Here is a 174,818-nt window from a genome sequence, read left to right on the forward strand (position 1 = left end):
ATCATAGACTGCCTTTTAACGCCAGATAGGCTGTAGCGCTATGCTCCGTTTGCGGCTTGGTACGCATAAGGTAGAGTATAAGTGTTAGCCTGCCACAGTGTTGGGTACTGACCCTATGGCAGGCTTGGGTTTGCTAAGGCTTAGTAGCGGCGGCGTGGCCGCTCTGGCGTGGTGGCGGCCCCTACGGCGGCCCCTGTGCCGCCGCCAGCCAATGCGCCAATGGCAGCACCCGGCCCACCACCGGCAATGGCGCCAATGGCGGCACCGCCGCCTGCGCCAATAAGAGCGCCTGTGCCAGCGCGCGAGCCTGCGTTGTAGCGGTCTCCGCAGCCAGCAAGGGCAAGAAGCGCGGTAAAGGCAGCAGCGGTCATGGCGTTTCTTATGATGCGGTCACTCATCGAACGGTTCCTTATGGTCTGCTGTGGAGTAAGGTTAAAAACACTCTCCGTTGGGTTGGAACTGAAGCGTTACGCACTGTTAAAAGCAAAAACAGGGCAAAAGTTCGCATATATTATGAAAAATCTCTCTCTTATGTTTGTTGGATATAGAGTGCGTGCGGAGTGCGGTAAGCGGGGCTTTATTGTGTGTGGGTAGGGTGTGCGTTTGGCGCATCAAAATGTTTTTTCTTGCGAAACGGGTTTGCAGCCAGTGTGCGAGTAGTGGCAGAACGGCCCCCATGCAGGCCGGGAGAGCTGGCCTGAGAGAACGCTGTACACGACTAAATTAAGGAATAAGCGCCAGATGGCCGTAAACTACGCGACTGTCACATGGGACCAATTGCACAGAGACGCCCGCCTTTTGGCAGAATCTCTGGTGCCAAGCCTGCCCTTTAAAGGCATTGTGGCAGTAACGCGCGGCGGGTTGATACCGGCTGCAATTATTGCCCGTGAACTCAACTGCCGCCTTGTAGAAACAATCTCGGTTGTGACCTACGATGAAGAAAGCCGTGGCGAGCCACAAATTATTAAAGCACCAGAAGCCGCCGGAGATGGCGAAGGCTTTTTAGTGATTGATGATCTGGTTGATTCTGGCGTGACAGCGAAAGTGGTGCGTGAGCGCCTGCCAAAAGCCGTGTTTGCTTGCCTGTATGCCAAACCGGCCGCCAAAGCCCTAACCGACAAGTTTGTGGTCGAAGTGCCGCAGGATACCTGGATTTTGTTCCCTTGGGATACGGCTCCGTTATTCGTGCCGCCGCTGGCCAGTAAGAAAAAAGACACAAATAACTGATTTTTTACACTTTTGGGGTTGCCAGCGGAGCAAATGCCGCTTAGGTATCCCCTCATTCGGGGCGTGGCGCAGCCTGGTAGCGCGCTTGTTTTGGGTACAAGAGGCCCCCGGTTCGAGTCCGGGCGCCCCGACCATATTTATCTGGAGGCATAAGCATGCCGGCACGGATTTATAAGCAACCTAAGCCTGCTGGACAGTCTGGGTTGGCTGGCACTCAAGAGTGGGTGTTTGAATATGGGCAAAGTGCTGCCCGTACCCCAGACCCTTTAATGGGTTGGAGTGGTAGCACAGATTCAGTTTCTCAAATTCGGCTTTATTTCTCATCTTGTGAAGAGGCCGTTGCCTACGCGCAGCGCAACAAGATTGAGGCTCAGGTTGAAAAACCTGCAATGCGGCTAAAGCAGCCAAAAGTTTATGCAGAGAATTTTGCTGCAAACCGGGTGCAAAACTGGACGCATTGATTTTTTGGTTCGTGGTCTGTATCTGCCATGTACCAGCGGGCGCCCTTAGCTCAGTTGGATAGAGCAACAGCCTTCTAAGCTGTGGGTCGCTGGTTCGAATCCAGCAGGGCGCACCATTTTTTCTTAAAAAATAATGCCGGAGTTGTTTCTGGTTCTTTCCGGAAACTGGCTTGAGGTCACGCACGTAGTGTTGTGCGCCACATAATGTGCCGTCATTTTGGTACGGGTTTATTTTACAAAAAAATTGTAATGCCTGCGCTATAGGGCGTGGTACGCCAGCTATTCTGTTTTTCCGCCTTGACGGAAAGGGGCAGGGGCCGCATTGCTCCACCCATGCGAGTTGCTGCCATTCTTCTGGCTGCCGGAACGGGCAGCCGTTATGCCGCCACCAGCGGGTCTGAAACGCCGAAACAATATGTTCGGCTTGCAGGCGCGCCGGTTATCCGCCACGCTGCCCAAGCATTATTGCCCCATGTGGCGTGCTTGCAGCCTGTTGGCCACCCAGCTTCACTCACCGAGGCCCTAGAAGGCTTAGCTGTGTTGCCGCCCGTAACGGGGGGCGAAACACGGCAGGCGAGTGTGCGTGCCGGGCTTGAGGCTCTGGCTGCCTTGCCCGAGGCCGAGCGCCCAGATGTGGTGTTGGTGCATGATGGTGCCCGCCCTTACGTAACCGCTGCCGTGGTGGGGAATGTCGTTGCCGCCCTAGCAGAGCACCCCGGTGCAATTCCGGCAGTGCCGGTGGCAGATACCCTAAAGCGGGAAGACGGTGGGGTTATTGCGGGTACAGTCTCGCGTGAGCATTTGTTCCGTGCGCAAACGCCGCAGGGCTTTCGCTTTGGCTTGTTTTTAGACCTGCACCGGGCGGCTTCGACCCTAACCGCCACAGATGATGCCAAACTGCTGGAAGATGCAGGCTTTAGCGTGGCTCTGGTGCAGGGCGATGAAGATAATATCAAGCTGACTTATGAGGATGATCTGGTGCGTCTGGAACGACTGATTGGCCCGACCATGCTGCCACGTGTTGGCCTTGGGTACGATGTGCATGCTTTTGAAGAAGGCCGCCCCCTTATTTTGTGTGGCATTACCGTGCCGCACACTAAAGGCCTAGCCGGCCATTCAGACGCCGATGTGGGCATTCATGCCTTGTGTGATGCCATTTATGGTGCGCTGGCAGAGGGCGATATTGGCCGCCATTTTCCACCGAGTGAGAATAAATGGAAAGACGCCGACAGTGCGCGGTTTTTAGTGCATGCAGGCCAGCGTATTCGCGAGCGGGGGGGAATGCTTATTAACGCAGACCTAACCCTTATTTGTGAGCGCCCTAAAATTGGCCCCCATGCTGAGGCTATGCGTAAGCGTGTGGCAGAACTGCTTGAGGTTGAGGTAGAGCGTATTTCTATTAAAGCGACAACCTCTGAGCGCCTTGGCTTTACTGGGCGTGAAGAAGGCATTGCCTGCACAGCGGCGGTTTCTGTTTTGGTGCCCTAACAGGCTTTGTGTTGCAGGGTACAGGGTGGGGTGTCTGGGCTATGGCTCAGGCACCCTTTCTTTTTGTAAATAAGAGTGGCTGCGTGTTGGTTGCTACAAAAGTTAAGAGTGGAAAAACCAGGGGAAACCTTATATTTTCTGGTTAATCGTTACGGTTATAAAAAGATTGATTTTATAGCGGGAAAAAGCTATTGCTGCCTAAATCATAGGCAATGTGGGAAAGAGTGTGCAAACCCAATCAGTATTGCAGCCGATAGACCTTGGCGGTGTTCAAATTGAAACCCCGGTTATTCTGGCCCCCATGTCTGGTGTAACAGACCTGCCGTACCGGCGTTTGGCCCGCAAATTGGGTGCCGGGCTCGTTGTGTCTGAAATGATTGCCTCGTGGGCTATGGTGCGTGAAAACGACAACACGTTGCGTATGGCAGAAGTAGCCGATGCTGGTGGCCCCAACGCGGTGCAACTTGCCGGGTGCGACCCAGAGGCCATGGCAGAAGCTGCGCGTATTTCTGTTGGCCGTGGTGCAGACCTTATTGATATTAATTTTGGCTGCCCGGTAAAAAAAGTGGCCGTAGGCCAAATGGCAGGCTCTGCTTTGATGCGTGATGAGGTGGCTGCCGCCCGCCTGCTCAACGCAACCGTTAAAGCTGTTAATGTGCCCGTAACGCTTAAAATGCGTATGGGGTGGGACCACCAGCACCTTAATGCGCCAGCCTTGGCCCGTATTGCCCAAGAAGCTGGAATACGCATGATTACAGTGCACGGCCGTACCCGCCAGCAGTTTTATAACGGCACGGCAGACTGGGCTTTTGTGCGGAATGTTAAAGACGCCGTAAGCCTGCCTGTTATTGTCAATGGTGATATTCTAACCGTTGACGATGCCCGTACTGCCTTGGCCCAGTCTGGGGCCGATGGCGTTATGATAGGGCGCGGCTGCTATGGCCGCCCATGGTTTTTGGCCCAGGTTGCGCATGCCCTGCGTACCGGCCAAGAGGTGCCAGACCCCAGCCTGCCAGCGGAAAAAGCCATTGTGCTAGAACATTACGGCATGATGCTTGAACATTTTGGTGAAAGACCGGGCCTGCGCTTGGCGCGTAAGCATGTGTCTTGGTATTCGGCTGGGTTGCCAAGCTCGGCTGGCTTTAGAGCGGCGTTTAACCGTGTTGATAATGCGCCAGAAGCCATTGCCATGATTTCTGACTTTTACGACGAGCAAATACAGGCCGGTTCAGTGCGTGAGCCAAGAGCGTCCCGCCATGCGGAAGCGGCCGCGCAGGCCTGCGCAGCGTAACGCGGGGTGGCATGAAAGGCCGCAAACCTTCTGGCGCAGGGCGCTCAGACCCCAACCTTATTTTAGATAATTTGCCCGTGCCGGTGCTGGAAATTGATGCCAGTAACGGTATTTGCTTTGCCAATTCTGCGGCAGAGGAATTTTTTGCTACATCGCGTCACCAATTGTGCCAAAGCAATTTGGGTGACCTGGTGCCCCAAGACCACCCGCTTTTTTTGTTGGTGGAGCATGTGCGCCGCGATGGCGGTAGCGTGACAGAGCATGAACTTATTTTTAGCTCTCCTCGGTTTCATAAAGAAGGCATTACGGTGCAAGGGGCAGATATGCCCGAAACGCCAGCGGCTATAGTGCTGACGTTTCATGATTCCTCAACCGCGCGCACGCTTGATAGGCAACTGGCGTTTCGGTCTGCGGCGCGGAGTGTGTCTGGTATGGCGGCTATGCTGGCGCATGAAGTGCGCAACCCGCTTTCTGGCATAAAAGGTGCGGCGCAAATTCTTGAAAATGCGGTTGCTGAGCAAGATAAAGAACTGGCAAGCTTAATCTGTGCTGAGGTTGACCGCATAGATGCCCTTGTTGAGCGCATGGGTATGTTTGGTGAAGCACCAACAGATTTTCGTTCAGTTAATATTCACCGTGTGTTGGAGCACGTAAAACTGCTGGCCGGGCAGGGTTTCGCGTCTGATATCCGTATTATTGAGCGCTATGACCCCTCTTTGCCGCCTGTGTGGGGCAATAGAGACCAACTGGTGCAAGTGCTCCTTAATTTGGTGAAAAACGCTGCCGAAGCCATACGCGAGACCGATAAACCGGGCGAGATAACTCTAAGCACAAGTTATAAGCCGGGCATTAGGCTTGCCCTGCCCGGTACATCGCAATGGCGACACCTACCTTTGGTTGTAACGGTGCGCGACACCGGGCCGGGTATTTCAGACACTATTCGCCCGCATTTGTTTGAGCCATTTCTGAGCACCAAAATGAGCGGAAGTGGCCTAGGGCTAGCCCTAGTTGGCAAAATTATGGACGACCACGGCGGCGTAATAGAAGTGGACAGCAGGCCAGGTCGTACGGAAATAAGCCTTTATCTGCCTATTGTCTCAGAGCCGCTTGACCCCGCTTGATAGACTGCATTGCCTTTGTTTTTGACCCGTTGCCGCGGCAACTTTTCTGACTGTGATGCCTTTAATGAACCCACTGCCCACTATTCTTGTTGCTGATGATGACCGCTCCATTCGCACTGTGTTGGGGCAGGCCTTGGGGCGTGCGGGGTATCAGGTTCAGTCTACGCCTAATGCCGCAACGCTCTGGCAATGGGTAGAAGAAGGCGAGGGTGATCTGGTGATAACAGATGTTATTATGCCAGACGGGAGCGGGCTTGACCTTATCCCGCGTATTCGCCAAGCGCGGCCAGATTTGCGCATTATTGTTATGAGCGCGCAGTCTAACCTGACAACGGCTGTTAAGGCTACGCAACGCGGTGCGTTTGAGTATCTGGCAAAGCCGTTTGACCTAAAAGAACTGCTGAGTGTTGTGGGGCGTGCTCTGGCGGCACCGGCTCAAGAACAAACCAAGCCAGCACAGCCCAGTGCGCCAGAAGAACGTTTGCCGCTTATTGGGCAGTCAACGGTTATGCAGGGCATTTACCGTAGCATTGCCCGCCTTACTACGTCTGACCTAACCGTTATGATTACGGGTGAGAGTGGTACAGGTAAAGAACTAGTGGCCCACGCACTGCACGAATATGGCCGCAGGCGCATTGGCCCGTTTGTGGCCGTTAATATGGCGGCTATACCGCGAGACCAGATTGAGGCTGAACTTTTTGGCCAAGAGCGCACGGCAGGGGGGCGCAGCCCCGGCAAGTTTGAGCAAGCTGCTGGTGGCACCCTTTTTCTGGATGAAATTGGGGATATGCCGCCCGAGGCCCAAACCCGCCTTTTGCGTGTTTTACAAGATGGTGAGTTTACAACCGTAGGCGGCCGCGCGCCCATTAGGGCCGATGTACGCATTGTTGCCGCCACGCACAGAGACCTGCGGCAAGCCATTCGGGCTGGTGCTTTTAGAGAAGATTTGTATTACCGCCTAAATGTTGTGCCGGTACGCCTGCCGCCACTGCGCGAGCGGCTGGAGGATATTCCCCTTCTGGCCCGGCATTTTCTTGCGCAATGCCGCGATGCGGGCGGCCCGTTTAAAGTGTTGGACGAAACGGCCATTGAGCGGTTGCAGGCATGGCGCTGGCCCGGCAACGTGCGCGAGCTTGAAAACCTGATACGCCGTATTGTGGCCCTTTACCCGCAAGAGCGTATTGGCGCAGAGTTAATAGATGCCGAACTGGCAGAGCCACAGGCAAACGACCTGATAGCCGAAAAAACCACGGTGGAAGAGCCACTGTGTGAGTCTGTGTCGCGGCATATTATGCGCTACCTTGTTGCCGGGCGTGAAGGCATGCCCCTGCACGACCTGTACGCACGGGTTATTGCAGAGGTTGAGCGGCCACTTATTCAAATGACATTGGCCGAAACACGGGGCAACCAGATTAAAGCGGCAACCATGCTAGGGCTTAACCGCAACACGCTCCGCAAGAAAATTCGAGAACTGGAAATTCCAGTCGTGCGTGGCGTGGTCTGAGCCCGCATATGGCCCGTTTTTTCTCCTCTTTGCGGGCGGTGCTGTCTAAAACCCGCCTTAATTGGCTCCTGCGCTCGCTTGAGCGCAGTAGTGTGGCCCTAACTTTGGCGGCTTTGGCCTTGGGCTTGGGGTTTGCCACGTTTGTTGTGCTCTCGGGCGGTATGTCGTTTGGGCATTATGCCGTGCTGGAGCCTGTGGTGGTGGTGCTTAACAGCTTGGTGCTGTGCCTGCTGCTGGTGGCTATTGTTATGCGCATAGGCCCCATGGTGGCCGAGCACCGTAAGGGGCTGGCCGGGGCGCGGCTGCATGTGCGCCTTGTTACGCTGTTTGGTATTGTTGCTGTGGCCCCCACCATTGTGGTGGGTACGTTTGCGACCCTGTTTTTCCATTATGGTATTCAAATCTGGTTTTCAGACAGGGTTAATACCGCACTCAACGAGGCGTTGGAGGCATCGCGCGGGTATTTGAGCGAGCATAACGCCAATATTCGTACAGATGCGTTTTCTCTCTCTAACTATGTCACCAGTGCCCAAAACGAACTTGCCGCCAGTGGCATGAACTTACTGCAAGACCACGAAGCACTGGCGCAAATGCTCGATAGCCAAGCGACAGTACGTGGCTTGACAGAGGCCTTGGTGTACGACCCTATTACAAATAAGGTTGTTGCCGCCGGGGGGCTTATGAGCCGCACCGGTTATATGCAAGATCTACCCCCACCCGCAGCAACCATGATGGCCCGCACAAACGATGTGGCCATTCTCGACTCACCCGATGAAAAAACCGTGCGTGCGGTGGTTGAGCTCTCTCAAACCCCAGCCCTTATGCTGGTTATTACCCGCTTGGTTGACCCCACAATTTTGGAGCATATGCACCGCACCGAAATGGTGGTGTCTGACTATAAGCGGCTTAATGCCAACAAGGCGAAAATACAGCTTACTTTTGTGCTTATTTTTGCCCTTGTGGCGTTATTGGTGTTGGCAGCAGCAGCCCTTATAGGTCTTGCGCTGGCAAACCAGATAGCCCGCCCCCTTGGCCTGCTTATTTTGGCCGCCCGGCGCATTAGTGAGGGCGATTTGGGCGTACACGTGCCCGAAGCCGACCGCGATGACGAAGTAACCAGCCTGTCTCGCGCATTTAACCGCATGACCGAGCAGCTTGCCAGCCAGCGTTCTGAACTGATGGCCGCTTACGGCCAGATTAATGAGCGTAGGCGCTTTACAGAAGCGGTGCTTTCGGGTGTTTCTGCCGGGGTTATTGGGCTTGATGTTGAGCAACGTATTGAATTGCCTAACCGTGCGGCCAGCCTTTTGCTGCAAACAGACCTGATGAACGGCATAGGTGAGCCACTGGCCCAGCGCGTGCCAGACTTTGCCGAAATACTGGCCGAAGCCCGCGCTGCCCCTGACCAGGTTATAACCCGAGAGATACAAACCGGCCCCATTGCTAATCGCCGTATGCTGCTTGTGCGCCTAGGCGCAGAGCTAAGAGGCACGGTTACAGAAGGCTATGTTATTACCTTTGACGACATTACAGCCTTGCAGCAGGCGCAACGCAAAGCTGCGTGGGCAGACGTGGCCCGCCGCATTGCGCACGAAATAAAGAACCCGCTTACCCCCATTCAACTTGCCGCAGAACGACTCAAACGCCGCTTCTTGCGTGAAATTACGTCCGACCCAGAAACCTTTGCCCAATGTGCTGATACCATTGTGCGGCAGGTGGGGGATATTGGGCGTATGGTTGACGAATTCTCGGCTTTTGCCAGAATGCCCCAACCTGTCATGACCAACGAAGATCTGTCACGCATTGTACGCGAAGTGCTTGTTTTGCAACGCAATGCCCATTCTGAAATTACGTACACCGTAACCCTGCCAGACCGCGGGCCAGTGGTACGGTGTGACCGGCGGCTTATAAGTCAGGCACTCATAAACCTGTTACAGAATGCGGCAGATGCCATTGCCATGACGGCAAAACAGGGTGATGGTGCAGAAGATGGCGTAAACGTGGCAGGCGCGATATGTATAGACCTGCGAGAGGAGACAGGTGAGGTCGAGATTTCTGTGACGGATAACGGTGTTGGCCTACCAGCCGACGACAGGCAGCGCCTGACAGAACCGTACGTGACACACAAAGCCAAAGGCACAGGCTTAGGCTTGGCGATTGTGAAAAAAATCATGGAAGACCACGGGGGAACGGTGCGTCTGCAAGACAGGGCGGAGGGAACAGGAACTGTGGCTATTCTGAATTTGCCAATGAAGGACGACCATGGCTCATGAAATCCTGATTGTTGATGACGAACCTGATATCCGGATGCTGATTGAGGGCATTCTGGAAGATGAGGGTTACGAAACACGGGCTGCAGGAAGTTCTGACGCGGCCTTGGCAGCGTTTCGGGCGCGTAGGCCGTCTTTGGTTATTCTGGATGTGTGGTTGCAGGGCTCCAAGCTAGACGGCTTGGGTATTCTGGACGTTTTGCACGCTGAAGAGCCTTCTCTCCCCGTTATCATGATTTCTGGGCACGGAACGATTGAAACCGCCGTAGCGGCTCTACAGCACGGCGCGTATGACTTTATTGAAAAACCTTTTCAGGCAGACCGCCTGCTGGTTGTGGTACGCCGCGCCCTAGAAGCCGCACGCCTCGCCAAAGAAAATGAAGAACTGCGCCTGCGTGCCGGGCAGGATACCGAGCTGTTTGGTAATAGTGTGCTGCTTTCTGCGGTGCGCAACCAGATAGAGCGCGTGGCCCCTACTGGCTCGCGCGTGCTGATTACAGGCGGGCCGGGGTCTGGAAAAGAGGTTGCTGCCCGCATGATCCATGCGCGCTCTCGGCGTACCGATGGGCCGTTTGTGGCCCTTAACTGCGCTACACTGGCACCGGGCCGGTTTGAAGAAGAATTGTTTGGCCTTGAAGGTACAGCCGACGGTGTAGGCCGCCGTACGGGTGTGCTGGAGCGCGCCCATGGTGGCACCCTGTTGTTAGACGAGGTGGCCGATATGCCCCTTGAAACACAGGGTAAAATTGTACGTGCCTTGCAAGACCAAACCTTTGAACGGCTTGGGGGCTCAACCCGCGTTAAAGTTGATGTGCGCGTTTTGGCCACCACGAACCGAGACCTGCAAGCCGAGATTATGGCTGGCCGGTTTAGAGAAGATCTATATTACCGCTTGGCAGTGGTGCCCTTACGTATGCCTAGCCTGCGTGAGCGGCGCGATGATATTCCCGGCCTTGCCGAACTGTTTTTAAAACGGGCGGCTGAAATGGCGGGCCTGCCCAAGCGTGAGCTTTCGGCAGATGCTATTGCCGCATTGCAAGCCTATGAGTGGCCGGGCAACGTGCGTGAACTGCGTAACTTAATGGAGCGGGTGCTCATTATGTTGCCGGGCAACACAACAGAGCCCATAAGAGCCGAAATGCTGCCATCAACCATTGGTGAGGGCGCTCCGGCCCTACTCAAATTTGATGCCTCGGCTGATGTCATGAGCCTGCCTTTGCGTGAAGCACGTGATATGTTCGAAACAGAGTATCTTCAGGCCCAGCTTTTGCGGTTTGGCGGTAATATTAGCCGAACTGCAATTTTTGTCGGGATGGAGCGGAGTGCGCTGCATCGTAAACTTAAGCAGCTTGGTGTAACGTCGTCAGAAGACCGAGGGGCGGGCTAACGTATCTGGCCATAAAAGCTAGGTGCGCTCCAGCTGTAACAAAAAAAGAGAATAGGGCCTCAGAGAGTGGAAAAAGAAACCGGATACACCGTGCAAGATGCGTTTTTGAGCCAGATCCGCCGCTCACGGGCGTCGGTTACGGTATTTTTGGTCAATGGTGTTAAGCTACAGGGCAACATCACGTGGTTTGACGACACAACCGTTTTGTTGAAACGTGATGACCAGACGCAGCTTATCTATAAGCATGCCATTAGCACGGTTATGCCTTCTATACCGGTAAACATATTCGAAACACCGGCCAACACAGGGTCGGAAGACAGAGAAACAACACTTGGCGACGACTTTATCTGATACAAAACCTACCGCAACACGTGGCGCTGTTATTCTGCCGTGGGAGCGTTCAGCCCACGAGCAAGACGTACGCGCCGCCGAAGCCCGGCTGGAAGAAGCCGTAGGGCTGGCAGCCTCTATTGGGCTGGTTATTGTTAGGCAGGCTGTCCTGCTTTTACGCACAAAACGCTCTGCTACGTTGCTCGGGGTAGGGCAGGTCGATTCTCTCAAAATTGCGGTTAAAGCAGATGGCATTGACGTGTTGGTGGTTGACGCCCGCTTAACGCCCGGCCAGCAGCGCAACCTTGAGCGCGAATTTGGCTGCAAGGTGATAGACCGTACCGGCCTTATTCTGGATATTTTTGGGGCGCGTGCCGCCACCAAAGAAGGAACGCTGCAAGTTGAACTGGCACATCTGGAATACCAGCGCTCGCGCTTGGTACGGTTGTGGACTCACCTTGAACGCCAGCGCGGCGGCTTTGGCTTTTTGGGCGGCCCCGGCGAAACCCAGATGGAAGCCGACCGCCGTATGATTGGCGAGCGTATTGTCAAACTCAAAAAAGAGCTTGAACAAGTACGCCGTACCCGTGGTTTGCACCGCCAAGCGCGTAAGCGCGTGCCGTTTCCGGTTGTGGCGCTGGTTGGGTATACTAACGCAGGCAAGTCTACCTTATTTAATGCCCTGACCGGGGCAACGGTGTATGCCAAAGACCAGCTTTTTGCCACGCTAGACCCCACAATGCGGGCTATTACGCTGCCTTCTGGCAGGCGTATTATTTTGTCTGACACTGTGGGCTTTATTAGCGACCTGCCGACAGAACTGATTGCGGCTTTCCGTGCAACGCTGGAAGAAGTGTCTGAGGCCGACATTATTTTGCATGTGCGCGATATTGCCCACCCAGACAGCGCGGCCCAGAAAAAAGATGTGTTTGGCGTGCTTAACGGTATGGCACGTGATGACATGATTGAAGCCGACTGGGCTGGCCGCATGATTGAGGTCATGAACAAGGCAGACCTGTTAGGTGGCCCAGAGGCTGTACCCCAGACAGAAGAAACCGTAGCAATTTCTGCCATTACGGGAGATGGTCTGCCTGAGCTTATGGCCTTGATAGACCGTCATATTACGGCCTCTATGGAGGCCGTGCGGTACCGTATGCCTTTGGCTCATGGGGCTGCGGCGGCATGGCTTTACCAGCATGGTGAAGTAACCCAACGTGAAGATGATGAAACATCGACCACGCTGACAGTACGCCTTTTGGCAGAAGACCGCGCACGGTTTGAAACACAGTTTAAAGATATTGAACCATTGGTTGCGTAACGTAAAAGAGCAATGCTCTTTTATAAAACTGTGTTTTAAGAAACATTTTCTTGCTTGCTGAAGCATTCAGCTTAAAAGCCAGCCCTTTTTTAAAGGCTGGCTTTTTTGTTCTTAGCGCACACCCTGTTTTGGGTTCAGTAAAACAGTTGTGCTATATTTATCTACCATAGGTTGTATTTTGTGGGGTAGGAGGGCGTAATACAATGCGGGTTGCTATTATAGGGGCAGGGGCCGTGGGGTGTTATATGGGCAGCCTTCTTGCAATGGCAGGCCATACGGTTACCCTCCTTGCCCGGCCGGTACAGTGTGATGCCATACAGAAACGTGGGTTAATACTAGAGCGGGCGGGCAAGCAAACGCAGGTAGCGGTGCAGGCCATAAGCCACGCCAGTACGCTCCCAAGCGTAGACCTTGTGCTTTTTTGCGTGAAATCTGCCGATACGGAAGAGGCAGGCTTACTTATGGCCCCCTGCCTGCAAGCCAGCACCGTGGTATTAAGTTTGCAAAATGGCATTGATAACGCGCAACGTTTGGCGTGCGTGTTAGGGCATGATGTTGTGCCCGTGGCAGTATATGTTGCGGTTGATATAGTAGCCCCCGGCCATGTAGCCCACCATGGCGGGGGGCGTGTTATACTTGGCCCGAGTGCAGAAAGTGCGGCAATAGCAGAACTGCTGACACAGGCTGCTATACCAGCAACGGTAGAGCCAGATATTATGGCCATTCTGTGGGAAAAACTGGTTGTTAACTGTGCATACAATGCGCTCTCTGCCCTTACGCAAACGGCGTATGCCCCTATGGTGGCAACACCAGGCGCGCAAGAGGTTATGGCGCAGCTTGTTGCTGAATGCGTAGCAGTGGCGGCAGCCTGTGGTGTTTTTCTGCCCAGTACCATGTTGCAAAAAGTGCAAAATATTGCACAGCTTATGCCCAGCCAAATGTCTTCTACCGCGCAGGACTTGCGGCGGGGTAAACCTACCGAAATTGACTATTTAAACGGGTATGTTGTGCGGAAAGGGCAAGATGTAAGCGTGCCAACCCCCGTTAATTTGGCCATGCAGGTTGCGGTTAAACTGGCAGAAAAAAGCCACTGCCTTTTGCGTGGTTAAAGAGATATGGGGGCGGGAGACAACATGCTTTTGTATAATGACGTAAGCCAGAGCAATACAGACAGTTTTTAAAACCCCGGTTAGTCAAACTCGGTTGGTAGGGTGGGGTTTGCATGGTGGGCAAAGAGCTTTGCTAATTGTGAGGGCAAAATACGGCCTAAAGACAGGTCTGGGGGCAGAGCATTTTGTGCAAAAAACTGCACAGCGCTCGTTTCAATACTGGTCGTGGGGTGGCCGCCCGTGATCTCACCTATAAAAAAGAGCTTGGTAATACTAAAGGGTTCGGGTGGTTGGTGGTTTTGGGTGCTGCGGTCTAGAGCCATGGCCAGTTTTGTTATGCGCACAGTATAGCCGGTTTCTTCTTGCACTTCTTTGGTGGCATTTTGGCTGGGGGTGTAATTGGTATCGGCCCAGCCGCCGGGCACTGTCCAGCGGTTTTTGTCCAGTACTTCACGCACCATCAGTATTTGGCCTTGTGCATTAAATACGCCTACGCGCACTTCAAGTTTTGGGGTGGCGTAGCCTTTTTGTTGGCTAAAAAGGTCTTCAATCCGCTCTTCAAGCTCCCCGCTGCCTGCGGCCATCATGCGGGCGGCTAGGGTGCGGAGTGTTTCGTAGCGTTCACGGTCAAAGGGGTCTTGGGCATAGGTTAAGCCAGTTTGGGCAATAGCTTGAATGTCGCGTGCCCAAACCAGCCAGTTCGGTTCTGTCATGTGGTGTGGCTCCTTAACTGCTCTGCTTACTGCTGTGGGTATAATAAGGGCAGGGGCCATTAAAAACAAAAACGGGAGAGCCTGAGCTCTCCCGCTGTTGTGTCAATATGGTGTTTGGGTGGTTAGACCAAAGCAGCCGCAGCTTCTTTACCGTCAATCAGTAGGCCTTCACCGTTGGCAGAAACCGGTACGGTTTCCCCGTCATGAATAGCCCCTTCAAGCAATAATTGGGCCAGCGGGTTTTGCAGGCTGCGTTGCACAACCCGTTTAAGGGGGCGGGCACCGTAAACGGGGTCGTAACCTTCGTTAGCCAACCATGCATGTGCCAGATCGTCTAGTTTGAGAACAATCTTGCGGTCATCAAGCAGTTTTTGCAGGCGGTTAATCTGGATATCCACAATTTTGGTCATGTCTGCTTTTTGCAGGCGAGAGAACAAAATAATTTCATCCAGCCGGTTCAGGAATTCTGGCCGGAAATGCGCCCGCACCGCTTTCATGACCTCGGCCTGCACCATGTCTGTGCTTTCGCCGTCTGGCTGGTGGGCCAGTAGGTCTGAGCCAAGGTTACTGGTGAGCACAATGATAGTGTTACGGAAGTCTACCGTGCGGCCTTGGCCATCGGTCAGGCGGCCATCGTCCAGCACTTGCAGCAGAATATTGAAGACATCTTCATGTGCTTTTTCAACTTCGTCAAACAGAATGACCTGATACGGCCTGCGGCGCACGGCTTCGGTCAGCACGCCGCCTTCTTCGTACCCAACGTAACCGGGGGGGGCACCAATAAGGCGGGCGACTGCGTGTTTCTCCATGAATTCGCTCATGTCGATACGCAGCAAGGCTTTTTCATCATCAAACAAAAAGCGGGCCAGCGCTTTGGTGAGCTCTGTTTTACCAACACCCGTTGGGCCGAGGAACAGGAAGGAACCAATAGGCCGGTTAGGGTCTTGCAGGCCAGCGCGGGCACGACGCACCGCGTTAGAGACCGCTTTAAGAGCGGTTTCCTGCCCAACAACAGACTTACGCAGGTCATCTTCCATACGCAGCAGTTTGGCGCGTTCCCCCTCTAGCATGCGGTCAACGGGCACACCTGTCCAGCGCGATACCACAGAGGCAACGCCTTGGTCTGTCACGGCTTCAGACACGAGGTCGGTTTTACCGGCTTCAGACTGGCTTTGCTGGGCTTTAGCAATCTGTTCTTGCAGGTTGGGAATAACCCCATACATCAGCTCAGATGCTTTGCCGAGGTCGCCTTTACGCTGTGCCACTTCCACTTCAGAGCGTGCTTGGTCAAGCTGCTCTTGCAGTTTTTGTACGGCGTTTACGCGGTCTTTTTCTGCGTGCCATGCGGCACTCATGGCGTTGGATTTTTCTTCCAAGTCGGCCAGTTCAGCTTCAACCGCTTCTAGGCGGTCTTTGCTGGCGGTGTCTTCTTCCTTACGCAGGGCTTCACGCTCAATTTTGAGCTGAATAATGCGGCGGTCGAGTTCGTCCAGTTCTTCTGGTTTACTATCAATTTGCATACGCAGGCGGCTTGCAGCCTCGTCTATCAGGTCGATAGCTTTGTCTGGCAAAAAGCGGTCTGTAATATAGCGGTTAGACAGTGTTGCAGCAGAAACCAGAGCACCGTCGGTAATACGTACCCCGTGGTGGAGCTCGTATTTTTCCTTAATGCCACGCAAAATGGAAATTGTGTCTGCAACCGAAGGCTCGCCTACAAAGACCGGCTGGAAGCGGCGGGCGAGGGCTGCGTCTTTTTCAATATATTTGCGGTATTCGTCTAGCGTAGTTGCGCCAATGCAGTGCAGGGTGCCACGGGCCAGTTCAGGCTTGATCAGGTTAGAGGCATCCATTGCGCCATCTGTCCGGCCTGCGCCAACCAGTGTGTGCATTTCATCAATAAAGAGAATGATCTGGCCTTCGGCGGTCTCAATTTCTTTGAGCACTGCTTTAAGGCGTTCTTCAAACTCACCACGATATTTGGCGCCAGCAACTAGCGCCCCCATGTCGAGGGAGAGCAGCTTTTTGTTTTTCAGCGCCTCTGGCACATCACCGTTTACAATACGCTGGGCCAGCCCTTCTACAATGGCGGTTTTACCCACACCGGGTTCACCAATTAACACGGGGTTGTTTTTGCTACGGCGAGCCAAAACCTGAATAGCACGCCGAATTTCTTCATCGCGGCCAATAACGGGGTCTAGTTTACCGGCCTGTGCAACTTCGGTTACGTCACGGGCGTATTTTTTTAAGGCGTCAAAATTGGCTTCAGCGTTTTCGCTGTTCACGGTACGTCCTTTACGGATGGTAGCAATCGCTTTTTCAAGGGCGTCTGGTTTGGCCCCGTTTTCTTTTAGGGCTTTGCCTGCGACTGTGTCTGACAGGGCAATACCCACCAGCAACCGGTCTTGTGCCACAAAGGAATCACCCGCTTTTTGGGCGGCCTGCTCGGCACTATCAAGCACGCGCACAAGGTCTGGCGTGGTTTGTGGCTGGCCTGCACCACCACCTTGCACTTTGGGCAGTTTGGCCAAAGCCTGCTCGTTAGCCGCTCTTACGGCATCTGGGTTACCACCAGCGGCACGAATAAGGGCAGAGGCTGCGCCTTCTTCATCGTCCAGCATGGCTTTAAGCAGGTGCTCAGGTGTAAGCTGCTGGTTAAAGTCCCGAATGGCAATTGTTTGCGCAGCCTGAAGAAAGCCGCGAGACCGTTCTGTAAATTTTGCGATGTCCATATTTCTGTCCCTCTTGTCCCTTTTGCTTAGGCGACTGAAGGCCTTGTCTCCGCCCCATTATGGCAGCGGTGGCATGGTCTTTTCTCGCTAACAGAGATTGGAATGTTGAGCGCAACAATCAAGAGGGGGGTGTGCAAATCTGTTGTGCTAAAAAAGCGCTAAGAGGCTGTGGCTCTTAAAAAAACGCAGACCCGCGGGGAGTCTGCGTTGGTATGCTGGCACAGTATGGGCGGCTTTGTATAAGGCGCAACCGTGCCAGCATATAAAGGCTGTGGTGGAGAGTGTTAGGCCGCGTTGAGTTGTGCTTCTGCAAACTCGTAGTTGGCCAGCTTGTCTAGGTAGTTGGTAATATAGTCTGGGCGGCGGTTACGGAAGTCTAGGTAGTAGGCGTGCTCCCACACGTCTAGGCCAAGCAGCACCTTGCCTTGGCCTTCGGCCAGTGGGTTAGAGCCGTTGGCGGTTTTGGTAACGGCCAGTTTGCCATCTTTACCCAGCACCAGCCACGCCCAGCCAGAGCCAAACTGAGAAATAGCCGCTTTTTTGAATTCGTCTTTAAACGTATCAACACTGCCAAAGTCGCTGTTGAGTTTGGCTGACAGTTTTTCAGGAATGCCACCACCTGTTGCAGACAGGTTTTGCCAGAACAAAATGTGGTTCCAATGCTGGCCTGCGTTATTGAAAACGGGAGCCTGTGCGCTGTCACCTTTTACGGCCAGAATAATTTCGTCCAGAGACTTGCCTTGCAGTTCTGGCTTGGCGTCAACAAAGTTGTTCAGGGCTGTAACATAAGCCTGATGGTGTTTGTCATGATGCAGTTCGAGCGTTTCTTGGCACATGCCGCGGGCAGCAAGCGCGTTGTAGGAATAGGGAAGTGCTGGCAGTTCAAAAGCCATGACAATACTCCGTTTCTTTTTAAAGCGGCGTGAGTGCGCGTGTCTGAGCGTAAGTGGGCAGGGTTGTGCCGGTCAAGCAACAGCTCTGTGACAGGCCCATTTAAACGCGTTTTTACGCACCCCACACACGCCGGGGCTGTGCTTTGCCAACGCAGGGCGGCAAAAAAGGCTCCCGTATGGATAAAGAGAAATTTTTCTTTTAAAAAAGAGAGGGTGTGTCACAAGCAAGAGAGCGGCCCTAGGCTTATAGGGCGGGGAATGAGAAAAAGCCTGCATGACCCAAACGCACAGCTTGCAAGAAACTGTTAAACAAACAGACCCAGACCGCGCCTTATGTGCCTGCTTTTTGCCCGAGCCAGCACGGTCTGCTGTTTTTGTGTTGCTGGCTTTTCATAACGAGATAACCCGCGCCCTTACGCCGGGGCGCTCTGCCAGTGTAGCGGGGCCAATGGCAGGGTTTGTGCGTTTGCAATGGTGGCGAGAGGTGCTGGAAGGCACACGCCCGCCTGAGCATACCCTTGCCCCCCTTGTGTTAGAGGCCGTGCAACAGGGCAGGTTTAAGCGAGAAACCCTGTTGAGCGTGCTTGATGCGCGCGAGGCAGAGCTTGCCCCACAACCAGAGCCTACCGGCTGGCAAAGCATGATGCTCACTGGCAGTGGGGGGGTGCAGAGTGCCGTAGGCGAGGCCTTGGGCCTGCAAGATGCGGCGCTTGCAATGCGCTTGCGTTTGTGTGGTGCGGCCTATGGCGCGGCTGCTATGCTGCGGCATGGCCCTGTATTGGCCCAAAGTGGCCGCTACCTATACCCCGGCCCGCAGGAAGAACTACGGCAGGTTGCCACAGATTTTTTGCAAAAAGCACTGGCTGGGCCAATACCACCAGAGTTTAGAGTGGCATTTTTACCCTTGGTGCTGGCAAAGCGTGACCTGCGCCGCGGGGCAGAGCAGGCGGGCAGACCACGGGGTATAACAGATAAGCTGGCTGTTATATGGGCAGGCTTAAAAGGGTAGGGTTGTGCCAATTACCTTTGTATTTAGGCATCGTTAGCAACAATTTGCTCCATAACGCCAATAAGGGCTGAGTAGTCGCTTTCTGGTGCTGCGCGGCGGCCAAGCGAGAGTTGCTGTGTAACGGCAGCAAGAGTTGGGGTGGGCACAGCAAGGCGGGCCGTTGCATCTAGCAGTAGGCGCATATCTTTTTGCATCAGGCGGGACGGGAACTGCGGTGCAAAATCGCCTATTTTTGCAGCTTTTATTTTGCGTTTATGGTGGGGGGAAATAACAGCCACCTCGTCTAATGCGTCAAACAGCATGTTGCGCTCAAGCCCTGCGGCCAGACCATAGGCAATGGCTTCTGCCACGGCGGCCAGACCAGCCCCCATAATACCGTTAATGACCAGTTTTAGCCGTGTGCCACTGCCAGAGGGGCCTGCATGCACTGTGGCTTTGCCAATACAGTCAAAAATAGGCTTGGCGCGGGCCATGGCGGCGTCATCACCGCCTGCCAAAACAACCAGATTACCAGCCTCTGCCTCTGGCGTGCTGCCAGAAACGGGGCAGTCAATGACAACAACATTTTTAGCTCGCCCGGCTTCAAGGAGCGCGGCTGAGGCTTCGGGCGAGACAGAGCTGGTGTTGAGTAACAACCCATTGGCCTGCATGCCAGCCAGTGCCCCTTGGGGGCCATACATGGCGGCTGCCAAGGCTTCATCATCTGGTACACAGACCAAAACAATGTCTGACTTTTGGGCAACCTCTGCCGCACTTTTTAAAAAGGGCACACTGCCATTTCCACCCTTACCAGACGGGGTGTAGGCAAATGCCTGATAGCCGATATGTACCAAATTGGCGGCCATACGGCTGGCCATGGCCCCAAAGCCAATAAAACCAATGGTCTGGGTGGTGCTCATGAGATGTCCTTTTTGTTCTTGCTCTAAGCCTTATGGCATAACCAAAGGCGTTGTTGCCTTAAAATCTTATAAATTTGATCGTGTAAGCAACTGTGTAGGCTCATGCGTTCATTCAATAAAAATTTAAACTTGCTCTTGGGTTTTTCATGCCATGGTTGAAGGACAGCCAAAGAGAGCGGTTATGAATACGGTAGTTTTTAAAATAATTATAACAGTATTTATCGCTGCTACGGCTGTGTTTTCTGGGGTGCAGGCAGCGCCTTTGGCTGGGTTGCCTGATAAGTTAACGCCGTTGGCACTCCATGATGGAGATAACGTGCTGCACATTGCGCCCGATACTCTTCCGCCAAATGCACAGGGTATTTCTGCTGGCACCCAAATTAAGGTGTTGAGGGCATGGCGCGATAACGGCAACGCATGGGGCTACCATGTTTATGTAACCACAGCACAAACCCCAGAGGGCAAACATGTGCTTATAGGCCTAGAGCCCCCACTAAATGCACACGACACAGCATTGCAGGACTATGTAAGAGACACGCCGCACACAGGCGAGGATTCTCTTGCTGTTATTACGTTTGCAACAGCAAATATTGATAAAAAACCTGCTTTGCTTTTACTGGAATGTATTCGCTCCCCCCGTGGTGCTGTACCGACGTTGGGGCCAGCCGTGCTGCGTATTTATAAACTTGTGGCGTCTGATGGTACGCCAGGTTGGACACCGCTTTACTTTAAGTTTATGCGCGATATGCCCTTAAAAGGGGAATATGATAGCGCAGAGACTGCAATGCAAAAAGAAATTGGGTTTACAGCCAGCCCTTAAGGCGGCAGCGTGGCTTAATTTCATACCTTATGTTGGGGTATGGCAAAGGTAATGCAGCAAAGGATAATGATAAATGCCCAGTTTTCACTATCCTGTTCCACCCGTATGTGAAATTACGCCACGGCATTTGTTTATGTCTCGTAGGGCGGCATTACTTGGGGTTGGTAGTGCTGTTGCGGCTGGTATAGTGGGTAATGGCGTAAGCAGGGCCGCCGCCCCGCCAGAGGCCGTGTTGGCGAGAGGGTGGCCAGCACAACAGGCGCCTACACCTAAAAAAGATGTTTTAAGTTATAATAACTTTTACGAATTTGGCACAGATAAATCAGACCCGGCAGAACTGTCTGGCGACTTTAAGCCCCGCCCTTGGTCTGTGGTGGTTGATGGCTTGGTTGATAACCCCCGAACATGGGATATTGACGCCCTTATAAAACAATTTGGGCAGCAAGAGCGCCTCTACCGTATGCGCTGTGTAGAGGCGTGGTCTATGGTAGTGCCGTGGCTTGGGTTTGAGTTGGGGGCGTTACTCCGTGCGGCAGCACCTAAGGCCGGGGCACGGTATGTTGCGTTTACATCTGTTGTAAGGCCCGCAGAAATGCCGGGGCAACGCGGTGGGCTTTTCTCGCTTAAATGGCCCTATGTTGAAGGGTTGCGCTTAGATGAGGCGCTGCACCCGCTTACTCTGTTGGCAACAGGTGTCTATGGTGAGCCACTGCCCAACCAGAGCGGTGCGCCTATAAGGCTGGTCGTGCCATGGAAGTATGGGTTTAAAAGTATTAAGTCTATTACCCGCATAACCCTGACAGACCAGCAGCCCCCCACAAGCTGGAACCAGATGGCCCCTAACGAATATGGGTTTTACGCCAATGTAAACCCCATGGTTGACCACCCCCGCTGGAGCCAGGCAAGCGAGCAGATTATAGGGGAAGGCAGCTTGTTTAGCGCGGCGCGTAAGCCGACGGAATTGTTTAATGGCTATGGGCAGCAAGTGGCTGGTCTGTATAAAACAATGGACTTGCGCAAGGAGTTTTAAAAATGCCACCTGCGGGGCAAGCCGGGCGTAAAACGTCACGTTTTTCGCCGCTCATGCGGCAGGTTTTGTTATATGCGTTTGGCTTAGTGCCCGGCCTGTTAGATATTACCCAAGGAGTATTGGGCACATTGGGGGCCAACCCGGTTGCGGTGTGTTTGCATGCTTTTGGGCGTTACGCGTTCCGGTTTTTATTGCTTTCTTTAGCTATAACGCCAGTGCGTCGTTTTATAGGGGTTAATCTTATTCTCTACCGCAGGCCGTTAGGGTTGTTAGCGTTTACCTATGCGGCGGCGCATGTCTTTTTTTATGTAGGGGCAACCCGGCATTTTGAGGGGCATATACTGTGGCGAGATTTTACCTCTCGGCCTTTTTTAACCTTTGGGTTTTTGGCTTTTCTTATTTTGGTGGTGCTGGCGGCAACCTCGACTAAACGCACAATACGGGCTTTGGGGCGTAAATGGGCAGTGGTGCATCGGTTTGTGTATGCAGCACTGGTTTTAGCCTGTGTGCATTATAGCCTGGCATTTAAGACTTGGCACATAGAGCCGTTTATTTATGCCGGTATGGCTGTTGTGCTCTTGGGTTTGCGCGTTTTTAAGAAACCCGCACGACAGAGTGTTTGACGTTTAAATAGCGTAGGTTTTTAGAAAAAAACTTTATGAGCCTTAGTTTTGTTGCTTAGGCCCATAAAGTGAGAGGGCAGATTAGCTTACAGCGCTGAGTAGTGCGCTTGCCTGTTGGTCTGCATGCGTGAAGGTCACTGTTTTGCCGCGGGTTTTAAGCCGGGCAGCTATTTTTTCTAACGTCTCTGCTGCGCTTATGTCCCACAGTTTTGCTTGTGACAGGTCAATGACCACATTGCTGGCTGTGTCTTGAAATTCTATGGCATCCGTCAGCACAGTTGTTGACGCAAAAAAGAGCTGGCCCATTACGTGGTAGGTGCGGGTTTGGCCATCTGGGCTAAGGCTGTTTTTAACCTGCAACAGCTTCATGACCTGAAAAGAAAAGAACAGCCCGCTCAATAAAACGCCACAGCCAACACCTGCAGCAAGGTCGTGGGTGAGCACGACAACGGTCACAGTTACCAGCATAACGGTAGAAGAAAGGCGGGGGTGGCGCACAAGCTCCCGCAAAGAAGACCAAGAAAAAGTGCTGACTGATACCATGATCATAATAGCTACCAAGGCGGCAACAGGCACTTGAGCTACAAATTTATGTAGCACCACAAGCAGTAGCAGCAAAAAGGCCCCAGCCGTAAAGGTAGAAAGGCGGCCCTTACCACCATAACGCAGGTTGCCAACGGTTTGGCCTATCATGCCGCACCCGGCAATACCGCCAAACAGCCCTACCATAATGTTAGAAAAGCCAAGGCCCACACATTCCATACGTTTGTTACTGTGGGTGTCTGTTAGTTCATCAACCACGTCTGCAGTCATGAGAGATTCCAAAACGCCAACCATGGCCATGGCAAACGCATAGGGCAGCACAATTTTAAAGGTATCGAGCGTAAAGGGTACGTCTGGTAAAATAAGAGACGGCAAGCCAGTAGGCAGTGCGCCCAAGTCTGCCACAACGTGCACAGGCATGGGGTAGGCCATGGTTATGGCAGTTAGCACTACAATACAAATAAGGGGGGAGGGCACAAGCGTTGTAATACGTGGCAGCAGGTAAACAATGGCTAACCCCAAAGCAATAAGGGCGTAAGTGTGCCAGCTTACGTGCACCATTTGTGGTACTTGGGCTGAAAAAATAAGAATAGCCAAAGCGTTAACAAACCCTGTCTGCACCTCGCGCGAGACAAAGCGCATCATGTTTTGGAACTTGAGCAGGCCAAATAAAATTTGAAACGCCCCGGCCAGCAAAGTAGCCAGCAGCAGGTAATTGAGCCCGTAGTTATGCACCAGTGCGGCGGCAACCAGTGCAACAGACCCTGCAGCCCCAGAGATCATGCCCGGCCTGCCGCCGGTTATGGCAATGGCAATGCTAATAACAAAAGAGGCAAACAGCCCCACTGCGGGTGCCACGCCAGCAACGTAAGAAAAGGCAATAACTTCAGGAATTAAGGCAAAGGTGCCCACCATGCCTGCCAGCACATTCTTGATGGGGTCGTCTGTCCATTCTCGGATATATTGGCGAAAAGTCACTTAAATCCTTTCTGCTGCTGTGCAACATGGGCCATGGGTGGGAGCACTATAAGGTGCTGTGCTTAACGTGAAAAAGACGGCAAGGTAAGGCTAAAGGCCCATACAAAGCTGGTGCGTTGCGCCCATGCAACGCGTGTTTTATGAAAGAAAAATGGTAGAAAACACACCCCAACCCCTTATTTGGATTCTGGCCGGAGAGGCCAGTGGCGATGTGCTAGGGGCACGCCTTATGCACGCCATAAGGGCACAAAACCCTACTATACGTTTTGCAGGTGTGGGTGGCCCCCGTATGGAAGAAGAGGGGCTGCAAAGCCTTTTTCCCATGCGGGATTTGGCGGTTATGGGGCTGGTCGAAATTTTACCGCGTATTAGGGCTTTATCTGCCCGGTTAGACCAAGCTGTAACCCATATTAAGGCGGTAAAACCAGACCTTGTAGTGACCATAGACAGCCCCGGTTTTACACTGCGGCTGTTGCGCCGCATTGCGGGCTTGGGGGTATTACGGGTGCATTATGTGGCCCCCCAAGTATGGGCGTGGCGGCAACAGCGGGTGAAAGAGTTCCCCGGTTTGTGGGACGAGCTTTTGTGCCTGTTGCCGTTTGAAGAGAAGTTTTTTGGGCAGCATGGGCTAAAAACCCGCTTTGTTGGGCACCCTGTTTTACAATCTGGTGCGCAAAACGGGAATGCAGAGCGTTTTCGTAAACAGCATGGCCTAAGTGAAACAGCGCGGATTTTGGTGCTTATGCCCGGTAGCAGGCGCTCAGAAGCCCCACGTTTGCTGCCAGTATTTGGGCGTATGCTGGCGTTGCTGCGCCAAAGTATGCCGGATGTTGTGCCTGTTATACCGGTCTCACCTGTTGTTGCGCACACGGTTGCAAAAGAAACAGCCCGTTGGCCGGTTAAGCCGCTTATTGTGACAGACCTGCACACCAAGCACGATGCCTTTGCCGCCGCTGGGGCCGCCCTTACCAAATCTGGCACCTCTACGCTTGAACTGGCATTGGCAGGCGTGCCTATGGCGGTAACATACCGCGTTAACCCCATTACCGCCTTTATGGCGCGGCGGCTTATACGCGTACCTTATGTGGCTATGGTCAATTTACTGGCTGGGCGAGAAGTTGTGCCAGAACTACTGCAAGAACGTTGCACACCAGAAATTTTAGCACAAGAAGTGCAAACATTGTTTGAAAACCCGAACGCAGCAGCACAACAGAAAGCCGCGTTTAAAACCATTTTGGCAGGCTTGCAGGGGCCCAATGGCACATTGCCAGCAGATGCGGCGGCTTGTGCTGTGCTGGAGGTGTTAAGAGCAGGAGGCATTAAGCACGCGTCATCGTAATCGTAGGTTTTGTATTGTATGGTACTTTAATAGTGTTTTTATGTATGTAATGTGTTGATGCTCCTATAATTAGCCAAGTTAATTGTTTTTGATTGTAAGATTTACTGCAATTTTGATGCGGAATCAGCAGTTATTATAAATAGAGTTGGTGTTTGGTGGAAAAAGTCTGTTAATGTGTTAAGTATCACAAGATAGAGAGATATTTTTCAAACAATGAGGAGATTTAAGAAATGATGTTGGTATGTTTTGAAGAGGGGTATTAGGGCTTTGGAGGGCATTGTGTATTTTAAAAAGAGAGTACAATTTTTTACTCACTCATATTGGAAATCTCTTTTTTTATGTCTAGGGCTGGCATTTTTTGTTCGTATTCTCGTGGCTCTGCTTATTCCAGGAGTATGGCGGGCCGACGAATTTTTTCAATATTTAGAGCCAGCTCATCGGTTATCATATGGTACGGGAATTATAACCTGGGAATGGCGGGTTGGTATACGCTCTTGGCTTGTACCTGGAGTTTTAGCTCAACTTATGACGATTGGACAGCTGCTTGGTATAAAAAGCCAGTTGTTTTTTATACGTCTATGCTTGTCTTTGGCGTCTCTTTGTGTTGTGGCAGCTTTTTTTTGGTATGGCTGGCGCAAAGCTGGGTCTGTAGGTGCCTGGACATTAGGATTGTTTGGTATTTTTTGGCCTGATATTTTGAGTGCAAGCATCAGATCGCTTGGTGAATTTCTTGGCGGCAATGCATTACTTGTCGGTGTTATTTTACTTCTTGCTTATAGACGTGAGCCCGCAAAGGAAAAGGGCCTGCTAATAGCGAGTATGGCTGGATTAGCATTGGGAGTGGCTGCTGCTATTCGGTTTCAGCTTGCGCCTGGTGCAGGCCTAGCTATGCTCTTTTTTATACAAAAAAAGAAAAACAAAGAGATTTTAAGCGCGTATTGTGCATTTATTTTGCCAATTATATTTTTAGGTATTCTGGATTGGGTAACGTTAGGCAATGCATTCCAGTCAATTTTTAAAAATTATTATTATAATAAAACCCTTGGAATTGCAGACCAATACGGCAAGAAGTGGCCAGGGTTTTATATTGAGAAATATATAGAGTTTTGGGGTGCTTTGTGTGTCCCTGCATTTTTCCTTATTTTAAAAGCAAAGCAAGAAAAAGTAATTCCACTTTTGATTGCAGGGTTCATACTTTTTTATCATAGCTTGATTTCTCATAAAGAAATGAGTTTTGTTTACGCTTCTGTTATTTTGATCGTGTTTGTTGCGGCGTGTGGGTGCTTTGAAGTTATTCAAAAGGTACCAGAACAAAAAGCTAAAATTTTAGGTGGCATAACGGTCGGAATGCTTTTTACATTTATAAGCACGTACATACCATTTTTGAACGATAATTCTATTGGGTTAAGGTTTCAGAAAATGGCGAGTAAGCAACCCGATGCATGTGGTATTGCGCTCCTAACAGGAACTGCTGGTTACAGTAGTTTTGAAATGGGTGGATATTCAACTCTCTCTAAGAAAATACCACTTTATCTATATTCCAGTATTAATGAAGCAACGGAAAATTCTCAATATTATAACTACATCATAACAACGGAGCAGGGTTCTGTTCCTATATTTTCTAAGGAATGGCAGCAGATAAAGTGTAAAAGTAATAAAATATGCCTTTACCACCACGTTAACCAAACTTGCGCTGGGCACCCAGATTTTGAGCAGTTTTCTAATAAGCTCAAAGCATTAGAAAAATAAAGGTTACATTATAACATTTTTAATGCTGCCTACTTATCCAATACGTGTTTGCTTACTTGAGGAGTGTGCAAACACGTATTGGGGACCAGCGGCTAAGCAGAAAATTGACAAGCAGTATTCAGCAGGGGGCCGCAGTCATGTCTTAGCCGTGGCTATGGCCGTAAAGCTGGTTGGGGTCTATTTCTGGTTTGGTTAGTTCTAGTAGGCCATCTGTGCCAAAGGCGCGATAGAAGCAGCTTCTGCGGCCGGTGTGGCAGGCAACACCAATTTGGTTGACCAGTACCAGAACAGCGTCTGCATCGCAGTCTAGGCGGGCTTCGTGTAGGTGCTGAATTTGGCCAGATGTTTCGCCTTTGCGCCATAGTTTTTGGCGGCTGCGGGAATAGTAGCAGACGCGGCCCGTTTGCAGGGTTTCGCGCAGGGCGTCTCGGTTCATCCAAGCTATCATTAGCACTTCGCCTGTGTCGTGCTGTTGGGCAATGGCGGCAACAAGGCCTGCTTTGTCGAAAGAAACGGCGTCCAGCATGGTTTCAAGGGCGCTGGGGGTAGGGGCTTGGTAGGTCATGAAATAAAAGGCCTGATGTGTCAGAGTTTTTTGGTGGGGGGAGTAGGAGCGTTTTCCTGCTCGGCCTGAACGCCTGCCAGCAACCATACCGGAGGGCGTGCAATAAGGGTATGCCCGCCAGCCTGTAACGGCTGCTCAAGGGCTGAGAGTTTGAGCAAGGCCAGCCCTACATGGTCTTGAGAAGAGCACATACTGCCCACTTCTGCATCGTTTAAGGTAATAGGGGTGCCGGGGGGGGGCAGTGGGGCTGTGCTGGCAACGGGCACAAGGCGGCGTTTCAGGAGCGTGCGGTAGTGCATGCGGGCCGTAATTTCTTGCCCCATGTAGCAGCCTTTTGTCCATGATATGCCGCCAAGCAAATCCATATTGGCTTCTGCGGCTAAGGTGCGGCCCACTTCGCAATCTTGCACGCCATCTGGTAAGCCCAGCACAAGGCGGTGCAAATTGTAGTCTTGCTCTGTTGCGGTAAGAGGGGTGGCTGGCGGGGGGGCTATAAGCCGCCAACCGGCACCTTCCAGCCGGGGGTCTGCAAAAATAATGGCGTTTTCGAGTGTTGTGGCATCTGGGCGGGTGCCCCATGCCGCGAGCACACGGAGACCTGTGCTTTCAAGCTGTACGGTAGCACGTAGTTTAAAGCGCAAAAGTTGGGTGCGCAGTGCTTCGGCCTGCGTGCTGGCGCAGTCTAGCAGCAGGCAGGCATCATCAGGGTCGGACACCACAAAAAAATCTGCCTGCCAGCGGCCCTGTGGGGTAAGGCATGCGCACCATGTGGCCAGCCCCGGCGCGAGGGCTGCAATATCTGCCGTAACCAGCCCTTGCAAAAACTTAACGCGGTCTGGCCCAGAGAGTTTGAGCACGGTACGCTCTGCCAGATGAGCCATATGGGTGGTGGGTAACATGGCAAAATGTCCTTATGGGTTCTGGCTGAGAGTATCAAATACATCAGCGTCTGGGGCAAGCGCACGAATATGTGTCCGGTGCCACAAAGCGTAAAAGAGCAGTGTCCATGCGGCTGGCCCCTGTTTGCGCTGGTCTGCTGTTTTAAAAAGCATCTTTACCTGCTCGGGTTTTGCAATGGCCTGTATGCACTCTTGTTGGGCCACAAGCGCGCCTAACAGGTGGCCTTTTTGGGCAATCCATGTGCCAATGGGTACGGTAAAACCCTGTTTAGGGGCAAAGGGGTGTGCCGCGGGGTTGTGCTGTTCTAGCCAACGGCGCAGGAGCCATTTGCCCTTATTGCCTTGTACACGCAGTGTATCTGGCAGGTGCCATGCGCACGCAGCCAGCGCGGGGTCTAGCAAGGGGGTGCGCCCTTCTAGCCCGTGGGCCATAAGGCAACGGTCGAGTTTAAGCAAAAGGTCGTTTGGGAGCCATTCCGCTATATCAAGCGCTTGCAGGGCGGAGAGTTTTGTCGGGCCAGCGTGTGCTGTGTGTTCAGCCGCATTCAGGCCTTCGCGCCAGTTTTTTGGGGAGGTGCGTAAAACGTCTAGCCCATCAAACATGCCGTGCCGCCACATGCGGCGGCCACCACGCCACCACGGGCGGGCGGCTGTGCGGTAGCGGCCATACCCGCAAAACAGTTCATCTCCGCCTTCGCCAGATAGAATAACCCGTACATCTTGGGCGGCTTTGCGGGCTAAAAACCATGTGGGAATAATGGCGTAGTCTGCCGCTGGGTCGTCCATGCAGGCGGCAATGGCTGGTAGATGTGCCCAGACCATAGGGGCAGTTAGGGTAAGGGTTTCGTGCTCGGCCTGTGCTGCATGGGCTAGGGTCGCAGCGGTTTGTGCTTCGTTTGCGGCGTTTGGTGCATCAAACACGGCTGTCCATGTTTTGAGCGGGGCTGTGCGGGGTAGGCGCTGCATGGCGGTAAGCAGGGTGGCGCTATCTATGCCGCCAGATAAAAACAGCCCAAAGGGTACATCGGCCCGCTCATGGGCCTGCACACTGTCCATTATGGCGTGGTCGAGCTGTTTAAGGGCTTGTTCCTCTGAAAGCATAGGGAGAGGCCGGGTTACAGCGGGTAGGGCCGGGCGGGTTTGCCGCTCAACAATGCTGCCGTGTACAATACGGATTGTCTCGCCGGGCAGTACGCGGTCTATGCCCTCAAAAATAGTGTTGCGGCCTGTGGTAAACTGAATTTGCAGGAGTTCTGTGCGGGCTTGGGTGTTGAGTGTGCGGGGGCTTAGGCCTGCTGCCAGTAACACTTCTGGCTCGGAGGCAAAGGCAATGCCGCCCGAAAATTCGGTAAGGTACAGGGGTTTGATGCCAAAGGGGTCTCGGGAGAGGAGGAGCTCGTTTTTGGCGCTATCATATAAGGCAATGGCGTACATGCCCCTTAGGTGGGCAGTATAGTGTGTACCCTCACGCTGCCATACGCGTAGGGGGGATTCACAATCACTCCCGGTTTTAAAATGCTCTGGCCCTATTTGTGCGCGCAGTTGGGGGTCGTTGTAAATTTCGCCATTGGCAATAAGGGTGCCGGTACCTGCGGTAAGGGGTTGGTCGCCGCCAGCTAGGTCAATAATAGAAAGCCGGGTGTGTATAAGGTCTGCTTGGGCAAGGCGGGCAAAATGGACGCCATCTGGCCCACGGTGGCGCAAGGCAGCGGCCATACGGTCGAGCACATCTTGCGGTAGGGCTTGGGCGCCGGGTTTGTAAACAATGCCGCCAATGCCGCACATTTAAGCGTGCTCCACAGTGCTAAGAAACGTTTGCCATGCTGCTAACACGGGGGCTGGAGCAAATGTGTGGGTGTAGTCTGCACGGCCAGCGGCAGCTAAACGGGCGGCGAGGTTTGGGTCTTCCAGCACGGTGCCAATGTGGTGTGCCAGAGCCTGTGCGTCTTCCTTTGGGGCTAATAGCCCGTTTTCGCCAGAACGTATGAGCTCCGTTGGCCCTTGTGAGGCCGCAGCCACAACAGGTTTGTTGGCAGAAAACCCTTCTATAACCACATTGCCCAGTGGTTCGTGGCGAGAGGGGCAAACCAGTACCGAGCAGGCTTTTATTAACCCACCCGGCTGAGTTGACCAGCCGAGCATAAGCACACGCTCAGCAACGCCTTCTTGCTTGGCTAAGGTTTCTAGGGCGGTACGTTCTGGCCCTTCGCCACAAATAACCAGCCAGACACCGGGTAAAAAGCGCATGGCCCTAATAAGCACATCAAACGCTTTGTTGGTGTGCAAGCGGCCAAGGGCCAGCACAAAGGGGGCGCCCTCTGGTACGCCTGCGGGGCGGTGTGGGGGAGTGGGGGCTAGGTCGGTGGCAAAGTTGGGTAGGTAGTGTACGCGGTGTGCGGGCCAGCCTTCTTGCTTCATCCAGCGTACAAGGCCGTGGGTGTTACCAATGAGGTGGTCGCAGCGTTTGTAATAAGACAGGTCATAAAACCCGCCTAATCGCCCGGCCAGTACCCATGGCCCTTTGGGGGTAAAGCGCGCGGCGCGGTTCATCCATGCCACGGTTACGCGGGGGGCAAAGGCATTTAAAGCGCTGCGTAGGCGGGGGCGGGTTGCAAGGTCTAATAAGCCACCAAAGCGGAGTTGCGTTGGAGGGGCCCCCTCTGCCTGCATGCGTGCGGCACGGGCTGGCTCGCGCCTTATAATGGGTAATACCGAGAGCCCACTGGCTGCTTGTGCTGTGCAAAGCCGCTCAAAAAACAGTTCGGCCCCGCCGGTTGCTGCCCCGGCCATAACATGGGCCACACGCAGCGTCTGGTGGGGGAGGCTGGCGGGCTGGGTCATGCTTTGGGTTCCGCAGTGTTTGCCAAAAGAGAGAGGGCTGCCTGCGCAACCGTTTTTACGTCTAGGCCGGTCATGGGGGCGTCTCCCTCTGGGCCGGGGGCAACAACCCACGCGGTATGTAAACCCGAAGGTGCGTATTCTGAGGCTTTAGACCGGCCAAACAGCCCTAACGTGGGGGTGCCGGTTGCGGCTGCCAAGTGCATAAGCCCGGAGTCATTGCCGCAATACAGGCGGCAACGGGCAAAAATGGCAGCAACTTGTGTAAGGGTGTAATGCCCCCCGGCATCAATCGCGTTGGGCAGGGTGCGCAGCACGGGTTCTGCCAAGTTACGCTCTTGCTGGCCGGGGCCATAGACAATAACTGGCCGGGCCGTGGGGTATACCGCGTTAAGGTGCTGCCATAGGGGAAGGTAGCGCTCTGTGGGCCAGATTTTGCCTGCCCAGTTGGCTGTGGGGCCAAGGGCAATAAGGGGCACATGTTCTGGTAGTAAGTTTGCAGCACAGGTACGGTCTGCTGCGTTGAGCCATACCGTGGGGAGTGGTGGTGGGTTAAGGTGCAGGGCTTGTGCCAAATGGTTAAGCCGTAAGCCGGGGCGGCGGCCACCACGCATAATAATGCGTTTGCCTGAGCGGAGCAGAAACGTAACGGCAGAGCCGCGTAGGTCTATGCTCATGTCCCACTTTTGGTGCACGCAGCTTTTCCAGAGGTCAAACCAGTGTCGGTCGTAGCGTTTTTTGTCCATAACCAGCACGCGCTCGAGTCCCGGCAGGTTTTGGAAAAGCCCCGCCGCTACTGGGCCACAGGCAACGGTAAAACGTGCATTCGGTAGGGTTTTGACCAAGTGCGCCAGCAAGCCTGTTGAAAGCACTGCATCGCCCAGTCTTGTGGCCGTAATAAAGAGAATGCGCATGCGTGTTGGTCTATACTGCTGCCTGTTTTTTTCCAAGCTAGGGCATGCCGGGCCTTGGCGCAAAAAATCTGTGCGCGCTGGGGCTAGACATTTGCAAACCTTATGCCAAGAGAAGCCAGTTGCTTTGGCTGCCTGAATTTTACCTTGGTGTTAGGGCAGGCTATCCAAAGTAGTAAGCCACAGGGATATAAAGAAAAATGAGGAAAGGTTTTTTTAAGGGGTTGTCTTTGGCAACCGTATTGGCGGCTGTTGCCGTGCTGCCGGTAGGTGCTAAGGCGGCTTACGCGGCGGGTAGTTGGAGTGCGGCAGACTGCGGGACAGAGCCAGCTATGCCTACGCTCGATGTGTCTACGGTTGAGCATTATAACGCCAGTGTAGATAAAGCGACCGCGTACCAAAAAGCTGCGCGTGCCTACAACACCTGTGTGGCCAAAACAGCCAATAAGCAGGAAACGGCTATTAGCAACGAAGCCAAAGAAAAAATTGCTTACGTGCACGAAGGTAGCGCTGCCGTGCAAAAGCATATTGCCGCTAATTTTGCACATATGACAGCAGCCCTTAAAGCAGGCAGCAGTAAGTTTGCTGCTAAATAAGTCTGGCAGATAAGCCGGTAGCAAAAGGCAACCCTAGCCCTGAAAGGCACAGCCCCCGGCTTATTTGGGGTGCCCTCTTGGGGCTGTCTTTCAGGAATGGCCTTGTATGATGCGCGCTGGTAGGGCAGATATTGCCATGAGTTATTATGTTTAAGCCAGAACGGGAACGGGCCAGACGTGGCAGAAGATGTTTTCAAGGAAGTTGATGCCGAATTGAAGGCTGAGCGCATGCGCCAGACCGCGCGCCGCTATGCCGGGTTGGGTATAGGCGTTATTGCGGCTGTTCTGGTTGGGGCAGGGGCTTGGTCGTGGCATATTTCTGCCCAGAAAACTGAGGCATTGAACGCAACTGGCGCGTATTTGAGCGCTTTGCGCCAAACAGACCACCTGCCACCAGCACCCACAACTGGTATTACCCCTTTAAGCGAAACCGCGCAGGCTGGTTTGGCGAGTTTGCAACACGTGGTGGCAACCGGCCCCCACGGCATTGCAACCTTGGCGCGGCTGCAAGAAGGCGGCGTACAAGCCGCACATGGCGATGTAAAAGCCGCATTGGCCGCATGGGACAGCGTACAAGCAGACCCAAAAGCAGACCCTTTGCTGCGTGACCTTGCCAACTTGCTCTGGTGCCAAAAACAGCTAGATGGCGGAGACCCCGCGACATTGCGCTCTCGGCTGTCTTTGCTGAGCGGTAAGGGTAAAGCGTGGCACGGGCTGGCTACAGAGGCATTGGGTATTCTGGACGTGCGTGAAGGCCATACAGAACAGGCCCGCAAAACATTTGCCGCACTTGCGGTAGAGCAGGACATACCAGCAGGCGTAAGAAGTCGGGCACAAGCCATGACACAAGCGCTCGATCCTTCGGCAGGGTGAGGCATTTTATGAGCAAAACAGGTTCTTCTCCCCGTGTTGGTGGTGCCGTTGCCCGCCGCTCTTTGCTTGCTGGGGCAGCCCTTGTGCCAACACTGGCCGGTTGCAGCATGTTTGAAGACGATGAAAAGCCCATGCTGGCCGGGCACCGTACCGATGTTCTGTCTTCTGGCGGTAAGCTTGAAATAGACAAAGAAGACCATACCCCCATTACGGTAGCCGCACCCATTACGGTGTCTGAATGGCCACAGGTTGGCCGTATTCCAACCCATGTGGGCAGCAACTACGCGTGGCATGGCCTGCGTGAGCGGTGGTCTAAGTCTGTTGGGGCAAGCATTTCCGAGCCAGACTTTATGGCGTGGGCTGCTTTGGGGTCTTTGGGGCGTGGGCTTATTCAGTCCCCTCCCGTTATTCAAAACGGCCGCCTGTATTTTATGGATGCCCAAGGCGTTATCCGTGCGTATTCTTGGCCGCGTATGTCCCACCTGTGGACATTTAACCCCAAGCCCCGCTCCATGCCGTCTAGCAATGTGGGCGGTGGTATCGCAGTTGAGGGCGACACGGTTTATGCCGTGTGCGGTATTGCACAGGCTGTTGCCATTAATGCGGCAACGGGTAAACCCAAATGGCGCGTAGGGCTTAATGCGCCCGGCCGCTCTGCCCCCACGGTGGTAGATGGCCGCGTGTTTTTTGGCACGCTGGACGAGCAGTTTTATGCGCTTGAAGCCAAAAATGGCCGCCAGCTTTGGTCTTATGGTGCCACCCCGGCAGACACAACGGTGTTTGGCCAGCCAGCACCTGCTTACGTAAACGGCGTTGTTATTGCTGGTTTTGGCGGGGGCGACCTCGTTGCTTTCCGTGCTGAAACGGGTGAGGTTGTCTGGAGCGAAATGCTGGGCAACGTTAACAGCCAAGCCAGCACGCTTAACCTGTCTTGTGTGCGTGGTTTGCCGGTTGTGGTTGATAGCGTGGTGTACGCTGTTAGCATGGCGCAAATTCTTGCCGCTATTGATATCCGTACAGGCCGCCGCCTGTGGGAGCGCTCTGTTGCCAGCCAAAACAGCATTCTGTGCAGTGGGGACTGGTTGTATGTGCTGTCTCTTGATGAGCAGTTGGTGTGCATCGACCGCCTGTCTGGCCATGTACGCTGGATTACGCAGTTGCGCCGCTTCCGCCGGGTTGAGGTCAGCAAAGATATCGTAACGTGGATAGGCCCCGTTATGGTAGGGGGTGAACTGCTGTGCCTAAGCACCCTAACTGGCAATGGCGTTGTGCGGGTTAACCCGGTTACCGGCGGCATTATTGCTGTCGAACCGTCTAACGCGGTGTCTTTTGTGCCGCCTATTATTGTTGATGAGCAAATGTTGATTATTACAAACGACGGAAATCTCCGCTCTTATGGCTGACCGTCGTAAGCCTATGCGGCCAGTGGCGCCGCTTCCTTCTGCAGATTTACCTGTGGTGGCCATTGTTGGCCGCCCTAATGTAGGCAAATCTACTCTTTTTAACCGTTTGGTTGGGCGCAGGCAGGCACTGGTGGCAGATACCCCCGGTGTAACCCGCGACCGTAAAGAGGGATTGGCCCTTGTGCGTGGCCGCTATGTGCGCCTGATTGATACCGCAGGGTTAGAAGAAGCCGCCCCCGAAACACTGTTTGGCCGCATGCGTGCGTCATCAGAAGGGGCGGTGGCAGATGCCTCTTTGGTGTTGTTCTGTATTGATGCGCGTGCGGGTATTACCCCGTCTGACGAGCATTTTGCCCAGTGGGTACGCCGCCAAAACCGCCCCATTTTGCTGATTGCCAATAAGGCAGAGGGGCGCTTGGGGGCGGCATCAGCGCTTGAGGCCTATTCTTTGGGCTTGGGTGAACCTCTGGCTGTTTCTGCCGAGCATGGCGAAGGCCTTGCTGACCTAATGGCAGAAATTGTTGACCACCTGCCACCAGAGCCTGAGCCAGTTGACTTTATGGCTGATGCCTTTGGCGAAGACATGTTTGAGGGCGAAGGGGAAGAAGGCGAGGTGGTACTACCTGCGCGCCCACCTGGCCCTATGCGTATTGCCATTGTGGGCCGCCCTAATGCCGGTAAATCAACCCTGATGAATGCGCTGCTGGGTGAAGAGCGTATGATTACAGGCCCAGAACCGGGCCTGACGCGGGATTCTATTGCAGCCACTTTGTTTGATGATGGCGACCAGTTTGAGATTGTTGATACGGCAGGCCTGCGCCGCAAAGCCCGTATTGATGAAGCCTTGGAAAAAATGTCTGTTTCGGCCTCAATCGAGGCGCTGAAAATGGCAGAGGTTGCTGTGTTGGTGCTAGACGCCACATTGGGTGTGCATGAGCAAGATTTGCAAATTGCCCGCTTAATTGAGCGTGAAGGCCGCGCGTGCGTACTGGCCCTGAATAAGTGGGACGTGGTGGAAGACCGCAACGCAACCCGCAAGGCTATTCTTGACCGCTTGAGTATTTCTCTGGCCCAGATGCGTGGGGTGCCGGTTGTTACGTTCTCGGCCCTGACCGGGGCCGGGGTGCAACGCCTGCTCCCCGCTGTGCGCGATGCCTGCACGGTCTGGAATGCGCGTGTACCAACTGGTGAGCTAAACCGCTGGTTTGAATCCATGCTGGAGCGCCATGCCCCACCATTGGTTGACGGGCGGCGTTTGAAACTGCGTTACATGACGCAGGTTAAGTCGCGCCCACCTACGTTTGTGCTATTTGGCACCCGTGCAGAACTGCTGCCAGATGACTATAAACGGTATTTGGTTAACGGCATGCGCGAAACATTTGACCTGCCGGGCGTGCCCATAAGGTTGCAGTTGCGCGGCACCAAAAACCCGTATGCAGAAACGGGGCGTAAAAGCCGCTAAATACGGCTTTACGCAGGGATAACCCATGAAAGGGGAAGGCAGATAAGCAAACCCAGCACGGCTATGAGTGTTTCTATAACAGTCCAGCTACGCAGGGTTTGAGAAAGGTTCATACCAAGGTATTCTTTCATCTGCCAAAAACCTGCATCGTTCATTAAACTCAGGCCTACAGAGCCAGCCCCTGTGGCAATAACCAGCAGTTCGGGCGAGACTGAATGGCTGGTTGCCAAAATAGGGCCAATAATACCTGCGGCGGTTGTGGTTGCCACGGTGGCAGACCCTGTTGCTACACGCACCAACAATGCTAACAGCCACGCCAGTACTAGCAGGGGTACATGCGCACTCAAGGCCATGCTGGTCATGGCGTGTGAGAGGCCGCTTTCTGTTAATTCTCGGCCAAAGCCACCGCCAGCGCCTACCAGCAGCATAATGCTGGCTGTAGGGGCCAAGCAGGTGTTGGAAAAGCGCAAAACGGTCTCGCGCGATAAACCGCTTAAACTCCCAAGTAGCCAGAACGCCATAAGGGTGGCGCAAAGTAAGGCAATGTCGGTGTTGCCTAAAAAATGCAGTACCCGATAGGCTAAGGCTGTTTTAGGCCAGAGCTGCTCTGCTACGGCACCCCCAAGCATTAAAACAACCGGCATAAGCAATGTTGCGCAAGAGAGCGTAAAAGAGGGCAGGCGGGCGTGTGGGCTCTGGCTGGTAAATTGCTCTTCTAGGGCGGTGGGTTCTATGCGGCCTAACCGGGGCACACAAAAATACCCGTAGAGTGGCCCGGCTATAGCCGCTATGGGCGTGCCAATAACGAGCCCCCAAAACAGGGTATAGGCGGTATTGGCGTGGTAGGCGGTTATGGCCAAGAGGGCTGCCGGGTGGGGTGGCACCATGGCATGGGTTACAGAGAGTGCCGCCACCATAGGAAATGCTAAAAACGGTACAGCAAGTTGGTTACGGCGGCTGAGTATAACCACGAGCGGAATAAGCAGCACAAACCCGACCTCAAAAAAAACGGGTAGCCCCACTAAAAGGCCAATGACCATCATGGCCCAGTTTAGGCGTTTTTTGCCTGCAAAGCGCGAAATGGTAAGGGCAATTTGGTCTGCGCCACCTGTTTCAGCCAGTATTTTGCCAAGCATGGTGCCAAGGGCAATAACGCCTGCAACATGGCCCAAGACGTGGCCCATGCCTGCCTCAAACGCGTTAATGGCTTGCTCTGCTGGCATGCCTGTAACCAACGCCAACCCGAGTGACACCACAAAGAGCGTAACAAAGGGGTTAAGCCGTACCCACCCGATAAGAATAATCAGGCTTAAAATGGCGGCGGCGGTTAGGGTGGTGGCAAGCAGAGGTGTCATACCCGCTATGATGGCGTGCCAGAGGTGTAGGCTGTCAACAGGGGTAAGGCGGCTCTGTGCCTAAAATGTTTCACAGGTTAGGGAGGTCACGCTTGGTCGCTAGGGTGTGAGGCATTGGGGGCTGGTTTTGTGCCATGTTTTGTTTGAGGCAGGTTTAAATCGGTCTCAAAATGAAAAAAGGCGGCAAAACGTAGCCAAACCGTACAAAAATGGTCTTTCTCTTTAAGGGGGAGGGTGGCACACAGGCGGGGCAGCGCAAGCCCGTTACAGTGCCAGATGCCAAAGCAAAAAAAACCAACGCAAGGAGCCAGCCTAATATGAGTGAACTTGCGCACACTCAGCCCACACCCCCACCATTTGATGGTTTGCACGGCTCTAGCCGTAGCTTGGCTATGCTTGCGGTGTCGTTGTCGGTTTTTTTGGCCTTGCTGGATTACGCCATTGCCAACGTTGCTTTGCCTGATATTGCCCGCGACCTTAACGCGTCGGCTTCTTCTTCCATTTGGGTGGTTAATGCGTACCAGCTTGCAAGCCTGATATCGCTCCTGCCATTGGCGGCATTAGGCAGCAAGGTAGGTTTTGCGCGGCTGTGCCGTACCGGGATTATGATTTTCATGGTCTCGTCGCTTATGTGCGCTTTGGCCCCCACCTTACCGTTATTGGCAGCGGCGCGGGTTATACAGGGCATTGGTGGCGCCTGTATTATGAGCGTGAACATTGCACTGGTGCGCTTTATTTACCCCCATGCAGAAATAGGGCGCGGTATTGCCCTTAATGGGGTGGTGGTTGCGGTTGGGGTGGCCCTTGGGCCCACGGCGGCCGCGGCTATTTTGAGCATGGCCTCTTGGCCGTGGCTGTTCTGGATTAACTTACCATTAGGCGCTGTAGCTTTGTTTATGGCCTTTAAAGCCCTGCCCGCCGTACCGCGCAGTACCCAGAAATCTGACGTATTGGGCAGTTTTTTGTGCGTGCTGGCGCTTGGCGCACTTGTTATGGGCGGAGATGGCTTGGCCCACCGGTCTGGCTTGGCGTTATCGGTCGGGCTTATGGTGCTGGGGGTTGCATGCGGGTTGTTGCTGGTGCGGCGTGAACATGGTTTGGCCCAGCCTATTTTTCCGGTTGATTTGCTGGGTAAGCCAGAATTTGCGGTGGCGTTTGTAACGGGCTTTGGCGGGTTTGTAGCCTCTAACTTCTACATTGTGTCTATGCCGTTTACATTGCATGACGAGTTGGGTTTGGGCTCTGCTTTAACAGGTTTGCTTATTACACCTTGGCCCATTGGTATTATGTGTGCAGCCCCAGTTGTACGGCGTGTGGCCGACACCGTTTCTGCCGGTGTGCTGTCTTCTATTGGGCTAAGCGTTACGGCACTGGGCTTTATTTTGCTGTGGTTACTGCCGCTTCAACCGAGTGTGTTTGATATTGCATGGCGTACAGCCATAGCTGGGTGGGGTTTTGGCTTTTTTCAACCCCCTAATAACCGCGCCATGATGGTAGCGGCACCCCACACGAGGGCTGGCGGGGCCAGTGGTTTGGTGCAGGTGGCCCGCCAAGCTGGGCAGGCTGTGGGCGCTATGGGGGTAGCCGCCTTTTTTGTGCAATTTGGGCACGAGGGTGCGCGGGCTTGCCTGCTTGCCGCAAGCTGTGTTGCCGCCGCTGCTGCCGCGTTAAGCGCCAGCCGCCTGTTTATGCGCAATTAAAAATTAGGAGCCACAGGGCGTACTTGGGGCATAATTTTTTACGAAAAAGTAATGGCTTTCAGGAGTATTTCTATGTGCCGGAAGGCAGTGCTTTGTTCTGTTTAGGCTGCCTGAAGTAAGGCTAAGTGGCTTACCTCAGGTGGCTTAAGAGACAGCGTGTTGCTGTAAAAAATAACACGCGGCTGGTGTGGTGCCGCGTGTGTGCTGGTTTAGATTTCGCTTTCAAGGAAGATGCGGCTGGCATCGCCCATCCATGCACCATAATAGCGCTCCAGCCAGCGTTCAGCTTGTGTGGGGGCACCCGCGGCTAGGGCTGTTAGGGGGGCAAGGTAGGCCCATTCTTCCTGCCCGGTTTCTTCATCAACATGGTTACGGTTTTGCAGGCCGTCCATGGCAATACCCACCATGTGCGCGGCTAGGTCGCGCACGGTGCCTTCACCCCACGGGGTGTCTAGCGCCTGTGCGGGTACGAGGGCGCGTAGCTTGGCGTAGTCTTCCCACGGGCGTTCGCGCACCAGTTCGTAGGCGGCTTCTAGGGCGGCGTCATCGTAAAGCAGGCCAACCCATAGGGCAGACTGGGCTACCATCATTTCAGCCGAGCCAGCATCTGCGCCGCGCATTTCTAAAAACTGCTTGAGGCGCACATCAGGGAAGGCTGTTGTCAGGTGGTCTTCAAAGTCGCTTAGGGTTGGGCGTACATCTTCCAGCCCGTCTTGGCGGTCTCCGTTGAGCCATGCCCGGAAAGAGCGGCCTGCCACATCGCGCATTTTGCCGTTGCGGGTAATAAAATACATGGGCACATCAAGCGCCCACTCCACGTATTTTTCAAAGCTGAAGTCTTTGTCAAAAACGCAGGCAGGCATGCCAGCGCGCTGGTTGTCTGTATCTGTCCAGACCCGTGCGCGGTTAGAGAGGTAATTGTTAGCTTTACCTTCTACAAATGGCGAATTGGCAAACAGCGCCGTAGCCACGGGTTGCAGCGCCATAGACACCTGCATTTTGCGCACCATGTCCTGCTCGGAGCCAAAGTCTAGGTTTACCTGCACGGTGCAGGTGCGCTGCATCATGTCTAGGCCAAGTTTACCCACTTTGGGCATGTAGTTGCGCATAATGCCGTAGCGGGTTTTGGGCATCCAGGGCAGTTCGCTACGCGGTGCGGTGGGGTGAAAGCCAAGGGCTGAAAAACCAAGCCCTAGCTTGCGGGCCAGTGGGCGCACGGCCTCGTAATGTTCGTTTAGTTCCTGCGCGGTTTGGTGCAGGGTTTCAAGCGGTGCGCCAGACAGCTCAAACTGGCCCGCGGGCTCAAGAGAAATACCAGCCCCTTTGGCATCGTTTTGGCCTTTTAGGCCAATAATGCTGCCTGCATCCATAATGGGTTGCCAGTTATCTGGTTCGCTTTGGCGCAGGCCGGTTAGCATGTCTTCAATGCCAGCAGGGGCGTAAGGGGGGGCGGCATAAGCAGGGCGGCCGCTTTGCGGGCTTACGCTGCTTTGTGCGGCCTCTGGGCGAATAAAGCCAAATTTTTCATGCTCGGTGCCAATGCGCCAAAGCTCACGAGGCTTGCACCCTTGCGCCAGAATTTCAACCAACTGGGAAATTGACTGTACGGGTGTATCGTCTTGGGCAACGGCGTTAGACATGAGATTCTATTGTTCCTTGAAGGGCAGGTTGGCGCATGGCACAACCCAGAACGAAGGTGTTAAAGCGTATTCTGACTAATCTTGCGCAGAGCGCAAGCCATGACCAAGCAAAGCCAGCCCCGCAGCCACGGCTGTATCGGCCCTAAGTACCAGCGGGCCAAGAGAAAGTGGCGCTATAAAGCTACGGTTGAGCAACGTCTGACATTCTGTATCACTTAGCCCGCCCTCCGGCCCAATTAATAGCCCGTCACCGGGGCGGGCTGCATGCAGGCTCACAGGGGTTGTAATGCTGCGTGCTTCTGTGCGCTCAATGGCTGCAAACAGGTGCCTGTCTTGTGGCCATACACCAAGCATGTGCAGCAGGGGGGTGGGTTCTTCTATGGTTGGTATATCAAGGCGTTCGCATTGTTCTGCCGCTTCTGTGGCTATGGTGTGCAGGCGCTCTAGGTTAATGCGGTGTGTGTTGGTGCGCTCGGTAATGAGTGGCAGAAAACGGGTTACACCCAGTTCCGTCCCCATACGCAGCACCATATCTGTGGCATCGCGTTTTAGCAGGGCAAAGGCAAGCACCAGCGCAGGCTGTGGTGTTGGGGCGCGTAGTTGCTCTGTTAGGGTAAAACTGCCTTTGTCTTTGCGCACACCGTCTAGCGTTGCCAGCCACTCGCCTGTTTCTGCGTTAAAAACACGCAAAAGGTCGCCTGCTTGTTTACGCAATACCGTACCAAGGTAGCGGGCCTGCGTTGCCGGTAACGGGTAGGAAACGCCTTTTGCGGCATGTGGTAGCTCTTGTGGTGCAAGGTAAAGGCGGGGCAGGTGGGCGTGTGTGCTCATGGGGCTGGCTCAAAATGCGGTAAAGCTCAAAAGCGGGCAAAGCGGCCCGGCAAAGAAGAGCTTTGGGTTTAGGCAGGAATGGTGCGTAATGCAAAGCCCTTCATGCAAGCCTATGATGTGTGGCATACCCGCCCCAGTTCTTCAAACCCACTTAAGGACGTAGCTGCCCCGTGTCTGTTTCTGCCACAACACCCCATACAGATATTCAGGTTTCTGGCTGGATTGCCCGCCTGCCGCCTGCGTTGCGCCCTTACGCCCTGCTGGCGCGCCTTGACCGGCCTGTAGGAACATGGCTGCTGTTTTTGCCCGGTGTATGGGGTATTTTACTGCCCCAAGATGTAGCCGCCACGGAGCGCCTGCGCCTTATTGTGCTGTTTGGCATAGGCAGCCTTGTTATGCGTGGCGCAGGCTGTGTTGTGAATGACATGTGGGACAGAGACATAGACCGGCAAGTGGCGCGTACAGCAGGCCGCCCGTTAGCCTCTGGCGCATTAAGCATGAAGCAGGCCACCCTGTTTTTGGCCTTGCTCTTGGCTATTGGTTTGGGTGTGCTGGTGCAGCTTAATACGCTGTCTTGGGTTTTGGGTGTGTCTTCCCTTGTTTTGGTGGCGCTTTACCCACTGGCCAAGCGGTTTACATGGTGGCCGCAACTGGTAATGGGCTTTACCTTTGGGTTTGGGGCCCCCATGGGCTACGCAGCGGCGGCTGGCCATTTGTCTTGGGCGCAGGCAGCGCTCTATGCCGCAACCATTTTCTGGCAGCTTGGGTTTGATACCATCTATGGCTTTCAAGACATGGAAGATGATGCCCGTATTGGCGTAAAATCAACATCGCGGTTATGGGTAGAGAAAGCCCGTGGGTTTATTGGCGTGTGCTACGCTGCCATGCTGGTATGCTTAGCTGTGGCAAGTGTTTTGGCCGGGGCAAGCTGGCTGGTGTGGCCTGCTATGGTGCTGCCGGGTATTATGCTGGCACGCCAAGCCCAAAGCATTATGCCCCATAACCCCAAACTCTGTTTGGCGCAGTTTCGTTTTAACCGAGAAATTGGTGTGGCTATAGCTTTGGCGCTGTTGGCTGGTTTGTTTCATGTTTAAGGGTGTGTTTGGCCGTAAACAGCCATGCCATAATAAAAACGCAGGTATTTTGTCTGCTTATGGGTCTTGTCGTGAAATAGGCCATGAACTGGGAATGACCAAACAAATGAAACCCGCTTTGCGTGCGTTTGCCTCTTTTAAGTGCCTGCTACTTGCGGGTTTGGTTTTGGGGAACATAAGCGGGGTACCGCTTGCGCAGGCCCAGCAAAGTGGGCCGCAAATGTCTGTGCCGGGGCAGGAAAATGCGCCCGAGGCCGCTGTGCTGAGCAAAGCAGACCAAGCATGGCTGGCGCGTATTGAGCAAACGCTTAACGCTGTCACCACTTTTAAAGCGCGCATGCAGCAGCTTGATGCGGAAGGCAAGCGCACGACCGGCACAGTATGGATGCAGCGCCCCGGCCAGATGCGCCTAGCCTACGATGCCCCAACGCCGCTTTTACTGGTAGCGAACGATGGCAAGGTGGTGTTTCGGGATAACGAGCTAGACCAAACCACCGTTATTCCCATGGATCGCACGCCGCTTGGGCTGCTTTTGCGCCAGAATGTGCGGTTATCGGGTGATGTAACGGTAACGGGTTTTTCGCATGAAAACGGATTGCTTGAGGTGTCTTTGGTGCGCACTGCCGCCCCCGGAGATGGCAGCCTGACCTTGGTGTTTTACCAAACCCCACTGGCCCTGCGGTCTTGGAGCGTGGTGGATGCCCAAGGGCGGGAAACACGGGTAACACTGTTTGATGTGCATGATGGTGTGAGCATTCCGGCAGGTACGTTTACTTTGCCTGCGCAGCCCGAGTAACCCGCACAAAAATACGGGGTGGGTAGTAAAAGCGCTTTACCGCCCCGATATAAAAGAACCCAGTATTTAAGACGTGTAAGGCAAGAGGGCATGGCGGCAAGGCAAACAACGCCTACGGTAGGGGATGATCTGTTTGGGCAGGGCGAATCAACGCCCATGTTTGACGGGGTAGAGGCCCAACGCCCAGCACGGCCAGCCCCTAACCAACCGCTGGCAGACCGCCTGCGCCCCCAAAAGCTAGACGATGTAGTGGGGCAGGCGCACTTGCTTGGGCCAGATGGCACTCTTACACGCATGCTTGAGCGGGGGTCTTTGGCGAGCCTTATTTTATGGGGTGGGCCGGGCGTTGGTAAAACCACCATTGCCCGTTTGCTGGCAGAGGCATCTGGGCTAAAATTTGTGCAGCTTTCTGCTGTTTTTTCTGGGGTGGCAGACCTTAAAAAAGCGTTTGAAAACGCCCGCAGGCTGGCAGAAACAGGTGGGGGTACGCTGCTTTTTGTTGATGAAATTCATCGCTTTAACCGCGCCCAGCAAGATGGCTTTTTGCCGGTTGTAGAAAATGGCACCATTGTGCTGGTTGGCGCAACCACAGAAAACCCTTCGTTTGCGCTTAACTCGGCTTTGCTCTCACGCTGCCAAGTTATGGTGCTTAACCGGCTAGACGACGCCGCAACAGAAGCCCTTTTAGTACGCGCCGAAGAAGAATCTGGCCGCCCTCTGCCATTAACGGAAGAGGCCCGTGCAACCCTACGCGCCATGGCTGACGGTGATGGCCGCTACCTGCTGAACATGGTTGAGCAGCTTTTAAGTTTAAAAACCGATAAACCGCTAGATGCACAAGCACTCTCACGCCTGCTTGCTAAACGCGCCGTGCTGTACGACCGGGATAGGGAGGAGCATTACAACCTGATCTCGGCGTTGCATAAGTCCATGCGCGGGTCAGACCCTGATGCGGCGCTGTATTGGTTTGCCCGTATGCTTGAAGGCGGTGAAGACCCCCGCTACCTAGCCCGCAGAATGACCCGCTTTGCCGCAGAAGATGTTGGCATGGCAGACCCCCACGCCCTACCGTTAGCCATAGCCGCGTGGGAGACTTACGAACGGCTTGGCTCACCGGAGGGCGAGCTGGCTTTGGCCCAACTTGTAGTGCATTTGGCCACGGCCCCAAAGTCCAACGCGGTTTATAAAGCCTATAATACGGTGCGCCGTGCGGCTAAGGCCACCGGTAGCCTTATGCCGCCTGCCCATATTTTAAATGCGCCTACCCGGCTCATGCAGGATATTGGCTACGGTAAGGGCTACGAATACGACCACGATACCGAGGAAGGGTTTTCGGGGCAGAATTATTTTCCCGATGGAATGCCGCGCCAAACCTTTTACAAACCTACGGGAAAAGGGTTCGAGCGTGAGGTTCGACACCGTTTAGAAACATGGGCCCGCTTGCGGGATCGGCGCCAGTCGTGAATATCGTGCCATGAGTGTTGTGATTCTTACTGTCAGCGAAGACGAGGCGGATATCCGCCTTGACCGCTATTTCCGCCGTCATTACCCGCACCTGACCCAAGGTGCGCTCCAGAAACTGTGCCGTACAGGCCAGATTCGGGTTGATGGTAAACGGGCCGAAGCCTCTACCCGCCTACAACCGGGCCAGTCTGTGCGTGTGCCGCCCATACCCAAGGCCAACAAGCCTGCACCAGATGCCCCCCGCCAGCTAGATGAGCGCTTGGTGCGCGAAATTAAAGGCATGGTGCTGTACCAAGACAAGCAGGTTATTGTGCTGAACAAACCCGCAGGTTTGGCAGTGCAGGGCGGCCCCGGCATTACCAAACATGTTGATATGATGCTGGACGGCCTGCGTGAAAATGCAGATGACCCACGCCCCCGGCTTGTGCACCGTATTGACCGTGATACCTCTGGCCTGCTGTTGCTGGCCCGTACCCCCGGTGTTGCAGCTAAACTAGCGGCTTCTTTCCGTGGGCGAGACGTTAAAAAAACATACTGGGCAGTTGTTGTTGGGCGGCCAGACCCGCTCTCTGGTGAAATTGACCAGCCGCTCGTGCGTTTAGGTATGGGGCCTAACGCCATTATGGTGGCAGCAGACCGGAAGGATGGAGAGGCACAATTTGCCCGCTCCACTTACGAAGTGGTCGATTCGGCAGCCCGTAAATTTTCTTGGTTGGCTTTGTCTCCGCTTACAGGGCGTACCCACCAGTTGCGTGTGCATTGCGAGTCTTTGGGCACCCCTATTTTGGGAGATCCCAAATACGGGGCCGAAAAAGCCCATGTTGATGGCTTTATAGACCAGTTGCACCTGCATGCGCGGGAACTGGACATGCCACACCCCGCAGGCGGGCGGCTGGTTGTGAGTGCCGAATTGCCGCCGCATATGCGTGAGACATTTAGGGCTCTCGGGTTTGTACCCGGTTCAACCCCCAAACCTGCCCGCCGTGGGGGGTAGGGTTACCACCACTAAGCAGGAGAACAGGCCATGCGGTTAAAATGGAAAATAGGGCTGCTGGCCGGTGCTGCTGTGGTGCTGGTTGGTGGGGGTAGTGTGCTGTCTGCCACCCAAGATGCCACATGGCTGCGTACCCGCGTTGCGGCCGCTATAGAGCAAAGTACAGGCCGCCAGCTTACCGTTGGCCATTTGCATGTGTGGCTACTGCCTTTCCCGTGGGTGGAAGCGCGTGATGTTGGGCTGTCTGGGGTTGAAGATGGCGGGCCAGATATGCTGCGCGCTGAAACGGTGCGGGCGCGCCTAGCGCTTGCCCCCCTGTTTCACCACCGCATTGTGCTGGATGATGTCAGTATCACCAACCCACATGTTGTATTGCGGCGCTTGGCCGATGGCAGGGCTGATTGGGCCTTTACCCCCAAACCTGCCAGCTTGGCTGATGCACAGACCACAGCCCCCTCCGGCCCGGCGGGTGGCCAACTACATTGGAATTTTGGCCTTACCAGCCTTCAGGTCAGCAAGGGTGATGTGCAGTGGCAGGACAGCCTGCACAACCGTAGCGGTTATGTGCCCGTTGAAAGCCTGAAGCTGAACCACCTTGAGGGCGAAAAACCCGCACTTGAAGCCATTTTACAGCGCGACAAAGGCCGCGTTACCCTTACGGCCCAAACTGGTCGCTTGGCCCCAGCGATGGCTGATAGTTTGCCGGTAGAGGCTAAGCTGGTGTTTCAGCTTGATGGCCACCCGGCTGGGCTGGCCCACCTAGATGGCACAGTGTCTGACCCTGCCGGAAAACGGGGCTATGCGCTCAGTTTTGGTGGCTCGTTAGGGCAGTTGCAAAATTTAGAGGTTTTCTTCCCGCATGCCGGGTTGCCGCAGGGGCAGAATATTTCGGTTGATGGGCTTATTGGCGGTGAGGGCAAGCAGCCCTTGCTGCAAAGTTTGCATGCACGGGCAGGGCAGGTTGACCTTACGCAGCTCTTGCCCGGGGCTACCTTAAGCCGCCTAACGTTAGACGCTAATAACCCAGATGAGGCCTTAGCTATTGTGCTGGAGGGTAAGCTGGGCGCGCAAAATCTTACGCTGCGGGGCGGCGTAGGTACATTGGCGCAAGTGGCAACTATAGCCCAAGACCCCCTGCATGCCACGTTGCCAGCAGACCTAACGCTAACCGATGGCGAGTCTAACCTGCATGTGTCTGGCACATTAGGGGCCGCACAGTCTGGGTTGGATGTGCATGGCGCATTGGCTCACGTGGCATTGGGTGAAAATAACCCGACACTTGAAGACCTGAAAATTGATGGCCACCTAGACGCACAAAATACGCTTAGCCTTGTGCGCAAACATACCGCGTTAGACATGATACGGGGTTTAAATGGCGCGCTTGATGTGCAGGCCCCCCATTTTGCCTGGCGTGGCCAAAGCTGGAGCGCTGTCGCAGCTCATGTGGCGGTACAGAATGCCCGCCTGAGCATAGACCCTATTAAGGCAGAAAGTGACGGTATACAGCAATCTGGCCATTTTGTTTACGATGCGGCTGGTGCTGTACCGCAGCTAGATGTCTCTGCGCGGCCTGTTTTGCTCCCGCTTAGTGTGGTGCAACAGGTAGTGGGGGCCCCAGCCCTTATGCGTGGCACGTTGGCACTTGTAGGCACAGTTAGTGCGCATGGGGGCAATGCCACAGCCTTACAACAAAGTGCGGTGGGGCATATTGGGGCTTCTGTTGTTGATGGCGAGATTGGCGGGGCGGCATTGCGCACGCTACTTGGCCCGCAGGTGCCCCTTAAAGGCAAAATGCCAGTGCGCTGCTTTGGCGCCCACCTGCAAGTGGCAGATGGTACCGCCACCTTTGACCTGATTGGGCTTGAGACAGATTTTCTGTCTTTGCACGGGCACGGCACGGTTGGGTTAGGCACACACACGCTTGACCTGCTCCTGTCGCCCCGGTTGGCGTTAGGGGGTGCCTCTGCGGGGTCTGATGTGCGGGTAACGGGCACGTTTGCAGCACCCGTGCCAAAAATGGAGCCAACCTATAGTGGGCAGTACGGCATTACCATTGGAGGGGATGATGGGGGTGGTGATAACTGCCCAACGCTTCTCTCTGCCGCGCGGGAAGGGGCGGCTGGCCCCACGGCCAAGGCACCAGAGCACGGTAAGGGTGGTAAAGTGATGAATATGTTGCGGGGTTTGGGTCTTTTTCAATGAATGAGAGTGTAAAGCAGCCAGTAGCAACACCGGCTGGGCGTAAACGGTTTTGGAAACATGCAGAGGTTGTACCTACCGAAAACGGGTATGCTGTGCAGCTTGATGGCCGCCCTATAAAGTTACCAGAACGCACCCCCTTATGTGTGGCAAGCCGCGCCTTGGCTGAGGCCCTTGCGGCTGAATGGCAGGAAGCGGGGCAACAGGTGGGTGGCCTGTTTAAGGCAGAAGACTTGCCGCTAACGGGTATTGCCGGGTCTATGCTTGAGCGCATACCCCAGCAAAAAGCGGGCGTGGTAGAAAGCCTGCTGGCTTATGCGGGTACAGACCTGTTGTGTTACCGGGCCAGTGCTGGCTCATCTCTTGCTCAGGCGCAGCAAGAGCAGTGGGGCAAGTGGCTGGCATGGTGTGCGAATGCTTTTGGGGCCCAATTTGCGGTGTCTGAAGGGGTTATGCCTATTGCCCAAAATGCAGAAACACTTGCCAAACTGCGTGGTGTGTTAGAGGCCGCTACTCCGGCAGAGTTAGCCGCATTGGCCGTGACTATACCCGCGCTGGGCAGTTTTGTTTTAGGCTTGGCCGCCGTAAAAGCCGACACCACGCCAGAAGCCCTTGCAGCCTGCGCCACATTAGATGAGCAAGCGCAAATGCAGCGTTGGGGCCAGGATACGGAAATAACCGACCGTATAGCCACCCTCACGCGTGATGTGGCAGATGCCATGCGCTTTCTTGCATTGGCCCGCCAGTAACAGGGCATTGAAATAAAGAATTTACGCCAGTCTGGCATGTTTTGAGATGCCAGACTGTGCACCTTGTTACTTTGGCGCGTACAGTGTGGCGCAGGGCTGTTGGTGTAGGTGCTGCAATGTTTTGGCCCTGTTTTACTGCGCACAGTGCCGGGCTTTTTTACAGTAAACTTGTTTGTCAGATATTTTATAAAAGAGGCGTGCTTTCTGCCACGAATTTGCCTTTTAGCCAGCGCATGTAAGGCCCGTAACGAAACAGCGTGAATCGGCCTGAGTTTATGCCCCACTAGGGGTTGGCATAAGGAGAGCATGATGCAATCTGATTTTGGTGCTGCCTCCGTACAGGTAAGCAAACCAGCGCGTTCTAACCGGCAGCGCCTACAGGCCCGTGCGGCCCATTTAGCGGCAACATGCGCTATGGGCGCGTGGTTCTTGCTCGGTATTATCCCGGTGGTTGTTATTCTTTACTCCATGAGTTGAGTAAAAATCTGCTAAGAAGACCCGCCTATCCGGCTCTTTTGCCGACTCTGCCGCAGGGTCTGGTATTTTTAGCAAAGGTTTGTTGTCATGAAGTACAGGAATGGTGTTCTGGCTGCCGCTGCCATGGTAGGGCTTTCGCTTGTGGCGTTGCCTGTTATGGCGCACCCCCACCACGGCGGGGCACCCGCAGCAGGCGGGCCGGGCGCACCTGTGTGGGGCGGGCCTTCCATGCTTGAAGGTATTGACCTGACCGCGCAGCAGCAGAAAAAAATTGATGCCATTGTTCAGCAGGCGCATGAGCAAGACCAGACCGATTCAATCCGTGATGATATTGGCCGCGTACACCGCCAAATTCAGGATTTGCTGAGCGAGCCCGGTACATTAGACCGTACCAAAATTACAGCCTTGCTCCAGCAGCAGGCCAGCCTGCGTGCCCAGCAGGAAGCCCGCCACCTTGATGTGGCCGAGCAAATTCATGACGTGCTGAGCACAGAGCAACTGACCCAGATTAAAGAGCGTCAGGCTAAAGTGCGTGACCTGATGGACCAGCTGCGTGAGCTACAGCACCCCACGCCTAAAGCTGCCGCACAGTAAAAACCAGAAGTTTCTTGACTCAGCGAGGGGGGTGGCTTAACCCCTCTCTTAATTCACAGGATCGCCACCTCGCGAGTGTTCGCGCAGTGGCGTGTTTTCTTATGGAGTGATGTAGTGTTCGAGGCTCTCTCAGGTAGGCTTTCCGGGGTTTTTGATGGACTCGCCAAGCGTGGCGCGCTGTCCGAAGCCGATGTTATGGAGGCAATGCGCGAGGTGCGTCTGGCTATGCTGGATGCAGACGTGGCGCTACCTGTGGTTAAAGACTTCGTAAACAAAGTTAAGGAACGCGCTGTTGGTGCTGAGGTGCTTGAAAGCATTTCTCCCGGTCAGGCCGTTGCTAAAATTGTTAATGACGCCCTGATCGATGCGTTGGGTGGTGCTGGTGCAGTGCCGCTTAACCTTAATGCAGTGGCCCCTGTGCCCATTCTTATGGTGGGTTTGCAGGGTTCTGGTAAAACCACCACCTCTGGTAAAATTGCGCTGCGCCTTAAAACGCGTGAGCGTAAAAAGGTTTTGCTGGCGTCTCTGGATACGCAGCGCCCCGCCGCACAGCTGCAGTTGGCGCAGCTGGCCGAGCAGGCTGGTGTGGTGTCTTTGCCAATTGTTGCTGGGCAAACACCGGTTGAAATTGCCCATCGTGCAATGGATACAGGCCGCCGCGAAGGGTTTGACGTTGTCATTCTCGATACCGCAGGCCGTCTGTCCATAGACGAAGCACTGATGGAAGAGGTGCGGCAGGTACGTGCTGCCACGCAGCCCGCCGAAACCCTGCTGGTTGTGGATGCCATGACCGGGCAGGACGCCGTAAACACTGCGAAAGCCTTTAACGAGGCAGTGGGTGTAACCGGTGTTGTTATGACCCGTATGGACGGTGATGCCCGTGGTGGTGCCGCCCTGTCCATGAAGGCCATTACCGGCGCGCCTATTAAACTGACAGGTTCTGGCGAAAAGCTGGACGCCTTAGAAGAATTCCACCCTGAGCGTGTTGCGGGCCGTATTCTGGGCCTCGGTGACATTGCTGGGTTGGTTGAAAAAGCGGCTGATACGCTTGACCATGAAGAAGGCGAACGCCTGGCCAAAAAAATGATGGCTGGTAAGTTCGACCTCGATGATTATGCGTCTCAGATCCGCCAGATCAATAAGCTGGGGTCTATTTCCGGTATCATGGGTATGTTGCCGGGTATGGGTAAGCTGAAAGAAGCAATGGGGGACAAAGAACTTGATACCTCCATTCTCAAAAAGCACCTGGCCATAATTTCATCCATGACCAAAGGTGAGCGGAAAAATCCCGCTATCATCAAGGCATCACGCAAGAAGCGTATTGCCGCAGGGTCTGGAAACACCGTTCAGGACGTTAACAAACTGCTTAAGCAGTTTGAAATGATGTCCGACATGATGAAGCGCTTTAACAAGCTGGGCGTGAAAGGTCTCATGCGCCAGGGGCTGTCTGCGCTCATGCCTAAAGGAATGGGTGGAGGGCCGTCTGGTGGCGGTCGTCCCTTCCGCTAAGCGGCCTGTTTCTCTGTAAAGTTTTTCTGGGTTTGGAGAAGTCTGAATGAGTCTTAAAATTCGTCTTGCCCGCGCAGGTGCAAAAAAACGTCCGTACTACCACATTGTTGTGGCAGACAGCCGTTCCCCGCGTGATGGTCGTTTCATTGAGAAAGTGGGTGCTTACAACCCAATGCTGCCATCTGACCATGCTGAGCGCGTGCGTCTGGTTGGTGAGCGTATTACGCACTGGATCTCTCAGGGTGCACAGCCTACCGACCGTGTAGCCCGTTTCCTGGGTAACGCTGGTCTGGCTCCTAAGCCTGCTTATGCAGAGCAGCCTAAAAAGTCTGCTCCTAAAAAGAAAGCTCAGGAACGCGCCGCTGCTGCAGCTAAAGCTGCCGAAGCCGCAGCCTAAGGCTAAAGCCGAGCAGATCAGAACATGCGTCCAGACCTTATCCTGATTGGCGTTGTGGGTAGACCGCATGGTGTGCGCGGCCTTGTGCGCGTGCATAGCTATGCAGAAGACCCCACAGCGTTAGAGGATTACGAGGTTTTGCAGGACGAGCAGGGCCGTAGCTGGTCTTTGCGTTGGCGTGGGGCCGATGGCGTGGCAGAGCTGTGCGATGCACAGGGCCGCCCGCTGGCAGACCGCACAGCAGCGCAGGGGCTGGTAAACACCCGCCTTTATGTGCCGCGTGCCGCCTTGCCTGAAACGGAAGAAGAAGAGTTCTACCATGCCGACCTGATTGGCATGGACGCTCTTGAAGCCGGGCAGGTGTTGGGGCGTGTTGCTATGGTGCATGACTATGGTGGCGGTGCCAGCCTTGAGCTGGAAGGCGGCCTTCTTGTTCCGTTCACACGCGCTTGCGTGCCAGAAATTGATCTTGCCAAACGCACCCTAACCATTGTGCGCCCGTCAGAAATTTCGGGTGAAGAAGGGCAGGGTGTTGGTAAGGCTGTATCTGGTGCGCAAAAGGCTGAGCATTCAGCATGAGCTGGCAGGCAACAGTTTTAACCCTCTTTCCGGAAATGTTTCCGGGGCCGCTTGGTCTATCATTGGCCGGGCGCGCGCTTGATGGGGGCGTATGGTCTTGCGCTACGCACGACCTGCGCCAGCATGGGCTGGGGCGGCACAGAGCTGTTGATGACACGCCATTTGGTGGCGGTGCGGGTATGGTGATCCGGGCAGATGTGGCAGATGCCGCGCTCTCGGCCATTGATGCCCCACAGGATATGCCACGGGTGTTTTTAACACCGCGTGGTTACCCGCTGCGCCAGAAGGATGTGAGCCGCTATGCGCAAGGCCCCGGTGTGGTGCTTATATGCGGGCGCTTTGAAGGTGTGGATGAGCGAGTGCTGAAAGCCCACTCAGTCGAGCAGGTCTCTATCGGAGATTATGTTTTGTCTGGGGGAGAGACAGCCGCTCTGGTTTTGCTGGATGCATGTGTCCGGTTGTTACCCGGCGTAATGGGGAGCGATGCAAGCGGTATTGAGGAAAGTTTTTCCGATGGCCTGCTTGAATACCCGCATTACACCCGTCCCGCCACATGGCAGGGGCAAGATGTGCCGGAGGTTCTGCTTTCTGGTAACCATGCGGCAATAGCCGCGTGGCGGCAAAAGCAGGCTGAAGAAATAACGCGGGAAAGACGGCCGGACCTGTGGTCTGCCTGGCTGGCTCGCAGGGAAAAGAATGAGGCTGCCGCCGGGGTGTCCGGTAAGGTACGCCAAACTGGGGTTTGAGGAAGGATACGGATATGAACATTATTCAGCAGTATGAAGCTGCCGAAATTGCGCGTCTGTCTGAAGCACGCGCCGTGCCGGAATTTGCAGCAGGCGACACCGTGCGTGTTTCCGTGCAGGTTGTTGAAGGTGAGCGTAAGCGTTTGCAGGCTTTTGAAGGCGTTGTAATTGCACGCTCTAACAAAGGCCTGAACAGCAACTTTACCGTGCGTAAAATTTCTAACGGTGAAGGTGTGGAACGTGTGTTCCCGCTGTACGCACCAACCATTGCTGAAATCAAGGTTGTGCGTCGTGGTAAAGTGCGTCGTGCAAAACTGTACTACCTGCGTGGCCGTAGCGGTAAGTCTGCTCGTATTGCAGAACGCCCACGTGACGTGGTTACACCGGCTGCTGCTGGCTAAAAAACAACAGGCTGGCCACCGTGCCACCTGTTGACGAAAAACCCGGCTGGGCGTAGGCCCGGCCGGGTCTTTGTGATAGTATGAAGATGAAGGCGCGGTTTTTCATCTCTCAGAACGTTCAGGTCTGTTTTTATCTGTGTGCCCCCGTGTTTGGGCAATTTGCCGCGCACTGTGCCGGGCTATAGGCCGGGTAAAATTTCAGGCCAGACCTTTCTGTGTTGACCGCACCATAGTCATGAAAGGGGAGGGCCATGGCGCCGCGTACGTTATTCGACAAAATTTGGGATCACCACGTTGTCGAGACCCTGCCGGATGGCACCTCTATCCTTTATATTGACCGCCACCTTGTACATGAGGTGACAAGCCCGCAGGCTTTTGAAGGGTTGCGCCTTGCTGGCCGCCGCCTGCGCCACCCAGAAATGACTGTGGCCGTTGTTGACCATAACGTGCCAACATCTGACCGTAGCCAGCCCATAGAAGAGCCGGAAAGCCGCAACCAGATTGAAACGCTGGAGCGCAACGTTAAGGAATTTGGTGTTCCTTACTTTCCGCTGCTGTCTGCCAACCAAGGTATTGTGCACGTCGTTGGCCCAGAGCAGGGTATTTCGCTGCCCGGCATGACCATTGTGTGCGGTGACTCCCATACCTCTACCCATGGGGCTATGGGGGCTTTGGCCTTTGGTATTGGCACCTCTGAAGTTGAGCATGTTATGGCCACGCAAACTATTTTGCAGCGGCCTGCTAAAAATATGCGCGTAACGGTTGAGGGCACACCGGGTGCGGGTGTGTCTGCTAAAGACATTATGCTGGCAATTATTGGCCATATTGGCACAGCCGGTGGTACTGGGCACGTTATTGAATTTGCTGGTTCTGCCATTCGTGGGTTGGACATGGCAGGCCGTATGACCCTGTGCAACATGTCTATTGAAGCAGGTGCACGCGCCGGGCTTGTGGCCCCAGACGACACAACCTTTGACTATATTAAAGGGCGGCCTTTTGCCCCAAAAGGTGCCGCGTTTGATGAAGCCGTTGCGTACTGGCGTACCCTCTCTACCGACGATGGCGCGCATTTTGATAAAGAAGTGAGCCTGCGGGCAGAAGATATTGCCCCGAGCTTAACATGGGGCACCAGCCCAGAAACCGTGCTGGCCATTACAGATACCGTGCCAGACCCGGTACAGGAAGCAGACGACGCCAAGCGTGCGCAAATGGTGCGTATGCTTGAGTATATGGGGCTGGAAGCCGGGCAGAAAATTGCCGGTACCCCCGTTGATGTCGTGTTTATTGGCTCTTGCACCAACAGCCGCATTGAAGACCTGCGCGCTGCGGCACAGGTTGCGGCTGGCCGCAAAGTGGCTGAGGGCGTGCGCGCCATGATTGTACCCGGCTCAGGCCTTGTAAAACGGCAGGCGGAAGAAGAAGGCCTAGACCAGATTTTTCTGGATGCCGGTTTTGAATGGCGTGAAGCAGGGTGCTCTATGTGCCTTGGCATGAACCCCGACCGCTTAACACCGGGCCAACGGTGTGCCTCTACCTCTAACCGTAATTTTGAGGGGCGGCAGGGGCCGGGTGGGCGTACGCACTTGCTCTCTCCCGCAATGGCGGCAGCGGCGGCAGTAACAGGGTGCCTGACAGACGTAAGGGAGCTGGCATAATGGATAAATTTACGGTTCTGTCTGCTGTGGCTGCGGCACTGCCCGAAGCGAACATTGATACAGACAAAATTATTCCGGCCCGTTTTCTCAAAACGACCCAGCGCACCGGGCTTGGCAAGCATGCGTTTGATAGCATGCGCTACAAGCCAGATGGGTCTGAAAACCCTGATTTTGTGCTGAACCAGTTGCCGTGGCGGCATGCTGAAATTTTGATTACGCATGATAACCTTGGCTGTGGCTCATCACGCGAGCATGCGCCTTGGGCGTTGCTCGATTTTGGTATTCGCTGCGTTATTGCACCGTCTTTTGCAGATATCTTTTTTAACAACTGCTTCAAAAACGGTATTCTGCCCATTAGCTTGCCGCGTGACGTGTGTGACGCCCTGATGGGTGATGCTGCAATGGGCAGCAACGCACGTCTTACCGTTGACCTGCCCCGCCAGGTTGTGATCCGCCCTGACGGGCAGGAAGTGCCGTTCGAGATCGACCCCTTCCGTAAGCATATGCTGCTTGAAGGTCTGGATGATATTGGCCAGACCCTTCAACATGAGGGTGAAATTAAAACGTTTGAAACCCAAGTGGCGCACGAACGCCCTTGGATGCCAAAAATTTCCATCGACTGATTGAGTTTGGAGAGTTTCATGACCAGCCAGCCAGCTAAAAAGCTGCTTATCCTGCCCGGTGACGGCATTGGCCCTGAAGTTATGCAGGAAGTACGCCATATTATTGCGTGGCTTGAAGCAAAGCGCGGTCTGTCTTTTGCTATTACAGAAGACCTCGTGGGTGGGGCTTCTCTGGCGCAGTACGGTGAGCCAATTCGTGATGACGTGATCGAGCAGGCCCGTGCAGCAGATGCGGTGCTGTTTGGCTCTGTTGGTGACCCGCGCTGGAACCATGTTGGCTTTGAAAAACGCCCAGAACTGGCCATTTTAAAGCTGCGTCAGGAACTGGCCCTGTTTGCTAACCTACGCCCTGCTAAAGTGTTTGATGCGCTGGTTGATGCCAGCACACTCAAGCCCGATGTTGTGCGCGGGCTTGATATTATGATTGTGCGCGAAACCGTGGGCGGTATTTACTTTGGTAACCCGCGCGGGATCGAAACATTGGCGGATGGCAGCAAGCGCGGCATTAATACAGAAGTTTATACTACTTCTGAAATTGAGCGCGTTGCCCGTGTTGCATTTGACTTGGCCCGTAAACGCTCCAACCGCGTGTGCTCTGTAGAAAAATGCAACGTGATGGAAAGCGGCCTGCTGTGGAAAGAGGTTGTTACAGACCTGCACGCCCGTGAGTATGCAGACGTTGAACTGACCCACATGCTGGCAGATAACTGCGCCATGCAGTTGGTGCGTAACCCGCGCCAGTTTGATGTGCTGGTAACTGGCAACCTGTTTGGTGACCTGCTGTCTGACCTTGCCTCCATGCTAACAGGCAGCCTTGGTATGTTGCCCTCTGCAACGTTAGGTGCGGCAGATAGTGCTGGCAAATGCCCGGCATTGTACGAGCCCATTCATGGGAGTGCGCCAGATATTGCTGGGCAGGGTATTGCAAACCCAATTGCGCAAATTCTCTCTTTTGCCATGCTGCTGCGCTACTCTTTTGATTACCAAGCAGAAGCCCAGTTGATTGAAGAGGCAGTTGCTGCGGTTTTGGCCAATGGCCTGCGTACAGCCGATATTATGAGCGAAGGCAAAACACGGGTTAGCACGTCTGAAATGGGTGCTGCCATTGTGAATGAGCTTGATAAAGCACAGGCTTAATGCCTTTTACGCCTTTAGGCTGTAAACGCGGCTTCTAAGGGGTTTTGCAGGCCAGCTCGTTATGGGCTGGCCTGTTTTTTTGGCTGGTAGCCACGACAGAGCTGTGTGCCTGCGTTATAAAATGTTTTTTAAGGCCACAAGTAGAGAACGGAAAAAGGAAACGTCTTGATGCGTTTGGGGTGTTGGATACTGACATGGGCTACATCAGCAATGGTTATGACTGGTGGCGCCGTTCATGGGCAGGCGCAAACACCCGATAACCAGAAAGACTATAGTTTTTTAAACGATCTGCACGGCAAGCAGGCTATGGAATGGGTGCAGCACCAGAACCATAAAACGCTCTCTATTTTAGAAAAAGACCACCGTTTTAAAGGGTTTTATAAAAATACGCTGGCCGCTTTGCAGGCCCCAGATAGAGTGCCGCTGCCACAGTTACAGGCTGGTGGTGTTTGGAATTTTTGGCAAGACGCGCACCACCCGCATGGGGTATGGCGGGCTACATCGTACCGTTCTTATCTTTCTCAAACCCCTAAGTGGCAGAGTAAGCTCGATATAGACGCGCTGGCTGCCAAAGAGCAGATAAACTGGGTGTTTGAAGGGGCCGAGTGCCTCGCCCCAGCGGCAGAGCATTGTTTGGTGCAGCTCTCTAACGCAGGAGAGGATGCCCAAACACTCCGAGAATATAATACTCAAACAGGGCAGTTTATATCTGGTGGGTTTGTTTTCCCACGGGCTAAGCAACAAGCCGCTTGGGTTGATGACAACACTGTTTTAGTGGCCCGCGCATGGGGGAATGATGGAGCAACCCTGACATCATCAGGCTATCCGTTTGTGGTAAAGGCGGTGCAGCGCGGTAAGCCCCTTGAGCAAGCCACTGAAGTGTATCGGGGCAGACCGTCTGACATGATGGTGGCCCCCTTAACTTTTACCGATGGTGATGGGCAGCGCCTTGTTCTGATCCTGCGTAATATAACATTTTTTGAAACCCGCTACGCCGTGTGGGACGGGGCGCACCTGAACTGGCTGGCCTTGCCCCCTAAAAGTGAAGTGCATGGCTTTGCAAAAGGCCGCCTGATTGTGTCTGTGCAAGATGACTGGAAACCAAAGGGTTTACCCGTTGTGCCTGCCGGTAGCTTGGTTGCCCTAGACCCCAAGGCCTTAGAGCAAGGGGTAGAGGTTATTTTTACGCCCGACCCGTCTCAGGCGCTTGACCAGGTGGGTATTACCAAAAATACGGTTTTAGTAACGTTGCTGGATAATGTGCGTGGCCGCGCTATGCGCTTTGAACCCGTGCAGCCGGGCCGCCCCTGGAGCATGGAGCCGCTTGATGTGCCGGATATGTCTTCGGTGCATATTGTGGCGGCTAACCCACAGTCTGAAACAGCTTTTTTAAGCGTGGAAAACTATCTGACCCCCCAACAACTGTGGTTAGTGGAAGAACAAGAGCAGCCTAAAAAAATAAAAGCAGAGGCCCCCTGCTTTAAAACATCTGATCTGGTGATGGAGCAGCTCTGGGCCAAATCTGCTGATGGAACGCATATTCCTTATTTTGCCGTGCACCGTAAGGCTATGGCACTAACAGGTGCTAACCCAACAGTGCTGAGTGCGTATGGCGGTTTTCAGCTTTCATACACGCCCACTTACATGCCCGAAGTCGGGCAGTTATGGCTCCAGCGGGGTGGGGTTTACGTGGTGGCCAATATTCGTGGTGGGGGTGAGTTTGGCCCGCAATGGCACGAAGCAGGGCGTAAAGCAGGCCGCCAAAAAGTGTATGATGACTTCGCCGCTGTCGGGCAGGATCTGGTGCAGCGCCATATTACCAACCCGCAGCATTTAGGTATTCGGGGCCGCTCGAATGGTGGGCTGCTGGCTGGTGTAGAAATGGTGCAGCACCCCACGCAATGGAATGCGGTTGTTATTGGCGTGCCTCTTTTAGACATGGAAAACTACGAAACTTTGTCTGCCGGGGCATCGTGGGTGGCTGAATATGGCTCTATGTCTGTGCCCGAAGAGGCTGAGTTTCTAAAGAAAATTTCTCCGCTTAGGCACCTAAAGCCAGAGGTGCATTACCCGGTACCCTTTATTTTTACCGCCACGAGCGATGACCGCGTTGGCCCACTCCATGCCAGACGCTTTGCCGCCAAAATGGAACGCTTTAAAAAACCGTTTTTTTATTATGAAGATATTGAAGGTGGGCACTCTGGTACTGTTAATGCGGCAGAGGTGGCACATGAGCGTGCGCTGGAGGCTGTTTATCTTTCCCAACGCTTGATGGATAAGCATTAAGAAGCCAGCCGTACAAAGGTGTTTTACGCAGCACACGTATTACACAGAGCGGTTTTGCAACGCAGCAGACTATAAAGCTTGAATGGGGGAAGGCTGAGGTGAATAGGCAAGAAGCGGCGTCTTTCCAGCCCGCAGCACCCCAGCGGGCAGAGCTTTGGCGTGGTGCGCGCGCGGCCTTACCTATTATGATTGGCTTTGTACCTTTTGCGTTAGTGCTGGGTGCGCAGGCCCGCCTTAAGCAGTTTAGCCTGCTTGATGTACCCCTCATGACCGGCCTTAATTTTGGCGGTGGTTCAGAATTTGCGGCGGTAGGGTTATGGACATCACCGCCGCATATAGCGCTGATTGTTGGTATTACGTTTTTGGTGAATAGCCGCCACCTTCTTATGGGGGCTGCACTGGCACCCTATTTAAGCCGTGTGCCACGCCGGAAAGTGCTCTGTTTTCTATTTTTCATGTGCGATGAAACATGGGCGCTAAGTTTGGCAGATGCCCGTAAACACGGCTTTAGCCTTGCTTATTACATGGGTGTTTCGCTTGGGCTGTATCTGAGCTGGCTTGTGGGTACGACCATAGGGGCGGCCATAGGCCCGGTATTGGGTGATGTAACACGCTATGGGTTTGATATGGCGTTTCCCGCTGTGTTTTTTGTTTTGCTGCGCGGTATGTGGAAAGGCGTGTATTCAGCCCTGCCGTGGGCGGTAACATTGGGTGTGGCCATTACGGCATACGTGTTGCTGCCAAAGGGGTGGTATGTGCCGCTGGGTGCTTTGTCTGGCGCGCTTACGGCTTGGGTTTTAGCCAAGCCATGACCATTCTTACCATTTTACTTATGGCGTTTGTAACATACTGCACCCGCATTGGTGGCTATTGGCTGCTTAACGGGCGGCATATTTCGCTCCGTACTGCCAAGGTTATGGAGGTAGCCCCCGGCTGCGTATTGGTTGCTGTGTTAGCGCCAGACTTTGCCTCTGGCAAAGGGGCAGACTTGCTGGCACTTGCCGTAACGGCATTGGCGGCAACGCGCTGTTCTTTACTGGTTACAGTTTTAGTTGGGGTAGGGAGCGGGTGGCTATTACGGCAGGTTATACCGTTTTAGGCATAGCAGCAGGCACAAAAAAAGCCGGGCACCTTGGGGTGGCCCGGCTTTTTTATGGTGCTTGAAGCGAAAGGCTTAGAAGCCTTCGCGTTCCAGGCGCTTGCGTTCCATCTTGCGTGCGCGACGAACTGCTTCAGCAGACTCACGAGCCTTACGCTCAGACGGCTTTTCAAAGTGGCGGCGCAGCTTCATTTCACGGAAAATGCCTTCGCGCTGCATTTTCTTTTTGAGTGCCTTAAGAGCCTGATCGACATTGTTGTCACGGACGAGAACGTGCACTTGGTCACTAACCCCTGTTTCAAAAAACCCGGTTTACCCCGGTTTTGATGTGATATGAAAAAAGAACAAGCAGAACGCACCACGCGCCACCGATTCCTCTATTGGGCGTCTCTATAACACGGGCTTGCATAAAGACACAATTCGTTCTTGCTTCTTATCAACAAACTCTTGTGACTTACTTCTGCCCACGTAAGGAAAGGCACCATGGCTTTACTTAAAATTGCCCGTATGGGCCACCCTGTTTTGCTCAAACGCGCGCAAGAGGTGCCCGATATCCTCTCTGAGGACACACAACGCCTTATAGAAGACATGCAAGAAACCTTGGCTGATGCGGGCGGTGTTGGGTTGGCTGCGCCACAAGTGCATGTTTCTAAAAGACTCTTTTTGTATTCTGTGCCGCAAGCCCGCAGCGAGGGGGAGGACGACCCAGCATTGGACGTGCAGGTTTTAATTAACCCTGAACTTGAGCCTGAAGGGGCAGAAATTATACAGCGCATTGAAGGGTGTCTCTCCATTCCCGGCTTGCGGGGTGAAGTGCCGCGTTACAAGCGGGTCCGCTATGCAGGGTACGACCATACGGGCCAGCGGGTAGAGGGTGTGGCCTCTGGGTTTCGGGCGCATGTCATGCAACATGAAATGGATCATTTAGACGGGTTTCTCTATCCCATGCGGATGACAGATCTGGCGCGCCTGAAATTTGAGGCGGAAATGCTAAAGTATGGAGTGCAGGCATGAGCGGTATGGCAGGTGATAAAGTGCGGCAGGCTATTGCGTTTGCTGTTGCCGGGCTTGCAGCAGGTAGTATGCCAGCGCCGCTAGAGCACGACCCCGTGCGCGATGCCGCATTGCGCAAAATAGCCGCCGTAGCAGGGCAACAAGGGTGGAGTCTTGCTGTGCTGCGAGACGTTGCCGGGCCAGAGGCAGACCTCTTATTTCCCGGTGGGGTGGTTGAGTTGGTTGAGGCATGGTCAGACCTGTGTGACCGCGACATGATAGAAGCCATAGCCGACACAGATGAGCCACGCTTAAGCCAGCGGGTTAAAGAGGCTTTGCTGGTACGCTTACCGGCCGACCCTGCCATGCGTGCTGGGGCACGGGCCGGGTTTGGTGTTTTAGCATCACCTTGCGCAGGCGGCGCTTTACGCCGCACAATGCTGCGCACCATCAATGCCATATGGCATGCGGCACAAGATCATTCTTCTGGCATGACCTATCTTACCAAAAGGCTGACACTGGGCGGTATTTATGGGGCAACGCTGCTTTATTGGTTAGCACGCGGGCATGATGCTGCCGTTATGGACGCATTTGTTGAGCGTAGGCTGGCTGGCGTACTGCGCTTTGGCAAGTTTAAAGCAAAAATACTTGGCGGTTTACCGGGTAGTGCGCGCGCCTCTGCCGCCTCTGCTGTGGGTTAGGGTAAGGGTGTAACCCTGCATGACAGCTTACCGCCCCACTGATGAAGCTGGCGCTGGCCTGCTCTTTTTACGTGAAGAGCAAATTAGGCTGGCCCAAACCATGATGTTTTTAGCAGGCCGAGACATGGCCAAGGCCATGGCCCCCATTTTAGAAGAATTGCAATTGGGGCAGGCGCATTACCGCGTTTTGCAGGTTTTAGCGTTTAGCCCGCGTATTCCGGTTAGTCGCTTGCAAGAAATTTTAGGGGTAACCAAGCAAAGTTTGGGCCGCACCTTGGGTGAACTGCAAGAGCGTGGTTACCTAGAGAGCGAGTCTTGCCTGCGTGACAGGCGGCAAAAACTTTTACGCTTGAGCAAAGAAGGGCTGAGTGTTGAAGTGCACCTGTTTGCTGTTGTTCGGCACCGTTTGGTTGATGCCTACCGAGAGGCAGGCGGTACGGCGGTAGAAGGGTTTCGCCGGGTTATGTGGGGCATGCTCTCAGAAAGCAGCCGCACGGTAATGGCAGATGAAAGTATGACGCGAAAGAAGGCTCGTTATGGCGCATAACTCGCACGATTTTACGCACGAAGAGGGCACAGCCCCCCACGTTATCGTTGTTGATGATGATGCCCGCCTACGCCGCCTTTTACAGCGCTACCTTGCTGAAAATGGCCTGCGCGTAAGCGTTGCAGCCAACGCCACAGAGGCGCGCCGGGCATTAGAGGGTATTCAGCCAGATGCTATGGTGCTGGACGTAACCATGCCCGGAGAAGACGGGCTGCAATTAACCCGCGCCTTGCGTGACGCAGGGCAGGAATTTCCTATTCTGCTTCTTACGGCACGTGGTGAGCCAGAAGACCGCATTACCGGCCTAGAGGCCGGAGCCGATGATTATTTGGGCAAACCGTTTGAGCCGCGCGAGCTTTTGCTGCGGCTTAAAGCCCATTTACGGCGCTTGGCCCCGGCCCCAGCGGCAGATAACCTGCGCATTATACGGTTGGGTGATAAAGAGTTTGACCCCGGACGGGCGCTATTGTCTGGCCCAAGTGGCAATATTCACCTCACCGGTGGTGAGGCCGCTTTGCTGGCTGTTCTGGCCCGCAGGCCTAACGAAGTGTTCTCTCGTGATGAAATAGCCGCAGCTTTGGATATGGCAGAAATTGGTGAGCGCGCGGTAGATGTGCAAGTAACCCGCTTACGCCGCCGTATAGAGCCAGACCCGCGCGAGCCACGCTTTTTACACACCATTAGGGGGCGGGGTTACGTGCTGAAACCCGGTGTGCAGTAAGGCCTATGCGGTGGCGGGTTTTTAGATGCTTTCCCAGACGGATTTTTCAGTCTCGCACGGTTGAAAAATCTGTCAGGCGTGTTGTGCCTCGCTCTTTGTTACGGCGCTCATTGCTGATCGTTTTTATACCGCTGCTTATAACGCAAGCTATCTCGCTTGAGCTATTTTATGGCAATTTTCTTAAAGTCGTTTCGCGCCGTTTGTCTGGGGCGGTAGCGTCTGAAATTGTTCTTTCTCTCAACGCGTTAGAGCGGCTGCACTCACAAAGCGATAAAGAATGGTTTGTGCAACAGGCCAGAGACCATTTGCAGCTTGTAGAAACATGGAAACCCAATGCCAAACTAACACGCACAGGGTTTAACCATGTTTTGGGGCCAATGGATGAAGACCTAGCCCGAGGCCTTGAAACAGCCATTGATTACCCATTTTTTGTGAATTGGCATAACGACCCGCACATTGTTACCATTTCCATACAGTTGAGTGATGGGGTGCTGGAAGTTGAAGCGCCCAGAAAGCGTTTAGATACCGGCCAGATCCTGTTGTTTGTGGCATGGGCGCTGGGCAGTTCGCTGCTGCTGTTTGCTATTGCCAGCCTTGTTATGCGTAACCAGGTAAGGGCTATTTTACGCCTTGCGTATGCGGCAGAGCAGTTTGGGTTAGGGCGTGATATTGGCCCTATTCGCCCAGAAGGTGCGCAGGAAGTGCGTAAGGCTGCGGTGGCTTTTAACCGCATGCAAGACCGCATTTACCGCTTTGTGTACCAACGTACTGGGGTGCTGGCCGGGGTGTCTCATGACCTGAGAACCCCCTTAACGCGCTTAAGGCTGTCTTTGGCAATGATGCCGCAGTCTGGCACCCTTCAGGCCGAAACGCTGAAAGAAGACATTGAAGCCATGGTGGGAGACGTGGCTGAGATGGAACATATGATTGACAGCTACCTCTCTTTTGCACGCGGTGAGGGAGCAGAAACGCCAGAACCAGTCGAGCTCGGCCCCTTTTTGCATGATGTCGTGACCAACGCTCGCCGTGTTGGCACGCAGGTGCAAGCAATAAGCGTACAAAAAGGGCTTGTGGCAACTATGCGCCCTAACGCCATGCGCCGTGCGGTTATGAATTTGCTTGATAACGCTCGTAGGCATAACGCAGGTATAACCATTACAGCGCGTAGTACGGCGGAGGGTATTAGTATTTGGGTAGATGATAACGGCCCCGGTATAAGCCCAGAGCGCAGAGAGGCCGTTTTTCGTGCTTTTGAAAGCGGGCGTGGGGGCGGTACAGGCCTAGGGCTTACCATCTCGCGCGACATTATTCGTGCACATGGCGGGGAAATGGAACTAGCAGATGCCCCACAAGGTGGGCTGCGGGTTCGGATAGTGCTGCCTGAGTAAGCTTTTTAACTCAGGCAGCCAGTAAGCTGTGGGTTAGAGAGTGTTGCCAGACCCAAAATGGCCGGGGCCGGAGTTCTGGCCCATCATGCCTGTACCGGTTGTGCTGCCAGACCCCATAAGGTTTTGCATAGGGTTGTAGCGGCCCACGTTACCCAGAATTTGCTGGAGCACGTTAATGCGCGTGCCCGGTGTTGGCGTAACCTGGCTAATCATAGCGACGCGACGGGAATCTTTACGGCTAAGGGTGCGCAGGCTGTCGAGTTTGCCAGCTTGGTCAAATTTAAGCACCACAACCTGCTGCTTTTTAACGCCCGGAAAATCAATGGGGCGTAGGTAGGTTGTCATGGAAATATAAATCCATGTGTTGTCGTCAAACGCACCTTTTGTGGTGGCCGAGCCTAACAGGTCAACCGCATCAGCACGGGTGCTGGTGCCGGGAATAAGCTGGTTATAGTCATCTGGCTCAATCAAAGAGCCACGGGGTATGGGGCTTGGGCGAAAAACAGCGCAGCCGGACAAAACGCACAGAGCAGCAACAAGACTGCCTGCTTTACGAAGACGCATCATGGAGTGTGAGCGTTGCGGCATCATGGTCTGTCAGGTACCCCGTTTTGGGCGCTTGCCGGGTAGCCAAGCGCGTTTAGCATGCTTGCAGGCGCAAACATGCCAGTTCTTTGTCCGATGCCCCAACGGGCTCGGTGCGTCAATTGCTCAATAGAGCATTCTTTGGGGTTTTGCCCGAAAAATGCAGATCAAGCTCTTACTGTGCCGCAAGTTTATGATACGGCAATACCGTGCTCCGTAAAAGTGTTGTGGAGCCGTGTTTTGCCATGTTCGTGTGTCCTGCACATTTTTCAGGAGGTTTTCATGACTCCTAAGTCTGAGTTTTCACGCCTCACGGCGGTTCGTCGAATCGGGGCAGGGGGGCTTTCTGTAACAGTGGAAGCCACGCCTGAGGAATGTTTGCGCATTGCTGAGCGCCTTAACATACCAGAGGTGAGCATGCTGCGCTGCAAGTACCAGCTGCAGGCTGGCCCCCGCAGCGAGGTTACGGCGCATGGGGCTTTAGCAGCGCGCTTCAAACAAGAGTGCGTGCGCACACTCGAACCATTTGAAGATGTTCTGGCTGGGTCGTTTACGGTCAAGTTTGTACCAGAGGAACATTTTGTAGAAACCGCAGAGCCAGATCTGGAAGCGGTAGACGAAATTCCTTATGAAGGAGACTCCGTAGACCTTGGTGAGGCAGCCATAGAGCAATTTGCCCTAGACCTGCCCCTTTACCCACACGCGCCCGATGCAGCCCTGCCGCCCGGCCTTGTGATAGAGGAAGAAGAGGTTGAAAGGCGGGCGCAGAAAGAAGCACAGGCAGAGCGTGTTAACCCTTTTGCCTCTTTAGAGCGCTTGCGCCGCAAGGATAACTAATGTGTTGGCGCGTGTTTTCTTGAGCTGTTGCTTGCGAAACGGGCTGCGCTCTGCTACAGCCCGCGCTCAATCTGGTTAATGAACCTGTTTGTTTTGTCTACAATATGGCTTTTGCCGCCATTTGTAGTCTTTTAAGATTTGTTTGGAGGGGCTCGGGCCCATGGCTGTACCTAAAAGAAAAACCTCGCCTTCACGTCGTGGCATGCGTCGCAGCCATGAAGCACTTCGTGTGGAGGCTCATGCTGAATGCTCAAACTGTGGCGAACTGAAACGCCCACACAACATCTGCAGCCACTGCGGCCACTACGATGGTCGTGAAGTGATTGCAGCTGGTAAAGCACTGAAAGTCGCCGTTCGCGCCTGATTTCAGGTTTGTGCCCTTAACCCAATAAACAGATTAAGGGCACAGAACACGTATTAGGAGTGGGTATCTGCGGTATGGCAGAGAAGTAGGCATGAGCAATAGAGAGATTCCAGAAACATCCGTGTCAGAACAGAGTGAGGTGTACAGCCTTGCTGTAGACGGAATGGGTGGAGATGGTGCTCCCGATGTGGTCGTAGCCGGACTTGCCCTTGCAGCAGATCGTCACCCCGGTATGCGTGTGCTTCTGACGGGCGATGAAGCAAAGCTTCGCCCGCTGCTAGCCAAGCACCCGAAAGCAGAAGCCATTTGCACCATCTGGCATACAGATGAGTCCATTCCCATGGAAATGAAGCCGACCGCAGCCCTTCGGGTACGGAAGTCTTCCATGCGCCTGGGAATGGATGCTGTAGCCAGTGGGCGTGCGCGTGGCGTTGTTTCTGCCGGTAATAGCGGTGCTATGCTCGCGTTAGCTAAAATTGTCGTCAAGACCATGCCCGGTATCTCACGCCCGGCCATGGCAGCTATCAGCCCAACTGTTAAGGGTGATGTTGTCATGCTTGATCTTGGGGCCAATATAGCCTGCGACTGGCGTAATCTTGTAGAATTTGCCGTAATGGGTGAGGCCTTTGCCAAGGCTGTTCTTGGCCTGCCAGCCCCCCGTATTGGCCTGCTTAATATTGGGTCTGAAGAGCTCAAGGGCGATGAAAAATTGCGCATTGCGGCCGAAGTGCTGCGCGCAAGCCCCTTGGCTGCCCAATTTCATGGCTTTGTAGAAGGCCATGACATTACCGCTGGCACGACAGATGTTGTTGTGACCGATGGTTTTACCGGCAATGTGGCGCTTAAAACAGGCGAGGGGGTGCTTAAAATGGCAACCGCCCTGTTACGTCAGGTCTTTAGCCGTAGCCTTGTTGCCAAGCTTGGCTACCTGCTTGTGCGCCCCGGTTTGGAGCGTATGAAGGAATGGCTTGACCCGCGCCGCTATAACGGTGCCGTATTTGTTGGCCTAAATGGCGTAGTTGTGAAGTCTCACGGTGGCACCGATGCAGAAGGGTTTGCCGCCGCAGTTGATGTTGCCATGGACATGGTAACACATGGCTTCAATGATGGTATGCGTGAACGGCTCTCACTCATGGGGGCACTTTTGTCGCATCAGCAATCCTCGATAGAGCGTGAGCCAGCAGAAGCGGTCTCTTAACGCACAATGAATGAAGAGCGGCGTGCTGCGTGCTGAATGCAGCCCGGCGTGCCGAACAATGAAAGAGCAGAGATGGCGAGACGTTCGCTTCTGGTAGGGTTTGGCGGCTTTTTGCCAGATCGGGTCGTAACCAACGATGAACTGGCAGCCCGACTTGAGACCTCTGACGAGTGGATAAAAACCCGTACCGGTATTACCCGCCGCCATATTGCAGGCCCACAAGACACCGCAACAAGCATGGGGGCCGCAGCTGCGCGTAAAGCGCTAGAGTATGCAGGCCTAACAGCAGCAGATATTGATGCGGTTATTGTGGGTACCTCCACCCCAGACCAAGCCTTTCCCGCAACGGCTGTGCGTATTCAGGCTGAGTTGGGTATGGCGCAGGGTTTTGCGTTTGATATTGCGGCTGCCTGCTCTGGCTTTATTTTTGCGCTTGCAACAGCAGACTCGTTCATTCGCTCAGGCCAAGCGCGTAATGTGCTTGTTATTGGCAGCGAAGTTTATTCTCGCATTGTAGACTGGTCTGACCGTGGCACCTGTGTGCTCTTTGGTGATGGCGCAGGCGCTGTTGTGCTAAGTGGCACAGACGAGGCTGGTAAAGCAGGCTTGCTCTCTACCCATTTGCATTCTGATGGCACCGCGGGTGACCTGTTGTATGTTGATGGCGCAGTAGGTCGCCGCGACATGAGCGGCCACCTTAAAATGAGCGGGCGTGACGTGTTCCGTCATGCCGTGGCCAAGCTGTCTTCTTCTGTTGATGAAGCGCTTGAGGCAGAAGGCCTGTCTTACAGCGATGTATCTTGGCTGGTGCCACATCAAGCCAATATTCGCATTATTGAAGGGGTGGGCAAAAAGCTGGGGCTACCGCCAGAGCGGGTTGTGGTCACGGTAGACCGGCACGCCAATACGTCAGCCGCTTCGATTCCCTTGGCTTTAGATGAAGCCGTGCGTGATGGGCGCATCAAAAAAGGTGATCTTGTGTTGATGGAAGCCTTGGGCGGCGGTCTTACATGGGGTTCTGCGCTGGCTCGCTTGTAGTGTAACCCCCTAAAAAACACCTCATTATACAGATTGAATTGACGGCAACATGGAAAGTGATACTTTGCTTTCTATGGAAACTGTCACGCGTGCATCTCTGGTGGAAAGCATCTATCAGCAGGTTGGGCTGTCCCGGAAAGATTCAGCCGTTTTTCTGGAAGATATTCTGGAAACGGTCATGCTTGCGCTTGAAAAAGGCGAGAGCGTGAAAATCAGCGGTTTCGGGACGTTCTCTGTTCGCCAAAAAGGCCAGCGGAGTGGGCGTAATCCTAAAACGGGGGAGGAGGTGCCAATATTGCCTCGCTCTGTTTTGGTGTTTCGACCGAGTCAGCTCCTTCGAGCGCAGGTCAATCACGAAGTGATTGATGGCGATATGGAAGATGAGCATGACTGAAGGCACCTATCAGGCACGCGCTTCTCTGTATTCGGGCGTGCCTGAAAGTTTGGACGACATGTTGCGGTCTGATAAAGGGCCGCACGCTTTCCGTACCATTAGCGAAGTAGCCGACGAACTGCATGTGCCGCAGCATGTGTTGCGGTTTTGGGAAACGCGTTTTGAGCAGGTACGCCCACTAAAGCGTGGGGGTGGGCGGCGTTATTACCGCCCCGCCGATATAGAGCTCCTGCGTACAATTGCAGATTTGCTTTACGATAAAAATTACACCGTTAAGGGCGTGCAAAAAATTCTGGCGGAAAAAAACCACCAGACCCAAGCGCGTGTGCCGAGTGTGGCTGCCCCCGTTGTGAGCCTGCCCGAACAGCCTTTGGCCGAGGGTGCGACTATTGTTCTGGAGCCTGAAATTTTACATCAGGCAGAAGAATATACACCAGAAGAAGACCTTGCGCCTGAGCCACCTGCTTTGCTGGCAACTGAGGAAGAAGAGGCGCCAACAGCCTTTTATGCCCCAGAGCAAGAGGCTGATGTGCCGCCCGAAACGTGGGGGCAAGATGAGCCAGAAAGCCAGCCGGTGGTATGGCGCTCTTCTGCGCAGGCCAGTGCTGAGCAGCCAACAGGCTACGAGTTTGATTTGGCCCATGTGCCAGACCACGGTGCGGCCGTTGTCAGCGCCGAAATGAATGAGTGGCAAAAATTAGCGACAGAAACAGACCATAGTGTACGGGTTGATGAAGTGATTTCTATTTCCGAAAATATGGTCGTTAAAGCGGCACAGCCACAGCAGAACGTTGCCCAGAGTGTAGATGCCGAGCTGCTGCGCGTTAATTCTCGCTTACGGCATGACCTAAAAGACATTTTGGTTGAGCTTGAAGCGCTGCGTGCACGTCTTTCTGCATAAAAACTAGAAAAGGTGGCTTGTGCCTTTCTGGTTAGGCTGCTAAAGACCTCTTCACCAAGCAAACGGGCAGTAGCGCAGTCTGGTAGCGCATCAGTCTGGGGGACTGGGGGTCGTGGGTTCGAATCCCGCCTGCCCGATATTTGGTTTGCTTGTTTTTCTGAAAAATCAGAATAGTAAATGGGTGTTCGTTACTGAACACCCTTTTGTTATTCCGGCTGTATTAAGTTCTGTTCGCGTGTGTTGCTTACAGTCCAGCGGCGCCACAGCAGGTCTAGCGCTGCCATAGCCGCAGGGCCAACAAACAGCCCGATAAGCCCCCATGTTTCAGCACCACCTAAAATGCCAAGCAATACCCAAAGAAAGGGGAGTTTGGTGCTGCCGCCAATTAAAACCGGGCGCACAAAATGGTCTGCAATGAAAATAATAACCGCCCCAATGCAAAAAGCTGCAATGCCCGCAATAGAAGAACCTTGCGCTAAAATAAGGAGCGACACAAAGCCAATGGCAAACATGGCGCAAAAAGGAATCATGGCGGCAACGCCGGTAATAACGCCAAAAAGGGTAGGGTGTGGGGCACCACATAAAAAGTAAATCAGGCCCATTATGGCCCCTTCAGCAATGCCGACCAGCACCAGCCCTTGTACCGTGCCATGAATGGACGCAACAATTTGGCGGGCAATAACCTCACCACGTTTGCCAAATGCGCGGCGTGAGGCAATGCGACATTGATGAATAACTGAGCTGCCATCTTTGTAGAGAAAAAACAGCGTCACGATCGAAAAACAGAACAGCGTGCCACGGTGGGCAATTTGTGCGCCTACGGCTTTGGTAATGGCAACGCCTTTGCTGTCTAACGCGCCAGTTAGGCCCGAAACATCTTCTGGGTTTGCAAGATGGGCTTGCCACCAGTTGGTAAGTGTTTGGCTCCCAAACGGCAGGCGGGTAATGGCATCGGGCACCGGCACGCCAGACTGGCGTGCTTTTTCCAGCCAACCAAGAGCGCTTTGGGCTTCGCCTACGGCTTCAAGCGTAATTAAAAGCAGCGGTATGACAAAAATAAGGGTCATGGCTAAAGTAAACAAAAAGGGCAGGAGCGGCCCTTTTGCAGCCTTGGGCCAGGCAACTTGCGCCCGTGTGTAAAGCGGCCATGTTGCCACGGCAAATACACACCCCCACACCAACGCAGGCATAAAGCCCTGAATAGTGTACAGAGCAATTGCCAGAATAAAGAGAGCCAAAACGTTACGTGCAACCTCTTGCCCGCGGCGAGACCTATGGCTGGCTTTTACAAGGGTACAGCGCGGTGGCCCCGCTGGTTTAGTCTGGTTTGTTGTCTCTGACATTCGTGGCAAAACTCCTTTTGCGCAGCCCAACAAATGGTGCGGTGGTCTTGTCGTGCGCGCCTACGGCTATGGGGTCGAGCACGAATAGTGATAGGCACCGTTCATAAGGTAGCATAATGACTGTTTTATAAAGGCATAAGAGGCTGAAAGGCTTTCTGGTGCTTTATACTGTGCCTTGCGGCTTTGGTCTTGGTTGTTTTTACACGTAGGTCTCATGTTCAGAAGTTTTCTTACTGTTGGTGGCTGGACAATGCTCAGCCGTATTCTCGGCTTAGTGCGTGACCAACTCTTGGCGGCCTTTATGGGGGCCGGAGCTTTGCAAGATGCGTACCAAGTAGCTTTTAGGTTGCCTAATATGTTCCGCCGTCTGTTTGGCGAGGGTGCATTTAACGCTGCTTTTGTGCCGCTTTTTTCTTCTGTCCTGACCAAGGAGGGGGTACCAGAGGCCCGCAATTTTGCCCGGCGTGCGTTAGGTGTCATGCTGGTTTGGCTGGTATTTTTGTGCGTACTGGGCGAGGTGTTTATGCCTCAGGTTTTACGCATAATCGCCCCCGGTTTTATGCAGCACGGAGACCGCTACACGCTTGGGGTAAGTTTAAGCCGCATTACCTTTCCTTATTTGGTGCTTATTTGTGCTGCGGCTTTGGTTGCGGGTGTCTTAAATGGGCTGCACAAGTTTAGTATGGCTGCGGCGGCGTATCTGGCCTTTAACGTGGTTGGTATTGCGGCCATTGTATTTGCTGCCCCCTTTATGCCTAATGTGGCCTATGCTGCGGCATGGGGTGTTACTGCATCTGGGGTGGTACAATTAGGATTGTTGCTGTGGGCCTGCCACCGGGCAGGGTTTGGGCTTATGCCCTTGCCGCCCCGTTTAACGCCGCGTATTAAATTGCTGGTGCGCCGTATGGTACCTGGCCTTATTGGCAGCGGTGTTGGCCAAATTAACCTGACAATAGATACAATTATTGCAACGCTTCTGCCCTCTGGCAGCGTGTCGCTTATGTATTTTGCTGACCGCATTAACCAGTTGCCGTTGGGCGTGTTGGGGGCTGCGGCAGGCACAACCTTGTTGCCAGTGCTCACACGCCATTTAGCAGCAGGAGACCACGTAGCCGCGCGTGATGCCCAAAACCGCTCCATTGACTATGTTTTATTACTTACTCTACCGGCTGTTGCGGGGTTAATGGTGCTGGCCGGCCCTATTATGATTGTGCTTTTTGGCCACGGCGCTTTTACCGAGCACGATGCGCTCCTTTCTGCGCAAGCCTTGCGCGCTTACGCTTTGGGGTTACCTGCTTTTGTCATGGTTAAGGTTCTCTCTCCCGCTTTTTTTGCACGGGGTGATACGCGTACACCTGTTTATATCGGTATTGGTATTTTGGTTTTTAATTTTGGCCTCAATTTAGCACTCATGAAGCCGTTGCTGCATGTCGGCCCGCCTTTAGCCAGTAGTATTGCCGCATTTTTTAACGTGGCGTGTTTGGCTTTTATTTTACATCGCCGCAAATCTCTAGAGCTTGAAGGGCAGACCAAACGCCGCATTGGCTTAACGATTGTGGCCTCTGGCATAATGGGCGGTGTGGTATGGCTTTTGGGGCAAGGGGTTGTGTTTCCTCATAATTTTTGGGCGCGTAGTGTGTGGTTAGGCGGCATGGTTATGGCGGGAGCCGGGGTGTATGCTGTTCTTTTGTATATGCTGGGGTTGGCTGACCTTGCGCGTATTGTTGCGCGGTTGCGCAGTAAGCTCAGCCGGTAGAAGATAGGGGGCTGCAATGGCGGAGGTTATTCTGGCGCATGAAGTCGATATGGCAACATGGCGGCAGGCTGCTAGAATGCACATCGCTCAAGCAACCCAACCAGATGCGCTTTCGTGGCATGTTTTGCCTGCTGAGCAGCTCTTTCGCCCAGACCTTACGTTAGTCTCGCGGTTTAATATGGAGGGCGTGGCACCACTCGTTTTGCCGCGCCAGTTTGTTGCGTTCCTTGTGCTGGCGTTTCAAGCTAAGGATAGTAGCCGCTTTGCTCTGTTTTATCGGCTGGTTTATCGTCTTGTGTACGAAAAACACTCTTTTGCCAGCCTGCAAAACGATACTGATATGCAAACCTTGGTCGCTCTTGCTGCCGCTGTTAAGCAAGAAACACTACGATTTAGGGCTGCATTTTCTGCCAAACTCAGGCACGGTTTGCCAACTGTATGGCAGTATGAGCCTGAGCACTATTGTGTAGAAGCAAACGCAAAATTCTGCCGTGCTCTTGCCCCTAGGCCGTGGGAAATTACGACGCCTTACCGTAGTATGAAATGGGATGGTCAGACACTGCTGTTTGGCGCTCCCTCTACAGAAAACCAATGGCAGCCAGATGGCCAAGGGGCTTGGAGTGGTTACCCCAACACAACCTTAGTACCAACGTATAAGGAGGTAATTGGGGCGGCAACGCTTGACCAGCTACGCTCAGAAGCCATGGACTGTAGGGCCTGTGCCTTATGGGAGCCAGCCCAACGCACCGTGTTTGGTGAGGGGCCAGAAACAGCACGCGTGATGTTTGTTGGAGAGCAACCCGGAGACCAAGAAGATAAACTTGGCCGCCCCTTTGTAGGGCCAGCGGGGCATGTTTTTGATCGTGCCTTGCAAGAGGTGGGGTTAAAGCGCGAAGAGGTTTATGTAACCAATGCGGTTAAGCATTTTCGCTTTACGTGGCGAGGCACGGACCGGCTGCACCAAAAGCCCGAACAAACCCATATGGCAGCCTGCCGCGTATGGCTTGAGGCCGAGCAGCGTATGGTGCGCCCCACTTTAATTGTGATGTTAGGTGCAACGGCAGCGCAGACAATACTAAAGCGGCCTATAACGATTTCCAGAGAAAGATCACGATTATTTGAACTTGAGCCGGGTGTCTCAGGACTCGTGACAGTGCACCCATCTTACCTACTGCGTTTACAAAACGAGGCGGATAAAGAGCGAGCATACGCTCGGTTTACGAGCGACCTAAAAATGGCAGCACAGTTTGTTGGGGTGTAAGGCCAATACTGTGGCCCTTTAGAGCTAACCAGATTTTTTATTAAGGCGGATATGAAGTTCTTTTCCGGTTTTAAAAAACGGAATGAATTTTTTAGAGACTTCTACCTGCTCGCCCGTTTTTGGGTTGCGGCCAATACGGGGGTCTCTTTCTTTGACGGAAAATGCACCAAAACCGCGCAGTTCTATGCGGTTATTTTCGGCTAAATTGTCAGAAATAGTGCCAAAGACAGTGTTCACAATGAGTGTGACATCTTTGAGTTGCAGGTTGGGGTGCTTCCTCATTAGGGCGGCAATGAGTTCAGATTTTGTCATGCTAACCTTCCAGGCTCATACAATCTGATACAACAAGGCAGAGAAAACAGGTGCAGAGCAAAAAACAACCGTGCTCGTGGCAATAAAATCTGTAACCTGACGCCAGCTTTACAAGCAGCGCTTTTAGACTTTCGCTATAGTTAACCGCTTCGTCAATATATAAATGCCCGATACCCACGAACCAGAGGAATGGGTACCGGGCAAAGTCTAATTTTTAGACAGCCTGCTTTTTGCTGCGGCGACCACGGCCGGTGGTTTCTTCACCTTCTGCTGTCGCGTGAATTTTGCGGCCTAAACCAATTTCGCGTGCCAGCGTAGAGCGGCGTTCAGCATAGTTAGGAGCAACCATGGGGTAGTCTGCTGGCAGGCCCCAACGTTCACGGTACTGCTCAGGGGTCATGCCATAAGCGCTCTGCAGGTGGCGTTTCAGCATTTTCAGCTTTTTGCCGTCTTCAAGGCAGACAATATAGTCAGGAAAAACCGAACGTTTTACGGGAACAGCAGGCTGGAGCTTTTCTGGCTCACTTTGTGGCTGATCTGCTGTTTTAAGAGCCTGATACACATCTTTTATGAGTGCAGGAATAGTTGCAGGGTCTGTTTGAGTGCTAGAGACCTGTGCAGAAACAATTTCTGCAACCAAGTCAAGAATGATAGGGTAGCTCTGGTTCTCACTCATTTTCTGGTTCCATTATATTTTGTGTTATGAATGTTTGACTCATATAGGCCCTATTCTTTCTTGTGAATAGAGAATGTTCAAAATTGACTGAACAACTTCTGTTTTTTTCGTAAACATGCAATGCATTTTTGTCAGAACGAGCTTTTTTGTAAGTAAAAATAAAAATACTGTAATATCCTAATTGGCTCTATCAATTTTTTTGTATGCCCTTAACTCATCGGTCTAGCCGCTATTGTGGTGAGTATTCGCTACGCTACCGTAAAAATTTGGGTCATTTCTATGCTGTAAAAATACGCTCAAGCGTATGCCTGTTACAATTAAGAAAAAACGATATAGTTCGTGCCAAGAGTACTTAGGGAACCGAACTATGACACAAAGCCAGTCACATAAGGGGCATGTTGTCCCAGTCATTTTGTCCGGAGGGACAGGGAGTAGATTATGGCCAATGTCGCGTGCCAGTTACCCTAAGCAACTTCTTGCTCTTTTGGGGCAGCAAAGCATGCTGCAGCAAACTGTTTTGCGTAGTGGGCATGTTGGGTGTGGTGCCCCTCTTATTGTTTGCAACGATGAGCACCGCTTTCTTATTGCTGAGCAAGTGCGTGAGGTTTTGTCTGAAAAAGCCCAGATTATTTTAGAACCTGTAGGCCGGAACTCTGCACCTGCTATTGCTGTGGCAGCTTTTGCCGCTGCGCAAACAGACCCGCAGGCTGTTTTGTGGATAATGCCAGCCGATGCCAATATTGCAGATATGGACGCGTTAGGAGCAAGTGTTGAAAAAGCCGTGCAGGCTGCACAGCAAGGCCGTATTGCAACGTTTGGTATGAAGCCAACACACCCTGAAACGGGTTATGGCTATATAGAGCAAGGTGCACCTTTACCGGGTGTTGAGGGGGCTTTTGAGGTAAAAGCCTTTCGTGAGAAGCCCAATAAACAGACGGCCGAACTGTTTTTGAAAGAGGGTGGGTATTTCTGGAACTCGGGTATGTTTGTCTTCCGGGTTGATGTGCTGCTAGCGGAAATGCAGAAATATGCGCCAGATGTTGTGCGTTATGCGCAAGAAGCATTGGAAAAACGCAAAGTCGATCTTGATTTTATCAGGTTAGATAAAGCTGCATTTGAGAATGCTCCTGATATTTCTATCGATTATGCGCTGGCTGAAAAAACAGATTTATCTGTCGTGATTCCCGCAGATTTTACATGGTCAGATGTTGGGAGTTGGGATGCGCTGTGGGAGCTAAGCGCAAAAGATAGCGCTGAGAATGCTTTGGTTGGAGATGTGTTGGTAGAAGATGCACGTGGCTGTTACGTGCGCTCAGAAGGTCCCCTTACAGCCGTTGCAGGACTAGATAACGCGGTGGTGGTTGTGACTGCCGATGCGGTTTTGGTGACACATAAAAGCTGCGCGCAAGATGTTAAGAAAATTGTTGATCGTCTGAAAAAAGAAGGGCGTTTAGAGGCCTCGGCACACCGGAAATGTTATCGGCCATGGGGGTATTATGAATCTCTCACGAGTGAGACGCGCTTTCAGGTGAAGCGTATTGTTGTGAACCCCGGTGGTAAGTTATCGCTGCAAAAACATTTTCATCGCTCAGAGCACTGGGTTGTTGTGGGGGGTGTCGCCTTGGTCACCCGAGATCAAGATGAAGTGCTGCTGCGTGAGAATGAAAGTATTTACCTGCCCCAAGGCAGTGTGCACCGTTTGGAAAACCCCGGTAAAATTCCTTTAACTCTTATTGAGGTGCAGTCTGGCGCTTATTTGGGTGAGGATGATATTATAAGATTAGAAGACAGTTATAATAGAAATTGATAAATAAAGAGCGCTGAATACCAAAAAAGCTCCCCGAAAGGGGAGCTTTTTTGCAGAGCGTCGAGTCTGATAATTTGCTTACCGAATACCCAGTTCGCTCATCAGGAAGTCACGGAAGACAGCAACACGTTTGGAGCTACGCAATTCTTCTGGATAGACGAAGTACGCATCCACTGTTGGTGTTGTAATATCTGGTAGAATTTGCACCAGATTAGGAAATTCCTTGGCGGCATAGGTTGGAATGGAGCCAATGCCCAGCCCAGATGCAATGGCAGAAGCCATGGCGGCCATGCTGTTTACTTCAAGGCGTGCAACTTGTTTGTTGCCGTTGGAGCGTGCAGCCTCAGCAAGCCAATTGATGTGTGCAACGGGTGGGTGATGTTCCCCAAACAAGACCAACTGGTGGCCAGAAATTTCTTCTAATGTTTTAGGAGCACCGTGTTTTTCAATATAGGCGGGGTCTGCAAAAATGGGCAGATGAAAGTCTGCCAAGTGCCGCTGGATAAGGTCTGGTTGGCGCGGTGCGTGCATACGTACTGCCACATCGGCTTCACGCATACCCAAGTCCAGATCGTTGTCTTCCAGAATAAGGCAGATATCAATATCGGGGTTGGCTGCCATAAATTTGTGCAGTCGTGGCATAAGCCAGCAATTACCAAAACCCGTTGTCGTTGTTACGCGTAGCCGTCCTGCGGCCTTTTCCTTGCTTTCGGTTAAAAGCGTTTGTGTCATTTCAAGTTTTGAAAAGACCTCACGCACCGTCTTGTGCAACGTCTCGCCCTGTTCTGTGAGAATAAGCCCACGGGCATGACGGTGAAAAAGAGGAACCTGAAGGACGTCCTCAAGAGCTGAAATCTGGCGAGAAACGGCAGATTGGCTCAGGTTAAGGACATCCCCAGCGTGGGTAAAGGAACCCGCTTCGGCTACAGCATGGAAAACCCGGAGTTTGTCCCAGTCCACGCACGCCTCCTGCAATTATTGAATGAAGTGTTTGGAGTTAAGAAGTGTTAGCTCCAATTTCATTACGTGCAGTAATTGTCCGGCGGGGTCAAGAGATGACATGTTATTAAGAAGTTGTCTCGGCCAGATAACGCTCGGCATCAAGCGCTGCCATGCACCCGCTGCCTGCGGCCGTTACGGCTTGGCGGTAAATTTTATCTTGCACGTCTCCGGCGGCAAAAACACCTGGTACAGAAGTGCGGGTGCTGCCCGGTGTTGTGGTAATATAGCCCTCAGTATCAAGAGCCAGTTCGTTTTTGAAGATACCCGTATTAGGGGCGTGGCCAATGGCAACAAAAACGCCATCGGTTGCTAGGGAGCTTACAGTGCCATCAACTGTGTTGCGTAATTTAACACCGCACACAACAGACGGCTCACCCGCAGCCTCAATTTCTTCTATAGCTGTATTCCACAAAATAGATGTTTTGGGGTTATTGAAAAAACGGTCTTGCAAGATTTTTTCTGCACGCAGGCTGTCGCGGCGGTGAATAAGGGTAACATGTGCCGCGTGGTGGGTAAGGTAAATTGCTTCTTCAACGGCTGTGTTGCCACCGCCAACCACAACAACGTTTTTACCACGATAGAAAAAACCATCGCATGTGGCGCAGGCAGAGACCCCAGCCCCTTGCAGTTTTTGCTCGCTAGGTAAGCCAAGCCATTTTGCCTGTGCACCTGTTGCAATAATAACGGAGCGGGCAACGTAATGCGTGCCGGAATCTCCAACTAAATGGAAAGGGGAGCCTGAGGAAAAATCGACCGAGGTGATAATGTCGTGCTCAATACGTGTGCCCACATGTTCAGCTTGTGCGGCCATTTGTTCCATCAGCCAAGGGCCTTGCACAGCTTGGGCAAAGCCGGGATAGTTTTCAACGTCTGTTGTAATCATGAGCTGGCCACCGGGTTGTAACCCTGCCACCAGAACGGGTTTGAGATTGGCACGTGCAGCATAAATGGCGGCGGTATAGCCAGCCGGTCCTGCGCCAATAACAAGCAGGTCTGTGGTGATGGTCTGGGTCATGATGGCGGGCCTTTCTGAAATGATGCCACTTTGCATGAGTGCAGTGTCAGAACTGCTGACTTAAACGCGATATGGCGGCTGATGAGGTTAAGGGCAAGAGCGTTTGCGGCGTTGGCATGTGCGTGGCATATACTGCCCAGACAAAGTGATGACATAAGGCCGCGGCACAGAATGGAACAAACACGGTGACAGAACTTGATGCTGTTGACCTACGCATTGTAGCAGAGTTGCAAGAAGATGGGCGCATGACCAATGTGGAATTGGCGCGCCGGGTTGGTATTTCCGCACCTCCCTGTTTGCGGCGTGTACGGCGGTTGGAAGAGTTGGGCGTTGTGCGTGGCTACCATGCCCAACCAGATGCCACCATGCTGGGCTGGCCTATTACGTTTTTTGCGCTCATTGGGTTGGATAGCCAAAAAGAAGCCGTGCTTTCTGCCTTTGAGCACAACTTGGCCCAGTGGCCAGAAGTGCGTGAGTGCCACATGATTCGTGGTGGCGGAGACTTTTTGGTGCGCCTTATTGCCCGTGACGCAGCACACGAAAACTTACTGACCCGCCACCTTACAGAAGCACCGCATGTTATCAGGGTGCAAACCTTGCAAACAATCCGTACGAGCCTAGAGCGTAGCGGTGTGCCCTTGCCTATGGAAGGCGAGGGAAAGGCTAAATGAAACAGCCCAAATACCCCACAAGGCCGTACATTTAATGTTTGCAGGGCAGGCAAGCAGGCTGTGGTGGCTATGCCTGCTCAGCCTGACTGTTATGCGTATATTGGTATGCGCATGGCTGCCCCTTACCCCAGATGAGGCCTATTACCGTATTTGGGCTTTGGCCCCGGCGTTGGGGTATTTTGACCACCCGCCCATGGTGGCAGCCTTTATTAAAATAGGCCAAATTTTAGCAGGCGACACGCCATTAGGACTGCGCCTTTTAGGCCCCTTAAGTGCAGGGTTAGGCACAGTTTTTTTAGCCTACGCTGCCCGTGACTGGGCTTTATTGCGCGGTAAGGATGCGGCTCAAGCTATGGGCTCTGCCCTAAAAGCAGCTGTGCTCTTAAATGCTACGCTGGCTTTGGGTGTTGGTTGTGTGGTGATGACCCCAGACACACCGCTGGTTTTTTTTATAACACTTTTTGTGTGGGCTTTTGTGAGGCTGGTGCGCACGCAAAACGGCGCGTGGTGGTTGGCGGTAGGGGCCGCCGCAGGTTTGGGTTTTGCCAGCAAATACACAGCGTTACTGCCTGTGGCTGGTTTGGGTGTGTGGGTATTGTTAACACCGCTCGGGCGCGGGTGGCTTAAAACTAAGTGGCTATGGTTGGGCGGTGTGAGTGCCATTTTGTGTGCGTCTCCCGTTATTTGGTGGAATGCAACACACCATTGGGCCAGCTTTTTAAAGCAGGGTGGGCGCGTAGGTGACTGGCACCCGGCAAAAATGCTGACTTATTTTAGTGAATTAGTTGGCGGGCAGGTGGGGTTGGCCACACCCGGTATTTTCGTTTTCTTTGTGGCTGGCGTTTATTTGCTGTTGAGGCAAAAAGAGGCCGTTTCTCGTGCGTTATTCTGCATGGTTGTGGTGCCAGTGCTGGTTTTTGTGCAGCATGCAGTTGGGGCACGCGTGCAGGCAAACTGGCCTGTTGTTTTATACCCACTCTTGGCACTGGCAGGCACGCTCCCTGTGTGGCGCTGGTGGAAAGGTGCAAGCTGTTTAGGGTTTGCGTTAAGCGCCTTTGTTATTGTGCAGGCTCTTTTTGCACCACTGAAAGCGTCAGCCCATATTGATATTACTTTGCGCCAAATGGGGGGCTGGGCTGCATTTGTGCAGAGCTTACCAACAGATTCCCCCTTAATTGCAGATGATTACGGCTTGGCTGGCGAACTTGCTTTTTACAGTAAGAGCCAGCAGCCGGTTATTGCCGTAGAGCCACGCTGGGCCTTGTTTAACCTACCGCACACCGCCTGTGCTGAGGGGTACCTAGTGCGTGGCCATAAGCAGGGTGATGACCCTGAGCGTGCAGGCTTTCATGTATTGGCACGTTTGCCTGTTGTTACCAGAATGCGCGCCAGCCAAGTGGCCGATACCTATAGTGTTTATAAAGTCAGCTTGGCGTGCACAGGGGCAGATGGTGCCCAAAATGCAGTGGTTTTGCCCCTGCGTAAGCGTGCCCAGTAGAGCAGCGTACAGGTTGCCTTTGGACAGGCGCGCAGAACAGGGATACGGTAGAAACGACAACGCAGATAAAACAAGGGAAAACACAGCGGTATGGCATCTTCACTGAACGTGGCTGTCCAGATGGATCCACTGGAGCATATCAATATTGATGGAGATTCCACCTTCGCTCTGATGCTTGAAGCTCAGGCTAGGGGGCATAGTCTGTATGTGTACGAAGTGCCGTCTTTGGCGTTGGGTGAAGGCGTTGTGGCCCCTAACGCCCCAGCACAAGCCCGGGTAAGTGCAGAGCTACGGCCCGTAACTGTGCAGCGTGAAAAAGGAAACCACGCAACATTTGGGCAGGCGGCCCGCCGCTCTTTGGGTGAGATGGACGTGGTGTTGATGCGCCAAGACCCCCCTTTTGATATGGCCTATATTACCGCAACCCACCTGCTAGACCATGTGCACGGCATTGGCCCAGACAAAGCGCTGGTTGTAAACGACCCCCGCTGGGTGCGCGATTCACCCGAAAAATTGCTGGTTACGCATTTTCCACACCTTATGCCGCCAACGCTTGTTACATGGGATATTGGCCAGATTCGGGCCTTTAGAGCCAAGTGGCGCGATATTATTGTTAAGCCTTTGTTTGGTAATGGCGGCAGCGGTATTTTCCGTATTAAGGAAGATGACCAGAACCTGAACGCCCTACTTGAAATGCATTTTGCGCGCTCGCGCGAACCGTTGATGATCCAGCGTTACGAACCTGCGGTTAAAGCGGGTGATAAACGCATTATCTTGGTGGATGGCGTACCCGTAGGGGCTATTAACCGCGTACCCTCAGAGGAAGACCACCGCTCTAACATGCATGTGGGTGGGGTGGCACGTAAAGTTGCCCTGACAGAGCGTGATAAAGAAATATGCGCGACAATTGGCCCGTTCCTTAAAGAACACGGCCTTATTTTTGTGGGTATTGATGTGATTGGGGATTACCTGACCGAAATCAATGTAACCTCTCCCACCGGTTTGCAGGAACTTGAACGCTTTGACGGCATTAATGGTGCAGCGGCAATATGGGAGTGTATTGAGGCCAAATTGAAAGCCTAACGGCATAATATAAGGAGCAGCCCCTTAACCGGGAGGAGAAGACTCGCTAGGCGCGGGTTTTCCGTCTTGGGGTTGGGGGGCGGTAAACAGAGGGGTATTATGGTCTAAACCCTCTGCTCCTTCTTCATCAGGGTCACTGGGTAGAGTGTCTCTGCCAAAGCGGTTGTCTAGCCAACGCAAAATATTCTGGTGCCAGAAATAGGCAAAAATGGAGACCCACACAGCAAGACTAAGCAGGATAAGAGCCAGTTTCAGCATGTTTCTCTACTTACAGTGAGATGTGTTGCAAAGAAGGCAGAAAGTAAATGTGGCTTGAGACAACGGCGCTTTTGTGGCGTCACTTATTTTAAATTTAGAGGAAGATGCGTAGTGGCCCTTGAAGAAATTAGCACCAGCGGGCAGAGAGAGAGCATGAGCGACGTTTTGCAAAAATGCGCACCCGGCAGTCAGGGTGATGATCCGGCTCCTTCGCGGTCAGCCTTGGATGCCGAAGCCGTTAAGGTGGCTTATCGCCGTTGGGCCGCTGTGTATGACACCGTTTTTGGTGGCGTATCAGCGTTTGGGCGCCGCAAAGCGGTAGAGGCCGTTAACAGCCTGTCTGGCACCAAAGTGCTGGAAGTAGGGGTTGGTACGGGCCTTGCGCTGCCCCATTATACAAAAAACAAACAGATAACAGGTATTGATCTGTCTGGTGACATGCTGGCCCGTGCGCGTGAGCGGGTGCAGCGTGAGCAGCTCAGCAATGTTGAAGCCCTGCTGGAAATGGACGCAGAAGAAACCTGCTTTGATGATGCGTCTTTCGATATTGCCGTGGCTATGTTTGTTGCCTCGGTTGTGCCGCACCCGCGCAAGCTTTTTCGTGAGTTAAAGCGTGTGGTTAAGCCCGGTGGGCATATTTTGTTTGTAAACCACTTTCTGGCACCCAGCGGTGTACGCGGCGTGGTAGAGCGCGGTATGGCGCGGGCTTCTCGCTCTTTGGGCTGGCACCCTGATTTTGCTATGGAATCTTTGCTGCCCCCAGAAGACATTGCGCGTGCGCGTATCCAGTCTGTGCCGCCTGTTGGCCTGTTTACGCTGGTAACACTGGATAATATTTAAGTCTTTTTTGAACTGTCGCCCTCTAGGCACAACGCTGGGGCGACAGACTTGCGCATCTGAAACGCTCGTTCACGGCAAAAAAAATCGGTATAGGGTAACGGCTAGAGGTGCTTTAGGGTTGCCTCACTAAATCCGGGAATATGCGGGGTTGCACAGCATGATGTCTGCCGGGGCACAACAGAGCCATACTAAAGAGCACAGTCAAATGGTAACACACACAGTATCCGGCAACGCAGTTGGGTATGGTTACCTTGCGCTGGCCGTTATGGCCTCTGTGCTGGGTGGTGGCGCTACAGCGTTACAGCTTGCTGGCTTGGCGCCGCATACGGCTTTATGGGTAGGGCTTGAGCAAAGCCATGCCGCTCTTATGCTCCTGTTTGTTGTTGTGCCCGCATTGGTATGCGCCTTTGGTACGCTTTGGCTGCCTGCTGCATTAGGCCGTACCGGGTTGGTTTTGCCCCGTCTAAACGGCATGGCCTTAGTGGCTATGTGCGCCGCGGCAGTGTTTTTAGTGGCATCCTCTTGGTTATATTTGGCAACGGCTCTGTGGTGTGGTGCAACACTACTGGCTGTTATGGCTATTTTGGCCACAGTGTTTGATAGCCGCGCTGATATGCAAGAGCGTGCCGCGTTCTCTCCTTTCGTGTGGGGAGAAATGCTGGCCTCTGCAGTATTACTTTTTACCGTACCTGTGCTTGCAGCTGTTGCAACACGTGGTGCGTTAAACGGTACATCTTTTTCGCGCACGCTGCTTGATGGTTTTGCACAACCTGTAGCCCTTGTGACCCTATTGGTCGGGTTTGGTATTGTGTTTGAAACCGCGGCACAGTCTGTGCGCTTCTCTAAACGGGCGGTGGTAACCCTTATGGGTTTAGCTGCGGCAGTTTGTTCGGTTGTGTGGGTAAAAGGCGTTTTTGCTGCGGGTGTGGCTGGTATGGTGCAGCCAAGCCTGCTTAGCACGTCTGGCTCTCTGGTTTTAAGCGCTGCCACTTTGGCTTCTGTTTTACTGGCTGTGGTTTGGATGGCAGGCGCTTGGCGGTCGCATATTGCACTGCGTGTGCCCATGCTTTGGGCTTTGGGCTTTTTGGTGGTTGTGTCTACAGGCTGGGTAAGCCAATTTGTGCAAGCTGAAGGCCTCCATTCTGCTTTGCAATTTGGTACGCTGTTTGCAGTATTCTGTGGTCTGTACCTATGGCGGGGCGAGGTTTGCGACCGTTGGTACCCTAAAAGCTTTGCCGTGGCGCAGTTTGTGAGCATGAGTGCCGCCACCGTGCTGGCTGTGCCCGGCCTGCCTATGTTGTGCCAAGTTGCAAGTGGTGCTTTGTTTGTTCTCTCTGGCGTGTGTTTTTTGGTGGCTATGGGCCTTAGCCTGAGCCGTAATACCTCTATGCAGGCAGCTCAGAGGCAGGGCCACACTGCTCGGGCGCAGGTGGTGTCTTTATGAGCGACACACTAGCAAACGCCCCCATTGCGGAGCGGGTACGCTTTAAGGCCGACCGTGTTGGCACAACAGCAAAAGACTGGGTGCAGCTTTTAAAGCCGCGGGTTATTTCGCTGGTCGTGTTTACGGGGGCAGCGGGTATGTTTATGGCCCCCGGCCATATTTCGCTGTTTCAGGCTGTCGTTGCTATTTTTTGTATTTGTTTGGCATCGGGTGCTGCTGGCGCCATTAATATGTGGTTTGACCGCGATATTGATGCCGTGATGCAGCGTACCATTACGCGGCCTATTCCCGGTGGGCGTATACCAGAGCAAGAAGCTCTTGCTTATGGTGTAGGCTTATCTTGCCTGTCTGTTTGCTTAATGTGGGTAGCAACAAACGCGTTGGCAGCGGGTATTCTGGTTTTTTCTATCTTCTTTTATGCCGTTATTTATACAATGTGGCTTAAGCGTTCTACGCCGCAAAACATTGTTATTGGCGGTGCGGCTGGGGCTTTCCCACCCATGATAGGCTGGGCTGCGGCTACTGGGCATATGGCTATTTTGCCGGTTGTTATGTTCGGTATTGTGTTTTTCTGGACACCCCCGCATTTTTGGTCGCTGTCTTTGTATGCCTGTAAAGATTACGGCCGTGCCGGTATTCCTATGTTGCCCGTGGTTAAAGGCGCACGGCATACGCGCTGGCAGATTTTTGGCTATACCCTTGTGTTGTTGGCTATTTCTCTGGTGCCATCCTTTCTGCATCTTTGTGGCTGGGTTTATACAACAACAGCACTTGTGTTGGGCCTTGGGTTTATTGCCTGTGCCGTGCGTGTATTGCGCGAAGAGCAAGATGCAAACGGCGTAAGCCTTAAAGGCGACAAGGCCGCGCGTATTTCTTTCCGTTTTTCGTTAGCATATTTGTTCCTGCTGTTTTGTGGGTTGTTAGCAGACCACGCATTGCAGATTTGGTTGGGGGCTTAACTATGAAGACAGACCTGACCCAAGCCGAATTGCTTGAAAAACAGAAACGCCAAAATGGCCGTGTACGCGCTATGTTGGTGTTTATGGGGCTGTTGGCCGCTATTATGTACGGCCTAACCTTGGGGCATGTGTAAGCCTGCCATAGTAAGGTTTAAGACCTTTAATTAAAAAAGCCCTGTGCTGAGAGCGCAGGGCTTTTTTGTTGGGAAGGTGCTGGAACCGAGGGGCTTGGAAAGCTTGGGCGTTAATGAGGGAGTTCAACCCTCTAAGGGTAAAGGTTGGTACGTGTACACAAATACAAAAAAGCACCTCCAGCCTGTGTGGCTAAGGCGCTTTTTTAATGGGGCTCTAAGGTATGCTAAACGGCTCTATAGGCGTAGGTGGTTTTGGGTAAGGCTCTTTGTGTGGGGTACAATAAAACCGAATGTTGCTTCTTTTAGTGTGTGGCTTTTTCGGCGGCTGTTGTGTGTGGGGGCAGCACTTCTTCCATTTTAACAGGCACGCCGTGTTCTTGAAGTTTGATGACTTCTTGTTTGAGGTCAGCGAGTTGGCGCTTGTTCCAGTAATGCATAAAAATGCCAAAAGCCGAGGCTGAAGACGCCAGTACTAAAACTGCAATTTCAAGGTAAAGCATAAGGTAAGCCTGTGTGAGCATTAAAAAACCCTCCGCCTGGGTAGGGGCGGAGGGTGGTAGTTAGAAGTTAGTTGCCACTGGTTTGCTGAATGGCTGAGAGCAACCAGCGCCCCCCGCGTGAGGGGCGGGTGAATGTCCAGAGTTCTGTAATCGTCACTGGCTCGGTTGAGCTGCCTTGCAGCACTTGGCCTGTTGCGTTGGTGGTTAGGTCTATCAGGCTGTAGCGCATGGCAACGCTTGCGTAGTCCATGCCTGCTTCTTGCCAAGCCTCTGCTAGGTCACCTTGAATAAAGTGTACATCAGACACAACATTGCGTGCACCTTGGGCGGCCAAGGTAGCAAGCTGTTGGTTGAAGTAAGATACCATTTCGGGCGTGGCCATTTGCTGCATGGCCGGAATATTCTGCTGGTTCCACGCATTTTGAATATCAAGCAGGGTTTGCTGAAAAGCCTGATAGTCAGCTGCATTAATAGCGAGGTCAGAAGATTGTTGGGCAGCAGGGCGTGGGGTTGAAAGCGGTGGGCCTGCGTTGGCACTGCCGTTTGAAAACCCAAAATTGTTACCACCATTGGTACCACTTGCCCGATTGCCTGAAAAGCGGCGTACAAGCCACATAACAACCCACACAATAAGAGCAATCTGGAACAGCAGGCCAATAAAGCCAAAGAAGCTATGCACACCGCCCATAATGCCGTGGCCGCTCAAAAGCCCAAACAGGCCAGCCCCCAACAGGCCACCAGCCAGCCCCGTTAAAAATGGGTGGCGGGGCCGCATGGCTTGTGCGCCCATGCCTTGGCCGTAAGGGGCTTGTGCCCCATAGCCGCTTGGCCCGCTGCGTGGGGTAATGGAGCGATCCATCGGGGCTGCGCCATAAGGGCTTGTGCGTGTGGGTGGTGGAGCACTCCATGTGCGGCTACCACGGCTGCCCATAGAACTGCCCTGACCGGGGCGGGCATCTGCGTGGTATGCCAGCGGGCCACCAAGTAGGCTCACGGCCAGCAGGGCAGTTAGAACAGAAGAAAGATAGCGCTTTTTCACGGTTGTTCGTGTCTCCACAGGGTTAGGCCCCGGCAACATTGAGGGCATCTGTCCTTAATGTGGGGGCGTTGGTGCCAAAACGGAACACCAAATCGTTCGCCAAAATAAAAGACGCAAAAATATCGAGCAGGTTGCCTGCTAGCGTAAATTCAGCCGTGGCTTCGGCTAACTGCCCATCACGGATCATAAAGCCCGAGGCCCCCCGGCTATAGTCGCCCGTTAAACCATTGATGGAAGAGCCCATCATTTCGGTAATAAACAGCCCCTCCTTGATATCCGCCATAAGCGCGGTGGGGCTGAGTGCGCCGGGTGCTAAGGCCAAGTTAGTGGGGGAAGGTGCCGGTGGGCCAGAGGTGCCACGCGCAGCACGGCCATTGCTGGTTAGGCCCAACTGCCGTGCGCTACGGCTATCGAGCAACCAAGTTTGCAGCACACCGTTTTGTACCAGTGCCAAGGGTGTGGCGTGTGTGCCCTCACCATCAAACGGGCGGGAGCGGAGGCCACGGGGGCGCGTGGGGTCATCGGTAATGCTCACACCCTCAGCAAAAATGCGCTGGTTGAGTTTGTCTTTTAAAAAAGACGTACCACGCGCAATGCTAGCCCCGCTAATGGCCCCAATAAAATGCTGCAAAAAGCTGTTGGCAACACGGGGGTGAAACACAACCGGGTAGCGCCCAGTACGGGGCCGGGTTGGGTTGAGGCGTGCTACAGCATTGGCCCCGGCCTTGCGGCCCAACTCGGCGGCGTTTTCAAGGTCTGCTAGGTGTACGGTACTATGGTAGTCATAGTCGCGTTGCATGGTCTCGCCTTGGCCAGCTAGCACGCAAACTGATGTTGAATGGCTAGTACGGGCATAGTGGCCTGCAAAGCCTTGGGAGGTAACAAGGCTTACCTCTGTACGGCCCCAAGAGGCATTGCTACCTGCGCTGTTGGTAACGCCCTTTATGGCAAGAGCAGCCTGTTCACCCTCGGTTGCGCGGGCTAGCAGAGCTTTTGCGTCTGGCTCGGCGGTATCTGCCAAGTCTAGGGTGTTGGTGGTGTGGGTACCGGTTAGGCTGTGTTCTGCAAGGCCAGCAAAGCGGTCATCTGGCAAAACGCGGGCCATGGCCAGAGCTTGCTCAACCAAGCCCTCAAACCGGGCCGGTGCCAAGGTTGTGGCAGACACAATGGCAGACTTCTGGCCGGTAAAAACCCGCAGGCCTAGGTCTGTGGTTTCTGAGCGTTCAAGGTCTTCTGTTGTGCCGTTGCGGACACCAGCGCCAATGGCCGTGCTTGAAATAAACACGGCATCGGCGGCATCGGCACCCGCAGCGCGGGCGCGGGCTATCAGGTCAGAGAGTTTGGTGAGGGTTTGCTCTGTCATGCGACCAGTTTCTCCGAAATACTGCTCAGCGATGGCACGTGGCTAATGGGGCCAAGGGCCGCCAGTGTTGGTTGCTGGCGGAAAATACGGGCAGCAACACGGCAAATATCGGCTTGGGTGACGGCTTCAACACGCTGCACGGTTTCTGCAACCGGAATAATGCGGCCAAAAAGCTGGAGCTGGCGTGCTATCTGCTCGCACCGGCTGCCGGTGCTTTCTAAAGACATAAGCAGGGAGGCTTTAAGCTGGGCGCGTGCGCGTGCGAGTTCTTCTGGCCCGACAGCAAGCTGCACTTTACGCAACTCTTCTAGGGTAACAGGAACAAGCTCAGCGCATTGTTTTTCGCCCGTGCCTGCGTAAATGCCAAACAGGCCGCCATCGGCAAAGGGGGCGTTAAAGGAATAGACCGAATAAACCAGCCCGCGCTTTTCACGAATTTCTTGAAACAGGCGTGAAGACATACCGCCACCAAGCAGCATGGAAAGCAGAAGGGCTGCGTAATAGTCGGGGTCGTTAAACCCAACAGAGGGGAAGCCTAGCACAACATGGGCTTGGTCAAGGTCTTTTTCCTGCCGGAACTCGCTGCCTGCATAGCTGGCAGAGGGGGTAGGAATTTGGGCTGTGGTAGGCAGGTCTGCAAAATGCTGCTGTACGCGTTTTACCACATCTTCGTGGTACAGATTGCCTGCGGCCGCCACAACCATGTTGCTGGTGGTGTAGTGGCTGGTCATGTAGCGCATAAGCGTTTCACGCGGCATGTGCTCAATAAGCGCTTCTGTACCCAGTGTTGGGCGGCCCATGGGCTGGTTAGGGAAGGCCGCTGCTTGGAAGTGGTCAAAAACCACATCATCTGGCGTGTCGTTTGCCTGCCCAATTTCTTGTAAAATAACGCCGCGCTCACGCTCAACCTCGGTGGGGTCAAAGGTAGAGTGGGTTAAGATATCGCCAATAATATCAACGCCCAGATCAAGGTTTTCTTTCAGCAGTTTGACGTAAAATGCTGTCTGTTCCCGCGCGGTGTAGGCGTTGATATGGCCGCCTACATTTTCAATTTCTTCGGCAATTTGCAGGGCAGAGCGGCTGGTGGTGCCTTTAAAGGCCATATGCTCAAGAAAGTGGGAAACCCCGTTTTCTTCAGCAGTTTCATCACGCGTGCCAGTAGACACGTAGGCCCCGAAAGAAACGGTTTCAACACGTTCCATACGTTCGGTTACAACGGTCAGGCCGGAGGGAAGGCGGGTCAGATTGATCGGGTCGGTCGTCATTCTTGTCCTGAAAGGAAAGGCCGCACGAAGCGGCCTGAGAGAGAAGAAAAAAGAGAAAAATTACTCTGCGTTGCTGAGCACCGCAGAGCGTACGGCATCTTTAACCGCATCGGCCGTAGCCGGAATGGTGCGGTAGCGCTCTTCACGCGAGAAGAGGTCTTCTAGATGTACGGGCAGTGCTGGGTGAATACCGGTTGCAGCGACCATGGCATCTGGGAATTTTGCCGGGTGGGCGGTGGCCATAGCGACCATAGGCACGCCTGCTTCACGAAAGCGCCTGCCTGCGGCAATACCAATGGCACTGTGCGGGTCTGCCAGATAGTTAGACTTTTGGTGCAGGTTTCTGATTTCGGTTTCTGTTGCCGCGTCGTCAAGGGCAAGGCCAGAGAAAAGCGTGCGGGCTTTTTCCCAAACCTGCTCTGGCACATCCATATGCCCGCTTTGGCGGAAGGTAGTCATGATACGCGCGCAAGCTGCGGCATCGCGGTCTAGCAATTCAAACAGCAAACGCTCAAAGTTGGACGAAACCTGAATATCCATAGAGGGAGACAGGCTGGGCACGACCTCTTTCATGGTCATGTCGTTGGCATTCAAGAAGCGGGTCAGAATGTCGTTGCGGTTAGAGCCAATGCACAGGTGGCGCACAGGCAGGCCCATTTTACGGGCAGCCCAAGCGGCGAGAATATTGCCAAAATTACCTGTTGGTACGGCAAAAGAGACATCACGGTCTGGGGCGCCAAAATTAAGCGCTGCGTACACATAGTAAGGAATTTGTGCAGCAATACGCGCCCAGTTAATGGAGTTAACCGCAGACAGGTGCATGTCTTTACGGAAGGGAAGGTCTGCAAAGCAGGCTTTTACTAAGTCTTGGCAGTCATCAAATGTGCCTTCAACGGCCAGATTGGTCACGTTGGGTTCAAGCACGGTGGTCATCTGCCGGCGCTGTACCTCAGAGGTACGGCCTTTGGGGTGCAGAATAACAACAGACAGGCGGTTGCGACCGCGGCAGGCTTCAATAGCGGCAGACCCGGTATCACCCGATGTTGCGCCAACAATGGTTACGTGGCTGTCGCGCTGGGTAAGCACATGCTCAAAAAGCTGGCCCAGCACCTGCATGGCCATATCTTTAAAAGCCAGCGTTGGGCCATGAAACAGCTCTTGTACAAACAGGCCGTCTTCTACCTGCGTAAGGGGCACAATGGCGGGGTGGTCAAAACCGGCATAGGCTTTGGCACAGAGCTGGCGCAGGGTTTGTGTATCTATGTCGTTGCCAACAAAGGGGGCCAGAATGCGGGCTGCCAGCTCTGGGTAGGGCAGGCCACGCATGGCGCGCCACTCTTCTTGCGAGAAGGTGGGCCATGTTTCTGGTAGGTACAGGCCGCCATCTTCGGCCAGACCTGTCAGCAGAACGTCAGAAAACGAAAGAGCGGGAGCCTTCCCCCGGGTCGAAATATAGCGCATGCGCAGGTTATACCCTGAATAAGGAGTGGCGCGAAGTAGGCTTGTGCACCCTATATGGGCCTGTCAGGCGGGCTTCAACATAGGGCAGGGCTACTTTGGCGGTTTTTACGTGGGTGGCGGAGTGGTTGGCAGGTCTAGCTTGTAAACCGTAACCGGCCAGACAATGCTAGACTGGCCACCCGTAAAGGCGGCGGTGTGGTCTAGCTGGGCTGCGGGCACATAGAGGTGGCCAGAGGTATCCAGCCCCGGTGTGGCAGGCCATTTTAGCCGGTTATCTGTTATTAAGCGGCGGGGTACGCGGCCTGTTGTGTAGCTTAAAATACTGCCCGTGCTGATGTCTGACCAATATAGCGTGCCATCTGGCCCAATGGTCATGCCGCCGAGGGCCGGGGTTTTAAACCACTGGGTTACGCTTTCTTCCAGTGCGGCGGCGGTTACGTCTGGGTCTGTAAAGATGCTGGTTTCAACACGGGAGAGGTAGCCGCCGGGGGGTTGCACCACAATCCATTTCCCATCTGGGCTTACGGCTATCATGCTGGCATCTATGGCAAGCAAATTACCATTGGTAGAATGCACAGGCCCTTGTGGGGTAGTTATGGGGCGCGTGGCCACCAAACTTGGGTGCCGGTCTAAAAAGCGGCGGGTAGACCCTGTTTTAAGGTCTATGACCAAAATACCGCCAATGCCAGAATCTGCCACGTAAGCGGTGTCTGCATGGACGGCTACGCCAGACACAATACTTTCAGGGTGTAGGGCTTTTTGCTCTAGCGTGAGTGTGCGCACAACCTTGTTTTGGTGGGTATCAATCTGCACCAGTTTTGGGGGGGCTATGGGGGCCGCTTTATGGTTGGGTACGCCGCTATCCAGCACCCACAACGTACCATCAGCCATAAGGGTTAAGCCTGCGGCACTCACAATACGTTGGCTAGGCTCACCTTCTGTGGCGTTCCATGCTGTATCGGGGTAGGGGGCAAAGGTGCCATCTGTGGCCCGGATAGAAAGCTGGGGGCCAGTATTGCCAACCCAGATAGGGGCTTGCAGCACAAACCGGCCGTCGGGCAGCGGCACCACTGCGTCCCACACTTGTTTGTCTGACTGTATGGCGGGGGTTAGGGCCGAGCCTGAGAGTTCGGCCACTTTGGGCATATGCAACGCCAGCGCGGGTGTTGTGGGCAATGCAATGGCTAACGTGGCAGCCGCTACCCCCGCTATAGCCATGCGGGACAAAAGGGAGGGAGAAAGCAGAAAGGGCATTGGCAAAAAAGCCTTACGGCATGACAGCAGAAACATGGTGGCTAGTTTCTGCCCGTTTGGAGCAAGAGGCAACCGCATTATGTGCATGGCGCACGGCTGCCCAAGGTGGGGGCCGTATGCCCCCAAGCTGTTTTATGCGTCTGGCGCACGATCCAGATAACGGCGGCGGATATGGGTAAGATAGGCCTCTGCCGTTAACGGTGAGCCTGTGGCATCGTTTAAAATTTGCGGCATGGAGGCACTGCTGGCTCGGCTATGCACGTTGGTGCGTAGCCAGTGCATAAGTGGTCCAAAGTCTCCGTTTGCAACAGCCGTGGCGCAGTCTGGTGCCTGCTTATACGCCGCGGCCCGGAACTGCGCTGCCGCCATAGCCCCCAACGCATAGCACGGGAAGTAGCCAAACAGCCCCTCCGGCCAATGAATGTCTTGCAGGCAGCCGTGTTGGTCGTTGGGCACTTTTAGGCCAAGCAGGGTGTGTATGCCGTCATTAAAGGCGGCTGGTAGGTCTGCTAAGGGCAGGTCACCGCTTATCATGGCTTTTTCAAGCTGGTAGCGCACTAAAATATGGGCGGGGTAGGTCACTTCATCTGCATCAACACGAATAAAGCCGGGCTGCACGTGGGTAAGGTGGCGGTGCAGGTTTTCTGGCTGCCACGTGGTGGTGTTGGGGGCAGAAAAAGCCTCACGCAGGTGCGGGGCTACCCATTCAACAAATGCGCGGGAGCGGCAAACCTGCATTTCAATGAGCAGAGACTGGCTTTCATGCAGGGTCATGCCGCCAGCTTGTCCAACAGGTTGGGAGACCCAGTCTGCTGGCAAGCCTTGCTCGTACATGGCGTGGCCAGTTTCGTGTAAAACCCCCATCATGGCGGGTATAAAGTCTGCCTCTTGGTAGCGGGTGGTCAGGCGCACATCGTAAGTGGCACCGCCACAAAACGGGTGGGTGCTTACGTCTAGGCGGCCACGGGTCATGTCAAAGCCAAGGCGCTGCATAAGCCTGCGGCCCAAGGCTTCTTGCTGGGGTATGGCAAACGGCCCCTGCAACGGCTGCATAGCGGGCAGAGACGCCTGTTTTTCCAGAACGGTGGCAATAAGGCCGGGCAGGTCTTTTTGCAGTTGGGTAAAAATAGGGTCGATATGGGCTTGCCGCGTGCCGGGATCAAACGAATCGAGCAGGGCATCATAGTGGCTAAGGCCCAGCGCCTGTGCTTTTGCGGCTGCGGTTTGGCGGGTTAGGTTGAGCACCTCTGTTAAGTGCGGCAGAAAGCTTGCGTAGTCGCTGTTTTCGCGGGCTTCACGCCATGCCATTTCGCTGCGTGTGGTGGCTTGGGTAAGGGCTTCTACCAAGTCACCGGGTAGGGCGGTGGCATGGGTATGGTTACGCCGCATTTCGGCAAGGTTGGCTTTTTGCCAAGCACTTAGGGCTGTACCGGCTTGTGCTTCTGCCGTGGCTAGCAGGTCTGCCATGGCGGGGGCTGTCAAAATCTCATGGCGCAGGCCGGCAAGCGTTGCCAGCGTATCGGCACGGCGGCCAGCGGCCCCATGCGGCATAATCACTTCTTTGTCCCACGACAAAATGCCAAGGGCATCACTGAGGGAGGACAGGCGGGCAAAGTGGCGCTCAAGCGTCTGATAGGCAGTAGTCATGGTGCTACCATAATGCAGGTGTACGCTTTGCGGAATGTGTTGCTGTGCCTATAGGTGCCATAATGTGCAACACGCTTGTATTTTGGTGCCACAAAGGCAGGGTTCGTTATGCACACAGCCAGCCCCCATACCCCCCTAACGCTAGCTGAGACAGCCTTAGGCCTTCTAGCGCAAGGCAAGGCCGAGCAAGCGGCCACGCTGTTACGCCCACACCTTGCCCAAAACCCACAAGATGGCGCGGCATGGCACGCTTTTGGGTGTGTGGCTCTGGCTAATGGCAGCGCGCAAGCTGCAGTGCAGTGCGTGGCCAAAGCACTGGAGTTAGAAAGCCAGCCACATTTTTATAGTACGCAGGGGCAGGCACTCTTGGCCCTTGGTCATGCTGAAGCAGCCCGCGCAGCCCTGCATGTTGCCATTATGCAAAGCCCACGAGACCCAAGGCCGCACCAACTTATGGCAGAAGCACTAGAGGCGTTAGGTCGTTTTGATAATGCGGCCCAAGCCCTGCGCAACGCTGTGCGTTTGCGCCCCCTTGAGAGTGAACGGCATGTCGCACTTGCCGCATTTTTGGCCCGCCATGGGCAAATGGCAGAGGCACTTGTTGTTTCTCGCCACGCGGTAGCCATAGCACCGCACAGTATTTTGGCACAAAACCAGCACGCTTTATTGCTAGAGCGGGCCGATAAACTGCCAGAGGCTACACCGTTTTTTGGCGCTGTAGCGCAAGCGCTGCCAGATAATGCGGCAGCATTAGCGAATTATGGGGCGGCCCTTTACGCCAAAGGAGACTTTGCAGAGGCACGCTCAATAGGGCAGCGCTCTGCCAACTTACAGCCAGAGGCCGCAGAAACCCAAAATAATGTGGGGTTGAGCAACCTGGCCCTTGGCGCCTTGCCAGAGGCTATGCAGGCCTTAGAGCAAGCCAGAAAACTTGCCCCGCATGATGCCCGTATCGCGACAAATTACGGCACAGCTTTGAGCGATATGGGCTATTATACGCAAGCCGAGGCCCTTTTTAGGCAGGTGGAGGCAACCCCCAACATCACAGCACTTGAGCGGGCGCGGGCAAGGTTTAACCTAGCGACAGTGCTGTTGACAGAAGGGCGTTTTAAAGAAGGCTGGGCCTGTTTTGAGGCCCGGAAAAACTTACAAATCGGAGGGGCCTTTACAACGTTGCCTGCATGGCAAGGGCAGGCCCAAACACAGCCGGTGCTGCTCTATGCCGAGCAAGGCTTGGGCGATTGCCTGCATTTTTTACGGTATGTGAATGCCGCAGCATGCCGCACGCCTGTGGTGTTGGTGGTGCCCCAAGTGCTGTGCTCTTTGGTGGCGCATATTGTCTTTGAAGGCACATATACTGTGCAGGTTGTGGCGCGGGGCGAGACGGCCCATACGCACGGTGCTGTATCAGCATGTTCTGTGCTGAGTTTGCCGCATATAATGGGGATGAGTGCGCCGTTTGCGTGGCTGCCACGTTTTAAGCAGCCCCTACTGGCGCCTGAAAAAAAGCAGCAGGGCTTGCGTATAGGGCTATGCTGGTCTGGTAACCCTACGTACCGTTTTGATAAACGGCGTTCTATAGAGCTTACAGTCTTAGAGCCATTATGTACGCTACCCGGTATAACGGTGCAGGCTTTACAGCCAGAGGCACATAAGAGCCCGTTTACGTTAACGCCTTTGCCGCAGGGCGATATGCTGCAAACAGCCCGCCTTATTGCCACACTTGACTGTGTGGTGAGTGTTGATACTGCCGTGGTGCATCTGGCGGGCTTACTGGGCAAGCCAACATGGCTACTTAACCGCTTTGGTGGAGACTGGCGGTGGGCAAAGGCTTCCACCAAAGTTGGGGGGCAGGGGCAGGTTATGAGCCTGTGGTACCCCCATACGCATGTCATCACGCAGCCAAAACCGGGTGAGGGGAACGCCCCGTGGCATGAGCCTGTGCAGCAGGTGACAGCCGCATTGTGCAAACTTGTAAAAAAGGGTGCGTGAAGGCTGTTGCTCCTGCCACCCACACCCGTATGATACGCGCCATGACGCGTTATTCTCCTGAGGGTGCCACCCCCGCCATGGCGCAATGGTTTGCGCTAAAAGCGGAAAATCCAGAAGCTCTGCTCTTTTTTCGCATGGGCGATTTTTACGAGCTGTTTTTTGATGATGCTACTGCGGCAGCCGCAGCGCTTGATATTGCGCTTACTGCCCGTGGTAGCCACGGGGGTGAGCCTATCTCCATGTGTGGGGTGCCTGTTGGTGCGGCGTCTGCTTACCTAGCCCGCCTTATAAGGCGCGGGTTTAGGGTGGCGGTGGCAGAGCAAACCGAAGCCCCCCGTAAAGGCAAAGGGGCTGCCAAAGGCCCGCTGGCACGGGCCGTTGTGCGCGTGGTGACACCGGGCACTTTAACAGAAGATGAACTGCTTGAGCCCGGCCGCTCCAACCTGTTGCTGGCCTTGGTTGGCGGGGCTGCTGGCACAGGTAAGGGGCGCAAAGGCAAAGCGGCCAGTGCTGCTGCGCAAGCAGAAGACACGCTGGGTGCGGCATGGATTGATGTCTCTACCGGGCTTTTTGAAACAGCTCAACTGAGTGCGCGCAACCTTGCGGGCCTTCTGGGGCGGTTAGACCCGGCAGAAATTTTGGCCCTCCCCACATTGGCGTTGGGGGACTTTGAGGGCTGCCGTGCACCAGATGTGCTGGTGCCGGGTATAGAAGCTGCCCGCCAGCGCCTTGCATCAGCCTTTAGTGTGGCAAGCCTAGATGCGTTTGGTACTTTTACAGATGAAGAGGCTGTAGCCGCAGCTTTGGCGGTAGAATATGTGCAACGTAGCCAAGCGGGTAAACTGCCGCGCCTTGCCCACCCAAGCCCACAAACAGATGGCGGCATACTGGGTATAGACCCCGCGACTCGGGCCAGCTTAGATATTTTGCGCGCCCGAGATGGTGGTATGGAGCACACGCTGTTTTCAGCCGTAAACCATACCGTAACGGCTGCCGGTGCGCGTTTGCTGGCAGAGTGGCTGGCTGCCCCCTTAACCGACATAGGCCGCATTGCTGCCCGCCAAGAGGGGTGGGTTTGGTTAAGTGAGGGCACAACAAGCCGGGATGGCCTGCGTGAGTGTTTGAAAAAAGCGCCCGATATTGCACGCGCCCTTGGGCGGCTGTCTTTAGGGCGTGGCCAACCCCGAGACCTTGCCGCCGTGCGCGATGGTTTGGCGGCAGCCCGTGCCTGTGCCGCTGTGCTGGGTGGCCTGCACGCTAACCTGCCCCCTTATTTGGCCCGCGCCGTGAGCAGCCTTGGTGTGGCAACCGGCCTGCAAGCTGAATTAACCCGCGCTTTAGCCGAGGACCTACCCGCACGCTTAGAAGATGGCGGTGTTATAGCCGCAGGGTACGATGGTGAGTTAGACGGCTACCGTGGCCTGCGCGATAACTCACGGCGTATTGTGGCCGGGTTGCAGGCAGATTACGCAACCCGATTCGGGGTTAATACGCTTAAAATCAAGCATCATGCGCAGCTTGGTTACGTTATTGAGGTGCCCGTAGCTGCCAGTGCCCGCATGAAAGACCGTGATGACCTGATGTTCCGGCAGGGCACGGCCAGCAATGCGCGTTTTTCAACCGAAGAATTATCAGGGCTAGATGCCCGCATTGCCGAAGCGGCAGAGCGTGCCGCAGTGCGTGAAAAAGCGCTGTTTAATGCACTGGCCGATACTGTGTTGGCAGAGCAGGACGTGCCGGTTTTAGCCAAGGCTTTGGCGGTTTTAGACGTGTTGCAGTCTTGCGCAACGCTGGCTACGGGCGGGAGCTGGTGCCGCCCAGTGGTGAGCGATGATGGCGCGTTTGACCTGCACGCCTGTCGGCACCCGGTGGTAGAGGCCGCTTTGCCAAAAGGCACGCGCTTTACTCCTAACGGCTGCGACCTTTCACCCAAGCGCCGGGTTATGTTGCTTACCGGGCCAAACATGGCCGGTAAGTCTACTTTTTTACGGCAAACGGCTTTGTCGGTTATTTTGGCGCAGGGTGGTTTTCCCGTTGCGGCAGAAAAAGCCCATATTGGCGTGGTAGACCAGTTGTTCTCACGCGTTGGGGCATCAGATGACCTCGCACGCGGGCGTTCTACCTTTATGGTTGAAATGACCGAGACCGCCGCCATTCTTAACCAAGCAGGCCCACGCTCTTTGGTGGTGGTAGATGAAATTGGGCGTGGTACCGCAACGCTAGATGGTTTGGCCATTGCCTGGGCCGTGCTGGAGGCTTTGCATTCTACGGTGCGCTGCCGTGCAATTTTTGCAACGCATTTTCATGAACTCTCAGACCTTGTTGATACTCTGCCAAGGCTTTCGCCGCACACTATGGCTGTGCGGGAATGGCGGGGCCAGATTGTGTTTTTACATGAGGTTTTGGCGGGTTCAGCCAAAAAAAGCTGGGGTGTGCATGTTGCTAAACTGGCTGGTGTACCCACATCTGTTGTAGAGCGGGCGGGCCGCTTATTGCGTGAGCTTGAGCACAATAATGCAACCGGGCCTAAGCCCTTGCCGCTGTTCGACACGCAGAAGATATTACCGCAAGACGAAGAAAATACGCTAAGAAAGCGCTTGGTAGACCTTAACCCAGATAGCCTGACCCCACGTGCCGCACTGGACATGTTGTACGAACTTCATAAAGAAGCAGTGCAACATGAAACACCAGCTACGCATAGTTAAGTTAGCTTAGACCGAACAGCCCTGTCCCTTGGAGCAGAACTCGCCCGCAATGCCCAACGCCCCCGTAAATACAGCCTCCGGGCAACCCGACGTCGCTGCATTGGCCCGCCTTACGCCAGAAGGGTTGGCAGCCTGCCTTGCCCGTGAGCTAAGGGACGCAACGCCGCATGACAGTGCCACCCCCCAACGGGACGAGGCCGTGGCAATTTTTAGGCGCTATTTGGCCCGCTACCAGGCAGATATTCGTGCGCGTTTTGAAAAGCACGAGCTTAAAGGTGCGGCCTCTGCCAAGCAGATAGCGGCTTTTACCGACGTGCTGGTACGCGGCATTGTAGACCTAGCCCTGCGGGCTACTGCCACACCGGGTATAGTGGGTGAGGGCACACAGGAAAACCGTAGTGGCAGCAACTTGGTTGTGGCGGCTACCGGCGGCTACGGGCGCGGCCTGCTTGCCCCCTTTAGCGACATAGACCTGCTTTTTCTTACCGATGAGGGCAACGCACATGATGCCCACCGTCTGGTTGAATATGTTCTTTATTTTCTGTGGGACTTGGGCCTTAAAGTTGGGCATGCCACCCGCACGATTACAGAGTGCATAGAAGAAGCCCGCAAAGACACAACCGTACGCACAGCCCTGCTTGATGCCCGCCTGCTGGCTGGCGATGGTGCCCTTTTTGCCATGTTTGAGGCCCGCTACATTGTGGCGTGCGTTGAGGCAGGTGCCGCTGGCTTTATTCATGACAAGCGGCGTGAAAGGCTAGAACGCCACCGCCGCTTTGGGGACAGCCCCTATCTGGTAGAGCCAAACATAAAAGAAGGCCGTGGTGGCCTGCGAGATTTGCAAACACTCTATTGGATGTGCCGCAACACGTTTGGTACCCGCCACGTAACAGACCTGCTTGCCCCAGACTTTATTTGGATGGGTATTTTAACCGAGCAGGAAGCAGCCCGTGCCCGCCGCTCGTGGGACTTTTTATGGACTGTACGCCTGCACCTGCATTACGTGGCTGGGCGGGCAGAAGAACGCCTTACGTTTGATATGCAGCCCGTTATTGGCGCACGTATGGGCTACACCCGGCATGGTCGCCAAAATGGGGTAGAGCGTTTTATGCGCCACTACTTCCTGACCGCGCGTGAGGTTATGCGCCTAACCCATGTGCTTGAGCCAGCCGTACTAAGGCAGGCACAAGGGCCAGTAGCCATTGCCGTTAAACCAGATGAGGCCATGCGTGAGGCAGGCTTTACCCTGATAGACGGCCAGATTTTGCCAGAACGCGGTATCTCGTTTGATAAAGAGCCGCTTAAAATGATGCAGTTGCTAGACTGGGCGCGTATGCGCCGCAGGCCGCTGCACCCCTTGGCCCGCCACCAGCTTATTCGGTGGGAGCGCCGCGCGGTAGAACTGCGTGAAGACCCTGAAGCAGCCCGTATTTTTCTTGACCTGCTCTGTGGTGAAGCACCGCAGATAGAAACAACAGGCCGCCGCCGCCGTGAAGTGGCCATGCCGTCTGATTCTGAAGCGCAGGTTATGACCAGTTATGAGCAGCACGCCCCACCGGGCCATGCGCACTGGCTGCATATTTTAAACGAAACCGGCATTTTTGGCCGTCTTATTCCCGACTGGGCGCGCATTGTCGGGCAAATGCAGTTTGACACCTACCATGTGTTTACGGTCGATGAGCACACAATAGAAGCCATACGCATTATGGACGAGGTGGCCTCTGGCCGCATGGCAGATGAAATACCGGTTGCGTATGAGCTGGTTAAAGGGCTGCATTCTCGCCGTGCCTTATATATGGCCGTATTATTGCACGATGTGGCCAAAGGGCGGGGCGGAGACCACTCTGAAATTGGTTCAGAAATTGCAGCCGAGTTGTGCCCAAAACTGGGTATGTCGGGCGAAGAAACCGAAACCGTTTCTTGGCTGGTATTACACCACTTGCTGCTAAGCCACACGGCCTTCCAACGTGATATTGACGACCCCAAAACCATTCTGGACGTTGCAGATATTGTGCAGTCTCCTGAGCGGTTGCGTTTGCTGCTGTTGCTGACCATTGTGGATATGCGGGCTGTAAGCTCGCGCGTGTGGAACGCATGGAAAGCCACTTTGCTGCGCGAGCTTTATGTGCGCGTGGCTGAAGTGCTGGCAGGCGGCCTTGCCACGACCGAGCGTGACGTGCGTGTACGCCACGCTAAAGAAATTACAGCAGAAATTTTGGCCGAAGACGGCATACCTCAGCCCGATATCGAACGCTTTTTGGAACTGGGTTACGCCGGTTACTGGTTGTCTTTCGACCACGAAACCCACAAACGCCATGCCCGCCTTATAAGAGATGCTGATGCGCGTGAAGCCCCGCTTACTGTTGAGGTGTTGCCGCTACCAGCGCGTGGCGTGACGGAGGTAACCGTTTACTCCATAGACGTGCCGGGGCTGTTCTCAAAAATTGCGGGGGCTTTGGCGCTGGCTGGTGCGTCTATTGTCGATGCTCGGATTCATACCATGATGCACGGCATGGCGCTTGATACGTTCTGGATTCAGGACACGGTAGGGAGTGCCTATGAAGAAACCCACCGTCTAACACGCCTGTCTTCCCTTATTGAGCAGGCACTGAGCGGCCAGATTGATATTAAGGCAGAAATTGCACAGGCTGGTTTTGGGCATATGCCCCTGCGTATGCGTGCCATTCATGTGCCGCCACGTGTGGTGATAGATAACGGGGCTTCTAACACCTTTACAGTTATTGAAATTAACGGCCGTGACCGCCCCGGTTTGCTGCACGATGTAACGGCAGCTATGAGCCGGGAAAACCTCCAGATTGCCTCTGCCCATATTACCACCTACGGCGTGCGCGCAGTGGACGTGTTTTATGTGAAAGATTTGTTTGGTTTGAAAATAACCGACAAAAAACGGCTTGAAGAAATACGCGAAAGCTTGCTGGCCTGCATGAAAGCAGCCGAGGCCCAAGCCAAAGCACTGCTTGATGCCAAAATGTCTGCCTAAGCCGTAAAACGTTACGGCTTAAAAGAATAAAAAGGGCGGCTCTTTAAAAAGAGGCCGCCTTTTTTGTGGTTTACGCCGTTTTGCCGGGGCTGGCGGGTGAAAGCCCTTCGGTTAGGCCTGCACGTAACAGCCTGCCGGTTTCAGAGGTCGGGTCTATTAAGCCCTGCCGCAAAAACAGGTCTATAAGCACTAGGTTGACGTTAAATTTAAACTCGTCCGTGTCGCGCACAAGGGCATAGGCTTGTGAGAGCGGCATAAGGCTGAAAGAGTCTACTTCTCCATCGGCGGCAATGGGCTCAAAACTTTCAGGTAAAAACAGGTCGTAGCAGTATAAAATGTCCCGGCGCAGCCCTTCTGGGCGGTTAAGGGCGTACACAATGCGCCCAACGTCTTGCGCGGTTCTGGCAAGTTCTGCTGCAATACTGGCTTCTTCAGCGGCTTCTTTTACCAATGCTTCTTGCGGGCTATGGCCTGCCGGTACACCGCCTGCCACTAAATGGTCTAGCTTGCCGGGGTCTAGGCGTTTGTTTTGTGCACGGCGGCCTGTCCATAGGTATAGGCCATCAGGTTTACGCACCAAGCCGTTCATATGTACGCCAATGGCTACCAATCCAAAAAGCGGGAGTGCGCCGCGGTCTATACGGGCAACGGCTGGCTGGCCTAAGTCTGGCATTACGTCAAACAGCTCATGGTGCGAGCGGTAAAAGCCTTCTTGGGCCAGCTTTTCGCCCAAGCTTTCCAGCTTGCTGGGGTCGTTTAACGTAAAGCCTGCTGTGCGGCTGCCCAGGCCTTCTTGCTCCAACCGGTCTGCAATGGTGGGGTCTATCCAGCCCGCTTGTTTGCCCCCCAACGTAAAGGCAAAGCGTGGCCCCGGCACAACAGCGGTGTTGCACTGCCTAAGATGACGAAGAAAAGCGGTATCGTCTGACGGCATAAAATGTCCTGTCGTGCTTATGCTCAAAAAAGGGTTCTTGCCCATTTATCCGGCTTGTGCAGCACGGAAGCAAGGTGTGGCGGGGTTGCAAAATACAAAAGGCATGGCACATCGGGTATATGTCCCCACGTCAACGTCGCGTTTCCGGTTCGCCCCAACAACCGGCCTCTGTTACGCTCTCGCGCTTGCTGCCCTACCTTTGGCCCCAAGGTAATGCCAGCTTGCGGTGGCGCGTTGTGCTTGTGCTGTGCGTTATGGTGGGGGGCGAGCTTGCCACTCTGGCCGTGCCACTGGTGTATAGCCGCGTGGTTGACCGCTTGTCTCACCCCGTTAGCTTGGCGTGGGCACCGGCGGCTATTATTGTGGGTTATGGGCTGGTCAGGCTTGTATCTGCGGCCCTTACTAACCTGCGAGATGCGTTATTTGCCCCTGTGCGCTTTAGGGTGGCAAGGCAGGCTGCGTTTCGTAGCTTTGAGCATATGCACAAGCTGTCGCTGCGCTTTCATTTAGACCGGCATACAGGCGGCGTTACGCGCGCCATTGAACGGGGTACAGAAGGGGTGGAAACCCTGCTGCGTATGGGTATGTCGCTCTCGCCTACCATATTGCAGGCCGTGCTGGTTGGCGCCGTTATTTGGCGATTATTTGACTGGCAGTATGTGGCCCTTATTGTGCTGATGATTGCGGCCTACATTGTTTTCACCATGAAGTTTACAGCGTGGCGGTTGGGTATTCGGCGGCGTATGAACGACACGAATACAGAAGCAACCGGCAAGGCGTTGGATAGCCTGCTGAATTACGAAACCGTCAAATATTTTGGGAACGAGGCCCATGAGGCCCGCCGGTACGATGAGGCGCAGGCCCGGTATGAGGTAGCTGCACGGACAACGCAATACTCGCTCGGTGCGCTTAACTTTGGGCAGGCCGCCATTATAGCCATAGCCCTTACGCTTATTATGCTGCTGGCTGGGCGAGATGTAGAGGCCGGGCGTATTACCGTTGGCCAGTTTGTTATGGTGAATACCTACTTGCTGCAACTCTATGGGCCGCTTAATTTTCTTGGCTCGGTTTACTCGGCTATTCGCACAGCCATGGTCGATCTTGAGCACATGTTTGGCCTGATAGAAGAAGATATAGAGGTGGCCGACCCTAAAAACCCGCGCCCCATAGCCGCTCATTTACAAGGGGCCGCGCCCGCAGAGGTTGCTTTTAAAGACGTACATTTTGGCTACGGGCCAGAGCGTGAAATTTTGCACGGGGTTAGCTTTACAGCCAAGCCGGGCATGAAGTTGGCCATTGTTGGCTCTACTGGTGCGGGTAAATCAACCATCAGCCGGTTGCTCTTTAGGTTTTACGATGTGTGGTCGGGTGCGGTCATGGTTGATGGTCACGATATAAGAGAATACCGCCAAGCAGACCTACGCGCTGCCATAGGGGTGGTGCCGCAAGATACCGTGCTGTTTAACGACAGCATAGGCTACAACATTGCCTATGGTCGGCTTGGGGCTACCCCAGCCGAGGTAGAGCACGCAGCCCGTCTGGCGCAAATACACGACTTTATTGTGTCTTTGCCAGATGGCTACCAAACGCAGGTGGGAGAGCGCGGGCTTAAATTGTCTGGGGGGGAGAAGCAGCGCGTTGCCATTGCCCGCACAATTTTAAAAGACCCACGTATTCTTGTGCTTGACGAGGCCACCAGCGCACTGGACACACATACCGAGCAAGAAATTCAGGCCGCCCTTAAAACCGTTTCAGCGCGGCGCACAACATTGGTTATAGCGCACAGGCTCTCCACCATTGTTGATGCAGACGAGATTTTGGTGATGGGGCAGGGGCAAGTGCTGGAACGTGGCACCCACGACGCCCTGCTGGCCCAGAATGGGCATTACGCAGCCATGTGGGCTGCACAGGGTGGGGTAGACCATACAGCCACCCCCTAGGTGGCTGGAAAAGACACAGCACAGAGCTAAGCTGCTTTCTGTGCGAATCGTAAGGGCCGGGCGTGAGTAAACGCCTGTGCCAAAACAAAAAGGATGAAGAGTTCATGACAGACACCGCAGCACACGCACAGGCCCCAGAGCAGCACCCAGAAGTACCAGAAGATCTGGCACGCTGCGCCATGGTGATTGAAAGTGCGGTTGAGCATTTAATAAAAGAAAAGCAGCCCCCCTTGGCTATTGCTTCTGCTTTGCTGGGTGGTTCTTTGGGTTTGCTGGCGCGCAGCATGGACAAAGAAACCATTCTCAGTATTCTCGACTCAGCCGCAAATAGCGTGCGCTCAGGCGAAGTTCATGCGTCTACGGGTGCAGAAAACGGCGAATAAATCGAGAAAGCAAGAGGTCAACCCTTGACGGAAGCCGGTTGCTAAGCCATAAGCCGCGCCAATCCTGAATGTGGTCGCCGGGCAAATGTCTCGGCCCTCTGTTTTTTATACTAGACAAGGATGAGACAATGTCCCGTCGCTGCCAGATCACCGGCAAAGGCGTGCTGACCGGCAATAACGTCAGCCATGCCAACAACAAGTCCCGCCGTCGTTTCCTGCCTAACCTGCAGGAAGCGTCACTTATTTCTGAAACGCTGAACGCACCTGTGCGTATGCGCGTTACAACCCGCGGCCTGCGCACCATTGAGCACAATGGTGGTCTTGACGCCTTCCTGACCAGCACGCCTAACCGCAAGCTGCCAGTAGAAGCTCAGGTCATTAAGCGCCGCGTTCTGCGCGCTCAGGCCAAAAAACAGGCAGTCGCTGGCGCCTGATTCAGGGGTTCTGCCTTTCTCTACGGGCTCCGAGTCTGCTTTAAGTAGGCTCGGTTTCTGTGGTTCAGGTGCTTGGTAAGGTATTAAGCATCTTTACGTCTATCGGCCGGTTTCCGGCAGCCGGGTTGTCTGACATAATCAGGCGCCAATACGGTGTTCGGCGGCCACAGGCGCGAAGGAAATTCCATCGCGCCTGACCTGTTTTCTGGAGGTTTTCGTGTCCGCCAAATCCGAACTCTCAAAGATCCGTAATATCGGGATCACCGCGCATATCGACGCGGGCAAGACAACCACGACCGAACGTATTCTGTACTACACCGGTGTGTCTCACAAAATTGGTGAAGTGCACGAAGGTAACACCACCACCGACTACATGGCGCAGGAACGTGAACGCGGTATCACGATTACCTCTGCTGCTGTGACCTCCGTGTGGAATGATCACCGCATCAACATCATCGACACCCCCGGACACATCGACTTCAACATCGAAGTGAACCGCTCTTTGCGCGTGCTCGACGGTGCTGTGTTCATTATTGAAGGTGTGGCCGGTGTTCAGCCTCAGTCTGAAACCAACTGGCGTCTGGCAGACCGTTACAAGGTGCCACGCATCATCTTCATCAACAAACTCGACCGTACGGGTGCAAACTTCTACTACGCATTCGACACGCTGAAAGAAAAGCTGGATATCGTTGCTATCCCGCTGCAGCTGCCGATTGGTACAGAAGACCAGTTTATTGGCGTTGTTGACCTGGTTGAAATGCGCGCAATCGTGTGGGAAGGCGGCGAACTCGGCGCTAAATTCCACTACGAAGAAATTCCGGCTGACCTGAAGGAAAAAGCTGAAGAAGCTCGCCAGAACCTGCTCGATACGGCTCTGTCCGTTGATGAAAAGGCAATGGAAGAGTACTTCGAAAAAGGCGAAGTTTCCGTTGAAACGCTGAAAAAATGCATCAAGAAGGGCACCATCTCTGGTGAGTTCCGCCCTGTTCTGTGCGGTACGGCGTTCAAAAACAAAGGTGTTCAGCCTCTGCTCGACGCCATTATTGACTACCTGCCAGCTCCTGATGACGTTGAAGGCATTCGTTGCGCTCCACCCGAAGGTGAAGAAGAAGACGAAAAAGCACAGCCTATCATTCCGGTTGACCCAGATGGTAAGTTTGCTGGTCTTGCGTTCAAAATCATTAACGATAAATACGGCACGCTTACCTTTGTGCGCGTCTATCGTGGCGTTCTGAAAACGGGTGACACCATCCTGAACACCACAAAAGGCCACAAAGAGCGTATTGGCCGTATTTACCAGATGCACGCTGACAAGCGCGAAGAACTGACCGAAGTTCATGCTGGTGATATTGCTGCTTTCGTTGGTCTGAAAGACACCCAGACCGGTGACACGCTGGCAGACCCATCTGACCCAGTTGTTCTGGAACGTATGAGCTTCCCGATTCCGGTTATCGACATTTCTGTTGAGCCGAAAACGAAAGACGCTGTTGAAAAGATGACACTGGCCCTGCAGAAGCTGGCTGGTGAAGATCCTTCTCTGCAGTTGAAAACCGACCAAGAAACAGGCCAGACCATTCTGTCTGGTATGGGTGAGCTTCACCTCGACATCATCATCGACCGTCTGCGTCGTGAATATGGCGTGGAAGCAAACGTTGGTGCACCGCAGGTTGCCTACCGTGAAACCATCACCAAGCCACACACTGAAACCTATACCCACAAGAAACAGTCTGGTGGTTCAGGTCAGTTCGCTGAAGTGAAAATCGAGTTCGCTCCTCTGGAACGTAACGAAGATATCCACTTCGAAAACAAAGTGGTTGGCGGTACTGTTCCTAAAGAATACATTCCAGCAGTGGAAAAAGGTATTCGTGTTCAGTCTTCTACCGGTGTTCTGGCAGGCTTCCCGACTGTGGACTTCAAGTTCACGCTGCTTGACGGTAAATACCATGACGTTGACTCGTCTGCTCTGGCGTTCGAAATTGCAGCTAAGGCTTGCTTCCGCGAAGGCATGAAGCACGCTGGCCCTGTTATTCTTGAACCAATCATGGACGTGGAAGTAACCACCCCGAACGATCACGTTGGTGACGTGGTGGGTGACCTTAACCGCCGCCGTGGTATGATCCAGAATCAGGAAACCTCTGGGTCTACTGTTATGGTTCGCGCTCATGTGCCGCTGAAAGAAATGTTTGGTTACATTTCTCACCTGCGCTCCATGACCAAGGGCCGTGCGTCCTTCACCATGCAGTTCCACCACTACGACCCGGTACCACGCAACGTGGCCGACGAAATTATGGCTGCGTCCAAATAATTTCGTTTTTCCGAGTTTTAGGAATACAGAAAGGCCGCTCCAATTTGGGGCGGCTTTTTTGTTTGTGCGTTACGGTATTGTGCGGCCTAACTATTAAAAAGACCGCGCTTATTTTTGCGTAGCTATTCTGGAATTTTGGCGCACAAATGCTGGGTGCGGTGGTGTTTGCGCAAGTCTATGAGTGGCTTGGGGGCTCTAATGCACGCTGCTGTAGATGTGCAGCACCGTATGAGGTTGGGCCTGTTGCGGCAAAACCGGTAAAAAGCCTTGAAGCCGTTTCAAAGCAGCAGAGATGAGCGCAGTTAGAGTGCTGTGCTGCGTAATAAGTTTTTGTAGGTACGCTGCTGCTGTAGGGCGGCACACAGCACTGCTTAGGTGTAAATGGTGTAGTTGGGTTGCGTGGGAAGTTTTATGAAGGCGCCACTAAGGCACTGTTTCAGAAAATAAGAGTTGTGAGCTTGCTGTATCGTTTATGGCAAAATGAACAGTAGTACTGTCCTGCCGCTGCTTTATAGGGGCCAAAAGTAAGGCATACAGATTGGAAACGGCATTTTTAGGCTGGCCTTAGCACTCTTTAAAAATCTCTGCGGTATGTCAGCTTAAAGAGTAAGGGCACTAAAAAACCCCACCTCATTATTTTGAGGTGGGGTTTTGTTTGGGCCAATGCGTTACGGTTTATTTGTTTTTCAATTTTGCATCCCATGCGGCGCGTATTTCTGCCGGGGTCATGTGGTGGGGTTTGGCTGCAGGTTTGGGCGTTGCCTGTTTTTTGGTTTTAGGCTGTGTGGCTTTGGCTTTTTGGCTGCCCTTAGCAACTGTGCCGCCTTTTGTGCCAGGTGCGTGAGAGAGTGCGCCGGGGGCTATGCCAGCGGCGGGGTTATTATTAACCTCTTGCACAGCGCGGCTGCATAAAGACTTATCACCCACGCCAAACTGGATGGTGGGCAAGAGGGCGAGAGGAGGGAACACAAACCCAAGCCCTGCTGCGGCTGCGGCTCTTCCTAAAATTTCTGCCCCCGGCAAAACAGTGGGTGATTTAAGGTGCCCATTGATATGAAACGCACCGGGGAGCGAGGCAATGGTTAGGCCTTGTGAGCGTGTTGTAAGCGCATAATCGAGTGTGTTGTTGCGAAAATTGATTGTGCCTTGGCCTAAAGTGCGCGCCTCACCTGTTTCGAGCAGTAAGGTGTTGGTTGAGGCAATGCCATTTTTAAGCGGCATATCGGCAATAAAGCATTTTATGTCTGTATGCGCAGGCAGGCCCAAAGCACTTAAAATGGCGTTACCCAGTTGTAGGCCCAGAATATTGGGTAGAATAGCAGTAATATCGCCCCCTTGGTCGAGCACCAACGTAAGGCCACCATTACCCGCAGCCATAAGGCTGGCAATGGAGTTACCTTTTGCTTTCAACGTCATATGGCCGCCAATAATACCGCGGGCTTTTGAATCTGCTGTGGCCTGCATAATGCGGGCAAGGTCTATACGGGCAAAGTCTATTTTGGCGTCTGTATTAAAGAGTTTGCCGTCGGGTTTGAGTGTGGCTGCACTGGCCAGAGTACCGTTACCCACAGCAAAATTGAGCCGTTTTAGGGTAATGGCACCGTCAGTTATAAAAAACTCTGCGTCTATATTATCGAGTGGTAGTTTTTTGTTTTCAATGTGTGCACCTTTATAGGTGACGTGCGCATTAATAGCGTTGAGCTTGGGAATATTAATGGGGGTATCGGGCAGAACCGTGTTGCTTTTGGCTTCTGCTTTTTCTTCAGCTTTTGTTTTGCTGGGTTTGGCACCAATAAAGCCACCAAGGTCAACCAGATCAACCTGTTTTGAAAACAGGTTGGCGTCTACAGAGAGTGGTTTGTTGTGCGGGTCTACGGTAATGGTGCCGCCAATATCGCTTTGACCCATTTTGCCCTGAAACTCTTTAAACGTAATATGTGTAGGCGTGTAATCGAGCATGCCGGTTACGTTGTAAGCGGGAGTGCGCGGAATAGGCACACCTGTAAGCGGGTACAGCAAAGACATGTCTGGCCCTGCAAAATGTAATTTTAACTGTGCACCACCCAAAACAAGAGGGTGCTCAATCTGGCCTTGTAGGCGTGCTGTGGTGGGGCCGTTCTGAACGTGTAAATCAACTGGGTAGGGGTTTGTGTCTGCCACAAAAGACAGAAGCGCACCGCCAATAAACTGGGCTGTAATAGGCTGCTGCGCGTAGCGGCCTTTGGCGTTTACGGTAATGGTGCCACGGCTTCTGCCTTCGGGGGGCGTTGTCTGCACAGCCATGGTCATATCTGCCTGAAGGGGGGCATGCTGTAGGTGCAGGGTGCCAGAGGTTATGCGTAGCTCACCAATTTCTGGCAGGGTTATTTTAGTGTTTGGTTCAGCGTTTGCGCTTTTGGGGGCCTCTTTGCCATCTTCTGTAAACGTGTAGTTATTCACACCATCTTTGCGGGCCAGAATATCAAGCTGTGGGGTATCAAGCGCAATAAGGGGCAGCCGCAGCGTGTGGTGCCATAGGTAAGACCAGACATCGAGTGAGACACTTAAGCTCTTGGCCTCTGCAAACGGGGCTTTTTCTTGTGCAAAAGTTTGGGGCTGCTCACTGTGTAGCCCTTCTACACGCACCGTGGTGACCCGGCCTAGCGCAACATGCAGGTGGGTTATGGTCGTTTTACGGTGCAGAAATGCTGTAGCGCGGCTATTAACCAAAGGCACAAACCAGTCCCAAGACCAAAAGACAATAAGCAGCACCAAGGCCAGAGCAAAACAGGCCAAGCCAGTTAAAACGGGGTGCTTTTTGGCGGGGCTAAGAAGTTGGGGTGTTTGTGTGGTCATGACAGCCCTCCGATACCATGGAACGTAAAGAGAGGGCTGTTGAAATGCTGTCTGTATGCCATGACCTGACCGTTTGAAAAATAAGGACTCTATCAGGTCATAAAAACGTATGGCGTGGAAAGTTGGTTCCGGTGAAACGGAGGAACTTTCTTAGCCGAAGGCGCCTATTTCATGCATAATGGCAACACTAATCTCGTGCATAAGCTCGTAAAGCTGACGCATCGGAATAAAGATTGTCTGATGCTCGCGGTTATACAGGCTTTCTTCACGCAGGCCTGTGGGTTCATGAAAATCGAGAGTGGAGACGGTCGTTCCTGCAGAGAAAATGGTGTCCATTTCTTGCAAGACCCCCGGTATGTCTAGGCACAGAATTTGCTGCATCATAACATCGTGGTTAAAGCCGCTGCGGGGCATAAAGTAAGGTATATTGCAGGCCAGCAACCAAATGCGCTCAATCAGGGCAATACGTATGGCATGCAGCGCGCGCAGCCTGTCTGAGCCATGGGGGGCATCTTCCCATGCTTCGCGCACGGCAAGGTGGTCTGCCTGAATACGGCGGAACATGGCGTGCAGGTCTGAGGAGAACCCGAGTTTTTCAAGGTCTTTCATAATAGCAAGAAAGGCCGTGCGCTGGTGCCGCTGTGGGGCATGCGTTGCGCGGTCTAGCCAGAAATCTGGGTCGAGCAGGTGAATAACGGATTTTAACACCCGGTCATCTGATACGGTGAGCGCATGGCGTGCGAAGTCGAGCGCTCTGTGAAAGCGCGGGCTTGAGGTATTGAACGTTTCAAACGTTTCGGGGTGGCGCAGTATGGCAGCGCCAAGGCCCTGTAGCGTGTTAGCGCACCAGCCAAGCTGTTGCAGAATGGCGTTATTAGGTATGGCGCGTAGCTGGCTGGGGTGGCTGATACGGCTACGGTTTGCGCTTTCTGCACTCTGGCGTGCAGGGGGGCGGGAGCCTGTGCGGTCTATAAGGGCAGGGCCAAAGGCCCCCAGCAAGGCGGCATAGCCGGGGTCTTCAACAAGGCGTGTCATGCCTTCGGCAATGCTTGAGAAAAAGTCTGATGAAAAATCAGGCTGCTCATATACCGGGTCTGCTTCGGCCTGAAGCGGCGTGAACAGGTACTCGGCAATGGTTGCCACCGTGGCCCCGGCTAGGTCTGGGGTGCCAAAGAGCAGGTAGCCGTCGCCTCCCTGAAAAGCGGTTTCTTCTCGGCAGACCATGCCGGAGGCTGCAAATTTGGCGCGGGTATAGTGGGGTGAGAGGTAGCTTAACCGGTCAGAAAGCCTAAAGGGGTGCGCCCCACGGCCAATACTTTCACCATGCGTGTCAAAAAACACGACGGTAATGTCTTTTAAGCCCCATTGTGCCAACAGGTCATGAATGCGCAGGCGCAGGCGCTCAATAAGGTTAGTGGCGGCAAGCTGGCCAATATAACGCCCCGAGTCTGAATACCCGAACTGGAAGCAGATACGCCCCATGCGCTGCACATAAGCGCGCCATGCGGGGGAGCGTAGGGCTTCTTCTACAATGCGGTCGCCATTTTTCATGGCGTCTTCTGTTTCAAAGAGGGGGGAAATTTCTAGCTTGTCGGCAATGCCAAAATAGTGAGCCGCCCATAGAGCAGACAGTAACGTGTAACCGCTTTCTGTTTCGGCAATTAGAAACCGGACTGGTGTGTCAGAATCGATATGTTTGAGAATCTGCGCCACTGTCATCATTAAGCGGCCAGCGGTTGAGGGGTCACCTAACAAAGACCCAAAGTCGACCGGTACGGGTTTTACCTGTTCCAGCGCCTCGTTTACGCGGGCGAGTAGGGCGCGGCGGTGGGCTGGGTTATCTGGGGTGTCCAGAATGTCCAGCTTTTGGCGTACAAAATTATGCACCTGTGTGGCGTTAAGGCGCACATGGGTGTGCGCTAGTGCCAAGCCGTGCGCTAAAAAGCCTGCGCGTGCTACAGCAAGCGGCAGTTGTGCCGCTTGGGGGGCAGCGTCAATAAGGGCTTGCAGATCTGTTGCTAGGTCAGACGCGGCGGTGAGTGCTGTGCCGTGGCTATTCACCAGTTTATCTGCAAACTCGGCTACCGCTTGGGGGCATGGGCTGTCTGGCGTGGCGTCAATTTGGCCACACACGCAGGTAATGGCTTGGTTAAGCCGTGTATGTAGGGCGGTGGCAGCAGGGGCATGCTGGGTAAGGTGGTGTTTAAGGCGCTCTAGTTGAAACAATTTCATACGCAGGCGCAGGCGTAGCGTGTCCCACCAGCCAATATCTGTGCGGCCGTCTGTGTCGTAGCCAACCCAGCTTGTGGCAATAATGGGGGTAGGGGCAAGAGTTTGCCACTCGGTTGGCCATTCTTGCCGGGCGGTGCTGAGCAGCACAGCGTTAAGCTGGTCCATAGCATCACGCGCGCGGGTGATGGCTTGTGTGGCCAGCGTGAATTCTTCGTTCAGGGTTGGTGGGGCTACCCTGCGGTGGGTTTCAAAAAAAGGTGCTGTTTCGGGCAAAAGCGGTTGAGAAGCGCACTCAGCCAGTGCGCTGTAAACCGTGTTATCCAGTGCAAAGGTGGGGTGTGCGGTAAAGACCGCAGCAAAGCGCGTGGGGGTAAGGGCCGCATTAAAGGCTTGGGCTGTATGCTCAGGCAGGCTGGCAATAAGCTGGGCGGTACTCTCATGCAGCCTTTGCTGGGTGCTTTGGGGTGTTGTGCCACCAACATAGCGGTGCAGGCGGCCTGCGCGGCGCAGAAACGCGGTATCACGTATGCGCTGTATCTGTTTGGTAATGTCTTGCGTATGCAAAGTGCCGGTTGCAAGGGCATGGGCAACGCTTTGTGCCGCAGCGGTTACGGGGTTTGAGGTCTCAATACAGACCGCATCTTCTGGGGTGTTAAGGAGCGGTCTAAGGAATGCTTGAAACGCTTCAGGGAAAACCGAGAGGTCAAAACGAGGAGCCATCTGCAATTACACTTATTGTTGTTAGGCAAAGGTTAGAAAGAACAGTTTCATGTCTGGGCCTACTCAGCAACAGGCTTCACGCACTCTTGGGGTGAAAGGCTGAGAGTGCTATCGAGTTAAGCATGACATCGTATCCTGAAAGTGACGCAGATAAAGCCGCCCGCCAAACCCTAAAACGCTACCAGCGCGGGGCAACCGGACTGCTGGTTTTTATGGGTGGGCTTACCGTTGCAGGCTATGCAGCCCCTGCTGCGGGCTGGGTGAAAGATGGCTTTTGGCTTGAAATGCTGCGTGCGGGTGCGCGTGCAGGTGTGGTTGGCGGGCTGGCAGACTGGTTTGCTGTGGTGGCCCTATTTAGGCACCCTTTAGGCATACCTATTCCGCACACTGCGATTCTCCCTGCCCAAAAAGAGCGTTTGGGCCGCGCCTTGGGGCGGTTTGTTTCTGGGCAGGTTTTTACAGAAAAAGAAGTGTCGCGCGTGTTGGCGCAGGTCGATCTGCCAACTTTCTTGGCGAATATGATGGACGACCCCGCAACGCGCGAGACCATTACCCGCTCTCTTTTGTCGTCCATGCCGCAAATGCTCGACAGGTTGGAAGATGGGCGGGCCAGCACGGCCATAAGCAAAGCCTTGCCGCGCTTGTTGGGCGGTAACAATTTGGCCCCTATTGTGGCCAAAGCCCTACGGAGCCTTGTAGATGATGACCGCCACCAAGAAGTGCTGTCTTACTTTTTAAGCCAGATAAAAGATGGTTTGCAGGCCAAAGAAGGGGCCTTGCGCAGCATGATTGAAGACCGCGTGCGAGAGCAGGGCGGGCGGATTTTAGGCTGGGCGATTGGTGGGTCTATTGCTACCCGGGTTTTGATGGCGGCCAGTAAAGAGCTGGAGCGCGTTGACCCCCAAAATTCAAGCCTGCGTGAAGGTTTTACCACATGGGTACGCGGCCAGATTGACCGCATTGAAACAGACCCCGAGCGCGGGGCCGAAATTTCACAGACCGTTATGGGCGTGCTCTCACATGAGAGTGTGACCGTATGGTGGGGGGACATATGGCAGCGTTTCCGGCGCATGGTAGAGGCCGACGTTGAAGACCCAGATGGCCGCATTGCCTCGGTTATTCAGGAGGCCTTGGCTGGTATGGCGCAACAGGCCCGGCACGATGCCGTTTTGCGGCACAAGATTATGGAAAGCGTGAACAAAGCGGTCTTTAAGGCGTTACCTTTTGTACGGGAACAAATGGCAGACTTTATTGCCAAGGTCGTTGCCGGGTGGGACGCCGTGCAAATTGCTGAAAAGCTGGAACTGCGTGTTGGTAAAGACCTCCAGTTTGTCAGGTTTAACGGCACGTTAGTCGGATTCGGGGTGGGGGCATTACTGTTTGCCATCTTGAGAGGGTTGTTTGGCATTAACGCCCAGTAAGGGGTGATGGCCCTGAGTTGCAGCACACATCACGTTTGCGCGGTATGCCAGATTGGTGTGGTTTTGGGTTGACGTTTACAGGACTTCGTCCCATGTGTCTCAAACAGGACCTAACAGGTCTCCAATCAGGTGATGCAGGATAATGCTGAAACTTTCCCGGCTGGCTGACTACGCGGTCGTTATACTTGTTAATCTTGGCGACCAAGATGGTGTCGTGACTTCTCCGTTTCTGGCATCAGAAACGGGCGTGCCCGAGCCAACGGTTGCAAAAATTCTCAAAGTGCTTTCGGCCAACAAGTTTGTGCTGTCCCAGCGGGGGGCAAAAGGCGGCTACCGCTTAGCACGCCCCTTGGCTGAAATTTCGGTAGCAAGCGTTATTTCTGCTGTTGATGGCCGCATTGCCCTGACCGCCTGTGTTGAAGGTGGGGAGTGTGATGCCGGAGTATCCTGCGGGCTATGCGGCAGTTGGGATACGATCAATAAAGCCATCAGAGATACACTTGAAGCCATCTCTCTGGAGACCATGCGGCAGAACAGCACATGTGGCTCTGCCCTGATGGCAAAAAACCAGTTTGGTGGTGTTAGCACACGATGTGGAGGGGCTTGATCTATGCCAGCAGTGACAGAAACCCGCGAAGCGGTCGAAAAACTGGGGCAATCCTCCTACAAATGGGGGTTTGAGACCGATATTGATATGGATCTCGCCCCTAAAGGCTTGAATGAAGACACCATTCGTCTGATTTCTGCCCGTAAGGAAGAGCCAGAGTGGCTGCTTGAATGGCGCTTGGCCGCCTACCATGCGTGGCTGCAAATGGAAGAGCCCAAATGGGCCAAGGTGGCGTACCCACCCATCGATTATCAAGATGCCCATTATTACGCGGCCCCCAAGAAAAAGCCCGGCCCCAAATCTTTGGACGAAGTCGACCCTGAACTGCTGCGTACCTATGAAAAATTGGGTATTCCGTTGCATGAGCAGGCTATGCTGGCTGGCGTAGAAGTGCCAGAGGGTGAAGAAGCCCGTATGCCTGTAGCGGTTGATGCCGTGTTTGACAGTGTGTCTGTGGTCACAACCTTCCGCAAAACGTTGGAAGAAGCAGGCGTTATTTTTTGTCCTATTTCAGAAGCGGTAAAAGACCACCCAGACTTGGTACGTAAATATCTGGGCAGTGTTGTACCCACGGGCGATAATTTTTACGCCGCACTCAATTCTGCGGTGTTTACGGATGGCTCCTTTGTCTATGTGCCCAAAGGGGTGCGTTGCCCCATGGAGCTTTCAACCTACTTCCGTATTAATGCGCGTAACACAGGGCAGTTTGAACGCACCCTGATTGTGGTGGAAGACGGTGCCTCGGTTTCTTACCTTGAAGGCTGCACCGCCCCTATGCGCGATGAAAACCAGCTACACGCGGCTGTGGTTGAGTTGGTGGCTATGGAAGATGCCTCCATCAAATATTCCACCGTGCAGAACTGGTACCCCGGCGATGAAAATGGTCGTGGCGGTATTTATAACTTTGTGACCAAGCGTGGCGCATGCCGTGGTGCTCGCTCCAAAATATCTTGGACACAAGTTGAAACTGGCTCTGCTATTACATGGAAGTATCCGTCCTGCATTTTGCAGGGTGAAGGTTCTGTGGGTGAGTTTTACTCGGTTGCGGTGACAAACAACCACCAGCAGGCAGATACCGGCACAAAAATGATTCATATTGGGCGCAATACGCGCTCAACCATCATTGCTAAAACCATTAGTGCCGGTAAGTCAGACAGTACTTACCGTGGGTTGGTGCGTGTGCTGCCTAAAGCTTCTGGCGCACGTAACTTTACGCAGTGCGATAGCTTGTTGATTGGCGACCAGTGCGGGGCGCATACCGTGCCCTACATTGAAAACCGGAACATGAAGGCCCGTATTGAACACGAGGCCACGACGTCCAAAATTTCAGAAGACCAACTGTTCTATTGCCGCCAGCGTGGCCTGTCTGAAGAAGACGCCGTGGGGCTTATTGTGAACGGCTTCTGCCGAGACGTCTTAAAAGAGCTACCCATGGAATTTGCGGTAGAAGCTCAGAAATTGTTGCAGATTAGCCTTGAAGGCAGCGTAGGGTAAGGGAGTGCAAGACATGACCCAATTTTTGGATATTTCCGGTCTGTGCGCCCGGATTGATGCTGACGGGCAGGAAAAAGAAATTCTGCGCGGTGTAGACCTCAGCATTCCACCGGGTGAAGTGCACGCCATTATGGGGCCAAATGGCTGTGGTAAGTCTACCCTGTCTTACGTTCTGGCTGGGCGTGAAGACTATGAAGTAACCGCGGGCAGCGTGACCTTTCATGGTAAAGACCTGCTTGAAATGGAGCCAGAAGAGCGTGCTGCGGCTGGCCTGTTTTTGGCTTTTCAGGCACCTATTGAACTACCCGGCGTTAATAATGCCAACTTCTTGCGTACAGCCGTCAATGCCGTGCGCCGTGCCCGTGGGCAGGAAGAGCTGGATGCCGTAGCCTTTCTGAAAACCGCGCGTGAGGCCGCCAAGGCGCTTTCTATGGCGCCAGACATGCTGAAACGTAACGTCAATGTTGGCTTTTCAGGCGGTGAGAAAAAGCGCAACGAAGTGCTGCAAATGACCCTGCTGCAACCGTCTTTTGCTATTCTGGATGAAACAGATAGTGGGTTAGACGTTGATGCCCTGCGCATTGTGGCCGAAGGCGTTAACCGTATGCGCTCACCGCAGTTTTCTGCGCTGGTTATTACCCACCATAAGCGCCTGCTTGATTACCTGAAGCCAGACCGTATTCACGTTATGGCAAAAGGCCGCATTATTCATTCTGGTGGCCCAGAACTGGCCGAGCAGATTGATACCGAAGGGTACACCCGCTTTCTTGCGGAGGCCGCGTGAACGCTGTGACCAAAGACACTAAAGCCACGTTGCAGCCTTTTCAGCCCCGGCTAGACGCCGTTAAGGGGCTGGAGCGCACGGCGGCTTTGGGCGCTTTACACCGGGTAGGTCTGCCAGACCGCCGGGTGGAAGAGTGGAAATATACGGGCCTGCGCTTTTTAGCCGAAACCCCGTTTGCAGGCCCTGTGCGTGCGTATGATGCAACATGGGCGCAGGCAGAGTTACAGCGCCTTGGCGTAACAGCAGGTGTTGGGGCTGCTCTTGCCCGTTTGGTGTTTGTAAATGGGTATTACGCACCAGACCTGTCTGTGTTGCCTGAAGGAGTGTCTGTTGCGTTTTTTAGCAAAACAGGCAGCTTTGGCCCGTTGGCTTGCCCAGACAGAGAAGCCCTAACAGCCCTGAACACAGCTTTGGCAGAAGATGGGGCGCAAATTAGCGTGCCAGCCGGAGTAGATGGTGGGCATGTGCTGCTGGTATCGCTTGGGCAAGCTCAGGCGGGAGCGCCGATTTCTTTCCATCCACGGCACAGCGTGCATGTGGCTGAAGGCGGTAAGCTGCGCTTAACCTGCATACAGGGCGGGCAGGGGCGTTACCTGCATAACCCCGTGCTAGAAGTAAGTGTTGCTGCCCGCGCAGAGCTCAACCACCTAACCATTCAGTCTGAGAGTGATGAGGCCGCCAGTCTGGCTACTCTGTATGCCCAGATTGATGAGCGCGGTGCGTATAATAGCTTTGTGCTGGGTGTTGGGGCAGCTTTGGCCCGGCACGAAGTGCATGCCCGTTTGAGTGCGGCCCATGCGCAGGTGCATGTAAATGGTGCCCAGCGCCTGCGTGCTAAACAGCATGGCGATATTTCAAGCGTTATTACCCATGCGGCCCCAGACTGCATTTCGCGCCAGACGGTGCGTAATGTGCTTGATGGGCAGTCGCGCGGGGTGTTTCAGGGTAAAGTTCTGGTTGAGCGCATTGCGCAAAAAACCGATGGCTACCAAATGAACCAAGCTCTGCTGCTATCTGAGCACGCAGAGATTGACGCCAAGCCAGAGCTGGAAATTTACGCTGATGACGTGAAATGCAGCCATGGCGCCACAGTTGGTGCGCTGGACGACGACCAGATGTTTTACCTACGCAGCCGTGGCGTGCCAGAAGCAGAAGCCCGGCAAATTCTGATCCATGCGTTTTTGGAAGAAGCACTGGATCTGATAGCCGACGAAACAGCCCACGCTCTGAGCGCACATATTATGGCCACACGTTACCCGCTCAGCGGGGAGGAGGCATAAGCATGTCTGTAGGGCACCATACCACGCAGCCGCAGCAGGCTTTAGAGAGTTCTGCCATTCGTGCGCAGTTTCCCATTTTAGGTGAAAAAGTGCACGATAGGCCGCTGGTTTTTTTAGACAGCGCGGCCTCTGCTCAAAAACCTAATGCAGTTATTGATGCCATGGCCGATACCATGCGCACGCAATATGCCAATATTCACCGTGGCCTGCATTGGATGAGCGAGCGCACAACCGAAGCGTATGAAGGTGTGCGCGACCTAGTTGCGGGTTTTCTTAACGCTCCCTCGCGCGAGGAAATAGTTTTTACCCGTAACAGTACGGAAGCCATTAACTTGGTGGCGTATTCTTATGGTGCGCTGCTTAAGCCGGGCCAAGCCGTGGTGATCTCTGAAATGGAGCACCACGCCAACCTTGTGCCGTGGCAAATGCTGCGTGACAGAGCAGGTATAGAGCTGCGTATTGCCCCCATTACCGATGCGGGTGATCTGGATATGGACGCCTTTAAGGCCTTGTTGTCTGATGGCAACGTGGCTTTGGTGGCCATAACCCATATGTCTAACGTGTTAGGTGGCGTTACACCGGCAAAACAGATTGCCGACCTGGCGCATGCTGCCGGGGCTTTGGTTTTGTTTGATGGCAGCCAGTTTGTGGTGCACCGCAAAACGGATGTGCAGGCTCTGGGCGCAGATTTCTACACCTTTACGGGCCACAAGCTCTATGGCCCCACTGGCATTGGTGTGTTGTGGGCACGCAAAGAACTGCTAGAGGCCATGCCACCTTTTATGGGTGGCGGAGACATGATCTCTACCGTTACATTCGAGCGCTCTACGTGGGCCAATGTGCCACACAAGTTTGAAGCAGGCACCCCCGCCATTATTGAAACAATTGGCTTGGGTGCTGCCATTTCTTGGGTGGAAAGCATTGGTATGGACGCCATTGCCGCACACGAGGCAGGACTGACAGCCTATGCGCTTAAGCGGTTGCAAGATGTGCCGGGCCTGTCTGTTGTGGGTAACCCACAGGACAGAGGGGGCGTGGTATCTTTTACCATGCAAGACGTGCACCCGCACGATCTTGCAACCTTGTTAGACCGCAACGGTATTGCCATACGGGCAGGCCACCACTGTGCCGAACCCCTTATGCGCCGCCTTGGCCTAACCGCAACAGCGCGTGCCAGCTTTGGTATTTATACCCTTAAGCAAGAAATTGATGTGCTGGCTGACACACTGATACGCATAAGGGACTTCTTTGTGTGAGTGACGTAATAGAGGGGGCAGCACTCTATGACCGGCTTATTGTGGAGCGCTCACGCACACCACATTTTGCTGGCCGGATAGAGCAGCCCGATAGGGTTGGCGAAGGTAAAAACCCCCTCTGTGGTGATAAAACACGGGTGGAACTTGCCCTGACCGATAACCATATTAGTCAGGTACGCCACCAGACCCGTGGCTGCGCTATTTGTCTGGCTGCAGCAGACCTGATGGCAGAACGTATTACCGGCCTAAGCGTACCGCAGGCACGAGAGGTAGGGCAGCGTTTTTCAGCCATGTTGGTGCAAGAGACAACTACACCGCCCGGCCACATAAGTGGTGGGCAACAAGAAACAGCCGCATTGGGGCAGCTAGAAGCATTTGCCCCTTTGCGTGCGCATCGGTCTCGGATCCGGTGTGCGGAACTGCCGTGGGTCGCTTTGAAGGAGGCGCTTGTTCATGTCGATATCTGAAAAGGTGCACACTCCTGATACGGTGGAAGCGCAAACAACGCCTACACCACAGAGCGGTGAAACCGTACTGCATGCTGACCAACCCCAGAGCAGCGCAGAGCAGGCCAAAGTAGAAAGCTGGACACCAGAGGATGACAGCGCATTACAGGCAACGCAGCCTGCTGGTGCTGGTGCTGGTGCTGGTGCTGGTGCTGGTGCTGGTGCTGGTGCGGTGGATGAAGACGCTGTAATTGCCGCCATTGCCACCGTGCATGACCCCGAAATACCCGTAAACATTTACGAGTTGGGGCTTATTTACGCCATAGAACTCTTTGATGATGGCCGGGTTAAGGTGGAAATGACCCTGACGGCCCCGAACTGCCCCAGCGCGCAGGAACTGCCGTTGCAGGTCAAAGACGCAGTTGAAAAAGTGCCGGGTGTTGCCTCTGCATCGGTTGATGTGGTGTGGGACCCACCGTGGGATATGTCGCGCATGAGCGATGAAGCCCGCCTTGCACTGAATATGTTTTAACAGGAAAGGACGGAACCATGTCTCAGGCAACTGTTGCGTCATCACCTGCCAAAAGGGAATTGCCGCCGCTCATGCGTTTGTCAGACGCAGCGGCTAGGCAGCTTGAGCATCTTTATAAAACGGCACATGCAGGCCAAACCCTGCGTATTTCTGTCACCACAAAAGGGTGCTCGGGCAAAGCATACGACATGCAATTTGTTGATGCGCCGGAACCCGGTGATGATGTGGTGAAAGATAAAGGCCTTACCCTGCTGGTTGACCACAAGGCTGTGCTGTTTCTGATTGGTTCAGAAATGGACTTTCAGCAAACAGACCTTGAGGAAGGGTTTGTGTTTAGCAACCCAAACGAGAAGGGCCGCTGCGGATGCGGCGAGAGCTTCCATGTGTAAAGCCGCATACGGCTTCTACTTCGGCTGACCACAAAAACTGGTCAACAACCTGCACGCTGGTTAGGCTGTAGCCTGCGGCGTGCAGCACGGCGGCATCTGCCACCAATGCGGCCGGGTTACAGCTTACATAAATAACGTGCTTGGGTTTACCGTTGGCAAGCTGCTTCATTTGCAGTTTGGCGCCGGCATGTGGGGGGTCTAGTACCACCACTGCCGCGTCGCTTAGGTCTTTACCCATTATGGGTTGGCGGTTTAGGTCGCGGCAGAACACCTCAAGCCGCATACCGCCAGAAGCCGCTTTTAGGGTGGCGGCTGCGGGTGGGTAACCCTCATAAGCCAAAACGCGCTGGCGTGTTGCTAATGGAAAGCTGAGCGTGCCACAGCCTGCATACAGCTCCATAATAACATCACGCTTGGCCATTTTGGCGGGTAGGGCAGCTAAAACGGCTTGCTGTATCCATGCCTCGCTCTGCTGGGTGGCTTGTAAAAAAGCACCAGCCGGAGGGGCAACAGAAACCTCACCAAATTTATGGAAAACAGAGCCGCGCTGCGCCACGGTCTCGTAGGCCTCAGACCCGCGTTGGTACCAGTTAATACGCGGTGCCATGAGTGTACTGGCTAAAGCTGCTAGCCGCGTGCGGTCGGCACTGGTGAGGGCACCATCGGTTGAAAACAAAATATCCAAACCCGAATCGAGCAGGTTTATTTTGATTTCACCAGCTTGGCGGAGCCCTTCAAGGCTACGGAGTGCTTGGCGGAGCACTGGCAGGGCCTCAAGAATTTTGGGGTGCATAATAGTGCAGGTGGTCAGGTCAACCACATCTCCACTATTGCGGGCATGCAGGCCAATAATCAGCTCTTTGCCGTTGCGCCTAATTGCCAGATCAACACGGCGGCGCGAATGGGGAGGCACCTGATGCTGCTGGATAGCAGGTAGTTGCGTAAAACCGGCCTTGGTTAGAGCATGCTGCACGCGCTCTGTTTTCCAGCGCAGCAAGGCCGAGGGAGCCATATACTGTAAAGTGCAGCCGCCACACCGTTCAAACAACGGGCAAGGGGGTGTGACACGCTCATCAGAGGGCGTAGTAACGGCCTCTACGCGCCATTTTTTTGCGTCTGTGCTGGCAATGCGCAGCGTTTCGCCGGGTAGGGTGCCAGGCAGGTGCACAACGGTGCCATCTGCCAGTTTTGCACAGCCATCGCCTTGGGCAGCAAGATAAGCAACAGTAACGACCTGCTCTTGGGGAGCAGGCCGTGTATTATTTTCAGGTTTTGTCACTATCAGGCGTGCTTTATCGAGCCATCGTCTGAGACAGACATATCAGCCGTAGGGGTAGGGAGGTCAGCCAATATGGTTGTGCGGCGCGGTAGTTGCATAAAAGCGGGTATATCGCGCCCAAAGCCAAGCACATCTCCCGCAGGCATGGGCGGGGCTTCATCACGCATACGCTCACGGTAGGGCTTTTGCTGCGTGGCGTTGCTGTTACGCTGCGGTGCTGGGCGGCGGGTATTCTGGCGCTCTTCTGCCACAGGGGCTGGTGCAGCATCTTGTGCTGGGGCCTCTTTGGCGGGTGTACGCTCTTTGTGCTGTGCATCGCGGCGGGGGCGTTCTGGGCGGCCACGCTGGTTGGTGTTGTTACGTGGTGGGCGTTTTTCGTCCGTCCAGTCTAGCTGTTCCAACCCGTCTAGTTCTAAGCGCGGAATTGGCTTGCCGGTCAGGGTTTCAATGGCTTCAGCCAAGGCTTTATCGTAGGGCGTTGCCAAACTGTATGCGTGGCCCTTACGCCCTGCACGGCCTGTACGGCCAATGCGGTGCACATAGTCTTCTGCATGGAAAGGCAGGTCGAAGTTAAAAACGTGCGACAGGCCGCCAATATCAATACCGCGTGCGGCAACGTCAGAGCAGACTAGTACCTTTAACGCGCCATTTTTAAATTTTTCTAGCGTGGCAAAGCGGGCAGACTGCGGCAGGTCACCATGTAATGCGCCCACGGCAAAACCGTGTTTGGTGAGCGAGCGCGTCAACACGTCTACATCGCGCTTGCGGTTACAGAACACAATGGCATTTTGCAGCGATGGGTCGCGTAGCAGGCGGCGCAGAGTGTCGCGCTTGTTGTATTCATCAACCACCACAAGGCCGGTCTCAATGGTCGTCGCAACGGACGATTCGCGGTTGACCGTTATTTCCTTGGGGGCATGCAAAAAGGCATCTGCCAGTTTACGAATGGCCGGGGCCATTGTGGCAGAGAAAAACAGGGTTTGCCGGTTAAGTGGCAGCAGGCTGACAATTTTTTCGATATCGGGAATAAACCCCATATCCAGCATACGGTCTGCTTCATCAATAACCAGAATACGGGTTTGGGTTAAGAGCAGCCCACCCCGCTCAAACAGGTCTAGCAGGCGGCCGGGGGTGGCAATAAGCACATCAACCCCACGGTTTAGCACCTCTTTTTGGTCTGCCATGCTCTCACCGCCAATCAGCAGGGCATGGGTTAGCTTAAGGTGCTTGCCGTAATTAACAAAGTTTTCTGCAACCTGTAGAGCCAGTTCACGGGTTGGTTCCAGAATAAGGGAGCGGGGCATGCGTGCTCTGGCCCGCGAGTCGGAAAGAATTTCCAGCATAGGCAGCGTGAAAGACGCGGTTTTACCTGTGCCTGTCTGGGCTACACCAAGCACGTCTTTGGCCATTAAAATAGCCGGAATAGCTTGTGCCTGAATGGGGGTGGGGTGGGTGTAGCCCATTTCCGCAATGGCACGCAGAATCGGTTCTGACAGCTCAAGACTTTTAAAGGTCGGCTTATCAGTTTCAGGTATTTTGGGGGCTGGAGCGGCTTCCACTTCCTCTGGTGCTACAGCAGCAGGGGCTTCCTGTGGGGCCTCAGCAATAACCACGGTTTCTTCCGGGGTCTCTGGCACGGCTGCCTCTGCTGGAGCAGGGGCTGCTTTTTTACGTGTGGTTGTTTTACGCACAGGTGTTTTGCGTGCGCGGGGCGCTGCTTTGGCAGTTTTGGGGGCTGCTTCTGGTGCTGCCTCTTCTGCCGCAACTTCGGCCTCGGCAATGGCGTCTACCGGCGCAACGGTTTCTGCTTTTTTTGCAGCAGCCGTTTTGCTTTTGGCAGGGGCGCGCCGGGTACGTGTCGTTTTTTTGACAGGTTTAGCCTTTACGGACTCGTCTTGTAGCCCCTCGGCTTCAACAACATCGGGTACGGCTTCCACCTGCGTGTCAGAGGATGCCACGGTCGTTTTTGTACGACTGCGAGCTGTTGTTTTGCGGGGGCGTGCGGGCGTTTTGGCTGTCAATATGCTCTCGGGAGTACATCAGTCATTATGAAGCATGAACCGACTGGCCCTGCTTTAGCCCCGCGCCAGAAAACTGGCGCAAGGTCATAAACTGAAGCCGGTCAGGCGAATGCTCCGATAAAGGGAATTCCCGGCAGAATCAAGTTTTCGCGCACAGCATTATGCTGTTTTACGCAAAAGGGTGCCCCATAGACGCAGCCAGAATGGTCAGAACGCCTAATGCTACAATAACCAGAACCTGCTTGCGAATGGAGTCGAAAGTGGCCGGTTGGGGGCGGATCGCACGCCGCACTTTCTGATAAGGCCCCATCATAACCCGTACAAATAAAAGCGCCATAATAAGGCCTAAGCCTTGCATGACGTTGGTTGTCCATGGTGCTGCGGCAAACCCGCCTTCATGAATAATCATGAGCCAGCCAGTAATCAGGGCTGTAGGCACAACATGGGTGAGCATTTTGAAAAAGCGGTTGAGTGTCTGCAAATGCACAGAGTTGCGTTGCGTTGTGTCCAGCAGGTTTAGGCTGGGGCGCAAAATAATGGCTGCGTAAGCACCACCGCCTATCCAGACAACAATGCAGATCAGGTGAAGCGCCAGAACAAGGCTCCACAAAATAGAATGAGACATGCAGACTCCGCTTTAACGAAAAAACCAAAACTGGTTTTGAGGGCTTTTTAAAGTACCGCACCACGGGGGCTGCAAGGGCAGGTGTGGCGCAGGGTCATGCTGCTTGATTGCCAAGCTGTGCTCTGGGGTGCAAGCCCTGAGTGTGTGCCTGTGTTTTACACATAAAAGAGGTGAGCCATGCCTGCTGCATTTTCTCTTGCTGTCTATACCCCCGCTGAAATGGACGAAATTGACAGGCAGGCAGCAAAAATAACGCCTGTGGCCACGTTGATGGAGGCCGCAGGGTGGGCTGTGGCGCGGGCTATTAAGCAGCGTTTTAAGCCTTGCCGTGTTTTGGTGCTGTGTGGCCCCGGTAACAATGGTGGAGATGGCTATGTGGCTGCCCGCTATTTACAGCAGGCGGGCTGGCCTGTGGGTGTGGCGGCGCTTGCTGCACCCACAGGCCCTGCGGCACAGGCAGCGGCCCGCTTTGCGGGGGTACATGTGCCTTTTAGTGTGGCTGAAGTGCAAAGGGCCGATCTGGTTATAGATGCCGTATTTGGGGCAGGGTTAAGCCGCCCAGTGGGCGGACCGGTTGCAGATGTACTTGCCGCTGCCCGGCGTGTGGTGGCGGTTGATGTGCCCTCGGGCATTGATGGCGCAACAGGGCAGGTAAGGGGTATGGCCCCTAAAGCCGAACTGACTGTTACGTTTGTGCGCTTTAAGCCTGCGCACCTGCTTTACCCAGCGCGCGAGTCTATGGGGGCTTTGGTGTTGGCTGATATTGGCATGCCTCAAAGCGTTTTGCGGCAGTGCTCAGCGCAGATGTGGCATAATGTGCCCGGCCTTTGGTGCCTGCCTGTGCTTACCCCCGAAAGCCATAAATATACGCGCGGTGTTGTGAGTATTTGTGCCGGTGGCGTTATGCCGGGGGCGGCACGGCTTTGCGGTGGGGGGGCGCGCGGTGCTGGCGCCGGGCTTGTAAGACTGGCTGCAGGGCAGGCCGCACCCGCGTACCGCTTGGGGGCGCCCGGTTTGGTGGTTGATGATGCCCCCCTTGAGCGCTTGCTTGAAGATAGCCGCCGCAAAGTATGGGTGTGCGGCCCCGGCCTGACAGAAGAGGAAGTGGAGGCGGCCCTGCCTGCTCTGGTGGCCGCAAAACGCACGATTCTTGCTGATGCTGGAGCACTGAGCGCTTACGCTGGGCGGCCAGAAGGGTTGCGTGGCGTTTCTGTTATTACGCCGCATGTGGGGGAGTTTGCCAAGCTCTTTGGTGCGCCCACGCCAGACCCGGTTGCGGCTGTAAGAGCCGCTGCCCGGTTGTTGGGGGCGGTTGTGGTGCTTAAGGGGGCTACAACACTCATTGCCGCGCCAGATAGCAGGGTGGCACTTAATACCCATGCGACTCCCGCTTTGGGTACAGCAGGCTCCGGCGATACGCTTGCGGGCATTATTGCTGCACTGCTGGCCGCCGGTATGCCGCAGTGGGATGCCGCCGCCGCTGGTGTCTGGCTGCATGGAGAGGCCGGATTACAAGCCGGAGCTTGGCCTTTAGCCGAAGATCTTGAGGCATTTTTGGGGGCTGCGCGGGTTAAGGCAACGCAGGCTCAGAATATTTTTATGAAAGATAATGCAATCAGCATCTTGCCGGGAGGCTCGCACTAGGTTAATTGCAGCCAACTTGCGACGGGGCATTTGCCGTGCGGGCGTGGTGGAATTGGTAGACACGCCAGATTTAGGTTCTGGTGACGCAAGTCGTGGGGGTTCAAGTCCCTCCGCCCGTACCAATTTTCAAAAAATTGGTGGCCCCGTCCTGTCCGCAGCAGCCTTTCGGCACGATGCGGGATTTTTAAGTTTGTACCGAAAGGAAGGCCTGGCCGATGCAGGTTACCGAGACCCTTTCCGAAGGGCTGAAGCGTGGTTTTACCATTACCATTCCGGCAGCTGATCTTGATGCGAAGCAGGAAGCTCGCCTTAAGGAAGTTGCCGCGGGCCTGAAACTCCCCGGTTTCCGTCCGGGTAAAGTGCCTGTGTCTATTGCACGCCAGCGTTATGCTGATGCCGTGCGCGCAGAAGTGCTTGAGCAGGCTGTTTCTGAAGCGCTTAGCTCCACATTGGATGAACGCGGTCTCCGTCCTGCTGGTCAGCCTAAGGTTGATCTGGTTTCTGGGCAAGAGCAGGGTAAAGACCTTGAGTTCAAGGTTGAAACCGAAATTCTGCCAGAAATTACAGTGCCAGACCTGTCTGACCTGTTTCTGACACGCCTTAAAGCCGTTGCTGGCGACGAAGCCATTGATAAAGTTGTGGCCGACATTGCTAAGCGCCAGCGTAACTTTGAAGTGGTTGAAGAAGTCCGTCCGTCCGTTAAGGGTGACGTACTCACAATCGACTTCGTTGGTAAGCGCGATGGTGTTGCTTTTGATGGTGGCACCGCTGAAGACGTGAACGTTGAACTGGGCGGCGAAGGGTTTATTCCCGGTTTTGCTGAACAGATCGAAGGTATGCAGCCGGGTGAAGAAAAAGTTATCACGGTAACTTTCCCTGAAAACTACGGTGCAGAAGAGCTTGCTGGTAAAGAAGCAACGTTCGACATTAAGGTGAAGGCTCTGAAAAAAGCCGTTGATGCACCGATTGATGACGAACTGGCTAAAAAGCTCGGTTTTGAAACCCTTGAACAACTGCGTGACCTTGTGCGCAAGCAGGTTGAAGGGGAATACGAACAGCTGACACGCCTGCGTATTAAGCGTGACCTGCTGGATGCTCTGGCTGCCAAAACCAACTTCGAAGCACCAGAAGGCATGGTTGACGCTGAGTTCAACCAGATCTGGCAGCGCGTTGAAGCTGACCGCAAAGCGGGTGAGCTGGACGAAGAAGATCAGGGCAAAGACGAAGAAACCCTGCGTGCTGACTACCGCAAAATTGCAGAACGCCGCGTAAAGCTGGGTCTGCTGCTTGCTGAAATTGGCCGTAAAAACGCTATTACCGTTACCAACGACGAACTTGGCCGTGCCATGCGCGCAGAAGCAATGCGCTATCAGGGCCAAGAACAGCAGGTGTTTGAGTTCTTCCAGAAGAACCCGCAGGCCGTTGAATCGCTCAGAGGCCCAATCTTTGAAAACAAGGTTGTGGACTACCTGATCGAACTTGCGAAGGTGGAGGACAAAGAAGTCACTCCAGAAGAGTTGTCGGATATACCGCCAGCTAACATCTGAGCCTTTTGTGTCCCGCCAGTGTGAACTGGCGGGACACTCTTTTTCAGACTGTTTTTCTTTTCCGGGGTGGCATATTGCCACATTATCTCTATCTTGAATAAAGAGTGCCCAAACAACCATCCGGTTTTGGCCGGGTGGGTTTTGGGTTTGTGCAGGTTTTTTACGGGAATGACTAACATGAGGGATCGTGATCCCGTTGAGATTTTCAGCAACGCTATGGTGCCAATGGTGGTCGAGCAGACCTCTCGTGGCGAGCGGGCATTCGATATCTTTTCCCGCCTGCTGCAGGAGCGCATCATTTTTCTGACAGGCCCGGTCTATGATCAGGTGGCCTCTCTTATCTCAGCGCAGCTTCTTTACCTTGAAAGCGTAAACCCCACGAAGGAAATTTCCTTCTACATCAACAGCCCCGGTGGCGTTGTGTCTGCGGGTTTGGCTATCTATGACACCATGCAGTATATTCGCAGCCCCGTAAGCACGGTGTGCATTGGGCAGGCCGCCTCTATGGGGTCTTTGCTGCTGGCTGGTGGTGAAAAAGGGCGGCGGTTTGCGCTGCCAAATGCGCGTGTCATGGTGCACCAGCCTTCTGGTGGGGCGCAGGGGCAGGCGAGCGATATCGAAATTCAGGCCAAGGAAATTCTGATTATCCGCCAGCGCCTGAACGAGATTTATCGTGAGCATACAGGCCAAACGCTGGAAGATATTGAGCAGAAGTTGGAGCGTGATAGCTACATGTCTGCCGATGAAGCAAAAGCTTTTGGTATTGTGGACAACGTAATTACGCACCACAAAGCAACCGATGACACGGCTAAGAAGGATAAAGACCATCCTTAATCTGGTGTACAGTGACATTCCTGCTACAAAGTGGGAATGGTCTGACCTGATGAAGGCAGATGAGGTCTATAACACGGTTCTCGGTTCTCTGAGGCCAGGGATGATCGAGGGAGTGGGCTCATGAACGCGAAGTCCGGTGATTCCAAGAATACGCTTTACTGCTCTTTTTGCGGTAAGTCTCAGCATGAAGTGCGCAAGCTTATAGCTGGCCCCACCGTTTTCATCTGCGATGAATGCGTTGAGCTTTGCATGGATATTATCCGTGAAGAGCACAAAACCACGCTGGTTAAATCGCGCGAGGGTGTGCCCACGCCCAAAGAAATCTGCAAAGTGTTGGACGACTACGTAATTGGCCAGTTTGAGGCCAAGAAGGTTTTGTCTGTTGCAGTGCATAACCACTACAAGCGTCTGACACAGGCCGCTAAAAGCAACGATGTTGAAATTGCAAAATCCAACATTCTGCTTATTGGCCCAACGGGTTCTGGTAAAACGCTTCTGGCGCAAACCCTTGCCCGTATTCTGGACGTGCCCTTTACTATGGCTGATGCCACAACGCTGACAGAAGCAGGCTATGTTGGGGAAGATGTTGAAAACATTATCCTTAAACTCTTGCAGGCTTCTGACTACAATGTGGAGCGTGCGCAGCGCGGTATTGTTTACATCGATGAAATTGATAAAATTTCTCGTAAGTCAGACAATCCCTCCATTACGCGCGATGTTAGCGGTGAGGGCGTGCAGCAAGCCCTGCTGAAATTGATGGAAGGCACGGTTGCGTCTGTGCCGCCACAAGGGGGGCGTAAGCACCCACAGCAGGAATTTTTGCAGGTTGATACCACCAACATGCTGTTTATTTGTGGTGGTGCTTTTGCTGGCTTGGATAAAATTATCTCAGCACGTGGCAAGGGTTCGGGCATTGGTTTTGGTGCCGATGTACGCTCAACCGATGAACGCCGCACCGGCGAAATTCTGCATGATGTTGAGCCAGAAGACCTGATGAAATTTGGGCTTATTCCCGAATTTATTGGCCGTCTGCCTGTGTTGGCAACATTGGGCGATCTGGACGAAGAGGCTTTGATTCGAATTTTGAGCGAACCAAAGAACGCTCTGGTTAAACAGTACCAGCGCTTGTTCCAGATGGAAGATGTGCAGCTTACCTTTACGGAGGATGCACTGAAGGCCATTGCAGATAGAGCAATTAAACGTAAAACCGGTGCGCGCGGCCTGCGTTCCATTATGGAAAGCATCCTAATGTCGACCATGTTTGACCTGCCTGGGTTAAACACGGTGGAAGAAGTGGTTGTGAACCGTGATGTGGCGGAGGAGAAAACGAGCCCCGTCTATGTTTACGGAAAAAGTAAAGACGTACCGACCGAACAGTCGGCATAAATTAGCGTAAAAAAGCCAGCAGGGGGCAACCTTCTGCTGGCTTAGTTTTCTGGTGCCTATTGAGAAATGGGCTTTCGTAACGACATGTAGAGGCAGAGGCCTTGTTGGCGCCTCTACGGGCCAAGGGGCATGCCACAAACTGGGTGTCTCGGCCTGGATCGTCCTTGAAGGAGGTCATGGTATGGCTGAAGAAAAGAAACCAGCAGTCAAGCGGAAGCGTAAAGCACCGGTAAAAGGGCGGGCAACCAAGGCCGTTGCCCCTGTTGCAGCCGGTGTGGAAACCCAAGGGGCAGCTGTAGCCGCACCTAAAGGCGCAGACCGTGTAGCTGTTTTGCCGCTGCGCGATATTGTGGTTTTTCCGCATATGATTGTGCCCTTGTTTGTTGGGCGCGAAAAATCAGTCAAAGCGTTAGAGTCTGTGACGCGCGACGACCGGCAAATTTTGCTGGTTGCACAAAAAGATGCAGCACAAGACGACCCAAGTGTTGATGACGTGTACCGCTTTGGTACGGTCTCAACCATTCTGCAATTGCTTAAGCTGCCAGATGGCACGGTTAAAGTGCTGGTTGAAGGCGTGCGCCGTGCCAAGGTGAAAGCCCTGCACGATGTAGACGGCCATTTTGAGGCAGAAATTGAAGACATGCCCGAAGAGCCTGCTATTGGGGCCGAGGCAGAAGCGCTGGGGCGCTCTATTGTCTCTCAATTTGAAGACTACATTAAGCTTAACAAAAAAATTGCGTCTGAAGTTCTGGTGTCTTTGGGCCAGATTACAGACCTGTCCAAACTGGTTGATACTGTTGCCAGCCATCTGAACCTCAAGATTTCCGAAAAGCAGGAAATTCTTGAAGCGCCGACTGTCATGCAGCAGATGGAAAAAGTTTTTGCCCATATCGAGGCAGAAATTGGCGTGTTGCAGGTTGAGAAAAAAATTCGCAACCGCGTTAAGCGCCAGATGGAAAAAACCCAACGCGAATATTATTTGAATGAGCAGCTTAAAGCCATTCAGAAAGAGTTGGGTGAGGGCGAAGACGGTAAAGACGAAACCAGCGAACTTGAAGAGCGCATAGCCAAAACCAAGCTCTCGAAAGAGGCGCGGGAAAAAGCCATTGCCGAGCTTAAAAAGCTGCGTGGCATGTCGGCTATGTCTGCCGAATCGACGGTGGTGCGTAACTATCTCGACTGGATTTTGGGTATTCCTTGGAAGAAGCGCACCAAGGTACGCCATGACCTAGGCGAAGCTGAGAAAATTCTGGATACCGACCACTACGCTCTGGATAAAGTGAAAGAGCGTATTCTTGAGTATTTGGCAGTGCAGAGCCGCTCTCAAAAACTCAAGGGGCCAATTTTGTGCCTAGTGGGGCCTCCGGGGGTGGGTAAAACCTCTCTGGCCCGCTCTATTGCTAAGGCGACAGGCCGCCAGTACGTGCGTATGTCTTTAGGTGGCGTGCGTGATGAGGCCGAGATTCGTGGGCACCGTAGAACCTATATTGGGTCTATGCCGGGTAAAATTATTCAGGGCATGAAAAAGGCCAAGGTTTCTAACCCGCTCTTTTTGCTCGATGAAATTGATAAGCTGGGTGCTGATTGGCGCGGCGACCCGGCATCTGCCCTGCTTGAGGTGCTCGACCCAGAACAGAACAGCACGTTTGCCGATCATTATCTGGAAGTAGATTATGATTTGTCTGATGTGATGTTTGTCACAACGGCCAATAGCCTGAACATGCCCCAGCCTTTGCTGGATCGTATGGAGATTATCCGGCTGTCTGGGTACACAGAAGATGAGAAGGTGGAAATTTGCCGCCGCCATCTGATTGCAAAGCAGGCTGAGGCCCATAACCTTAAAAAGGGTGAGTGGTCGCTGAGTGATGACGCATTGCGTGACCTCATTCGTTACTACACGCGTGAGGCTGGCGTACGAAGCCTTGAGCGTGAAATTGCGAATCTTGCCCGCAAGGTCGTGAAAGAGATTGTGACCGGTAAAGCCAAGAAAGTGGCTATTACCGTGCGTAATCTTGAAAAATATGCAGGCGTTAAGCGGTATAGCTTTGGCCAGACAGAAGCCGAAGATATGGTGGGTATTGTAACCGGTCTGGCCTGGACAGAGGTTGGTGGTGAAATTCTGACCATTGAAAGCGTTATGGTGCCCGGTAAAGGCGGCATTGTTGAAACCGGCAAGCTGGGTGATGTCATGAAAGAAAGTGTCTCTGCTGCTTTCTCTTATGTACGGAGCCGCGCCACGACCTTTGGTATTGTACCCACCCTGTTTGAAAAGCGCAGTTTCCATGTGCATGTGCCTGAAGGCGCGACTCCTAAAGACGGGCCTTCAGCCGGTATTGCCATGGCAACATCGTTGGTTAGTGTCCTAACGGGTATTCCTGTTCGGCGCGATGTTGCTATGACCGGCGAGATCACTTTACGGGGCCGTGTATTGCCTATTGGGGGCTTGAAAGAGAAGCTTCTGGCGGCTGTGCGGGCAGGGATCCAGACGGTCTTTATTCCGAAAGAAAATGAGAAAGACCTCGCGGAAATTCCTGAATCTGTGAAGAAAGATTTGGAAATTGTACCCGTTGCTCATGTTGATGAAGTTTTGGCGCGCGCCTTGGTGCGTAAGCCCCAGCCCATACATTGGGAAGAGGTGCCAGAACCCGTTGCAGGGGCGGAAGGAAACAAGCCTGCGGCTGTTCTGCCGCACTGAGACGAAACAGCACTATGTAGCCAAACTTTGCGCTTGGTCGGTTGACGTGGCGAAAAACGGCTTCATAGTGCGACCGGGAAGCGGACAGGCGGACAGAGCCGCCCGCCGCGCCAGTAATTTTGATATTTAGAGAAAGGCGTAAAATGGATAAGCCGCTCAACAAGCAGGAACTCGTATCGGCAGTGGCCGACAAAGTAGCCCTGCCAAAAGCGAAAGCTGGAGAAGTGGTTGACGCCGTGTTTGGTGCAATCGAAGAAGCTCTTTCTCGTGGGCAGGAAGTGCGTCTTGTTGGTTTCGGTACATTTGTGACCGCAAGCCGTAAGGCCGCCAAAGGGCGTAATCCACGCACGGGTGAAGAAATTGATATTCCGGCTTCTACCTCTGTTCGGTTCAAGCCGGGCAAGGCATTGAAAGACGCCGTAAGCTAATTTTTTACAAAAATTAGTTTTTTTGGCTAACGGGCTGCAAAACCTTAAAAAAAGGGGTTGCAGCCCGTTTCCGTTTGTGGCACATACTGCGGCGGGCGGTTAGCTCAGCGGTAGAGCGTCTCGTTTACACCGAGATGGCCGGGGGTTCGATCCCCTCACCGCCCACCATTACCTCACATTGGTAATATTACGATAAGGAAGAGCCTCAGGCTCTTCCCTTCGTGCCTTTCTCATAAAAAAGTAAAAATCTGGTTATCATATTATAATAATCAGGTGAGCGTACCAAGTAATCACGGGAAAGTTCCCGCCAATACCTCTGGCAGGCATGGTTGTGTGAAGAACTTGGGAGTAGGCTTACTGCAAGACGTTTGGTTTAGCGACCTTAGCGCATTGCAGGAGCCCCCTAATGCAATCTGTCCTTGGTGATTACGCGCCGGTTCTTATTTTCGGTGCTATTTCGGTTATTATAGCGGCTGCCATGTTGGGCATGGCATTGGTGAGTGGGCACCAGAAACCCTACCCAGAAAAAACAACGGCTTACGAGTGCGGCTTTGAAGCCTTTGATGATGCACGCCGCCGGTTTGATGTGCGTTTTTATCTGGTCGCAATTCTTTTCATTATTTTTGACCTCGAGGTCGCTTTTCTATTTCCGTGGGCAGTCAGCCTGTCACGCATTGGGCTTTTTGGTTTTCTTTCCATGTTGGGCTTTCTGAGCGTTTTAGGCATCGGCTTTCTGTATGAGTGGCGCAAAGGCGCGCTGGATTGGGATTGAGGGAGAGCCGCCTATGTCTACACATTCGCAAGAAGATACCTTGCTCTGGAACCGTGAGGCGCTACCGCCCGGCCCAGAGCAGGATGCCGTGGTACGTGGTATTACCGGCGCTATAGCCGAGAAGGGCTTTGTGGTTGCCAACCTGGACAAGTTGGTAAACTGGGGCCGTACAGGCAGCTTGTGGCCTATGTCTTTTGGGTTGGCATGCTGTGCGGTGGAAATGATCCATGCCTACATGCCGCGTTACGACCTTGACCGTATGGGTATTATTCCCCGTGGGTCGCCCCGTCAGTCAGATGTGATGATTGTCGCGGGCACACTTACCAACAAAATGGCCCCTGTGCTGCGCCGCTTGTATGAGCAGATGGCAGAGCCACGGTGGGTTATCTCTATGGGCTCCTGCGCCAATGGGGGCGGGTATTACCATTATTCGTACTCGGTTGTGCGGGGGTGTGACCGTATTGTGCCGGTCGATGTGTACGTGCCCGGCTGCCCCCCAACGGCAGAGGCATTGATTTACGGCATTATGCTGCTGCAAAAGAAAATCCGCCGTACGGGAACCATTCTTCGTGGTTGAGGTGCCTGCCACAACGCAGTTTAGCAGCCTGCAAGGGCAGTTGGGGGCTATGGCGTTTACGCTGGCTACCACGCTGCCGGGTATTCATTCTGCTGCGGTTGAAAAAGATGAGCTTGTGGTGCGTACTACGCGCCAACAGCTTTTGCCGCTGCTTACGCTGTTAAGAGACAGTCCACATTACCGTTTTGAGCAACTGATGGATTTATGCGGGGTAGATTACCCAAGCCGCGTAGAGCGGTTTGACGTGGTCTATAACTTGCTTTCGGTTTCTTATAACCGGCGTATCCGCATTATCATCACGACAGATGAAAACACGCCTGTGCCGTCTGTACACCAGCTCTGGCCGAGTGCCACATGGTGGGAGCGTGAGTGTTACGACCTGTTTGGTGTGCGCTTTACGGGCCAACCCGACATGCGGCGTATTTTGACCGATGACGGGTTTGAGCATTTCCCGCTGCGCAAAGATTTCCCGCTGAGCGGGTATGAAGAAGTCCGATACGATGTTGAAAAACGTCAGGTGGTTAAAGAGCCTGTCTCTTTAACACAGGATTTTAGAGATTTCGACTTTGTCTCTCCTTGGGAGGGTATGCTGACCCTGCCGGGTGATGAAAAAGCACACGAAGTGAGACAGGGCATCAAGAGGGCCCGCGGATGACAGAGTTTAAAACCAACGCCCCCCTTGCACCGGGCGACGTACTGTTAAAGCAGGATATTCCCGAAACGCTTTTGCCAGACCAACTGGCAACTGCCGAGCCAAGACGCATTGTCGAGTTTGACTCCCATAAACTTAACTTTGGGCCACAGCACCCCTCAGCACATGGTGTGCTGCGTTTGGTGTTGGAACTAGAGGGTGAGGTTGTTGCGCGAGCAGACCCGCATATAGGGCTTTTACACCGTGGAACTGAAAAACTTATAGAATATAAAAACTACCATAAAGCCTTACCGTATTTTGACCGGTTGGATTATGCCTCGCCCATGTGTGAGGAGCAGGCGTTTGCGCTGGCTACGGAAAAATTACTAGGTATAGATATACCTGAACGTGCCAAATGGCTGCGGGTTATGTTTGCTGAAATTACCCGTGTGCTTAACCATATTCTCAATATTACCGCTATGGGGTTGGATTGTGGTGCCGTAACCCCCGCCCTGTGGGGGTATGAAGAGCGGGAAAAACTGCTGGAATTTTATGAGGCAGCATCTGGCGCACGTTTTCATGCCAATTACTTTCGCCCCGGTGGTGTAGCGCGTGATATTCCGACCGAACTAGAAGACCGCATAGGTGTATGGGCCAAAGAATTTCCGGCATGGATAAATGAGCTGGAAGGGTTGCTGACCGAAAATAGAATATGGAAACAACGCACGGTTGGTATTGGTATTTTTACAACCGAGCAGGCTTTGGCTTGGGGGTTTAGCGGCCCGTGCTTAAGGGCCTCTGGCGTGCCATGGGACTTAAGGCGTAGCCAACCCTACGACAATTACCACAAGGTTGACTTTAAAGTGCCCGTTACCCGGCAGGGAGACTGTTACGACCGTTACTTGGTGCGTATTCAGGAAATGCGCGAAAGTGTAAAAATTATTGAGCAGTGCTTGGCGCAAATGCAGCCCGGTGCAGTAAAGGTGCAAGACCCTAAATTCTCACCGCCGCCGCGTGCTGAAATGAAACGCTCTATGGAAGCGCTCATTCACCACTTTAAACTCTATAGCGAGGGGTACCACGTACCACCTGGTGCTACGTACACAGCCGTAGAAAGCCCTAAGGGTGAGTTCGGTGTGTATTTGGTGGCCGATGGGTCTAACCGGCCATACCGCTGTAAAATTCGGCCCACAGGCTTTGCTCATTTACAAGCGCTGGATGAGATGTCTCGCCGGGCCATGCTGGCCGATATGGTGGCTGTTCTTGGCTCGCTTGATCTTGTGTTTGGGGAGGTAGACCGTTGAACACCCCTTGGAAACCTGCTGAACAACCAAGCAGCTTTACCTTTGATGCTGACTCTGAGCGCGAAATAGAAGAAGTGCTCACTAAATATCCGGTAGCGCGTAAAGCCAGTGCCGTTATGCCATTGCTCTATATTGCCCAACGCCAGATGGGGCGGCAGACCGGCAGCGCATGGATACCCCTTGTGGCTATGGACGACATTGCTGCCCGGTTAGACATTGCGGCTATTCGTGTTTACGAAGTTGCGTCATTTTACACAATGTTTAACACGCAGCCCATTGGGCGTTACCATTTGCAGGTGTGCACCACCACGCCATGCTGGTTGCGTGGGTCTGATGATGTGACATCGGCTTGCAAAAAAGCAACTGGCATAAGCACTTTTGGTGAAACCAGCCAAGATGGCTTGTTTACACTCACGCAGGTTGAATGCCTGGGCGCTTGCTCCAACGCCCCGATTTTACAAGTTGATGATGATTTCTATGAAGATATGGACGGCCCACGCACAGAAGCCCTGATTGCGGCTTTGCGCGTAGGCCAGTACCCTAAGCCGGGGCCGAGCATAGACCGGGCAGGGTCTGCGCCAGAAGGTGGGCGTAAAACCTTGTTGGAAACGACTGCCCCAGCCCCTTCAGGCGCAGAGTAGGAGAGACGGCAATGTTACATGATAAAGACCGTATCTTCACCAATCTTTACGGCCAGCAAGACTGGCGTTTGGCGGGTGCCCGCCAGCGTGGAGACTGGGATAATACTGCTGCTATTTTAGCCAAAGGGCGCGATGCTATTTTGGCAGAAATGAAAGCCTCTGGCTTACGTGGGCGGGGTGGGGCAGGCTTTCCTACCGGGCTAAAATGGTCTTTTATGCCTAAACAGTCTGATGGTCGGCCCCATTATTTAGTTATTAACGGCGATGAGTCTGAACCCGGTACATGCAAAGACCGAGAAGTTATACGCCACGAACCGCATAAGCTGATTGAAAGCGCCTTAATTGCGTCTTTCGCTATGGGGGCACATGCTGCGTATATTTATATTCGTGGCGAATTTTGCCGCGAAGCAGAGCACCTGCAATATGCCGTAAACGAAGCCTATGAGGCGGGCCTTTTAGGCAAAAATGCCGCTGGTACCGGGTGGGATTTTGATTTTTATATTCACCGTGGGGCTGGAGCCTATATTTGCGGTGAAGAAACCGCCCTACTGGAAAGTTTGGAAGGTAAAAAAGGCCAGCCCCGTATGAAGCCGCCTTTCCCTGCTGGGGTGGGGCTTTATGGTTGCCCAACCACGGTTAATAACGTGGAAAGTATAGCGGTGGCCTCGACCATTTTGCGGCGGGGTGGTGCGTGGTTTGCGGGGCTTGGGCGGCCAAATAATGCAGGCACCAAGCTTATGGCTATTTCAGGCCATGTAAATACGCCCTGCGTGTTTGAAGAAGAACTTGGCGTGCCCCTTAAAGACATTATTGAAAAACACGGTGGGGGCGTGCGCGGCGGGTGGGATAACCTTTTGGCGGTTATTCCCGGCGGGTGTTCTGTGCCTGTTTTGCCCAAATCTGTGTGTGAAACAGTGCTGATGGACTATGACAGCCTACGGGCAGAACGGTCTGGTTTGGGCACGGCCTGCATGATTGTGATGGATAAATCGACAGATATTATTGAGGCCATTGCCCGCTTTTCTCGGTTTTTTAAACATGAAAGCTGTGGCCAATGCACCCCATGCCGTGAAGGAACGGGTTGGATGATGCGCATGATGGATCGCATGGTGCAGGGTCGGGCAGAGCTTGAAGAAATAGACTTGCTTGAGCAGGTAACCCGGCAGGTTGAGGGGCATACTATTTGCGCATTGGGTGATGCAGCGGCATGGCCGATTCAAGGCTTGATCCGGCATTTTAGGCCCGAGATGGAAGCGCGCATTCAGCACTATAAAGCGGCATTGAGCGCAAAAAGCGTGGTGCAGGTGCCCGTGCAGGGCGTGCCAGTAGCAGCGGAGTAAAGGCTATGGTCAGGGTCATTGTAGATGGCACACCGGTAGATGTGCCCCCCGGCTCTAGCGCGCTTCAAGCGTGTGAGGCAGCGGGTAAAGAAATACCACGGTTTTGCTACCATGAGCGGCTGTCTGTGGCGGGTAACTGCCGCATGTGCCTTGTGCAGGTGGTGCGAGCGCCAAAACCTGTGGCCTCGTGCGGGTTTCCCGTTTCAGACGGTATGGAAATTCTGACAGATACCGAAGTTGTGCGCCGTGCACGCCGTGCGGTTATGGAGTTTTTGCTCATAAACCACCCCCTTGATTGCCCCATTTGCGACCAAGGGGGGGAGTGCGATTTGCAAGACCAAGCTTATGGCTATGGCACGGGTATTTCGCGCTATCAGGAAGCCAAGCGGGCGGTAACAGATAAAGACTTAGGCCCCCTTGTCAAAACGGTTATGACACGCTGCATTCAGTGCACACGCTGCGTGCGTTTTACAACAGAGGTAGCGGGCACACCTGAGCTTGGTTTGGTGTCTCGTGGGGAAAATGCTGAAATTACCACTTATGTGGAAAAAGCACTGACGTCTGAACTCTCTGGTAACCTTATTGATATCTGCCCGGTTGGGGCGTTAACGGCTAAACCCTCAGCCTTTCATGCCCGCGCGTGGGAATACAAAAAAACAGACGCCATTGATGTGATGGATGCCCTTGGCACCAACATTCAAATACAGGCACGCGGCGGTGAGGTTATGCGTATTGTGCCCCGTGTGAATGACGAGGTGAATGAAGAATGGCTGTCTGACAAAGGCCGCTTTTCAGTTGATGGGCTTAAACGCCGCAGGCTTGATAGACCTTGGGTGCGCGTGCATGGCAAGTTGCATAAAGCGTCTTGGCAGGAGGCTTTCGTATCTTTGGCGCGCAGGCTTGAAGGTGTGTCCGGTGAGCGCATAGGCGCTATTGCCGGAGACCTATGCGATGCAGAAAGCCTGTGTGCACTTAAAGATCTTATGGCAGAACTAGGCTCTAGCAATATTGACTGCCGCCAAGACGGCGCATGGTACGACACAACCAACCGTGCGGGGTATTTGTTTAATAGTGACATCGCTGGCTTAGACGATGCTGACGCGCTGTTACTGATAGGCACAAACCCACGGCACGAAGCCCCCGTTTTAAATGCCAGAATTCGTAAACAATATTTGCATAATGGGCGTGGGGCTTTTCCGGTAGCCAGTATTGGCAATATACCCGTTGACCTAACATACCCCGTTGAGGTGTTGGGTGATGGCCCTACGGCATTGGCAGACCTGCTTGCTGGCAAACATGCCTTTGCTGAGGTTTTAAAAAACGCCAAACGCCCCATGATTATTCTTGGGCATGGGGCACTTACGCGGCCAGATGCTCAGGCCATTTATGAGGCGGCCAAAGCGTTGGCGTTGCAGGTGGGGGCTATAACCCAAGGGTGGAACGGCTTAAACGTGCTGCACACGGCGGCCTCTCGGGTGGCGGGGTTAGACCTTGGGTTTGTACCCGGCCCGCGTGGGCTCGCCAGCACAAACATGCTGCGTGGCGGTGTAGAGGTTTTGTGGTTACTCGGCGCAGATGATTTTGCGCTAGATAAAATTGGGCCAGATACGTTTGTTGTGTATCAGGGCCACCATGGTGATGCTGCTGCCAAACGTGCTGATATTATTTTGCCCGGTGCTGCATACACTGAAAAAGCAGGTACCTACGTTAATACTGCCGGGCGGGTACAACGGGCATTTCGGGCGGTCTTTCCACCCGGCGAGGCACGGGAAGACTGGCGTATTATCCGGGCGTTTTCAGACGTTGTAGGGCATGCGTTGCCCTATAATAGCCAAGAGGGTGTGTGGGCACGTATGGCCAGCATAAACCCTGTGTTTGGCGCCGGTTATGAGGGTGAAAACACGAGCCCCCAACTTGCTGCGCCCGAAACAGCGCAGGGTGAGTGGGGTAATAAGCTGGGGAGCACACCCCTTAAGCCGGTTATTGCTGATTATTACCAGACCAACCCCATAAGCCGTGCCAGCCCCACCATGGCTGAGTGTTCCCGCGTGTATAGCCCCGTGCGGGCTGCTGTGGCGGCGGAGTAAAGGCTTATGGAACAGTTTTTTTACCACACTCTCATTGGCCAGATTATTCTAATGCTGTTGGAAACACTGGCCGTTTTGGTACCGCTCCTTATTGGGGTGGCCTATCTTACGCTTATGGAGCGTAAGGTTATGGCGGCCATGCAGCGCCGCCGTGGGCCAAACGTAAATGGTCTGTTTGGCCTGCTTCAGGCCTTTGCCGATGCTATCAAGATGATTTTTAAAGAAACGGTTATTCCCGCAGGGGCAAACCGGGCTTTATTCTTGTTTGCGCCGTTTTTAACTTTCTCTCTGGCTATGATTGCCTGGGCAGTTATCCCTACCGGTAATGGGTTGGCGGTGGCCAATATTAACGTGGGTATTCTCTACCTTTTGGCTATTTCGTCTTTGGGGGTGTACGGTATTCTTATTGCCGGGTGGGCCTCAAATTCAAAATATGCGTTTTTAGGGGGCCTACGCTCAGCAGCTCAGATGGTGTCTTACGAGGTCTCTATCGGGCTGGTTATTGTTTCTGTACTTCTGGCTGTAGGCAGTCTGAACCTGAATGACATTGTGCTGGCGCAGCGCCATGTATGGTTTTGCCTGCCTATGTTTCCAATGTTTATTGTCTTCTTTATTTCGGCCTTGGCAGAAACCAGCCGCGCCCCATTTGACTTGCCCGAAGGGGAAAGCGAGTTGGTGGCGGGCTTTTTTGTTGAATATTCATCACTTGCCTTTGGGCTCTTCTTTCTTGGCGAATACGCCAACATGATCCTGATGTCTTCTATGGTGAGCATTCTCTTTTTGGGTGGCTGGCTGCCGCCGCTGGGGTTAGCCCCCTTTACGTGGGTGCCGGGGCCGCTGTGGCTTATTTTTAAAATCCTGTTTTGTTTGTTCGTTTTTATTTGGGTGCGCGCCACGTTCCCGCGCTTTCGGTACGACCAGTTAATGCGGCTTGGCTGGAAAGTTTTTCTGCCCCTGTCTCTGGTCTGGATGATTGCAACGGCTGGCTTTTTGCTGGCAACCGGGTTGCTCCCGCAAGTTGGAGGCGTGTCATCATGAATGCGCTTGGTAAAACGTTCCGGTCTTTTCTGCTGACAGAACTTGTCGCGGGTATGGCCTCTACTTTTAAAATGATGTTTCAGCCCAAAGCCACGCTGAACTACCCTTATGAAAAAGGCCCGCTTTCCCCCCGGTTTAGAGGTGAGCACGCCTTGCGCCGCTACCCAAACGGAGAAGAGCGTTGCATTGCCTGCAAATTATGCGAGGCAACCTGCCCGGCAGAGGCCATTACCATTGAAGCCGCAGAACGTGATGATGGGTCTAGGCGCACAACGCGCTACGATATTGACATGACCAAGTGCATTTATTGCGGCCTGTGTGAAGAAGCCTGCCCGGTAGATGCCATTGTTGAAGGCCCCAACTACGAGTTTGCGACCGAAACCCGTGAAGAACTTTTGTATGACAAGGCCAAGCTGCTTGCAAACGGAGACCAGTGGGAAGCCCTGCTGGCCCGGCGGCTTGAACTTGATGCACCGTATCGCTGAGGGAGTACAGGCCATGTCATGGCAGGAGGTGGGCTGATGTTACCGCAGCTTGTTTTTTATGTGTTTGCAACCGTGCTTCTGGTTTCGGCCGCAATGGTTATTAGTGCGCGCAACCCCGTGCATTCGGTGCTGTTTCTTATTTTGGCGTTTTTTAACGCAGCCGGGCTCTTTCTTGTGGCCGGGGCCGAATTTTTGGCCATGTTGCTGGTTATTGTTTATGTCGGTGCCGTAGCCGTACTGTTTTTGTTTGTCGTTATGATGCTGGATATAGACTTTACCAAAATGCGTGAAGGCTACCAGCGTTATGCGCCAATTGGTGCCTGCATTGGCGGTATTTTGTTTGTTGAACTGATACTGGCCTTTAGCCATTGGAAAATGGCATCTGGTACGCCAGTGGCGCCTATACAAGGGCCTGCGGGGCTAACCAACACCGCTGCTTTGGGCACGCTTATTTACACCCATTATATTTTGCTCTTCCAGACCTGTGGGCTGGTGCTGCTAGTGGCCATGATAGGGGCCATTGTTTTAACGCTGCGCCAAACTGGTAGCGGGCGTAGGCAAAATATTCAGAAACAACATGCCCGTGTGCCTGCCCAAACGCTGGAATTGGTTGATGCCCCCTTGGGTGCCAGTGTTGTGGCGCAGGGTGGTTTTTTGCGGCCGCACACGTCTTACCATGAAACCTCTGTTCCCGGCTCGTATGCATCGGGTGAGCAGAGCGTGGCAGATGAGAGGGAGAAAAACGCATGACCCCCGCTATCGCCCCCATAGGGTTAATGCCCTATCTGGTTGTGAGTGCTGCGTTGTTGGTGCTGGGAGTGTTTGGCATTTTTCTAAACCGAAAAAACGTCATCATTATTCTCATGTCAATGGAGCTCATTCTATTGGCCGCAAACCTTAATTTTGTAGCGTTTTCTTCTGCTCATGCAGACCTGTCTGGGCAGGTTATGGTGTTGTTTGTGCTCACCATTGCCGCAGCTGAGGCCGCAATTGGGCTGGCTATTGTCACCGTCTATTTCCGTAACCGTGGCTCTATTCAAGTAGAAGACGCCACGATGATGAAAGGGTGAGGGGCACCATGCTGATAGATATGAACCTCTTTGCCCTTGCGGTTTTTTTGCCACTTGCTGGGGCGGTTGTAGCCGGTTTGGGTGGCCGCCTTATGGGGGATGGGCTGGCTAAACTGGTCACACTAGGGTGCATGGGTGTTGCGACCCTGTGCGGCATTCTCACATTATGGCACGGCTGGGCTGGTGGCTTTGTAGCGCAAACCATGCCAGTGGCTGAGTGGGTTAATGCCGGAGGGTTTCAGGCAAGCTGGACACTGCGTTTTGACACTCTCTCTGCCACTATGGTGGCTATGGTTTTAAGTGTGTCCTTGCTCGTGCATTGCTACAGCTTGGGGTATATGAGCCACGAGAGTATGCCGGTTTATCGGTTTTTTGCGTATCTCTCACTCTTTACCTTTGCCATGCTTATGCTGGTGTCTTCTAACGACCTGATACAGCTCTTTTTTGGTTGGGAAGGTGTTGGTCTGGCTAGTTACCTGCTTATTGGGTACTGGTACGACCGCCCTGCGGCAACGGCGGCTGCCATTAAAGCCTTTGTGGTTAACCGCGTGGCAGACCTGTTTTTTCTGGTTGGTATTGGTTTAATTTATGTGCTCTTCCAGAGCGTAAATTACGCTGCCATTTTTGCACAAGTGCCCCATGTGCTTGGGGCGACATACCATCTGTTAGGCACCTCGTTTAACATGGTAGAGCTTATCTGCCTGTTGCTGTTTATTGGGGCCATGGGCAAGTCTGCCCAATTGTTTCTGCACACATGGTTGCCAGATGCAATGGAGGGGCCAACCCCGGTTTCTGCCCTTATTCATGCTGCTACCATGGTTACGGCGGGTGTGTTTCTTATGGCGCGCATGTCGCCTTTGTTAGAGTTTGCCCCCGGCACCCGTAGCTTTATTATTTTTATAGGGGCAACAACCTGCTTTTTTGCAGCAACTGTTGGTATGGTGCAGCCCGACATTAAGCGCACCATTGCGTATTCAACCTGCTCGCAGCTTGGGTATATGTTTGCTGCCGTTGGGGTGGGGGCGTATCAGGCTTCTGTTTTCCATTTAACAACACATGCGTTTTTTAAAGCACTGCTTTTTTTATGCGCAGGCTCTGTTATCCATGCCATGCATGATGAGCAAAATATGTTCCGTATGGGTGGGCTTTGGAAAAAACTGCCCCTTACTTATGCCTGCATGTGGGTAGGTAGTTTGGCTCTGGCTGGGGTTTTTCCGTTTGCGGGGTATTGGTCAAAAGATGCCATACTCAACACCCTTTGGGCGGCAGATAGCGCCATGAGCCATTATGCGTGGTGTTTGGGTACGCTTACCGCTTTTATTACGGCTTTTTATAGCTGGCGCTTGTTGTTTTTGGTTTTTCATGGTGCCCCGGCTAACGCGCAGGCACGCGATAGTGCCCATGAAAGCCCACTGAGCATGAGCGCTCCTTTGGTGCTGCTTTCGATTGGTGCTGTGGTGGCGGGCTGTGCATTGGCACCCTTTTATGTGGGGGCAAAACATCTGGCATTTTGGAATGGTGCTATTTTTAACGCACCGGGTAACACCATTATGGAGCGGTTTGAGCATATTCCGGCTCTTATTGGTCTGCTGCCTTCAGTGGCTGGTATTGTCGGTATTGTGGTGGCTTACGTGTTTTATGTGGCAGCACCTGCTTTACCTGCCAAAATGGCGCAGGCTTTTGGCCCCATTTACCGCTTTTTGCTCAATAAATGGTATTTTGATGAGCTGTATGCGGCCATATTTGTAAAGCCTTACACCGCCATTGCCCGCATGTTGTGGAAAGAGGGCGAGGAAGGGGCCGTAGAAAGCCTACCCCGCGACCTTGTGCGCTTTACAAGCCAAAGTGCGGCACAAGCCGTAAGGCTACAAACAGGCTCTATCGCTATTTACGCCTTTACTATGCTGGCAGGCCTTGTGGTGCTGCTTACCGTAGCGCTGTGCGGTTAAGGGAGAAACATAATGCGTTGCTCAGTTTCTTTCCCACCGTGTGTTAAAGGGAGGGCCGCCCAATGAGCCCCAATGCTATAAACTGGTCTCTTGCTTTGCCAGAAATTGCCTTGGCGGTATCTGGGCTTGTTATTCTGGTGGTGGGTGTTTTGCAGCGCAGGGGGGAAGGGTTCTTTCCGTGCGCTATGCTTACCATTGCCTCTTTTATTGGCTGCGGGTTTTTGGTTGCGTTGTCTGGCAATGGTGAGGCCTATGCTGGCACCTTTGTGAACGACAGTTTTGCCCGTTTTATGAAGCTGCTGGCCCTGAGCGGTGGCTTGCTGGCAACAGTCGTTACCGTGGGGTATCAGGCAGAAGAGCAAGGCACGCAAAAGCCTTTGCCATTTGAAACCCCAATTTTGATGCTGTTCTCAACAGTAGGGGCCATGATTATGGCGTCCTCTGGCAACCTTATGACCATGTTTGTGGGGTTGGAGCTTTCGTCTCTTTCTATCTACATTTTGTGTGCGCTAGAGCGCGACAAAGTTACGTCTTCAGAAGCTGGGCTAAAATATTTTGTGCTTGGCTCTTTGGCGTCTGGCTTACTGCTTTACGGTATGTCTTTGGTGTACGGCTATGCTGGCACAATGGATTATACAGGTTTGGTCAATGTTATTGGGGGAGATGACATTGTACCCCTAGGCCTTATTGTTGGGGTTGTGTTTGTGGTGGTGGGGCTGTGTTTTAAGCTCTCAGCCGTGCCCTTTCATATGTGGACACCCGATGTGTACCAAGGTGCCCCAACACCCGTTACGGCTTACATGGCGGGCGCCCCAAAATTTGCAGCCTTTGCCCTGTTTTTACGGGTTATGACCGGCCCCTTTGGTACAATTGCCCCCAAATGGCAGATACTTATTGAAACTGTGGCCCTGCTTTCTATGGTGTACGGGGCTTTTGCGGCTATTCCACAAACCGATATTAAGCGCCTTATGGCCTATTCTTCTATCGGGCATATGGGGTACGCCATGATGGGGCTTGCCGCGGGGTCAGATGCTGGGGTGCAGGCTACCCTTATTTACCTTGCAGCCTATCTGGTTATGAATGCCGGGGTGTTTGCTGTTATTGCCACCATGCGGCGTAAAGGGCACGAGGTTACCACTCTGGCAGACCTAGCTGGCCTTTCACGGCGTGAGCCGGGTTTAGCCGCGGCCTTGGCTATTTTTATGTTTAGTATGGTAGGTGCCCCCCCACTGGCAGGTTTTTTTGGTAAGTTTATGGTGTTTGCTGCGGCATGGCAGGCAGGGCTTTACGTGTTGGTGGCTGTGGGGGCTGTATCCAGCATTGTGGGCGCATATTACTACCTACGGGTTGTAAAAATTATTTATTTTGATGCCCCGGCAGAAGGCTTTGACCGCCCAGCGCCTAGCTTGCTGTTTGTGTCTGGCAGCATGGGGGTTGCAACACTGCTCTTTATTCTGGGGCTTGGCCCGCTTATGACTATGGCGCACCATGCAGCACAGGCGTTGGTAGGATAAGGTGAGGGAATGAAGGCAGTTTGCCCGCCATGGCGGTTTGAATGTTACAACGAACTGACTTCAACCTCAGATATCTGTATGGAGCGTGTGCAAGCCGGGGTAGCCCCCGGCCTTGCCATTTTGGCGCTTAGCCAGACCAAAGGGCGCGGCAGCCGGGGCCGGACTTGGGTAGATGCCGGCCAGAGCTTAGCGCTTTCTATGGTGCTTGATGCTGGGTGTACGGGCCAAAAAGCCTTGGGGTGCTGGCCGTTTGTGGCCTCTCTCGCCTTTTACGAAGGGCTGGCACAGGCCGTACCAGCTGCAAAAAATGCCCTTAGCATAAAGTGGCCCAACGACATTTTGTTGGCTGGCCAAAAACTTGGCGGTATTTTGATAGAGCGCACAGGCAGTGCACTTATAATAGGCATGGGGGCAAATTTGCGTGCCCCCCCAGATATGCAAACGATTGGCAGGCAAGCCGCCGCCTTGGCTGATTATGGCGCAACCACGCCAGAAGACGTAGCCCGTGCCATTATGGCGCAAATGTCTGACTGGTGTGCATTTTTGGCGGCTAAAGGGTTTGGGGCACTCTGTAACGAGTGGCTTGCCAGAGCGCACCCAGTAGGCTCACCCCTTGTGGTAAAGGGCGGGACTACTTATGAACAAGGCCTGTTTGCTGGTTTGGCCCCCGATGGCCGCCTGCTTCTTGAAACGAAAGACGGTATAAAGATGATCGCAACAGGGGATATCCTGCTGGCATCTCAGGGGGTAGGCAGTGCTTCTGGTCATTGATGCGGGCAACACCAACGTTGTTTTTGCGGTATATGATGGGGCAAAGTGGCAGGGCACATGGCGTATTACCATGCAGGCCCAGCGCACGTCTGACGAATATGCAGTGTGGTTGCTTGCCCTGCTGCGCATGCAGGGTATCTCTGCTGATGATATTGAAGGCGCTGTAATAGGCACCGTAGTGCCCGCAGCCTTGTACCATTTACGCACTTTGTGCCGCCAATGGTTTGCGGTTGAACCGCTTTTGGCATCTGCCCGCCTAGATTGGGGCTTTGCAATAAAGATGGATAACCCAGATGAAGTTGGGGTAGACCGTCTTTTAAATGGACTTGCGGCGCACCATCTCTATGGTGGGCCACTAGTCGTGATTGATTTTGGCACCGCGACGACCTTTGATGTTGTGAATGCGGAGGGCGATTATTGCGGCGGTGTTATTGCACCGGGCATTAACCTGTCTGTTGAGGCATTGCACCAAGCTGCGGCCCGCTTGCCGCGTATTGGGGTAGGGCGGCCTGTGGTAGATTCGGTTATTGGCCGTAACACGGTAACGGCCATGCGCTCTGGGGTGTTCTGGGGTTATGTGGGTTTGATTGAGGGGATCGTTGAGAGGATCAGGCGGGAAGTTGGGCAGGATATGAAAGTGCTCGCAACCGGCGGTCTGGCTCCGCTCTTCTCTGAAGGAACGACGGTCTTTGACCATGTGGATTCAATGCTGACCCTTAACGGGCTGCGGATATTGGCGGGGCGGAACCCCTTGCCGCGTCTTACAATCGAAAAAGATCTCTTATCAGAAGGATAGTTAAACGAATGACAGAACAGAACGGCGATTTCGCCTTTCTGCCCTTGGGCGGAACGGGCGAAATTGGCATGAATTTGAACCTCTACCGCCTTGGGGAAACCTGGTTGGCGATAGATTGTGGTATTGGTTTTAGTGGTAACGACACACCAGAAGCAGAAATTCTGGTGCCAGACCCCACCTTTATTGTAGAGCGCCGCGACCAGTTGGCCGGGCTTGTTATTACCCACGCCCACGAAGACCATATTGGCGCTGTGGCCCATGTATGGCCGCTGTTGCAGTGCCCGGTTTATGTCACTCCGTTTGCAGGCTCTGTGTTGCGCCGCAAATTGGGTGAGGCTCGCTTGCTGAACGAGGTGCCCATTCACGTTATTCCGTGTGGTGGCACGTTTGATGTTGGGCCTTTCAACCTTGAGTTTATTCCTGTCACGCACTCTGTGCCAGAAGCGCAAAGTGTTGTGCTGCGTACCCCGCATGGCATTGTGGTACATACGGGTGACTGGAAACTAGACCCTGAGCCACTGGTTGGCCCCCCAACAGACATTAAACGTCTGAAGGAAGTGGGCGATGAAGGCGTTTTGGCACTGGTGTGCGACAGCACCAACGTGATGAAACCCGGCCCCTCACAATCTGAGGGGGAAGTACGCCGCAGCCTGACCGAGCTTATTGGCAGCTTAAAGGGCCGTATTGCGGTTACCTGCTTTGCCTCTAACGTTGCCCGCGTAGAAAGCATTGCCATGGCCGCACAGGCCGCAGGCCGCACCGTGGTGCTGGTTGGCCGTTCTTTGCGGAACTTGGATGTCTCTGCCCGCGAATGTGGCTACCTGTCTGGTGTGCTGCCTTTCTTGAACGAGCAAGATGTAAACGACCTGCCAGATGATCAGGTTGTTATGATTATTACCGGCAGCCAAGGTGAGCCACGCTCTGCGCTGTCTCGTATTTCGCTCGATATTCACCCCAATATCTCTTTGGGTGAGGGCGATACGGTTATCTACTCCAGCCGTATGATTCCGGGTAACGAGCGTGCCATTATGGCAGTGCAGGACAACCTGTCGCGCCGTGGTGTTAGGGTTATTACTGACCGCGAGCATTTTGTGCATGTATCCGGCCATGCAACGGGCGATGACGTAAGCACCATGTACGACTTGGTGCGCCCGCAATTTGCTGTGCCTGTGCATGGTGAGTGGCGCCACCTGACAGCCCATGCAGCTTTGGCGCAAGACAAGCATATTACCCCTATCTTGCTAGAAGATGGTGATATTTTGCGCCTGGCACCGGGTAAGGCAGAGGTAGTAGATACCGCACCAAGCGGCCGCTTGGCGCTTGATGCAGGCCGCCTGCTCCCCATGAATGGTGGCGTATTGGCCGCCCGCCGCAAAATGCTGTTTAACGGTATGGTTATTGCCAGCTTTGCCGTTGATGACGAAGGTTTTGTGATTGGCGAACCAAAAGTAAGTGCTCCTGGCCTGCTTGACCCCGATGACCTGGAAAGTGTGCGTGTGCGCGAAGAATTTGCAAACGCCATTGACGTTATTCCAGACGAATTGCGGGGCGATGACCAAGCCTTCCGTGATGCAGCTAAAACCGCCCTGCGCCGTGCGCTAGGCCGTAAGCTGCAAAAACGGCCTTTGGTTGATGTGCATGTGTTGCGTGTATAAAGCGCAGCATATTTCGTAAAAACTGGCCTTAAATGAAAACCCGCACCTTGCGGGTTTTCTTTATGAGTGCTGTGTTTTAGAGCAGAAGTTCAGGAATTTTTTTAGCGGTGTGCTGCCTGCATGCCGCGCTACCAACAAGGCTGAGTACCACCATGCGTCTTTCGCGCAGTTTTCTCCCCACGCTTAAAGAAAATCCGGCAGAGGCACAGATTGTCTCGCATCGTCTCATGCTGCGGGCTGGCCTTGTGCGCCAAACGGCTTCGGGCATTTATGCGTGGTTGCCAGCAGGCTTAAAAGTGCTGCGCAATATCAGCCAGATTGTTCGTGAAGAACAAGACCGCGTGGGCGCGCAGGAAGTGCTTATGCCAACCTTGCAGTCTGCCGACCTGTGGAAGCGTTCAGGCCGGTACGATGCTTACGGCCCTGAAATGCTGCGTATTCAAGACCGCCATAAGCGTGAACTGCTATACGGGCCAACCAACGAGGAAATGATTACAGACCTCTTTGGCCAAGCCGTTAAGTCTTACAAAGACATGCCGCAGGTGCTCTACCACATTCAGTGGAAATTTCGTGATGAAATGCGCCCCCGCTTTGGTGTCATGCGCGGTCGCGAATTTCTGATGAAAGACGCTTACAGCTTCGATCTAGATTATGCCTCTGCTGTGGCAAGCTACCACCGCATGATGCTGGCTTACCTGCGTACCTTCCAGCGTTTGGGTGTGCGGGCTGTGCCTATGCGGGCAGATACCGGGCCAATTGGGGGTGAGCTTAGCCACGAATTCCTGATTTTAGCCCCAACGGGGGAAAGTGGCGTGTTTTATGATGCCGCCCTTGAAGACCAAGATTGGCTGGATACACCGGTTGATGTTGAAAGCCCTACAGCACTTGAGGCTTTTTATACCCGCGTAACCACGCCCTACGCTGCAACAGATGAAATGCACGACACCACAGCATGGGACGCAGTGCCTGAAGACCGCCGCCGCGAAGGGCGCGGTGTTGAGGTTGGGCATATCTTCCACTTTGGTACCAAATACACCAAAGCGATGGACGTAAGCGTTATTGCGGCTGATGGCTCACAGATTTACCCAGAAATGGGGTCTTACGGTATTGGTGTCTCCCGCCTTGTGGGGGCCATTATTGAAGCCAGCCATGATGAAAACGGCATTATCTGGCCAGCGTCTATTGCGCCTTTCAAAGCGGCAATTTTGAACCTGAAAGTGGGTGATGAAACCTGCGATGCCCTGTGTGAACGCATTTACAACGAAAACCCCGAAGAGTTTTTGTATGATGACCGTTCAGACCGTGCAGGTGCCAAGTTTGCTGATGCCGACCTGATGGGCCACCCGTGGCAAATTGTTGTTGGCCCCCGTAGCGCTAAAGAAGGCCGCGTTGAACTAAAACGCCGTGCCACAGGTGAGCGCCACGACCTGAGCGTTGAAGACGCTCTGGCACTGGTTTTGGCAGACTAAGCATGTTTGGCCCCTTTGAGCGCGCCATAGCAGGGCGCTACTTAAGAGCACGGCGCGGCGAGCGCTTTGTTTCTGTTATCGCTATTTTCTCGCTGGTCGGGATTGCGCTTGGGGTGGCCACACTCATCATCGTTATGGCGGTGATGAATGGGTTTCAGGCAGACCTGATGGATCGTATTCTGGGGCTGAATGGTGACCTGAGCATTTATGGCTCTGGCCGCACCATCTCCCAGTACGAGCAGGTTACAGACCAAGTGCGCAAAGTGCCGGGTGTGACCAGTGCAACCCCCCTTATTGAAGGGCAAGTTTTGCTCAGCGCCGGTAGCTTTAACTCCGGCGGGGTTGTGCATGGCATGACCAAGCAGGGCCTGCTCGACCTGAAAGGGGTTAGCTCATCTTTAGTAGCTGGCTCTTTAGATGATTTTGAGGGGGATGATGCCATTGCCGTGGGGGTTACTATGGCCTCGCGCGCAGGGTTGAGCATTGGCTCACGCATTACCCTTGTCTCGCCCGAGGGGGCAGCTACCGCATTTGGTACCATACCCCGCGTGCGCGCCTACCATATTGTTGCAATTTTTGATGCCGGCGTGAACGACTATAACGCCAGCTACGTTTTCTTGCCGCTGCATGCCGCGCAAGTCTATTTTCAGATGCCCAACAAGGTTACGCAAATTCAGGTTATGGTGCAGGACGCCCAAAATATCCGGCCTGTTACCATGCGTATTATCAATGCAGTGGGAGACCCCGGCTTACGCGTGCTGGACTGGACAAATGCCAACAATGCTCTGTTTGGCGCGGTGCAGGTTGAGCAAAATGTTATGTTCCTTATCCTAACACTCATCATTTTGGTTGCGGCGTTTAACGTCATTTCCTCATTGATTATGATGGTAAAAGACAAAACGGGCGATATTGCTGTATTGCGTACCATTGGGGCCAGCCGTGGTGCGGTTATGCGTATTTTCTTAATGTGTGGGGCCTCTGTTGGGGTAACGGGTACGGTTGCCGGTACGCTTTTGGGCGTTGTGTTCTGCCTTAACATTGAGCGTATTCGCCTAGCGTTGCAGAGCATAACCGGCACCAACCTGTTTAACCCAGAGGTGTATTACCTCACGCATTTGCCTGCCAAATTGGTGTGGGGGCAGGTGGGGGAGGTTATTGCTATGGCGCTCGCACTCTCTCTCTTAGCAACTCTTTACCCGTCATGGCGTGCAGCACGCACAGACCCAGTGGAAGCTCTGCGGCATGAATAACGTTGTGTTGCGTCTCTCAAACGTCAAAAAAACTTACCGCAGTGGCGATGAAGGCTCTTTGCCTGTGTTGCAGGGCGTAGATTTTACGCTGCATGCCGGAGAACTGGTGGCGCTTGTTGCCCCATCGGGCACAGGTAAATCGACCTTGCTACATTTGGCTGGCCTGCTCGATACGCCAGATGAGGGCGATATTGAGATTGCAGGCCAGAACACACGTGGTTTGGCCGATGCAGGCCGTACTGCCTTGCGGCGTGACCAAATAGGCTTTGTGTACCAGTTTCACCACCTTTTGGCTGAGTTTACCGCGCAAGAAAACGTTATGCTGCCGCAAATGATTGCTGGTGTGCGTAAGGCAGAAGCCCGCGTTAAGGCGCAGCACTTACTGGGGCAGTTTGGCTTAGCACACCGTGTTAAGCATTTACCCGGTAAGCTGTCGGGCGGGGAGCAGCAACGTGTTGCCATAGCCCGTGCCTTAGCCAACAACCCGGTTTTACTTTTGGCCGATGAGCCAACAGGGAACCTTGATGTGCGCACAGCAGATGCAGTGTTTGATGAATTGTTAAATGCGGTAAGAGGGCAGGGTTTGGCAGCACTTGTTGCAACCCATAACGAAGAACTTCTGGCACGTATGGACAGAGTTATGACCTTGCGTGATGGCAAGTTGGTAGAGCGGGTGCAGCCTTAAGGCACCAACAGCATTTACACCATCGTTTTGAGAAACAAAAAGGCACTTCTTTTTTAAGGGAGTGCCTTTTTTGTATTTAAAGAGACAAGGTGAGGCAGGGTGAATAGCGTGAGCAGAGAGCTGATAATACAGCCAGCATAGGTTTGCATAAGTGTTGTATAGTCTTGTTTTATAAATAATTTATTTTGATATAAAAGAATGTAAATTGGTATTTTTAATAAATAATGTCAGAAAATAGAAAACTTTATTTTTTAAATAAATATTAAATAATTTATTGTTAAGAAGAATGTGATCCACATACTAGGTGGTGCAGTATTTATGGAGATATAACCTCAAGAAATAACAAAAATAGCAAAAAATTTTCTTTAACGAATGGTTTTACTCGATTGGATGGGTAAGGAGGCATAACATGTCTATCCCTCTGTCTGGCACATATAAGTTAAATGTTATCCAACTCTCTAGTTGGGGATATCTTAACGGTAGAGCGCAATATGTTATCGGAGCAAGTGGCGGGGGGTCTACAAATGTTAATTCGCCACAGGTTGATGTTACGTTTGATGGAAAAATTTTCTCTTTTGTTGATTCTTTAGGGCAGCAACAAAAAATTACTTATAATCTGGTCGCTGGATCTGGTGAATACCATTACAACTCAGTGATTGTAAAAGGTGTTGATAGCGGTGTGTGGTGGTTACTGTCTGCCGAACCAGAGAGTTGCACACCGTCTGGCCAAATTATAACACACGGCTTTGAGCGCGACCTGTCTGACAGAAGCGACTGGCACTTTGGCCCGCGTATTTATAACATTACAAAATCAGACACGCCGTTTAACGCAGGCTCGGTTGTTTGTTTTTTAACGGGCACTTTACTTAAAACGCCCAACGGTCTTGTGCCAGTAGAAGACCTACACCTGCATGATGAGGTGGTGGTGTACCGTTACGGCAAGGAACAGGTGGGCCATGTGGTCTGCCTTAGAAAAGGGCATGCGGTAACACGGCCAGAGCTTATGCCTGATACAGCAGGCTACCCGGTGCATATTACTAAAAACGCCATAGCAAAGGGCGTGCCTTCAAAAGACCTACTGTTTACGGCAGAGCAGCGGTTGCTTTTTAAGGGGCGCTTTGTACCAGCTCGGCTTTTGGTCAATAACCGTTCTATTTTTTACGATAAAAGCCTGCCTGAATACGACTTTGTGCATGTAGAAATAGAAGAGCATGCAGCCATTATGGCAAATGGTGTTTTAACAGAGAGTGACTGCCAAAAGCGCCAGAGCCAACATAATGAGCAGACGGGGTCTGTTGTGAGTTTTGAACGGCAGAGCACGAAGCAATGGGGGCAAGAGGCCGCAGCCCCATTAGAGGTTGATTACCGTTTTGTTGAGCCTCTGTACCAAAAGCTGCTGCGGCGCGCAGAAAAGCTCCATGTGCCTATCCAGCAAGAAGCATTGCCCTTAACCACTGAAATTGCGTTACACCTTGTGACAGATACAGGAAAAATTGTGCGGCTTGCGCGTAAGCAAGATGGGTATTTTCTGTTTCTTATACCCGGTGGGGTTCAGGCGGTGCGCATTGTTTCAAACGCCAGCCGTCCGTGCGATGTTATTGGCCCCTATATTGATGACCGGCGTTATTTTGGTGTGGCTATTGGGGAGATAAAAATTTTCCGCAAAAATAAGCCACAAACGATTACCGAGCATTTAAGTGTGGATGACTTATCTGGCTGGTTACCGCTAGAAACCCCAGCCGCGCGTTGGACAACAGGCAACGCCCTTTTGCCAATAGGGCAGGGTAAAGTGGGTGAGATTGCTCTTTTGTCTTTGCAGGTATTAGAGGCGGGGCCGTATGTGCTGGCCCCTACGCCTGAGATGGCAGAACATAAAATAGCGAGTTAGTTCTGACATATCCCCCTTCCTGCTGAATAAGAGGGAGGGGGTAAATTTTTTGCTTAGCCGTTTAGCAAAATCCGCTCCAGCGCATCACGCACACGCGGAGAGGTTGGAGCTGTTAGGCTACTAAACCATGCAACAGGCTGGCCCTGTTTGTTGAACAGATATTTGTAGAAATTCCAGCGTGGGCGGGCCAGAAACCCCAGATCCTTGTTCAACCACTGGAACAGCGGTATAGCGTTGGTGCCTTTTACAGGGCAACGCGCCGCCATAGGAAAGCCCACACCGTAATTTTTATGACAAAAGGCAGCAATTTGTGACGAAGACCCCGGCTCTTGCTGGCCAAAGTCGTTACTCGGGACACCAATAACCACCACACCGGCTTTTTTGAACTGAGACCACAGAGCCTGTAGCCCTTCATATTGGTGGGTAAACCCACATTCAGAGGCGGTGTTAACAATTAAAAGGGGTTTGCCACGATACTCAGCCAGATCAAGCGTGCCGCCGCCTTCAAGGCGCGGGAGGGAAAAGTCGTAAACGGTTGTCATGGCGCAGGGGCCCTCTTTTGTTGGCAAACTCATGGGGGTAGACCCTGTTTAACTGAATACGACAGAAACGGCGAGGGGGGAGAGACAAAACCGGGGGAAGCCTGCTGCCCTGTTGCGGGTTCTTGTCAGGCTTCCACCGAAAGTTTTTGAGAGGATCGGCTCATTGTTATTGTTCATTATATTGAACTCGATCCCGTATGTGGAATAATGGTGTTATTGGCTTTTCTTGTCAATAAGGAAAATAAGAAACGACATGAGCAAACCCACAGATTCCGTTCCCGCTTTGCGGCGGGCCGTTAGAGTGCTGGATATGGTAAAAGAGTCTGCCCGCCCGCCTTTGGCGGCAGACATTGCCCGACAGCTCGATTTACCCCGCAGTACGGTGCATGGTTTGCTGGCTGTTATGGTAGAATTAGGCTTGCTAGAAAAAAACGCTACGCAAGGCTACCGCCTAGGCACCCGCTTACTAGACTGGGTGGGCGGCGTGACCGAAAAGCGCGACTTGGTAACCGAGTTTTACCAAGCTCTTGATGGATTCTCTGATCTGGATTCGTTTACCGTCACCTTAACCCTACTAGAGGGTATGGAGGTGGTGTATGTGGCCTGCCGCAATAGTGCCACCGTGCTTGGGGCATCATTTAGGGTGGGTATGCGTTTGCCTGCCATTTTTACGGCCACGGGCAATGCCATGCTGGCCGAGATGGATGACACGACCTTTAGAGAATGGTTGACCCTACACCCCGCCTCAACATGGCCCAATCCGCTCACACCTAATGGGATTCGCTCTGTCACAACCCTGGTGCGCGAAATTGCCGAGATTCGCGAGCGTGGGTACGCCGTTGATGATGAGCAGGTGCATGATGGTCTGTGGTGTTTTGGGGCCGGGGTTAAAGACTATTCTGGCCGTATGGTGGCGGGGGTTGGGGTAAGCCTGCCCCAAACAGACCTTGCCCGGTATGATGTAGCAGAGCTTGGTGGCAGGGCTGTCGCGCTGGCTCAAGCCGTATCGACCCGCCTAGGGTACAGAAATATGGGCACAGACAGCCTAGGCGGCATGCGTTAAAACGGTTTTTCAAGACCTGCTCTGGCGTACATAAAGAGCAACAAATACGAGGGTAAGAATGCCGTTTTCTTGTTTGAAGCGTATGGCTTTGGGGCGCAGTTTTTTAGGCGCATGTGCTGCATTGAGTATAAGTATTGCCCCCGTTGGTCTGGCTTGCGCGCAAGAGCAGCGCCCCCCCCAAACGGCTCTGACATATTCTGTTTTTGTGCATGGTCTGCATGTTATGAATATTCAGGCGTCGTATTGGCTAAGTGACCAGCAATATGGGGTGGCTGCGCAGGTTAAAACCACAGCACTGTTTGGCCTGTTTATGAAGACCGACCTGTCTATGCAGGCGCAGGGCCGCTTTGACGGGCGTGCGGTTGAACCAGAAAAATTTACAACAGCCGGTTGGTCGCGCAGGAGCATGCGCCGCGCCACGATTGTTTATAAAGACGGCATGCCAGAAGTAAGCGTGTTAGAGCCTGCTGAAACAGACCGTGAGCCAGTAACGCAAGAAGAGCGCAAAGGGGCGGTTGATGTGCTTTCGGCCCTCATTGGTATTTTGCACCAGGCGCGCTCACAACAAAGCTGCCAAGGGCAGGAAAAATTGTTTGATGGCCTACGCCTGACAACCCTTTCCCTCCAGACGGCGGGTACAGTCAAGCTGCCATCAGGCGGCCCGTGGGACTGGGGTGAGACGGGCCTGCGGTGTAATTTTGTAGGCCAACAGGTGAAGGGCTTTCATTTCTCAAGCGATAAAAGCAAGCTGCATAACCCGCAGCCGGGCCGTGTGTGGTTTGAAAATATTGGCAATTTGGGGCTGGTGGCTGTGCGTATAGAACTAGACCACCCCAAATTAGGGCGGATCAATGTATTACTGAGCAGCACCCCGAAACAATATCCTTAAGGGGCTAAAAGGCGCTCTTGCTTGCGGCACTATAGGCTTGATGGGGCGCTAGTGGAGCTTGAGGCAAAAGAGGCTTTTTAAAAGCCGCTTAGAAACACCTCAACAGAGTGTTGGCTTTTAGGGCGGTTTGGCCTGTGCTCTTGTGCGCTTTTGATGAGGGTCTCGGGGTGCAGTTGAGACAGTAGCATCGTGGTTACAAAACTGTCGTGTTAGTAACAGAATTGCCCTCTTAACCCTCAAATAGATGCGTTTAAACTGCCTTTAAGTAAAAAAGGGCGGGAAGTGCCGCATGCTCTTTAAAGAGCTATACCGCGCTTGCCGCCCTTATTCGTTGTACTTTTAAGTACGTGTCTTGGTGAGGGTTATTCCACCGTGACAGATTTTGCCAGATTACGGGGCTGGTCTACGTCGGTGCCTTTCATAACAGCAACTTCGTAAGCTAACATCTGGACAGGAATGGTCTGGAGTATGGGGGCCGCAAAGTCGTGTACGTGTGGCAGCACGACCATTTCTTCTGCAATGGCAGAAACGCGCTCAGCACCTTTGGTATCGGTAAAGACCAGCAGGCGGCCGCCACGGGCCTTGGCTTCTTGCAGGTTGGACAGAGTTTTGTCGAACAGCGGTGTAAAGGGTGCGCTGGCAACAATTGGCACTGTGCGGTCAATGAGGGAAATGGGGCCGTGCTTCATTTCCCCTGCGGCATAGGCTTCGGCGTGGATATAGGAAATTTCTTTGAGTTTCAGTGCGCCTTCTAGGGCAACGGGGAACATGCTGCCGCGGCCCAGATAGAGCACATCACGCGCTTCTGCCACCACGCGGGCCATACGGCGAATAGCATCACCTTGTGCAAAAACATCTGCTGCACGGCTGGGCAGGTCTAGCAGGGCGGCCACCAGTTCTTCTTCCCCCAAGGGGTCTAATGTGCCACGCGCACGGGCAATGGCAATGGTCAGGCACGCCAGTACGGTAAGCTGTGCGGTAAAGGCTTTGGTTGACGCCACAGAAATTTCTGGCCCGGCAACAGTGCCGAGCACCAGCGCGCTTTCACGTGCCATGGTGCTATGTTCAACATTAAGCACAGACAAAATATGCACAGCATTTTGGCGGAGCGTGCGCAGCGCCGCCAACGTATCGGCTGTTTCGCCTGATTGAGAAATGAGCAGCCCTAAAGACCCATGTGCCAAAGGTGGGTCGCGGTAGCGTAACTCGCTGGCAACATCAATATCAACGGGCAGGCGGGCAATGGATTCCAGCCAGTAGCGGCCCACCATGCCAGCATAAAAAGCTGAGCCGCAGGCGGTAATAACGGCGCGCGGTACCGTTGCAAGGTCAAACGGCATATCGGGCAGCACAACCTTACGGTTGGCTGGGTCGATCATGCGCTGCAAGGTTTGGCCTATAACCAGCGGGTGCTCATGGAGTTCTTTTTCCATGTAATGGCGGTAGCCATCTTTGCCGATAGCACCAGCTGCAAGAGCCGTTGTTTGTTCAGCGCGGCGTACTGGGGTGCCGTCAAAGGTCATGAATTCGACCCCGACGGGTGTAAGCACCACGCAGTCTCCGTCTTCCATGTAGCTGATACGGCGGGTAAGCGGGGCAAGGGCCAGAGAGTCTGAACCCAGAAACATTTCGTTATCGCCATAGCCCACAGCCAGCGGTGCGCTGTGGCAAGCGCCAATCATCAGCCCTTCGTGCTCGGCAAAGATCATGGCAATAGCGTAAGCGCCTTCAAGCCGTTGCAGCGCTTTCAGGGCTGCGTCTTTAGGGGCAAGACCTTGTGCCAGATGGTAGTCAACGAGCTGGGCTATGGTTTCGCTGTCGGTTTCGGTCTGGAAAACCTGCCCGGCGGCTTCTAGCTCACGGCGGAGGGCCTCAAAATTTTCAATAATGCCGTTATGCACAATGGCCACACGTTCTGTGCCATGGGGGTGTGCATTGCAGGTTGTTGGGGCGCCGTGTGTAGCCCAGCGTGTGTGCCCAATGCCAGTGGTGCCGGGTAGGGGGCTTGTTTCAAGCAGGGCACCTAAATTATCGAGTTTGCCTGCTGCACGCCTGCGGTCAATTTTACCATCAACCAAGGTTGCAATGCCCGCAGAATCATAACCGCGATATTCCAGACGGCGCAGGCCATCAAAAACAATCGGGCTGGCATGGCGTAGGCCAACAACGCCGCATATTCCGCACATTAGCCGTTATCCTTTCGGGCTTTGAGAGACTCTTTTAACAGTTTGCCACGTTCTGGCATGTTTGTTTGCCGTGGGCGGCCAAAGGCAAGAGCCTCTGCCGGTACGTCTTTTGTAATGACACTGCCCGCAGCAACCAGCGCGTTGCCACCAATGTTTACCGGGGCCACCATAATGGTGTTTGAGCCAACAAAAACATGCTCACCAATAGTCGTACGGTGTTTGAAGACGCCGTCATAATTGCAGGTAATACTGCCCGCCCCAACATTGGTGCCAGCGCCCACCGTGGCATCACCCAAATAGGTCAGGTGGTTAGCTTTTGCACCATCGCCTAATGTTGTGTTTTTCACCTCAACAAAATTACCAATACGGGCCTTGGCACCGACCTGCGTACCGGGGCGTAGGCGGGCATAGGGGCCAATAATGGCATCTGTTTGCACTGTGCACCCTTCAAGGTGGCTAAAGGCTTTAATTTCTGCCCCGCTGCGTACAGTAACACTTGGCCCAAAAACAACGTGGGGTTCGACCAGTACGTCTGCTTCCAGCACGGTATCGGCACAGAAAAATACGGTTTCTGGTGCAACAAGGGTCACGCCATTGGCCATAGCCTGCGCACGCAGGTGTTGCTGCAAGGCTGCCTCTGCCTGTGCCAGTTCTGCGCGGGAGTTAATGCCGCGCAGTTCATCTTCTGCGGCTTCAACTGCGCGTACGTTCACGCCGTCTGCTACTGCCAGATCAACCACATCGGTCAGGTAATATTCGCCTTTGGTGTTGTCGTTTTTAACGTTGTGCAGCCAGTGGCGGAAGGTTGGAGCATCGGCGCATAAAACGCCAGCATTGCACAAATCTATGGCGCGCTCTGCGGGGGTGGCATCAGCCCACTCTACAATACGTGTGACATTGCTGCCCTCTGTTAATACGCGGCCATAGCGGCCGGGGTCTTGGGGGCGCATGGCAAGTAGGGCCAAGCCAACGCCGGGGCTACGGCGTTCGGCCAAAAGGCGGCTTAGGGTTTGCTCAGAAATAAGCGGGTTGTCGGCGTATAGTACGGCGACATCGCCTTCGCCAAAATAGGCTTCGGCTTGCAAGGCGGCATGGGCAGTGCCTAAGCGCTCGTGTTGCACAACCACTGTATGGGGGGCTGCTAACTCAGCCACGTCTGCCATCTCTGGGCCAATAACAACAACCAGCTTGTCAAACACTGCAGCTGCGTTGGCTATTAAATGCGCCAGCATAGGCCGCCCTGCCAACCGTTGCATGGCTTTAGGGCGAGAGGATTTCATACGGGTGCCTAGACCAGCGGCCAGCAGAACCGCAGTGGCAGGACGGGGTGCTGAAGAAAATGTCATGGTCTGACTGCGGTAGGCTAACCTCACCGTGCTGTCAAACGCTTGGCTATGGAAAGCATGCTAATAAGATATCATAAAGTTTTTCAGGAATTTACCAAAAGGCGCTTTGGGTGATGAAACAGAAACTTGCCGTGTTTGATATGGATGGCACCTTGCTGGACTCTTTGCCAGATTTGGCAGAAAGCGGGCGTGCCTTATTGGCCAGCTACAACCTGCCCAGCGTTACAGATACACAAGTGCGCGGCATGATAGGGAATGGTGTGCCTTTACTGGTTGAGCGTTTATTGGCAGCCGCTGCCGCTCAAGGGGCAAAACAGCAGGTAGAGCAGATTGACCATGCTGAAGCCTGCCACCGTTTTATGGCGCTTTACACCCCACGCGCCACACAGCTTTCCCGACTTTTTCCTGGCACGGAGGAGGCTTTGCACACCATGCGTGCGCAAGGCTGGCGACTAGCCGTGTGTACCAACAAGCCCGAGGTGGCAGCATTAGCTATTTTGGAGCGCTTTAACCTGTTCCCACTCTTTGCGTGCGTAGGTGGCGGCGACAGCTTTGTGGCTAGAAAGCCCGACCCACGCCATTTGCTTGGCACCATAGAGAAAGCCCAGAGCGCACCAGAGCACACAGTGATGATTGGCGATATGGCGCCAGATCTGTTGGCGGCCCAAGGGGCTGGGTGCCCAGCATTGTTTGCCGCATGGGGCTACGGAGACCCCACTTTGGCTGATTTGGCGCAAGCGCAGGCGGTAAGTATGGCCGAAGTGCCTGACTGTGCAGCACGTTTGTTGGCTTGACTGCTTTAAACACAAAAACCCGCCAGAAGGGCTGGCGGGTTTAAAGGCTGTTATGGCTGTGGTGTTGGCTTACGCAGGCGTTTTAGCTTGGGATGCAAGAATTTGCTCGGTCAGCACGAGGTCTGCTGGTTTATCAACATCGACCGCGGCTCTGCCGTCTGACAAGCACACAAGAGCTGCTTGTGCACCGGTGAGTTTGCCAATACGGGCGCATAATGCTGCACTGCTCAGTTTTTTGAGAACAGCACGGAGCAACGTAAAGGGGCCAAGCAACCACGCAATACGGAGGGGGTGCTTACGGTTTTTTTCAACCTTAAGCCACAGGCGGGCAACGTTACAGGCCGCAGGTGTGCGGAATAAAAACAGATTGCACCCAGAAAAGGCGAGGTCAGAGAGGCGAATAAACGTGCGTTTAGTAACGGGTACATCGCGCAGCACGGCAGCTTCTGGTGCAACGGCCACGGCTACATCGCATGCGGATGGGTATTTTTGTAGAAACTCCGTAACCCATTCTGGCTTAAGTAGGGCATTGTCAGCTGTTGTGACCAGAAGTGGGGTGCCAAGCTGAGCAAGGCCAGCTAGCACACTGGCACTTGGCCCTTCGGGTTGTGCTGCAATAACACTGATATCTGGCGGTAAAAGCCCATCAAGCACTGCGGGTTGGTCGATACATACCACAATACGGCCAACCTCTGGTGTGGCGCGTAGGGTGGTGAGTACGCGGGTAATCATGGGGGTGCCCGCAACAGGCAAAATGGCTTTATGTGTGACGCCAGCCGCTTGGGCCATGGGGTCTGGCACACCGGGGCGTGTGCCAGCCAGCACCAGAACCGAAAGAGGCGGCATAGATGTGCTCACGCCGCGTGCTGGGTAGAGGGTTTGGCTGTGCTGGTACGGGCACCATCGGGCCGGTCACGCGGGGGGGATCCAGTAAGTTTCATAACCCACGGAAAGCGTTTGGCTTCCTGCACATCATACCCGAGGTTGAACACGGTGGGGCTACGGGGGCGGGCTTTGGCGTCTAGATAGTAGCTGCCAAACAAGCGGTCGACCACAAAGCTGGTAATACCAAAATTACCATCTTCATCATGGAAGTGGTGCAAAACGTGCCGAGCTTTCATGCGTTGAATCCAAGCCGCACTTGGCTTGTAGTTTAAATGCTGAATGCAGTGAAAGAACTCATAGATGCACGTAATGGCAACGCCCGTACCAAAGGCCGTTGCGGCGGCACCCCAGCCACCAATAAGGTAGCCAATAGGCCCGGTAATAATGGCAATGGTAGGTAGGGTGGTAACAGGGGCCCCAAACAGCACGTCAAGCAGGTGCGGGTCTTGGTGGTGGTCAAAATGGATGCGTTTCCATAAAGAGGCTGTCCATTTCATTTTATAAAGTAGCCGCCCATGCAGCACGTAGCGGTGCAGCAGGTACCATGCCAGAGGGTACACCAGAATAACCGCTACGATAGAAACCAGCGTTGCACTCCAGCCAGCAAAAAAATGGGCCGCAGCCACTATGCTGGCAACGACAAGAGCAAAGTATAGCAGAATGGTAGGGTAAGTCAGATAAGCGACCCAGAGTTGCTTGAGGTTCATTTTACCCAAGTCAAAACTACGGCCTGTTTTCAGACTTTGGTTGTTTAGTGTTCCACTCATTTTGCTTCATTCCTCAAAAGCACTGTTACAGCACCCAGCGTAAAAATGATCAGGCCGGGTATTGTCGCAACAGGCGGTGGCAACAAGCCTGCATTGCCCATTGCGCGCAACATGCCTTGCACAATAACAAACAGCAAACCCGCACCCAGACACCAGACCGGTGTCCAGCTTCGTGTGCCTGTACGAGGTGGGATATAGATCACTGGCAACGCAATTAATAGAAGCACCAGCAAGGATAACGGTCTTAAAAACCGCTCTAGCAACCCAGCTTGTAAAAAACCGGGGCTGGAATCTGAGGGTAGGTGGCCACGGAGCATGCCCAAAATTGTGCCAGAAGACAGGGGTGGGTTTTCAGCGGAGAGGCGAATAAAATCCCACGGGTGCAAGGACGTAGGCCATGCACGCTCTGCTTCATCGGGCATATTTTCTGCTGTTGCAGTTTTAACATGCACCACTTTTAGGTCGTGTAAAATCCAACCGCGCGCCTTGCTATAATCGGCACGTTCAGCACGGATCACGTCTTGTAACAAACCTTTCTCATTGCGTGAGTAAAGGGTTACGCCACCCAAAAAATTACCGCCATCGGCAACATAGTTTACCCGTGTTAAGGTAAGACCTTCATGAAACCAGAAGGAATGTCCGTTTTCGGGGTGAGGGTCTGTGCGGTTCCACCATGCAGCCAGAGCTTGCTCTGAGCGTGGTGTTACCTGGTCATCAAGTGTAACGCCTAGCACACCTATAATAAGTGTTGCCGGAATAAGCCGTTTGTATAACCCCACGACAGAAAGGCCCGAGGCCTGTAAAATGGCCATTTCGCTGGCAAGGGTCATTTGGGTAAGGGTAACCAGCGCACCAATAAGAAGGCTAAGGGGTAGGGTGCCTGCCAGCAAAAAGGGCAGACGCATGGTGGCATAAGTAAGAATGCCGCTCACCCCTAAGTGGCGTTGTAAAATGGGCGTTGTTTGTTCGAGCAAGGCTAGAATTTCCAGCAAACCCACCAAAACGGCACCGCATAGTAAAACACGGTTTAACAGCACACCAGAAAGGTAGCGTAGCAGCACAAAGCGAGAAGGCTTGTTAGCAGGCGCGCTCATGCCTTTTGTCCTGCCTTAATAGTACGGCGTTTGCGGTTGTAATGGGCCTTAAATGCTTGAAGGGCGCCAGATTTGTAAACAAGCAGCATAGAGCAGCCAAGAGCAAATATAACAGCTGGTAGCCATATGTTGAGCAGTGATGCGTTTTTAGTAGCCACCATGCTGTGCCCAAATTGGAGCAGATGATCAAACCCGACCAGCGCCAAGAACGCGACAATAAGCCCAGAATTACCCCCTTGGCGCTTGCGCATAATAGCAAGAGCCACCGCCAATACCGGAATAAAGGGAATGGTTAAGCATCGTGCCAGTCTAAAATGTAGCTCTGACAGCATATGCGAAAAAGGTATGCGCGGGTCGTGTCGTATAAGGCGGCTTATGAGCTCGGGTGATGTTAACTCACGCTCATCATCCCCTCTTTCCCGAAATGGGGCGAGGTGGTCGGCTTTTGTGAGATAGCGTGTAGCCGTGTCGAACGATGTGAGTGTTGGGGTTTGGTCGGGTGTTTCTGTAAGGATAGTACCGTCTTGCAGGTCAATTTCAACGGAAGAACCATCTGCAGCAACACGAATTTGGCCATGTACAGCGGTAATTGTTCGGTCGTGCCCTTCTGACGTATCGCGAATAAAAACATCGGTTAGGTGTGACCCGCCTTGATCTACATGGTCAGCGACCAGAGTGAGGGTGTCAGATGGGCGCGCAAAGGTGCGGGACTGCAAACGCGGTGCCCAACCGGTGTGGCTGGCAACATAGAGCGCTTCTCTAAAGTCGTACCGGGCAAGGGGTTGTATAAACCCATACAGAAAAAACGACATAGCCCCCAAAAGCAGACCAAGCAGAATATAGGGGCGAGCAACGCGAGTTAAAGAAATACCACTGCTGTTAATAGCGTCAATTTCTTCATTCTGGCTCATGCGGCGCATGACCGTAAACACGCTGGTACACAGGGCCGCAGGTATGGCCAGACCTAAATAATGCGGCAGGAGTGTGCCGAGTAGGCCCAGAAAAGTTGCAATGTGGTTGTTGCCTGCTGCCAGCAGGTTGAAGAGAACAAGCAGGCGCTCAAGCAGCAATGCCGACATAACAACAGAAAGTGCCACCAGAAATGGCGGCATAACCTGCAAGATCAGGTAACGGTCAAGCATTCCGGGTATGAAGAAGGCTCTGACACGGCGCAAGAAAGGCACAGACTGCATGCGGGTTGTCATAGCGACATTGCACGAGAAAGGCGATGGGGCATAAAGCGGTAAGAGGGGCCATCGTGCATTTTATGGTCCATGCATAAAGCGCGCCGCTGTACGGTTATATCCCACGTGTCTTTTGCCGCTTGAATGGAAATAGCGTTCCACCCCGCAGAGCGGGAAGAGAGTTGTGCGCAGTGCGAGGCAGAGGGCGTACCCAGCACCGGAATGCGGGTCTCTGGTAGGAATGTAAGACTGGCTTTGTGGGAGTGGCCATGCAAAATCAGTTCAGCGCCTTCCTCACGTAAGAGCTGCTGTAACTGTGTGCATTGCCGCAGGCCTTTGCGGCGCGGTACCAGCCCCCGTACGGGCGGGTGGTGTAGTAACACAACGCGGCACAAACCCTCTTTACCCATTTGGCGTAAAAGAGGGCGCAATGCCGCAAGAGCGTGGGGGGCCACGCAGCCAGAGGCCAGAAAAGGTGCGGTAGGAATGGCACTGTTAAGGCCAATAAGCACCACCGGCCCGTGCTGTAAAAGTGATATGCCGTTTTCCATGGTGCGTAGCCATGGCGCCCAAAGGTCTGTCTTGGTCTGGGCCTGCCCGCGAATCAGGGCATCGTGGTTGCCGGGAACCAACAAGGTGGGGGGCAGGTCTTGTGCAGATAGCCAGGCTTGCGCGGCCTGAAATTCAGAAAGCAAGCCAAGATTAGTGAGGTCGCCTGTCATGGCCACCATGTCGGGGTTATGGTGGCGAATATCTTTAACCACGCACGTAAGTGTTTGTGGTAAATGAATATGTTTGCGCCGTAACTGCCAAGATAAGAGCGAAAGAACCCTCTTAAACCGGATTTCCTTCAGGGAAGGCAGCCCAGCCAATGGCAGATGCAGGTCGGACAGGTGGGCAAGTGTGACAGCAGACAAAAACGAGGCTCTCCGGCGTAAGGTGGCCTGATCATAGGACAGTATGTGACAAGCGCACCAACTACAATTATACCACCGACAGCAGCCGGGGCAAAAGGCAACGGCGTTTTTTAATACGCATAGCATGAGTGTCTGAGTGCCAGAACGTTTTGCCTTAATTCACAACCCCCGTAGCCGACGTAATCTCAAGGCAGACCGTCAGTACCTTGAAACAGCGCGCACCATGCTTGGCCCTTTGTTTCATACCCCTGAAACTGCCGTTGCCTTACGCGCAACCATAGAAGAACTGGCACGCCAAAATGTGGAGTGTCTGGTGGTCGATGGGGGAGATGGCACGGTAGGGAAGGTGCTTAGCGTTTTATACGCCTCATCTTACCCAAACCATAAACTGCCCATGATAGCGCTTTTGCCCTCTGGCAATACCAACCTTATTGCCGCTGATGTCGGGTTTGGCAAAAGAGGTGGCGAGGCGCTTGAGCATTTACAGTCTTTGGCGCGGGCGCACCGTTTGGGCGAAAATATTAAGCAGCGCCAGCCGTTGGTTGTCTCTTGGCCGGGGCAGAAACGGGCACCGGAGCTTGGTTTCTTTGGGGGGGCTGGTGCCTTTACCAAAGGGATAGAAATTGCGCACCGCCCAGATATTTTGAATACTTACGCGCATGACGCCGCAGTACTTGCCACATTAATGGTAACAGCGCGGCAGCTCTTCTCTCCCAAATTGCGGCAACAGTGGCTTAATGGTACGCCCGCAGGCTTGGGGCTGGACGGGCAACCGGCTGATGTGCGCAATCGCTTTTTGTTTTTATGTACTGGCCTGCATAAACTCTCCCATAAAATATGGCCTTTCTGGCGGCCTTCTTGGGAGGTTGATAAAGGCATAAGCTATCTGGACATAGACGCACACCCAGAGCGTTTGCTGAGTGCTGTATGGAATTTGATGCGCGGTAAAGCACCATCGTGGATCCAACAAAGCGCATCATATAGAAGCGGTACCGCAGCACGTATCCGCCTGCGGAGCGAGCAGTCGTTTGTGTTAGACGGCGAAGTGCTTGAAACTGGGCCTGAGCAATGTCTGGATATTACTGCGGGGCCTGTGGTCTCTTTTTTACAAGCGTAGGCTAAAGGTAGGGTTGATGTCTGATGCAGCAAGCGCACACGCGCGCTCCTTGGCCGCAAACCTGCTTGCGCAAAGTATTGGCGCAGAAATGGCAACGCCTGTTGCGCCAGAAGTAACAGCGTTTGTAGAGCAACTGATAAAACCAGCCCGCCCACTCGGCGTTTTGTTTTATGGCTCAGGCTTGCGTGGCGGCATACAAGACGACACGTTGCTGGACTTTTACGTTATTCTAAAACGACAATCAGACTGGCCTCGGCCTTGGGCGGCACGCTTAGGCAATGCTCTGTTGCCACCCAATGTTGAATACCATGAAATTGTTGTGCAAGGGCGCTTGTTGCGTGCCAAAGTAGCACTGCTTAGCTTAGTGCAATTTCAAAGACTGACGGGTGTTGCCACATGCGATACAACGGTTTGGGCGCGCTTTTCTCAACCGGTTCGGCTTGTTTGGTCGGAGGGGCATAAAGCAGAGCAGGCTTTGCAACGCTGTGTTATGCGTGCGGTAGTGACCGCAGCCTATTGGGCCGCCGCTTTTGGCCCTGAACGCGCTGAACCAGAAGCCTTTTGGAACGCCCTTTATGCCCGGACATACCAAACTGAATTGCGGGTAGAAAAAGCAGGGCGTGGAGCAGGTATTGTTGCCACATATCCAGAGCGTTTTAAGCGCTTACTTCTGTCGTGTTGGCATATTGCAGGTATAGCCGTTGCACAAAATGGGCAAAATCTAATCCCGCTCATTACGCCGCACCGCCGTGAAGCGTTAGAAAAAGCATGGGTGGTGAGGAAGCGGCTCGGTCGGCCTTTAAATATTTTGCGGCTTATGAAAGCGGCTTTCACCTTCTCAGGTGGGGCACGCTATGCGGCATGGAAAATTGAGCGGCATAGCGGTATTAAGGTGCCTTTAACAGCCTTTGCAGAAAAACACCCCCTTATTGCCGGACCTCCTTTATTGTGGAAGCTGTGGCGCAAGGGGGCGTTTCAAAAAAGCAGTTAAGCGGTTGCTGTGCTTAGCACACCTGCATCAAGACCGGCCTGACGGAAAATCTCAATAGCTTGATCAATTTGTGCGGCTGTGTGTGTTGCCATAACAGAGCAACGGAGCAATGGGCGGTGGTCTGGTGTTGCTGGGGGTACGCTCAGGTTTACATAAACCCCAAGCTCCAGCAGGCGGTTCCACATGACAATGGCCTGGCCCATTTCTTCCAGTGTAACAGCAATAACCGGGCTAACTTGACGGCTGGCATTGAGGCCAATTTTATGAAAACCCGCATGCAGGCGTGCAGCATTGTCCATAAGCTGTGTGCGTAGCTCTGGGTGGGCTTGCATGTCTTCCAGTGCAGCCATGGTGGCGGCAATCACTTCTGGCGGCAAAGAAGCCGTAAACATGTAAGGGCGGCAGTTAAGGCGCACAAACTCAAGTTCTGGGTGGTCAGAGACGCAATAGCCACCAACAGTACCAAGGCTTTTGGAGAAAGTGCCAACAACAAAGTCTACGTCGGCTTCAACACCGGCAGCTTCGGCAACACCTAGCCCTTTTTCGCCCATGACCCCAAAAGAGTGGGCTTCATCGACCAGTAGGTACGAGCCCGTTTCGCGTTTAATGGCTGCCATTTCTGCAACGGGTGCCACGTTGCCGGTCATGGAGTAAATGCCTTCAACCACAACCAGCTTTGCGCCGGGAGTGCCATCAAGGCGTTTTAAGCGTTTGTACAGGTCATCTGCATCGTTATGACGGAAACGAATAACCTGTGCGGGGCTTAAACGGCTGCCGTCGTAAATGCTGGCATGGCTGTCTGCATCCAGAATGAGGTAGTCGTCTTTGCCAACCAACGTAGAAATCATGCCGAGATTGGCTTGGTAGCCGGTTGAAAACACCATGGCATCGCGGCGGTTAAAATAGTCTGCAATGCGTTTTTCAAGCTGGCGGTGCAAAGACTGGGTACCGTTAGCAATACGAGAGCCGGTAGTACCAACGCCATATTTTGCAACAGCGTCTTGCGCAGCTTTAATGGCGCGCTCAGACTGGCTTAGGCCAAGGTAGTTATTGGTGCCAAATAAAAGGGTTTCGCGCCCTTCAATAATCCCAACAGTGGAAGAAAGGGGTTTTTCAATAACAACAGCAAAAGGGTTGCGCCCACCAGCCTGCACAAGCGCACCAAGTGCGCTGGCAGTGCCGTCAAATTTTGCGAAAAGTGACGTCATACGCGCTTAGCCTTTATTTTTAAGGGCAACAATGCAGGCTGCAAGGTCGTTGATGGTACGAATATCGGCCAGTTTATCCAGCGGTACGGACACATCAAGCGTGTCTTCCACTTCCATGACAAAGTTCATGACGGCCAAGGAGTCAAAAGCCAGATCTTCCATGATCTTGCAGTTGCCGTCGATGTCGCGCGGAACTTTGGGGTTTTCAAGAAGCTTCTGGATAATGAGTGCAGAAACGCTTTCAACAGTTTCGCTCATGGTGGATCCCTTCGTCCGTGTACGCATGGAAAGTAAGCGAGTAACCCCGCCGTTGGCGCGTGCTTATGAACGAAAAAAGAAGAGTGTGCCAGTTCTCATCTTACGCACGCACCATGCTCGTGGAGTTTAAGCAGGTTCTACTTCAGGCTGAGGCTCAAAAACACCGCTTAAAAACATTGTGCGGGCTTTTGCGCGGGTCAGCTTACCAGAAGATGTCTGGGGAAGGGCATGGGGGGGCACCAACACCACAGAGACCTCTACGCCATGCAGACGGCGGAAGAGGCTTGCAGCTTCGCTACGTAGCTCTTCACGTGTTTCTGGAGTAGTGGCACGGCACTGAATAAGGGCCACAATTTCTTCCTGTTCCCCTTTTTCTAAAGAGAACACAGCTACATCGCGGCTACGCAGGGTAGGCAGCTCATTTTCAGCAGACCATTCAAGGTCTTGCGGCCAAATGTTACGGCCATTGATAATAATCAGGTCTTTCGCGCGGCCCGTTACAACAATCTGGCCATTCAGCATATAACCAAGGTCGCCTGTGTTCAGCCACTTTTGGGTATCTATTGCTTTTATGGTTTCTTCAGGTTGGCGGAAGTAGCCGTCCATCAGGCTGGGGCCACGTACAAAGATCGTGCCAACGGTGCGGTCTGGTAGCACGTTGCCTTCGGCATCCCGTACTTCCAAGCCGTGGTGTGGTAGCACTTTACCGCAGAGCACAAAGGTGCGTGACGGTGCGTTGGCTGATTTCGGGGCAACAGCCAAGCCTTGGCTTTCCAGCACACTCAGGTCAACCGTGTCGGTCTGAATACCAGTGTTAAGCGGTGCAAAGCTAATGGCAAGCGTTGCTTCTGCCATGCCATAGCTGGCTTCAAATGCTCTTTTATCAAACCCGGCAGAGGCAAAGCGTTCGGCAAAAATTTCCAGAATATGGGGGCGGATCATATCGCCACCAATACCGGCCACGCGCCAGCTTGAAAGGTCAAGCCCTTCAGCCGCAGGGCGGCGTGCGCAAAGCTCGTACCCAAATGAGGGGCTGTAAGCGAGTGTGCCGCGGTTACGGCTAATCAGATCCAGCCAAACATGGGGGCGGCGTGCAAACTCACGGGTCGGCAGCATGTCAACCGTAAGCTGGCAGGTCATAGGGGTGAGAAAGAAGCCCACAAGACCCATATCATGGTACAGTGGCAACCAAGAGACGCAACGGTCATCGGTTTCGCGCACTTGCAAGCCGTCATGCGCAATGGCGGCTACGTTGGCCATGCCAGATTTTTGGCTCACACAAACCCCCATAGGGAAACGGGTGCTGCCAGAAGAAAACTGAAGGTAAGAGAGGGCTTCAGGCTTGATTTCCGGCAGGGCCATCTCTGGCACAGGGCGCGCCATCAGTTCACCAGGGGAGCCCGCGAAAACCAACCCAAGGCCGCTAACAATATCGTTTGTCCAGCCTTCAATAATTTGCGGAATAATAACCGCACTTGCGCCCGCGCTGGTAATCATGCCGCGTAGGGTCGCAAGATAAGCCTCTTTACCAGCAAACGCTACGGGTAGCGGTAGCGGGGCAGAGACCAGCCCTGCATACTGGCAGCCAAAGAAAATACGCGCAAAGTCACCATCGCTCTCGGCAACAATGGCAACGCGGTCACCGGGCTGTAAGCCCATGCCCAGCAGGCGCAGGCCAGTTTCAATGGCTTGCTCACGCAATTTTTTATAGGGCAGGGCTTCTAAGAGCACACCTTTGCCTGAATAAATATTGAAGCCCGCATTCCCTTGTGCTGCATAATCCAAAGCAGCAGGAAAGGTCGGAAAATCCCCATAACGGCGTTGCTGTCCGGAATTTGTTGGAACCGGCTGCAAGGTCTCTTCGTTTAAGGTAGAAGAAGCAGAGTTCATAACGTTCATTCAGCTAGCCATTCGAAGAAATTCAATAATTGCGTCAGCGCCCTATAGCGCAGTGTGTCCGCGCCTCTGTTAGGGCGAACGTGTCGCCTATATAGTCTTTTTTGGGATTCACAAAAGTATCATGTGTGCAAAAAGCGTCATTTGATGTTTTTTAGGGCGGTTGAAAGCCTTCTTTTATAGCGTCACATATATAGAGTTATCGTCTTGCCGTGAGCCGCTAAGCTTCTTGCAGCGTTTAAGAAAATCACGCTGCCAATACGTTACACTCTAATAGGGTATGGTCTGAAACGTTTCGTAATACTTCTTGTTTGAAGTGGGTGCGTATTTTCCTCGGTTTCAGCAGTGTGCTCATGCCTAATATACAGATACGCAACTGCGTCACGATTCCAAGTTGCGGAAGTTTGTCTCTCCTTACAAATCAACGCATGGCATTAGCCCACTGAGTATGTGTGGTGTTAACGTTGAAAGGGGAGGGGAGCAGCAGTTGGTTGCCACCGGTGAACGCGATTGGCGATGGCTAACGGAATGGTCTTTCCAATCAAGTAACTAGCTTGCGCAGCGCGACTTCAAATCGGCGCCAACATAAAAATGTAAAAAAAGCATTTTTTGGTGTTGACGGTTTTGTGGTGTGGGTATAGAAACCGCTTCA

At 53.6% G+C, this 174,818-nt stretch carries 156 protein-coding genes, 5 tRNA genes and 1 pseudogene (1 of these 162 only partly in view); 115 read left to right on the forward strand and 47 right to left on the reverse strand.

Annotated features, from left to right (window positions below; all coding sequences use genetic code 11):
* Together upp and Abor_RS01955 are read right to left on the reverse strand one after the other, a co-directional pair.
* Window positions 1–5, reverse strand: partial view of a uracil phosphoribosyltransferase gene (upp, locus tag Abor_RS01950; protein WP_179193343.1) — the 5' portion only. It extends 649 nt beyond the left edge of the window; 5 of the gene's 654 nt are visible here — the first part of the coding sequence; the start codon lies at window positions 3–5; the stop codon falls past the left edge of the window.
* A 135-nt stretch (window positions 6–140) separates the two neighbouring features.
* Complete coding sequence (locus Abor_RS01955) at window positions 141–398, reverse strand: hypothetical protein (protein WP_048840155.1); 258 nt, start codon at window positions 396–398, stop codon at window positions 141–143.
* A 343-nt stretch (window positions 399–741) separates the two neighbouring features.
* Here Abor_RS01955 and gpt point away from each other — a divergent pair, with 343 nt between their 5' ends.
* The 13 genes from gpt (at window position 742) to Abor_RS02020 (ending at window position 13,506) form a co-directional block, all read left to right on the forward strand.
* Window positions 742–1,227 carry a xanthine phosphoribosyltransferase gene (gene gpt / locus Abor_RS01960; RefSeq protein WP_048840157.1) on the forward strand — a complete coding sequence of 162 codons (486 nt, stop codon included), beginning with the start codon at window positions 742–744 and terminating at the stop codon, window positions 1,225–1,227.
* Window positions 1,228–1,284: 57 nt separating this feature from the next.
* Window positions 1,285–1,361 (forward strand) — tRNA-Pro (locus Abor_RS01965).
* A 21-nt stretch (window positions 1,362–1,382) separates the two neighbouring features.
* Entirely contained in the window at window positions 1,383–1,688 is a 306-nt protein-coding gene (locus Abor_RS01970) for an ETC complex I subunit (RefSeq protein ID WP_048840158.1), read from the forward strand.
* Window positions 1,689–1,727: 39 nt separating this feature from the next.
* Window positions 1,728–1,804 (forward strand) — tRNA-Arg (locus tag Abor_RS01975).
* A 217-nt stretch (window positions 1,805–2,021) separates the two neighbouring features.
* On the forward strand, window positions 2,022–3,176 hold the full coding sequence (gene ispF / locus Abor_RS01980; protein WP_048840159.1) for a 2-C-methyl-D-erythritol 2,4-cyclodiphosphate synthase: 1,155 nt from the start codon (window positions 2,022–2,024) through the stop codon (window positions 3,174–3,176).
* Window positions 3,177–3,402: 226 nt separating this feature from the next.
* Complete coding sequence (gene dusB, locus Abor_RS01985) at window positions 3,403–4,467, forward strand: tRNA dihydrouridine synthase DusB (RefSeq protein ID WP_048840160.1); 1,065 nt, start codon at window positions 3,403–3,405, stop codon at window positions 4,465–4,467.
* 11 nt (window positions 4,468–4,478) lie between these two features.
* Window positions 4,479–5,588: a two-component system sensor histidine kinase NtrB gene (locus Abor_RS01990; protein ID WP_048840161.1), complete on the forward strand. Its 1,110-nt coding sequence runs from the start codon at window positions 4,479–4,481 to the stop codon at window positions 5,586–5,588.
* A 64-nt stretch (window positions 5,589–5,652) separates the two neighbouring features.
* Entirely contained in the window at window positions 5,653–7,092 is a 1,440-nt protein-coding gene (gene ntrC / locus Abor_RS01995) for a nitrogen regulation protein NR(I) (protein WP_048840290.1), read from the forward strand.
* Window positions 7,093–7,100: 8 nt separating this feature from the next.
* The gene (locus Abor_RS02000) at window positions 7,101–9,365 is read left to right on the forward strand and encodes a sensor histidine kinase NtrY-like (protein WP_048840162.1); all 2,265 of its coding nucleotides are present in this window, start codon (window positions 7,101–7,103) and stop codon (window positions 9,363–9,365) included.
* The gene (gene ntrX, locus Abor_RS02005) at window positions 9,355–10,749 is read left to right on the forward strand and encodes a nitrogen assimilation response regulator NtrX (protein WP_048840163.1); all 1,395 of its coding nucleotides are present in this window, start codon (window positions 9,355–9,357) and stop codon (window positions 10,747–10,749) included. Before Abor_RS02000 ends, ntrX begins: the two co-directional genes overlap by 11 nt.
* A 66-nt stretch (window positions 10,750–10,815) precedes the next feature.
* Window positions 10,816–11,100, forward strand: coding sequence for an RNA chaperone Hfq (gene hfq, locus Abor_RS02010; protein ID WP_048840164.1), 285 nt, complete (start codon window positions 10,816–10,818; stop codon window positions 11,098–11,100).
* Window positions 11,081–12,397, forward strand: a complete 1,317-nt coding sequence (gene hflX / locus Abor_RS02015) for a GTPase HflX (protein WP_048840165.1) — start codon at window positions 11,081–11,083, stop codon at window positions 12,395–12,397. The genes hfq and hflX overlap by 20 nt, the downstream gene beginning before the upstream one ends.
* A 203-nt stretch (window positions 12,398–12,600) precedes the next feature.
* Window positions 12,601–13,506, forward strand: a complete 906-nt coding sequence (locus Abor_RS02020) for a ketopantoate reductase family protein (RefSeq protein WP_048840166.1) — start codon at window positions 12,601–12,603, stop codon at window positions 13,504–13,506.
* A gap of 80 nt (window positions 13,507–13,586) precedes the next feature.
* Here the strand turns inward: Abor_RS02020 and Abor_RS02025 are convergent, their stop codons facing one another.
* The 3 genes from Abor_RS02025 to Abor_RS02035 all read right to left on the reverse strand — a co-directional run bounded on the left by Abor_RS02025 (window position 13,587) and on the right by Abor_RS02035 (window position 17,841).
* Window positions 13,587–14,219 carry an NUDIX hydrolase gene (locus Abor_RS02025; RefSeq protein WP_048840291.1) on the reverse strand — a complete coding sequence of 211 codons (633 nt, stop codon included), beginning with the start codon at window positions 14,217–14,219 and terminating at the stop codon, window positions 13,587–13,589.
* A 122-nt stretch (window positions 14,220–14,341) separates the two neighbouring features.
* Window positions 14,342–16,948, reverse strand: coding sequence for an ATP-dependent chaperone ClpB (gene clpB / locus Abor_RS02030; protein ID WP_048840167.1), 2,607 nt, complete (start codon window positions 16,946–16,948; stop codon window positions 14,342–14,344).
* A 284-nt stretch (window positions 16,949–17,232) separates the two neighbouring features.
* Window positions 17,233–17,841: a superoxide dismutase gene (locus Abor_RS02035; RefSeq protein WP_048840168.1), complete on the reverse strand. Its 609-nt coding sequence runs from the start codon at window positions 17,839–17,841 to the stop codon at window positions 17,233–17,235.
* 274 nt (window positions 17,842–18,115) lie between these two features.
* On the opposite strand from Abor_RS02035, the gene Abor_RS02040 reads away from it, so the two are divergent.
* Entirely contained in the window at window positions 18,116–18,850 is a 735-nt protein-coding gene (locus Abor_RS02040) for a squalene/phytoene synthase family protein (protein WP_052946339.1), read from the forward strand.
* 23 nt (window positions 18,851–18,873) lie between these two features.
* On the opposite strand, the gene Abor_RS02045 is transcribed toward Abor_RS02040, so the two are convergent.
* Window positions 18,874–19,749: an NAD(P)-dependent oxidoreductase gene (locus Abor_RS02045; protein ID WP_048840170.1), complete on the reverse strand. Its 876-nt coding sequence runs from the start codon at window positions 19,747–19,749 to the stop codon at window positions 18,874–18,876.
* Window positions 19,750–19,930: 181 nt separating this feature from the next.
* On the opposite strand from Abor_RS02045, the gene Abor_RS02050 reads away from it, so the two are divergent.
* The 3 genes from Abor_RS02050 to Abor_RS02060 all read left to right on the forward strand — a co-directional run bounded on the left by Abor_RS02050 (window position 19,931) and on the right by Abor_RS02060 (window position 22,222).
* Window positions 19,931–20,569, forward strand: a complete 639-nt coding sequence (locus Abor_RS02050; protein WP_048840171.1) for a hypothetical protein — start codon at window positions 19,931–19,933, stop codon at window positions 20,567–20,569.
* 73 nt (window positions 20,570–20,642) lie between these two features.
* Window positions 20,643–21,599 carry a protein-methionine-sulfoxide reductase catalytic subunit MsrP gene (gene msrP, locus Abor_RS02055; RefSeq protein ID WP_048840172.1) on the forward strand — a complete coding sequence of 319 codons (957 nt, stop codon included), beginning with the start codon at window positions 20,643–20,645 and terminating at the stop codon, window positions 21,597–21,599.
* Window positions 21,600–21,601: 2 nt separating this feature from the next.
* Window positions 21,602–22,222, forward strand: a complete 621-nt coding sequence (locus Abor_RS02060) for a protein-methionine-sulfoxide reductase heme-binding subunit MsrQ (RefSeq protein ID WP_048840173.1) — start codon at window positions 21,602–21,604, stop codon at window positions 22,220–22,222.
* Window positions 22,223–22,303: 81 nt separating this feature from the next.
* Here the strand turns inward: Abor_RS02060 and Abor_RS02065 are convergent, their stop codons facing one another.
* The gene (locus Abor_RS02065; protein WP_048840174.1) at window positions 22,304–23,743 is read right to left on the reverse strand and encodes a SulP family inorganic anion transporter; all 1,440 of its coding nucleotides are present in this window, start codon (window positions 23,741–23,743) and stop codon (window positions 22,304–22,306) included.
* A gap of 151 nt (window positions 23,744–23,894) precedes the next feature.
* Between Abor_RS02065 and lpxB the strand changes: the two genes are divergently transcribed.
* Both lpxB and Abor_RS02075 read left to right on the forward strand, forming a co-directional pair.
* Entirely contained in the window at window positions 23,895–25,082 is a 1,188-nt protein-coding gene (gene lpxB / locus Abor_RS02070; RefSeq protein ID WP_048840292.1) for a lipid-A-disaccharide synthase, read from the forward strand.
* 267 nt (window positions 25,083–25,349) lie between these two features.
* Window positions 25,350–26,831 carry a glycosyltransferase family protein gene (locus Abor_RS02075; RefSeq protein ID WP_048840175.1) on the forward strand — a complete coding sequence of 494 codons (1,482 nt, stop codon included), beginning with the start codon at window positions 25,350–25,352 and terminating at the stop codon, window positions 26,829–26,831.
* A gap of 142 nt (window positions 26,832–26,973) precedes the next feature.
* On the opposite strand, the gene hisI is transcribed toward Abor_RS02075, so the two are convergent.
* The 5 genes from hisI to Abor_RS02100 are packed head-to-tail and all read right to left on the reverse strand — an operon-like array spanning window position 26,974 to window position 32,047.
* A complete protein-coding gene (gene hisI, locus Abor_RS02080) occupies window positions 26,974–27,396 on the reverse strand; it encodes a phosphoribosyl-AMP cyclohydrolase (RefSeq protein ID WP_048840176.1) in 423 nt (140 codons plus the stop codon).
* A gap of 20 nt (window positions 27,397–27,416) precedes the next feature.
* A complete protein-coding gene (gene ygfZ / locus Abor_RS02085) occupies window positions 27,417–28,295 on the reverse strand; it encodes a CAF17-like 4Fe-4S cluster assembly/insertion protein YgfZ (RefSeq protein WP_048840177.1) in 879 nt (292 codons plus the stop codon).
* Between the two features lie 12 nt (window positions 28,296–28,307).
* Window positions 28,308–30,080: an asparagine synthase (glutamine-hydrolyzing) gene (gene asnB / locus Abor_RS02090; RefSeq protein WP_048840178.1), complete on the reverse strand. Its 1,773-nt coding sequence runs from the start codon at window positions 30,078–30,080 to the stop codon at window positions 28,308–28,310.
* Complete coding sequence (locus Abor_RS02095) at window positions 30,081–31,136, reverse strand: glycosyltransferase (protein WP_048840179.1); 1,056 nt, start codon at window positions 31,134–31,136, stop codon at window positions 30,081–30,083.
* The gene (locus Abor_RS02100) at window positions 31,133–32,047 is read right to left on the reverse strand and encodes a glycosyltransferase family 9 protein (RefSeq protein WP_048840180.1); all 915 of its coding nucleotides are present in this window, start codon (window positions 32,045–32,047) and stop codon (window positions 31,133–31,135) included. The genes Abor_RS02095 and Abor_RS02100 overlap by 4 nt, the downstream gene beginning before the upstream one ends.
* A gap of 197 nt (window positions 32,048–32,244) precedes the next feature.
* On the opposite strand from Abor_RS02100, the gene Abor_RS02105 reads away from it, so the two are divergent.
* The 4 genes from Abor_RS02105 (at window position 32,245) to der (ending at window position 36,378) form a co-directional block, all read left to right on the forward strand.
* Window positions 32,245–32,640, forward strand: a complete 396-nt coding sequence (locus Abor_RS02105; protein ID WP_048840181.1) for a hypothetical protein — start codon at window positions 32,245–32,247, stop codon at window positions 32,638–32,640.
* Window positions 32,641–32,817: 177 nt separating this feature from the next.
* Window positions 32,818–33,513: a tetratricopeptide repeat protein gene (locus tag Abor_RS02110; protein WP_048840182.1), complete on the forward strand. Its 696-nt coding sequence runs from the start codon at window positions 32,818–32,820 to the stop codon at window positions 33,511–33,513.
* Window positions 33,514–33,521: 8 nt separating this feature from the next.
* Window positions 33,522–34,916, forward strand: coding sequence for a PQQ-like beta-propeller repeat protein (locus Abor_RS02115; protein ID WP_048840183.1), 1,395 nt, complete (start codon window positions 33,522–33,524; stop codon window positions 34,914–34,916).
* A 13-nt stretch (window positions 34,917–34,929) separates the two neighbouring features.
* The gene (der, locus tag Abor_RS02120) at window positions 34,930–36,378 is read left to right on the forward strand and encodes a ribosome biogenesis GTPase Der (protein ID WP_179193346.1); all 1,449 of its coding nucleotides are present in this window, start codon (window positions 34,930–34,932) and stop codon (window positions 36,376–36,378) included.
* 8 nt (window positions 36,379–36,386) lie between these two features.
* On the opposite strand, the gene Abor_RS02125 is transcribed toward der, so the two are convergent.
* The gene (locus Abor_RS02125) at window positions 36,387–37,733 is read right to left on the reverse strand and encodes a GntT/GntP/DsdX family permease (protein ID WP_048840185.1); all 1,347 of its coding nucleotides are present in this window, start codon (window positions 37,731–37,733) and stop codon (window positions 36,387–36,389) included.
* Between the two features lie 317 nt (window positions 37,734–38,050).
* On the opposite strand from Abor_RS02125, the gene Abor_RS02130 reads away from it, so the two are divergent.
* Window positions 38,051–39,433, forward strand: a complete 1,383-nt coding sequence (locus Abor_RS02130; RefSeq protein WP_048840187.1) for an MFS transporter — start codon at window positions 38,051–38,053, stop codon at window positions 39,431–39,433.
* 209 nt (window positions 39,434–39,642) lie between these two features.
* Here Abor_RS02130 and Abor_RS02135 read toward each other — a convergent pair whose 3' ends face one another.
* Window positions 39,643–41,073, reverse strand: coding sequence for a glutamate--cysteine ligase (locus Abor_RS02135; protein WP_048840188.1), 1,431 nt, complete (start codon window positions 41,071–41,073; stop codon window positions 39,643–39,645).
* A 75-nt stretch (window positions 41,074–41,148) separates the two neighbouring features.
* A complete protein-coding gene (locus Abor_RS02140; protein ID WP_048840189.1) occupies window positions 41,149–41,904 on the reverse strand; it encodes a 16S rRNA (uracil(1498)-N(3))-methyltransferase in 756 nt (251 codons plus the stop codon).
* 170 nt (window positions 41,905–42,074) lie between these two features.
* On the opposite strand from Abor_RS02140, the gene ubiA reads away from it, so the two are divergent.
* The 19 genes from ubiA (at window position 42,075) to Abor_RS02235 (ending at window position 60,703) form a co-directional block, all read left to right on the forward strand.
* The gene (ubiA, locus tag Abor_RS02145; RefSeq protein WP_048840190.1) at window positions 42,075–42,998 is read left to right on the forward strand and encodes a 4-hydroxybenzoate octaprenyltransferase; all 924 of its coding nucleotides are present in this window, start codon (window positions 42,075–42,077) and stop codon (window positions 42,996–42,998) included.
* The gene (locus Abor_RS02150; RefSeq protein ID WP_232015135.1) at window positions 42,991–43,794 is read left to right on the forward strand and encodes a LolA family protein; all 804 of its coding nucleotides are present in this window, start codon (window positions 42,991–42,993) and stop codon (window positions 43,792–43,794) included. Before ubiA ends, Abor_RS02150 begins: the two co-directional genes overlap by 8 nt.
* 90 nt (window positions 43,795–43,884) lie before the next feature.
* Window positions 43,885–45,258 carry a replication-associated recombination protein A gene (locus Abor_RS02155; protein WP_048840191.1) on the forward strand — a complete coding sequence of 458 codons (1,374 nt, stop codon included), beginning with the start codon at window positions 43,885–43,887 and terminating at the stop codon, window positions 45,256–45,258.
* A gap of 10 nt (window positions 45,259–45,268) precedes the next feature.
* Window positions 45,269–46,252, forward strand: a complete 984-nt coding sequence (locus tag Abor_RS02160) for an RluA family pseudouridine synthase (RefSeq protein ID WP_048840192.1) — start codon at window positions 45,269–45,271, stop codon at window positions 46,250–46,252.
* A gap of 30 nt (window positions 46,253–46,282) precedes the next feature.
* Window positions 46,283–48,454 carry an AsmA family protein gene (locus Abor_RS02165; RefSeq protein ID WP_048840193.1) on the forward strand — a complete coding sequence of 724 codons (2,172 nt, stop codon included), beginning with the start codon at window positions 46,283–46,285 and terminating at the stop codon, window positions 48,452–48,454.
* Entirely contained in the window at window positions 48,451–49,200 is a 750-nt protein-coding gene (locus Abor_RS02170; protein ID WP_048840194.1) for an ATP12 family chaperone protein, read from the forward strand. The genes Abor_RS02165 and Abor_RS02170 overlap by 4 nt, the downstream gene beginning before the upstream one ends.
* A gap of 306 nt (window positions 49,201–49,506) precedes the next feature.
* A complete protein-coding gene (locus tag Abor_RS02175) occupies window positions 49,507–49,677 on the forward strand; it encodes a hypothetical protein (RefSeq protein ID WP_158319712.1) in 171 nt (56 codons plus the stop codon).
* An 87-nt stretch (window positions 49,678–49,764) separates the two neighbouring features.
* Entirely contained in the window at window positions 49,765–50,271 is a 507-nt protein-coding gene (locus Abor_RS02180; protein ID WP_048840195.1) for a Spy/CpxP family protein refolding chaperone, read from the forward strand.
* Window positions 50,272–50,385: 114 nt separating this feature from the next.
* A complete protein-coding gene (gene ffh, locus Abor_RS02185) occupies window positions 50,386–51,780 on the forward strand; it encodes a signal recognition particle protein (RefSeq protein ID WP_048840294.1) in 1,395 nt (464 codons plus the stop codon).
* Between the two features lie 46 nt (window positions 51,781–51,826).
* The gene (gene rpsP, locus Abor_RS02190; RefSeq protein ID WP_048840196.1) at window positions 51,827–52,177 is read left to right on the forward strand and encodes a 30S ribosomal protein S16; all 351 of its coding nucleotides are present in this window, start codon (window positions 51,827–51,829) and stop codon (window positions 52,175–52,177) included.
* Between the two features lie 24 nt (window positions 52,178–52,201).
* Window positions 52,202–52,756 (forward strand): ribosome maturation factor RimM, encoded by a 555-nt coding sequence (gene rimM / locus Abor_RS02195; RefSeq protein WP_048840197.1) that lies wholly within the window; start codon window positions 52,202–52,204, stop codon window positions 52,754–52,756.
* Window positions 52,753–53,502, forward strand: a complete 750-nt coding sequence (gene trmD / locus Abor_RS02200; RefSeq protein ID WP_048840198.1) for a tRNA (guanosine(37)-N1)-methyltransferase TrmD — start codon at window positions 52,753–52,755, stop codon at window positions 53,500–53,502. Before rimM ends, trmD begins: the two co-directional genes overlap by 4 nt.
* A 14-nt stretch (window positions 53,503–53,516) precedes the next feature.
* Window positions 53,517–53,903 (forward strand): 50S ribosomal protein L19, encoded by a 387-nt coding sequence (rplS, locus tag Abor_RS02205; RefSeq protein ID WP_048840199.1) that lies wholly within the window; start codon window positions 53,517–53,519, stop codon window positions 53,901–53,903.
* A gap of 251 nt (window positions 53,904–54,154) precedes the next feature.
* Complete coding sequence (gene leuC / locus Abor_RS02210) at window positions 54,155–55,558, forward strand: 3-isopropylmalate dehydratase large subunit (protein ID WP_048840200.1); 1,404 nt, start codon at window positions 54,155–54,157, stop codon at window positions 55,556–55,558.
* Window positions 55,558–56,181, forward strand: a complete 624-nt coding sequence (gene leuD, locus Abor_RS02215; RefSeq protein WP_048840201.1) for a 3-isopropylmalate dehydratase small subunit — start codon at window positions 55,558–55,560, stop codon at window positions 56,179–56,181. Before leuC ends, leuD begins: the two co-directional genes overlap by 1 nt.
* 18 nt (window positions 56,182–56,199) lie before the next feature.
* Window positions 56,200–57,318, forward strand: a complete 1,119-nt coding sequence (gene leuB / locus Abor_RS02220; protein WP_048840202.1) for a 3-isopropylmalate dehydrogenase — start codon at window positions 56,200–56,202, stop codon at window positions 57,316–57,318.
* Window positions 57,319–57,486: 168 nt separating this feature from the next.
* Window positions 57,487–59,604: a prolyl oligopeptidase family serine peptidase gene (locus Abor_RS02225; RefSeq protein WP_232015210.1), complete on the forward strand. Its 2,118-nt coding sequence runs from the start codon at window positions 57,487–57,489 to the stop codon at window positions 59,602–59,604.
* 98 nt (window positions 59,605–59,702) lie between these two features.
* A complete protein-coding gene (locus Abor_RS02230) occupies window positions 59,703–60,416 on the forward strand; it encodes an AzlC family ABC transporter permease (RefSeq protein WP_048840203.1) in 714 nt (237 codons plus the stop codon).
* Window positions 60,413–60,703, forward strand: coding sequence for an AzlD family protein (locus Abor_RS02235; RefSeq protein WP_048840204.1), 291 nt, complete (start codon window positions 60,413–60,415; stop codon window positions 60,701–60,703). Before Abor_RS02230 ends, Abor_RS02235 begins: the two co-directional genes overlap by 4 nt.
* A gap of 75 nt (window positions 60,704–60,778) precedes the next feature.
* Here Abor_RS02235 and rpsU read toward each other — a convergent pair whose 3' ends face one another.
* On the reverse strand, window positions 60,779–60,982 hold the full coding sequence (rpsU, locus tag Abor_RS02240; protein ID WP_006557524.1) for a 30S ribosomal protein S21: 204 nt from the start codon (window positions 60,980–60,982) through the stop codon (window positions 60,779–60,781).
* Between the two features lie 204 nt (window positions 60,983–61,186).
* Between rpsU and def the strand changes: the two genes are divergently transcribed.
* Genes def through Abor_RS02265 form a run of 5 tightly spaced genes read left to right on the forward strand, consistent with a single transcriptional unit; the run spans window position 61,187 to window position 65,053 of the window.
* Window positions 61,187–61,717, forward strand: a complete 531-nt coding sequence (gene def, locus Abor_RS02245) for a peptide deformylase (RefSeq protein WP_048840206.1) — start codon at window positions 61,187–61,189, stop codon at window positions 61,715–61,717.
* Window positions 61,714–62,397, forward strand: a complete 684-nt coding sequence (locus tag Abor_RS02250; protein WP_084594322.1) for a ubiquinone biosynthesis protein COQ9 — start codon at window positions 61,714–61,716, stop codon at window positions 62,395–62,397. The genes def and Abor_RS02250 overlap by 4 nt, the downstream gene beginning before the upstream one ends.
* A gap of 19 nt (window positions 62,398–62,416) precedes the next feature.
* Window positions 62,417–62,944, forward strand: a complete 528-nt coding sequence (locus Abor_RS02255) for a MarR family winged helix-turn-helix transcriptional regulator (RefSeq protein ID WP_048840207.1) — start codon at window positions 62,417–62,419, stop codon at window positions 62,942–62,944.
* Window positions 62,934–63,665 (forward strand): response regulator, encoded by a 732-nt coding sequence (locus Abor_RS02260; RefSeq protein WP_048840208.1) that lies wholly within the window; start codon window positions 62,934–62,936, stop codon window positions 63,663–63,665. Before Abor_RS02255 ends, Abor_RS02260 begins: the two co-directional genes overlap by 11 nt.
* 5 nt (window positions 63,666–63,670) lie before the next feature.
* Window positions 63,671–65,053 (forward strand): ATP-binding protein, encoded by a 1,383-nt coding sequence (locus tag Abor_RS02265; protein ID WP_048840209.1) that lies wholly within the window; start codon window positions 63,671–63,673, stop codon window positions 65,051–65,053.
* 33 nt (window positions 65,054–65,086) lie between these two features.
* On the opposite strand, the gene Abor_RS02270 is transcribed toward Abor_RS02265, so the two are convergent.
* Complete coding sequence (locus Abor_RS02270; RefSeq protein ID WP_084594323.1) at window positions 65,087–65,644, reverse strand: outer membrane protein assembly factor BamE; 558 nt, start codon at window positions 65,642–65,644, stop codon at window positions 65,087–65,089.
* A gap of 276 nt (window positions 65,645–65,920) precedes the next feature.
* On the opposite strand from Abor_RS02270, the gene Abor_RS02275 reads away from it, so the two are divergent.
* The 7 genes from Abor_RS02275 (at window position 65,921) to Abor_RS02305 (ending at window position 70,507) form a co-directional block, all read left to right on the forward strand.
* Window positions 65,921–66,475, forward strand: coding sequence for a YceD family protein (locus Abor_RS02275; protein WP_048840210.1), 555 nt, complete (start codon window positions 65,921–65,923; stop codon window positions 66,473–66,475).
* Between the two features lie 160 nt (window positions 66,476–66,635).
* Complete coding sequence (rpmF, locus tag Abor_RS02280) at window positions 66,636–66,839, forward strand: 50S ribosomal protein L32 (RefSeq protein ID WP_084594324.1); 204 nt, start codon at window positions 66,636–66,638, stop codon at window positions 66,837–66,839.
* A 91-nt stretch (window positions 66,840–66,930) separates the two neighbouring features.
* Window positions 66,931–68,037 carry a phosphate acyltransferase PlsX gene (plsX, locus tag Abor_RS02285; protein WP_048840211.1) on the forward strand — a complete coding sequence of 369 codons (1,107 nt, stop codon included), beginning with the start codon at window positions 66,931–66,933 and terminating at the stop codon, window positions 68,035–68,037.
* 72 nt (window positions 68,038–68,109) lie between these two features.
* Entirely contained in the window at window positions 68,110–69,075 is a 966-nt protein-coding gene (locus Abor_RS02290) for a beta-ketoacyl-ACP synthase III (protein ID WP_048840298.1), read from the forward strand.
* A gap of 73 nt (window positions 69,076–69,148) precedes the next feature.
* Window positions 69,149–69,469: an integration host factor subunit alpha gene (locus tag Abor_RS02295; protein ID WP_048840299.1), complete on the forward strand. Its 321-nt coding sequence runs from the start codon at window positions 69,149–69,151 to the stop codon at window positions 69,467–69,469.
* The gene (locus Abor_RS13095; RefSeq protein ID WP_244877856.1) at window positions 69,456–70,370 is read left to right on the forward strand and encodes a MerR family transcriptional regulator; all 915 of its coding nucleotides are present in this window, start codon (window positions 69,456–69,458) and stop codon (window positions 70,368–70,370) included. The genes Abor_RS02295 and Abor_RS13095 overlap by 14 nt, the downstream gene beginning before the upstream one ends.
* Before the next feature lie 63 nt (window positions 70,371–70,433).
* A tRNA-Pro gene (locus tag Abor_RS02305) sits at window positions 70,434–70,507 on the forward strand.
* A gap of 69 nt (window positions 70,508–70,576) precedes the next feature.
* On the opposite strand, the gene Abor_RS02310 is transcribed toward Abor_RS02305, so the two are convergent.
* Window positions 70,577–71,713: an AI-2E family transporter gene (locus Abor_RS02310; protein ID WP_048840212.1), complete on the reverse strand. Its 1,137-nt coding sequence runs from the start codon at window positions 71,711–71,713 to the stop codon at window positions 70,577–70,579.
* Between the two features lie 214 nt (window positions 71,714–71,927).
* On the opposite strand from Abor_RS02310, the gene murJ reads away from it, so the two are divergent.
* Together murJ and Abor_RS02320 are read left to right on the forward strand one after the other, a co-directional pair.
* Window positions 71,928–73,469: a murein biosynthesis integral membrane protein MurJ gene (gene murJ, locus Abor_RS02315; protein WP_048840301.1), complete on the forward strand. Its 1,542-nt coding sequence runs from the start codon at window positions 71,928–71,930 to the stop codon at window positions 73,467–73,469.
* A gap of 16 nt (window positions 73,470–73,485) precedes the next feature.
* Window positions 73,486–74,730, forward strand: coding sequence for a UdgX family uracil-DNA binding protein (locus Abor_RS02320; RefSeq protein ID WP_048840213.1), 1,245 nt, complete (start codon window positions 73,486–73,488; stop codon window positions 74,728–74,730).
* Between the two features lie 24 nt (window positions 74,731–74,754).
* Here Abor_RS02320 and Abor_RS02325 read toward each other — a convergent pair whose 3' ends face one another.
* Window positions 74,755–75,042 carry an integration host factor subunit beta gene (locus Abor_RS02325; RefSeq protein WP_048840214.1) on the reverse strand — a complete coding sequence of 96 codons (288 nt, stop codon included), beginning with the start codon at window positions 75,040–75,042 and terminating at the stop codon, window positions 74,755–74,757.
* Between the two features lie 214 nt (window positions 75,043–75,256).
* On the reverse strand, window positions 75,257–75,718 hold the full coding sequence (locus Abor_RS02330; protein WP_048840215.1) for a Ros/MucR family transcriptional regulator: 462 nt from the start codon (window positions 75,716–75,718) through the stop codon (window positions 75,257–75,259).
* Between the two features lie 367 nt (window positions 75,719–76,085).
* Here Abor_RS02330 and Abor_RS02335 point away from each other — a divergent pair, with 367 nt between their 5' ends.
* Complete coding sequence (locus tag Abor_RS02335) at window positions 76,086–77,525, forward strand: mannose-1-phosphate guanylyltransferase/mannose-6-phosphate isomerase (RefSeq protein WP_048840216.1); 1,440 nt, start codon at window positions 76,086–76,088, stop codon at window positions 77,523–77,525.
* A 78-nt stretch (window positions 77,526–77,603) separates the two neighbouring features.
* Here Abor_RS02335 and Abor_RS02340 read toward each other — a convergent pair whose 3' ends face one another.
* Complete coding sequence (locus tag Abor_RS02340; protein WP_048840217.1) at window positions 77,604–78,485, reverse strand: LysR family transcriptional regulator; 882 nt, start codon at window positions 78,483–78,485, stop codon at window positions 77,604–77,606.
* Between the two features lie 106 nt (window positions 78,486–78,591).
* Window positions 78,592–79,542, reverse strand: coding sequence for a thioredoxin-disulfide reductase (gene trxB, locus Abor_RS02345; RefSeq protein ID WP_048840218.1), 951 nt, complete (start codon window positions 79,540–79,542; stop codon window positions 78,592–78,594).
* A gap of 245 nt (window positions 79,543–79,787) precedes the next feature.
* Between trxB and Abor_RS02350 the strand changes: the two genes are divergently transcribed.
* From Abor_RS02350 to gshB, 3 genes are all read left to right on the forward strand, one after another.
* A complete protein-coding gene (locus Abor_RS02350) occupies window positions 79,788–80,213 on the forward strand; it encodes an Lrp/AsnC family transcriptional regulator (protein WP_232015209.1) in 426 nt (141 codons plus the stop codon).
* 34 nt (window positions 80,214–80,247) lie between these two features.
* Window positions 80,248–81,711: a glycosyltransferase family 39 protein gene (locus tag Abor_RS02355; protein ID WP_048840220.1), complete on the forward strand. Its 1,464-nt coding sequence runs from the start codon at window positions 80,248–80,250 to the stop codon at window positions 81,709–81,711.
* A 90-nt stretch (window positions 81,712–81,801) separates the two neighbouring features.
* A complete protein-coding gene (gene gshB, locus Abor_RS02360; protein WP_048840221.1) occupies window positions 81,802–82,794 on the forward strand; it encodes a glutathione synthase in 993 nt (330 codons plus the stop codon).
* A 24-nt stretch (window positions 82,795–82,818) separates the two neighbouring features.
* On the opposite strand, the gene Abor_RS02365 is transcribed toward gshB, so the two are convergent.
* Complete coding sequence (locus Abor_RS02365) at window positions 82,819–83,052, reverse strand: hypothetical protein (RefSeq protein WP_048840222.1); 234 nt, start codon at window positions 83,050–83,052, stop codon at window positions 82,819–82,821.
* Between the two features lie 153 nt (window positions 83,053–83,205).
* Between Abor_RS02365 and Abor_RS02370 the strand changes: the two genes are divergently transcribed.
* The 4 genes from Abor_RS02370 to Abor_RS13205 all read left to right on the forward strand — a co-directional run bounded on the left by Abor_RS02370 (window position 83,206) and on the right by Abor_RS13205 (window position 86,429).
* The gene (locus Abor_RS02370) at window positions 83,206–83,892 is read left to right on the forward strand and encodes a class I SAM-dependent methyltransferase (protein WP_048840302.1); all 687 of its coding nucleotides are present in this window, start codon (window positions 83,206–83,208) and stop codon (window positions 83,890–83,892) included.
* A gap of 205 nt (window positions 83,893–84,097) precedes the next feature.
* A complete protein-coding gene (locus tag Abor_RS02375) occupies window positions 84,098–85,336 on the forward strand; it encodes a heme-copper oxidase family protein (protein WP_048840223.1) in 1,239 nt (412 codons plus the stop codon).
* On the forward strand, window positions 85,333–86,295 hold the full coding sequence (locus tag Abor_RS02380; RefSeq protein ID WP_048840224.1) for a heme o synthase: 963 nt from the start codon (window positions 85,333–85,335) through the stop codon (window positions 86,293–86,295). Before Abor_RS02375 ends, Abor_RS02380 begins: the two co-directional genes overlap by 4 nt.
* 2 nt (window positions 86,296–86,297) lie before the next feature.
* The gene (locus tag Abor_RS13205) at window positions 86,298–86,429 is read left to right on the forward strand and encodes a hypothetical protein (RefSeq protein ID WP_256940979.1); all 132 of its coding nucleotides are present in this window, start codon (window positions 86,298–86,300) and stop codon (window positions 86,427–86,429) included.
* A gap of 302 nt (window positions 86,430–86,731) precedes the next feature.
* Here the strand turns inward: Abor_RS13205 and Abor_RS02385 are convergent, their stop codons facing one another.
* From Abor_RS02385 to Abor_RS02410, 6 genes are all read right to left on the reverse strand, one after another.
* A complete protein-coding gene (locus Abor_RS02385; protein WP_048840225.1) occupies window positions 86,732–86,950 on the reverse strand; it encodes a dimerization/docking domain-containing protein in 219 nt (72 codons plus the stop codon).
* Window positions 86,951–86,996: 46 nt separating this feature from the next.
* Complete coding sequence (locus Abor_RS02390; protein ID WP_048840303.1) at window positions 86,997–87,968, reverse strand: Tim44 domain-containing protein; 972 nt, start codon at window positions 87,966–87,968, stop codon at window positions 86,997–86,999.
* A gap of 22 nt (window positions 87,969–87,990) precedes the next feature.
* Window positions 87,991–89,331 carry a TldD/PmbA family protein gene (locus Abor_RS02395; RefSeq protein ID WP_048840226.1) on the reverse strand — a complete coding sequence of 447 codons (1,341 nt, stop codon included), beginning with the start codon at window positions 89,329–89,331 and terminating at the stop codon, window positions 87,991–87,993.
* Complete coding sequence (locus Abor_RS02400; protein WP_048840227.1) at window positions 89,328–90,596, reverse strand: M16 family metallopeptidase; 1,269 nt, start codon at window positions 90,594–90,596, stop codon at window positions 89,328–89,330. The genes Abor_RS02395 and Abor_RS02400 overlap by 4 nt, the downstream gene beginning before the upstream one ends.
* A gap of 60 nt (window positions 90,597–90,656) precedes the next feature.
* Entirely contained in the window at window positions 90,657–92,057 is a 1,401-nt protein-coding gene (thrC, locus tag Abor_RS02405; RefSeq protein WP_048840228.1) for a threonine synthase, read from the reverse strand.
* A 105-nt stretch (window positions 92,058–92,162) separates the two neighbouring features.
* A complete protein-coding gene (locus Abor_RS02410; RefSeq protein WP_052946342.1) occupies window positions 92,163–93,311 on the reverse strand; it encodes an L-dopachrome tautomerase-related protein in 1,149 nt (382 codons plus the stop codon).
* Window positions 93,312–93,331: 20 nt separating this feature from the next.
* Here Abor_RS02410 and Abor_RS02415 point away from each other — a divergent pair, with 20 nt between their 5' ends.
* On the forward strand, window positions 93,332–93,490 hold the full coding sequence (locus Abor_RS02415; RefSeq protein ID WP_158319713.1) for a hypothetical protein: 159 nt from the start codon (window positions 93,332–93,334) through the stop codon (window positions 93,488–93,490).
* Here Abor_RS02415 and Abor_RS02420 read toward each other — a convergent pair.
* Complete coding sequence (locus Abor_RS02420) at window positions 93,444–94,958, reverse strand: carboxypeptidase M32 (RefSeq protein WP_048840229.1); 1,515 nt, start codon at window positions 94,956–94,958, stop codon at window positions 93,444–93,446. The two genes, Abor_RS02415 and Abor_RS02420, sit on opposite strands and share 47 nt — an antisense overlap.
* A gap of 108 nt (window positions 94,959–95,066) precedes the next feature.
* Between Abor_RS02420 and Abor_RS02425 the strand changes: the two genes are divergently transcribed.
* From Abor_RS02425 to Abor_RS02435, 3 genes are read left to right on the forward strand one after another with little or no spacing between them, the layout of a single operon-like run.
* Entirely contained in the window at window positions 95,067–96,950 is a 1,884-nt protein-coding gene (locus Abor_RS02425) for a tetratricopeptide repeat protein (RefSeq protein ID WP_048840305.1), read from the forward strand.
* A gap of 41 nt (window positions 96,951–96,991) precedes the next feature.
* Complete coding sequence (gene mutS / locus Abor_RS02430) at window positions 96,992–99,655, forward strand: DNA mismatch repair protein MutS (RefSeq protein WP_048840306.1); 2,664 nt, start codon at window positions 96,992–96,994, stop codon at window positions 99,653–99,655.
* Window positions 99,656–99,704: 49 nt separating this feature from the next.
* Complete coding sequence (locus tag Abor_RS02435) at window positions 99,705–102,656, forward strand: [protein-PII] uridylyltransferase (protein ID WP_048840230.1); 2,952 nt, start codon at window positions 99,705–99,707, stop codon at window positions 102,654–102,656.
* A 70-nt stretch (window positions 102,657–102,726) separates the two neighbouring features.
* Here Abor_RS02435 and Abor_RS02440 read toward each other — a convergent pair whose 3' ends face one another.
* Complete coding sequence (locus Abor_RS02440) at window positions 102,727–103,590, reverse strand: NUDIX hydrolase (RefSeq protein WP_048840231.1); 864 nt, start codon at window positions 103,588–103,590, stop codon at window positions 102,727–102,729.
* Between the two features lie 185 nt (window positions 103,591–103,775).
* On the opposite strand from Abor_RS02440, the gene Abor_RS02445 reads away from it, so the two are divergent.
* The 4 genes from Abor_RS02445 (at window position 103,776) to fusA (ending at window position 108,652) form a co-directional block, all read left to right on the forward strand.
* Entirely contained in the window at window positions 103,776–105,530 is a 1,755-nt protein-coding gene (locus Abor_RS02445) for an ABCB family ABC transporter ATP-binding protein/permease (protein ID WP_269471482.1), read from the forward strand.
* 104 nt (window positions 105,531–105,634) lie between these two features.
* On the forward strand, window positions 105,635–105,913 hold the full coding sequence (locus tag Abor_RS02450) for a hypothetical protein (RefSeq protein WP_048840233.1): 279 nt from the start codon (window positions 105,635–105,637) through the stop codon (window positions 105,911–105,913).
* A gap of 128 nt (window positions 105,914–106,041) precedes the next feature.
* The gene (gene rpmB / locus Abor_RS02455) at window positions 106,042–106,347 is read left to right on the forward strand and encodes a 50S ribosomal protein L28 (RefSeq protein WP_048840234.1); all 306 of its coding nucleotides are present in this window, start codon (window positions 106,042–106,044) and stop codon (window positions 106,345–106,347) included.
* A 217-nt stretch (window positions 106,348–106,564) separates the two neighbouring features.
* Complete coding sequence (fusA, locus tag Abor_RS02460; protein ID WP_048840235.1) at window positions 106,565–108,652, forward strand: elongation factor G; 2,088 nt, start codon at window positions 106,565–106,567, stop codon at window positions 108,650–108,652.
* 675 nt (window positions 108,653–109,327) lie between these two features.
* Here fusA and Abor_RS02465 read toward each other — a convergent pair.
* Window positions 109,328–111,487 carry an AsmA family protein gene (locus Abor_RS02465; protein ID WP_048840236.1) on the reverse strand — a complete coding sequence of 720 codons (2,160 nt, stop codon included), beginning with the start codon at window positions 111,485–111,487 and terminating at the stop codon, window positions 109,328–109,330.
* A 150-nt stretch (window positions 111,488–111,637) separates the two neighbouring features.
* On the reverse strand, window positions 111,638–114,439 hold the full coding sequence (locus tag Abor_RS02470) for a phosphoenolpyruvate carboxylase (RefSeq protein ID WP_048840237.1): 2,802 nt from the start codon (window positions 114,437–114,439) through the stop codon (window positions 111,638–111,640).
* Between the two features lie 122 nt (window positions 114,440–114,561).
* Here Abor_RS02470 and Abor_RS02475 point away from each other — a divergent pair, with 122 nt between their 5' ends.
* The 9 genes from Abor_RS02475 (at window position 114,562) to Abor_RS02515 (ending at window position 122,648) form a co-directional block, all read left to right on the forward strand.
* Entirely contained in the window at window positions 114,562–115,860 is a 1,299-nt protein-coding gene (locus Abor_RS02475; protein ID WP_048840238.1) for a DUF445 domain-containing protein, read from the forward strand.
* A 142-nt stretch (window positions 115,861–116,002) separates the two neighbouring features.
* Window positions 116,003–116,467 carry an SUF system Fe-S cluster assembly regulator gene (locus tag Abor_RS02480; protein WP_048840239.1) on the forward strand — a complete coding sequence of 155 codons (465 nt, stop codon included), beginning with the start codon at window positions 116,003–116,005 and terminating at the stop codon, window positions 116,465–116,467.
* Window positions 116,468–116,470: 3 nt separating this feature from the next.
* Window positions 116,471–117,961 carry a Fe-S cluster assembly protein SufB gene (sufB, locus tag Abor_RS02485; RefSeq protein ID WP_048840240.1) on the forward strand — a complete coding sequence of 497 codons (1,491 nt, stop codon included), beginning with the start codon at window positions 116,471–116,473 and terminating at the stop codon, window positions 117,959–117,961.
* A gap of 13 nt (window positions 117,962–117,974) precedes the next feature.
* Window positions 117,975–118,745 carry a Fe-S cluster assembly ATPase SufC gene (sufC, locus tag Abor_RS02490; RefSeq protein WP_048840241.1) on the forward strand — a complete coding sequence of 257 codons (771 nt, stop codon included), beginning with the start codon at window positions 117,975–117,977 and terminating at the stop codon, window positions 118,743–118,745.
* Window positions 118,742–120,025, forward strand: a complete 1,284-nt coding sequence (sufD, locus tag Abor_RS02495; protein WP_048840242.1) for a Fe-S cluster assembly protein SufD — start codon at window positions 118,742–118,744, stop codon at window positions 120,023–120,025. The genes sufC and sufD overlap by 4 nt, the downstream gene beginning before the upstream one ends.
* Window positions 120,026–120,027: 2 nt before the next feature.
* Complete coding sequence (locus tag Abor_RS02500; protein ID WP_048840243.1) at window positions 120,028–121,281, forward strand: cysteine desulfurase; 1,254 nt, start codon at window positions 120,028–120,030, stop codon at window positions 121,279–121,281.
* Window positions 121,278–121,748: a Fe-S cluster assembly sulfur transfer protein SufU gene (sufU, locus tag Abor_RS02505; RefSeq protein ID WP_181014194.1), complete on the forward strand. Its 471-nt coding sequence runs from the start codon at window positions 121,278–121,280 to the stop codon at window positions 121,746–121,748. The genes Abor_RS02500 and sufU overlap by 4 nt, the downstream gene beginning before the upstream one ends.
* Complete coding sequence (locus Abor_RS02510; protein ID WP_048840244.1) at window positions 121,735–122,259, forward strand: SUF system Fe-S cluster assembly protein; 525 nt, start codon at window positions 121,735–121,737, stop codon at window positions 122,257–122,259. Before sufU ends, Abor_RS02510 begins: the two co-directional genes overlap by 14 nt.
* Window positions 122,260–122,276: 17 nt before the next feature.
* Window positions 122,277–122,648 (forward strand): HesB/IscA family protein, encoded by a 372-nt coding sequence (locus Abor_RS02515; RefSeq protein WP_048840245.1) that lies wholly within the window; start codon window positions 122,277–122,279, stop codon window positions 122,646–122,648.
* Here Abor_RS02515 and Abor_RS02520 read toward each other — a convergent pair.
* The 3 genes from Abor_RS02520 to Abor_RS02530 form a co-directional block, all read right to left on the reverse strand.
* The gene (locus Abor_RS02520) at window positions 122,593–123,927 is read right to left on the reverse strand and encodes a class I SAM-dependent RNA methyltransferase (RefSeq protein WP_048840246.1); all 1,335 of its coding nucleotides are present in this window, start codon (window positions 123,925–123,927) and stop codon (window positions 122,593–122,595) included. The two genes, Abor_RS02515 and Abor_RS02520, sit on opposite strands and share 56 nt — an antisense overlap.
* A 2-nt stretch (window positions 123,928–123,929) precedes the next feature.
* Entirely contained in the window at window positions 123,930–125,948 is a 2,019-nt protein-coding gene (locus tag Abor_RS02525) for a DEAD/DEAH box helicase (protein WP_084594326.1), read from the reverse strand.
* A 169-nt stretch (window positions 125,949–126,117) separates the two neighbouring features.
* Entirely contained in the window at window positions 126,118–126,573 is a 456-nt protein-coding gene (locus Abor_RS02530; protein WP_048840247.1) for a membrane protein, read from the reverse strand.
* A 177-nt stretch (window positions 126,574–126,750) separates the two neighbouring features.
* Here Abor_RS02530 and Abor_RS02535 point away from each other — a divergent pair, with 177 nt between their 5' ends.
* The 28 genes and pseudogenes from Abor_RS02535 (at window position 126,751) to Abor_RS02670 (ending at window position 157,029) form a co-directional block, all read left to right on the forward strand.
* Window positions 126,751–128,217, forward strand: coding sequence for a bifunctional ADP-dependent NAD(P)H-hydrate dehydratase/NAD(P)H-hydrate epimerase (locus Abor_RS02535; protein ID WP_048840248.1), 1,467 nt, complete (start codon window positions 126,751–126,753; stop codon window positions 128,215–128,217).
* Between the two features lie 37 nt (window positions 128,218–128,254).
* A tRNA-Leu gene (locus tag Abor_RS02540) sits at window positions 128,255–128,339 on the forward strand.
* A 93-nt stretch (window positions 128,340–128,432) separates the two neighbouring features.
* Window positions 128,433–129,764: a trigger factor gene (gene tig / locus Abor_RS02545; RefSeq protein ID WP_048840249.1), complete on the forward strand. Its 1,332-nt coding sequence runs from the start codon at window positions 128,433–128,435 to the stop codon at window positions 129,762–129,764.
* Between the two features lie 168 nt (window positions 129,765–129,932).
* Window positions 129,933–130,598, forward strand: a complete 666-nt coding sequence (locus Abor_RS02550; protein WP_179193593.1) for an ATP-dependent Clp protease proteolytic subunit — start codon at window positions 129,933–129,935, stop codon at window positions 130,596–130,598.
* A gap of 120 nt (window positions 130,599–130,718) precedes the next feature.
* Window positions 130,719–131,984: an ATP-dependent Clp protease ATP-binding subunit ClpX gene (clpX, locus tag Abor_RS02555; RefSeq protein ID WP_048840250.1), complete on the forward strand. Its 1,266-nt coding sequence runs from the start codon at window positions 130,719–130,721 to the stop codon at window positions 131,982–131,984.
* A gap of 181 nt (window positions 131,985–132,165) precedes the next feature.
* Window positions 132,166–134,679 (forward strand): endopeptidase La, encoded by a 2,514-nt coding sequence (lon, locus tag Abor_RS02560; RefSeq protein WP_048840251.1) that lies wholly within the window; start codon window positions 132,166–132,168, stop codon window positions 134,677–134,679.
* Between the two features lie 143 nt (window positions 134,680–134,822).
* Window positions 134,823–135,107, forward strand: coding sequence for an HU family DNA-binding protein (locus tag Abor_RS02565; protein WP_048840252.1), 285 nt, complete (start codon window positions 134,823–134,825; stop codon window positions 135,105–135,107).
* A gap of 93 nt (window positions 135,108–135,200) precedes the next feature.
* Window positions 135,201–135,275, forward strand: a tRNA-Val gene (locus Abor_RS02570).
* A gap of 238 nt (window positions 135,276–135,513) precedes the next feature.
* Window positions 135,514–135,879 carry an NADH-quinone oxidoreductase subunit A gene (locus Abor_RS02575; RefSeq protein WP_048840253.1) on the forward strand — a complete coding sequence of 122 codons (366 nt, stop codon included), beginning with the start codon at window positions 135,514–135,516 and terminating at the stop codon, window positions 135,877–135,879.
* A gap of 13 nt (window positions 135,880–135,892) precedes the next feature.
* The gene (locus Abor_RS02580; RefSeq protein WP_048840254.1) at window positions 135,893–136,456 is read left to right on the forward strand and encodes a NuoB/complex I 20 kDa subunit family protein; all 564 of its coding nucleotides are present in this window, start codon (window positions 135,893–135,895) and stop codon (window positions 136,454–136,456) included.
* Window positions 136,457–136,505: 49 nt separating this feature from the next.
* Window positions 136,506–137,111, forward strand: a complete 606-nt coding sequence (locus tag Abor_RS02585; RefSeq protein ID WP_084594331.1) for an NADH-quinone oxidoreductase subunit C — start codon at window positions 136,506–136,508, stop codon at window positions 137,109–137,111.
* On the forward strand, window positions 137,108–138,391 hold the full coding sequence (locus tag Abor_RS02590) for an NADH-quinone oxidoreductase subunit D (protein WP_048840256.1): 1,284 nt from the start codon (window positions 137,108–137,110) through the stop codon (window positions 138,389–138,391). The genes Abor_RS02585 and Abor_RS02590 overlap by 4 nt, the downstream gene beginning before the upstream one ends.
* Window positions 138,388–139,032 carry a complex I 24 kDa subunit family protein gene (locus Abor_RS02595; protein ID WP_048840257.1) on the forward strand — a complete coding sequence of 215 codons (645 nt, stop codon included), beginning with the start codon at window positions 138,388–138,390 and terminating at the stop codon, window positions 139,030–139,032. Before Abor_RS02590 ends, Abor_RS02595 begins: the two co-directional genes overlap by 4 nt.
* Before the next feature lie 11 nt (window positions 139,033–139,043).
* Window positions 139,044–140,372, forward strand: coding sequence for an NADH-quinone oxidoreductase subunit NuoF (gene nuoF / locus Abor_RS02600; protein WP_048840258.1), 1,329 nt, complete (start codon window positions 139,044–139,046; stop codon window positions 140,370–140,372).
* 5 nt (window positions 140,373–140,377) lie between these two features.
* The gene (gene nuoG / locus Abor_RS02605; protein WP_048840259.1) at window positions 140,378–142,459 is read left to right on the forward strand and encodes an NADH-quinone oxidoreductase subunit NuoG; all 2,082 of its coding nucleotides are present in this window, start codon (window positions 140,378–140,380) and stop codon (window positions 142,457–142,459) included.
* Between the two features lie 6 nt (window positions 142,460–142,465).
* Window positions 142,466–143,497 carry an NADH-quinone oxidoreductase subunit NuoH gene (gene nuoH, locus Abor_RS02610; protein WP_048840260.1) on the forward strand — a complete coding sequence of 344 codons (1,032 nt, stop codon included), beginning with the start codon at window positions 142,466–142,468 and terminating at the stop codon, window positions 143,495–143,497.
* The gene (nuoI, locus tag Abor_RS02615) at window positions 143,494–143,982 is read left to right on the forward strand and encodes an NADH-quinone oxidoreductase subunit NuoI (protein WP_048840261.1); all 489 of its coding nucleotides are present in this window, start codon (window positions 143,494–143,496) and stop codon (window positions 143,980–143,982) included. The genes nuoH and nuoI overlap by 4 nt, the downstream gene beginning before the upstream one ends.
* A gap of 18 nt (window positions 143,983–144,000) precedes the next feature.
* A complete protein-coding gene (locus Abor_RS02620; protein ID WP_052946340.1) occupies window positions 144,001–144,732 on the forward strand; it encodes an NADH-quinone oxidoreductase subunit J in 732 nt (243 codons plus the stop codon).
* Window positions 144,729–145,052, forward strand: coding sequence for an NADH-quinone oxidoreductase subunit NuoK (gene nuoK / locus Abor_RS02625; protein WP_048840263.1), 324 nt, complete (start codon window positions 144,729–144,731; stop codon window positions 145,050–145,052). The genes Abor_RS02620 and nuoK overlap by 4 nt, the downstream gene beginning before the upstream one ends.
* An 8-nt stretch (window positions 145,053–145,060) precedes the next feature.
* Window positions 145,061–147,001 carry an NADH-quinone oxidoreductase subunit L gene (gene nuoL, locus Abor_RS02630; protein WP_048840264.1) on the forward strand — a complete coding sequence of 647 codons (1,941 nt, stop codon included), beginning with the start codon at window positions 145,061–145,063 and terminating at the stop codon, window positions 146,999–147,001.
* A 77-nt stretch (window positions 147,002–147,078) separates the two neighbouring features.
* Complete coding sequence (nuoN, locus tag Abor_RS02635; protein WP_048840310.1) at window positions 147,079–148,515, forward strand: NADH-quinone oxidoreductase subunit NuoN; 1,437 nt, start codon at window positions 147,079–147,081, stop codon at window positions 148,513–148,515.
* Window positions 148,516–148,524: 9 nt separating this feature from the next.
* Window positions 148,525–149,286 (forward strand): biotin--[acetyl-CoA-carboxylase] ligase, encoded by a 762-nt coding sequence (locus Abor_RS02640; protein ID WP_048840265.1) that lies wholly within the window; start codon window positions 148,525–148,527, stop codon window positions 149,284–149,286.
* A complete protein-coding gene (locus Abor_RS02645) occupies window positions 149,270–150,082 on the forward strand; it encodes a type III pantothenate kinase (protein WP_048840266.1) in 813 nt (270 codons plus the stop codon). Before Abor_RS02640 ends, Abor_RS02645 begins: the two co-directional genes overlap by 17 nt.
* 8 nt (window positions 150,083–150,090) lie before the next feature.
* Window positions 150,091–151,737 (forward strand): ribonuclease J, encoded by a 1,647-nt coding sequence (locus Abor_RS02650; protein WP_048840267.1) that lies wholly within the window; start codon window positions 150,091–150,093, stop codon window positions 151,735–151,737.
* A gap of 152 nt (window positions 151,738–151,889) precedes the next feature.
* Entirely contained in the window at window positions 151,890–153,206 is a 1,317-nt protein-coding gene (gene proS / locus Abor_RS02655; RefSeq protein ID WP_048840268.1) for a proline--tRNA ligase, read from the forward strand.
* A 2-nt stretch (window positions 153,207–153,208) separates the two neighbouring features.
* Window positions 153,209–154,456, forward strand: coding sequence for a lipoprotein-releasing ABC transporter permease subunit (locus Abor_RS02660; protein ID WP_048840269.1), 1,248 nt, complete (start codon window positions 153,209–153,211; stop codon window positions 154,454–154,456).
* Window positions 154,449–154,986 (forward strand): annotated as a pseudogene (locus tag Abor_RS02665) (ABC transporter ATP-binding protein); the annotation flags it as partial. The gene Abor_RS02660 and the pseudogene Abor_RS02665, both read left to right, overlap by 8 nt.
* Before the next feature lie 564 nt (window positions 154,987–155,550).
* The gene (locus tag Abor_RS02670) at window positions 155,551–157,029 is read left to right on the forward strand and encodes a Hint domain-containing protein (RefSeq protein ID WP_048840271.1); all 1,479 of its coding nucleotides are present in this window, start codon (window positions 155,551–155,553) and stop codon (window positions 157,027–157,029) included.
* 53 nt (window positions 157,030–157,082) lie between these two features.
* On the opposite strand, the gene Abor_RS02675 is transcribed toward Abor_RS02670, so the two are convergent.
* Complete coding sequence (locus Abor_RS02675; RefSeq protein WP_048840311.1) at window positions 157,083–157,571, reverse strand: glutathione peroxidase; 489 nt, start codon at window positions 157,569–157,571, stop codon at window positions 157,083–157,085.
* Between the two features lie 253 nt (window positions 157,572–157,824).
* On the opposite strand from Abor_RS02675, the gene Abor_RS02680 reads away from it, so the two are divergent.
* The gene (locus tag Abor_RS02680) at window positions 157,825–158,634 is read left to right on the forward strand and encodes an IclR family transcriptional regulator (protein WP_048840272.1); all 810 of its coding nucleotides are present in this window, start codon (window positions 157,825–157,827) and stop codon (window positions 158,632–158,634) included.
* Window positions 158,635–158,755: 121 nt separating this feature from the next.
* Window positions 158,756–159,523, forward strand: coding sequence for a DUF3108 domain-containing protein (locus Abor_RS02685; RefSeq protein WP_164713900.1), 768 nt, complete (start codon window positions 158,756–158,758; stop codon window positions 159,521–159,523).
* A gap of 362 nt (window positions 159,524–159,885) precedes the next feature.
* On the opposite strand, the gene glmS is transcribed toward Abor_RS02685, so the two are convergent.
* Both glmS and glmU read right to left on the reverse strand, forming a co-directional pair.
* Entirely contained in the window at window positions 159,886–161,709 is a 1,824-nt protein-coding gene (glmS, locus tag Abor_RS02690; protein ID WP_048840273.1) for a glutamine--fructose-6-phosphate transaminase (isomerizing), read from the reverse strand.
* Window positions 161,709–163,055, reverse strand: a complete 1,347-nt coding sequence (glmU, locus tag Abor_RS02695; RefSeq protein ID WP_048840274.1) for a bifunctional UDP-N-acetylglucosamine diphosphorylase/glucosamine-1-phosphate N-acetyltransferase GlmU — start codon at window positions 163,053–163,055, stop codon at window positions 161,709–161,711. The genes glmS and glmU overlap by 1 nt, the downstream gene beginning before the upstream one ends.
* 110 nt (window positions 163,056–163,165) lie before the next feature.
* Here glmU and Abor_RS02700 point away from each other — a divergent pair, with 110 nt between their 5' ends.
* A complete protein-coding gene (locus Abor_RS02700; RefSeq protein WP_181014195.1) occupies window positions 163,166–163,849 on the forward strand; it encodes an HAD-IA family hydrolase in 684 nt (227 codons plus the stop codon).
* Window positions 163,850–163,918: 69 nt separating this feature from the next.
* On the opposite strand, the gene Abor_RS02705 is transcribed toward Abor_RS02700, so the two are convergent.
* From Abor_RS02705 to Abor_RS02725, 5 genes are read right to left on the reverse strand one after another with little or no spacing between them, the layout of a single operon-like run.
* The gene (locus tag Abor_RS02705; protein ID WP_371861256.1) at window positions 163,919–164,707 is read right to left on the reverse strand and encodes a nucleotidyltransferase family protein; all 789 of its coding nucleotides are present in this window, start codon (window positions 164,705–164,707) and stop codon (window positions 163,919–163,921) included.
* Complete coding sequence (locus Abor_RS02710; RefSeq protein ID WP_048840276.1) at window positions 164,704–165,501, reverse strand: sterol desaturase family protein; 798 nt, start codon at window positions 165,499–165,501, stop codon at window positions 164,704–164,706. Before Abor_RS02710 ends, Abor_RS02705 begins: the two co-directional genes overlap by 4 nt.
* The gene (locus Abor_RS02715) at window positions 165,498–166,595 is read right to left on the reverse strand and encodes an LptF/LptG family permease (RefSeq protein ID WP_048840277.1); all 1,098 of its coding nucleotides are present in this window, start codon (window positions 166,593–166,595) and stop codon (window positions 165,498–165,500) included. The genes Abor_RS02710 and Abor_RS02715 overlap by 4 nt, the downstream gene beginning before the upstream one ends.
* Window positions 166,592–167,800: an LptF/LptG family permease gene (locus tag Abor_RS02720; RefSeq protein WP_048840278.1), complete on the reverse strand. Its 1,209-nt coding sequence runs from the start codon at window positions 167,798–167,800 to the stop codon at window positions 166,592–166,594. Before Abor_RS02720 ends, Abor_RS02715 begins: the two co-directional genes overlap by 4 nt.
* Entirely contained in the window at window positions 167,797–168,696 is a 900-nt protein-coding gene (locus Abor_RS02725; RefSeq protein ID WP_244877857.1) for a metallophosphoesterase family protein, read from the reverse strand. Before Abor_RS02725 ends, Abor_RS02720 begins: the two co-directional genes overlap by 4 nt.
* Before the next feature lie 136 nt (window positions 168,697–168,832).
* Here Abor_RS02725 and Abor_RS02730 point away from each other — a divergent pair, with 136 nt between their 5' ends.
* Both Abor_RS02730 and Abor_RS02735 read left to right on the forward strand, forming a co-directional pair.
* Window positions 168,833–169,813, forward strand: coding sequence for a diacylglycerol/lipid kinase family protein (locus tag Abor_RS02730; RefSeq protein WP_048840279.1), 981 nt, complete (start codon window positions 168,833–168,835; stop codon window positions 169,811–169,813).
* 88 nt (window positions 169,814–169,901) lie between these two features.
* The gene (locus tag Abor_RS02735; protein WP_181014197.1) at window positions 169,902–170,804 is read left to right on the forward strand and encodes a hypothetical protein; all 903 of its coding nucleotides are present in this window, start codon (window positions 169,902–169,904) and stop codon (window positions 170,802–170,804) included.
* Here the strand turns inward: Abor_RS02735 and spt are convergent.
* From spt to Abor_RS02750, 3 genes are all read right to left on the reverse strand, one after another.
* On the reverse strand, window positions 170,801–172,012 hold the full coding sequence (spt, locus tag Abor_RS02740; protein ID WP_048840281.1) for a serine palmitoyltransferase: 1,212 nt from the start codon (window positions 172,010–172,012) through the stop codon (window positions 170,801–170,803). The two genes, Abor_RS02735 and spt, sit on opposite strands and share 4 nt — an antisense overlap.
* 6 nt (window positions 172,013–172,018) lie before the next feature.
* Complete coding sequence (locus tag Abor_RS02745; protein WP_048840282.1) at window positions 172,019–172,270, reverse strand: acyl carrier protein; 252 nt, start codon at window positions 172,268–172,270, stop codon at window positions 172,019–172,021.
* A gap of 126 nt (window positions 172,271–172,396) precedes the next feature.
* Window positions 172,397–174,169, reverse strand: a complete 1,773-nt coding sequence (locus Abor_RS02750) for a fatty acyl-AMP ligase (RefSeq protein ID WP_146855124.1) — start codon at window positions 174,167–174,169, stop codon at window positions 172,397–172,399.
* Window positions 174,170–174,818: the final 649 nt, after the last annotated feature.

It is taken from the genome of Acetobacter orientalis, assembly GCF_000963965.1.
GTDB classification, from domain to species: Bacteria; Pseudomonadota; Alphaproteobacteria; order Acetobacterales; family Acetobacteraceae; genus Acetobacter; species Acetobacter orientalis.

Excerpts from the sequence above, each read along its gene's own strand:
- Abor_RS01955 (WP_048840155.1), bottom strand. The coding sequence starts at position 398 with ATGAGTGACCGCATCATAAGAAACGCCATGACCGCTGCTGCCTTTACC.
- gpt (WP_048840157.1), top strand. The coding sequence starts at position 742 with ATGGCCGTAAACTACGCGACTGTCACATGGGACCAATTGCACAGAGAC.
- Abor_RS01970 (WP_048840158.1), top strand. The coding sequence starts at position 1,383 with ATGCCGGCACGGATTTATAAGCAACCTAAGCCTGCTGGACAGTCTGGG.
- ispF (WP_048840159.1), top strand. The coding sequence starts at position 2,022 with ATGCGAGTTGCTGCCATTCTTCTGGCTGCCGGAACGGGCAGCCGTTAT.
- Abor_RS01990 (WP_048840161.1), top strand. The coding sequence starts at position 4,479 with ATGAAAGGCCGCAAACCTTCTGGCGCAGGGCGCTCAGACCCCAACCTT.
- ntrC (WP_048840290.1), top strand. The coding sequence starts at position 5,653 with ATGAACCCACTGCCCACTATTCTTGTTGCTGATGATGACCGCTCCATT.
- Abor_RS02000 (WP_048840162.1), top strand. The coding sequence starts at position 7,101 with ATGGCCCGTTTTTTCTCCTCTTTGCGGGCGGTGCTGTCTAAAACCCGC.
- ntrX (WP_048840163.1), top strand. The coding sequence starts at position 9,355 with ATGGCTCATGAAATCCTGATTGTTGATGACGAACCTGATATCCGGATG.
- Abor_RS02020 (WP_048840166.1), top strand. The coding sequence starts at position 12,601 with ATGCGGGTTGCTATTATAGGGGCAGGGGCCGTGGGGTGTTATATGGGC.
- Abor_RS02025 (WP_048840291.1), bottom strand. The coding sequence starts at position 14,219 with ATGACAGAACCGAACTGGCTGGTTTGGGCACGCGACATTCAAGCTATT.
- clpB (WP_048840167.1), bottom strand. The coding sequence starts at position 16,948 with ATGGACATCGCAAAATTTACAGAACGGTCTCGCGGCTTTCTTCAGGCT.
- Abor_RS02035 (WP_048840168.1), bottom strand. The coding sequence starts at position 17,841 with ATGGCTTTTGAACTGCCAGCACTTCCCTATTCCTACAACGCGCTTGCT.
- Abor_RS02040 (WP_052946339.1), top strand. The coding sequence starts at position 18,116 with ATGACCCAAACGCACAGCTTGCAAGAAACTGTTAAACAAACAGACCCA.
- Abor_RS02045 (WP_048840170.1), bottom strand. The coding sequence starts at position 19,749 with ATGAGCACCACCCAGACCATTGGTTTTATTGGCTTTGGGGCCATGGCC.
- Abor_RS02050 (WP_048840171.1), top strand. The coding sequence starts at position 19,931 with ATGAATACGGTAGTTTTTAAAATAATTATAACAGTATTTATCGCTGCT.
- msrP (WP_048840172.1), top strand. The coding sequence starts at position 20,643 with ATGCCCAGTTTTCACTATCCTGTTCCACCCGTATGTGAAATTACGCCA.
- Abor_RS02060 (WP_048840173.1), top strand. The coding sequence starts at position 21,602 with ATGCCACCTGCGGGGCAAGCCGGGCGTAAAACGTCACGTTTTTCGCCG.
- lpxB (WP_048840292.1), top strand. The coding sequence starts at position 23,895 with ATGGTAGAAAACACACCCCAACCCCTTATTTGGATTCTGGCCGGAGAG.
- hisI (WP_048840176.1), bottom strand. The coding sequence starts at position 27,396 with ATGACCTACCAAGCCCCTACCCCCAGCGCCCTTGAAACCATGCTGGAC.
- ygfZ (WP_048840177.1), bottom strand. The coding sequence starts at position 28,295 with ATGTTACCCACCACCCATATGGCTCATCTGGCAGAGCGTACCGTGCTC.
- asnB (WP_048840178.1), bottom strand. The coding sequence starts at position 30,080 with ATGTGCGGCATTGGCGGCATTGTTTACAAACCCGGCGCCCAAGCCCTA.
- Abor_RS02095 (WP_048840179.1), bottom strand. The coding sequence starts at position 31,136 with ATGACCCAGCCCGCCAGCCTCCCCCACCAGACGCTGCGTGTGGCCCAT.
- Abor_RS02100 (WP_048840180.1), bottom strand. The coding sequence starts at position 32,047 with ATGCGCATTCTCTTTATTACGGCCACAAGACTGGGCGATGCAGTGCTT.
- Abor_RS02105 (WP_048840181.1), top strand. The coding sequence starts at position 32,245 with ATGAGGAAAGGTTTTTTTAAGGGGTTGTCTTTGGCAACCGTATTGGCG.
- Abor_RS02115 (WP_048840183.1), top strand. The coding sequence starts at position 33,522 with ATGAGCAAAACAGGTTCTTCTCCCCGTGTTGGTGGTGCCGTTGCCCGC.
- der (WP_179193346.1), top strand. The coding sequence starts at position 34,930 with ATGCGGCCAGTGGCGCCGCTTCCTTCTGCAGATTTACCTGTGGTGGCC.
- Abor_RS02125 (WP_048840185.1), bottom strand. The coding sequence starts at position 37,733 with ATGACACCTCTGCTTGCCACCACCCTAACCGCCGCCGCCATTTTAAGC.
- Abor_RS02130 (WP_048840187.1), top strand. The coding sequence starts at position 38,051 with ATGAGTGAACTTGCGCACACTCAGCCCACACCCCCACCATTTGATGGT.
- Abor_RS02135 (WP_048840188.1), bottom strand. The coding sequence starts at position 41,073 with ATGTCTAACGCCGTTGCCCAAGACGATACACCCGTACAGTCAATTTCC.
- Abor_RS02140 (WP_048840189.1), bottom strand. The coding sequence starts at position 41,904 with ATGAGCACACACGCCCACCTGCCCCGCCTTTACCTTGCACCACAAGAG.
- Abor_RS02150 (WP_232015135.1), top strand. The coding sequence starts at position 42,991 with ATGTTTAAGGGTGTGTTTGGCCGTAAACAGCCATGCCATAATAAAAAC.
- Abor_RS02155 (WP_048840191.1), top strand. The coding sequence starts at position 43,885 with ATGGCGGCAAGGCAAACAACGCCTACGGTAGGGGATGATCTGTTTGGG.
- Abor_RS02160 (WP_048840192.1), top strand. The coding sequence starts at position 45,269 with ATGAGTGTTGTGATTCTTACTGTCAGCGAAGACGAGGCGGATATCCGC.
- Abor_RS02165 (WP_048840193.1), top strand. The coding sequence starts at position 46,283 with ATGCGGTTAAAATGGAAAATAGGGCTGCTGGCCGGTGCTGCTGTGGTG.
- Abor_RS02170 (WP_048840194.1), top strand. The coding sequence starts at position 48,451 with ATGAATGAGAGTGTAAAGCAGCCAGTAGCAACACCGGCTGGGCGTAAA.
- Abor_RS02175 (WP_158319712.1), top strand. The coding sequence starts at position 49,507 with ATGATGCAATCTGATTTTGGTGCTGCCTCCGTACAGGTAAGCAAACCA.
- Abor_RS02180 (WP_048840195.1), top strand. The coding sequence starts at position 49,765 with ATGAAGTACAGGAATGGTGTTCTGGCTGCCGCTGCCATGGTAGGGCTT.
- rpsP (WP_048840196.1), top strand. The coding sequence starts at position 51,827 with ATGAGTCTTAAAATTCGTCTTGCCCGCGCAGGTGCAAAAAAACGTCCG.
- rimM (WP_048840197.1), top strand. The coding sequence starts at position 52,202 with ATGCGTCCAGACCTTATCCTGATTGGCGTTGTGGGTAGACCGCATGGT.
- trmD (WP_048840198.1), top strand. The coding sequence starts at position 52,753 with ATGAGCTGGCAGGCAACAGTTTTAACCCTCTTTCCGGAAATGTTTCCG.
- rplS (WP_048840199.1), top strand. The coding sequence starts at position 53,517 with ATGAACATTATTCAGCAGTATGAAGCTGCCGAAATTGCGCGTCTGTCT.
- leuC (WP_048840200.1), top strand. The coding sequence starts at position 54,155 with ATGGCGCCGCGTACGTTATTCGACAAAATTTGGGATCACCACGTTGTC.
- leuD (WP_048840201.1), top strand. The coding sequence starts at position 55,558 with ATGGATAAATTTACGGTTCTGTCTGCTGTGGCTGCGGCACTGCCCGAA.
- leuB (WP_048840202.1), top strand. The coding sequence starts at position 56,200 with ATGACCAGCCAGCCAGCTAAAAAGCTGCTTATCCTGCCCGGTGACGGC.
- Abor_RS02225 (WP_232015210.1), top strand. The coding sequence starts at position 57,487 with ATGCGTTTGGGGTGTTGGATACTGACATGGGCTACATCAGCAATGGTT.
- Abor_RS02235 (WP_048840204.1), top strand. The coding sequence starts at position 60,413 with ATGACCATTCTTACCATTTTACTTATGGCGTTTGTAACATACTGCACC.
- def (WP_048840206.1), top strand. The coding sequence starts at position 61,187 with ATGGCTTTACTTAAAATTGCCCGTATGGGCCACCCTGTTTTGCTCAAA.
- Abor_RS02250 (WP_084594322.1), top strand. The coding sequence starts at position 61,714 with ATGAGCGGTATGGCAGGTGATAAAGTGCGGCAGGCTATTGCGTTTGCT.
- Abor_RS02255 (WP_048840207.1), top strand. The coding sequence starts at position 62,417 with ATGACAGCTTACCGCCCCACTGATGAAGCTGGCGCTGGCCTGCTCTTT.
- Abor_RS02260 (WP_048840208.1), top strand. The coding sequence starts at position 62,934 with ATGGCGCATAACTCGCACGATTTTACGCACGAAGAGGGCACAGCCCCC.
- Abor_RS02265 (WP_048840209.1), top strand. The coding sequence starts at position 63,671 with ATGCGGTGGCGGGTTTTTAGATGCTTTCCCAGACGGATTTTTCAGTCT.
- Abor_RS02270 (WP_084594323.1), bottom strand. The coding sequence starts at position 65,644 with ATGATGCCGCAACGCTCACACTCCATGATGCGTCTTCGTAAAGCAGGC.
- Abor_RS02275 (WP_048840210.1), top strand. The coding sequence starts at position 65,921 with ATGACTCCTAAGTCTGAGTTTTCACGCCTCACGGCGGTTCGTCGAATC.
- rpmF (WP_084594324.1), top strand. The coding sequence starts at position 66,636 with ATGGCTGTACCTAAAAGAAAAACCTCGCCTTCACGTCGTGGCATGCGT.
- plsX (WP_048840211.1), top strand. The coding sequence starts at position 66,931 with ATGAGCAATAGAGAGATTCCAGAAACATCCGTGTCAGAACAGAGTGAG.
- Abor_RS02290 (WP_048840298.1), top strand. The coding sequence starts at position 68,110 with ATGGCGAGACGTTCGCTTCTGGTAGGGTTTGGCGGCTTTTTGCCAGAT.
- Abor_RS02295 (WP_048840299.1), top strand. The coding sequence starts at position 69,149 with ATGGAAACTGTCACGCGTGCATCTCTGGTGGAAAGCATCTATCAGCAG.
- Abor_RS13095 (WP_244877856.1), top strand. The coding sequence starts at position 69,456 with ATGAGCATGACTGAAGGCACCTATCAGGCACGCGCTTCTCTGTATTCG.
- Abor_RS02310 (WP_048840212.1), bottom strand. The coding sequence starts at position 71,713 with ATGTCAGAGACAACAAACCAGACTAAACCAGCGGGGCCACCGCGCTGT.
- murJ (WP_048840301.1), top strand. The coding sequence starts at position 71,928 with ATGTTCAGAAGTTTTCTTACTGTTGGTGGCTGGACAATGCTCAGCCGT.
- Abor_RS02320 (WP_048840213.1), top strand. The coding sequence starts at position 73,486 with ATGGCGGAGGTTATTCTGGCGCATGAAGTCGATATGGCAACATGGCGG.
- Abor_RS02325 (WP_048840214.1), bottom strand. The coding sequence starts at position 75,042 with ATGACAAAATCTGAACTCATTGCCGCCCTAATGAGGAAGCACCCCAAC.
- Abor_RS02330 (WP_048840215.1), bottom strand. The coding sequence starts at position 75,718 with ATGAGTGAGAACCAGAGCTACCCTATCATTCTTGACTTGGTTGCAGAA.
- Abor_RS02335 (WP_048840216.1), top strand. The coding sequence starts at position 76,086 with ATGACACAAAGCCAGTCACATAAGGGGCATGTTGTCCCAGTCATTTTG.
- trxB (WP_048840218.1), bottom strand. The coding sequence starts at position 79,542 with ATGACCCAGACCATCACCACAGACCTGCTTGTTATTGGCGCAGGACCG.
- Abor_RS02350 (WP_232015209.1), top strand. The coding sequence starts at position 79,788 with ATGACCAATGTGGAATTGGCGCGCCGGGTTGGTATTTCCGCACCTCCC.
- Abor_RS02355 (WP_048840220.1), top strand. The coding sequence starts at position 80,248 with ATGTTTGCAGGGCAGGCAAGCAGGCTGTGGTGGCTATGCCTGCTCAGC.
- gshB (WP_048840221.1), top strand. The coding sequence starts at position 81,802 with ATGGCATCTTCACTGAACGTGGCTGTCCAGATGGATCCACTGGAGCAT.
- Abor_RS02365 (WP_048840222.1), bottom strand. The coding sequence starts at position 83,052 with ATGCTGAAACTGGCTCTTATCCTGCTTAGTCTTGCTGTGTGGGTCTCC.
- Abor_RS02370 (WP_048840302.1), top strand. The coding sequence starts at position 83,206 with ATGAGCGACGTTTTGCAAAAATGCGCACCCGGCAGTCAGGGTGATGAT.
- Abor_RS02375 (WP_048840223.1), top strand. The coding sequence starts at position 84,098 with ATGGTAACACACACAGTATCCGGCAACGCAGTTGGGTATGGTTACCTT.
- Abor_RS02380 (WP_048840224.1), top strand. The coding sequence starts at position 85,333 with ATGAGCGACACACTAGCAAACGCCCCCATTGCGGAGCGGGTACGCTTT.
- Abor_RS13205 (WP_256940979.1), top strand. The coding sequence starts at position 86,298 with ATGAAGACAGACCTGACCCAAGCCGAATTGCTTGAAAAACAGAAACGC.
- Abor_RS02385 (WP_048840225.1), bottom strand. The coding sequence starts at position 86,950 with ATGCTCACACAGGCTTACCTTATGCTTTACCTTGAAATTGCAGTTTTA.
- Abor_RS02395 (WP_048840226.1), bottom strand. The coding sequence starts at position 89,331 with ATGACAGAGCAAACCCTCACCAAACTCTCTGACCTGATAGCCCGCGCC.
- Abor_RS02400 (WP_048840227.1), bottom strand. The coding sequence starts at position 90,596 with ATGACGACCGACCCGATCAATCTGACCCGCCTTCCCTCCGGCCTGACC.
- thrC (WP_048840228.1), bottom strand. The coding sequence starts at position 92,057 with ATGCGCTATATTTCGACCCGGGGGAAGGCTCCCGCTCTTTCGTTTTCT.
- Abor_RS02410 (WP_052946342.1), bottom strand. The coding sequence starts at position 93,311 with ATGCCCTTTCTGCTTTCTCCCTCCCTTTTGTCCCGCATGGCTATAGCG.
- Abor_RS02415 (WP_158319713.1), top strand. The coding sequence starts at position 93,332 with ATGACAGCAGAAACATGGTGGCTAGTTTCTGCCCGTTTGGAGCAAGAG.
- Abor_RS02420 (WP_048840229.1), bottom strand. The coding sequence starts at position 94,958 with ATGACTACTGCCTATCAGACGCTTGAGCGCCACTTTGCCCGCCTGTCC.
- Abor_RS02425 (WP_048840305.1), top strand. The coding sequence starts at position 95,067 with ATGCACACAGCCAGCCCCCATACCCCCCTAACGCTAGCTGAGACAGCC.
- mutS (WP_048840306.1), top strand. The coding sequence starts at position 96,992 with ATGACGCGTTATTCTCCTGAGGGTGCCACCCCCGCCATGGCGCAATGG.
- Abor_RS02435 (WP_048840230.1), top strand. The coding sequence starts at position 99,705 with ATGCCCAACGCCCCCGTAAATACAGCCTCCGGGCAACCCGACGTCGCT.
- Abor_RS02440 (WP_048840231.1), bottom strand. The coding sequence starts at position 103,590 with ATGCCGTCAGACGATACCGCTTTTCTTCGTCATCTTAGGCAGTGCAAC.
- Abor_RS02450 (WP_048840233.1), top strand. The coding sequence starts at position 105,635 with ATGACAGACACCGCAGCACACGCACAGGCCCCAGAGCAGCACCCAGAA.
- rpmB (WP_048840234.1), top strand. The coding sequence starts at position 106,042 with ATGTCCCGTCGCTGCCAGATCACCGGCAAAGGCGTGCTGACCGGCAAT.
- Abor_RS02465 (WP_048840236.1), bottom strand. The coding sequence starts at position 111,487 with ATGACCACACAAACACCCCAACTTCTTAGCCCCGCCAAAAAGCACCCC.
- Abor_RS02470 (WP_048840237.1), bottom strand. The coding sequence starts at position 114,439 with ATGGCTCCTCGTTTTGACCTCTCGGTTTTCCCTGAAGCGTTTCAAGCA.
- Abor_RS02475 (WP_048840238.1), top strand. The coding sequence starts at position 114,562 with ATGACATCGTATCCTGAAAGTGACGCAGATAAAGCCGCCCGCCAAACC.
- Abor_RS02480 (WP_048840239.1), top strand. The coding sequence starts at position 116,003 with ATGCTGAAACTTTCCCGGCTGGCTGACTACGCGGTCGTTATACTTGTT.
- sufB (WP_048840240.1), top strand. The coding sequence starts at position 116,471 with ATGCCAGCAGTGACAGAAACCCGCGAAGCGGTCGAAAAACTGGGGCAA.
- sufC (WP_048840241.1), top strand. The coding sequence starts at position 117,975 with ATGACCCAATTTTTGGATATTTCCGGTCTGTGCGCCCGGATTGATGCT.
- Abor_RS02500 (WP_048840243.1), top strand. The coding sequence starts at position 120,028 with ATGTCTGTAGGGCACCATACCACGCAGCCGCAGCAGGCTTTAGAGAGT.
- Abor_RS02510 (WP_048840244.1), top strand. The coding sequence starts at position 121,735 with ATGTCGATATCTGAAAAGGTGCACACTCCTGATACGGTGGAAGCGCAA.
- Abor_RS02515 (WP_048840245.1), top strand. The coding sequence starts at position 122,277 with ATGTCTCAGGCAACTGTTGCGTCATCACCTGCCAAAAGGGAATTGCCG.
- Abor_RS02530 (WP_048840247.1), bottom strand. The coding sequence starts at position 126,573 with ATGTCTCATTCTATTTTGTGGAGCCTTGTTCTGGCGCTTCACCTGATC.
- Abor_RS02535 (WP_048840248.1), top strand. The coding sequence starts at position 126,751 with ATGCCTGCTGCATTTTCTCTTGCTGTCTATACCCCCGCTGAAATGGAC.
- tig (WP_048840249.1), top strand. The coding sequence starts at position 128,433 with ATGCAGGTTACCGAGACCCTTTCCGAAGGGCTGAAGCGTGGTTTTACC.
- Abor_RS02550 (WP_179193593.1), top strand. The coding sequence starts at position 129,933 with ATGACTAACATGAGGGATCGTGATCCCGTTGAGATTTTCAGCAACGCT.
- clpX (WP_048840250.1), top strand. The coding sequence starts at position 130,719 with ATGAACGCGAAGTCCGGTGATTCCAAGAATACGCTTTACTGCTCTTTT.
- lon (WP_048840251.1), top strand. The coding sequence starts at position 132,166 with ATGGCTGAAGAAAAGAAACCAGCAGTCAAGCGGAAGCGTAAAGCACCG.
- Abor_RS02565 (WP_048840252.1), top strand. The coding sequence starts at position 134,823 with ATGGATAAGCCGCTCAACAAGCAGGAACTCGTATCGGCAGTGGCCGAC.
- Abor_RS02575 (WP_048840253.1), top strand. The coding sequence starts at position 135,514 with ATGCAATCTGTCCTTGGTGATTACGCGCCGGTTCTTATTTTCGGTGCT.
- Abor_RS02580 (WP_048840254.1), top strand. The coding sequence starts at position 135,893 with ATGTCTACACATTCGCAAGAAGATACCTTGCTCTGGAACCGTGAGGCG.
- Abor_RS02585 (WP_084594331.1), top strand. The coding sequence starts at position 136,506 with ATGGCGTTTACGCTGGCTACCACGCTGCCGGGTATTCATTCTGCTGCG.
- Abor_RS02590 (WP_048840256.1), top strand. The coding sequence starts at position 137,108 with ATGACAGAGTTTAAAACCAACGCCCCCCTTGCACCGGGCGACGTACTG.
- nuoF (WP_048840258.1), top strand. The coding sequence starts at position 139,044 with ATGTTACATGATAAAGACCGTATCTTCACCAATCTTTACGGCCAGCAA.
- nuoG (WP_048840259.1), top strand. The coding sequence starts at position 140,378 with ATGGTCAGGGTCATTGTAGATGGCACACCGGTAGATGTGCCCCCCGGC.
- nuoH (WP_048840260.1), top strand. The coding sequence starts at position 142,466 with ATGGAACAGTTTTTTTACCACACTCTCATTGGCCAGATTATTCTAATG.
- nuoI (WP_048840261.1), top strand. The coding sequence starts at position 143,494 with ATGAATGCGCTTGGTAAAACGTTCCGGTCTTTTCTGCTGACAGAACTT.
- Abor_RS02620 (WP_052946340.1), top strand. The coding sequence starts at position 144,001 with ATGGCAGGAGGTGGGCTGATGTTACCGCAGCTTGTTTTTTATGTGTTT.
- nuoK (WP_048840263.1), top strand. The coding sequence starts at position 144,729 with ATGACCCCCGCTATCGCCCCCATAGGGTTAATGCCCTATCTGGTTGTG.
- nuoL (WP_048840264.1), top strand. The coding sequence starts at position 145,061 with ATGCTGATAGATATGAACCTCTTTGCCCTTGCGGTTTTTTTGCCACTT.
- Abor_RS02640 (WP_048840265.1), top strand. The coding sequence starts at position 148,525 with ATGAAGGCAGTTTGCCCGCCATGGCGGTTTGAATGTTACAACGAACTG.
- Abor_RS02650 (WP_048840267.1), top strand. The coding sequence starts at position 150,091 with ATGACAGAACAGAACGGCGATTTCGCCTTTCTGCCCTTGGGCGGAACG.
- proS (WP_048840268.1), top strand. The coding sequence starts at position 151,890 with ATGCGTCTTTCGCGCAGTTTTCTCCCCACGCTTAAAGAAAATCCGGCA.
- Abor_RS02660 (WP_048840269.1), top strand. The coding sequence starts at position 153,209 with ATGTTTGGCCCCTTTGAGCGCGCCATAGCAGGGCGCTACTTAAGAGCA.
- Abor_RS02670 (WP_048840271.1), top strand. The coding sequence starts at position 155,551 with ATGTCTATCCCTCTGTCTGGCACATATAAGTTAAATGTTATCCAACTC.
- Abor_RS02675 (WP_048840311.1), bottom strand. The coding sequence starts at position 157,571 with ATGACAACCGTTTACGACTTTTCCCTCCCGCGCCTTGAAGGCGGCGGC.
- Abor_RS02680 (WP_048840272.1), top strand. The coding sequence starts at position 157,825 with ATGAGCAAACCCACAGATTCCGTTCCCGCTTTGCGGCGGGCCGTTAGA.
- glmS (WP_048840273.1), bottom strand. The coding sequence starts at position 161,709 with ATGTGCGGAATATGCGGCGTTGTTGGCCTACGCCATGCCAGCCCGATT.
- glmU (WP_048840274.1), bottom strand. The coding sequence starts at position 163,055 with ATGACATTTTCTTCAGCACCCCGTCCTGCCACTGCGGTTCTGCTGGCC.
- Abor_RS02710 (WP_048840276.1), bottom strand. The coding sequence starts at position 165,501 with ATGAGTGGAACACTAAACAACCAAAGTCTGAAAACAGGCCGTAGTTTT.
- Abor_RS02715 (WP_048840277.1), bottom strand. The coding sequence starts at position 166,595 with ATGAGCGCGCCTGCTAACAAGCCTTCTCGCTTTGTGCTGCTACGCTAC.
- Abor_RS02720 (WP_048840278.1), bottom strand. The coding sequence starts at position 167,800 with ATGACAACCCGCATGCAGTCTGTGCCTTTCTTGCGCCGTGTCAGAGCC.
- Abor_RS02735 (WP_181014197.1), top strand. The coding sequence starts at position 169,902 with ATGGCAACGCCTGTTGCGCCAGAAGTAACAGCGTTTGTAGAGCAACTG.
- spt (WP_048840281.1), bottom strand. The coding sequence starts at position 172,012 with ATGACGTCACTTTTCGCAAAATTTGACGGCACTGCCAGCGCACTTGGT.
- Abor_RS02745 (WP_048840282.1), bottom strand. The coding sequence starts at position 172,270 with ATGAGCGAAACTGTTGAAAGCGTTTCTGCACTCATTATCCAGAAGCTT.
- Abor_RS02750 (WP_146855124.1), bottom strand. The coding sequence starts at position 174,169 with ATGAACGTTATGAACTCTGCTTCTTCTACCTTAAACGAAGAGACCTTG.